This window comes from Agromyces rhizosphaerae, from assembly GCF_027925245.1.
In the GTDB taxonomy this organism is placed as follows: Bacteria; Actinomycetota; Actinomycetes; order Actinomycetales; family Microbacteriaceae; genus Agromyces; species Agromyces rhizosphaerae.
Genome location: NZ_BSDP01000001.1, coordinates 1366883 through 1594939 on the forward strand (window position 1 = coordinate 1366883; position 228057 = coordinate 1594939).

Consider the following 228057-nt stretch of genomic DNA (forward strand, 5'->3'; position numbering starts at 1 on the left):
GATGCCCGTGCCCGAAGTTCACCGCCGAGTACGCGGCGAGGCAGTCGAGGTAGCGTCGCCCCTCGACGTCCGTGACCCAGGCGCCCTCGCCCGAGGCGACGACGACCGGCAGCGGGTGGTAGTTGTGCGCCGCGTGCGCCTCCTCGAGGGCGATCGCGGTCTCGGTGGCATCCGTCGTCGTGGTCATCGGCGCAGCTCCAGGGTGCAGCACTTGACGCCGCCGCCGCCGAGCAGCAGCTCGGAGAGGTCGACGCCGATCGGGGTGTAGCCGTGGGCGCGCAGCTGCTCGGCGAAGCCGGTGGCGCGCGAGGCGATCACGACGTTGCGGTTGTCGCTGAACGAGTTGAGGCCGAGGATCGCGGCGTCCTCCTCCGACACGATGATCGCGTCGGGGTAGCGGGCCTCGAGCACCGCGCGGGACGCCTCGTCGAACGCGCTCGGCAGGTACGCGATGTGCTCGCGGCCGGGCGTCGGGTCGAGCACCGCGAGCGCGGTGTCGAGATGGTAGAAGCTCGGGTTGACCAGGCGCAGGGTCACGACCTCGCGGCCGAACACGCGACCGATCTCGTCGTGCGAACGCGAGTCGCTGCGGAACCCGGTGCCCGCGAGGATCGCGTCCCCGACGAGCAGGAAGTCGCCCTCGCCCTCGTTGACCTCGAGCGGGCGGCGCACGTCGAACCCCGCGGCATCGAACCAGTTCATGTACGCGGGGCCCTCGGCCTGCCGCTCGGGGTGGGTGAAGCTCGCGCCGTAGGCGATGCCGTCGAGCACGAAGCCGCCGTTCGCGGCGTAGACCATGTCGGGCAGGCCCTCGACGGGGTCGATGAGCTGCACGTCGTACCCGAGCCGCAGGTACGTCTCGTAGAGCGCCTCCCACTGCTGCACCGCGAGGCTCGTGTCGGTCGGCAGCGCGGGGTTCATCCACGGGTTGATGCGGTAGACCACGGTGAAGTGGTCGGGGCGGCACATCAGCACCGACTTGCGCACGGCGGTGCGCTCGGGACGGTCGGCGGTCGGGCGGGTCTCGGTCTGCTGCTCGGTCTGATCGGTCACGATGGTCATCGCGCCTCCTTCACTCGTCGGCGGCGGTGCGACGAGCCGACGAGGACCGGCAGCCGCGGCACGCGCCGCATGGGTGTCGGCGGACCAGGTCACTCTCCTCGAGCCCCGCAGGCGGTGCGGGACGCCGTTTCCAGTGTCACACGCCCACGCGCTGCGCGATACCGATTGAGGCGCACGGATGCTGCGTGCTCAGCGTCGGCACGCAGCATCCGTGCGCCTCAGCGCCCCGGTGTCAGGAGTTCTTGGCGTCGCGCCAGGCCAGCCAGCGCGAGACCTGGACCATGTCGTAGTCGGGGCCGTTGAGGCCGAGCGTGAACATGCGCACGCCGGCGTCGTAGTACGCGTCCGCCTTCTCGTCGTCGGCCCGCGCGAGCTCGTTCGACACGACGATGTTCGAGGTGTCGCGCCCGACCTTCTCGCCCCACGCGTCGATGACCGACACCTTGTGCGCGATCTCCTCGGGCTTGACGAAGCTGTGCCAGACGTCGGCGTGCTTGGCGACGAGCTTCAGCGTCTTCTGCTCGCCCTTGCCGCCGATGAGCACGGGGATGTCGCGCGTCGGCGCCGGGTTCAGCTTCGCCCAGCGCGCCTCGATGCGCGGCAGGGCCTCGGCGAGGTCGTCCAGGCGCGAGCCGACGGTGCCGAAGTCGTAGCCGTACTCGTCGTAGTCGCGCTCGAACCAGCCCGACCCGGTGCCGAAGATGAACCGACCCTCGCCGCCCTTGGCGCTGATGTGGTCGATCGTGCGGGCCATGTCGGCCTGCAGGTCGGGGTTGCGGTAGCTGTTGCAGTTCACGAGCGCACCGAGCTCGACGCGCTCGGTCTGCTCGGCCCAGGCCGCGAGCAGCGTCCACGACTCGAAGTGCTCGCCGTCGGGCTCGCCGTAGAGCGGGTAGAAGTGGTCCCAGTTGAAGACGATGTCGACGCCGAGGTCCTCGCAACGCATCACCGCGTCGCGCATGTGCTGGGCCGTCGTGTGCTGGGGGTGGAGTTGCACGCCGAGGCGCACCGGAGTGTCAGTAAGCATGACTCCACGCTAGGCCGACCGCGCGCGATCACCGAATCGATTCGAGAACTGGGGAGAACGGCGAGCGGATGCCTCGCGGCCGGCGCGCGCCCAGCGGCATCCGCTCGCTGCCGTCGCCGCTCAGCGCTGCGTGTCGATGAGCGCCGCGAACCGACGATGCGCTGCCTGCCTACTCGTGCCGAGCACCGCACCGATAGCCGCCCACGAGTCGCCGGCCGCGTGGGCCGCCGCGACAGCGGCGACGAGTTCCCGCTCCGCCGCATCGATCGCGTCGAGCGCGACGCCGATCCGCGCGAGGTGCGCGCCGTCGCGCATGTCCGACTTCTCGAGCCGGAGCTCGTCGAGCCACTCCTCCGTGCTGGCCTTCGTCTTCGTCATGCTGATCACCTCTCAGAGCAGGTCGTACCATCTCGGGCGGAGCACATCGGCGTGGATGACACGCACTGGGTCACGCGCGGGCACGAGCACGATCTCGAGGAAGCGCCCGTCCCGCGCTGGGCCGAGCACGAGTATCTGCAACTCGCCATCTCGTTCCACCTCTCGGTACACACGTGGATGCCTGATCGCATGTCGGATATCCGAATCGACGATGCCGTGCTTCCGCGCGCTCGATCTGATCTCCACGCCGTCAATGTAATGTTGACGAACCTTCCCGCGAATTGTCAATGAACGATTGACACACGGATCGCGAACTCCAGCACCTGTGGAGGAGTCGTTCTGGATCCGACTCCGGCGGCGCATTCCGCATCGATTCGATCACGAGCGCATCGAATGCAGCGCACGGGGGTCCCGCGACGCAACGATCCGCCCTACACTCCGAACGCATGGACAACCTCGACCGCAGCATCCTCGACCTCCTGCGCGAGAACGCCCGCGCGAGCTACGGCGACATCGGCTCGACCGTCGGGTTGTCCGCCTCGGCCGTGAAGCGCCGCGTCGACCGACTCGTCGCCGACGGCGTGATCCGGGCATTCACGATCCAGGTCGACCCGACGGTCGACGGCATGAGCACCGAGGCGTACGTCGAGCTGTTCTGCCGCGGCACGGTCGCGCCCGAGGAGCTCCAGCGCATCCTGCAGAACGTGCCCGAGGTCGTCTACGCCGGCACGGTCACCGGCAGCGCCGACGCGATCGTGCAGATGCGCGCCCGCGACATCACGAGCCTCGAGGACGCGCTCGAGCGCCTGCGCGTCGCCCCCAACGTCGACCACACGCGCAGCGCGATCGTGTTCTCGCGCTTGGTCAACCGGCCCCGCGACTGACCGGTGCAGCACCGGCCGAAGCAGAATCGAGCGGATGCCCCGTGATCGCGATCACCGTCGACCCGGAGTCGTCCACGGCACCGTTCGAGCAGATCCGGATGCGGGTGCGCGACGCCGTCCGCTCCGGTGAACTGGCCGCGGGCACGAAGCTCCCCACGGTGCGCGCGCTGGCCGCCGAGGTCGGCGTCGCCGTGAACACGGTCGCGAAGGCGTACCGCGCGCTCGAGTCCGACGCGGTCATCGAGACGCGCGGGCGAAACGGCACGTTCGTCTCCGCGACGGGCGACCCGACCGAGCAGCAGGCGCAGCTCGCGGCGACCGCCTTCGCCGACCGCATGGCCGCCCTCGGCGTCGACGAGGCCGCCGCCCTCGCCTACGCCCGCGCCGCGCTCCGCGCCGACCGCTGACGCTCAAGCAGCGTTCCCCTGCGCAACGGCCAGTCTGCGTCGCTCCGGCCAGCCGTGCAGGACTGGCCCGCACGACGCAGACTGGCCGACGCGGGAGGAACGCCGCAGGTCGCGCGAACGCGCTAGATCACGCCGTCGGAGATCGTCGTCGGGTTGCCGAAGCGGTGGTTCGTGATCGACACGGCCTGCTCGTGCAGGAACGGCAGCAGCTCGACCCGGCCCGACGGGGTGACCGCGTGCGACCAGACCGCCACGTCGGGCGTGCCGGCGAGGGCACCCATCAGGGCCGACGCGTCGCCGCCCACGAGGCGCACGCGCGAGGTCTCGAGCCCGCCGCGGTGGGCCCGCTGGAGCCACGCGGCATCCGATTCGACCTCGACCGGGTGCTCGGCGGCGTGCAGCACGGTCACGACCCCGGCGGGCAGCTCGGTCGCCGTCGACACCTCGATCGGCGAGCGCGCGAGCATGGCCGCCGCGATCACGCGCAGGCCGTCGCCGAGGCTCGCACCCTCGGAGATGCGCACGGTGACCGGCGTCGGCCGGTACCGGAACACGTTGCGCTCGACCCCGAGCCCGGTCACGTCGCGCGCGACGCCGTACTCGTCGCGGTAGGCGATCGCGTCCGAGAGCGCCGAGCGACGCAGCAGCTCGAACTCCTCGAACGACAGCGCGGGCTGCGCATGCTCGATGAGCGTCGAGACCCGGCCGTCGAGGCCGCGCAGGTGGAGGGTCATGCTCTGGGCGCTCGCTCGCGCGGGCATCCAGTCGCCGAGGCCGAAGAGGTAGTTCGGCCCGCCGGCCTTCGCGCCCGCGCCGACGGCCGAGCGCTTCCAACCGCCGAACGGCTGGCGCTGCACGATCGCGCCGGTGATGCCGCGGTTGACGTAGAGGTTGCCCGCCTCGACCGTGTCGAGCCAGGTGGCGAGCTCGTCGGAGTCGAGCGTGTGGATGCCCGCGGTCAGCCCGTAGTCGACCGCGTTCTGCATCTCGATCGCCTCCTCGAGCGTGCGCGCCCGGAGGATCGCGAGCATCGGCCCGAAGAACTCGGTGAGGTGCACGTACGACCCGGCCTTCACGTGGTCGCGGATGCCCGGCGACCAGAGCCGCCCGGTGCCGTCGAGGCGCTTCGGCTCGACGAGCCACTCCTCGCCGGGGTCGAGCTGGGTGAGCGCGTGCAGCAGCTTGCCGTGCACGGGCTCGACCACCGGACCGATCTGCGTGGCCGGGTCCTCCGGGTAGCCGACGCGCATCGACCGGGTCGCGTCGACGAGCTGGTTGAGGAACCGCTTCGAGTTGCCGACCGACCCGACGAGGATCACGAGCGACGCGGCCGAGCACTTCTGGCCGGCGTGCCCGAACGCGCTCTTCGCCACGTCGGATGCCGCGAGGTCGAGGTCCGCGCTCGGCGTGACGATGATCGCGTTCTTGCCGCTCGTCTCGGCGAGCAGCGGCAGGTCGGGGCGGAACGAGCGGAACAGCTTGGCGGTCTCGTAGGCGCCGGTGAGGATGACCCGGTCGACCGACGGGTGGGCGACGAGCTGCTTGCCGAGGTCGCGGTCGTCGAGCTGCACGAGGGCGAGCAGCTCGCGCGGCACGCCCGCCTCCCAGAGCGCCTCGACCATGACCGCGCCGCTGCGGCGTGAGAGCCCGGCCGGCTTGATGATGACGCCCGAGCCCGCGGCGAGCGCCGCGAGCACCCCGCCGGCCGGAATCGCGACCGGGAAGTTCCACGGCGGCGTGACGACCGTGAGCTTCGACGGCACGAAGATCGCGCCCTGCACGTGGTCGAGCTCCCGGGCGCGCTCGGCGTAGTAGTGCGCGAAGTCGATCGCCTCGCTCACCTCGGGGTCGGCCTCGGCGATGGTCTTGCCGGTCTCGGCGGCCATGACCTCGATGAGGCGGTCGCGGTTCGCGGCGAGTGCGAGGCCCGCGCGGTGGAGCACGGCGGCGCGCTCGGCGCCGGGCAGCTCGCCCCAGGCGCGGCCCGCGGCGGTCACGGTCGCGATCACGCGCTCGAGGGTGTCGGCGTCGCCGATGCGCGACGCCTCGATCGTGTCGATGCCGAGGCGCGATGAGGGGACCCGCTCGAGGATGCGGCGGCCCCACAGCCGGTTCGCCGGCAGCGACGGGTCGGTGTCGGGCTCGTTCGAGAACGCGTCGGATGCCCCGGGGCCGGCCTCGCCCGGCACCTGCAGCGCCGCGGTGAGCGGGGCGCGGTGGCCGCCCGTGGGCGGCGTCTCCTCCTCGACCCCGGCGGCGCCCGCCTCGGCGAAACCGTCGACCCCGTCGGACCCGCGGGTCAGCCCGAGCACCTCGGCGGTGAGCGATACGTCGGCCTCGGGGGCATCCGTCTCGCCCATCGACAGTCGCGGCGTCACCGGCTCGATGGACTTGTGCTCCCACTCGGTGTGCCGGTCCTGGGTGCGGTTGGGCTGCGGCACGGCCTGGTCGAGAGCGGCGAGCGAGCGGAGGAACCGGTCGCGCTCGCGCTCGAACAGGCTGCGGTTCGACGCGAGGTCGAACACGGCCGACATGAAGTTCTCGGAGCTGGCGTTCTCCTCGAGGCGGCGCACGAGGTAGGCGATCGCGACGTCGAACTCGGCGGGGTTCACGACGGGCGTGTAGAGCAGCAGGCGGCCGACGTCGCGGGTGATCGCGGCGGCCTGGCCGGTGGCCATGCCGAGCAGCATCTCGATGTCGATGCGGTCGGCGACGCCACGGTCGTTCGCGAGCAGCCAGGCGAACGCGAGGTCGAACAGGTTGTGGCCCGCGACGCCGATCTTCACCGCGTCGGTGTGCTCGGGCGTGAGCGCGAAGTCGAGCACGCGCTTGTAGTTGGTGTCGGAGTCCTGCTTGCTGCCGTACGTGGCGAGCGGCCAGCCGTGCACGGCGGCGTCGACGCGCTCCATGGCGAGGTTCGCGCCCTTCACGACGCGCACCTTGATCGGTGCGCCGCCCGCGGCCCGGCGCCGCTTCGACCAGGCGGTGAGCTCCTGCAGCGCGCCGAGCGCGTCGGGCAGGTAGGCCTGCAGCACGATGCCCGCCTCGAGGCGGCGCAGGCGGTGCTGGTCGAGCAGCCTGGTGAAGACCGCGATCGTCAGGTCGAGGTCGTGGTACTCCTCCATGTCGAGGTTGATGAACTTCGGCGTGGGGCTCGACGCGGCGAGCTCGTACAGCGGCGTGAGCCGCTCGACCACGCGGTCGACGGCCTCGTCGAACGACCACATCGAGAGCTGGCTGACGACGCTCGACACCTTGATCGAGACGTAGTCGACGTCGGGGCGGGCGAGGAACTCGGTGGTGCCCTGCAGGCGCCGGGCGGCCTCCTGCTCGCCGAGCACGGCCTCGCCGAGGAGGTTCAGGTTCAGCCGGTTGCCCGACTCGCGCAGGTGCGCGATCGCGGGGCCGAGCTTCTCGGGGGTCGCGTCGAGCACGAGGTGACCGACCATGTTCCGCAGCACACGACGGGCGATCGGCACGATCGGCCACGGGAAGACGGGTGCGAACGCGCCGCCCAGCTGCACCGCCCAGCGCAGGTACCACGGCAGGAACCTCGGCGTGTGCTCGCTGACCCGCTGGAGGGCGCGCGCCGCGACCCGCAGGTCCTCCGGCCGCATGACGCCGTCGACGAAGCCGACCGTGAAGTCGAGGCCCTTCGGGTCTTCCAGCACGCCCGCGAGGTTGCGCGCCGCGGGCTCGACCGGGACGTCCGCGCTCTCGGCGAGCCAGCGCTGCACGAGGGAGATCGCGCGGTTCGCGAGGTCGCCGTGGACGGCGCGGGGGGTCTCGATCGAGGTGGCCATGTGGTCAGTGTCCTTCCGAGCGGGCGGTTCGGGGCGCAGGGGCGCCGTGCGTCTCCAGTCTGCGTCGCCTGGTCCATTCGGTACAGCGAATGATTCTGACGGATACTGATCAGCAGAACTGGTGAATGGTCGGATGCCCCGGGAGGTGCCGTGCTCGACGTGAGACGCCTGCGCCTGCTGGTCGAGCTCTCCCAGCGTGGCACGCTCGCCGCGGTCGCGGACGCCCTCGCGTACAGCCCGTCGTCGGTGTCGCAGCAGCTCGACCAGCTCGCGCGCGAGGCGGGCGTGCCGCTGCTCGAGCCCGCGGGTCGCCGCGTGCGCCTCACCCCGCAGGCGCTGCTGCTCGTCGAGCACGCGCGCGTCGTGCTCGACCGTCTCGAACGCGCCGAGTCCGACGTCGCGGCCTCGCTCACCACCATCGCCGGCACCGTGCGCGTGGCGGTGTTCCAGTCGGCCGCGCACGCGCTCATGCCCGACGCCCTCGCGCAGCTCGCCCGCACGCACCCCGACCTGCGCGTCGAGCTGGTCGAACGCCCGCCCGAGCAGGGCCTCTTCGACACCGTCGCGCGCGACGCCGACCTGGTGATCGCCGAGCAGTACCCGGGCCACACCCGCCCGCACCACGAGGGCCTCGACCGGGTGCGCCTCGCGAGCGACCCGATCCGGCTGGCGCTGCCACCGGTGGCGGATGCCTCGGGTGGCGGTGTCTCAGCGGCATCCGCCGCCCAGTCCGACCTGGTCGACGCCGACCCGGGGCCCTCCCCCGCCGCCGAGCGCGACGCGCTCGCCCGCCTCCGCAGCGCCGCCGCGCTGCCCTGGGTGATGGAGCCCGAGGGCAGCGCCGCCCGCCAGTGGGCGCTGCAGCAGTGCCGCGCGGCCGGCTTCGAGCCCGACGTGCGCTACGTGACGACCGACCTGGTCGCGCACATCCGCCTCGTGCGCACCGGCAACGCCGCCGCGCTCCTGCCCGACCTGGTCTGGGCGGGCGACGCGCCTTCCGTGCGCCTGCACGACCTGCCCGGCCGCCCCTCGCGCGAGATCTTCACGGCGACCCGCCTCGCGGCGGCGGACCGCCCGGGCGTGATCGCCGTGCGCGAGGCGCTCCGCGCGACGGCCAGCGAGGTCGCGTCCCCGTCGGAGTGAGGGCCGTTGGGCTGCTACTCGGTCGCGCGCTCCTCGAGCCAGCGGGTGTGGGCGCGCAGCGCGTGCTGCACGGCCAGCCGCACGACGATGTAGAGCGCCCCCGCCGCGACGGCGAACATCACCAGGTAGACGAGGACGAAGACGAACCCGTTGACTCCATAGAACACAGCGCGAGGCTACGACGACCGGGGGAAGCTGCGGCGCCGTCCTCCACAGGCGACTGCGTCGCCCGACGGTGGCGCCGAGGGCGCTGTACGCGTTCAACAATTGTTCAACACTGGGTAGACTCGTACCATGCCGTCATCGATCGGGTTCCGTCCCACCGCGGAGGACGAGCGCATCCTCCGCGAGGCCGCGCAGCCGGGCGAGAGCACGTCCGACACGCTCCGTCGCGCGCTTCGACTCCTCGATCACGAGCGGTGGCTGCAGCAGTTCCGCGCCGATGCCGACGCCCTGACGGGCGAGGACGTCAACGCGGAGCCCGAGGCCTGGTGATCCGCGGCGCGATCTACCGCATCGACCTGGGCCGCACTCGCGGACACGAGCAGGCCGGACGACGACTGGGGCTCGTCATCTCCCCCTCCGATTCACCGCTGTCGGTCGTGACGGTCGTCCCCGCCTCGACCTCGGCAGGACGCTCGATCCATCGTCCGGAGTTCGAGGTCGCCGGCCGCCCCACCCGGCTGCTTGTCGACCAGATCCGATCGATCGACGTCGACTACGTGATCGGCGACCCGGTCGACTTCCTCACCAGCGACCAGCTCGCCGACGTCGACCTGGCGGTCGCCCACTACCTCGGCGTGGTGACGGCACCGCCTCGGACGTCGTAGAGAGATCGCCCGGGAGAGCATCTGCCGCTCGCGTCAGCGCACCTCGCCCGCGGCCGCGCGCGCGGGCCGCCTTCGGCGGGGCGGATACAGCTGCAACACGGACATCCCTGCCGCGATCGGCGCAGCCATCACTCCCACCACGATGAGGAAACCGAGACCCGCGCCCGTCTCGGAGACGAGGGCATAGACGATGCAGATGCCGAGCCACAGTGCGGCCGCTCCGCAGCCCGGTCCGACGGACAGGACGACCGTGGCCCGCGCAGGACTTCCGGTCCGGACCCACCTGCGGTAGGCGACCGCCACCGCGATGATCGTGCCGACACCTGCCGCGAGCCCCGTGAACGCGCCGAGGATCGCGCCGCCGGCGACGACGATGCCGTACCCGCCCCAGCCCCCCTGGTCGCTCAGGTCCGTCTGCCCCGCCAGGAATGTGGTCGTGGCCAGCCCGGCTCCAGCCAGGGCACCCGTCACTACCACGATCAGCAGCTGCAGTCCCAGCCAGGGCCATCCCATGCCCCCCACCGTAGCCAGCCCGATGACCCCCACCGGGTACCCTCGACCCATGCCTGTGGAACACGATGTCGTGATCGTCGGCGGCGGACACAACGGGCTGACCGCCGCCGCGTACCTGGCCCGCGCGGGCCTCGACGTGCTGCTGCTCGAGCGCGACGACCACCTCGGCGGAGCGGCGATCTCGGCGCCCGCCTTCGAGGGCGTCGAGGCGCGGCTCAGCCGGTACTCGTACCTCGTCAGCCTGCTCCCACGCCGCATCATCGACGACCTGGGTCTGGACCTCCGACTCGTGCGCCGCGCGCACTCCTCCTACACGCCCGACCCGCACGACCCGACGCGCGGCCTGCTGATCGAGCGCGACGGCGCCGGCTACGGGGCCTTCGAGCGCATCGGCGCGGCATCCGACGCCCTCGCCTGGGGCAGCTTCGGCGACGACACCGTACGCCTCGCCGAGGCGATCTTCCCGACGCTCACCGAGCCGCTGCCGACGCGCGACGAGGTGCGCCGCATGGTCGGCGACGCCCGCGTCTGGGACGAGTTCGTGCGCCGCCCGCTCGGCGAGGCGGTCGCCGCGAGGTTCTCGAACGACCTCGTGCGCGGCGTCGTCGAGACCGACGGCCTGATCGGCACGTTCACGCGCACGAGCGACCCGGCGCTCGACGCGAACCGCTGCTTCCTGTATCACGTGATCGGCGGCGGCACCGGCGACTGGGACGTCCCCGTCGGCGGCATGGGCGCAGTCAGCGGCGAGCTGGCGAGGGCCGCGCGCACGGCCGGCGCGACGCTGGTGACGGGGGCGGATGCCACGGGCATCACGCCCGACGGCGAGGTCACCTACACCCAGGGCGACGTCGAACACACGGTCACCGCGGGCACCGTGCTCTCCGGCGTCGCCCCGCACGTGCTCGCCCGACTGCTCGGCGAGCCCGACCAGGCGCCGCGCCCCGAGGGCGCCCAGCTCAAGGTCAACCTGCTGCTCACGCGCCTGCCGCGCCTGCGCGACACGTCGGTCTCGCCCGAGGCCGCGTTCGGCGGCACGCTGCACGTCAACGAGACGGCGTCGCAGCTCGAGGCCGCGTACGCCGCCGCATCGGAAGGCCGCCTGCCCGACCCGATGCCGTGCGAGGTCTACTGCCACACGCTGAGCGACCCGAGCATCCTCTCCCCCGAGCTCACCGCGTCAGGCGCGCACACCCTCACGGTCTTCGCCCTGCACGTGCCCGACCGCCTGGTCGACGCGATCGGCGACGACGAGCTGCGCCGCGCCGCCGAGCGCGCGGTGCTCGACTCGCTGGACTCGGTGCTCGCCGAGCCGATCGAGTCGCTGCTGGCGACGGATGCCTCGGGCCGGCCCTGCATCGAGACCAAGACGACGCGCGACCTCGAGCGCGCCCTCGCGATGCCCGGCGGCAACATCTTCCACGGGCCCCTGTCGTGGCCGTGGCGGGAGGACGGCGACCCGGCGTCGACCCCGGCCGAGCGCTGGGGCGTGGCGACGGCGCACCCGCGCATCCTCATGTGCGGGTCGGGCGCCGTCCGCGGCGGCGCGGTGTCGGGCATCGGCGGGCACAACGCCGCCATGGCCGTGGTGGAGTCGCTGGCCGGCTGAGCATCGGCGAGCGCGAGCGGTCAGCCCAGGGGCATCCGCCGGGCGAGCCGCAGGCGACTAGAAGACGAAGAGCTGCCCGAGCACGATCACCGCGATGACGAACAGCACGACGATCGCGCCGACCACCTGCAGTGCGCGGGTCGAGGCCTTCGCGATGAGGAAGCCGATGCCGAACGGCAGGGCGATCAGCACGAGCGCGACGATCCACCAGAAGGCCGAGTAGCCGAACTGCGAGGCCTCGGTGATGCGCTCGCCGCTGAAGAGCGTCTGGGTCGCGGGGTGGGTCGCGAGGCCGATCGCCGCGGAGATCGGCACGGCGACGAAGACCATGGCGATGACGCCGGCGAAGGCACCCCACCATCCGGAGCGGTCGCCCGTGATGTCGAGGGCGTGCTCGTCGGACTCCTTGCGCTGGCTCATGCCCCCGATCCTAGCGGTCACCTGCTTCCCGTTCACGACCCCGCGACGCGGCGTCGATCGTTCGCTCCAGGCGCAGGATCGGGCGCCTCACGCGCCGCCGAATCGCTGGCCCCGGAGGCCCCGCGGGAATAGGCTGGAATCGACGCAGAGGTCTCGACTGGAGGTCATGATGACGAACCCCACCGGCCACTACGCGAACCGGCCAGACGGCCTGTACCTGCTGTTCGATCGGCTGTTCGCGGCGCCCATCGAGAAGGTCTGGTTCACGCTCACCGAGCCCGGCGAGATGAAGAAGTGGATCGGGACCTACACGGGCAATCCGCGCACCGGCGGTGTGCGGTTCATCCTGTCGGGGGGTGCGAACTCCGAGTGGGAGTACGCGAGCGTGCTCGAGTTCGAGGCGCCGCACCGCTTCACCGCCGACGTGGGCGCGGGTGCCGACGAGGTGCGCGTGTACTGCCACCTCACCGAGAAGGCCGGACGCACGGCGCTCACGCTCGGCCAGCGGCTGCGGGCACCCGAGGACGCCCAGCGCATCGGCCCGGTCTGGGACCACTATCTCGACGCCCTCCAGTCCGCGATCGCGGGCGGCGAGCGCCCGAAGTGGAGCCACTACGGCGACGACTACGTCGAGTACTACAAAGGGCTGGTCGTTCCCGCAGAATCCGCCTGAGCGGCCCCTAGACTGGCGCCATGAAGAGGTCGTCGCGCCGCAGCTCCGATGCCAGAGAGGTCACCGAGCCCGAGGTGATGTCCCGCGCGCGCCCCGTCGTGAGCGTGATGAGCAACCATCCCTTCCGGTGGGCGTTCATCGCGACCCTGGGCGTGCTGCTCGCCCTGTTCCTCGCGCAGGCGGCGCTCGGCCTGTCGTCGGTCATCTTCTCGGTGTTCGCGGCGATCTTCATCTCGCTCGGGCTCGACCCGCTGATCCGCTGGTTCCAGCGCCGCGGCATGAAGCGCGGCTGGGCGATCGTCACGGTCATCCTGCTGTTCGTCGGCGTGGTCGCGGGAATGCTGCTCCTGCTGATTCCGATCATCGTCACGCAGTCGGTCGAGTTCGTGCAGGGGCTTCCCGAGGCCATCGCCGACATCCAGACGCAGGACTGGTACCTGGCGGTCGAGGACTTCACCGGCGGCGCGGTCTCCGGCGCCTACGACTGGCTGCTCGGCATCATCACCGACCCGAACACGTGGGCGACCGTCGGCGGCGGCGCACTCGCGGTCGCCGGCACGGTCGTGAACGCGGTCTCGACCGGCTTCTTCGTCTTCATCCTGTCGATCTACTTCATCGCGACGCTCGACACGATGAAGCGGGCCTGCTACTCGCTGATCTCCAAGTCGCACCGCGAGACGGTCGTCGGCTACGCCGAGCGGATCATGGAGTCGATCGGCCGCTACCTCAGCGGCATGGTGATCCTGGCGTTCTTCAACGCGACCTACAGCCTGATCCTGCTGATCATCGTCGGGGTGCCGTACGCGATCGTGATCGCATCGGTCGCGTTCCTGATCACGCTCATCCCGCTCATCGGTACGATCCTCACCACCATCGCGATGACGATCGTGGCGCTGTTCGTCTCGCCGACGGCCGCGATCATCGTGCTGATCTTCATGCTCATCTACATGCAGGTCGAGGCGTACATCCTCACCCCGCGCGTGATGAGCAAGGCCGTGTCCATCCCGGGCTCGCTCGTGCTGATCGCCGCCCTCGCCGGTGGCACGCTCGCCGGCCTGCCGGGCGCGCTGGTCGCCATCCCGATCGCGGCGGGCATCCTGCTCATCATCCGCGAGGTCGTGGTGCCGAAGAAGGAGCTCAGCTAGGGGCGAGCGGATGCCCCGGGGCATCCGCTCGCTTCGCCCGCGTCAGCTCCAGACCGACGGGGCCGCCGCGCGCGTGGCGGGCAGCGACACGCCCTGGCCCCACTCGAGCAGGCGCTCGGGCACGACCATCTCCTCGGGCACCTCGCCGATCGCGTCGATGAGCTCGGCCACCGACACGGTGCCGCCCTCCTTCTTCAGGAACCTGCCGCGGATGTAGCCCTTCGCGTAGACCTCGGGCTCGCCGTCGGCGCCCGGGCGCACGAAGCGCTGCTCGACGTACACCGCCTTGTCGTCGAAGCCCAGGATGCGCGACTCGATCGTGAACCGCTGCCAGAGGCCCAGCGACTTGCGGAACGAGAGCGTCTCGGCGACGACCACGGGGTACCAGCCGCGCGAGCGGAAGATCTTCCAGACGCCGTTGCGCACGAGCATGTCGAAGCGCGCGATGTCCATGATCGAGAAGTACACGCCGTTGTTCATGTGCCAGTTGACGTCGAGGTCGGTCGGCAGCGTGATGAAGTTCGTGCGGGCGACGTCGTAGTGCCCGAGGCCCTGCTTGCGGCGCGAGAACCAGAACAGGTGGAGGAGGGTTCGGAAGAACATGTGCACGGCAGCACTGTAGGGCAGGGCGGATGCCCCGGGGCATCCGTTGGCGCACTCGGACAAGCCCGCCCGCCGCGGCGCCGCGCCCTCCTTGTGGGCAACCGCCAGCGGCGTATCTGCGCATCGGCACGTGCCGATCACACCGGCCCGCGCTGCAGCGCGGGCCCGTGTGATTTCGGCGGGCCGGTGCGTGACGGCTGGGCGCGGGGCGGGTTCAGCGGACGGGGACGTGCCGCTCGTCGGAGCCGTCGTAGACGGAGAGCGGACGGATCAGCGAGTTGCCGTCGAGCTGCTCCATGATGTGCGCCGTCCAGCCGACCACGCGGCTGGCGACGAACAGGGGCGTGAACGTCTCGGTGTCGAAGCCCATCACGTGGTACGCCGGGCCGGCCGGGTAGTCGAGGTTCGGCTTGATGCCCTTGCGTTCGTCCATCGCGCGCTCGAGCGTCACGTAGAGCTCGTACAGGTCGGGGCGGTCGTAGTACTCGAGCATCCGCTCCATCGCGTCGCGCATGGTCGGCACGCGCGAGTCGCCGTGCTTGTAGACGCGGTGCCCGAAGCCCATGACCTTGCGCTTGGCGGCGAGCGCGTCGTCGAGCCAGGCCTCGGCGCGATCGGCCGAGCCGATCTCGTCGAACGCGTGCATGACGGCCTCGTTCGCCCCGCCGTGCAGCGGGCCCTTCAGCGCGCCGATCGCGCCGACGACCGCGGAGTAGATGTCGGAGAGCGTCGACGTGATCACCCGGGCGGTGAACGTCGACGCGTTGAACGAGTGCTCGGCGTACAGGATCATCGACACGTCGAACGCGTTCACGACCGGCAGCTCGGGCAGCTCGCCGAAGGTCATGAACAGGAAGTTCGCCGAGTAGCCCAGGTCGTCGCGCGGCTCGATCATGTCGAGCTCGTGGCGGCGGCGCTGGTCGTAGGCGACGATCGACGGCAGCTGCGCGAACAGGCGCATCGCGATGTCGAGGTTCACGTCGGGCGACGACTCGCGCGCCTTGGGATCGCGCGCGCCGATGACGCTGACCGCGGTGCGCACGACGTCCATGGGGTGCGCGGTGAGCGGCAGCTCGTCGATCACGCGCTTGACCGTGTGGTCGAGCCCGCGCAGCGACCGCTCGCGCTGCTCGAACGCGGCGAGCTGGCGCTCGTCGGGCAGGTCGCCATTCCAGAGTAGGTACGCGACCTCCTCGAACGTCACCGACGCCGCGAGCTCCTGCACCGGGTACCCGCGGTACAGCAACGAGTTCGTCTCGGGGTTCACCTTCGAGATCGCCGTCGTGTCGACGTACACCCCGGCGAGGCCCTTGTGGATCTCGGGCTCGGTCTGCTGCTCGGTCATGGGGCCCCCGTCGCTTCGGCTGGAACTCCAGCCTATTGGTGGGGGCGGCTCTGCGGCATCCGCTCACCCGTGCCCGGCGCGCTGCGATGTCGGCGCTGCATCGCCCTGCCACTGGACGCGCATCCCCTGCCTCAGTCGTCCAGCAGCGCCCCCAGGTTGGTGAGCAGCACCGCACGGAGCGCCTCGTCCGTGATCTCCTCCGCCTTCAGCTGCGCCTCGGCCAACAGGTCGCGCACGGCCTCGCCGTTGCCCTTCGCCAGCTGACGCTCGGCAGCGTCGACCAGCCTGCTCAGCGACGTGAACTGACCGCGCTCCAGCTCGTCCTCGAAGCGTTCCAGCAACGCCGACACGTCGTGGAGCGTGGTCGAGATCGTGAACGTGAACGTCGTCGTGGCGGTGTTGCCCGCCACGTCGACGGCGACGACGGTGACCGTGTGCTCGCCCAGCGTCCACTCCCACGCCGACAGCAGGGCCGAGGTCTCGGCCACTCCGGCGTCGACCTCCTCGCCGTCGATCGACAGCACGAGCGTCGACATGCCCGACGTCGCATCCGAGCCCGTCGCGCGGAGCTCGACCTGCTCCGACGAGCCCACAACGGCTCCGCCGTCGATGCCGTCGATGCCGATCTGCGGTGCACCGGTGTCGAGCTTGAACGAGACCGAGGTCGTCTCCGAGGTGAGCCCGTACCGGGTCGCGCGGGTGTCGACCGTGTGCTCGCCGTCGGAGTCGACCACCAGCACGCCGTCGTCGTCCGCCGCCCAGTCGGCGTCGTCGATGGAGAACTCGATCGTCGCGTCCCCGTCGGTGGTGGCGGTCACCGTGACCGGCGAGACGTGCCATCCTGCGTCGCCGTCGGCCTCGGCCGGGTCGATCGAGAGCGCCATCGGGGGAACCGTCGCGACGGGCTCGATGCTCGACAGCGTCGGCGTCACCGGCTGGAACAGCCCGTCTTCGCCGATCGACAGCCGGTCGATCGTCGTCTCGCGATGCGTGCCGTCGCCGTTCGGGATCGCGAACCGGTGGTAGGCGATGTACCAGTCGTCCGTGCCCGCCACGTTCAGGACCGAGTTGTGACCGGTTCCCAGGATGCCCATCGAGGTGTCCTTCTCGAGGATCACACCCCGAGAGGTCCACGGACCGTCCACGCTCGGCGCGGTCGCGTAGCCGACGCGGTAGTTCGGCGAGCCGGTGTCGTCGATCGAGTAGGTCAGGTGGTACGTACCCTCCCGGTAGTTGACGAAGGTTCCCTCGCGGTAGTCGTCCAGTCCCTGCATCGCCGAGATCGTGCCCGGGACCAGCGACGTCATGTCGTCCGCCAACTCGGCGTAGACCGGTGCACCGTTGCCCCAGAACAGGTAGTACTTCCCCGTCTCGGGATCCATGAACGCCGCCGGGTCGATCGCCTGACCACTGGTGACCGCCTCGTTGTTGAGGATCATCGCCTCGGGCTGTGCCGTGAACGGCCCCTCGGGGCTGTCCGCGACCGCGACACCGATCGTCTTGCGGTCGTACGTCGGGTTGTGACCACTGAAGTAGAAGTAGTACTTCCCCTCCCGCTCGATGATCGTCGGCGCCCAGGCGCTGCCGGTGGCCCACGGCACGTCGCCGTTCGCGCCGTCGAGCGTCAGGAACGGCTCGTCCGAGCGCGTCCAGTCGACCAGGTCGTCCGACTTCCACACGAAGAACTCACTGCCGCTCCAGCCGGGGTAACCGTCCGAGGTGGCGTAGAGGTAGAACGTGTCGCCGAACTGCGCGATGTTCGGGTCTGCGTACAGGCCCGGCAGCACGGGGGACTTCATCTCGATCGCCTCGACCGTCCAGACGCGGCTGGCGCCACCCGGCGCGATCACCGTCACCTGGACCGGGTTCGAGTAGTCCGTCGGTCCCGCAGGCGACACCTCCGCATCCGGGACGACGACGTAGGCCGGTGCCAGCCCGGTCAGGTCGGTGCCCGGCTCGACCGGGAGCACGACGGTGCCCGCCTCCGGGTCGATGATCGCCTCCGTCTTGAGCGTGTCGAGCTCGACGCCCAGGATCCCGGTGCCGTCGGTGGCGATCTCGGCCACCTCGACCCCGCTCAGCGCGCGGTCGTACATGAGGACGTTCCGAACAGACCCGCGGAGCAGGTTGTCACCGGGATACACCGACCGACCGATGAAGTTCTCGGTCGTGAATCCACTCCCGATGTCGCCGGGGTCGACGGTGACATCGACGTTCTCGCCCACCAGGATGCCATCCCGGTAGATTCGCGCGACGTCGTCGGAGCCGAGCGTGTAGGTGATGGTCACCCACTGCTCCCGCGGCAGATCCGACCCGGCGCCGACGGTCTGCTCCCCCACCCAGTTCGTCGTGGTGATCGACGACCGGTATCCGTTTCCGGTGGTGAAGAGGTACCCGTCGCCCAGGTTGTCGGTGGTGTTGCCCATGCCCCAGATGAAGTAGGGCGCGGGCTGGTCGACCGCGATGTTCACGTCCATCGAGAAGGTGATCTCCTCCAGGCCGGCCATCGCATCGTCCGGCAGGTCGATCCAGGCGTCGCTCCCGTCGAGGGCGACGGCGTCGCCGGTGAAGGTCGCATCGCCGGCGAGTGCCGCATCGTTGCCGTTGCCCGATGCATCCGCCACGACGGTGCCGTCGGTCTCGTCCATCGGGTACTCCCAGACCAAGCCGTCCTGGGTGCTGGGCAGCGGCTCGGCCACCTCGGACGCCAGCTCCGCGAGAAGCAGGTCGTGCTCGGCCTGGGTCACCGGCAGCACCGTCCCGTGCCGCGGGTTGGCGGGCAGGTCGTAGTCGCTCGGGATCGCCCAGTTCGGGTCGTCCAGATCGCTCGTGCCCAGGGGCACGTAGCCGCGACCGCCGTACTCGTCGACGAACAGGTAGGTGTCGAACTCCGACGTGTCGTTCGGGTTGGCGTGGAACCCGGTGGCACCCTCCACGGCGCCGGTGCCGGCATCACGGCCGATGCAACTCGCCACGAGCTCCCAGTCCGCAGCGTCGGGCGACGTGAGGTCGGTCGACTTCTCCTGGATGATGTCGGAGCACCCCGTGGTGCCGGCACCCTCGTCCTTGGTGAAGCGGTGGTACCACTCGCCGTCCTGGATGATCGTCGTGTCGATGCGTGACACGCCGTAGTCCTGCCAGGGCTGCGCCTCGCTGAAGTGCACGAAGTCACGCGTCGTGGCGTACAGCATCTGGTTGTAGGTGTCACCGGTCCGGTCGTCGGTCGCATACAGCTTGGATGCCCAGAAGACGATGAACTCCTCGTTCGCCTCGTCCCAGTAGGCCTCCGGCGCCCAGGTGTTGCCGGCGTTGTCGGGCGAGACCTTCACGTGGCGCTGCTCCGACCAGTTGACGAGGTCGGTGGACTCCCAGATCTCCAGGTACTGGCTGCCGTTGCGCTGCGCCTCTCCCCAGTCGCCGTTGCGGCCGATCGAGAGGTCGGTGGCGATCAGGAAGAAGCGGTCGCCCTCGGGCGAACGGATGAGGAACGGGTCGCGGAGGCCACGGGTGCCCTCGGTCGACTCGAGGACCGGAGCCCCGTTGTTCAGACCCTGCCAGTACAGCGCGTTGTTGCCCTCACTCGCGGCGAAGTAGATCTTCTCGCCGGGGATGCTGTTGCCCGTGAAGTAGCTGAACGCGTAACCGGTGAACTCCTCGAGCTCGAAGGCCGCCCGAACCGTCAGGTCGATGGTCCGCTGTGCGGTCGCCTCGCCCACGGCGACGGTCGCGGTCATCGCGACGACGGCGTCGCCGCCTGCCGGACGCTGCACGATGCCGTCCGCCGTGACGATGCCGGTGTCGGAGGACTCCCAGGTGATGACGGCGCCTCGTGCACCGGACTCCGGGAGCCAGATGTTGCCACGCACGTCGTGCGGGTCCACCAGGGAGATCGCGTCGGCCGCGTCCTGTGCGAGCTGCTCGTCGGTGGCGTCGGCGAGCACCGTCACCTCGAAGTTCCGCACCGCTCGGACGTCGCCCGAGGAGATGGTCGCGGTCATCGTCACGGTCGCGTCCGGCGAGCCGCTCGCGGGACGCGTCACGGTGCCGTCTGCCGCGACGACCGAGCCGTCGCTCGAGCTCCAGGAGATGGCGGAGCCCCAGGTGCCGACCGTCGGCAGCTCGAGATCGCCGGTGACCTCGCCGGTGTCACCGAGGTCGACCTCTGCGGCATCCTGACTCACGCGCAGTTCATCCGCGAGCGAGATCTCCACGACCTCGTCGGCCGAGAGCGGACGATCGTAGACAGAGAACGACCGCAGGTTGCCGAACAGGCTCGGGTCACCGTCGTAGTTGGAGTCGCCCAGCAGGTTCTTGACGGTCGTTCCGGCTCCGATGTCACCCGGCACGATCACGAGGTCCGTGCGCTGGGCGATCTGCTCGCCGTCCTGGTAGAGCGTGCCGGTGGCACCGTCCTGGGTGTACACGAGGGAGGTCCAGACACCGCGCTCCAGGCTGCGGCCCGGCTCGGGTGCGATCACCTGCTCGCCGTCCCAGCGAGTGGGCGTGAGCCCGATCCGCAGCCCTTCGCCGCCGAGGAAGAGCATGCCGTTGGCACTCGGGTCCGTCCCGGGCTCGTTACCCAGGCCCCACACGAAGTACGGCGAAGCCTGGCCCGGGTCCACGAAGACGTCGACCGCCACCGTGATGGCGCCGAGGCCTGCGAGGAGGTCGTCCGGCAGCTCGACTGCGTCGCCGTCGCCGTCCAGTGCCAGCCCGGTCGTGCCGGTCCACTCGGGGTCGCCGACGGGGGTGCCGTCGTTGCCGTTGCCGGACCGGTCGAGCACGATCGCCCCGGAGTCCAGGGTCAGGTCGTAGTCGAGCAGCAGGCTGGGGTCGGCGGGCTCGAACACCTGGATCTCGCTCAGCACCATGTGGGTGTTGTCGTAGGCGTTGAGGACGACCCGCAGCGCGTTCGTGGTCACCGGGTCGAACCAGAGCGACGAGGTCGGGCCGGCGGCGTCACGGGGCGGGCCGTCCACCGTTCCCGTGACGTCCGTCCACGTCCCGTCCGAGTTGCGCACCTCGATGCGCAGGGTCTCCGCGTAGGCGCCGAACTCGTTGTAGAAGACCACGTCGGCCGAGGAGATCTCGACCTCGCGACCCAGCTCGAGCGTGATGGTGTCACTGACGTTCTTCGAGTCCGGCTTCCAGTTGCTCCAGGCCTTGTCGGTGAGGATGCCGTTGACGAGTCCGTCGACCCCGTACCCGGGCTCCGTGAAGGTCGCAGACAGGGTCACCCCGGGGTCATCGGCGACGTTGTCGCCGCGCGCGATGACGGGGTCCTGCGCGTCGGGGTCCACGATCTGCCAGAGCTGGTTGGCCCGGCCGTTGGGCTGCCACGTGCCGACCGGGGATCCGTCCGTCGTGGCCTCCCCGCCGACGTCCACGAGGGCGCCGCTGGCCACGTTGACCAGCGTGCGTGCGCCGTTGCCCGTGGTCGACAGGATCCACCGGGCGGCGTCACCGTTCTCGGCGGACAGGGCGAGATCGCCGTCCACGACGGAGAGGCGGTCGCCGGTCGCCGCGTTGGTCACCGTGTACTGCGCGCGAGCTCCGGTGCCGGCCACCTGCGCGATGCTCCACTGCTGCTCGTCATCGCTGCTCCTGGTCGCGATCTGCAGTCCGCCGTCGGCGTCGGGAGCCAGCGACAGGCCGGACTGCGCCCCCTGGAGCCGATAGAGTTCGCCGTCCTGGATGGGTGCGGCCGTGGTGTCGACCTCGTCGACGCCGGCGAACACGAGCGTCGTGACCGACTCGGCCGGAACCTGGACGGTCGCGCTGCCGTCGACCACCGCGGTCGGGGCGCCCTCGACCAGGGCGCCGTCCGCGCTGGTCACGATCGGCGTGACCGTGGCGCCCTCGGCATCCGCGAAGCCGGACAGGTCCATCTTCACGTCGCGCACCGCGGCGCTGTCGTTCACGTGGACGGCGACCAGCCCTTCGGCGGTCAGCGCGGTGGTGGTGTCGGGGTCGTCGTTGCCGATCAGCGTGTCACCGGGCGCGATCCAGTGGGTGAAGTTGCGCACGGTGTCGTACTTGGTGTTGGTGTAGACCGGGCACGACTCGAGCGTGTCCTCGGCGGTGCAGTCGAAGGGCACCTGGATGCTGCCCCAGTTGGCGCCGTCGGCGAATTCCCCGCCGGGTGCCATGTTGTCGTAGTCCTCCACCGGCTGCCAGAACACCCAGGCGCTCGACTCCAGTTCGCGAAGATCGTCCGTGATGCGCTCGGCGATGCCGAGACCGGACTCCATCGACTCGAAGTCCTGCGAGTCACCCCATGAACCTCCGACCTCGCTCATCCACAGCGGCGTGCCGGCCGCCTTGGCGATGTCGCGCACCATCGTGCGGCCATCAGTGCCGTACGTGTGCACGTTCAACTGCTCGATGCGGTCCCTGGTGGCATCCGGGTATGCGTTCCAGTTGGTGACGAAGGTACCGGGATTCGTCTCGTCCATCGCGGAGATCACTGCACCGGTGGTCGTCCCCGGGTCGGCCAGTTCGGCGTCCAATGCCTCCAGCACCTGCGACTGGAGCTGGGGGCCGGCGTGCGCGCCTTCCTGACGGCCGCCGGTCGGCTCACCATCACCACCCAGCTGCGTGCCCCAGTAGGGCGTGTTGGGCTCGTTGAGCGGGTCGATCGTGTCCACGGTGATTCCGTGGGCCGCCTCCAGTCGTTCCACCGCCCCGACGAGATAGGCCGCGAACTCGTCGACCTTCTCCGCCTGGATCTGGTCGGCCGACGAGTCGAATCCGCCCGAGGTGTATCCGCTCACCGTCTGGAAGTACGGCGGTGAGTTGCTGAACGCCTCCCAGTGCGTGACATCACCCTTGATGCGCTCGACCCACCAGCGTTGGGCGGCGTCGGCGTCCTCGTTCCAGTCGGCCGGATCGTCGGCGTCCCACCAGTCGGTGTCCTCCCTGGTGGTGCCCTCCGGGGCGGCCCACCAGCCCTCGACCGCGCCGCCGGGGCGAAGGTAGTCGACGACATCGGGGGCGTTTCCACCGCCCACGTTGTAGCGGGCGATGTTCAGTCGCAGGCCCTCGTCGGAGAACAGCAGGCGGTAGAGCTCCTCACGCACCTCGTCGGAGTACCCGCCGGTGGCGTTCGCGAACCAGATCAAGCTGGTGCCCCACCCTTCGAACTCGGGGCTCGCGTAGGTGGGATCGGGTCGGACGACCACCTCGTTGTCGGCGGCCGCAGCCGATCCGGCGATCACGCCACCGACCACCGAGGCGGTGAGCGCGGTGGCGAGGAAGCCTGCGCAGAGGGCCCGGGCCCTACGGCCCGGCGACGAGGTTGAGGCTGCGTGGGGCATGTGTCTTCCGTTCGCTCGACGGCACTGTCGGTAGTTGTGAGCGATCACAACTAGGGCACGATGTTAGCGTCAACATGAATGCCTCACAACAGTTTTCCGGAGCGATTTCCGGTTGTTGAAGAAATGGGATCGCTCACAAGCGCTTTCCCACCGGCATCTATGGCGAACCGTGCACGGCCGTTCGGTCGCTGCGGCGTCGGTCGAACGGCGGCACGCCCCTTCGGCGGCGCCCTACGGAGCGCCGGCGCGGCCTCAGCCTCAGCGCGCGACGCGGAAGTTGAAGACCGACGAGTCGAACCGGTTGTACCCCTCGTAGTCGATGAGGTCGTACAGCTCGGCACGGTGCTGCATGTCGTCGAGCTTGCCGACGAGGTTGCCGGATGCCTCGAGCTCGTCGAGTCCCGCTTCGGCGGCGCCCATCGCGAGGCGCAGCAGCGAGACCGGCCAGATCACGATGTTCATGCCGACGTCGGCGAGCTGCTGCGCGGTGTGCAGCTCGCCCTTGCCGAACTCGGTCATGTTCGCCAGCAGCGGCACGTCGACCGCGGCGCGCATGGCGGCGAACTCCTCGAGCGAGGCCATCGCCTCGGGAAAGATCGCGTCGGCGCCGGCGTCGACGAGCGCCTTCGCACGGTCGACGGATGCCTCGAAGCCCTCGACCGCGCGGATGTCGGTGCGCGCCATGATGAGGAAGTTCTCGTCGCGCCGGGCGTCGGCGGCGGCGCGGATGCGCTGGAGCGCGGTGTGCTCGTCGACGACCTGCTTGCCGTCGAGGTGGCCGCAGCGCTTCGGGTTGACCTGATCCTCGATGTGGAGGGCCGCGAGACCCGCGTCCTCCATCTCCTGCACCGTGCGGGCGACGTTCATCGGCTCGCCGAACCCGGTGTCGGCGTCGACGATCGCGGGCAGCTCGGTCATTCGCGCGATCTGCTTCGCGCGGCCCGCGACCTCGGTGAGCGTCGTGAGGCCGATGTCGGGCAGGCCGAGGTCTGCGGAGAGCACGGCACCCGAGATGTACACCCCGTCGAAGCCCTTGCGCTCGATGAGCCGGGCGCTCAGCGGGTTGAACGCGCCCGGGAAGCGGAGCAACTCACCCGAGGCGAGTCGTTCCCGGAACAGGCGGCGCTTCTCGGCGGGCGAGGTCTGTGCGTAGAGCATGCGCCCAGCCTACGGCGGCGCCCCGTGGCATCCGCCTCGCTAGAAGAGGCCCCTCGCTAGAAGAGGCCCTCGGGGGTCTCGACCTGGGTGAGGAGTCCGGGCGCGGCGGTGAAGGTGAGCGCGCCGAGCTCGTCGGGCGCGAGCTCGGGCAGGCGCACCGCCAGGTCGAGGAAGCGGTCGACCTCGGATGCCTCGAGCGCACGCTCCGCCAGGGTGCGGAACTTCTGCACGTAGTCGTCGCGCCCGAACGGCCGTGCGCCGAGCGGGTGCGCGTCGGCCACCGCGATCTCGTCGGTGATCTCGCCGCCGTCGGCGAGCGTGATGACCACGCGGCCGCCGAACGCCTTCTCCGAGATGTCGAGCGAGTGGTAGCGGCGGGTCCACTCCGGGTCCTCGACGGTCGTGATCTTGCGCCAGAGCTCGATCGTGTCGGGGCGGCCCGCGCGCTCGGGCGCGTACGAGTCGACGTGGTGCCAGGCGCCGTCCTGCAGGGCGACCGCGAAGATGTAGGGGATCGAGTGGTCGAGCGTCTCGCGCGAGGCGCGCGGGTCGTACTTCTGCGGGTCGTTCGCGCCCGACCCGATCACGTAGTGCGTGTGATGCGACGTCTCGAGCACGATCGACTCGACGCGCATCGGGTCGTCGAGCAGCAGCGGGTACTCGCGGTGCAGCTTGCGGGCGAGGTCGATCCACGCCTGCGCCTGGTACTCGGCCGAGTGCTCCTTCGTGTACGTGTCGAGGATTGCGCGCTTGGGCTCGCCGAGGTCGGGCAGCGGCACCTCGTACGAGGCGTCGGGTCCGTCGAGGAGCCACGCGATGACGCCGTCCTCGCCCTCCCAGATCGGCACCGGGCTGGTCTGGCCGCGCATCGCGCGGTCGACCGCCTCGATCGCCATCTTCCCGGCGAAGGCCGGCGCGTGCGCCTTCCACGTCGAGATCTCGCCCTTGCGCGACTGGCGGGTCGCGGTGGTCGTGTGCAGCGCCTGACCGATCGCCTGGAAGATGGTCTCCTGGTCGAGCCCGAGCAGGGTGCCGATGCCGGCGGCCGCCGACGGCCCGAGGTGGGCGACGTGGTCGATCTTGTGCTTGTGCAGCGAGATCGCCTTCACGAGGTCGACCTGCACCTCGTACGCGGTCGTGATTGCGCGCACGACGTCGCGGCCGGTGATGCCCCGGCGCGCGGCGAGGTGCTGGGCGACCGCGAGGATCGGCGGGATGTTGTCGCCCGGGTGCGAGTAGTCGGCGGCGAGGAACGTGTCGTGGTAGTCGAGCTCGCGCACGGCGACGCCATTGGCCCAGGCGGCCCACTCGGGCGAGGTGCGCCGGGCGGCGTCGGCCCCGAAGACGGTGGCGCCGTCGCCGCCGATGGAGACCGGATGCGACAGGGCCTGGCTGCGCGCGGAGACCACGGGCGCGCGCGTGAGCGACGCCGCCGCGACCGCCGCGTTGTCGATCACGCGGTTCACGACCATGTCGGAGACCTCGGCCTCGACCTCGACCGGGTCGATCGCGAGGCCGGCGAGCTGCCAGGCGAGCTGGCCCTCGCGGGCCAGGTTCTCGTCGCTTCGGTGGGTGCGCAGGTGGTGGGTCTTCACGTGCTCCACCGTAACCCGCGCCGCGCTCACATTCCGGGAACGGCCTGCGCCTCGTGCACCTCGATCTCGCAGCCGCCGGGCATGTTCAGGTGCGGGTGCACCTTCGCCAGCTCGACCGCCGCATCCATGTCGTCGGCCTCGATGATCGTGTAGCCGGTGACCTCGCGCTCGCTCGGCGCGGTGAGCCCGCCGGGCATCACCCGCACGCCGCCCGCGAGCGGCGTGCCGAAGTCGACCATGTCGTCGCCGACCTGGCCGGCCCACTTCATCCACTCGCCCATGACGGCCTGGGTCTCCTCGGCGGAGGGCGGCATCGCGTCGGCGGGCGGCATCGGGGCGTGGTAGACGAACACGTACTTTGCCATGGTGTGCTCCTTGTTCTCCTTGCTGTCCGGGCACCGTTCGGCGGGCCGGAGTCGGTGTCAGTCGGTCGGTGCGCCCACCTGCTCGGCGATCAGCGCCGACATCGAGTCGAGGCAGCCGTGCCAGCCCTCGCCGTGGCGCGCGGCCGACTCGGCCGTGGTGAAGCGCGAATGCGTGAGCTGCACGAGGGTGCCGCCGTCGTCGCCGTCGGTGAAGGCGACCTCGACGAGGGTCTCCTCCTCGCTGCCGTCCCACTGCCAGGTGTAGGCGAGCCGCTCGTGCGGTTCGAATGCGACGAACGTGCCCGACATCGCGAGCGGCCCGTCGGGGCCCTGGAGCTCGAAGCGGTACCGACCTCCGGCTCGCGCGTCGACGTGGGCCCGCGTCTCGCCGTACGTCGCGAGCGACGGACGCATCCACCGTTCGAGGTGCCGGGCCTCGGTCCAGAGCGCCCACATGCGCTCCCGGTCGACGGGGAAGGTGCGGGCGATGTCGGCACGCAGCTCGGTCATGCGGGTTCGTCCTCCAGGTCGGCGATGTACTGGTCCAGGGCGTCGAAGCGCCGCTCCCAGAACGCGCGCGCGTCGCCGATCCACTGCTGCGCTGCGGCCAGGGATGCGGCATCGAGCACGAGCAGCTTCTCGCGCCCGCGCGGCACGCGTCGCACGACACCGGCCCGTTCGAGCGCGGCGGCGTGCTTGTTGAGCAGCTGCGGCGAGAGCCCGTGGGCGGCAGCCGCGCGCCCCATCGTGAGCGGGGCGTCGGCGCGCGCGAGGGTCCGCACGAGTTCGCGGCGCGCGGGGTGCGCGAGCGCGGCGAAGACCGCGTCGAGTCGGTCGTCGACGGATGCCCCGCCGACCGGCGCACCATCGGACGCGCCGGTCGCGGCAGCACCTGGCGTGCCGTCGCCCACCCTCGAACCATAAACCATGTGGTTTAGTATCACCGCTTCGCGCGCTGTGCGCAACCCCTGCCCGATCGACGTGTCGCCATCAATGGAAATGGCGATCGCGCGGAGTTTCTTCGCCAGGCAATTCGCGTGATGTCGCCGGAATGTCTCTCAGCACGACAATTCGAGTCGGATTGCAGGTGTTTTCGGGTCCGCTGCTTGTGAGGGCCTGTGAGACGCCCGTACCGTGGCCTGCAATGGAGGCGTTCAGCCGATCGAGCTTCGTGTTGCGCTCGGGACGACGGCGCCTCCGCAGAACCAGCGTCTCAAATGGAAGCACCCCCATTTCGAAGGGAAGCACCCCATGACCCTGTTTCACCCGTCCTTCGCCACCCTGGCCGCAGCCGCGATCGCGCTCGGAAGTCTGTTCTCTGGCGGCACTGTCAGCGATCTCGATGGCGAGCTCGACGTGTCAAGCCAAGTCTCAACCTTCAAGGACAAGGACAAGGACAAGGGCAAAGACGCAAGCGAGGTCACCGTGATCACGAGCATGGAGACCGGGCTCGACTTCGTCGGCAGCGAAGCCAGCATTCTTCGCTCCGCCGAAGGCATTCACGTCAACGGCTTCACCTCGGAGTACATCCCGGGAGATGCGGTGAACCTCTTTCTCGTCTCCTACGACTTCCCCGACGAGTGCGTCTATGGTGAGCCCATCACCGGCGCCAGCTGCGGACCCGATGACTGGAATGTTTCTGCAGTTTCCAGCAGCGTCTTGCTGCTCGACAGCCAGGTGGTACCCGCCGATGGCGTTGTGAGCTTCGGCAGCTATTTCGCTTTCGCCAACGACGTCACCCTGTGCATTCCCTCGGCACCCTGCAACATTGGCATCAGCAACACCCTCGGATCCGAAGTCCACCTGATGCTTCGCACTCACGGCGAAGCTTCGAGCGATCCCACAGTCCTCGACTCGCAGCTCACCACCTACGGTTCCGGTTGTGACGTATCCACCGGCTGCAAGAACGTGCAGGCGGGGGTATTCGACATAGAGAAGGACAAAGAAAAGGACAAGGACAAAGACAAGGGCAAAGACGCAAGCGAGGTCACCGTGATCACGAGCATGGAGACCGGGCTCGACTTCGTCGGCAGCGAAGCCAGCATTCTTCGCTCCGCCGAAGGCATTCACGTCAACGGCTTCACCTCGGAGTACATCCCGGGAGATGCGGTGAACCTCTTTCTCGTCTCCTACGACTTCCCCGACGAGTGCGTCTATGGTGAGCCCATCACCGGCGCCAGCTGCGGACCCGATGACTGGAATGTTTCTGCAGTTTCCAGCAGCGTCTTGCTGCTCGACAGCCAGGTGGTACCCGCCGATGGCGTTGTGAGCTTCGGCAGCTATTTCGCTTTCGCCAACGACGTCACCCTGTGCATTCCCTCGGCACCCTGCAACATTGGCATCAGCAACACCCTCGGATCCGAAGTCCACCTGATGCTTCGCACTCACGGCGAAGCTTCGAGCGATCCCACAGTCCTCGACTCGCAGCTCACCACCTACGGTTCCGGTTGTGACGTATCCACCGGCTGCAAGAACGTGCAGGCGGGGGTATTCGCCCCCTAGGACCGAGACACCGGCGACCGAGACGTCGCCGGATGAGGCGTCGTGGGCTCACCGCCGCGGCGCCTCTGGTCGTGTCGGAGCATGGTCACTCGTCCCAGAGCGGCGCGGGCAGCGGATGCCGCATGGCGGCGTCGACCACGTCGGGCTCGAGCCCGTCGAGCGAGGCCGGGCTCCACTTCGGCGACCGGTCCTTGTCGACGACCTGGGCGCGGATGCCCTCGGCCAGGTCGGGCTGCTCGAGGAACCACGACACCAGCCGGAAGTCCTGCTCGAGCACCGGGCGTAGCGCGTTCAGGGCGCGGGCGGAGCGCACGGCGTGCAGGGTCACGGCGAGCGCCGTGGGCGAGCGCTCGGCGAGGGCATCCGCCGTCTCGGCCGCCTCGGCGCGCGCGGCCCCGTCGAGCGGCACCTTCGGGAACTCCGGGGCGCCCGCGCGGGTGCGCGCCGGGCGCGTGCCGTCGGCGAGCTCGCGCAGGCGGGTCAGCACGCCGGGCACGTCGTCGGCCGCGAACGCGTCGTCGATCCAGTGGCGCTTCGCCTGGAGCGGCGACGGCTCGGGCGTCTCGTCGAAGAGCATGACGATCTCGCTGGGCGTGCCGGGGTCGGCGCGCTCCCGGAGCGCCTGCGCGAGCGCCGGCAGCGACGTTCTCGGCACGAGGTAGTCGGCGAATCCGGCGTCGATGGCCGCCGCATCCGTCATCGACTCCCCGGTGAGCGCGAGGTACTCCCCCAGCCGGCCCGGCGCCCGCCCGAGCAGCAGCGCACCGCCGACGTCGGGCGTCAGGCCGATCCGCGTCTCGGGCATGGCCAGGCGCGAGCGCTCGGTGACGACGCGGATCGACGCGTGCCCGCCGATGCCGATGCCGCCGCCCATGGCGATGCCGTCGAGCACGGCGACGACGGGCTTCGGGTACTCGGCGATCATCGCGTCGAGCCGGTACTCGTGCCAGAAGAACGCGCGCACGTCGTCGCGGCGGTCGGCGATGATGCCTGCGTACATCTCGCGGATGTCGCCGCCCGCGCAGAATCCCCGCTCGCCCGCGCCGTCGAGCAGCACGATCGAGACCTCGGTGTCGTCCCGCCAGGCGGTGAGGATCTCGGTCAGGCGCAGGAGCATGCGGTGGTTCAGCGCGTTGAGCGCCTCGGGCCGGTCGAGCGTGACATGCCCGACGCCGTCCGCGACGAGGATGCGGACGTGGTCGGCGTGCGCGGCGAGAGTCACGGATGCCACGCTAGCGCGGCCCGCACGGCGCGCGCCCAGCCACGGCCGGTAGCATCGCCCGGTGCCCGTCGCCAAGATCCTCCTCTTCTACCGGTTCGCGCCGGTCGCAGACCCCGAGGCCGTGCGCCTCTGGCAGCGCGACCTGTGCGAGTCGCTCGGCCTGCGCGGGCGCATCCTCGTCTCGGAGCACGGCATCAACGGCACCCTCGGCGGCGAGATGGGCGCGCTGAAGCGCTGGCGCCGGAAGTTCCACGACTACGAGCCGTTCCGCGACGCCGACCTCAAGTGGAGCGACGGCACCGGCCTCGACGCCGACGGGCTGAGCCTCGACTTCCCGAAGCTCAGCGTCAAGGTGCGCGACGAGGTCGTGAGCTTCGGCGCCCCCGGCGAGCTGCGCGTCGACGACGACGGCGTGGTGGGCGGCGGCACGCGCCTCGACCCCGAGCAGCTGCACGCGCTGGTCGCCGAGCGCGGCGACGAGGTCGCGTTCTTCGACGGTCGCAACGCGTTCGAGGCCGAGATCGGGCGCTTCCGCGGCGCGATCGTGCCCGACGCGACGACCACGCGCGACTTCGTCGAGCTGCTCGACTCGGGCGCCTACGACCACCTCAAGGGCCGCCCGGTCGTGACGTACTGCACGGGCGGCATCCGCTGCGAGGTGCTCTCGAGCCTCATGGCGAACCGTGGGTTCGGCGAGGTGTACCAGCTCGACGGCGGCATCGTGCGCTACGGCGAGCGCTACGGCGACGACGGGCTGTGGGACGGCTCGCTCTACGTCTTCGACGGTCGCGGCGCGGTGCGCTTCAGCGACCGCGCCGAGGTGCTGGGCCGCTGCGCCGGATGCGGCACGCCCACCGACCGGGTGGCCAACTGCACGGATGCCGCCTGCCGCACGCGCGTCGTCGCCTGCGCGTCCTGCGACCCGGTCGCCTGCCCGGAGCACGCGACGGCTCGCGCCGCCTCGGCGATTCCCGCCCGTGCGGCGCAGGAGGTCGCGCGATGATCGAGACCATGACGGGCCCCGAGGCGGTCGCGCAGCACGGCGGCCTCGTCGTGCGCGAGGGGACCGACGCCGAGCGGGCCGAGCTCGGCCGCGTGCTCGTCGCCGCGTACTCGAGCCTCGACGGGTTCGCCTCCCCCGAGGAGTCGCCCGACTACTACCGCACCCTCGCGAACGTCGGTGCGTTCGCCGAGCGCCCCGGGGTCGCTGTGCTCGTCGCGGTCGACGCCGACGGCGCCGTGCTGGGCGGCGTCGTCTCGTTCGACGACATGGCGCAGTACGGCGCGCACGCCGAGTGGCCGGGGCTCGAGCGCGCAGGGGGCATCCGCTTCCTGGGCGTCTCGCCCGACGCGCAGGGTCGCGGCATCGGCCGCATGCTGATCGAGGCCTGCGTGGTGCGCGGCCGCGCGGCCGGTCTGGAGCAGATCGTGCTCCACTCGACCGAGCCGATGCGCGTCGCCCGCGCCATGTACGAGCGGCTCGGCTTCGCCGCCTCCCCCGACCTCGACTTCACGCCGGGCACGCTGCACGTCTACGGGTACCGCCTGGCGCTCTGACGCGCCACCGGCGGGGCTCAGCCGGCCGTGACCGTGCCGACCAGCACGCCGCGCGCGATGCCGTGGAAGTACGCCTGGAACGCCAGCGCGCTCGGCGTCTGGTCGGCCTTGGTGTGCAGGCGCTCCTCGTCGAGCGCCGTGACGACGAAGACGTAGCGGTGCACGCCCGTGCCGTCGGGCGGGTTCGGGCCGGCGTAGGCGGGCTCGCGGTCCTCGTTGCACACCATGAAGGCGCCCTCGGGCAGCGCCTCGCCGCCGTACGCGCCGGCGCCGGCCGGGAGCTCGGTCGCCATGCCCAGTCCGTTCACCGCCCAGTGCCACCAGCCCGCCCCCGTCGGCGCGTCGGGGTCGAGGCAGGTCACGATGAACCCGCGGGTCTCGGGCGGGAAGCCCGACCACGCGAGCTGCGGCGACAGTTCGTCTCCGCCGCATCCGCTCGCCCGGTTGCGCAGCGGGATCTCGCCGCCGTCGGCGAAGTCGTCGCTCGTGACCTCGAACGAGGGCAGGGGCGCGAACCCCTGCAGGGCGGCGTACGGGTCGACATCGAGCATCGTGGCCTCCATCGGCGTCGAGGGTTCAGCTGCGTCCAGCCTAGGAAGTCGCCCGCTCCGGGGGAACCCGCGCGTCGCGCGACCGGTCGCGCCGGGCGTAGTCGCGGGCCGACCGGCTCGAGAGCGCGAGCAGTATGAGGATGTCGAGCGCGAGCGTCACCAGCGTGGTGTCGAGGGCGATGTCCTGCTCGCCCGTGAAGAACTCGATGGCGGAGCCGAGCACGCTGAGCGTCGCCACGACCATGACCACGATGCGCGCCCAGTTCGCGCCCCGGTACACGAACCACGCGACCCCGAGCTCGAACACCAGCACGGCGGCGCCGACGACGAGGATCATCACCAGCGCGACGGTGAACGCGGCCGGGTCGTCCACGGTGAGGTCGAGCTCGATGTCGGCGGTCAGCTCGTTCCAGATCAGTGCGATGCCGCCGAGCCAGGCGAAGCCCGCGACCACCCGCAGCACGACCAGCATCGCGCCGAGCGACGTCGTGAGCGGGCGCCGCGAGGGACCGGGACCGGGCACCGGCCGGATCAGCTCCGGCGTCGGCTCGAAGGCGGCGCGCTTCGCGGGCGCCGCCTCGTCGGCGCGCGTGGGCTCGAAGCCGCCGCGCCGCGGCTCGGCCCCGGACGGCTCGGTCGGCGAGGCCGCCATCAGACGCCGCCCGAGAGCTCGGTGACCGGCACCGAGCGGTCGATCTCGTCGGCCGGGAGCGGCTCGCCGTTGCGCAGCAGGCGACGCACGTCGACGATCGGCAGGTCGCCGTCGGTGCGGATCGTGTCGCCGCCGCCGTTGCGCGAGTGATAACCGGTCGCGAAGTCGCGGATCACGGTGACCCGCACGGCGGGGTCGGCGCCGGCCAGCGTCGCCACGATGTGGTCGCGCTCGATGTCGGTGTCGGCGTCGATCTTGTGGGTGACCTGCAGGGTGAACAGCGAGAGCCCGACGGCGCGGTCGAACGTGCCGGCCGCGAGCCAGTCCACCCGGTAGCCGCCGGGCAGCAGCCAGCCGTCGGGGCAGCGCCAGAAGCGCACGTGGTGCCGCTTCGCCGGGTTGCCCTCGACCTCCTGCTGGTACGCGAAGTCCTGCATCCGCCCGAACAGGAACAGCGGGCTCACGGGCGCCTCGTCGTAGGAGCGCCGGGTCAGCGTCGAGGCGATGATGCGCCAGGTCGAGCCGAGGGTGATGTCGTCGGCGCGGGTCCAGCGGGCGGCGGCGAGGGCCGCGTGCAGCTGGTCCTCGCTGCCGAGCACGGCGACGTTGACCGGGTCGCCGAGCAGGCCGTCGCTCGTGCGCGTGCGGCCGATGAAGTAGTCGGGCACGTAGATCGAGGTGAGGATGCGGTGCAGTCGCGGCAGCACGAGGTACGAGAGCACGACCCAGAACGCGATCGCGAGCAGCAGGCCCCACCAGCCCCACCGGAACGACTCGTCGAGCAGCAGCCACGCGAGCCAGACCGCGGCGAGGCCGGCGAAGACGAAGAAGAACCCGTCGAGCAGTGCGTTCACCGAGAAGCGCCTGGCCGACGGCGCGCGGTCGTCCGCGGAGCCGGTCATGGGCTCACCATACCGAGGCGGGCGCGGCGCACCGCGCACCGGCTCAGGTGTCGTGCTCGATCGGCGCCTCGTCCTCGCGGTGGTCGTCCTCGCCGCCCGGCGGGTACTCCGACGACTCGGGCCTGCGCCTCAGGTACAGGATGCTCGCCACCAGTCCGCCCCAGACCACGATGAGGGCGACCAGCAGGAACGCGATCGCGACGCCGCTCATGACCGTTCCCCTTCCCCGGGCGTGCCCTCAGGGGCATCCGCTGCCCGTGGCATCCGCCCGCCCGACCCCGCCGGCGGGTACTGCGGCCAGACCCGGAACCGGTCGGGGTCGAAGCCCCAGCGCACCACCGTCAGCACGATCGCGCCGAGCACGATGACCGCGATCGTGCCCCACCCGACCGCGACCAGGTACCAGCCCGGCAGGTCGCCGTAGCCGTCCACGATGAGCGACACGATGCGCTGGATGAGCATGTAGCCCAGCACGACCGGGGCGAGCACGCCGACCAGCGCGATCCAGAGCCCGCCGAGCTTGAACGTCGACACCGAGTTGAGGTGGTAGCGCAGCTCGGGTCCCTTGCGCAGCACCCAGATGACGAGCACCGTCGTCAGCACCGCGGATGCCACGATGCCGACGTTGTTCGCCCACTGGTCGGCCACGTCGAGCGCGAGCAGCCCCGTGGTCGTCGAGAAGAGCAGCACCGACAGCAGCGCCGAGACCGCGCCCACGCGCACGGCCGCCTGCCGCGGGTTCAGGCCGAACTTCTCCTGGAACCCGGCCGAGACGACCTGGAGCACCGACAGCAGCGAGGTGAACCCCGCCATCGTGAGCGAGCCGAAGAAGAGGATGCCGAAGATCGGCCCGCCCGGCATCTGCGACACGATCGCCGGGAACGTGATGAACGACAGGCCGACGCCCGTGAGGCCCTCCAGCTGGTCGACCGCGACGCCCTGCTGGAACGCGAAGAAGCCGAGCGTCGCGAAGACGCCGACGCCCGCGAGGATCTCGAACGACGAGTTCGAGAACGCGACCACGAGGCCCGGGCCGGTGAGGTTGGAGCGGCGCTTGCGGTACGACGCGTAGGTGATCATGATGCCGAACGCGATCGACAGCGAGAAGAAGATCTGGCTGTAGGCGGCGATCCACACGTTCGGGTCGCCGAGCGCCGCCCAGTTCGGCGTGAACAGCGCGTTCAGCCCGTCGGCCGCGCCGTCGAGGAACAGCGCGCGCACCACGAGGATGAGGAAGGCGACGACGAGCAGCGGCAGGAAGATGACGTTCGCGCGCTGCACGCCCTTCGCGATGCCCGATCCGAGCACCACGAGCGCGAGCAGCCACACGATCACGAGCGGGATGAGCACGGCGGGCACGAACTCCAGGCTGAAGCCGGGATCGCTGACCTGCAGGTACTCGCCGACGAAGAACCCGGCGGGGTCGTCGCCCCAGCGCAGGTCGAACGAGAAGACGAAGTAGCTGAGCGCCCACGCGATGACGGCCGTGTAGTAGAGGCCGATCACGAACGCGATCATGACCTGGAACCAGCCCAGCCCCTCGAGCCACCGCCCGCCGAGCCGGCGGAACGCGGTGGGGGCCGCGCCGCGGAAGCGGTGGCCGATCGCGTAGTCGAGGAACAGGATCGGGATGCCGGCCGTGATCAGCGCGACGAGGTACGGGATGAGGAACGCGCCGCCGCCGTTCTCGTAGGCGACCCCCGGGAACCGCCAGATGTTGCCGAGCCCGACCGCGGACCCGATGGCCGCCAGGATGAACCCGACCTGTCCGGTCCACTGCTCGCGCGGGCCGCCCGCGCCCACTCGCTGTGCCTGCGTCGCCATGCGTCCCCCTCCGGCGCCGACGGATGCCTCGCCGCCGCGGCGTCGCGAGGGCCGTCACCCGGCACGCTAGCACTGCGCGCGGCGCGCGCGCGAGGGTCGCCGCCCGGGCGGATCAGCGGTAGTAGCTGCCGAGCAGCGCGCCGTCGACCTCGCGCACGTCGATGTCGACGTCGTAGACGGCGGCGAGCACGTCGGGGCGCATCACCTCGGCGGGCGTGCCGTTCGCGACCACGCGGCCGTCGCGCAGCGCGACGATGCGGTCGGCGTGCACCGAGGCGAAGTTGATGTCGTGCATCACCACCACGACCCGCTTGCCGAGCTCGTCGGCCGCACGGCGGAGCAGGCGCATGATGTCGACCGCGTGACGGAGGTCGAGGTTGTTCAGCGGCTCGTCGAGCAGCAGGTACCTCGTGTCCTGCGCGAGCACCATCGCGATGAACGCCCGCTGCCGCTGGCCGCCCGAGAGTTCGTCGAGGAAGCGCCCGCGGAACGCCTCGAGGTCGAGGTAGGCGATCGCGCGATCGACCTGCTCGCGGTCGCCGGCGGTGAGACGCCCGCCGGAGTGCGGGAACCGGCCGAACTCGACCAGGTCCTGCACCGTCAGGCGCGCGGCGATGTGGTTGTCCTGGCGGAGCACGGCGAGCGTCTTCGCGAGCTCGCGGCTCGGCGTCCGGTCGACCTCCACGCCGTCGATGCGCACCGTCCCCGCGTCGGGCCGAAGGAGGCGCCCGACGATGCCGAACAGGGTCGACTTGCCGGCGCCGTTCGGGCCGATCAGCGCGGTCACGCCCACGTCGCCCAGCTCGAGCGACACGTCGTCGAGCACGGTCTGTCCGTTGTAGCGCTTGGTGGCGCCGTCGAGCGCGATCATCGCGCCCCCTTTCGCAGCACGAGGAACAGGAAGAAGAGGCCGCCGGCGAACTCGATGACCATCGACAGGCTGCCGCCGAAGCCGAGCAGCTGCTCGAGCACGAGCTGACCGCCGAGGAGGCACACCATGCCGATGAGCGCCGCGGCGGGCAGGGTCCAGGCGTGGCGGAACGAGCCCGCGTACGTGTACGCGAGATTCGCGACGATGAGCCCGAAGAAGAGGATCGGGCCGACCAGCGCGGTCGACGCGGCCACCATGACCGACACCAGGGCGAAGAGCACCATGACCACCCGGCGGTGACGCACGCCGAGCCCGATCGCCGCGGGCTCGCCCAGGGTCAGCACGTCGAGCGTGCCGAGGAGCGGCACCACCGCCGCACACGCGACCGCGACGAGCACCGCGCTCAGCGCGAGCAGGGTCTCGTCGGGCCGCGTGAGCGATGCGAACGCGGTGTCGGTCAGCACCTGGTACTCGAGCGGGTCGAGCATGGCCTGCATCCAGGAGGTCAGGCTGCGGAAGAAGGTGCCGAGCACGATGCCGACGAGCAGCATCAGGTGGATCGAGCGGCGCCTCCCGCCGAACAGCCAGGTGAACAGCAGCATGCTGAACCCGACCATCACGACGAGCTGCCCGGTCCAGAGCACCAGCGGGTCGGCGCGGAGGAACGCGGTCGCCCCGAAGACGAACACGAGCGCGGTGGCGATGAGGAGGTAGAGGGCGTCGAACCCCATGATCGACGGGGTGAGGATGCGGTTCTGCGTGATGGTGTGGAACAGCACGGTCGACACGCCCACCGCGACCGCCACGACGGCCATCGCGGCGACGGTGAGCCCGCGCACCTTCAGGGCGAAGGCGAGCGAGCCGGGCACGTCGGTGAAGAAGTAGAGCGCGACGAGCACGCCGACGACCGCGGCGAGCACCCCGAGGCGCACGCCCGGGTCGGCCCAGGAGAAGCGGGGTCGCCGGGTCGCGGGTCGGCCGGAGGCATCCGCCTGCCCGGCCTCGAGCTCAGTGCGCACGGCTCCCCCTCCGCAGCAGCAGCCAGAGGAACAGCCCGGCGCCCACGATGCCGACGACGACCCCGAGCGGGATCTCGTACGGGAAGCGCAGGGTGCGGGCCAGGATGTCGCAGGCGAGCACGAACACCGCGCCGAGTCCGGCCACCCACGGGATCGACCGGCGCACGTTGTCGCCGATGATGAGGCTCACGATGTTCGGCACGACGAGGCCGAGGAACGGGATCATGCCCGCGGTCACGAGCACCGCCGCGGTGATCACCGCGATGACGACCATGCCGATCGCGACCACCCGCCGGTAGTCGAGCCCGAGGTTCACGGCGAACTCCTCGCCGAGCCCGATGACGCTGAACCGGTCGGCCGCGACCCACGCGACGACGACCATGACCGCGGCGATCCAGACGTACTCGTACCGCCCCTGCATGATCGTCGCGAAGCTGCCGAGCGACCACTGCGAGAGCGACTGCAGCAGGTCGAGGCGGTAGGCGACGAACGCGGTGACCGCGCCCACGATGCCGCCGAGCATGATGCCCACGAGCGGCACCAGCACGAGCTGCCGCACGGGGACCTGCCGGATGACCCGGAGGAACACCCAGGTGCCGACGAGCCCGAAGATCGCGGCGACGCCCATCTTCCCGAACACGGGCATGCCCGGCCAGAGCACCAGCGACACGAGCATGCCGAGCGTGGCGAACTCCGTCACGCCGGTCGTGCCCGGCTCGACGAACCGGTTGCGCACCAGCATCTGCATGATGAGGCCCGCGATCGCGAGCGAGGCGCCCACGAGCACGGCGCTCACGGTGCGCGGCACCCGGCTGAGGAGCAGGAGGGATGCCGCGTCGCCGTCGGGCCCGCCCTCGAGGAGCGCCGCGGGCGACACCTCGGAGACGCCGATGAACAGGCTCGCGACGGCGAGCACGGGAAGGGCGACGCCGATGAGCACCCCCGCCCACGTCCGCCGGGGGCGGATGCGGGCGGGGGTGCTCGTCGCGGGTGCGAGTGCGGTCACGGCGCGGTCGGCGTCAGTTCAGCCCGGTCACTCGGCGATCGCGAGCACGTCGTCGATCATGAGCTGCGTCGTGTCGATGCCGCCGAAGACGATGTACCAGGCCACCGGGTCGAGGTAGACGATCCGGTCGTCCGCGTACGCGGTGGTCTGCTGCACGATCTCGTTGTCCAGCACCTCGGCGGCCGGCTGCGCGTCCTCGGCGCCGGTCGCGGCGTCGCGGTCCACGACCCAGAGGACGTCGGGGTCGTGCTCGAGCAGGAACTCGAACGAGACCGGCTCGCCGTGGGTGGCCGCGGTGATGTCGTCGACCACGGGGGCGACGCCGAACACGTCGTAGATGAGGCCGCCGCGGGCCTCGCGGGCGCCCTCGCCCGCCGCCGGCGCGAGTGCGCGGAGCTCGCCGCCGGTCACCATGACGCCGAGGCCGCTGCCGGCCTCGGCGGTGACGGCCTGCGCCTGGGCGATGCCGGCCTCGAGCTCCACGATGGCCGCGGCCGCCTCGTCCTCGGCGCCGAGCACCTCGCCGAGGAAGGTCGTGTTGCGCTCGAGGGTCTCGAGGAACCCGCCGGTGAGGCTGAGGTCGACGGTCGGGGCGATCTCGTTGAGGTCCTCCCACAGGCCGGCCGAGCGGCCGCCGATCACGATCAGGTCGGGCTGGTGCGACTCGATCTCGATGAGGTCGGCCTCGAACAGGGTGCCCGCGTTGAACGCGTCGTCGGACAGGTAGCCCTCGAGGTAGCCGGGAACGTTCTCGAGCGGTGCGCCGGCGACGTCGCCGCCGAGCGCGCCGATGGTGTCGAGGCTCGCGATGTCGAACACGACGATGGTCTCCGGGTCGACGGGCACCTCGACGGTGGTCGCCTCGTACTCCGGGTCCTCGTCCTCACCGGCGATGTTGCGGTCCCAGGAGAAGGACACGGTCGCGTCGGTGGTCTCCTCCGCCGCATCCGTGCCCGCATCGCCCGCGGTGGCGCAGCCGACGAGTGCGACGGCGGCGGCGAGGGCGATCGGGGCCGCGAGCAGCGGGCGAGTCGGCTTCAAGGTCATGTGTGTGATCTCCTGGTGTGGACAGCACGACGCGAGCGCCGCGGGCATGCCGAAGCGATGCCGACGACGCCGACGATTCGTGGGGTGCAGGCCCGCCGCAGGGGGGCGTGGCCTCGGTCGAATGTAGGTTAGCCTAACCTTATGCAGTCGTCCACGCCGAGCTCCCCGATCGTTCTCGACGGCCCCGTCACGGCCTTCCGCCGCGAGCGCCGACCGCTCGAACTGCGCTTCCGCCGCGCCCGCCTCGCCGAGCGCGTGCAGGTGTCGCCCGGGTACGTGCGCGTGCGCCTCGCCGGCCACGACCTGCGCGGCTTCGAGTCGCTCGGCCCCGACGACCACATCCGCGTGTTCTTCCCGGCCGACGGGGTGGAGCCCGAGTCGATCGAGTCGTACCGCGAGTCGCCGAGCCGGGAGTACACGCCGCTCGCCTGGGACCGCGACGCCGGCACGCTCGACCTGGAGTTCGTGCTGCACGGCGACCACGGCGTCGCGGGACGGTGGGCGGCGGATGCCCCTATCGGCGCCCCCGTCGCCGTCGGCGGCCCGCGCGGGTCGGCCGTGTTCGACGGCGCCCCCGAGTCGTGGTTCCTCGCCGGCGACGAGACGGCAGTGCCCGCGATCCGGCGCTTCCTCGCACTCGCCGGTGCGAACGCCCGTGGCCGCGTGCTGGTCGAGGTGCCCGACGCCGCGCACGAGCTCGACCTCGACGTGCCCGACGGCGTGCGCCTCGACTGGGTGCACCGTGGAGCGGACCCGGCCGCCCGGACCGCCGCCCTCATCGAGGCGCTCGACGTGCTGGGCCCGGACCACCGCCCCGCGGGCGACCTCTTCGCGTTCGTGGCGGCCGAGCAGTCGGTCGTGAAGCCCGCGCGCGCACTCGTGCACGACCGCTGGGGCGTCGGACCCGAGCAGTCCACGGTGAAGGGCTACTGGAAGGGCGGCGACGCCGCCTACCACGCGCCGCACTGAGTCGCTGTGCCGCCTTCCGCCTGGCCCTCGCTAGTCTGAGTGCGACGGAGGGGGTGCCTGATGCCGACAGGCGTGCCGATCGAGATCGACGGGCTGTCCAAGCACTTCGGCGGCGTCACCGCCGTCGAGAACCTGAGCTTCACCGTGCAGCCGGGCCGGGTCACCGGGTTCCTCGGCCCGAACGGGGCCGGCAAGACCACCACGCTGCGCGTGCTGCTCGGGCTGGTGCGGCCCTCGCAGGGCACGGCCACCTTCGGAGGGAAGCGCTACCGCGAGCTCGAGCGGCCGCTCGAGACAGTCGGCGCGGCACTCGAGGCGGCGAGCTTCCACCCGGGACGCACCGCCCGCAACCACCTGGCCATCTCCGCCGCGACCGCCGGGGTCCCACGGGCTCGCGTCGCCGAGGTGCTCGACCTGGTCGGCATGACCCCGTACGCCGACCGACGCGTCGGCGGCTTCTCCATGGGCATGCGCCAGCGCCTGGGCCTCGCCAACACGCTGCTCGGCGACCCGGGCGTGCTCGTGCTCGACGAGCCGATCAACGGGCTCGACCCCGAGGGCATCCGCTGGATCCGCGGGTTCCTGCAACGGCTCGCCGGCGAGGGGCGCACCGTGCTCGTGAGCTCGCACCTGCTGAGCGAGGTGCAGCAGAGCGTCGACCGCGTGGTCATCATCGCCAAGGGCCGGCTCGTGCACGAGGGCACGCTGGCCGAGCTCGAGACCGACTCGCTGCCGCGCGTGGTCGTGGACTCGCCCGACCGCACCGCGCTCGCGGCCGCGCTCGAAGCCGAGGGGCTCGTGTTCACCACGGGCCGCCAGGGCCTGATCGTCGACGCGCCCGACCCCGCGCACATCGGCCACCTCGCCTTCGTCGCCGGCATCGAGCTGCACGCGCTGTCCCGCCAGAAGTCGGCGCTCGAGGACTCGTTCCTGAACCTCGTCGGCGAGCGCGGGGTCTCCGCCGAGGACGACGGCGCGGATGCCGCCGAAGCGACGGATGCCGCTGCGACGACGGACGAACCGGGCACGACCGGGCCCGCCGACGACGACGCTGCGGAGCATCCGTCACCGCCCGACCAACCCGACCCGGCCGACGGGAAGGGGGCCGAGTGATGCGCCTCTTCCCCGCGATCGGCGCAGAGTTCGCCAAGATCTTCACCACCCGCATGTGGTGGGTGCTCGCGCTCATCCTGGTCGTCTACATCGGGCTGCTCGCCGGCGGACTGGCGGCGTTCTTCGGCTGGACAATCGCCAACCCCGAGGTGAGCGGCGCTGGCGGCGCGACGGCGATCCCGCCGGAGTCCGACCTGGCGGGCCTCATGTACAGCTTCGCCACCTCGGTCGGCTACGTGTTCCCCGTGCTGCTCGGCGCGCTCGCGGTCACCAGCGAGTTCCGGCACCAGACGCTCACGCCGACCTTCCTCGCCAACCCGCACCGTGCGGTCGTGCTCTGGGCGAAGTTCTCGGCGCTGTTCGTGGTCGGCGGCGTCGTGTTCGGCGTCCTCGGGTGGGTCTCCTCGGTCGGCCCGGCGGCCGGGGCGCTCGCCCTGTGGGACCTCGACCCCGTGCTCGACGACCCGGACACCTGGGCGATGGTCGGTCGCGGCATCCTCGCGATGGCGCTCTGGGCCGCGGTCGGCGTGGGCCTCGGCGCGCTCGTGCCGAACCAGGTCGCCGCGATCGTGATCGTGATCGCGTTCACCCAGTTCGTCGAGCCGGTGCTCAGGCTCGTCGCCACGCTCAACGACGTGACCGCCGAGATCGGCAAGTACCTGCCCGGGGCGGCGAGCGACGCGCTCGTCGGCGCGTCGTTCTACCAGATCGCCGCGATGGGGTCGGGTGAGATCCTGGAGTGGTGGCAGGGCGGGCTCGTGCTGGCCGCCATCGCCGTCGTGACGACGCTGATCGGCTACTTCACGAGCTGGCGGCGCGACGTCACCTGACGCCGAGCCCAGCCCGGATCAGCTCGGGGCGGCGGCCTCGCGCGCCGCGCGCTTGTCGGCGATCGTCGTGCGGCTATGTGTAGCGTAGAAGCCCTGCTATGTGCAGCGTAGAAGTGCTGCTATACGTAGCGTAGAAGCCCTGCTGGATGTATGTTTCTGTCATGGACTATCGGCGCAGGATCGTCGACCGCGAACTCGACGAGCTCTTCCCCGACCTGCCGGCGATCGCACTCGACGGCGCCAAGGGGGTGGGCAAGACCGAGACCGCCCTCCGGCGAGCGGAAGCCAGTGTCAGGCTCGATGTCGGCGCGGCGCAGCAGACCGTGCTCGCAGATCCGGAGAGCATCCTGACGCGTCCCCGCCCGCTGCTCATCGACGAGTGGGAGCGCGTGCCGGCCGTCTGGGACGTCGTGCGACGGGCGGTGGACGCCGACGGACGCGGCGGACAGTTCCTGCTGACCGGCAGCGCGACGCCGGCGCTCGGCGCGACGGCCCACTCCGGGGCGGGCCGCATCGCTCGCATGCGCATGCGACCGATGACCCTCAGCGAACGGGGGGTCGAGGAGCCCACGGTGGGGCTCGCGCAACTCCTCTCGGGCGGTCGCGCACCGCTCGCCGGCAACACCGGAGTCCGCCTGGTGGACTACGTGCGCGAGCTCACCGCGTCCGGGCTCCCCGGTATCCGCCGGATGGGCGAGCGCGCTCGCGAGTTCCAGCTCGACAGCTACCTGCGGAACGTCGTCGACCGCGACATCCCCGAGCAGGGGGTCGCGGTGCGCAAGCCCGATCTGATGCTCGACTGGTTGCGCGCGTACGCCGCCGCCAGCTCCACGACCGCCGGGTACTCCCAGATCCTCGACGCGTCGACTCCGGGCATCTCGGACAAGCCGGCGCGGACCACTACGACGGCCTATCGGGATGCACTGATGCAGCTCTGGCTGCTGGATCCCGTGCCGGCGTGGGGACCGGCCGGCAACCCGTTCACGCGGCTGCAGCAGACGCCGAAGCACCAACTCGCCGACCCGGCGCTCGCCGTCCGCCTCCTCGGCCTCTCAGCTGACGCGCTCCTCGACGGCGAGGGCGAGCCGCTCGGACCCCAGCAGGGGACGATGTTGGGGCACCTGTTCGAGTCACTCGCGACCTTGTGCGTGCGTGTCGCCGCCGAAGCCGCAGGCGCCAGGGTCGGTCACCTGCGCACACGCAACGGCGACCACGAGATCGATCTCGTCGTCGTCCGACGAGACGGTCGATTCGTCGCCATCGAGGTCAAGCTCTCGGGCACGGTCGACGACCGCGACGTCCGCCACCTTCGGTGGATCAGGGAACGCCTCGGCGACGACGTACTCGATGCCATCGTCGTCACCACCGGGCCGGACGCATTCCGGCGACCGGACGGCATCGGGGTCGTACCGCTCGCCCTGCTCGCCCCGTGACGTTCGGTCGGCATCGTCGACGCCGCCGTAGCCGAGCCCCAGGACGTCGATACGGTCGTGCGCCGCATCGAACGCGTCGTCAAGGTGCACGGCTACGATCGAATCGGACTGCTGCCGCAGCGGGGCATCCAGCAGGCGCTAGCTGTTGGGCGCGCTCACCATCGAGCAGCAGCGCGAGAAGCTCGAGTACCTCGAGACCTTCGCCAGGATGATCTGGGGGGGGGAACGAAGCATGAGCACAGCGGTCACGGTCGTCGCACGACTCCACCCGGCCTCCGAGTCGGTCGAGCAGGCTGCAGCCGTCGTGCGGGCGGCGCTCGCCGGCATCCGAGCCGAGGACGGATGTCTCCAGTACGACCCGCACCTCGCCGACGACGGCTCGTTCCTCATCGTCGAGCGCTGGGCGTCGCGCGACGCGCTCGACGCACACAGCACCGGCGCGCCCGTGCAGGTGCTACGCGAAGGCCTCGAGGGCCTCACGACCGCCCCGGCCGAGGTCACCGTCGCCGAAGCGCTCTGACACAGGCACCCTACGCACCACGAAGCTCGGCGATCGCCGGACGGCGGCGCCGGGCTTCGTCATGCATCTAGTCTGCGGCCGCGTGCTCGCCCAGAAAGTTCTCTACGACGTAGTCGGCGATCGCGATCGAGCTGGTCGCGGCGGGCGACGGGGCGTTCCGCAGCAGGGTGACCGGGCCCACCCGGTCGACCGCGAAGTCGTCGAGCAGCTCACCACCGCGACCCCAGGCCTGCGCGCGCACGCCCGCGCCGGACTTGTGCGTGAGGTCGCCCATCGTGAGCTCGGGCACGAACCGGCGCGCCTTGCGGAACCACAGCGACTTGATCAGCGAGCTCGAGATCTCGTCGACGCCCATGCGCCAGTGCTGCTTGGCCAGCGGCCAGGCGCCGGGCCAGCGCAGCGACTCCCAGGTGTCCTTCGCCGACCACTGCAGCCAGTTGTAGCCCTCCCGACGCAGTGCCGGCACCGCGTTCGGACCGACGTGCACGTTGTCGTAGACGCCGCGCGTGAAGTGCACGCCGAGGAACGGGAAGCGCGGGTCGGGCACGGGGTAGATCATGCCGTTGACGAGGTCGGTGCGCTCGGGGGCGAGCTCCCAGTACTCGCCGCGGAACGGCAGGATCTTCGGCGACGGGTCGGCGCCGATGAGCCGCGCGACGACGTCGGACTGCAGCCCCGCGCACACGATGACCCGGTCGAAGACATCGTCCGAGACCGGGGTCGTGACCCGCACGCGACCCTGCTCGACGGCGAGGCCGGTGACCTCGTGGCCGAGGCGGATGCCACCACCGGCCGCTCGCACGTCCTGCGCCATGGCCTCCGTGATCGACGCGTAGTCGACCACCGCGGTGTGCGGCGAGTGCACCGCGGCGACTCCGGCGACGTGGGGCTCGATCTCGCGGAGCCTGCCCACGTCGTCGATGCGGGCGAGGTCGGGCACGCCGTTCGCGATGGAGCGCCGCTCGATCTCGGCGAGCGCGTCGAGCTCGGTCTCGTCGACCGCGACGACGAGCTTGCCGACCTCGCGGTACGGCAGCCCCTTCTCGAGGCAGAAGTCGCGCATCGACGCGCGACCGGCGGAGCACAACGTCGCCTTCAGCGACCCCGGCTTGTAGTAGAGGCCGGCATGCACGACGCCCGAGTTGTGGCCCGTCTGGTGCTGGGCGAGTCGGGCTTCCTTCTCGAACACCGTCACGTCGTCGCCGCGCTGCGTCAGCGCGCGGGCGAGCGCGATGCCGACGATGCCGCCGCCGACGATGCCGGTCGTGCCCGCCATCAGGGTGTCCGCCCTGCGGTTGGCGTGAGCCGCCTCGTCGTCATCGATGCCCTCCCGGAGCCCTCCGCGCCGTGGTCGCGCACGGGCACCCATTCCAGCACGCCGCATGCCACGCGTGGCGGCGCCGCGCGAGTACGCTGGCGCCCATGGCCGTCCTCGCGAGCATCGTCGTCGCCCTCGCCGCACTGCTGCACGCCTACATCTTCGTGCTCGAGAGCGTGCGCTGGTCGAGACCGTCCACATGGCGCGTGTTCGGCGTGCGCAGCCAGGAGCAGGCCGACACGATGCGGCCGATGGCGTACAACCAGGGGTTCTACAACCTGTTCCTCGGGCTGGGCGCCGCGCTCGGCCTCGTGCTGTTCTGGGTCGGCCTGACCGGGGCGGGCACCGCGCTGGTGCTGTTCACCACCGCCTGCATGGTGCTCGCGGCGACCGTGCTCGTGACGACGGGGCCCGGCTACCTGCGGCCCGCGCTGATCCAGGGCACGCTGCCGCTCATCGGGTTCGTGCTGTTCCTGTTCGCCTGAGCGGATGCCCCGCCGGGGCGACCCGGGCTACTCGTCGGGCGTGGCGGCGTCGGCGAGCTTCAGCGACTCGATGAGCTCGACCGCGCGGTTGGTGCTGACGACCAGCCGGGAGTACTGCTCGCCGGCGACATCGAGCACGACGGCCTGGCGCTTGCCCTTCACGAGCACGAAGTCGGTGCCGCCGTGCGACTTCCACTCCCCGACCGCGACGACGAGCGGCACGACCGAACCGCGGCTGCGGATGCCGCGCACCCAGATCCACGGGTCCTCGGTGATGATCGCCGAGCGGATGTCCTCGCGCTGCACCACCACGTCGGACCGCCGGAAGGCGAGCGACTTCTCCGCGGCGGTGAGCTGCAGCTCGAGCCGATCGGAGTGGACGCGGAGGTTGGCCATGCATCAAGTGTGCCCGACTCGTATGCCGGATCCGGTATCGGACGCGCACAAAGCCCGAAGCCGGTCGCTGCACGATTCCACGAGCGTCCGGCCGCGGGCGGGCGCCGCGCCGGAGGCGGTCAGCCGGCGGGTGTCGCCGCCGCGGCGGCCTTCGCGGCCGCGGGCAACGCCGACACGATGCGCTCGATCACGGCGTCGTCGTGCGCGGCCGTCACGAACCACGCCTCGAAGACCGAGGGCGGCAGCGAGACGCCCGCGTCGAGCATCGCGTGGAAGAACGGCGCGTACCGCCAGGCCTCCTGGCGCTGCACGCCGGCGTAGTCGCGCACCCCGCCCGCGACCTCCTCGCCGAACGCGAAGCTGAACAGGTTGCCGGCCCGCTGCACGGCGTGGGCGACGCCCTCGGCGGCCAGATGGCGCGACACCTCGCTCGAGATGACGGATGCCGCCTCGTCGAGCCGCGCGTACACGTCGTCGTCGGCCGCGCGCAGCGTCGCGAGCCCCGCCGCCACCGCGACCGGGTTCCCCGACAGCGTGCCGGCCTGGTACACGGGGCCGGAGGGCGCGAGCAGGTCCATGACGTCGGCGCGACCGCCGAGGGCGGCGACCGGCATGCCGCCGCCGATGACCTTGCCGAACGTCATGAGGTCGGGCAGGTACTGGTCGCCCGGGTTCGCGAACACCGAGGGGCCCTCGGTCGCGTTCTCGAGCCCCCACCAGCCACCGGCGGAGACGCGGAAGCCCGTGAGCACCTCGTCGGAGATGACGAGCGCGCCGTGCTGGTGCGCGAGCTCGATGAGCGCCGCGTTGAAGCCCGGCTCGGGCGGCACGACGCCCATGTTCGCCGCGGCCGCCTCGGTGATGACGGCGGCGATGCGGTCGCCGTGCGCCGCGAACGCGTCGCGCACGGCGTCGAGGTCGTTGTACGGCAGCACCATGGTGAGCGCGGTGACGTCGGCGGGCACGCCGGCCGACGCGGGCAGCGCGAAGGTGGCGAGCCCGGAGCCGGCCTCGGCCAGGAGCCCGTCGGAGTGGCCGTGGTAGTGACCGGCGAACTTCACGACCACGTCGCGGCCGGTGAAGCCGCGCGCCAGGCGGATCGCGCTCATGGTCGCCTCGGTGCCGGTCGAGACCAGGCGCAAGCGCTCGACCGGCGAGACGCGCTCCTCGATGAGCTCGGCCAGCTCGGTCTCGACCGGGGTCGATGCACCGAAGGAGAGGCCGCGGCTCGCGGCATCCTGCACCGCCTCGATCACCCTCGGGTCGGCGTGCCCCAGGATCGCGGGGCCCCACCCGGCGACGAGGTCGACGTACTCGCGACCCTCGACGTCGGTCACGGTCGCGCCGCGCGCCTCGACCAGGAAGCGCGGGGTGCCGCCGACCGAGCCGAAGGCGCGCACGGGCGAGTTCACGCCGCCCGGGATCGCGCGGCGGGCGCGGTCGAACAGCTCGGCGTTGACGTCGACGGGCGCGACGCCCGGGGCCGTCTGGGTCGTGAGGTCGGTCATTCGGTGTCTCCTGCGGTGATCCAGCGGGCGAGCTCGGTCGCCCAGTAAGTGAGCACGGCGTCGGCGCCGGCGCGTCGGATGCCGAGCACGGACTCCGCGACGGCGCGGCGCCGGTCGATCCATCCGTGCGCGGCGGCCGCCTCGATCATCGCGTACTCGCCCGAGACCTGGTACGCCCAGACCGGCACCTCGCTGGTGGCGGCCACGTCGGCGAGCACGTCGAGGTAGGTGCCGGCGGGCTTGACCATCACGACGTCGGCGCCCTCCTCGATGTCGAGCACCGCCTCGCGCGCGCCCTCGCGACGGTTCGCCGGGTCGAGCTGGTACGTGCGGCGGTCGCCCTCGAGCGTCGACTCGACCGCGTCGCGGAACGGGCCGTAGAACGCGGAGGCGTACTTGCCCGAATAGGCGAGCAGCGCGGTGTCGGTGTGGCCGGCCTCGTCGAGCGCGTCGCGCACGGCGGCGACCTGGCCGTCCATCATGCCCGAGAGGCCGAGCAGCTGGGAGCCGGCGCGCGCCTGCTGCAGCGCCATCTCGGCGTAGCGCTCGAGGGTCGCGTCGTTGTCGACGACGCCGCGGTCGTCGACGAGGCCGCAGTGGCCGTGGTCGGTGAACTCGTCGAGGCACAGGTCGGTCTGCACGATCAGCGCGTCGCCGGCCTCCTCGCGCACCACGCGGGTCGCGACGTTGAGGATGCCGTCGGGATCGGTCGCACCCGAGCCCCGCGCGTCGCGGACCTCGGGCACGCCGAACAGCATGACGCCGCCGACACCGGCCTCCGCGGCATCCGTCACCGCCCGCCGCACCGAGTCGAGGCTGTGCTGCATGACGCCCGGCATGGATGCGATGGGCATCGGCTCGTCGACGCCCTCGCGCACGAAGATCGGCAGCACGAGGTCGGCCGGGTGCACCCGGGTCTCGGCGACGAGCCGGCGGAACGCCGGCGACTGGCGCAGCCGGCGCGGACGGATGCGGGGGCGGGGCGCAGCACTCACCCGACAAGCCTACGCGGGCGGTGCTGCGCGTCCGCCGGGAGCGGGTGCCGCGCGGGATACTGGCTGCATCCGCAGGCGGGTGGCGGCCGCGGGGCTGGGAGGCGGCATGGACGGGTTCGGACGAGTGATGCGCAGCTGGACCGGGTGGATCCGGCCGGAGGACCGGGCCGCGTACGCCGACTACATCGAGCGCACGGGCCTCGCCGAGTACCGGCGCACGCCGGGCAACCTCGGCGCGCTGATCTGCTTCCGCGACCTCGACGACGGCCGGTGCGAGGTGCGCACGGTGTCGTTCTGGCGGTCGCGCGACGACATCCGCGGGTTCGCCGGCGACGACATCTCGCGCGCGGTGTTCTACGACGAGGACGACCGCTACCTCCTCGACCGCGAGACGACGGTCGACCACTTCGACATCGACGCCTGACACCCGCCGCGGGCAGGGGCGCTTTTCAGGAACGCCGGCCCGGCCGGTGGCGGAATGCGGCACGTCGGCCCCGAAAGTGGTTGAAGTCGGCCGGATCTCGCCCATTCCACGCCGGATTCCACCACGCCGGGCCGCTCGCTCCTGAAAAGCGCCCATCGGTAGGCCGGATTCGGGGGCGGGACGGGCGGCGTGTTAGCGTCCTGCGACGACCGGCGGCGAGGAGGCCGTCGGCGGAACCCGAGGATCCCCATGCGCACGACCCCCCAGTCCAGCCCCGCACCCCAGGCCGAACCGGTCGCCAGGCGCCGACGGCGACGGCTCCGTCTCGACGACGCGGTCTGCGTCGTCACCGGCGCGGCGAGCGGCATGGGGCTCGAGTCGGCCCGGCTGCTCGCACGGCGCGGCGCGCGCCTCGCCCTGGTCGACCGCAACGCCGACGTGCTCGCGACGCTCGTCGAGGAGTTCCGGGCGGCCGGCACCGAGGCATCCGCCCATGTCGTCGACCTCACCGACCTCGACGCCGTCGCCGCGCTGCCCGACGCGGTGCTCGCGGAGCACGGCCGCGTCGACGTGCTGCTGCACTGCGCGGGCGTCTCCATGCTCGGCACGTTCGAGCAGCTCACGATCGACGAGTTCCGCTGGGTCGTCGACGTGAACCTCTGGGGCACCGTGGCGCTCGCGAAGGCGTTCCTACCGCTGCTCCGCGAGCGTCCCGCCGCGCACCTCGCGAACGTCTCGAGCCTGTACGGGCTCGCCGCGCCCGCCGGCCGAGTGCCGTACGTCACGTCGAAGTTCGCCGTGCGCGGGTTCACCGACGCGCTGCGCCACGAGCTCGAGCGCACCGACGTGACCGTCTCGGCCGTGTACCCCGGCGGCGTGCGCACGGGCATCATCCACCACGCCCGCGTCGCCGCGACGGTCGACGCCGACGTGGCGTCGCGCGCCGCCGACGCGCAGGCCGCGCTCTACAAGACGACTCCCGAGCAGGCCGCCGAGCTGATCGTGGACGGCATCGAGCGTCGCCGACCGCGCATCTTCGTGGGCCGCGACGCGCGCCTCAGCGACCTCGTGACGCGCCTCGCCCCCGTGGGCTACTGGTCGATCATGCGCGGCATCGTCGCGAAGGCCGGCGACACGGCACCCGCGCGCACCCCCGCGAACTGAGCGGATGCCCCGGGGCATCCGCCCGCCCCCGGAGTACCGCGTCCGCAGCGGCCAGTCTGCGCGGTACCGGCCAGCCCTGCATGGCTGGCCCGGGCGACGCAGACTGGCCGATACGGGAGTGTCGCCCGCGTCGGGACGGCGCGGGACGGCGCGGGACGGCGGGGGCGGGGGGCGCGGCGGGGCGCGGAGGCGCGGGCCGGACGAACGGCTCAGGCCGGCCGACGCCCCGGCGGGCTCAGGCCTGCTGCGTCGCGGCCTTCACGACCGCCTCGATCAGCGACTCGGCGCTGCGGTCGGAGGCGACGACGTCGACGCGGAGGCCGATCTCCTCGGCGTCGTGCTTGGTCTGCGGGCCGATGGCCGCGACGAGCGTGTGCTCGGGGATGGGGCCGAACTGGCCGTGCACCTGCTCGGCCACGCTGCCCGAGGTGACCAGCAGTGCGCGCACGTTGCCCGCGCGCACGTCGTCGATGACGCTCTGCGCGACCGGCACGCCGACCGTGCGGTAGGCGACGACCGCCTCGACGTGGTGGCCGACCCGAGCGAGGCCCACGCTCAGCACCTGCTTCGCGATGGCCGAGCGCAGTGCGAGCACGCGCAGCGGGAAGGCGCCCTCGGTCGCGGCGCTCCACTCGTCGAGCAGGCCCTGGGCCGAGTTGTCCTCGGAGGGAACCAGGTCGGCGCGATAGCCGGCGGCGATGAGCGCCGCCGCGGTCGACTCGCCCACCGCCGCGACCTTCGTGGTCGGCGGGATGACGGCGCGGTGCGAGCTCAGCACGTCGACGGTGGTGGCGCTGGTCACGGTGACCCAGTCGAACGCGCCGGCGGCGAGCCGGCCGAGCGCCGCCTCGAGCGCGGGCGCGTCGTCGGTGGCGGCGAAGTTGATCATGGGAGCGACGATCGGCGACGCCCCGCGCATGCGCAGGCTCGCGGCGACGCTGTCGCCCCAGGGACCGCCGCGGGGCACGAGCACGCGCCAGCCGGCGAGCGGCTTCTCCGCACGCGGATTGGGGAGGTTGATCGCGCCGGTGACCGGCTCGTATTCGCTCACGGTGCCTCCTCCTTCGGTGCGAGTTCGGCGGCACCGTTGCCGAGGAGCTCTTCGACCGCGCGCGCGGCGACCTCTCGGGCGGCATCGGCGAGGTCCGACGCCCGGCGGCTCTCGGGTGTAGCCGCGTGCGAGCTGGTCACCCGCTGCGTTCCATCGCCACTGTACACAGTGGCCGTGAGGAAGATCAGGTCGTCGTCCACAAAGGAGTGGGCCGCGATCGGTGCCGAACATCCAGCCTCGAGCCCGGCCAGCACGAGGCGCTCCGCGAGCACCGTCGCGCGGGTCGTGCCGTGGTCGACGGAGCCGAGCCCGCGCTCGAGCTCGCGCGATCCGCGCTCGGCGCGCACCTCGAGCGCGAGCGCGCCCTGCCCCGGCGCGGTCGGCCAGTCCTCGATCGGCAGCAGGTCGGTGGCCGCATCCGCTCGCCCCAGCCGACCGAGTCCGGCTGCCGCCAGCAGCACCGCGTCGAGCTCGCCGTCGGCGACCTTGCCGAGCCGCGTGTCGATGTTGCCGCGGATGTCGACGGCCGTGACGTCGGGCCGCGCGGCGCCGAGCTGTGCGATGCGGCGGGGCGACCCCGTGCCGACCCTGGCCCCCTCGGGCAGCGTCGCCAGGGTGGCCCCGTCTGCGGCGCAGAGCGCGTCGCGCACGTCGGCGCGCTTGGGCACGGCGCCGAGCCGCAGCCCCTCGTGCTCGGCCGTCGGCAGGTCCTTCAGCGAGTGCACGACCACGTCGCACTCCCCCGCGAGCAGCGACTCGCGCAGCGCGGTCGCGAAGACCCCGGTGCCGCCGAGCGACGCGAGCGAGGCGCGCGAGATGTCGCCCTCGGTCGTGACGGTCACGTACTCGATCTCCGCCCCGGCCGCCTTGGCCAGCCGCTCGGCGACCTGACGCGTCTGCGCCAGCGCGAGCGCGCTGCCCCGGGTGCCGACGCGGATGACCGTCACGGTGCGATCCCCGCCAGCGCGGGCCGGAAGCCCAGCCGCACGTTCTCGCAGCAGCCGGGCCGGCACACGTCGTACCAGGGGCCCAGTTCGGTCATTCGCGGCCGCTCGGCCGGAGGCGTGCCCTGCACGCGCTCGAGCACGAGGTCGACGAGCCCCGACACGTATGCCGGGTGCGTGCCCGGCGTCGGCACGCGCACCGCGGCGAGCGAGTGCTCCTCGGCGGACTCGAGCGCCTCGTTGTCGAGGTCCCAGAGCACCTCCATGTGGTCGCTCACGAACCCGAGCGGCACGATCACGACGGCGCGGCGGCCGGCCGCGGGCAGTTCGGCGATCGCGTCGTTGATGTCGGGCTCGAGCCACGGCATCGACGGCGGCCCCGAGCGCGACTGGTACACGAGCTGCCAGGGCACGTCGGATGCCCCCGCCTCGCGCATCACGACCTCGGCGACCGCGAGGTGCTGGGCCGCGTATGCGCCGCCCTCGCCGAAGCCGCGCTCGGCCGGGCCGGACTTCGCGGCGTCGGTCGACGGGATCGAGTGGGTGGCGAAGAGCACCTCGACCTGGTCGCGGGCCAGCTCGGGGTCGTCTGCGAGGAGCTTCGCGAGCCCGTCGCGCACGCCCTCGACGAACGGCGTCACGAAGCCGGGGTGGTCGAAGAACTGGCCGACCTTGTCGATCTGCACGGTCTCGCCCAGGCCGGTGTCGGCGAGCGCGTCGGCGAAGTCCTCGCGGTACTGGCGGCAGCTGGAGTACGAGCTGTAGGCGCTCGTCGCTATGGCGATGAGGCGCGTCGCACCCGCATCCGCCGCCTCGCGCAGCGCGTCGTTCAGGTACGGGTCCCAGTTGCGGTTGCCCCAGATCACCGGCAGGTCGACCCCGCGACGCGCGAGCTCGGCCTCGAGGGCGGCCTTGAGGTCGCGGTTCTGCTGGTTGATCGGGCTGACGCCGCCGAAGTGGCGGTAGTGGTGCGCCACCTCCTCGAGCCGCTCGTCGGGGATGCCGCGGCCGCTCGTGACGTTGCGCAGGAACGGGATCACGTCGTCCTGCCCCTCGGGGCCGCCGAAGCCGGCGAGCAGGATCGCGTCGTACTCGACCGGCTCGGTCACGTGCTCGGGGCCCTGCTGCGCGGCCGGCGTCGCGCCGGGCACGATCGCCCCGGGTGCGCAGGGGGCGGATGCCGCGGGGGCGGGCTTGCGCCCCCTCGCCACGTCGCGATCTGCGCTCTCGGCGCCGGTGGAGCCGAGGTTCGCGGCGGCCATTACTGCAGCACCTCCACGATCTCGGCGGTCGTGACGCGGCGGCCCGTGTAGAACGGCACCTCCTCGCGCACGTGGCGACGCGCGTCGGTCGCACGCAGGTCGCGCATCATGTCCACGAGGTCGGTGAGCTCGTCGGCCTCCATCGGCAGCAGCCACTCGTAGTCGCCCAGCGCGAACGCGGCCACGGTGTTCGCGACGACGCCGCGGTAGGCCGCGCCCTTGCGCCCGTGCTCGGCGAGCATCTGCCCGCGCTCGCCCGGGTCGAGCAGGTACCAGTCGTAGCTGCGCACGAACGGGTAGACGGTCAGCCACGCGCGCGGCTCCTCGCCGCGGAGGAAGCCGGGCACGTGCGCCCGGTTGAACTCGGCGTCGCGGTGCACGCCCATGGCGTTCCAGGTCGGCAGCAGCGCCTTGAGCAGGCGCGACCTGCGCAGCTCGCGCAGGGCCCACTGCAGACCCTCGGCATCGGGGCCGTGCAGCCAGATCATGACGTCGGCATCGGCACGGAGGCCGGAGACGTCGTAGAAGCCGCGCACCGTGATGCCCTCCGACTCGACGACGGCGACGACGTCGTCGAGCTGCGCCACGACCCGCGGCACGTCGTGGCCGTCGAAGTCGTCGGGGCGGGCGGGGTCGGTGCGGAGTACCGCGAACAGGGCGTAGCCCTGCGGTGCGGCGGAATCGGTCTGGTTCTCGTCGGCTGCCGCCTCGGCAGCGGGGTCTGACATAGCCCTATCCTCCCCCCGGACCGCTCGTTGCGCCAAAAGCCGTGTCGCGTGAGAGCGTGCGTCACGGCCCGACCGTTACCCGAGCGTTATGCCGGGGCGGCCGGGAAAGCGTTACCGCCGCAGGGCGGTGAACCGGAACGCCGCGAAGCCCTCGATCGGCAGCACCTCGGTCGCGCCGAAGCCGGCCTCGCGTGCGTACGCCTCGAGCGTCGCCTGGCGCATGACCGTGCCGGTGCCCACCGAGCCGGGCGTCGACAGCCCGTCGGGCAGGCAGATGAACAGGCTGTAGCCGTACATGATGCGGTCGACCTCGTCGGCGGGCGCGGTGAACTCCTCGCCCACGGCCTCGTCCATGATCACGACCACGCCGTCGGGCGCGAGCGCCTCGCGCACCGACCGCAGCACCTCGACGGGGAACGGCATGTCGTGCAGTGCCTCGAACACGAACGCGGCGTCGTAGGTGCCGGGCGCCGCGAGTTCGTCGCCGCCCGCGCGGAAGAACGCGACCCGGTCGTCGACGCCCGCCTCGCGCGCGTGCGCCTCGGCCGCCTCGAGCGACGGCACGTCGATGTCGTGCCCGTCGATGCGCGCCTCGGGGTAGGCCTTCGCGAGCGCGATCGACGACCAGCCGTGCCCGCACCCCACGTCGGCGAGGCGCGCGCCGGGCCGCGAGAGCAGCTCCTGCAGCCACGGCACGCCGGCGAGGTCGGGCGCGAGGCGCTGCTCGAACCACGGCCGGTTGATGTCGCCCTGCGCGTCGCGCGCGTCCTCCCCGAGCTCGGCCCAGGAGACCCCGCCGCCGCCCCGGTAGGCGTCGAGCAGCGGGTCGATCGCGCGCCCCGCGGCCGCGAACATGCGCGCGAGCGGCGCGGAGTAGGCCAGCGAGTGCCGGTCGGCGAGCACCTCGGCGTGCGCCGGCGGCAGCGTGTAGCGACGGGCGGCGGATGCCTCGGGGCCGGTCTCCGCGCTCGCCTCGAGGATTCCGTAGGCGGCCTGCTGCTCGAGCCACTCGCGCGCGTAGCGCGGGTCGGTCCCGGTCGCGGCCGCGAGCTCGCCCGCCGTGCACGGCTCGCGCGTCAGCACGTCGTACCAGCCGAGGCGATCGCCGACGTGGATGCTCAGCGTCTCGAACGCGCCGAGCACCGACCCGAAGACGCGCTCGGCGAACGCGTCGACGTCGCTCTCAGGGGCATCCGCCCCGCCCTGCTCCCCCGTCGACATCGTCGCCCCCCGGGTGTTCGCCAGCCGGCCCTGCGCCGGCTCGCGTCAGTCGTCGTCGCCCAGTGCGCGCACCACGAGCAGCACGCCCGCCGCGACCACCGCGACGGCGCCGATCCCGATGCCGATGAGCGTGCCCGGCGAGTCGGAGCGCATGCGGCGGAAGCGCGCCATCGCGCGCTCCTTCGCCAGCGCCGCCTGCTTGGGCACGTTCAGCTTGTCCTCGAGCAGGTCGAGGGTCGCAGCGAGGTCGGCCCGGGCCACGGCGGCCTCGGCGCGCGCCTCGACGCGCGACAGGTTGCGCTTCGCCTTCGCGGCGTCACGGGTCTCAGCGCTCATAGTCGCCCACTCCCTTGATCGCGTCGATGTCCTTCTTCACGCTGTCGGAGGCGTCGTCGCCCGGCGGCTCGGCCCCGCGCCGGAACATCGCCAGCGCGATCGCGACCAGGATCACGATGAACAGCAGCAGGATGCCGGAGACGATGAGCGCGGCCGCCCAGCCGGGCAGCACGAGCGAGAGCGCGAGGATGCCCGTGGCGATCAGCGTGCCGAGCAGGAAGATCGCCACGAACGCCGCGGCGATGACGAGCCCCGCGCCCGTGCCGAAGTGCTTCGCCTTGTAGGCGAGCTCGGCCTTGAAGTGCTCGATCTCGGCCTGGACGAGTGCCTGCACCTGCGCCGGCACATCGCCGATGAGGGTGAAGAGCGAGCGGTCCTTGTCCGTGGGTGCAGCCATGCCTGCCCTCCTCAGGTCAGCTGTCGGAGGAGTCCGACGACGTCGACGTGGTCTTCGCACCCGACCTCGTCGTCGAGGACTTGGCGGCCGGCTTCTTCGCCGCGGGCTTCTTCGCCGGGGTCTTGGCGGCGGGGGCCTGCTTGGCCTCGGCGACCCCCTCGGCCGCGGCCTCCTGCACGCTCGAGGCGGCCTTCGTGGCCTGGCGCACGAGCTTCTTGGTGCCGTCGAGCACCTTGTCGCTGACGTCGCCGACGCGGGAGAGCGCGAACTCCTTCGCGGTTCCGACGCCCTGCTGCACCGCCGGCTGGTTCCAGACCCTCTCGGCGGCCGACTTGATCTGCTCGTAGCGTTCGCGCCCCGCGCGAGTACCGAGCACGTATCCGGTGGCGAGACCGACGACGAACAGGAGCTTGCCCTTCATGCGTTCCCCTTCTGCAACGAGCGCGTCAGGTTCCAGCGTAGACCCGGAGTGCACGCGCGCAAGGGGTTGCACGGCGATCCATACCGGATTCGCCATACGTCAGGCGCCCGCCGGGGCCTCCGGAGCGGCATCCACGGCGTCGCGACGGATGCGCGCGGCGGCATCGATCGCGTGCGGCACGACCGAGGCGAGGCCGGTGCCCGCGACCCACGAGCCCGTGACCACGAGGTCGGTCGTTCCGGCGAGCGCGGCGTCGAGCCGTGCGACGCGATCCTCGCGCCCGAGCAGGGCGTGCGAGGGCGCGTCGCGCCAGCTCGTGCGCACGGCGTCGACGAGCTGCGCGCGGGTGAGCGTCGTGCCGAGCAGCGCGGAGGCGTCGGCGAGCGCGAGGTCGGTGAGCGCCTCGTCGTCGAGCGCCGCGGCGCCGGCGGACCCCGCCCTGCCGTACGACAGGCGCACGACGTGGCGGCGCGGCCCCGCGGCATCCGCCAGCCACGACCACTTCGACGTCGAGTGGGTGAGCGCCTTCGCGGCGACCCCGGGCGTGCCGGGCGCGACGAGCACGCCCGTGCCGCGCGGCGCGGCGTCCAGCTCCGGCGCGTCGAGCAGCAGCGTGACGAGGTCGAGCGCGGTGCCCTCGGGCCAGTCGAGGTCGGCGAGGCCGGCCCATTCATCGCGGACGCCGGCGAGCAGGGGCACGGATGCCTCCGCAGGCGCCGCGAGCACGACGTAACGCGCGTGCGCTTCGACGCCCGCCGCCTCCTCCGTCGCATCCGCTCCGGCCACGAGCACCCGGCCGTCCCCCGGTTCCGGGGCGACCGCGTCGGCTGCGACGACCCAACCGCCGTCGGCGCCGTCGCCCGCGGTGAGCCCCGTGACGCGCACTCCCGTGCGCACCTCGCCCGCGTAGTAGGCGAGGTCGGCGACGAGCGCGTCGACGAGCGCGCGCATGCCGCCGCGGATGCCGCGCACGGCACCGCCCGCGCGACGCTCGGCCGCGAGCTGGGCGACGCCGCCCTGGAGCGATCCGGCGCGGGTCATCGCCTGGTTGAGTCCCGGCGCCACGCGGTCGACGTCGAGCGCGTCCGGGTCCGCCGAGTACACGCCCGCCGAGATCGGCGTGACCAGCCGCTCGAGCACGGCGTCGCCCATGCGGCTGCGCACGAGCTGGCCGAGGCTGTGCGCGCGGCCGATGCGCAGGATCGGCTGGAGCCGGTCGCGGTAGGCGCGCCAGGCGCCGCTCCAGCCGATGACGGCGCGCACGTCCTCCGCGAACGGGTTCGCGGGGATGCCGAGCACGCCCGTCTTCGGCATGGGCAGCAGCTTCAGCCCGGCATCGCCGCCGGGCAGGGCGAGCCAGGCCCCCGCAGGATTCGGAGCGACGATCTCGTCGGCGAGGCCGAGCTCGGTCGCGAGCGCCTGGACGGAGTCGTTGCGCGTGGCGAACGACTCCGCGCCCGTGTCGACGCGCAGTCCGCCCGCGGCACCGCCCGGGGCATCCGCCTCCTCGGCGCCGATCACCGCACCGCCGACGACGCCGCCCACCTCGTCGCGGGCCTCGAGCACGAGCACCGAGAGGCCGACGTGCAGGCACTGGCGTGCGGCGACGAGTCCCGCGACGCCGCCGCCCACGACGACCACGTCGACGTCGATGCGCTCGCGTTCGGGCGCGGGCCGCGCGGAATCCGCTGCACTCATCGGGTCAGGCCTCCCAGGCGTGGACGCGCTCGACGATGCGGGTCAGCGTGTCGGGGTCGGTCGACGGCGGCACGCCGTGGCCGAGGTTGAACACGTGGGCGGGGGCCGAGCGGCCGCGCTCGAGCACCTCGTCGACCGCACGCTCGAGCACGGCCGCGGGGGCCGCGAGCAGGGCCGGGTCGAGGTTGCCCTGCAGCGGCACGCCGTCGCCGACGCGGGCCGCGGCGACGTCGAGCGGCACGCGGTAGTCGACGCCCACGGTGTCGGCGCCGACCTCGCGCATGGCGCGCAGCAGCTCGCCCGTGCCGACGCCGAAGTGCACGACCGGCACGCGCAGTTCGGCGCCGTCGAGGGGGTACTCCAGGTCGTGCACGAACTCGAGCGCGCGGGCCGAGGCGGGCGCGACGTGGGTCTCGTAGTCGGCGAGCGAGAGCGCGCCGGCCCACGAGTCGAAGAGCTGGGCGGCGGATGCCCCGGCGAGCACCTGCGTGCGCAGGAACCGGCCGGTGACCTCGGCGGACCAGGCCATGAGCGCCGACCACGCGCCGGGGTCGGCGTGCATGAGCGTGCGGGCCGCGAGGTGGTCCTTCGAGGGGCCGCCCTCGGCGAGGTAGGCGGCGAGCGTGAACGGGGCGCCGGCGAAGCCGATGAGCGGCGTCTCGCCGAGTTCGTCGACCGTGCGGCGCACGGCCTCGGTGATGGGGCCGGCCTCGGCGTCGAGGGTCGCGGGGTCGATCGCGGTGAGCTCGGCGACCGCCGCCGCGTCGCCGTACGCACGGCCGAACACGGGGCCGCGCCCCGGCTCGATCTCCACGTCGACGCCGACCAGGCGCAGGGGCACGACGATGTCGCTGAAGAAGATGCCCGCGTCGACGCCGTGGCGGCGCACCGGCTGCAGCGTGATCTCGCTCGCGAGCGCGGGGTCGAGGCAGGCGTCGAGCATGCGGGTGCCGACGCGGAGCTCACGGTACTCGGGCAGCGAGCGACCGGCCTGGCGCATGAACCACACGGGGGTGGCGTCGGGTCGCTCGCCCCGGTAGGCGCGGACGAGCCGCGACCTGCTGGTGCGTGCGGCGGTGAGCGGATGCCGGTCGGGAAGGATCACGCGGACCATTCTCGCCCACCCCGGCTGGACGCCCGCCGGGCGGCGCCCGCGGACGACGGTGCCCGTTCCGTCGGCACCGGAGATGCGGCCGGGCGTTGTGGACGGATGGTGCGCGAAACCGCTCTCTCGCGTACCATTGCGCGCGGCGGACGGGGGATCGCCGTGGAACACGACGCACCCCGGAGGCGAATCGACGCATGGCACCCCCACCCACCGCGTACCGGATCGTCAAGTGGCTGCTCGTCTTCGCCGCGCTGGTCGCCGTTGCGGCCGCGGTCGTCGGCGACGGCACCATCGCCCGCATCATCCCGCGGCTGCCCGAGGTCTCGTTCGACGAGCGCGTCATCCTCGCGATCCTCAGCCTGGCGGGCCTGCTCATGCTCACCGTGCTCGCGACCCGCCTCGCCTCGATGTCGCGCAGCGCCCGACGCGTCCGGGCGCTGGAGCGCGCGACCGACGGCGTCGTCACGCCCGCCCTGCGCAACCCGATCATGGTGCACGGCCTCCGCACGCTGTTCGGCGGCGGGCTCCCGCGCATCGGCTCGCGCATCGCCGTGCTCGCCGACCTCGAGGGCATCAGCCTGTGGGGCGGTGCCGTCAAGCCGCGGCTCATCGCGAGCGCGCAGTGGAGCGAGGTGCGCACGATCCGCGCCGACTCGATCGTGGTCGGCGACCGCGAGGTCTCGGTCATGGTGCTGCGCATCCGCCGCGGCGGCACGAGTGCCGAGCTGCCGATCGCGCTCGGCACGGGCCGCGCGGCCGCCCTCACGCTCGGCGGCGCCGACTTCTTCGCGCGGCTGCGCCAGATCAAGTCGTGGCACCGCGCCGAGATCGCGGCCACCACCGGGTCGATCCCGATCATCCGGCCCGAGCAGCTCCAGCCCGCGAACTGACCCCTCCCCCGGGCGCGGGACGGGTCAGCAATCGCCCTGACGGGGGCGCCTTTCTCCTCGACTACAATCGTCGGGTGCTCATCTGTCTGTCCGCGAGTCACAAGAACGCCGACTTCGATCTCCTGGAGAAGCTGTCGGTGGCGCCGGGCGACCTCGGAGCACGCATCGTCGGCAGCCACGAGTCGCTGGGCGGCTCGGTGATCGTCGCCACGTGCAACCGGTTCGAGGCCTACCTCGACCTCGACGAGCCGTACGGCACCTCCCCCGTGCCCGCCATCCAGTCGGCGCTCCGCGAGGTCGGCGCGTCGACCGGCGTCGACCCGCGCACGCTGCGCTCGACCGTCGAACTCGTGCACGGCAACGCGGTCGCGGCGCACCTGTTCGCCGTGGCATCCGGCCTCGAGTCGGTCGTCGTCGGCGAGGGCGAGATCGCCGGCCAGGTGAAGCGCTCGCTCGAGGGCGCGCGCACGCAGGGCACGACCACCCCCGAGATCGAACGCGTCTTCCAGCGCGCCGCGCGGGTCTCCCGCTCGGTCAAGAACCGCACCGGGGTCGGCTCGGCGGGCCGCTCGCTCGTGCGCCTCTCGCTCGACCTCGCCGAGAGCCGCATCACCGACTGGGCGGCGACGCGCATCCTGCTCGTCGGCACCGGCCAGTACGCCGGCGCCTCGCTCGCCGCGGTGCGCGACCGCGGGGCATCCGACGTGCGCGTCTTCTCCCCGTCGGGCCGCGCCACGCGCTTCGCCCGCAACCACGACATCACCGCGGTGCACCGCGACGACCTCGCCGACGAGGCCGCCTCCGCCGACGTGATCATCACGTGCACCACCGTCGACCACCACGTCATCGACGCCGCGCTGCTGCGGGCGGGGCGGTCGGATGCCGCGGGGCCCGCGCCGACCGAGCGCCCGCACCTCTCCGCGGTGCCCGCCGACGCAGTGCACGGGCCGGCCGCACGCCAGCTGCTGATCGACCTCGGGCTGCCCCGCAACATCGACCCCGACGTGGCCTCGGTCGACGGCGTCGAGCTGCTGGACCTCGAGACGATCCGCATCCACGCCCCCATCGAGGAGCTGAACGCGACCGACGCGGCGCGCACGCTCGTCAACCGCGCCGCGCGCGAGTTCTCGGCGCACGGCGAGGAGCTCGACCTGGCCCCGGCCGTGGTCGCCCTGCGCTCGCACGTGTTCGACGTGCTCGACGACGAGATCGCCCGCGCCAAGGCCCGCGGCGACGACGACGGCCGCACCGAGCAGGCGCTGCGCCACATGGCCGGCGTGCTGCTGCACACCCCCATGGTGCGCTCCCGCGAGTACGCGCGCGCCGGCGAGCAGCGCGCCTGGATGGACGGGCTCGAGGCGCTGTTCGGCCTCGTGCCCGAGGCATCCGCCGATGCACCCGCCGTCTCCGCCGACGACGCGGACACCGCGACCGCCTGAGGCCCGCCATGACCACCCCGGCATCCGAGCGGTTCGAACGGATCATCGGGTCGCGGGGTCGCACGCTGGAATCGCTCGCGCTGACTGCCGGCATCCTGGCCTTCTGGGTCGTGGGCGCCGTGGCGATCCCGGTCTTCGGGTTCGGCGACGCCCCGATCTCCGGGCCCGGCTCGATCGGCGAGTACGCCGCGATCTCCTGCGGCGTCGTGGCGATGCTCGCCTTCGCCGCCGGACGGCTCATCGTCGCCGCCCGCGAGGACGGGCTGCGCATGCGCGTGCTCGACGCGCTCGACATCGCGGCGGTCGCCCTCGCGCACGGCGCGATCGCGCTGCTGACCTGGACGCTCGCGTCGGTGCTGCTCGCCGACGCGTTCATCGGCGCCGAGGTGTTCGCGGTGCCGCTGCTGGTCATCGCCGGGGCCGCCGGCGCGCTGACCGGCTACGTCGCGTTCTCCTCCGCGGTGATCATGGACCTGTCGCTGCTCGCGGTGGTGCTCGCGGTGTTCCTCGTCGAGGGGATGCTCGCGAGCATGCTCACGGCCACCGACCCGTACTGGTGGCAGGAGCACCTGAGCGCGCTCGGCATGAGCGAGAACGTGTCGGCGCGCGCGTTCAACCTCACCCTCATCGTCGCGGGCTTCCTGGTCACGACGCTCGTGCGCCGGGTCACGGTCGACCTCCCCTCGGCGCATCCGCACGGCCGGCGCAACGTGCGCACCTGCCTCGTGCTCGTCGGCGTGCTGCTCGCGTGCGTCGGCATCATCCCCGTCGACGTGAGCTTCTGGCTGCACACCGCGGTGGCATCGGGCATGGCGGTGAGCTTCTTCGTGCTCGTGATCGCGCTGCGACGCTGGGTGCCCGGGCTCTCGCGCACCTTCCTCGTGCTCGGCTGGACGTTCATGGCGGTCATCGTGCTGCTCGCGGTGTACTACGCGGTGGGCTGGTACACGCTGACCGCGGTCGAGCTCGTCGCCGGCATCCTCGTCTTCACGTGGATCATCCTCTTCATCCGCAGCGTCGAGACGCTCGGGAACGACGATGCCCGGGCGGAGCATCCGCTCACCCGGGCATCGAACGACGGCTGATCAGCTGAAGAACGCGTTCGCCTTGGCCGTGTAGAGCAGGATCAGGCCGATCGCGGGGAACAGGATGCTCCAGATCGCGGTCCAGAACCCGCCGTCGATCGCGAAGACCACGTAGAGCGACGCCGCGATGTTCAGCACGAACACGATCGTCACCACGATGCGCGCGCCGTTGCTGCCGCGGAACAGGCCGAGGCTCACGAAGATCGTGACCAGGCCGACGATGATGGCGACGATCGCGTAGGTGAGGTCGCCGCCGAAGAGCGCGAAGACGCCGGGGATGATCTGGAAGAGCCCTGTCAACCAGGCGAGGATCGCGACGAGGGTCACACCGAACGGACGAGCTGCGGACATGCATGCCTCCTGAGGGCCGTGCGCGTTCGTCCCGCATCCGGTGAGGGGGATCCCGGCGCCACCGCCAGCTTGGCGGAGGCGCCGGGTGCAGTTCAACGGGACATGCCGTGAGCCGGGCTCGGTTCAGGAGCGGTGCACGACCTGCGCCGAGGTCTGGTCGCGGGCCAGCATGAGCATCGTGTCGATGTTCACGTGCGAGGGGCGGGATGCCACCCAGACGATCGCCTCGGCGATGTCCTCGCCGCGCATCGGGGTCATGCCCTCGTAGACCTTCGCGGCCTTCTCCTCGTCGCCGCCGAAGCGCACCGTGGCGAACTCGGTCTGCACGAGTCCGGGGTCGATCTCGGTCACGCGCACGGGCTGGCCGAGCAGTTCGATGCGGAGCACCCGGGTGAGGGCGGCGACCGCGTGCTTCGCGGCGTTGTACCCGCCGCCGCCGCGGTACGGCTCGCGCGCGGCGATCGAGCCGATGTTCACGACGATGCCGTCGCCCGAGGCGATGAGCTTCGGCAGCAGCGCGCGGGTCATGCGCAGCGTGCCGAGCACGTTGCTGTCGAACATGGCCTGCCACTCGGCGTCGTCGGACTCGGCGATCGAGGCCGCGCCGAGCGCGCCGCCGGCGTTGTTCACGAGGAGGTCGCAGCGCTCGAGCTCGGCGCAGAAGGCGTCGACGGATGCCTGGTCGGTGACGTCCAGCGGCAGCGCGCGTGCGCCGATCTCGTCGGCGAGCGCCTGCAGGCGGTCGACGCGCCGGGCGCCGATGACGACGTCCCATCCCTGCTCGGCGAGCTGGCGGGCGGTCGCCGCGCCGATTCCGCTCGACGCTCCGGTGACGACTGCGGTGCGGGTCATGTGGTGCTCCTCCTCCGGGGCGCGCACTGGTACCGCGCCCGACGGAACCAGCTTCGTCGCTCCGGCTGGGAAACGGCAGGTCCAGTGCCCGCCGCACCCGCGGAGCCACAGTGTTTCGGGCGTGTGACGATGTGACGGGCGCGTGTCGTCTGTCCCGTCATCCGGTCGCCGGGTGGTGCTGGGAGCACTCCCGCGAGCGGCGAGAATTGAAGGCGTGTCCGTTCCATCCGCGCCGCGTCCGCGCGCATCCCGCGCCTCGTGAGCGTCGCCGTCGGCCTCGCCGCGGGCCTCGTGATCGTCGTCGCGACGGTGGTGCAGCGGCTCACGGGCATGGGCTTCGGCATCGTCGCCGTGCCGCTGCTCGCGCTCATCGCGCCCGACGTCGGCACGTTCGCCGTGCTCGTGCTGACGGTGCTGGTGATGGTCGCGGTGACCTGGGCCGAGCGCGACGCACTCGACCGCCGGGCGCTCGCGATCGCCTCGCTCGCATCGCTGCCGGGCGTCGCACTGGGCACCTGGCTCGCCGCCGTGCTGCCGCTGCGGGCGACGCACCTCGCGATCGGCGCCGTCGTCGTCGCGGGCTCGGTCGTCTCGATGGCCGGCTGGCGGGCGCCCGCCGGGCGCACGTCGCTGGTCGCGGGATCGGTCGTCGCCGGCATCCTGACCCCGGTCGCCGCGCTGCCGGGGCCGCCCATGGCGATCGTCTACCGCCCCGATGACGTGCGGCGCATGCGCACCACGCTCTCGGCGTTCTTCGCGTTCGGCTCGGCGGTGTCGGCGGTCACCCTGCTGCTGGCGGGCACGACGGATGCGGGTGCGGAGCTGGTCCGCGCCGCGGTGCTCGTGCCCGCAATCGCGGTCGGCACGCTCGTCGCGATGCCGCTGGTACCGCGCCTGCCCGCACCGACGGTCCGCACCGCCACGCTGGTACTCTCCCTCGTGTCCGGGGTGGCGCTCGTCGCCCGCGCCGCCGCGGGGTTCTCCGCGTGAGCGGCGCATCGGATCGGGAGGCGCGCATGACCGGGCATCCGTCGTTCGACCAGCCCGAGTTCGACGCCGAGCGCGCACGCCAGTACCTCGACCCGACGAGCTCGGACCCGCTGTTCCAGCAGGTGCGCCGCTTCCTCGAGCAGTCGCTGCTCGAGGGCCGCTTCCGCGCGAACCGGCCGCTGCCGTCGTCGCGTCACCTCGCGGGCGTGCTCGGGGTGTCGCGCAACACGGTCAACGCCGCGTACCAGGAGCTCGTCGCGCTCGGGCTGGTCGAGTCGCGCCCGCGCAGCGGGCTGTACCCGATCGCCTCGCCGCATCCGTCGACCCCGCCACCCCGCGCGACCCGCGCCCCTGCGCCGCCGCCGGCCACCTCGGGCGCGGTGCCGACCCATCAGGTCGACTGGGCGACCCGCCTGCCCGTGCCCCGTGACGACGACCTGCAGCACGCCGCCACCCACGTCGAGTGGACCCGCTACCCGTTCCCGTTCCTGCCCGGGCAGCCCGAGCTCGGCACGTTCCCGGCCCGTGGCTGGCTGCGCGCGCTGAACACGGCGCTCGACGGTCCGCACGTCGCCGCGAGCATCCGCGACTCGGTCGCCGGGGACGACGAGTTGCTGGTCGAGTCGATCCGCCGCGAGATCCTCCCCCCGCGCGGCATCCAGGCCGCGCCCGAGGAGATCATCGTGACGGCGGGCGCGCAGCAGGGGCTCGCGCTGCTCGCCGAGCTGCTCGTCGAGGCGGGCACCCCGGTCGCGGTCGAGAACCCCGGGTACGTCGACGCGTGGCACATCCTGCGCCGCGCGGGCGCGACCCTGGTGCCGCGGGCCGTCGACGAGCAGGGCGTGCGGCGCGACGACGACTTCGGCGAACCGCCCGAGCTCGTGTACGTCACGCCCAGCCACCAGCATCCGACCAATGTCACCCTCTCGTACACGCGGCGTGCGGCGCTGCTGCGGGACGCGCAGCGGCACGACCAGCTCGTCATCGAGGACGACTACGACTCCGAGGTGCGGTTCCGCGGCAGGCCCACGCCGAGCCTCAAGTCGCTCGACCGCACCGGACGCGTGATCTACGTCGGCACGTTCTCGAAGTTCGTCGCCCCGGGCATCCGGCTCGGGTTCATCGTGGCCGACCGCGCGCTCGTGGCGGCGCTGCGCGAGCGGCGCAGGTACCAGACCAAGCACCCGCCCGGCCACATGCAGCGCGCGCTCGGCCTGTTCATCGACTCGGGCGAGTACCACCGCTCGCTGCGCCAGCACCGCCGGCACCTCGGCCGCAAGTGGGAGGCGGTCGTCGCCGCGCTCGACGAGCACCTGCCGTTCGAGCTGCCGACGCCGACGGCCGGCGGGCTCAGCGTGTGGATCGACGGGCCCGACGCGTTCGACGGCACCCGCGTGACCGAACTCGCGCGCGAGCGGGGCGTGCTGGTCGACGCCGGCGAGCGGTTCTACCTGGGGCCCGGCCCGCGGAACCAGCTCCGCGTCGGCTACAACTCCATCGCGCTCGAGGCGATCCCGCGCGGCATCGAGATCCTCGGCAAGGTCATCCGGTCGCAGCTCGACGAGTAGGCGGCGCCGGGCTCGGTTGCGGGCGACGGATGCTCCGGGTCGACGCGCGCACGAGTACGGCGCCGGCCCCGAGGGGACCGGCGCCGTACTCGAGTGGCGCGACTACCCGGCGGCGGGCGCCGCCTCAGAGGCATCCGTCTGCTCGACCGCATCGGTCGACTCAGCGGCATCCGTCGCCGGCGTCGGGTTCTTCGGCAGGCGCAGGGTCAGCAGCCCGCCGATCACCGCGAGGCCCGCGCCGATCGCCCACACCGCCGCGTAGCCGGTGAACGAGGTGACCGGGGCCGACCCGTCGACGTCCGTGCCGGCCACGATGAACGCGGCCATGACGGTCGTGAAGACCGCGCCGGCGGCGGCGCCCGCGGCCGTGCGCGCCGTGTTGTAGAGGCCGGAGACGACCGCGACCTCGTCATGGCGCGCGAGGCTCACGACCACCGTGGGCAGCACGCTGATGACGAAGCCCATGCCGAGTCCGCCGAGCACGAGCCAGACCATGAACAGGGCGAGGTTGCCCGAGGCCAGGATCATGCCGAGGAACGCGGTCGCGCCGAGGCCGTGGGCGATGAGCAAGGTCGTGCGGGTCGAGAACCAGCCGACCAGGCGGTTGGCGAGCAGCGACCCGGCGAAGCCCGAGAGCGCCATCGCGCTGAGGATGATGCCGGACATCGCCGCCGACAGGCCCAGGCCGAAGCCGTACTCGTCGGGGTCGACGGCCACGAAGATCGCGATGAGGCTGGTGCCGCCGAGTGCGTGCGCGCCGTAGAGCACGCCGATCACGATCGGCAGCCCGATGCCGCCGTGGCGGAGCACGTCGAGGTCGATGAACGGATCGGCGACGCGCTTCTCGACGACCACCCAGGCTGCGAGCAGTGCGGCGCCGGCGACCATCAGCACCCACGCGAGCGGGTCGCCCCAACCGGAGACGCCGGCGAGCGAGATGCCGCCGAGCAGGCCCGCGGCCCCGAAGCCGAGCAGGGCGACGCCCGCCCAGTCGAGCCTGCCGCCGCCGGTCACGTCGGTCTCGGGCACGAAGAACGCGATCAGCACGAGGCAGACGGCGAAGTAGATCGCCGGAACGGTGAGCACGAGCACGAGGCTGTCCGTCGCGCCGTAGAGCACGCCCGAGCCGACCGCACCGAGCAGCGCGCCGATGGCTAGCGACGCGACGAGCTGGCCGATGCTCTTGCCGACCTGCTCGGGTGCACGCTGGCGCACGATGGCGAACTCGAGCGGAAGGAATGCCACGAGCGCGCCCTGCAGCACGCGGCCGACGAGCAGCACGCCGAAGTTCGGCGCGAACGCGACGAGCAGCGACCCGAGGGCGGTGATGCCCACCGCGATCATGAGCAGCTTCTTGTGCCCGTGCATGTCGGCCAGCTTCGTGAGTAGCGGCACGAACAGCACCGACGAGAGCAGGTAGGCGACGGCGACGAGGTTCAGCGTGGCCGCGCCGACGGAGTACATGTCGCCGATGCCGACCAGCAGCGGGCCGTACCAGCCCTGCAGGATTCCGCTGCCGAGTTCGGTCAGGACGAGGAGCCCGACGGCGCCTCGACCTGCGGTGCGCGCCGTGGCGGGCGCGGTTCCGGTGGTGGTCATGGGGGTTCCCTTCGTGTCGATCCGGTGCCGTCAGCCGACGAGCACCGGCTCCTCGGTCCGCACCGCGGCGTCTGCCACGGCGAGTGCCTCGTCGAGGATCGCGATGCCCTCGCGCGCCTCGTCGTCGGTGATCGTGCACGGCGGCACGACGTGGATGCGGTGGTACTGGTTGAACAGCAGCAGGCCGGCCTCGCGGGCGGCGGCGAGCACGCCCGCGACCGCCGGTGATGCCCCGCCGTAGGGTGCGAGCGGCTCCTTGGTCTCGCGGTCGGCGACCAGGTCGAGCGCCCAGAACACGCCGAGTCCGCGCACGTCGCCGATCGACGGGTGGCGCTCGGCGAGCTCGCGCAGGCCGGGTCCGATGACCTCGGCGCCCACGCGCGCGGCGTTCGCGACCACGTCCTCGTCGTGCATCGCGCGGATCGTCTCGACCGCGGCGGCGGCGGCGAGCGGATGCCCCGAGTAGGTCAGCCCGCCCGGGTAGGCGCGGTCGTCGAACGTGGCCGCGATCTCGTCGCGCAGCACGACGCCGCCCATGGGCACGTAGCCCGAGTTGACGCCCTTCGCGAAGGTGATGAGGTCGGGGGTCACGCCGTAGTGGTCGATCGCGAACCAGGCGCCCGTGCGGCCGAAGCCCGACATGACCTCGTCGCAGATCATCACGATGCCGAAGCGGTCGCAGAGCGCACGCACGCCGGCGAGGTAGCCAGGCGGCGGCGGCATGATGCCGCTCGTGCCGGGCACGGTCTCGAGCACGATCGCGGCGATGGTGCCCGGCCCCTCGAACAGGATCGTCTGCTCGAGGTGCGCGAGCGCGCGGTCGCATTCCTCCTGCTCGGTCGTCGCCTGGAAGACCGAGCGGTACAGGAACGGCCCGAAGAAGTGCACGGTGCCGGCGGGCGCGAACTCGTTCGGCCAGCGGCGCGGGTCGCCCGTGACCTGGATCGCCGTGGCGGTCGCCCCGTGGTACGAGCGGTAGGCCGACATGACCTTGGTGCGGCCGGTGTGCAGGCGGGCCATGCGCACCGCGTTCTCGATCGCCTCGGCGCCGCCGTTGGTGAAGAACACCTTGTTCATGCCCTCGGGCGCGACGTCGGCGATGAGCTTCGCGGCGAGCGAGCGCTGGTCGTTCGCGTGGGCCGGAGCGATCGTGCAGAGCACGTCGGCCTGGCGCTTGATGGCGTCGACGACGCGGGGGTGCTGGTGGCCGATGTTCGTGTAGACGAGCTGCGACGAGAAGTCGAGGTAGCGGTTGCCGTCGGCATCCCAGAGGTGGCTGCCCTCGGCACCCGCGATGACGATGGGGTCGAGGCTCTTCTGCGCCGACCACGAGTGGAAGACGTGGGCGCGGTCGAGCTCGTAGGTGGTGAGCCCCGCGGGGTCGCTGGGGATGGGCACGGTGGTTCCTTTCGATGGTGCGGATGCTGCGCCGGCGGCGTCGCCGGGGAACCGGCGCCCGCACGTGGCGGGCGCCGGCCGGGTCGTGGGTGCGTGGCTAGACGCCCACCGCCACGGGGGCCTCGTGGTGCACGCCACCGACGACGGTGCCGAGCACGGTGATCTCGCGCAGCTCCTTCGCCTCGGCGACCTCGACCGGGTCGCGGTCGAGCACCGCGAAGTCGGCGTACTTGCCGGGCACGATCGAGCCGACGAGGTGGTCGAGCTTCAGCAGGTAGGCCGGGCCGATGGTGATCGCCTCGAGCGCCTCGTAGACCGAGATGCGCTCCGCGTCGCCCCAGGAGCGACCCGTCGGCGTGCGGCGCTCGGCGGCGTAGGACGCGGTGGCCAGCGGGTCGAGCGGCGTGACCGGGGTGTCGGAGTGCAGGGCGATCGTGACGCCCTCGTCGAGCGCGGTGCGCGCGGCGTTCATGCGCTTCACGCGGTCCGGGCCGACGGTGAGGTCGATGTGCTGGTCGCCCCAGTACCAGATGTGGTTCGAGAACACGTTGGCGCACATGCCCAGCTCGGCCATGCGCTTGTACTGCGCGCGGGTGGTGAGCTGCGAGTGCGTGACCGTGTGACGGTGGTTCCAGCGAGGCGACTCGGCGAGCACGGCCTCGACCGCGTCGAGGAACACCTCGGTCGCCTCGTCGCCGTTGCAGTGCACGTGGATGTTCAGGCCGGCCGCGTGGAACGCGCGCACCTGGTCGCGGAAGGTCGCGGCATCCGTGTTCCAGATGCCGGCATCGTGGTTGCAGACGTAGCCCGGGTCCTGCAGCTTGGCGGTGTACTGCTGGATCGAGCCGTCGAGCATGAGCTTCACCGAGCCGAGGTGCAGCTTCGGCGTGGCCCGGCCCTGCTGGGCGGCGACCGCGCCCGCGAGCTGCTGGGCCTGCTCGAGGGTCTTGGTCATGCCGCCGAAGGTGGCGGGCACGAGGCGCACCGCGAAGTCGTCGCGTCCGGTGACCTCGGCGAGCAGGTCGTACCCGCCGGGCCGCACGAGGTCGAAGCTCGCGAGGTCGGTCGCGGTGGTGCATCCGTGGTTCCGCGCGTCGGCGGCGAACGCGTAGAGGCCGCCCTCGGTGGTGAGGCCCTTCGACAGGTCGATGCCGGCGAGCGCCATGACCGGGCCCATCGCCTGCATCTCCTGCAGCTCGCCGGTGGGCACGCCGTCGGCGTCGAGCACGACGCCCTCGACCTCGGTGCCGGGCCCGTAGCCCGCACGCTCGAGCAGCACGGAGTTGGCGGTGCCGACGTGGCCGCTCGCGTGGGTCACGTAGATGCCGCGGGTCGTGCTGACCTCGTCGAGCACCCCGCGGGTGAGCTGCTCGCCGGGGAAGAAGAGCATGTCGAGGCCGCGGGCGAAGAGCACCTCGCCCTCGGGCAGCTCGGCGTCCCACACCTTCAGCGCGTCGATCACGCCCTGCCAGGTCTGCGCGCCGGGCAGCGGCGTGCCGTCGGGCGCGGTGCGCGGGAAGTAGCCGAGGAAGTACGGGCTCGCGCCGAACTCGCCACCGAGGTGCGAGTGCGCCTCCACGAAGCCGGGTGCGAGCACGCGGTCGGCGTAGCGCTCGTCGACGGTCGCGCCGGGGTAGGTTGCCGCGAGCTCCTCGGTCTCGCCGACGGCCAGGATGACGTCGCCGCGCACGGCGACGGCGCCGGCGGTCGGGACGACCTTGTCCATGGTGCGGACGGTGCGGGCGGGGTAGATGATCACGTCGCTCACGACGGGTGCTCCTCGGTGGTTCGGGTCGGGGACCGATCTGATCGGGTCCTTCGATCCTCGAAGACCGAGTGCGGTTCGGTAAGGGCCAGCGATCCGGATGCCGCCTGCACCACCGTTCACACGCTCGTCACGCAGTTCTCACGCTGGAAACATGGGCGGATGCGTGCGAAACACGCCGTTCATCTGCAGCGCCCGCGCCACCCCGAAACGGACATGCGCAGCACTCAGCGAAGACGCCGGCTTGTGTGGTCTGACCACAGGGTGTAGTCTGACCACAGCAGCTCGCAAGCGGAACCAGCAGGCGAGACATCGGCGCCCCTCGATCGGGACACCTTCACAAGAGGAGAACGACATGTCGAAGAACTTCGTAGAGATCGAATCTCAGGTCATGGACGGGATGAAGGGCCTCTCGGCCGCCATTCCCGGCACGATCAACGGGTTCGCCACGATGCACCGCAAGGCCCTCGAGGACGGCGCGCTGAGCGCAGCCACCAAGGAGCTCATGGCCCTCGCGATCGCGATCGCGATCCGCTGCGAAGGATGCATCGCCTGCCATGTCAAGGACGCGCTCAAGGCCGGCGCGACGCCGGAGCAGGTCAACGAGACCATCGGCGTGGCCATCCTCATGGGCGGCGGCCCCTCGGTCGTCTACGGCGGCGAAGCGCAGACCGCGCTCGCCCAGTTCCAGGCCGCCCAGGAGCACGCGCTCGTCGCCTGACACCCGGACTCCCGGCACCCGCCGGGCGACGTGCGGCAGGCGTCCGCAGGGCGTCACGCCCGCTCGGACCAGCCCTCCACCCAGCGTCGTGTCAATGCACGGAACGCATCGACGTCGGCGGCCGGCCAGTCGGCGGTCGTCTCGGTGATCGTGCGTTCCTGCGCCGCGACGACGCGAGCGGCCAGCTCGCGACCGGGAGCGGTCAGCGCGAGGATCACCCCGCGCTGGTCGGCCGGGTCGGCCACCCGCTCGACCAGGCCGACGCCCACCAGCCGCGCGACGATCTTCGTGACGTTCGCGCGCCCGGTCTCGAGTCCCTCGGCGAGGTCGGTGGGGCGCATCGCGCCGTGCAGCGAGAGCTGGTTCAGCGCGAGGAAGGTCGGGATGTCGTCGATCGGGAAGCCGACCTCGGTCATCAGGCCCCGACGCAGCCGGCTGCTGTTCGCCTGGCGGATCATCCGCTCGAGGATGCCGAGCAGGTCGTCGGGGTCGGCCGACGCCACGGGCGAGAGGTCGACGGCGTCGACGTGCGCCAGCTGGGTGGCGGGTGGTCGTGGCATCCGTCGTCCTCTCGTCCCAGGGCTCGGTTTGCGGGCGGGTCGGGTTCCCGCAGGCTATCCGACGGCCACGATGCGCACCGGGCCGACCAGGCCGTACGGCCGCACCGACACCTGGTGCGTGCCCTCGCGGCCGTCGATCAGCAGCGCGATGTCGGGCAGCTCGTCGTAGTAGCCGCGGGCGATGAGCCGGTTGTTGAGCGAGCTCGCGGTGCGCACGACGACCTCGTTGGCGCCCCCGATCACGGCGTCGGTCACGTCGACGGTCGGATGCGACGTGTCGAACCCGACCGGTGCGCCGCCGTTCACCGACACCGACCCGAGCCCGCCGTTCGTGGAGCCGAGCTCGAGCACGAACCGCTCGCCGTCGGCGGGCAGGCGGTCGAGCGTGATCGTCGCGCGGTACTCCCCCACGCCCGAGACCTCGGGGCCCACTCCGGGCAGGTCGGTCCACGGCGCCAGCGCGGTCGCGGGCGACGCGAGGCGGGTGACGGCGGTCTCCGGGCGCACTTCGCGGGTGACGTAGCCGAGGCCGCGGTCCTCCTCGATGACGGTCGTCTCGCCCGCGTCCCAGCTCTCAACCGCGATCGACCAGCCCGAGGCACCCGCCAGCACGTGTCGGCCCGCCACCGTCGACTCGGTCGCCGGCTCCGACCGGTCGAGCGTGAGCAGCGCGATCTCGCCGGGCGCCAGGCGCAGGGTCGCGATGGTGCGGTCACCCTCGACACGGATGCCACGGTGCTCGCGCACCTCGCCGGTCCAGACGTCGATGCGGTGCATCCGCCCCGTGCCCGGCAGCGCGATCTCGACGGTGGTGTCCTCACCCGTCTCGTAGAGGAAGTGGTACGCGTAGACGTGCAGCAGGTCGCCCTCCTCGCGGAGGTACCCGAGCACGTTCCGGTTCTCGGCCGTGAACTCGGCGCGGCCAGCGACGCCGAGGCCGCGCAGGGCGTCGACGGTCTCGGCGGGGTCGTCGATCTCGGCGACGGTCGGCTGCGCGCGGAGCTCGGCGAGCGTCGCGGCCAGCTCGGCGTCGCGGCCGTCGCGGCCCGGGGTGCGGGCAGCGGCGCGCTCGTGGTGCGTGTACTCGCCCGTGGCGAGCAGCTTGAGGTCGCTCGCGCCGTTCACGATGAGCACGCGCAGGCCCTGCCGCGCCCAGTCGAGCAGCAGCGCGGCGACGTCGGCGTCGAGCGTCTGCTGGTAGACGATGAGCGCCTGGTAGCCGGGTCCGTCGGGCTGCACGAGTCCGTCGGCGAACGAGACATCCTCGTGCTCGAGCAGCGATCCGTCGAGGAACTCGTAGCTCCAGCCCGCATCCTGCATGCCGAGGTCGCGCCACCAGTGGTTCTGCCGGTCGCGCATCCACATGCGCCCGTAGGCGACCTCGTCGGCGATGCGCCCGCCGTCTGGCGTGGTGAAGATCATGCCCGAGGTGTTGTCGACGAAGTGGTCGGTGCGCAGGATTCCGACGTCGATGCGCGGGTGCCCCTGGCGCAGCAGGTACTGCACGCGGCCGACCGCGTCGTTCCACAGCGGGTAGAACTCGGATGCCGGCTGGCGGAGGTCGAACCGCTCGGAGAACATCGACCACATGCCCTCGTGTCCGGGCCACTCGGTGGCACCCTCGGCGCCGGCGACGCTCGCCCAGCCGTGCAGCACGGTCTTCGTGACCCCGGCGGCGAGCTGGGTCGCGATGATCTGGTCGTAGAAGCGGTGGTCGAGCATGTGGTTGCGCGTGGTCGCGCCGGTCTCGGAGGAGTACTGCTTGCCGAAGAGGTGCGCGGGGCCTGCGAGCAGGCGGTACGCGTCGATCTGCGAGCCGAACTCGAGCGACTCGGTCTCGATGCCGTCGACCTCCGGGCCGGGGCGGGTGAGCTCGAACGGCAGTCCGTAGCTGATCTCGGAGCGCAGCAGGATGCCGTTGTCGTGCAGGAACTCGGCGAACGGGCGCAGCATGTGCTCGATGTAGAGGTCGGTGAGGGTCTCGACGTAGTCGTGCCGCACCTTCTCGACCTCGATGCGGTGGGTGTCGTCGACCTCGTAGGTGTACGTGGTCGACGAGGCCATGAGCTCCGACTGGCGCACGAGCACCGGCAGCCAGGGGGTGATCTCGTAGCCGCGGCGGGCGGCGAACTCGGCGGCGACGTTCGGGCCCCAGAACATGCCGCCCCGGCCCCAGACGTTCAGCTCGAGGGAGTCCATGTACATCTGCGCGCGCGGGTTCCTCGCGATCTGCTCGCGCAGTTCGGGCGTCAGCACGACGTCGCGCCAGTAGTCGATGACCGCGTCGACGCCCGCGCGCTCGAGGTAGTTCACCGTGTAGTTGACGGTGGCCGAGGGGGATGCGGTCTGGCCGGTGCCGTGCGCACGGAACGTGAACAGGCGCCAGTCGTCGTCGGTCGGCGGGGTCCAGTCGAGGGCGTCGTCGACGACCTGCGCGGTGAGGTCGACGAGACGGTCGATGGCGAGGGTGGTGCCGTCGCCGGCGCTCGCGATCGTGGGCACCGCGAGCACCGCGACCAGCGGCTGGAGCGTCGGGGCCACCCGCTCCCCCGGCAGGATGTGCCCGCCGCGCTGCTCGTGCAGGTCGATCAGCGGCAGGGCGCCGCTGCGGCCGCCCGCGCCCACCTCCTCGACCACGTAATTGAGCTCCTGCGCTGCCGCCGGGTGGTCGGGGTCGATCGTCGGCAGGTTCGCGTTCGACCAGTTCGTGCCCGAGGTGAAGCTGAACGACATGCCGCGCGCGGTCGTCTCCTCGACGACGATCGCCGAGTCGTGCACCCACTCCTCCGCGCCCCAGCCGTAGCGGGAGTGGTCGATGGCCTGCTCGTCCATCGCGAGGAACTCCATGCCGCCGAAGCCCAGGCGGTGCGCCGCGTCGATCTCGCGGCGGATCGTCTCGTCGGTGTGCAGGCCCTCGGCGAGCCACCAGCGCTGCTCGGGGCGGTACTCGATGGGCGGATGCGCGAGCGGCTCGCGGTGGGCGTCGAACGCGGCGGACATGGTTCTCCTTCGAACGTGATCGCGGGTGCCGGCGGACCGGCGTCGCGATCAAGTATTGTCCGGAGTGAAATAAAAGACAAGACGCGCGCGCCGTCGGTCGCGGAGCCGCAGCCATACACTCGACACCGGGAGGTGGGCATGGCCGATCATGCGCCCGCGAACGGGAGGCGACCGACGATCAAGGACGTCGCCGAGGCCGCAGGAGTCTCGTCGGGCACGGTGTCCCGCGTGCTCAACGGCCGCAACTGGGTGTCGCCCGAGTCCAAGGCCGCGGTCGAGGAGGCCATCGCCCGCGTCGGGTTCCGGCCCAACGCGCACGCCCGCACGCTCGCGACGGGTCGGACCAACTCCATCGCGTTCCTGCTCACCGAGCCGCAGCAGATGCTCTTCGAGGACCCGAACTTCGCCCGCCTGCTGCGCGGGGCGACCGCCGCGGCGGGCGAGCGCGACGTCGCCGTCGTGCTCATGGTGGCCGACACCCCGGAGGAGCGGCGCCGTGCCCGCGAATTCCTGGGCGACCGGCACGTCGACGGCGTGCTGCTGATCAGCGCCGACCCCGACGATCCGCTCATCGACGAGATCGGGCTCGCCCATCTGCCGACCGTGATCTGCGGGCCGGAGGTGACGCGGCACGAGAACACCGGGTACGTCAGCGCCGACGACCGCTCGGGGGCCCGCGCCGCGACCGAGCGGCTCCGAGCACTCGGTCGCAGCCGGATCGCCTGCATCACGGGGCCGGAGCGCGTGACCGAACCTCGGCTGGCGGGGTTCCGCGACGCGCTCGGCGCCGACTACGACGGCACGCTCGTGCGCCACGGCGACTGGACACCCGAGTCGGGGCGACGTGCGATGGAGGAGCTGCTCGACGCGCGTCCGGACCTCGATGCGGTCTTCGTCCACTCCGACCAGATGGCATCGGGCGCGCTCGACGCGCTGTCGGCGTCGGGGCGACGGGTGCCTGAGGACGTGGCGGTCGCCGGCTTCGACGACTCCCCGGTCGCGGCGCGCCTGGACCCGCCGCTCACGACCATGCGTCAGCCGTTCGAGGAGATCAGCGCCGAGATGGTGCGCCTGCTGCTCGAGATGATCGGCGGCGCGGGGCCGCGCACGGTGCTCCTCCCGACGGAACTCGTCGAGCGCGCGAGCGCCTGACCGGGTCGGCTCAGCCGGGCTGATCGCCCTCGCGCCAGTGCGCGCGCACGATCAGGCGCACGCCGTCGAGCGACGCAAGGTCGCCACCGGCGAGGTCCCTGCGCACCTGTGCGGCTTCCGGCACGTGCACGCGGGAGTCCGCGGCGAGCGGCAGGACGCGCAGCACGACGTCGTCGCCCGGGCCGATGCCGGCGTCGCGGCAGTTGATGCGCCAGACCGACCCGTCCCAGAACCGGTCGGCCACGACGACCCCGCGGACGCGGACGTCGCCGACGTCGCCCGCCCACGCGATCTCGAGGCACGCATCGGCGTCGGCGGCGGCCTCGGGCACCATGATCCGGTACTCGGCGGCGAACTCGTCCATGACCTCGTCGCCGGGGGCCGACGGCCGGCCGTCGCGCGAGCCGTAGTCGGCGGGTCGACCCGGCTTCGGTGCACGCAGCGGCACGACCTCGAGGTCACCCGACCACGGTCGGCCCTCGACGTGGCGCATCGGCAGCGGCGCGAACGCCCGGAGCGCGGGGTCGTACGCGACAGTGTCGGGGTGCTCCCCGGCGACCCGCGCGTCGATGCGCCCGCCGGCCGCCCAGGTCAACTCGTCGTCGCCGAGCAGCAGGCGACGAGCCGTGCCCGCGCCGTCGACCGGCACCCAGGCACGCAGGGCGTCCTCGGCGGGGAGCACCAGCAGGTCGAACTCCCCGGTCGGGCCGGTGACCCGGACCGGGGTGCGCGACGGGGCGATGGGCGAGACGGCGGAAGCGCCGGCGTCGGACCCGCCGACGCCGTCCAGCATCGAACCCGCCTCGACGGCGACCTCGACCGGCACGCCGTGCTCGGCGACGGCCACGAGCGTCGCCACCCCGCCGTCGAGCAGCGTCAGCGCCGACGCGGTGAGCCACTCGATCCGCACGCCGCCGACCGTCAGGCGCACCGGCCAGCGCGCGAGCGTCCCCGCGGGGATGTCCACCGGGGCCGACGGCAGCGACAGCTCGCCATCCGCGAACCCGAGCCGGAACGACGCCGACTCATGGATCGGCAGCGGCACGTGCGGCTGGTGCCACGCGATGAAGACGAACCCGCCCTCGGCGTCGCCCCGGTACGCCCACCGCAGCGACTCGGTGTCGTGGACGCCGGACGGACGCAGGTCGGGCAGGTGCGACGGCTTCCCACCGAGCATCGGGCCGAACGCCGCGAGGAATGCGTTCTGCGCGCGGAGCTCCGCGTGCCCGCCGCCGAGGCGCCCGGACTCGCCGACCGGGGCGTGGAAGTCGTAGCCGAGCTGGGGCATGTCGTTCGGGTATCCGGTCGCGTGCGACTCCTGGAGGCCGCGGCGCGGGTTCGTGCCTCCGGCGTACATGAAGTAGCCCTGCCAGGCAGAGCCGTTGCCGATCTTGCAGTGGCCGACCGCGGTCACGTCGCGTCCGGTCGGCAGCGGGCGCCGGTGGTACGCGGTCGCCATCCCGCCGCCGAGCTCGCATGTGGCGGGCGGGAACCACTCCGACAGCGGCACCCGGTCCGGACCCGCCTCGCCCTCGCGCACGTCCGCGCCGATGCCCGGGTCGTCCCAGACATCCGAGAAGAAGAAGTGATCGCGGAAGGTCTCGTCCCAGGGGGCCTCCGGATCCACCCAGAAGCCGTCCGCGTAGCCGCCGTAGAGCGGGAAGACCTCCTCCGGCGGCAGCTCGGCCCCGCCCCACGCGGTCGCGGTCCACAGCGGAGCCGTCATGCCGAGCTCGCGTGCGAGCCGCTTCAGGGTGACGAGGTGCCCGGGCTGGTCGTAGAGCTCGTTCTCGAGCTGGATGCCGAGCACGGTGCCGGGCTCGCAGCGCCCGCCGAGGGCGGCGGCGAGCTGCTCCCACCAGGCGCGCACCAGCGCGAGGTAGGCGGGGTCGTCGGTGCGGTGGGCGACGGGGGCGTGCTGCACCCAGTCGGGGAAGCCGCCGTTGCGGATCTCGCCGTGCACCCATGGGCCGATGCGCAGCACGACGTCGAGGCCCTGCGCCCGCGCGAGATCGACGAAGGCGCCCAGGTCGAGGTCGCCCTCGAACGACGCCGATTCGCCGTCAGGAGCGTGGTGGATCCACGGCACGTAGGTCGAGACGACGTCGATGCCGCCGGCCACCATCTGGCGGAGTCGTTCCTCCCAGCGCCCGCGAGACACCCGGGAGTAGTGCAGCTCCCCGGAGACCGGGATCCACGGCACGCCGTTCCGCGTGATTCCGCGGCTCGTGAGCTCGAGACCCGGGCGCGCGTCCTCGAGGTTCGCCATCCGCGGACGACGCACCGCACCCTGCGCGGCGGTCGGCCTCAGCGTGAGGGCGGAGAGGGCGGTTCCGGATTCGGTCATGGCGGCTCGGTCACTTCCTTGTCGATGGCTCCATGGGGAAAACGCATTCCAAATCTGTCGCAGAGAGTTGACACGTTCCACCCGTCTGGTTACTGTAACCGATTACAGGCGGAACTAAAACCGGTTACAGCCTGACAGACCCAGCGTCGGGAGGAGGCGAAGATGCACGACGGCAGCGAGATCCGGGAGACCGGGTCCACTCCCCCCGCGCCGGTCGCCGCCCCCGCCGACCGGGCCCCGACGATCCACGACGTCGCCCACGCCGCGGGCGTGTCCTCGGGCACGGTGTCCCGCTACCTCAACGGCCACAAGTGGGTGGGCGGCGCGAGCGCCGACGCGATCCGCGCGGCGATCGAGCAGACCGGCTACCGCCGCAACCGCTTCGCCCGCTCGCTCGCGACGGGCCGCAGCTCCACCGTCGTCTTCCTGCTCACCGAGCCCCAGGACCGCCTGTTCGGCGACCCGAACTACCCGATCCTGCTGCGCGAGATCACGACGGCCCTCGCCGACCGCGGCATGACCCTCGTGCTGATGACCGCGAGCGAGGACGACGAGCGGCGTCGCGTGATGGACTTCGTCCGCGGCGGTCACATCAACGGCGTGCTCCTCGTCTCGTCGCACCTCGACGACCCGATGACGGAACAGCTCGCGGCCGCGGGCGTGCCCACGGTCAGCTGCGGGCGACCGATCGGCTGGGAGTCCACGATCGCGAGCGTCTCGGCCGACGACCGGTCCGGCGCACGGGTGGCCACCGAGCACCTCATCGGCCTCGGCCGTCGTCGCATCGGCGTCATCACCGGCCCCCTCGACATCGGCGGCGCGATCGACCGGCTCGACGGCTACCGCGACGCGCTCGAGGCCGCAGGCCTCCCGTTCGACCCGGCCCTGGTGGCCACCGGCGACTGGCTCAACGTGAGCGGGCGCGAGGCGATGACCCGCCTGCTCGCCACAGCGCCCGAGGTCGACGCCGTCTTCGCGTCGAACGACCTCATGGCCTCGGGCGCGATGACCGCGCTCCGCATCGCCGGGCGCGTCGTGCCCGACGAGGTCGCCGTGGTCGGCTTCGACGACTCCGGCCTCGCGGCCACCACAGACCCGCCGCTCACCACCATGCGGCAGCCGTTCGCCGAGATCAGCCGCGAGATGGTGCGGCTGCTCGCCGAGCGGGTCCCGGGCGAGGCACCAGCGGTGTCGCTGCCCGCCCACCTGATCGTCCGCGACTCCACAGCGGCGCACCGGTAACACCCACACCACATAACCTGCACACAAGGAAGGGGACAGGGATGTCCAACACCAGCAAGCGGAGCCGCCGGCTCCTGATCGGCACGGGCGTCGCGCTCACCGGCGCGATGTTCGCGCTCGCGGGCTGCAGCGCCTCCGGCGGCGGCTCGAGCGACGGGCCCACCGAGGTGACCGTCATGTACAAGAGCAGCGAGTTCACCGAGGACATGATCGCGGAGTTCGAGGCGGAGAACCCCGACATCACGATCGAGTTCATCGAGTACGACCAGACCCGCCTCAACGCGATGGTGACCGCGGGAGACGCGCCGGACCTCGTCCGCGCCGGCCCCTCGGCCAACCTCTTCGCGAAGGGGCTCGCCACCAACCTCGACGACTACCTCGCCTCGAGCGAGGTCCTGTCGGCCGACTCGCTGCTCCCCGCGAACGATGCGTGGCGCTGGGACGGCAGCACCCGAGGCGAGGGCAGCTACTACGGCATCATCAAGGACTGGAGCCCCGACGCCACCATCTGGCAGAACGAGGCACTCCTCGAGGAAGCCGGCGTCGAGCCGCTCAGCACCACGGAGGCGACGAGCTGGGACGACCTGCTCGACAAGGCGATCGAGCTGAAGGACGCCGGCGTCGAGTACCCCCTCGGTCTCGAGTGGCAGTGGGGCATCACCAACCTGTTCCACACGATGATCCAGCAGCAGGGCGGCACCTACTACAACGACGACCTCAGCGAGGCCGACCTCACCACGGCCGAGGCCGTGCGCGCGCTCGAGTGGCTCGTCGACTACGGCACCGCGGAGGTCGGCCCGACCTCGCTCAACCCGCTGCCCGACGGCCAGGACGCACCGACCTTCATCGCCGGCAACATGGCGATGACGATGGACGGCTACTGGTTCGGCGGCAACCTGCAGGACGAGGCCGCCGCGACCGTCGCGGAGACCGCGACCATGGCGCCCGCGCCCACCTTCGGCGAGCGCATCAGCCCGGTGTTCGGCGGGGTCGGGGCGTACATCCCCGAGTCTGCCGACGACAAGGACGCGGCCTGGAAGGTCATGGAGTACTTCATGGCCGGACCGCCCGCCGAGGCCCGCGCCTCGACCGGCTGGGGCCTGCCGATCCAGGAGTCGCTCTTCGAGTTCCTCCCGAGCGAGGCCGCATACCAGCAGCAGGCGATCGAGGCCGCGACCATCGAGTCCGAGTTCGTCAAGCCGCTGCCGGACTCGCCCTACGTGACCCTGGCCCAGTGGGACCAGATCGTCGACGTCGAGGTCACCTCGGCGATCAAGGGCGAGCAGTCGGCCGCCGAGGCCGGCCAGGCGATCACCGACCAGATCAACGTCCTGCTCGCGCAGGGCAAGGACCAGCTCGGCTGATGTCCAGCACCACGCTGGCTCCGGTCGCGGCCGCGGGCGACACCCGCGGCCGCGGCTGGCGCCGTTATCGCTCCAGGACGTTCTACCTGTTCGCGTCGCCGTGGATCATCGGCTTCGTGCTGCTGACGCTCGCGCCGATCACGTACGCGTTCGTCGTCAGCCTCACGAACTTCGACGGCGTCTCGCCGATCTGGCGCTTCATCGGGTTCCGCAACTACGTCGAGATCATCACCTCCGACCCCGGCGCGTGGGCGAGCCTCATCCGCACCATCGTCTTCACCATCATCGTGGTGCCCCTGAGCGTCGCCGGCGGTCTCGCCCTCGCGCTCCTGGTGAACCGCCGCATCCGTGCACGCGGCGTCGTGCGCGCCATCTTCTTCGTCCCGTCGGTGGTGCCGGTGGTCGCGGTCGCGATCATGTGGCGCCTCATCTTCAACCGCGACGCGGGACTGCTGAACCTCATCATCGGCTGGTTCGGCGCCGACAAGGTGACCTGGCTCGCCGACCCCTACGCCTTCTACGCGCTGATCATCATGACCCTCTGGGGCCTGGGCGGCGGCATGATCATCTCGCTCGCGGCCCTCCAGGACGTGCCGGTCGAGCTCGAGGAGGCCGCCCGCATCGACGGCGCCGGCAACTGGCGCGTGATCCGGCACATCACCATCCCGATGATCTCGCCGGTGCTCTACTTCCAGGTCATCACGGGCATCATCTCCACCCTGCAGATGCTCGTGCAGCCGCTGCTGCTCGCGGAGACGAGCAGCATCGCCGCCTCGGCGAACGTGCCGCAGAGCTCGACCCTGTTCATGGTCGAGGTCTACAACGAGTTCTTCTACAACCAGCGGTTCGGCTACGGCTCGGCGATGCTCTGGATCTTCTTCGTCTTCATCCTGCTGCTCACCCTGGGGCTCCAGCGCCTGAGCAAGCGGTTCGTGTTCTACCAGGTCGCCGCCGGCGGCGACGACTGAATCGAGGCTGACAATGGCTACCCTCATCGAAGACGTGCGCACCCGCGCCGTGGTCCGTCCGCCGGACGAGGCGCCGCGCAAGCGACGCCGTCGACTGCAGACCGAGTCGAGCAGGCCCGCCGGTGTCGGCACCTACATCGCCGTCATCATCGCGGTCGGGCTGTTCGGCGTCCCGTTCGTCTGGATCCTGCTCGCATCGATCGCGAGCCCCACGCAGTTCTCGCAGGGCGCCGAGGGCCTCCTCGACGTCTCGTGGGACTTCTCGAACTACATCGAGGCCGTGACGCGCATCAACTTCGGCGCGTACACGATGAACTCCATCATCCTGTCGACGATCTCGGCCGTGCTGTCGACCGCGACGAGCGCGCTGGTCGGCTTCGCGTTCGCCCGCCTGCGCGGCAAGGGGCAGAACTTCCTGTTCCTCATCGTGGTCGCGACCATGATGATCCCGAGCATCGTGCTGCTGATCCCGACCTACATCCTGTTCTCGCGCATGGGCCTCGTCGGCACCTACTGGCCGTGGGTGCTCTGGGGCCTCGCCGGGCTGCCGTACCTGATCTTCCTGTTCCGGCAGTTCTTCACGGCGATCCCGCTCGAGCTCGAGGACGCGGCGATCATCGACGGATGCGGCTGGTGGCGCATCTTCTTCACGATCTTCCTGCCCCTGGCGAAGCCCGTGATCCTCACCTCGCTGCTGCTGTCGTTCACCTGGACCTGGGGCGACTACCTCGCACCGGCACTGCTGCTGAACTACGACAACACGACGCTCGCCGTCGCGACCGCGAGCGGGTACCTCGACCCGCGCGGCAACGGCCTGCCGACGATCCAGGCGGCCGGCGCCGTGCTGTACCTGCTGCCCGTCGTGATCATCTTCCTGTTCGCCCAGAAGCAGTTCATGGGCTCGTCGGTCAGCTCGGGCGTGAAGGGCTGACACACCGAACGGATGCCCCGCCGGCGGCGCCTCGCGCGACGCCGGCGGGGCTTCGTCGTTCCCGCCCGGTCAGCGCAGGCGATCCCCGATCAGGGCGAGGTTCTGGATCGTCGCGAGGGAGCTCTGCGCCGCGTCGTTCGTGCTGATGGGCAGCTCGTCGACGGGTGCGAGCACCTCGGGCGGGAGCACCCGGCGACCCGGGCCGAGGTCGACCGGGGTCACCTCGCCGCCTGCTGAGAACGCCTCCCACGCGCGGCGGGCGGCGTCGGCGTCGCCGTCGTGGGCGGCCGCGTAGGCGAGCAGCCGCGAGTGCCATTGCGGGAACAGGTTGCCGGTGATCTCCTGCCCGAGCGCGGCGCGCTGCTGCTCGGGAGTGGAGATGTAGAGGCGGCAGTACTCGAGCCATGCCTCGCGGAACCCGGGCACGTCGACGAGCTCCACGAGCTCGGCGCAGAGCTCGACGAGCCCGAAGATCGCGTTGAGGTGCGACACGTCGACGCCGTCGAACGGCTCCACGAGACGGCCGCGCTCGAGGTCGTAGCGTGCGTGGCCGTGCAGGAACCCGCGGGGCCACGAGCCGATGTCGGCCATCGTGCCGAGCAGCCGGTCGCGCGAGCGCGCGTCGCCGGTGATCTCCCAGTCGGCGAGCCAGCCGCCGGCCAGGGTCCCCCACTCGGTGCCGAGCCCGACCATGATCCGCTCGAGGCGGGGCGCGGGCGGCGGGAACTCGTCGGGCCTGGCCTTCCGCCACGGGTCGATCCCGCGGTAGGCCCGGTCGACGTCGCGCTGCGCGACCAGCAGGTCGCGCGAGTGCTCGTCGGCGGTGAGGTAGTAGTGCGGGCGGCGGAACATCGCCGAGCCGATGCGGGGCTGCTTGCAGCCGCATCCCCAGTGCTGCACGTTGTGGCGCGAGCCGAAGCCCGCGATCGGGCCCGAGTGGTACGCGTCCACGTCGCCGGTGTGGCGGGCCATCGCCTCGGCCATGCGGAACACGTCGGCGCGGCCGGTGCGCAGGAACATGGTCCACAGCCACAGGTCGGTCGCGAGCTCGGAGTTGTCCCACGCGTACCCGCCGATGTCGTAGCGCCAGGCGTGCCGGTCGGCGTCGTAGGTGTGCATGACGTCGCCGAAGTCCCAGAAGCCGTACCAGCCGCGCTGCTCGACCTGGTCGAGGTAGAAGTCGACGATGCGGTCGAGGCGGTCCTCGAGCCCGGCGCGGGCCGGATGCTCCCGCGACACGAGGTCCCAGTCGCCGAAGACCCGGGCGGCGTGCAGTGCCTCCGGGGTCGCGGACAGGCGCGGGCCGCGGGCGACGTGACCGGCGTCCGACGCGAACTCCGCGAGGGCGGGCGTGGCCGCATACGCGGTGACCTCGAGCTCATGGGTCCGGGCGATGCCGGTGGCGCTGCCCAGGCCGTCCTCGTAGTCCTCGTAGGTGATCTCGAGCGCCTCGAGCTGCTCGGCGTAGGTCTCCTCGCCGAGGCCGTCGTGGTAGAACCGCAGGTCCATCGGCGCGGCGTCGGGCGACCAGAGCCATGCCGTCAGCTCCGCCTCGTCGGAGTCCGCACCGCGGATGTCGAGTCCGGTGGGCGCCGACTGCCAGAACCCGGTGATGCCGATGCCGAGTCCGCCGCCGGTGTCGCCGACGTAGGCCGCGCCGTCGGAGCGGGTGCCGTGCGCCACGTGGAGCCAGGGGCGATCGGCGGCGGTGCGCTTCGCGATCGAGAAGGCGTTCGGCGTGAGCTGTCGGAGCGAGTAGTCGGGCCACTCGGGCACCCACTTCATGAGGTCGGCGACGCCATGCTCCCACTCGTCGGGCGGCGGCGTGGCGCGGCCGCCGAGCTGCGCCGCGCGCACGGCGGCGCCCGGGTCGCGGCGGAGTCCCGTGACACCCTGCACCGCCTCGCGCAGCACGCCCCCGTCGGCGCCCGCGAGGCGCACGTGCCGGTCGACGGATGCGGCGCGCAGCGGGACCCTGAACGTCAGGCCGAGCGCGCTCAGGAAGTCGTGGTCGGGGTCGCCGTCCCAGACGAAGGTGTGCACCGCGCGGAACGTGCGGGCGCCCGCGATGAAGACGAGCCGCAGCGTGAACGGCAGCCACGCGCGCCCGGCCGCGTCGTGGTGCCGGCCCTCGACGCGCACGACCGCACGCACGGGCCCGGACTGCTCCACCACGGCCCGCTCCACGACGCCGACCGCGGGCACGCGGCCGGGGTGGTCGGGCTCTGGTCGGTCCTGCCGGCTCGACACCAGTCGCCCGGCCGTCGCCACGACACCGCCCTCGACGGCCACCGACTCGATCACGGACTCCCCCGTGCGCGCGATCGCCACCTCGAGCGGCCCGGTGCCGACGGTGATCCGATCCGCATCCTCGCGAACCGTGACGCCGGGTTCGGGGCGGACCGCCGCGGGCCGCGCCGTCACGCGATACGCAGCCGAGGGTGCGTCGGTCGCCGCGAGCGCGATGCCCGCCCACTTCACGCTGCCGTCGGGCCAGGTCGCCAGCGGCCAGGCCTGGCCGGCGACCGGCGCGTCGCCGTCGGCGCGGACGCCGAGCTCGGCGGCATCCGCCACCGCCCCTCGCGGCAGGGGCACGCCGAGGGTCGCGCCGAGCGGCAGCCGGGCGGGCGTCTCGTCGTCGATCCAGCGGAGCGGGATGTCGATCGGCTCGGTCACGGACATGGGCGCTGCTTCCTCCCGGACGCGTCGACGGCGTCGTTCACGAGGTCGGAAAACGTTTCCCGACCCGGATCCACCGTAGGCGACCCACGGTGTCCCCGCAATCGCCGCGCGCACCGGTGCATGCCGCGACTCACCCCTTGCGCGTGCCGCGGTAGGCGCGCGGGCTCATGCCGTGCACGCGGCGGAACTGGCGCGAGAAGTAGAACGGATCGGCCATGCCCACCCGGCGCCCCACCTCGCCGACCGGCAGGTCGGTGGTGTCGAGCAGCGTGCGGGCCCGGGCCATCCGGAGCGCCGCGTGGTGGGCGGCGACGCCCCCGCCGGTCGCCTCGCGGAAGAGCGCCTGGAGGTGCGACGCCGACAACCCGACCCTCGCGGCGAGCTCCGGCACCGGCACGCGGGCGTCGAGGCGCTCCTCGAGCTCGCGCATGGCCCGCTGGAGCGGGCTGCCGGCCTCGGGGCGGAGGCGGTCCGCGGCGAGCTGCGTCAGCAGGCGCCACGCGAGCCCGGCGACCGAGACGAGGGTCGCGGGCGTCGTGTCGCGGGCGAGGGAGAGCGCCATCTCGTCGAGCAGGTCGGACACCCGCTCCGGCGAACGCAGCGCGAACGTCGCCCTGCCCGGCGCGACGCCGGTCGCCTCGACGAGTTCGGCCACGTCGGTACCGCGCACGTGGCACCAGCGGATGGACCACGGGTCGCCCGGCGTCGCGCCGTAGGCGTGGGCGACGCCCGCGGGGATCACGACCGCCGTGCCCGGCGCGACCCGCGCGCGCACGCCCCCGGTGTCGACCCACCCGGAACCCGCGGCGCAGGCGATGACGATCGCCTCGCTCGCCCCGCCCGGTCGGCGCCGCGCGTGGCCCGCGGCGCGCGGGAAGAGCCCGACGTCGGTGACGAGCATCCGCCGGGTCACCGGGGCGGCGAGCGCGGCGCCGACCAGCGGGCGCGGCAGCACGCTCAGGCGCTGGCCGTCGAACCCCGTCGTGCGCTCCATGGCGGCATGGTCGCACGGAACCGTCGAATCGTCCATGTCCTGCATCCGAATCCCCATGTCCACGCGGCATCCGGCTGCATAGCCTCGTACCGTGAACCACCGCGATGACGCCCCGAGCCGGATCGAACTGCCCGACGCGCCCGCCGACCAGTCCGCGATCCTCGCCGCCGGCGGCGTGGCCTGCTGGAGCGAGCCCGTCGTCATCGACACGTACGAGGCCGGCGAACCCGACCCGTATCCGCTCTTCCTCGACCGCCGGGTCTACCAGGGCTCGAGCGGCAAGGTGTACCCGCTGCCGATGATCGACCACGTCGCGCAGGCGAAGGCGCCGCGCGAGTGGCAGGCGATCCACCTCGAGAACGCGTACGTGCGGCTCATGCTCCTCCCTGAGATCGGCGGACGGATCCACATCGGCTACGACAAGGTCGCCGGGTACGACTTCTTCTACCGCAACAACGTGATCAAGCCCGCGCTCGTCGGCCTCGCCGGTCCGTGGATCTCGGGCGGCGTCGAGTTCAACTGGCCCCAGCACCACCGCCCGGCCACCTACCTGCCCGTCGACACGCGCATCGAGCGCGAGGACGACGGCGCGGTGGTCGTCTGGCACAGCGACCTCGACCCGCTGCAGCGCATGCGCGGCGTGCACGGCATCCGGCTGCGTCCGGGCTCCTCGCTCGTGGAGGCCGAGGCGGTGCTGCACAACCGCACCGACGTGCCGCAGACGTTCCTCTGGTGGGCCAACGTGGCGGCGCGCGTGCACGAGGAGTACCAGTCCTTCTTCCCCGACGACGTCGGCTTCGTCGCCGACCACGCGCGCCGGGCGATCACCGCGTTCCCGCGCGCCGACCGCCCGTACTACGGCGTCGACTATCCGGCGCTGGCCGCCGAGCGCGCCGACGCCGATCGCATCGACGTCTACAGCAACATCCCGGTGCCGACCTCGTACATGATCACCGACACCGACGACGAGTTCTTCGGCGGCTACGACCACGCCGTCGGGGCGGGCTTCGTGCACTGGGCCGACCGGTCGATCTCGCCCGGCAAGAAGCAGTGGACCTGGGGCAACGGGCCGATCGGCCACGCCTGGGACGACCAGCTCACCGACGCCGACGGTCCGTACGTCGAGCTCATGGCGGGCGTCTACACCGACAACCAGCCCGACTTCAGCTGGCTGCTGCCGGGCGAGACGAAGACCTTCAGCCAGTTCTGGTTCCCGATCCACCGCATCGGCCCGGCACGGCAGGCGACGACGGATGCCGCGGTCTCGGTGTCGCCCGACGGCGACGGCACCCGCATCGGCGTGCTCGCCACGAGCGCGCAGCCCGACGTCACCGTGACCGTTCGGGGCGACGCCGGGGTGCTCGCGGAGTGGGTGGTCTCGCTCGGGCCCGACGAGCCGGTGGTGCGCGTGCTCGACGCGTCGCCCGACGACGTGGTCTCGGTCCGGGTGGCCACGACGCGGGGGGCGCTCGTCGAGTGGACCGCGACGGATGCCTCGGGCGAGGAGCCGTGGGTGGCGACGGCGCCGGATGCCCCCGAGGACATCGCCTCGAGCGACGAGCTCCACGTGACCGCGGTGCACCTCGCCCAGTACCGCCACCCCACCCGTTCGGCACTCCCCTACCTGCGTGAGGCGCTGCGCCGCGACCCGTCCGACTCGCGCGCGGCGACGGCGCTCGGCGCGTGGCACCTCGGGCGCGGCGAGTACGCGGAGGCGCGGCAGTCGCTCGAGACGGCGCTCGCGCGCCTCACCCGCCGCAATCTGAACCCGCGCGACGGCGAGGCCGTGTACCTGCTGGGCCTGGCCTGCGAGCGCCTCGGCGACGCCGGTGCCGCCGACCGCTGGTTCGGCAAGGCCGCCTGGAACGCCGCGTGGTCGGCGCCGGCGAACCTCGCCCGGGCTCGGCTCGCGCTGCGGGCCGGCGACGCGCGCGCCGCGCGCTCGCTCGCCGGGGCCGCGGGCGGCATCCCCGAGGCCGGGCGTATCTCGGCGCTGGCGACCGCGGCCCTCGGCCAGGCGGACGCCTCAGCCGCGACGCTGCAGGCGTTGCACGCGTTCGACCCGCTCGACCCCGCGACGGCGGCGCTCGTCGGTGCGGCCACCGCGCGCGACGCGCGCACGACGCTCGACGTGGGCGCGGAGCTCGCACGCGCCGGCGCCGTCGACGCCGCCCTGCGTGCGACCGCCGACCCCGACCCCGTGGCGCCCGCCGCCGGCCTCGCCGGCCCGATCCGGCATTACCTGCGCGCGCACTGGCTCGACCGGGCCGCCCGCGGAACCGAGGCCGCCACCGAGCGGGCGGTCGCTCGCGAGGCATCCGCCGCACTCGCCTTCCCGGCCGGCCTCGACCAGTACGACGCACTGGTCGCCGCCGTCGCCGCCGAGCCCGCCGACGTGGTCGCCCGGGGCCTGCTCGGCATGTGGCTGCTCGATGCCGCTCGCCACCCGGAGGCGCTCGCGCACCTGCGCGCGGCCGCCGACGGCGGGTCGACCGACCCGGTCGTGTGGCGCAACCTCGCGATCGCCGCGGTCGCCGCCGACGACGACGGGGATGCCGCGGCCGACGCGCTCGAGCACGCACTGTCGCTCCGGGCCGACGCCCGACTCGTCTTCGAGCGCGACGTGCTCGCCGAGCGCGACGGGCTGCCCGGGGGCATCCGCCTGGCCATGCTGGAGCGGTTCGCCGGGCTGCTCGGCACCCGCGACGACCTCGCACTACGGCACGTGAACCTGCTGCTCGACGCCGGCCGCGTCGACGAGGCGTGGGCGATACTGACCGCGCGGCCGTTCCGCCCGTTCGAAGGCGGCGAGGGTCGCGTGATCGCGGCCTACGACCGGGCCGCGTGCGCCCTGACGCGCGGGCGCATCGACGCCGAGCCGGCAGCCGCGGGGCGGCTGCTCGAGGAGGGACTGGTCCCGCCCGCGCACCTGGGTGAGGGTCGCCACCCCGCCGAGCGACCCGTCGAGCGGTGGGTGCTGCTGGGCGACGCCCGCGCCGCGGCCGGTGACGACGACGGCGCCCGCTCGGCCTGGGAGGCGGCCCGCGCTGCCACCCCGCTCGCGGTCGCCCCACGTCCGGCCGACGAGTCGAGCTTCTGGGTCGGCGTCGCGCACACGCGCCTCGGCGAGCAGGGCGAGGCCGACCGGGTCTGGTCGGCGCTCGACGAGCGCGCCGCGCAGCTCCGACGGGAGCGCGACGCCGTCGACTACTTCGCGACCTCGCTGCCCGAGCTCGCCCTGTTCGACACCGACACCGGCGCCCTCCGTGAGCGTGCGGCCGGCGAACTGGAGGCGCTCGCGGCCCGCGGACGCGGGCTGCGCGTGCCCATCGAGGCGTGACCCGACCGGGCTGCGGCGCCGTCGTTCATGGCTCGGTACGCCGATCCCCGACTGGAACCGTCGGGGTGTGCAGGATCACGGCTGCGTTCCGCTGCGCATGCCGTCGTGGCGACGCACCACGCCGCTGCGCGGCAACGACCGAGATTCGCTCGACGGCGAATGTCGATCCCCGTGTGATGAGTTCGCACTCGCCGGCGGCCCGGATGTTCTGCAGCCAGTGCACATCGGCGCCGTACGGGAGCGACACGACGAATCCGCCGTCGATCGGCACCGCCTGGACCGGGGTCTCATACGGGCGACCGCTCCTGCGGCCGCGATGCACGACGAGGGCGAAGTTGCCGCGGCCCGCCCTCGCCCAGCGCGTGGCGGGGCGGCGGAACATGCGCGCGACTCGCAGCGCGAACCGTCTGCTCGCCGTCCGCATGTCAGTACTCGACGCCCTTGAGCATCGAAGCGCTGCCACCGGAGTTGCCTTCTTCGTTGAGCACACCGGGAAGGAGTTCGCAGAAGGTGAAGCCGACGTTCTCCCCGGCCGCATTGGTGACGGTGCAGAGCTGCTCGAAGTAGCTGAGGTTGATGTTGCCCTCGAAGACGGGCTTGATCGTGTAGTGCTCGTCCTTGCGTCCGGGAACATGCAGGTCCCATGCGGCGGACCAGGTCTTTCCGGAGTGCTCGATGGTACGTGTCGTGGTGAGGGTGTAGTCATTGAGGCGCTCGCTGGTGCCGTCGGCGCGAATGTAGGTGCCGTCGACGTAGTCCATGTGCGGGAAGGCGAACAGCATCATCTCCTCGCCGTCGTCGAAGCGGAGTGAGAACCACTCCCACTGGGTCTCACGGGCAGTGAGCGAGTAGTTGCCGCCCTGCTTGTCGAACCAGGTGGTGCCGGTGACCTCCTCCCGCTCGCCGTGCAGCGTGAGCGTGCCCCGGGTGGGCATGTGGGGGTAGGAGTAGTAGTAGGTGGTGTTCTCCTCGTCGCCCGGCGTGCCCATGAAGAGCTTGCCGTTGTCGCAGTGCCAGAACGCTCCCTTGCCCCACTCGAGTTCGACATCCACGTCGAAGTCCTTGTGGTGCAGGGTGATGCGCATGCCCTCCTCGGATCGCTCGAGCCGGAACCGGTCGGCGTAGGCGAGCCGGTCGGTCTCGAGGGTCGCCTTGCGGCCGGTGATGCTCGCATCCTGCAGGTAGTGGTGCTCGCCGGTCTGCATGTCGGTCAGTGCGACCTGGAGGATCCGAGGCGTGATGATCGGGACACCGCCGAGAGCGACCAGCGTGAACTGGTACGTGAAGATGCGGTCGTCCGCGGTGCGGACGATCCCGGTGCAGTACCACCACTCGCTGCATCCGCGGTGGAGATTCCACTCGCGTTCGAAGCTCGAGAGGTTCGAGGGGTCGTAGCTCACGGTCGCCATCTTCGTCATGGGGTGTCCTTTCACAGGGCTGTCGCTTCACGGGGGTTGGTATGGTCCAATTTTTTGAACCATACCTCTCGAGAGTACCGTGTCGCCATGGCATCTCCCCCAGAGAACACTCAGGTGCTGCGCGAGGCGTTCGAGTCGACACGCGACCTCTTCGTCGCATTCGGCGACCGCCATCGCCAGGACATCGTGCTCGTGCTCGCGGACGGCGCCGACCTCACCGTGCGCGAGGTGGCGGAGCGCATCGGGCTGTCACGGCCGGCAACGTCACATCATCTGCGGATCCTCCGCGAGGCCGGCCTGCTCGGCGAGCGGCGCGAGGGGCGCCGCACCTACTACCACCCCACCTTCGGCGCCGCCTTCGACCTCCTGACGGGACTGCTGCGCGCGGTCGAGGAGACGCAGGGGCGCCCTGAGTGAGCGCCTCGACGCGGAGCGCATCCGAAGCGGCGTGGGTGCGAGACGCCATGTGGTGGCACGTCTACCCGCTCGGCTTCGTGGGGGCGGAACGACGAGCGGACGCCGTCGGCGGCGCCACCCGCCACCGGCTCGCCCACATCGAGGGCTGGCTCGATCACCTGCTGCGACTCGGCGCCTCGGGCCTGGCCCTCGGGCCGATCTTCCGCTCGGAGACCCATGGCTACGACACCGTCGACCACTTCACGATCGACCCGCGGCTCGGCGACGATGCGGACGTCGACCGGCTGTTCGCGACGGCACGTGCTCGTGGCATCCGCGTCATGCTCGATGGCGTGTTCCACCACGTCGGCCGGTCGCATCCGGCGTTCACTGCGGTGCTCGAACACGGTCCCAGCGCACCGACCGCTTCGTGGTTCCGGCTGCGGTGGCCGCAGGGGGCGGGCGAATGGAGGCCGGGGGTCGAGCCCGACTACGACGACTTCGAAGGGCACCGGCACCTGGTCGCTCTCGACCACAGCGAACCGGCGGTCGTCGACCACGTCGTCGACGTGATGTGCCACTGGCTCGAACGGGGTGCCTCGGGGTGGCGCCTCGATGCGGCATACGCAGTCCCGACGGAGTTCTGGGCGCAGGTCGCGGACCGGGTGCGGGCGCGTCACGTCGACGTGTACCTCATGGGCGAGGTGATCCATGGCGACTACGCCGGCTTCGTGCAGGAGGGGCGCCTGGATGCCGTGACGCAGTACGAACTGTGGAAGGCGGTGTGGTCGAGCCTCAACGACGCGAACATGCACGAACTCGCGCACGCGCTGGGCCGCCACCGGGAGATGCTCGAGACGTTCGTGCCGTACACGTTCGTCGGCAACCACGACGTCACCCGAATCGCCTCCCGGCTGGACGACCCGCGGCATCTCGTGCACTCCGTCGTCCTGCTCGCGACGCTCCCCGGCACTCCGTCCGTCTACGCCGGCGATGAGCACGGATTCGTCGGCATCAAGGAGGACCGCGCCGGCGGCGACGATGCGGTCCGTCCGGTGTTCCCCGACCGGCCGGCCGACCTCGCCGCGGCCGGGCTGCCGCTGTTCCACCGACATCAGGAACTGCTGAGCGTCCGACGACGTCACGCCTGGCTGCACGCGGCCGACGTCCGCGTCGAGTCGGTGACGAACGACACCCTCGTCTATTCGTGCACCCGAGAGGCGGAGCGCATCGTGGTCGCGCTCTCGGTCTCACCCGACGGCGTCGAACTCCGAGCCCCGGGAGCCCATGCCGTCATCGCCGGAACCGGCCACCTTCGACCCGCGGGGGCCGGCGGTGCGCTGGTCGCATTGCCGCCGCACGGGTGGAGCGTGCTGTCGGCCCGACCCGCTTGAGGGCGGGCCGGCCCGACAGGGCCGCGGTCAGCGTCGCCGTGGGGCGAACAGGTTGAGCACGCGGATGACGGCTCGTGCGACCCTGAACGAGAGCTTGCCGCCCGAGCTGGCGACAAGACCGCGCAGCGGCATCTGCCCCATGACCGCGTCGATCATCGCCTTGGTGGCCGGGTCCGGATCCATGTCCAGCGTGCCCGCCGCCATGTCGAGCAGCCGCTTGCGCAGGATGCGGCCGATCGGGAACTGGGCGAGGTCGTCGATCGCCGAGTCCAGGTGCAGCGGCAGCAGCGGCCGAGGCGCCGGAATGGCACGGCCGAGCAGGGCAGCGAACTCGGCGTCGGTGGCCGCGGGACCCGCAGGCTTCGTCACCGGGGTCACGACGTCGGGCGATGCGATCACCACGGTCTCGGATGCGCGGATGTCGCGGGACGACGCACCGACGCGGATCTCGAACGCCCCCGCCTCGACGAGCCAGTCCTGCGCGGCCACGTCGTAGGTCGCGAAGGCACGACGACCGAGACGGATCACCACTCGCTCGGACGCGCCGGCAGCGAGGTGGACCTTGGTGAATCCGCGCAGCTCCTGCTCAGGGCGGTGCACCGACGATTCGACGTCGTGGACGTACACCTGGACGACGTCCGATCCGGTGCGGTCCCCGGTGTTGGTCACGGTGAGCTCGACGGTCAGGTCGGTGCCCGATCCCGAGATCGTCACGTCGGAGTACGTGAACGCGGTGTAGCTGAGCCCATGGCCGAAGCAGTGGCGCGGCGCCACCTCGAAGGTGTCGTGGAATCGGTAGCCGACGTAGAGCGTCTCGCGGTACTCCACCTGCGTGGCATGGTTCGCAAAGTTCTCGCTCGCAGGAAGCTCCGATGCCGTCACGGGGATGCTCTCCGCGAGGCGCCCACCCGGCTCGGCGTCGCCGAACAGGACATCGATGAGCGCAGACCCGCTCGCCTGCCCGCCGAGGTAGGCCTCGAGGAGCGCAGCAGGGCGGTCGGCCCAGTCGATCTCGACGGCGGCCCCGTTGCTCAGCACGACGGCGGTGCGGGGGTTGGCGTCGGTGACAGCACGGACGAGTTCGTCGTGATCGGCGGGAAGCCGCAGGTCGGTCCGATCGAAGCCCTCGGACTCGTAGGTCGCTGGCAGTCCGACCATGACGACGACGACGTCGGCCTCGCGTGCGACGGCCCGAGCCTGCTCGAGCATCTCGGGACTACTGTCGCCGGAGACCGGGTCGTAGCCCGGGGCGAACAGGATCTCCGCTTCCTCCCCGAGGCGGTGGCGCATCGCTTCGAGTGCGGTGTCGAGGCGGGTCGGATTCACCATCGAGCTTCCGGCGCCCTGATACCTGGGCGTCTCGGCGAAGGCGCCGATCAGCGCGATGCTCCCCTCGGCGCGCAGGGGAAGCATCCCGTCGTTGGTGAGCAGCACGGTGCCCGCCGCTGCGGCCCGGCGGGCGAGTCCGTGGTGCGCGTCGAAGTCGAGCGGCGCGGCATCCGAACGGATGCTGCGCTCCGCAGCCACCCGGAGGGCGAGGGCGATGACCCGACCGCACGCGGCATCGAGGGCCGCCTCGTCGAGACTGCCGTCCTCGAGCGCCTCGACGATCGCGCGGTCCCAGACGCCCTCGCTCGAGGGCATCTCGAGGTCGAGTCCGGCGTCGACGCCCACCGGGCGGTCCGCGACGGCGAGCCAGTCGGAGACGACCATGCCCTGGAATCCCCACTCGTCGCGGAGGATCTGGGTCAGGAGTCGGCGCGACTCGCCGGCGTGCTCGCCGTTGACGAGGTTGTACGCCGACATGACGGTCCACGGGTCCGACTCGGCGACTGCGATCTCGAAGCCGGTCAGGTACAGCTCGCGCAGGGTGCGCTCGTCGACGACCGTGTCGAGCCGCATGCGGTTCGACTCCTGGTTGTTCACGGCGAAGTGCTTGAGGCACGCGCCGACGCCCTCGGACTGGATTCCGCGAACGAGCGCCGCGGCTGACTTCCCAGAGAGCAGCGGGTCCTCGGAGAAGTACTCGAACGACCGGCCGCCGGCCGGGTGGCGCTTCAGGTTCAGTCCGGGCCCGAGGATGACGCCGACGTCGGCGGCGCGCGTCTCACGCCCGAGCGCGGCTCCGACCTCCTCGATGAGCGACGGATCCCACGTCGAGCCGAGCGTGACCGCGGGCGGGAAGCACGTCGCCGGCACCGATTCGCCGAAGCCGACGTGATCGGTCGAGCCGGTCTGCTTGCGCAGCCCGTGCGGCCCGTCGGTCAGCATGATGGAGGGCACGTCGTGCTCGGCCACCGGCTCGGTGGTCCAGAAGTCGGCACCTGACAGCAGCGACACCTTCTGGCGGCGGGTGAGCCGGCGCACGATGTCGGCGGGGTCCGCCTGCGGAGCATCGACGTGCGCCGGGGCGGGAATGAGGGTGTCCGTCATCGGAGTCTCCTTGGTTCGAGGTCGAGCGTGCTGGTCGCGCTCAGCGGACCGACTTGATGGGGGCCACCGCGAGCGCGCCGAGCACCGCCAGGGCGAGCCCGATCGGGAACAGCGCGGCGTAGCCGCCGACGAGGATGATGAGGCCGGCGACCGCCGGGGCCACCGTCTGGGGCAGGGTGCCGGCGATGTTCACGACGCCGAGGTCCTTCGCGAACGACTCGTCCGAGGGCAGCACCTCGCTGATCAGCGCGGTGTCGACCGCCTGGAACATGCCGAACCCGAGCGCGGAGATCACGCTGAACAGGATCCAGCCGCCCACGGTGGGCATGAACAGCGGCACCAGCATGGCGATGCCGACCAGGGCCGACGACGCGAACACGAAGACCTTGCGACGACCGATGCGGTCGGACAGCGGGCCGGAGACCACGGTGGCGATCAGCAGCCCGGCCATCGAGATGAGGCCGAACATCGGGATCATCGCCGCTGCGGAGTCCCCGAGGCCGATGTAGTCCTGCAGGATGTAGAGCTGGTAGCCCACGGCGACGAAGTAGCCCGTGTAGAGCAGGAGGCGGCCCGCGAACGCCCACGCGAAGTCGGGGTGCGCGACCGGGTTGACCCAGAACGTCCGGAGGAATCCGCGCAGGCTGAATCGCGCGGGCACGAGGTCGGTGCTGGAGCGGTCTGGGTTGAGCACGACGAACAGCGTCAGCACGACGAGCGCGATCCCGGCGAGGAGCAGGTACGCGGTCGGGATGGCCTCCGCGAGGCTGGCGCCGAGGACCTGCCCGCCGAACGCGCCGAGCATGACGCCGAGTCCGGCCATGGCGGAGAACGTGCCGCGCACGGCCCGCGGGATGCGGTCCGGCAGGATCGCCGACAGCGGACCCTGGGCGAAGTTGTAGGCGACCTGCACGATGATCCACGCGATCGCGATGTGCACGAGCGTGTTCCCGACGGCCATGCCGACGAGCGCGAGCCCGCCGATGAGTGCGCCCCCGACGATGAACGGGGCTCGGCGGCCGAAGCGGCTTCGCGTGCGGTCGGAGAGCATGCCCGCGACCGGCTGGGCGATCATGGCGGCGAGGGCACCGATGGAGGTCACGATCGCGAGGTTGGCGACCTTGTTCGCCGGGTCGATGCCCTCGATCTGCAGCGGGAGCAGGATGCCGGTCACAGCACCCCAGACGGCGAAGATCGCCATGTTCGCGGGGACGATGCCCCCGATGAGTCGCTTGACGCTGCGGTCGATCCGGGGTCGGGCCTCGGTCTTGTCGTCATGCTCGGATGGCTGGGTCATCGTCGACACGTTGGTTCTCCTTCTGGCTTGCCGCTCACCTGCGGCGGGTGCCGCGTCGCTGCGGCGAAACAAAACCTACCGTCGGTTGGCATTGAATGTCAACCCTCGGTAGGTTTTCGCCTCCGCTCCCGCTACGATTGCCGCGTGGCCAGTCGAGGTGCGTACGCCAAGGGCGTGGCGAAGCGGGAGGAGATCCTCGCCGCCGCGCTCGACGTGATCGCCCGCGAGGGCTATTCGCGCACCTCGCTCAAGGAGATCGCCGACGCCGTCGGACTCAGCAAGGCGGGCGTGCTGCACTACTTCGGCTCGATGGAGGAGCTCTTCGTCGAGGTGCTCCGCCGCCGAGACCTCATCGATGAGCGATACGCCACGGGTGGGGCGAACCTGTCCGCCGAGCAGCTCGACATCGAGACGCTGGATGCCGCGGGCGTCAGCCTCCGCTCATTCGTCGAGCCGATCCGCCACAATGCATCCGTCCCCGGCCTGATGCACCTCTACACCCGCCTCTCCGCGGAGGCGATCGAACCCGACCATGCAGCGCACGCCTACTTCCTCGGAAGGTACCGGGCATCCTCCGAGCTCGTCGCACGTCTCATCGAGGTGCTGCAGCGGGCCGGACGCGTGCGACCCGACGCGGATCCGGCGGAGACGGCGACGATGCTCATCGCACTGTCGGACGGCCTCCAGCTGCAGTGGCTGATGGAATCCGACATCGACATGCCGGCACACCTCGAGTCATTCATCCGGATGCTCGAGACGCCGTAGGGCCGCGCCGGTACTTCGGGTTGCGCGCGGCTCGGCTAGTCTCGCGCCATGGACGACGCGCCCGCGATGCGACTGCCCTACGCCGCCGAGCAGCTCGAGGCGCAGCCGATCCTGACCGAGCGGCTGCGCCTGCGCCCGATCACGCTCGACGACAGCGACGACGTGTGGGACTACCAGCGCCGCGATGAGGTGCGCACGTACATCCCCTGGCCCCGGCGTACACGCGAGGAGGGTCACGAGCACACCGTGTGGCGGGCCGGCATGCGCCTGCTGGCGACCGACGACGATGCGATGCTGCTGGTCGCCGAACTCGTCGGCGAGCCGTCGCTCGGCCGCGAGGGCGACCGGGTCGTCGCGGAGTTCATGACGCGCGTCACCTCGGTCGCGCACGCGCAGGTCGAGATCGGCTGGCTGGTGCATCCGGAGTTCCAGCGCCGGGGACTGGCCGCCGAGGGAACCGCCGCCGTGCTGCGCCACGCGTTCGAGACGCTCGGCGCGCACCGGGTGCACGCGGTGCTCGATCCGCGGAACCTCGCGTCGGCGGCCATCTGCCGGCGAATGGGCATGCGCCACGAGGGCACCGAGCGCGAGCGCGAGTTCCACGACGGCGCGTGGGACGACCTGGCGACGTTCGGGATCCTGCGGCGCGAGTGGGACGGCTGAGCGCAGAGAACGTCCTCGACCGAGGTGTCCGACGGCGGCACTAGCGTCTGAGCCACACCGCCCCGGAAGGCAGAGGTCGAGCAGATGCCGTTCAGCGCCGGAGATCGCGTGTTCGTCGACGAGTCGAAGTCCGGCGGATACTACATCGCCGCAGCCGCGACTGCGTCCACCGATGTCGCCTCGATCGAGCGACGCCTCCGCGGATTGCGTGCGGGCGGGCGAAGCGCGATCCACTTCAACGACGAGAGCAAGCGGCGCGACCAACTCATCCGCGCATTGTGTGAGCTCGAGGTCCGGGTACACGTCTACGTGATGCGGCGTGCTCGCGACACCGTGGCTCGGCCAGCGCTTCTTCGGGCACTGGTCGCCGACCTGATCGATGGCGGAGCAGCCGACCTGACCCTCGAGCGCGACGCCTCATTGGAGGCGGCGGACCGTCGGGTCATCCGAGGCGAGTTGGATCGACTCGGGGCGCTGACCCGTCTCAAGTACGGTCACCGCGGGCGCACGGAGCAGCCGATGCTCTGGATCGCGGACGCAGTTGCCTGGTGCGAGCAGAAGGGAGGGGTCTGGCCGCAGAAGGTCGCACCGATCGTCGCCCGTCGCGTGGTGATCGATCCACCCTAGACAGGCGCAAGCCCGGCTCGTCGTACCAGAACGGGCAGACTGCCGGGCTCACATTCTCGGGGCTAATGCCCCTCGCACAGGCCATGGTATCTGCAACCCACGTCTATCGGGAGCCTCGATGGCACTCACGCCCGGCTCACCAGCCCGTGCGGGACGGTCGGGCCGGCGTGCAGATCGGCGGTGATCAGCGCACGGGCATCGGGCTCGGCGAGCCGCAGGCACACCTCGCCGGCGGTGCCGGAGAACCGCGGGTCGCCCGTGGCATCCGACAGCTCTGCGAACACCTCGCACTGGGTGCCGAACGCGATGGGGTCCGCCGTGCCGGTCGCGCCGATCAGGCCGTGCCGGGACGCGTAGACCGCGATCGAATGCGGTCGCTCCTCCGAGTCGAGCACGAGCGGATGCTCCGTGGTGTCGAGCGCGACCCGGTCGTAGTTGGGCTCCGTGGCGTCGACCGCCGCGAGCTGCGCGTCGTCGAACCAGGCGGCGACGACCCTGGTCGCCGCGCCCCGCCGCGCGTACGGCGCGGCCGGGATGTACCCGCGCCGGGACACATGGGCCGAGTGGCCGACGGCGACGCCGTGCAGCGTGCCGGTCAGGAACGGGGTCGCCCAGGGGCATCCGCTCGCCGCCCTCGCGTACTTGCCCGCGATCACTGCGGGCGAGGCGTTCGAGCCGATCGCGACGACCAGCGTGCGCTCGGCCAGGGGTGCCACGCCCTCGCGCGCCAGCAGCTCGTCGACGGTCGCGGTCGACGACCCGGCGGTGACGCACGCGGAACCGATACCGCGACCCGGCTCGGTGCGCACCGGGAACTCGCCCGACTCGGTGAGCAGGCAGCCCCGAACAGCTGGAGCCCAAGGGTATTCCTCGGGCCGCGGCTCGTCCGCGACGTACATGGGTCGATCATCTCCGGGGGCGTGTCGTACCACCTCGAACCTACGCCCCACCGCTCCTGCCCGGGCACGGCGCCGGCCCATCCAGCTCGAGCCGCGTTGGCGGATCCGCTCCGGCTCGCCCGACAGTGATCGCTGCCGCGCGTGCCGCGCGCTCGAGTGCGGCACAGACCATCGACGCGTCCAGCCGTTCGAGGACTCCGCGTGCGTCCGAGCCGACGGCGCCCGCCTCGACGAGCGCGTCCAGCAGTGCCCCCATGAACGTGTCGCCGGCGCCGACGGTGTCGACCACGTCCACGGGCACGCCCTCGATACGCAGCTCCGTGTCGTCGAAGACCGCGATCGCCCCGTCGCGGCCCAGCGTCACGACCACGAGCGCGGGTCCGGCGGCGGCCCAGCCCCGCGCCACCTCGGCCGGCGTTTCTCCCGGATGGAGCCAACGCATGTCGTCGTCGCTCGCCTTCACGACATCCGCACGTGCGATGAGGGACTCCACCCGCGCCCGCACCCCGACCGGTTCGTCGACGAGGGCGGGCCTGATGTTGGGGTCGACGCTGACCAGCGCGCGCCCACGGCATCGGTCCACGAGACGGGCGACGTCGGGTGCGCTGGGAGGAAGCACGGCCGCGATCGACCCGACGTGCACCAGGTCGGGCTCACCGGCTGCGCGGAAGTCCGCTTCCCAGCACAGGTCGAAGCCGTACCGGGCAGCGCCCGCGCGATCGAGCGTCGCAGTCGCCGTCGATGTTCGCGTCGCGACCCCTCCGATCTGGCGCACCTGCGACGATCCGAGCCATTCGCGCACGGTCGTCCCGCTCGCGTCGTCACCGAGCGAGCACAGCAGGCGAGGTGCGCGCCCCAGCCGACCGAGCGTCACCGCCACGTTCGCGGGGCTTCCGCCCGGCGACTCGTCGACCGAGCCGTCTGCCCGGGTCACGACATCGACCAGCGCCTCGCCCACGACCAGGATGTCGGCGCCGTCGGGGTGAATGGAAGCACTCCCCGATCCCGGCGCGACCTCGTACTGTGTGTCCACTTCGCTCCGCTCAGATCGGGGTGCCGAATTCACGGATGGTGACCCCGGTGAAGTCGGCGGGTCCCCCATCGGTGTAGAACGAGATGCCCGTGTCCGTCTCGAGGAAGTGGACCTGTTGCGAGAGCACGGTGTGCCCCGCGTTCACGAACACTTCCACGCTCTGCGTGTCGACGAAGATGCGGAGGTGTACTGCGCGCGCCGTCGGGTCGATCGGCGCCGCTGCCCTCGAGTACGGCGCAAGCGGATACTCGGCGCGATCGGAGGGCCCGCGGTCCACGTACAGCTCGCCCCCGAACTTTCCGATGTTCGTGTGCCGTGCGCCATCCGCCGAGCGGCCGACGGAGATGCCGACATTCCCGGCGTCCCCCCAAGCGAGGTCGACTTCGAGCTCGTAGGCGCGCCCCGTCCATGGAAGGACGAAGCTCCCGTCCACGGTTCGGTCGGGAATGCTCGTGATCGAAGTGACGTGATCGCCGAGAGACGCGATCGGGCTGCTCAGGAGGCTGCACCATCCACCCGGCTGCCGTTCGAGCCTGAGTTCACGCACGATCGAGTTCTGCCCGTTGTACCCGTCCGTTGCGTCCGTGGGCACGTCCCGTGCAGCGTACTTCCAGTTGTTCATCCATCCGATCGCCAGGCGACGGGTGTCCGGCTGGGCCGTGGACGGCCAGGTCACCGCGCCGTACCAGTCCCACCCCCAGTCCAGCCATTGGGGGTCCAGATCATCGGCGATGAACGATGTGCCGTCCCACGAACCCATCCAGTAGGCGTAGGTCATGGGCAAGCCCACCCCGTATGCGTCCATACTTGCTCCGAGGATCCAGTGCCGGGTCCCATCGTCGGCTTCCATCTCGAAGAGGTCGGGGCACTCGATGCCGCCGAGCGCGTGATTCGGGTAGTCGAAGTTCTGGCGCATCGTCCACTGGTGAAGATTCGGCGAAGTGTAGAAGGTCGCATACCTAGCCCGACCGACGACGCAGACCCATTCGCCACGCATGGAGTCCCAGTGGATCTTCGGGTCGCGGAACCACTCGGCATTGTCGATCTCCTCGGGGGTGCTCGCCGTCCTCCCGTCGGGGTTGACGATCACCGGGTCGTCGAGCCGGGTGAAGGTAACGCCACCGTCGGTCGACCAGTAGAGATACTGCTCCTGATACCTGCGGATCCCATCGGTCGGTCGCGTGGCGAGAGCGACGACTGCACCTGTGCCGAACCCGGCAGTGTTCTGAGTGTCCACCACCAGCGATCCGGTCCAGACGGGCACACCGTCCTCGAGCGGCGCCACGGTGCCATGGTGGGTGAACGCCACGCCGTCCACGGTTGATGCGTGATCCCATCCGCCCGGTCCGTTGTTCTGGTCGGAGTGGAGATAGTAGAGGTGCGTTGCACCTCCGGCGACGACGGGCCGCTGTGGGTCGCACAGCCAGTCCGAAGGCGGTGTCATGTGGTAGACGGCACGCTGAGAACTCAGCGCGTGCGCGGGCTGAGTATGCCCCAGCCCGCGCATGAGCATCGCGAGGGCGCCTGCACCGGTTCCGTGCAACAGCGCGCGGCGGGTGATGTCCTGCTTCATGGTGCTTCCTTTCTCTGGCGGCGGGCGCGACGAATCGCCCGCCGAGATGGTGACGGCGGTGGTTGACGATGGGTCGTTCAGGCGCGAGCGGCCGCGGGAGCGGCAGTCACCGCCCCGCTCTCATCGGCCTCGATGTCGACGGACCGCACCGCAAGTGGACCCGGATGCTCCGAGCACACGTCCACCTGGATCCTTCCCGACCCGAGCACGACGAGGCTCGACATGGTCGTCGCACCGTCGCCGGCGAACACCTCGAGCAACGGACCGTCGAGGCTCAGCAGGAGGCGACCGACCCAGGGCTGGCGAAGCGGTGCCGCGCTGGCCCCCGCGAAGTCGGGATGTACTGCCTCCGACGCCGGTCCGAGCCGGTTCAGCACGAGCGTCCCGGCGCGCGGGTCGTGCGTCAGCTCCACGGTCGCGTCGGCATCGCCCTGCATCCGGATCCGGAGCACACCGGTGAGGCGCGGCTCCCATCGCAGGTCGACGAGTGAGTGTCCGCTGAGAGCCAATCGGTTCGACGCCTCGGTGATCTCGATCGGCTCGATGCCGGCGAGGCCCGCTCGCATGAAGTACGCCGGCTCCTGGACGAGCAGCACCTCCGGCCCGATGGAGCGGAGGCTGAGCGTTCGTGGAAGCGACATCGCCCCGCGCCACGGCGCGGACGGCACGACGTGGGCGTAGCGCCAGTTGGACATCCAGCCGAGCATGATCACGCGGTCGTCCGGAGCGTTGTCGAATGTCACCCCCGCGTAGAGGTCGCGCCCGTGGTCGAGCCGCGTCAGCTCGGAGGCATCCGTCGTGAAGGCCCGACCGTCGAAGTCGCCGACCAGATAGTGCATCGACGAACCGTCGGGATCTGCGTGGTCGCCGACGGCATTCGTGCTCAGGAGCAGGACCCAGCGAGCGTCATCGGGCGCGCCGTCGACGTGCAGCCGGAGGAGATCGGGGCACTCCCAGACGACGCCCTCGGGGCCGATCGGCCCGAACGATCCGACCTCCGCCCACGTTCGCAGGTCGCGCGACTCGAAGAAGAGCACACGGCGCTCGACCGCCTCCACGGCGAGGAGGATCCATCGCGAGTCACCGTCGTCACCGTGGTAGCGGATGACCTTGGGATCGCGGAAGTCGGTCGATCCGCGGTCGATCACCGGGTTGTCCGGGTCGGCGACCCAGGAGAACCCCCCGTCGTGACTGACCGCTCGTGAGAGCGCCTGCATGCCCGTGGAGTACGCGCTCGTGTAGAACGCGACCAGCGGCTCCTCGGTCGACGGCGCGACGACCGAGCCGGAGTAGATCTGCTCACCGTCAGAGTGGGAGAGCGCGACGGGATGCTCCTCCCAGTGCTGCAGGTCCGTGCTCGTCGCGTGGCCCCAGCTCATGTTCCCCCAGTCGGGCCCGTGCGGGTTGTACTGGAAAAACGCGTGCCAGAGCGCGCCGTCGTGGACGAGCCCGTTCGGATCGTTCATCCAGTTGCGGCGCGGGGTGAGATGGAACAGTGGCCGCGAGATCTCCGTGCTCACGCGCGCGGCCCCCTCACACCGATGCCCGGCGCACCGCAGGGCAGGCGATGCGCAGCCGGTGCGACTCATCCGACTCGAGGCCCAGCAGCACCCGGACGCCGGCGGCGCCGAGCTCGTAGTGCGGCAGCGCGACGGTCGACAGTGGCGGGCGAACGTGCGCGGCGATGACCTCCTGGTTGTCGAAGCCCATCACCGCGATGTCCTCGGGAACGCGGACCCCCGCCTCACGGAGGCCGTCGTAGAGGCCCATCGCGACCCGATCGTTGTGGCAGAAGACCGCCGTCGCCCCGGACTCCAGGATGCGCGGGGTCGTGCGATACCCGCCCTCCTGCTGCGGCTCGGCCGAGAACACCAGCGACTCGTCCATCTCGATTCCGGACGCCTCGAGCGCAGCTCGGTAGCCGGCGAGCCGGCCCGTGCGCGCGGGCGACGGAGTCGTGGTGTTGATGAACGCGATCCGCCGGTGCCCCGCGGCGAGCAGTTCCTCGGTCGCGGTGCGGCCGCCCTGCTCCTCGTCGGGGACGACGGCCGGGAACTCGCCGTCGGCCGCGAAGCAGTCGACCAGCACGGTGTCGACCTGCTGGAGCACGTCGGGCACGACGATCTCACGGTGATACCAGGTCGAGTAGAGGATGCCGTGCACCTGGTGCTCGAGCATCATGGCGATCGCGTCGTTCTCCACCGCGGCGTTGCCCTCGGTGTTCGCGACCAGCAGCACGTAGCCGTGCTTCCACGCCTCGTCCTGTGCACCGTGGATGATCTGGCCGGCGAACGGCGTGGTCGCGATGGCGTCGGCGACGAGCCCGATGAACCGCGAGCCGCCCTGCGAGAGCGTCTTCGCGAGCGCGTTCGGCCGGTACCCGAGCTCGACGACCGCCTCCTGCACCCTGCGTCTCGCATCGTCGCCGATGCGAGCGCCGGGCTTGTCGTTCACGACGTGGGAGACGGTCGCGACCGAGACGCCCGCCGCCTTCGCGACGTCGCGCATCGTGACCGCGGGCCCGTTCCTGCCGTGCTCCGTCGCACTCATCCCTTGGTCGCCCCGCTCTCGAGTCCGTTGATCATCGCCTTGTTCAGTACCAGGAACACCAGCAGCAGGGGTGTCACCGTGACGCACACGGCGGCGAAGGTCGCCGTCCAGTCGGTGTTGCCCATCGCCCCGATGTAGTTTTGCAGGCCCAGCGGGATCGTCTTCAGTCCATCGGACAGCACGAACGTGTTCGCGAAGATGAAGTCGTTCCAGATGAAGATGCTGTTGACGAGCACGACGGTGATGATCGTGTTGAGGGAGAGCGGGAACGTGATCTGGGCGAAGATCCGGTACGGCCCGGCTCCGTCGAGCGACGCCGCCTCGTACATCTCGCGCGGGATGTACTCGTAGAACGACGAGAACAGGTACACCGACATCGGCAGCGAGAACGCCGCCAGCGGGATGATCATCGAGAGGTGCGTGTCGAGCAGCCCGACCTGCGCATAGTCGACGAACAGCGGCACGAGGGCGATCTGCACCGGCACGATGATGCCGAGGAGGAACACTGCGCGCACGACTCCGCTCAGCCGGAAGCCGAGCACCTGGAGCGCGAACGCGGCCATCATTCCCGCCACCACGATCAGCGCGCTCGCGCCGAGCGTCACGATCAGGCTGTTGAGGATGTTCAGCCAGAGGTTGCCGGTCGCGAATGCGCGCTCGTAGTTCTCGAGGGTGAACTCGGTCGGCAGCGCGAACGGATTGCCACCCGCGAAGTCCGACGCGGTGCGGAAGCTCGTGATGAACAGCCAGGCGAGCGGGTACACCTGTACGACCACGATCAGGATGATCGTGACGGTCAGCAGCGCGCGCTGGATGCGGAGCCGCTGCGAGCGCCGAGGTCGGCGCACCTCCACGGGGGGCGGCGGCGACGCGGGCGAGGTCGCCGGCCTGGTGAGGACGGAGGCGCTCACGAGTCATCCCTTCGACGGAGCAGCAGGAGGATCAGGCCGACGGCGACGAGGCACTCGATGACGATGAACACCGAGATCGCACTCGCATACCCGTAATCGGTGTGCACGAAGGCCGTCTTGTACATGTAGGTCGTGAGGAGCTCGGACGCCTGTCCCGGGCCGCCGTTCGTCAGGAGGTAGGGGATGTCGAACCCTCGCAGCGCGAACGTCGTCGCCATGATCGTGGTGGTGATCCAGACGGGACGGATGTAGGGGAACCGGATGCGCCAGAACGTCTGCCACCAGGAGGCGCCGTCGAGTCGCGCGGCCTCCTCCAGTTCCTGCGGAACGGCGATCAGCGCGGCGTAGATGATGAGCATGTAGAGCCCGGTGAAGCGCCACCCCTCCGGGATCGATACGGCCGCGAGCACCGTCTGCACGTCGGAGAGCCACGCCGTCTGGAGGCCCTCGAGCCCCACCCAGGCGAGCACCTGGTTGAGGAGACCGAGCGGCTCCAGGGAGTAGATCCGCACGAACAGGAACGCGATCGCCACCGTCGAGATGACCGCCGGCAGCAGGTAGAGCGTCTTCACGACCTCGCGCGCCCGGGGAAGCGCCGTGAGCAGCCCGGCGACGGCGAGCGCCCCACCGAGCTGGAGCACGAGGCAGATCGCGAGGTAGCCGAGCGCGTTGCCGAACGCGATCCAGAAGACATCGTCGCGGGTCAGCATCTTGACGTAGTTGTCGATGCCGACGAACGCCATGTCGGTGATGCCGTCCCAGGAGAAGAGGCTGAGGAACAGCGACTGCAGGATGGGCAGCAGGACCGCCACCCCGTAGAGCAGGAGAGGCGGAACGAGGAAGACGAGGACGGACAGCGTCGACCGGCGCGGCAGCATCGACCGCCGCATCGGCGCGGAACGCCGGGGCGCACGCGGTCGTACCGCGCGAGCCCCGGCCTGGGCGGTGTCAGCCACCGACGTTCTCCGCGAGCGTGTCGTCCATGGTCTCGATGAACTCGTCGGGGGTGATGTCACCCTGCACGAGGAGGGTCAGTTCCTGCTGCAACCGCGTGTTGGTGGCGGGGTCGAGCTGGGTGTCCCATGGCATCGCGATCGCAGGCCCCACGTCGCCGGCCTGCTCGACCGCGCGGCCGTAGAGCTCGGTGGCATCGCCGGGAACGACGGTCTCAGCGCCGTTCGTGGGCGACAGCGCGCCCGACGACGTGTAGAGGTCCGGGTACCGGTCGAGCGCGAAGGCGAGGAAGTCACGCACGAGAGGATCGTACGTCTGCGCGTTGACCGCCATGCCGATGCCCGACGGCGTGACGTACTCGTTGTCCGCGGTCGCGGCGCCGTCGATCGTGGGCAGGGTGAAGTAGTCGACGTCGTCCCGGACGGCCGGATCGAGCGCCTCGGTGGCGAGGTTGCCGAGCTCCCAGGTGCCGATGTTGTAGACCGCGGCCTTCCCCGACGTGAACAGTGCCTGCGCGTCGGCGTAGCCCGTCGAGGAGAAGCCCTCCTGGAAGCATCCCGCCTCGCCGAGTCCGTACAGCCACTCCGCTGCCGCGCGTCCCGGCTCGTCGGCGAAGGACGCGTCGCCGTTCTTCAGGTCCTGCACGTACCCGGGTCCGGCGAGGCGGAACGGGTAGTACGCCATGTACCGTTCGAGCGGCCACTGGTCCTGCCCGTCGAGCGCGATCGGCGTGATACCGGCGTCTCGGAGCGCCTCGCACATCGGCGCGAAGTCGTCGAGCGTGGCCGGCACGTCGACGCCCGCCTCCTCCAGCAGCGCCGAGTTGTACCAGAAGAACTCGAGCTGGAACTCGAACGGCACCATGTAGAGCGCACCGTCGTCGAAGCGCTGGTAGTTCAGTGCAGCCTCGCGGTACTCGTCCGCCAAGCCGAGGTCGTCGAGGAGCAGGTCGACGTCGACCATCTTCCCCTGGTCGGCGAGCTTCTGGGCGAACGGCGTCGCGTCGGTGTCGAACAGCTCCGGGAGCTTGTTCGCGGCCGCGAGGGTCTCGTACTTCTGGATGTACGACGGGCGGTCGGGCGTGGTGATGAGGTTGAGCGCGAAGCCGGGGTGGTCGGCCGCGTACTCGTCGGCGATCTGCTGCATGGTCGTGATGACGCCACCGTCGGCGGGCCGCGAGAGCAGCCATGAGATCTCGCGCGGCTCGATCGTCCCCTCGGGGTCGACATCGGTCGGGTCACCTCCCCCGGTCGCGCCCGAGCAGGCGGTGAGGACGAGCGTGGCCGCGAGGGTCGCCCCGGCGAGCATCGCCGTGCGCTGTGTGAATCGCATTGTCGGAATCTCCATTGATCGGTTATCGGGTGTGGGTGGTGCGTGGGATCACCCGGTGGCGGCGACCAGGCGGTCCGCTCCGGGAGTGTGTGAACGCGGTTCGGACCGCGCGAGCAGGGTGAACTCGGTCACGACCGCGCTGCCCTCGCCGACGAAGACGCCGACGCGGCCGGACGGGCGGTCGTAGAGCCGGGTGCTGAGCACCACTTCATCGTCGAGCGTGGCGACGCAGAGGTCTCCATCGACGATGATGTCGAGGGCGTGCTCGCCCGGCCCGAGTGCGGCCGGCCGTTCGAGCTCGATCGCGTGCGGGACATCGCCCGAGATCTGCCACTGCTCGCCACCCGTGAGGCGACGCGGCCAGCGGTCGAACACGAGTCGGCCGCGGCGGGGCTCGAGGCGGAGTCGGTACCCCTCGTCGCCGTCGTCGCTCGCGCGCAGCAGGACGCCGCACTCGCTGGTTCCCGGCGCGGTGTGCAGTCGCGCGACGAGCCGGAAGGAGCTCGGTGCGGTCCCGTGTGCCAGCGTCTCCGCATAGCCGTCGGGGGCGGTCAAGGTGGTGCCCGGGGGCAGCGCGCCGACGGGGTCGGCGAACGTCTCGCGGAGTTCGCGCGGGGGGTGGAACCCGAGCGAGCCGTCCCCGCGCTGCTCGGCCTCCAGCACCGACATCGTGCCTGCCCACTGCCAGGCGCCGTCATCGCTCTCGCCCTCACGACTGGCGATCCAACCGAAGAAGAAGTGCCGGCCGTCACGCTCCGCGGACTTCGCGGCGTAGTAGGCGCGCCCATCGAGGGTGTCGTGCTCCGGCACGATCCACGGGCCGTGGAGACTGCGCGCCATCCGATACCGGGTCGTGAAGGCATCGCTGAACTCGGAGTAGACGAGATACCACCAGTCACCCCACTGGAAGACTTCGGGGCACTCGTGAGCGACGTAGCGGCGCGGGTCCCAGAACGGCTCCGCGAGCGACCAGCGAACGAGGTCGGTCGACGTGTACTGCGCGATGACGCCCCGCCGACGCTCCGGGCCGTCAACATGCCGAGCGGTGATGAGCATCCGCCAGAGGCCAGCGTCGGCGTCGCGGAATACGAACGGATCGCGCCAGTCGGCGGACTCGTAGCCGTCCGGGGCCCCGAACGTGTCAGCCGGGTGCGACTGCCAGGTCTGCATGCCGTCACCACTCGATGCGTGCAGCACCAGCTGGAGCGGCTTGCCGTCCGCGCCGAGGTGCTTCGGGTTCTGACCGGTGTAGAAGGCGTGGTGGGTACCGAGGTCGTCGACCACGATGCTGCCCGTGTAGACGTTGAAGTCGTCGGCGGCCGGTCCCCCGGACGGGATCGCGGGGCCGGTCTCGCGGAACTCGACGAGGTCGTCCGTGGTGACCCGATGCCAGGGCATCCCATCCTTCGGGGTACGCCGGGACTCGTGCAGGTAGAAGAGGTGGAAGACACCGTCCTCCTGCCAGGGGATGACATCCCCGACCCATCCGCCGTCCGGCCGATAGAACCCACGCTGGTCCATGTACACCTCGTTGTTGCTGTTCGCTGGGGCCGATGGTTAACCGGTTAGGCATGACCCTAGCAAGGCATCCATGGATGGTCAATCGGTTAATCAACGGATCTTCGCGTCGCTAATCATGCAAACGCATGAACTTGTACGATGGAGGCATGCCGACCGCGATCACGCCCGCCGAGCTGCGCAGCTTCATCACGCACACCGAGGGCACCGTCACGCCGAAGGGGGTCGCGGGCCTCTACGGCCGCGCCGAGATGCTTGCGCGCATGCCGCAGTCGTTGCAGCGCTGGATCGTCGACCGCGCGAGCAGCAGCGCCGACGAGTACATGGGCTTCATCGTCGAGCCGTACGCCTTCTTCCTCGCCTATGAGATCACCGATGCGGATGCCGCGGAGCGCCTGCTGCCCGAGGGCTACCGCCTGGTGCCGACGGCGATGTTCGCCGACGAGACCCCGCGGCACTGCGCGATCCTGGGGGCGTTCAACGTGCGCGCCTCGGTGTTCCAGGGCGCGCGCGTGGAGCTGTACGTGATCGCCGAGAGCATCCGCACGGGCCTGCTCACGTGGGTCATCTGCGACTACGAGTCGAACACCATCAACTACGACCCGGGCGAGGGGTTCTCCGCCGCGACGACCGAGCGCGCGATCGTGACCACGGCGCACACCGGGGACGTGATCGTCGACGTGCGCAGCGCGGAACGGCCCAACGCGGTCGCGGCCACGGCCTCGGTGCCGGCCGGCACGATGCATCCGCTCGACCAGCGGCTCTGGGTGGAGGGCAACCTCTCGGTCGACTACGGCGGGCGCCTCGCGCACGAGGGCTCCGAACCCTTCGGGCTCGTGTTCGACCCGGCCGAGATGGCGCAGGCGCTGCGGATTCCACTGGGCGCCGCTGCCGTCGAGCGGAACACGTTCGGCGAGGGCTGGCGTGCCGACGAGCCGTTCGAGGTCGCCTGCTTCCCCTACGCGCAGCACTTCCTCACGACGAACTACCCGCGGTCGACGCCGATCCACGACGAGCACGCGGTCGCCGAGGCGGTGCGGGCCCAGGTCGCTGAGGCGGCTCACGCAACCCAGAGCGCGTAGCCGCTACCGGTCCTCGGAGAACCGCACCGCCGCGCGGAACTGCGCGGCGACGTTCGACCCCACGCCGATGGGCCAGCGGTGCATGATGTAGTTCGCCGCCTCGTCGACGGCGAGCTTGCGCGTGGAGTTACCCGCGCGCACCCACAGCTCGGGGTCGGCCGACTTGCCCGGGCGCAGGTACACCGGGCGCGGCGACGCAGTCATCTCGAGGCGGCACACGGTGGCCTGCCCATCGGTCGCCGCCTGGTCGTCGGACGGCACCTCGGCGAAGTCGACCCGCACAAGGGATGCCGCCGCCGTGCCGAGCGAGGTGGTCATGAGGTCGCGCAGCCAGAGCTCGTAGCGGTCGAGGTCGGGCGTGCGCAGGGTCGCGAGGTCCGCGTCGAGGCCGAGCGCGGTGCCGGCGTCGTCGACGCCGACCAGCAGGGCCCCGCCGTCGCCGTTCAGGAACGCGGCCACGGTCTTCGCGATGACCTGCTCCATGCGCGCGTCCTTCTCGCCCGTGCGCAGGTTGATGCGCGCGGTCGACTTGAACTCGACCTGGTCGGACTCGCCGGCGCGCATGAGCTGCTCGATGCTCGCGCGGGTCGGGCGCTGCAGGTGCGCGGCGATCGCGCCGTACACGCCGATGAACAGCACGGCCATGCCGAGCGTGGTGATCAGCACGAGCGGGCTGCCCAGGTTCGGGTCGGTCCCGATCAGCTCCGTCAGCAGCAGGCCCACGACGATGCCGAAGAGGGAGAGCATGAGCGCCGTCGATGCACGCAGACGGGCCCTGCGCCGCAGGATCAGGCGCGCGATGCCCGAGAAGGCGAGCGCGACGAGCACCGCCGCGAGGATGACCACGGCCACCGCCCACGGCGGGGCGTCGAAGATCACGTTGTCGGACACCCGTCGACCCTAACCCGAAGGAGCACGCCCCTACGGCCGACCGCCTCCGCCTCCGCCTCCGCCCATCATCTGGTTGGTCAGGGCGGTGATCTGCTCGCCGTTGACGACGACGGTGCCTCCGGTGAGGGTGCCGGTGCCGTCGAAGTCGAACGCGGACTGCGCGGTGACGTCGATCGATCCGCCGGTGATCGTGAGGTCGCCATTGCTGTCGAACGCGTCGGTGTCGCCCGAGCCCATCACCACGGTGATCTCGCCGCCATTGACCGTGATGCTCAGGCCGCTCGTCACGATGGCCGAGGCGGCGGCGTTCACGCCGTCGTCGGATGCGTTCACGGTGATGTCACCGCCGTCGATCACGATCACGGGCGCTTCGATGCCCTCGACCGAGGAGACGATGTCGAGCGTGCCCCCGGTGATCGTCACCTGCTGCTCGGCCTTCACCGCGTCGTCGCCCGTGGTGATCGTGATGTCGCCATCGGAGATGACGAGCTGGCCCTCGCCGGCGTCGGTGTCGTTGCTGGACTTGATGCCGTCGCCCGCCGCGTCGATCGTGATCGTGCCGCCGCTGATGGTCAGGCTGTCCTTGCCGCGGATGCCGTCGTCGGCGCTCGTCACCGTGATCGTGCCCGATTCGATCGACAGGTCGTCCTTGCCGACGATCCCGTCGGCGAACTCGGCGGTCACGTCCAGCGTCCCGGTGCCGGTGATGATCAGGTCGTCGGCGGAGTAGATGGCGCCCTCGATCTCCTCGTCGCCGCGGGTGGACGAGTCGGAGACGGTGTTGGTCGTGCCCTCGGCCAGCTCGATCACGGTCGTCTCGGCGCTGTCGACCTGGATGGCAGCCCCGTCGGCGCTGTCGATGGTCACCCCGTTGAGGATGAGACGCACGTTCCCGTCGGTGTCGACGACGACCTGCCCGGTCGTCGAGCCGCTGAGCACGTAGGTGCCCGCCTCGGTGATGGTGAGCCCGTCGTCGGAGAGCTCGACCTCCGTCGTCGGCAGCCCGCTCCAGTCGATGTCGCCGCTGACCGTGCTCGTCTCGACGGCGGTCGTCTCGGCCGACGAGGAGCTGGATTGCGTTGCGGTGGTGTCCGCACTCGAGTCGGCGAGCGTCGTCGTGCAGCCGGTGAAGAGCAGCGCAGAGGTAAGCAGGGCTGCGGCGGTGATGGTGAGTCGTCTCATGATGGGTCCTCGGGGCGGAGTCTCGTGGGTTGACTCCGACGACACCATCCGCGTCTATGCGCCTCCTATGTGCGTCCTATGCCGAGACATTGGCGCCGCCGCGAAGACTCGGTGGCCTCGATGGAGCGGCTGGCTCGACGCTGAGCATCGCGCTCGGCAACCAGCTCTCCTCCGGGTGGTCAGCGCCGAGTCTGAGACCTGTCGCTTGAGCAGTTGCACAGGGAAGATGTCGACGTCGTCGCGCCCGTAGAGCTGCCGAAACTCTTCAATTTCGACAGTGATTGGACCCCGCCACACGCGTGGTGCGCCGAAGGGCTGTGTTCATGCGCGAGACTCTCGGGCATGTCGATATGGAGCACGTACTTCAAGGTTGCGCAGCCATCCACGCCGGAAGAAGTCTCTGCGAGTCTCTGGAATGACGACGACACGGATTACGACTACTACGTGAAACACCCGGGTTATCAAGCGGCGCTGATGGACCAGTACAAGCTCTACGTCGAGATGGCCGATCGGATATCGAGTCGGCGCGGACTCGCGAACACATTCTTCCTCTCGCTCAATAGTGCGGTGCTTACGTTGGTGGCCGTCTTCTGGAGGGGCGGCCCCGATGGTCTGTCGCCATGGTTCCTCGTGCCTGCATTGGCACTTGCGCTCGGACTCTGCCTCGCCTGGTTCTGGGTCGTGCGCTCGTACAGACAGCTCAATGCGGCGAAGTTCGCCGTAATCGGGGCCTTGGAACAGCGACTTCCAGCCTCCCCTTGGTGGACCGGTGAATGGAAGGCCCTGCGAGGAGAGGAGAAGGACAAGTCGACGTACTGGGCACTCACACACGTCGAAATATGGGTTCCGTTGCTCTTCGGGCTCGCCTATGTCATAGGTGCCGTGGCGGCCGCCGCTGGGAGCATCTGACGGCAAGTCCACCTTCGCCTTCGAAGATTGCCTGGGATTGGGCTTGCGAATCGATCCCAGCGAACTGGCCATCGTGGCCACGCCAGGTCATCACTCCTGAACCAATGGCAATCTGCTGGGTCGGATCACTATTCTGGTAGCGTCGCGGCGCGATTTCAGTGACGACGGTAGTGCTTGATATTCGACCCGGGAGCAACGTGTCGGTCCAGGTGTGAGGCGGTCTCGATGCAAGAAGCGCAGCGGAGTATCCGGATCTTCATCTCGTACGTCCGGGAACCGCGAGTATCCGAGTATGTATTCAATCTGTCGGAGTACTTTCGAGAGAACGGCTTGGATTGCCGCATCGATCAGTACGTGGCACATCCTCCCAATGGCTGGCGCCGATGGTGCAACGAGGAGTTGGCCGAAGCGGACTTCGTCCTTGCACTGTGCACCGCTGAGTACGCAAAACGCTCCAGCTCAGAAGGCACAGGCGGATCTTGGGAGTGGGCCATTATTGCGAACGAGGTAGCCGACCGCCTCAACAGTCAGACTCGGATCATCCCAGTCATCCAGACCACCGACGACAGTCAGTACATTCCTATCGAAGTCCGGCAGTACCAGCACTACGTTCTCAACGACCAGAACAGCTTCAAGCAGCTCTACCGTCGCCTGACAGATCAACCCGCCGTCGTCCGCGGGCCGGTCAAGGAAATCGTTGAGATGCCCCCCGAACCTCCGAGTACGGAAGAACTCTGGCCCGACCTGTCGGAGTCGACCGGGAACCCTCGCCAGCTTCGAGCGGCTGACCCTGTTGGACCCCGCCCGACCCACGTGTCCAACCCAATTGACCTGTCTGCAATCATGCTGGGACATTGGGCAGTCGATGTGCAGACTGCTGGCGGGCTCTCAAGCGGAGAATTCTGGATCCATCGCAGCTGGAGCGGTGAGTCGATGTTCCAGCTCGCGGTGAAGTTCCCGTTGGCGCAAGCGGAGGGTCACTGGGAAGTTCGGCCCGGCCACCATCTTGTTATGGAGGGCATGATCCAGACAACGATGCCCGTTCCGCAGGTCGCCCCGTACTCGTTCTACAACATCTTCGACACCGTGAGCGAGGACGAACTGCGTGGAGTGACCGGCCTCGGTGAGTTCGTCATCTGGCGACGCATCGCACACTAGACGACACGGCATATGCGGACGCCGGCACTCAGCGCGTCACGCCGGATCTCCTGCACTTCGACGTGCCGACCGCGCACCTACGCCCCCTTGAGCCGCTCCGCCAGGTACCCGAACAGGCGGTCGAGCGAGACGCGCTCCTGGCCCATGGTGTCGCGGTCGCGCACGGTGACGGCGTTGTCGTCGAGGGAGTCGAAGTCGACCGTGATGCAGAACGGCGTGCCGATCTCGTCCTGGCGGCGGTAGCGGCGGCCGATGGCGCCGGCGTCGTCGAAGTCGACGTTCCACTGCTCGCGCAGCGACGAGGCGACCTCGCGGGCGATCGGCGAGAGCTTCTCGTTGCGCGACAGCGGCAGCACGGCGGCCTTGACCGGCGCGAGGCGCGGGTCGAGCTTCAGCACGGTGCGGGTGTCGGTGCCGCCCTTGGCGTTCGGCACCTCCTCCTGGTGGTACGCGTCCACCAGGAACGCCATGAGCGAGCGGGTCAGGCCCGCCGCGGGCTCGATGACGTACGGGGTCCAGCGCTCGTTCTTCGACTGGTCGAAGTACGACAGGTCCTTGCCCGAGTGCTTGGTGTGGGTGCCGAGGTCGAAGTCGGTGCGGTTCGCGACGCCCTCGAGCTCGCCCCAGTCGCCGCCGGCGAAGCCGAAGCGGTACTCGATGTCGACGGTGCGCTTGGAGTAGTGCGACAGCTTCTCCTTCGCGTGCTCGTAGCGGCGCAGGTTCTCGGGGTCGATGCCGAGGTCGGTGTACCAGTTCCAGCGGGTGTCGAGCCAGTACTCGAACCACTCGTCGTCGGTGCCGGGCTCGACGAAGAACTCCATCTCCATCTGCTCGAACTCGCGGGTCCGGAAGATGAAGTTGCCGGGCGTGATCTCGTTGCGGAACGACTTGCCGATCTGGCCGATGCCGAACGGCGGCTTCATGCGCGCCGCCTGCAGCACGTTGGCGAAGTTCACGAAGATGCCCTGCGCGGTCTCGGGGCGCAGGTAGTGCAGGCCGGCCTCGTCGTCGACCGGGCCGAGGAAGGTCTTCAGCAGGCCCGAGAACGCGCGCGGCTCGGTCCAGCGGCCGCGGGTGCCGCAGTTGGTGCAGACGACCTCGTCGAGGCCGCCGACGGGCGCGCGGCCCTTCTTGGCCTCGAACTCCTCGATCAGGTGGTCCTCGCGGTAGCGCTTGTGGCACTGCTGGCACTCGACGAGCGGGTCGGAGAAGACCTCGACATGGCCGGATGCCTCCCACACCTGCTTCGGCAGGATCACCGACGAGTCCAGGCCGACGACGTCGTCGCGGCCCTGCACCATGGTCTTCCACCACTGGCGCTTGATGTTCTCCTTGAGCTCCACGCCGAGGGGGCCGTAGTCCCACGCCGACCGGGATCCGCCGTAGATCTCCCCCGCCTGGAAGACGAACCCGCGGTGCTGGGCGAGGGTGATGACGGAATCGAGTCGGCTGGGTGCGGCCACGGTGGCTCCAATGGTCCTTCGGGAGGGGGTCGGGCGGATGCGCCCGGAAACGTACGACTCCCTATCCTACGGGCGGCGCGAGGCCCCGAATGCCCCTAGGTTGGGAGCACGACGACCGGGAGGGGGGCGGCGATGGCGGATCGGGTCGGCAGGGCGACGAGATACCGGATGCCCCCGCCCGAGACGGCCACCGACGCCGAGCTCTCCCGGCGCACCGAGTCCCGCTTCGGGTCGGCGTTCGGCCGCCTGCTGCGCTTCCTTGTGCGGGCGCCGCTCAGCGTCGCCCTCGCTGTGCTGCTCGCGGTGAACTGGCTGTTCCAGGGGCATCCGCTCGCCCCGCTCGACGAGGAGCTGCTCGAGCAGTTCGGCGCGGGCGTCGGGCCGACGCTCGAGGACGGCCGCTGGTGGACCGTCTTCACCGCCGCGGGCTTCGTCTCGGGTCCGGTCGAGGCGATCGTCTCGATCGTCGCCGCACTCCTGCTGCTCGGCACCGCCGAGCGCGTGATGGGCACCTGGCGCGCGCTCGTCGCCGGGCTCGTCACCGGCGCCGCGGGCTACGGCGTGGGCATCGGCATCGTGGCCATGGGCGCGTGGGCCGGCGAGTGGTGGGCCCTGCTGTCGGCGACGGTGGTCACGGTCGATCCGCTCCCAGGCATCATCGGCGCGCTCATGGCGGCCAGCGCCTTCATGCCCCGGCTCTGGGCGACCCGCACGCGCGTCGCGGTGCTCACGGTGGTGCTCGTCTTCGTGCTCTACGACGGCGACCCGCAGCACCTGTACCGGCTCTTCGCCGCCCTCGCCGGCCTGCTGCTCGGCGCCGTGTTCCAGGGCAACCCGTCGACCCTCAGGCCCCGCCGTTCGTCGTTCCGCGAGGTGCGCGCGCTGCTCGCGACCGTCGTCGCCGCCGGCGCGCTCGGGCCGATCGTCGCGGTGCTCAACCCCGACGCGTTCACGCCGTTCTCGCTGCTCTCGGCGAACCTCGACCCGGCGATCGACGCCGACCGCATCGGCGCGCGGTGCGATCGCTTCTCGTCGGCCGCCTGCGACGAGGCGATCATCGTCGCGAGCACGCAGGGCGTCGGGCCGTTCCTGCTCACCATGGTGCCGGTCGCGCTGCTGCTGATCGCCGCGTGGGGCATCCGCAAGGGGCGGCGCTTCGCGCTCTGGCTCGCGATCCTCATCAACATCTCGATCGCGCTCTCGGCGCTCATCGCCTTCGACGTCGCCGAGGCGGTGGCCGAGTTCCAGGCCGCCGACGTGGGCATCGGCGAGCTCATCGTCTGGGTGGTCGCGGCCCTGGCGCTGCCGGTCGCGATCGCGGTGCTGCTGTTCGCCCTGCGCCGCCGCGTCGCGCTGCCGAGCCCGCGCGGCGGCGTCGTGCAGTTCCTGACGGTCGTGCTGGTCACGGGCGCCGTGCTCTCGGCGCTCTACTTCATGCTCGGGCTGACCGCGCTGAGCGGCTTCGTGCCCGACGCGACCATCGGCGACCTCACGGTCGACACGATCAAGCGCTTCCTGCCGCCGCACATCGTGGCGACGATCGACCCGCTGATGCTGCCGTCGGGCACGCTCGCGTTCATCGCCCACCAGTGGGTCGGCGTGCTGTTCTGGGCGGTGTTCGCGGTGGCATCCGTCGCCCTGCTCCGCCGCACCGACTCGCGCGGTTCGCTCACCGACCAGCGCCTCATGCGCACGCTGCTCGAGCGGCACGGCGGCGGCACGCTCGGCTACCTCGGCACCTGGCGGGGCACGTCGTACTGGTTCGCCGACGACCTCGACGCGGGCGTCTCGTTCCGCCTCGAGAACGGGGTCGCCCTCGCGATCTCCGACCCGGTGTGCGCGCCCGAGCGGCTCGACGAGGTCGTCGCGGGCTTCGTCGCCTACTGCGACGAGGCCGGGTGGACACCCGTGTTCTACAGCGCGCACGAGGCCACGCGCGCCGCGGCCGAGCGGCTCGGCTGGCACTCGATCTCGGTCGGCGAGGAGACGCGCATCGACCCGACCGTCGTGGCGTTCCGCGGCAAGGCGTGGGCGAAGGTGCGGCAGCCGCTGAACCGCGGCATCCGCGAGGGCCTCACCACGGTGTGGAGCTCGTGGCGCGACCTGCCGCTGCCGGTGCAGGGACGCGTCGCCGCGATCTCCGAGCAGTGGGTCGCCGAGAAGGCGCTTCCCGAGATGGGCTTCACGCTCAGCGGCGTCGACGAGCTGCGCGACCCGAGCGTGCGGCTCATGCTCGCGGTCGACGCGCAGGAGCACGTGCACGGCGTGACGAGCTGGCTGCCCGTGCACGGCGACGGCCGCCTCGTCGGCTGGACGATCGACTTCATGCGCCGCGCCGACGACGCCATGCCCGGCGTCATGGAGTACCTCATCGCGTCGGCGACGCTGCACATGAAGGAGGAGTCCCTCACGGTGCTGAGCCTCTCGGGCGCCCCGCTCGCGACCAAGCCGGTCGCCGACGGCGAGACCCCGCCCGAACCGACCGCGATCGACCAGGTGCTCGCGTTCCTCGCCCGCACGCTCGAGCCGGCCTACGGGTTCGCCTCGCTGTTCCGCTTCAAGGCGAAGTTCAACCCGCAGTACGAGACGCTCTGGCTGTCGTACGCGGACCCGGCGTCCCTGCCGGCGATCGCGGTCGCGCTGTCGCGGGCCTACCTGCCGCGCGTGACCCGGAAGCAGGCGGTCGCGCTCACGCGCGCGGTGGCGCGATGAGCAGGCCAGCCCCAGGCGCCGCAGCCCACCCCGACATCCCCGTCGCCGCGATCGCCCTGATGCGCGACCGGCGGGTGCTCATGGTGACCGCGCGCGGCCGCGACGTGTGGTTCATGCCGGGCGGCAAGGTCGACCCGGGCGAGAGCGGGGCGGATGCAGCCGCGCGCGAGGCGCGCGAGGAGGTCTCGCTCGACCTCGACCCCGCACGCCTCGACGAGCTCTTCGAGGTCGCGACCCAGGCGCACGGCGAGCCCGACGGGCGGCTCGTGCGCATGCGGGTCTTCCAGGCGGTGACGGATGCCGCGCCGCATCCGTCCGCCGAGATCGACGCCGTGCACTGGGCGTCGACCGCCGACGCGGGGCGCTGCCCGCCCGCGGGCGCGGAGGTGCTGCGGCTGCTCGGGGCGGCGGGGCTGATCGACTGACATCACGCCCGTGGCATCCGCTCGGGTAGCCTGTGCGGAACGTGGCGGGACCGGCGGGAGGGGTGGCGTGGCTGCATCCGATGCCGACGACCTCACGCGCCCGTGGGGCGCGCTGCATCCCGAGCGCTTCCTGCGGCCGGGCCGCGCCGACGCGATCACGCTGCTCGTGCTGCGCTGCCTCAAGGTGAGCTTCATCACGCTGCTGTTCGCCGGCGCGTCGCTCGCGTTCGTCACGGGCACACTCACCGAGGAGGCGATCCTCCAGCTCACGAGCCCGGGCCAGTTCATCCGCGCCGCGCTCTCGCCGCTGATCGGCATCGTCGCGGCGATCGTGATCCGCTTCGCAGTCGGGTGGGTGGCGCTGATCGTCGCGCTGCCGCTCAGCGGGCGGGCGTGGACGCGCGGCACGTCGGCCGAGTCGCGCTGGCGCCGGTTCCGCGACGTGATCGACGTGACGAGCGCGTACCGGGCGATCCGCTGGACCTGGGCGGTGCGCGGTGCGGCCGTGGCGCGGGCCGGGCGCACGGGTCGGGTGATCGCCGTGTGCGAGACGGTCATCCGCGTCGCGAACTGGCTGTCGCCGTTCGCGTTCATCTTCGTCGTCTACCTCGCGGGGACGAGCCGATGATCGGGCCGGAGGCCGGGAGGCGGCTGTCGCCACTCGCGAAGTGGTGGTGGTGGTCGCTCGACTACGTCTACGCGGGCTGGCGGCAGGCCGCGCTGCTCTGGGACGGACGGCGTGCGCCGCGCCGGTGGCTGCGCGGCGACCCGGCACTTCCGGAGGTGGTGCTGCTGCCCGGCATCTACGAGCACTGGTCGTTCGTGCGCCCCATGGGCGACGCGCTCAACCGGGCCGGGCACCGCGTGCTGGCGGTGCACGGCATGGGCGCGAACCGCGCCGACATCGCCGAGACGTCGGCCAGACTCGCCCGGGCGCTCGGGCGTCGGCGCACGCCCGACGCCGGTCGCGTGATCGTCGGCCACAGCAAGGGCGGGCTGATCGGCAAGCACCTGCTGGTGCACGACCTCGCGGCGGCGGGGCGCTCGGGTGCGGGGCGCTCGGGTGCGGGGCGCTCTGGTGCGGGGCGAGCGGATGCCCCGGGCGACCGCGGCCCCCTCGGCATCATCGGCGTCGTCGGCATCGCCACCCCGTTCGGCGGGTCGACGCGCGCCTGGCTGCTCCAGCAGGACCCGAGCATCAGGGCGCTGCGGCCCGACGACCCGGTGATCGCCGCGCTGCGCAGCGCCGCATCCGTCAACGCCCACATCGCGTCGATCCACCCGGTGTGGGATCCGCACGTGCCCAACGGCAGCGTGCTCGCCGGCGCGCACAACGTCGAGGTGCCGGTCGCGGGCCACTTCCTCGTCATGCGGGCGCCGGCCACGGTCGACGCCGTGCGCGATGCGATCGGCCGCCTCGCGGCATCCGCCGCCCCGTCTCGGAGTGGCTAGAAGACGTACTCGAGCAGGTCGAGGCCCGTCGCGCGCATGCCGTCGAGCACCGAGAGGCGCGCGGGCAGGCCGGTGTCGGCGAAGTACATCGAGACCGAGTACGCGACGCCCGCGCGCGGGCCGCGCAGCACGCCGACCTCCGAGCGCACGCCGCGGTCGGTGCCGGTCTTGTTCATGAGCAGCAGGCCGTGGTCGGGCTCGCGGTGCGCGAGCGGGTCGAGGCCGAAGGCGGATGCCACGAGCGAGAGGTCCGAGTTCAGCGACAGCCAGCCGACGACCCGCCGCGACACCTCGGGCGTGACGATCTCGCCGCGGGCGAGCGCCGCGAACAGCCAGGTGAGCTCGCGGGTCGAGCCGATCGACAGCTGCGGCGCGTCGTCGGGGCCGCGGTGGTCGCGCACGAGGTCGAGCAGCGCGGTGCGGGTGAGGCCGAGCGACTCGGTGCGCGCGCGCACGGCCTCGAGGCCGATCTCGCGCAGCAGCACGTTCGTCGCGAGGTTGTCGCTGGTGGCACCGACCAGCGCGGCGAGGTCGGCGATGGGCAGCGACGGCGCCTGCAGGTGCTGCCAGATGCCCGAGTCGGCGACGGCGTCGAGCGGCTCGCGGTCGAGGATGCGGAAGCCGTCCATGCCCGGGCCCGCGAGCTGCGAGGCGACCTCGACCAGCAGCAGCACCTTGCCGATCGACGCCGTCGGCATGATGACGTCGTCGTCGACCGAGAACAGCACGCGCCCCGACGCGAGGTCGGTCGCCCGCGCCGACACCTGCACGCCCGCGAGCGACAGCTCCCCCAGGGCCGTGAAGCCCCGGGTGAAGTTGTCGTTCGGCTCGTCGGCGCGACGGCGACCCTGGCGGCGCTCGGCGCGCCGCGAACGGCGCTCCGACTCCTGCGAGGTCACCACGGGTGTTCGCTGCTCTCTGTTCGGTCGGCGCTCCCCCGCCGCGTCACGCGGCGCGCACGAGATGTTCGGTCAGGTGTGCGGGGTGCGGGTCACCAGATGGAGACCCGCTCCGATGGGTCGAGCCAGGCCGCGTCGTCGGGCGTGACCCCGAACGTCTCGTAGTACTCGTCGATGTTGCGCACGATCTGGTTGCAGCGGAACTCGTTCGGCGAGTGCGGGTCGATCGCGAGCAGCCGGATGACCTCCTCGTCGCGTCCCTTCTGCTGCCACGCTTGCGCCCAGGAGAGGAAGAACCGCTCCGCGCCCGTGAGGCCGTCGATCACCGGTGCCTCCTCGCCGCCGAGCGAGAGCAGGTACGCCTTCCACGCGATCGCGAGTCCGCCGAGGTCGCCGATGTTCTCGCCGATCGTGAGCGCGCCGTTCACGTGGTGCTCGTCGCCGTCGAGCTGTGCGGGCACGAGCGCCTCGTACTGGGCGATGAGCGCGCCGGTGCGCTCCTCGAACGCGGCGCGGTCGGCCTCGGTCCACCAGTCGGTGAGGCGGCCGTCGCCGTCGTAGCGCGAGCCCTGGTCGTCGAAGCCGTGGCCGATCTCGTGGCCGATGACGGCGCCGATGGCCCCGTAGTTCGCGGCAGGGTCGCGGGTCTCGTCGAAGAACGGGAACTGCAGGATGGCCGCCGGGAAGACGATCTCGTTGAAGCCCGGGTTGTAGTAGGCGTTGATCGTCTGCGGGGTCATGAACCACTCGTCGCGGTCGATCGGCGAGCCGATCTTGCCGAGCTCCCGGAGGAACTCGAACTCGGTGCCGGCGGCCACGTTGCCCGCCAGGTCGTCGGCCGAGATCTCGAGCGTCGAGTAGTCGCGCCACTTCACCGGGTAGCCGATCTTCGGCGTGAACTTCTCGAGCTTGTCGATGGCCCGGGCGCGGGTCTCCTCGCCCATCCAGTCGAGCGCGCCGATCGACTGGCGGTACGCCTCGACGAGGTTGGCGACGAGCTCGTCCATCGCGACCTTCGCCGCCGGCGGGAAGTGCCGCTCGACGTAGATGCGGCCGACCGCCTCGCCCATGATCCGCTCGACGAGGGAGACGCCGCGCTTCCAGCGCTCGCGCATCTGCGGGGTGCCGGTGAGGGTGCGACCGTAGAAGTCGAAGTTCGCCTCGACGAACGCCTCCGACAGGTAGGCCGCGTTCCCGCGGATGACCTGCCAGGCCAGCCAGTCGCGCCAGGCCGGGAGCCGGTCGTCGGTGAGCAGCGGCACGAGCCCCTCGGTGAACGACGGCTCGCGCAGCACGAGCTCGTCGAACGCGCCGTCGGGCACGTCCATGCCGTCGCGCCACAGCTCCAGCGGGGCATCCGGATTCGCCGCGGCGAAGGGAGCGGCCACGTCGGCCCAGGTGCGCAGGTTGTAGGTCTTCTGGCTGTCGCGGGTCGCGACGTTGTCCCAGTGCGCTGCGGCGAGCGCCGTCTCGAGCTCGAACACGCGGGCGGCGCGGGCGGCCGGCTCGTCGAGCCCGGCGAGCGCGAACATGCGCTCGAGGTGCGCCACGTACGCGTCGCGCACTCCGGCGAACCGCTCCTCGCGGTAGTAGCTCTCGTCGGGCAGGCCGATGCCGCCCTGCTCCACGAGCACGAGGTAGCGCTCGGGATTGCCCGGGTCGTTGTCGATGTAGAGCTGGTAGAACCCGCCCGTGCCGCGGCGCTCGAGGCTGCCGATCGTCGTGAGCAGCTCGGCGACGGATGCGACCGAGGCAGCCTCCTCCAGCAGTCCGGCGATCGGCGCGGCGCCGAGCTCCTCGATGCGCGCCTCGTCCATGAAGCTCGCGTAGAGGTCGCCGACCTTGCGCTCCTCGGTGCCGGGCTCGGCGCCCTGCGCCTCCTCGATGATGGCGCGCACCGCCTGCTCGGCCTCGTCGTTCAGCACGTGGAACGAGCCGTAGCGCGCCTTGTCCTCGGGGATCTCGGTGCGAGCGATCCACTTGCCGTTGACGTGGGCGAACAGGTCGTCCTGCGGGCGCACGGCATCGTCGAGTTCGTCGAGGGTGATGCCGGAGCCGAGGGTCGCGTCGGGGGTGTCTTCTGCGAGGGGGGCCTGGGTCATGGGGTCCAGCCTAAGCGCTCGCGGGCGGGATTCGGCGGGTCGTTCCACGGGATGACCGGCAGGCTCCGTAGGCTGCCCGATCGCTGCTCCCAGCCGCGGTCACGCATACTGGAATCCTCATGAACACACTGCTCAACATCATCTGGCTCGTGCTCTCGGGCTTCTGGCTGTTCCTCGGCTACGCCGTCGCGGCGCTCGTGATGTTCGTGCTGATCCTCACGATCCCGTGGGGCATCGCCGCATGGCGCGTCGGCGTCTACGCGCTCTGGCCGTTCGGCAAGACGATCGTCGACAAGCCGACCGCGGGCGTCGGCTCGTTCCTCGGCAACGTGGTGTGGGTGGTCCTCGCCGGCTGGTGGCTCGCGATCGGGCACATCCTGTCGGGCCTGGCGCTGTGCCTCACGATCATCGGCATCCCGCTCGGCATCGCGAACTTCAAGCTCGTGCCGGTCTCGCTGATGCCCCTCGGCAAGGACATCGTCGACATCCGGTGAGCGCACCCACGCGCACGGTCGACCGGGAGATCCTCCGGCTGGCCGTGCCCGCGCTCGGCGCCCTCATCGCCGAGCCCCTGTTCCTCCTCGCCGACACCGCCATGGTCGGCCACCTCGGCGCGACGCCGCTCGCTGGCCTCGGGCTGGCCAGCGCCGTCCTGCAGACGATCATCGGCCTGATGGTGTTCCTCGCCTACGCCACGACCCCGGCCGTCGCCCGCCGGCTCGGCGCGGGCGACCTTCGCGGCGCCGTATCGTCGGGCGTCGACGGGCTCTGGCTCGCGACCGGCCTCGGCGTCGTCATCGCGGTCGCCGGGTGGCTCGCGACCCCGCTGCTCGTGGGCGCGTTCGGGGCGTCGGAGGCGGTCGCCTCGGAGGCATCCGTGTACCTCTCGATCTCGATGGCCGGCCTGCCCGCCATGCTGCTCGTGTTCGCCGCGACCGGGCTGCTGCGCGGCCTGCAGGACACGCGCACGCCGCTGTGGGTCGCCGGCCTCGGGTTCGGCGCGAACATCGTGCTGAACTACCTCTTCATCTACGTGGCCGGCTGGGGCATCGCGGGGTCGGCGATCGGCACGGTCGTGGCGCAGTGGGGCATGGTCGTCGTCTACCTCGTGGTGATCGCGGGGCACGCGCGGCGCGTGGGCGCGAGCTGGCTGCCGCGCCACGTGGGCGTGCTGCAGGGAGCGGCGTCGGGCGGATGGCTGTTCCTGCGCACGCTCAGTCTGCGCGCGGCGATGCTGCTGGCGACGTGGTCGGCGACGGTGCTCGGCACCGACGAGCTGGCCGCGTTCCAGGTCGCGATGACGCTGTACGCGACGCTCGCGTTCGCCCTCGACGCGCTCGCGATCGCGGCGCAGGCGCTCGTGGGCAAGGGGCTCGGCGCGGGCGACGCGTCCGGAGTGCGCGCAGTGCTGCGGCGATGCCTCGAGTGGGGCATCGGCGCGGGCGTCGTGCTCGGAGCGGTCGTGGTCGCGACCGCGTGGGTGCTGCCGGCCCTGTTCACCTCGTCGGAGGCGGTCATCGCGCTGCTGCCGTGGACGCTCGTGGTGCTCGGCGTCTCGACCCCGCTCGCGGGGCTCGTGTTCGTGCTCGACGGCGTGCTGATCGGCGCCGGCGACGCGCGCTACCTCGCCTGGACGGGCCTCGTGAACCTCGCGGCCTTCGTGCCGCTCGCCCTCGCGGTCGTCTGGTGGGCGGATGCCGCGGCCGGCCTCCCCGGCGCCACGACGCTCGCCCTGCTCATGGCAGCGTTCGCGATCGGCTACCTCGCCGCCCGCTCCGTCACCCTGTCGCTGCGCGCCCGCGGCACCCGCTGGATGGTGCTCGGCGCCCGCTGACGCGTCCGCTCGCCCCGCCCTCCGCTCCCGCGCCACCGCCACCGCTTTCCCGCGCCACCGAGTACGCAAAGTGCCGCAATCCTCGCCGCGTTTCCGCACTCTGCGTACTCCGTCGCGGCACCTCCCGCCCACCGAGTACGCAAGTGGCGGAAACTCCGCAGGGGTTTCCGCAGTTTGCGTACTCCGTCGGGCGGGTGGGGGGGGGCGGCGGACTAGCGTGGGCGAATGGGGTACTTCGTGGTGGTGCTGCCGGTCGAGCGGATGCGAGTGGGCGACGAGTTCCCGGTCGGCACGTGGCCGCTGCACCTGACCGTGATCCCGCCGTTCCGCACGCCGGCGGACGCCGACGAGGTCGCGGCGGTGCTCGCCGATGCGTCTGGTGAGGCATCCGCCCTGCCCCTGCGCCTCGGCGCCGACGCGATGTTCGGCCGGAAGCACGACGTGCCGGTGCGCCTCGTGGAGGATCCCGACGGCGTCGAGATGGCGCTGCACGTGCACCTGCTCGACGCGCTCGTGCGGGTCGCCGTGCGGCCCGATGCGCTCGATCACGTGGGCGCGGGCCATCGCCCGCACATCACGCACCAGCCCGACGCGCGCACCGAGGAGGGCGACGAGCTCGTGCTGCGCCAGCTCGCGCTCATCGATATGCGCCCGCCCGGCGGCGGCCGCCGCGTCGCCTGGGTGCGCGACCTCCCCGACGCCTGACCCGCACACTCCTCCGCCGCCCACCCACGGCCGGCCGCACCCGCACGTCCACCCACCAGCCCCCACGCCGGCACGTGCCGATCGCACCGGCCCGTCCGAGTCGCACGGGCACGCGCTCCAGCACGGGCCCGTGCGATTTCGACGGGCCGGCGCCGGGGGCGCTGCCTGCGCCGGCACGTGCCAGTCGCACGGGCACGCCGAAGTCGCACGGGCACGCCGAAGTCGCACGGGCACGCCGAAGTCGGCGTGCCCGAACTATCACGACGTGCCGGCGCGAGGCGGCCGCGGCGTCAGGCGCCGCCGGGCGCGCCGAGCCACTCGCGCGCGGCCGCGGTGAGCGCGGTCACGCCGGTGTCGATCGTCGGTTGCGGCAGCGGGGCGAACAGGGGCGAGTGGTTGGCCGGCAGCGTGGGCTCGATCGTGCCGAGCGGGCCGGTGAACAGCTCGGGCGCGAATCCGCCGAGGAACCAGTAGACGAGGGGGGCACCGACGGCGGATGCCAGGATGCCAACGTCCTCGCTGCCGGTGATCTGGCCGGGGTCGCCGACGTGCGCATCGCCGAGCGCCGAACGCAGCGCGGCGGCGGTGCGCTCGGTCGCGTCGGGGTCGTTGAACGTGACGGGGTAGTCCTCGCCGTAGGTGAACTCGGGCGGTCGCGGCGCGGCCGAGGCCTCAGACTCGGCCCGGATGATGCGCTCGACCGAGGCGAGCAGCTTCGCCCGCACGTCGGGGTCGAAGGCCCGCAGCGAGATCTCGAGCGTCGCCTCGGCCGGGATGATGTTGCTCTTCGTGCCGGCGTGGATCGCCCCGACCGACACCACGGCCGTCTGCTTGGGCGACACCTCGCGCGACACGACCGTCTGCAGCCGCATGACCGCGGCCGCGGCCATCACGACCGGGTCGATCGCGGTCTCGGGGCGCGAGCCGTGCCCGCCCTGGCCGAACAGCTTCGCCGTGATCGCGTTCACCGCGGCCATCGCCGGGCCCGAGTGCACCACGACGGTGCCCGCCGGGAATCCCGAGACGTGCTGGCCGAGCACCACGTCGGGCGTCGGCACCTTGTCGTAGAGGCCGTCCTCGACCATCGCCTGCGCGCCGCCGTCGCGCTCCTCCGACGGCTGGAACACCGCGATGAGCGTGCCACGCCACTGCGACCGCTCGTCGACGAGCCGCTCGACTGCGCCGACGAGGCAGGTCATGTGCACGTCGTGCCCGCACGCGTGCATCACCGGCACGTCGCGCCCCATCGGGTCGACGCCGCGCGCCTCGCTCGCGTACGGCAGGCCGGTCTCCTCCCCCACGGGCAGGCCGTCCATGTCGGCCCGCAGCAGCACCGTCGGCCCGTCGCCGTTGCGCAGCACCGCCGCGACGCCGGTGCCCGCGATGCCCGCGAACACCTCCAGGCCCAGGTCGGTCATGCGCTCCGCCACGATCGCCGCGGTGCGATGCTCCGCGAACGAGAGCTCCGGATGCTCGTGCAGGTCGAAGTACAACGCCTCGAGGTCGATCGCCATGCTGGTCAGCCTAGGGGCGCGCGCCGCGCGGGAACAGGGCGCCCACCGGCGGCAGGGCGGTCGAGCGGATGCCACGGGCCGGCCCGGCCCGAAGCGAGAACATGCAACTCCGTGCGACACGCCGCCTCGTTGCATGTATTCGCCGCCATGAGTCAGATCTGCATGTTTTCGCTATACGAACCCACGGCAGGGCGGTCGAGCGGATACCTCGGGGCCGCGTCTCGCCCGGGTCGGCGCGGCAGCCGCCCGGGTAGGCGCAGCGTGTCAGACGCGGCGGCGCGCCAGACAGCGCGTCAGGCGCGCGGCGGTGCGGTGGTGTCGCCGACGTGCAGCTCGCTCGTGAAACGCACCGAGGCGGGGCGCTCGCCCGCGAGCATCCGCACCACGGCCTCTCCGGCGGCGCGGCCCTTCGCGACCGACGGCTGCACGAGCGTCGTGAGGTCGGCCTGGAGCCCGTCGGGGCGGATGCCGTCGAAGCCGATCACGCTGAGCTCCTCGGGCACGCGGATGCCGAGTTCCTCGGCGGCCCGGATCACGCCGGCCGCCAGCAGGTCGCTCTGCGCGATGATCGCGGTCGGCCGGCCGGCCGGATCGCGGAGCAGCGCACGCGCGGCCTCGAGCCCCTCCTCGATCGACGACCCACCGGCGACGCGTCCGCCGATCCCGGGGAACACGTCGCGCGCCCCGCGCAACCGCTCGCTGGCGGTGTCGGCGGTGCTGACGTGCTCGAGGTCGGGGGTGAGTGGCCCGCGCGTGCGCGCGGCGTCGAAGGGCAGGGTCACCAGCGCGACATCCGTGTGCCCGAGCGACCGCAGGTACTCCGCCCCGGCGCGCGTCGCCTCGCGGTTGTCGATACCGATCTCGACGATGTCGTCGCCCGGGTCGCCCTCGATCGCGACCGCGGGGATGCCCCTGCGCCGCAGCACCTCGAGCGACTCGCCGAGCCGCGGGCTGCAGCCGACGAGCACGACGGCGTCGAGCGGGGCGTCCTCGATCGACACCGCGTTCGCGCCGCGGCCGGTCTCGGTGAGCAGCAGCACGCCGGCGCCGAGCGGCGCGATCGCGTCGGAGAGGCCGTCGAGCATCTGGAGCTTCACGGGGTCGAGGAAGGCCGACCGCACGCGCTCCTCGACCACGACGCCGACGATGCCCGAGCGGCCGCGCCGCAGCGAGCGGGCGCGGGGGTCGGGACCGGCGTAGCCGAGTTCGGATGCGGCGGCGAGCACGCGCTCCTTGGTGGCATCCGACACGGGGCCCGAGCCCGAGAACGCGAGCGACGCGGTCGACGACGACACCCCGGCGCGCGCGGCGACGTCGGCGAGCGTGCAGCGCTGCGCCTGCTCGGCGGCGGGTGCTCCGGTCGGCATGTGGTCCTCGGGTGGTGGGATCGGGGATGCGGCGGGCCGGGTTCTCGGGCGGGTCCCGCGAGCGGTCGGCCCGGGGCGGACGTGCGGTGCCGCAGGCCCCATGCTGGGGCATCCGTCGCCGTTGTCCTGCCCGGCGTCCACAGGGTATTCTAGTCGAATCGATTCGACCCCGCTCGGGGCGAGCACCACCACGACCAGCGAGCCGACGATGACCAGCCCCACCCCGGACACCCAGCCCACCTACGTGCCGCACCGGGGCACCCGCGACCGCCGCGAGCTCGCCGCCTGGCGCAACGCGCTGTTCGCCGTCTTCTTCCTCTCGGGGTTCGGCCTGTCGGCCTGGGTCGCCCGCCTGCCCGCGATCCGCGACGACGTCGGGCTCTCCACGGCGGCGGTCGGGCTCGTGCTGCTCGCCGGCTCCGGGGCATCCATCATCGGCCTCGTCGGCGCACCGCCGCTGCTCGCGCGCATCGGCGCCCGGGCCGGGATGGTCGGCGCGCTCGCGACGGCCTCCCTCGGCCTGGTCGCGATCGGCGCCGGCGCGACCGTGTTCGGCGCCCTGCCGCTCGTCGTGGTCGGGCTCGCCCTGTTCGGTCTCGGCAACGGCGCGGTCGACGTGATCATGAACGTCGACGCCGCCGAGGCGGAGCGCGAGATCGGCCGCACGATCATGCCGCTCATGCACGCGTTCTTCAGCATCGGCACGGTCGTCGGCGCCGGGATCGCCGCCGGCGCAGCGGCGCTCGGCATGGCGGTCGCGGTGCACCTGAGCATCGTCGCGGTCGTGGTCGTCGGCGGCGTCCTCGTCGCGGTGCGATTCGTCCCCCGACGCGAAGCCGTCGGCGACCCGGCACCGGGCTCCGCGGCACGCGAGCCCTGGTCGGCACGCTTCCGGGCCGGCCTGTCGGTGTGGGGCGACCCGCGCCTGCTGCTGATCGGCGTGGTGATCCTCGGCATGGCGTTCGCCGAGGGCTCCGCCAACGACTGGATCGCCATCGCGACCGTAGACGGCCACGGCTTCGACGAGACCGCGGGCGCGCTCATGCTCACCGCGTTCATGGTGGCGATGACGACCGGCCGCATGCTCGGCGGCCCGGTCATCGATCGCTTCGGCCGCGTGCCCGTGCTGCGTGCGCTCGCGGTCATCGCGATCGCGGGCCTCGCCCTGTTCATCTTCGGCACCGCGACCTGGATGCTCGTCGCCGGCGCGGTGCTCTGGGGCGTCGGCGCGTCGCTGGGCTTCCCGGTCGGCATGTCCGCGGCCGCCGACCACCCGACGCAGTCGGCCGCGCGCGTGAGCGCGGTGGCGATCATCGGCTACATGGCGTTCCTCGTCGGCCCGCCGCTGATCGGGTTCCTCGGCGAGCAGTTCGGCATCCTGAACGGCCTGCTGGTCGTGCTCGGCCTCATGGTGCTGTCGGGTCTGGCCGCACCGGCCGCGCGCGCGCGCTCGCGCGCCGCCGGCATGTAGCGAGAACATGCAGATTCGGTGCCGTGGCGCCGAAAGCATGCAACGAAACGGCGTGTCGCACGGAGTTGCATGTATTCGCTGCGTGCGCCCGCCGGCAGCAGGGGCATCCGCTCGCCCGACGTAGAATCGCACGGTGCGCCTCGTCATCGCCCGCTGCTCCGTCGACTACGCCGGCCGCCTCTCGGCGCACCTGCCGCTCGCCACGCGGCTGCTCGTGCTGAAGGCCGACGGCAGCGTGCTCGTGCACTCCGACGGCGGCAGCTACAAGCCCCTGAACTGGATGAGCCCGCCGTGCGCCCTCGCGGTCGAGGCGCCCGACGACGAGCAGGCCGCCGCGGGCATCACCGAGCGCTGGCGCGTGACGCACGCGAAGACCGAGGACCAGCTGATCGTGTCGGTGCACGAGGTGCTGCACGACTCCGCGCACGAGCTCGGCATCGACCCCGGCCTGCAGAAGGACGGCGTCGAGTCGCACCTCCAGGCGCTGCTGGCCGAGCAGATCGAGCTGCTCGGCGACGGCTACCGCCTCGTGCGCCGCGAGTACATGACCGCGATCGGGCCGGTCGACATCCTGGCGACGGATGCCTCGGGCGCATCGGTCGCCGTCGAGCTGAAGCGCCGCGGCGACATCGACGGCGTCGAGCAGCTCACCCGCTACCTCGAGCTGATGAACCGCGACCCGCTGCTCGCCCCGGTACAGGGCGTGTTCGCCGCCCAGGAGATCAAGCCGCAGGCGCGCACGCTCGCCGAGGACCGCGGCATCCGCTGCGTCGTGCTCGACTACGACGCCATGAAGGGCGTCGACAGCGGGCGCCCGACGCTCTTCTGAACCTTTCTCTCAGCGTCTGAGCCCTTCTCTCAGCGCACCACCGTGCGAATCGAAGGACGATTCGTCCGACACGCCGCCCACGCGCCCGCACGGCGCGCACATCTCCTTCGTTCCGCACGGCCGCTCACCGCCATAGCCACGGGGTACCCCCCGAACGCGGTGAGAGCGTTTGCAGCGGGGAGGCGTACCATGGCGCGCGTGTCTGAATCCGTTCCCCCCACGCCGACAGCGACCCGAAGCTGGTCGGCCGTGCTTCTCGACCTCGACGGCACCGTCACCGACTCGGCGCCGGGCATCATCGCGTCGCTGAAGCACACGTTCACCACGCTCGGCCTCCCCGTGCCGAACGACGACGAACTCACCCTGTTCGTCGGCCCCCCGCTCGCCGACACCATGCGCATGCACGGCGGCTTCAACGACCACGAGACGATGCACGCCGTCGACGTCTACCGCGACCACTACGCGGGGCACGCGCTGCACGCGCCCGTATTCCCGGGCATGGCCGGGCTCATCGAGACCCTCGGCATGAGCAGCGTGCCGCTGTCGCTCGCGACGAGCAAGCCCGAGTCGCTCGCCACGAAGATCCTCGAGCACCACGGCCTCGCGCAGCACTTCGACGTGATCTGCGGCGCGAGCGAGGACGAGTCGCGCGCGGCCAAGAGCGACATCGTCGCCGAGGCGCTGCGCCGGCTGCGCCAGCAGGGTGCCGACGTCTCCAGCCCGGTGATGGTCGGCGACCGCGGTTACGACGCGATCGGCGCCGCCGTGAACGATGTGCCCACGATCATGGTCGAGTGGGGCTACGGCTCGCCGCTCGAGGCGGGCGAGGCCATGGCCGTCGTGCACTCGATCGACCAGCTGCGGGCGCTCCTGCTCACCTGACGCGAGCCGCGCGCCCCGCGGCTCAGTCGTCGAGCTCCTGGAACACCGTGAGGTGCAGCCCGGCCGGGCCGTCGAAGCGCGCGTTCAGCGAGCGCCACGGCGTCTCGGTCGGCGGGGCCACGACGGTCGCGCCGGCGTGTTCGAGGTCGGATGCCACCTCGGCGGCATCCGCCACCTCGAAGGCGACGCGCAGGTGGCCGGCCACCTTCCGGCCCACCTCGACGTCGTCGATCATGCGCGTCTGCGCCGGGTTCGCGAGCTCGAGCGTGGCGCGCCCCGCATCGAGGATCACGACCCTCGCGCCGCCGTCGGCCTCGTACGCCTCCTGCTCGGGCATGCCCAACACGTCGCGGTAGAACGCGAGCGCCTCCTCGAAGTCCTCGGCCTCGACGACCAGCCGCAGCTGCCGCACCCGCCCCGTGCCATTCCCGCCGTTCCCCATGCCCCGACGCTACCGCCGGGGGCGCGTCAGGCGAAGAGCCGCTGACCCACGAACTCGCCCTCGGCCACGCCGCCGGGCACCGCGAAGATCGCCGAGCCGACGTGCTTGAGGTACTCGTTCAGGCCGTCGGCCGCGAGGCTGCGCTGCACGTCGATGAACTGCTGGGGCGAGCGCTGGAACGACAGGAAGAACAGCCCGGCGTCGAGCCGGCCGAGCGCGTCGTTGCCGTCGACGAAGTTGTAGCCGCGGCGGAGCATCCGTGCCCCGCCGTTCTGGGTGGGATGCGCGAGCTTCACGTGCGCCGCGGTGTCGATGAGCGGCTGTCCGGCCGCGCCGGTCGCCTCGAAGTCGGGCTCGGTGAACTCGGTGCCGCCCGAGAGCGGCGCGCCCTCGCCCTTCGACCGGCCGACGAGCATCTCCTGCTCGCCGAGCTGCACGCGGTCCCAGTTCTCGATGATCATGCGGATGCGGCGGGCGACCAGGTACGAGCCGCCGGCCATCCACGCGGGGCCGTCGTCGGGTGCCGCCCACACGTGCTCGCCGAGCGCGTCGCGCTCCTCGGCCTTGATGTTGGCCGTGCCGTCCTTGAAGCCGAAGAGGTTGCGCGGGGTCGCCTGGGCGGTCGACGTCGACGACGTGCGGCCGAACCCGAGCTGCGACCAGCGCAGGCTCGCACGCCCGAACGCGATGCGGCTGAGGTTGCGGATCGCGTGCACCGCCACCTGCGGGTCGTCGGCGCAGGCCTGGATGCAGAGGTCGCCGCCCGTGTACTGCGGCACGAGCGCGTCGCCCTGGAACCGCGGCAGGTCGACGAGCTCGGCCGGCCGACGGGCGGCGATCCCGAAGCGGTCGACCCCGTCGGCGTCCTCGAACAGGCCGGGGCCGAAGCCGAACGTGATCGTGAGGCCCGCGGCGGGCAGGCCGAGCGCCTCCCCCGTGTCGACCGGCGGCGCCACGTCGGACCCGCCGACCGCGCCGCCCTCGGCGACCTCGAGGCCCTGCGTGAGGCGGGCCGCAGCGTCGGTCCACTCCGTGAGCAGCTCGATCAGCCCGTCGCGGTCGAGGGAGTCGGCCACGTCGAACGCCGCGAAGTGCAGGCGGTCCTGCGCCGGGGTCGTGATGCCGGCCTGGTGCGTACCGAAGAACGGGTACTGCTCCGCGCCGGAGCCCGAGACGGCCTGGGCGCCCCCGGCGGTCGCGGCGACGACGGCGGCACCGCCCACGGCACCGGCCGCGACGCCCGCCGCGCCCGCGCCGAACAGCCCCAGCAGGTGTCGCCTGCTGACGCCGCCGTGCGCGGACTCGGGTGCCTCGTCGGGGGTGCCGTGGGCGGTGCGCTCGGTCATGCGACGTCCAGCACCGTGGCGGTCAGCTGCGACAGCGGCTCGGCGAGCGCGTTGACCGCGTCGGAGAGGGCGCGCTTGTCGGCGTCGGTCAGCGTCGCGTAGTCGACGAAGCCGTCCTCGAGCGAGCCGTACTCGGCGAGCGCGGCCTCGAGCGCGTCGAACTGCACGTCGATCTCCTCGGCGAGCGCCACGCCCGCGTCGCCGCGCGACTCGGCGATGTCGCGCACGGCGCCGAACGCGACGCCCGCGCCCTGCACGTTGGCCGCGAAGTCGCTCAGGTCGGTGCCCGACCACCAGTCCTCCTCGCCGGTGATCTTGCCGGCGGCGACCTCGTCGAGCAGCGCGATCGCGCCGTTCGAGATGTCGGCGAGGGTGAGCGAGAACTCGTCGGCGGTCACGAGCGCGTGCAGCTCGGTGATGTCGGCGACGAGCCCGTCGGCGAACGCCTGCCGCTCCTCGGGGGTCGACGGCGCCCAGTCCAGCAGCGCGTCCTGGCCGTCGGAGTTGAGGTCGCCCGCCTCAGGGGCCCACAGGTCCTTCTCCATGCGGTGGAACCCGGTCCAGTCGAGGCCGTCGGCGACGGCGTCGACCTCGCGGAAGTCGATCTTCGGGTCGAGGTCGCCGAACGCCTCGGCCGTCGGCTCGATGCGCTCGTAGAACACGCGGGTCGCCGCGAAGAGCGATCGCGCGGTGTCGTCGTCGCCGGCGGCGTAGGCCTCGGCGAACGCCTCGACGGCCGGGATCAGCTCGGCGGCCTGCGAGCGCACGTACGCGGTGTACTCGGTGACGGCGGTGTCGACGAGCTCCTGCTCGCTCGCCGAGATCTCGGTCGCCTCGCCCGTCACGGTGAACTCCGCGAGGCCGACCGGGGCACCGACCTGCTGGAACTTGCAGGCGGTGTAGTAGGTGCCGGGCTCGAGCTGCGCGACATAGGAGATCTGCTGGCCGGGCGTGATGTTCTCCTTCTCGCCCACGATGCGCAGCTTGTCGTCGGCGAGGATCTCGAACTCGTTGACGTCGGTGCCGTTGTTGGCGAGGGCGAAGGTGATCGCGCCGGCCTCGGCGGTGGCGACCGCGACGTCGCACGACTCGTCGCGGATGTCGACGGCCACACCGGAGCCGGCGGGCGCGTTGGCGACGCAGCCGGTCAGTGCGAGCGCGAGGGTGGTCGCTCCTGCGAGGGGGACGAGGGCGCGACGGGGCATAGGGGTACTCCTGGGTCGATCTTGCGGGGGGAACGTGGCCGGAGCGGCCGGGGTCAGGCGAGTTGGTGGTCCCGGCGGACGGGAGCGGGGTCGGCGGCAGGGGCCACGGATGCGGCCGGCTCGGCGGTATCCGCCCTGCTGTCGGATTCCCCTGACGGCGACGCGACCGGCGCGACCCGCGCGACGGGGGCACGACGCGCGCGCAGCAGCCGCACGTACAGGGCGGACGTGATCACGAGGTACGCGGCCCAGCCGATGAGCTGCGCCCACGTGGGCTCGGGCGTGAAGTTGAAGACGCCCGCGAGCACTGCGCCGTACCAGCTCGACGGCGAGATCACGGTGGCGACGCTGAAGGCGGCGACGCCGGCGCCGGGGATGAGGCCGGCCTCCTGCAGGTCGCCGATCGCGTACGCGAACACGCCGGCGACCACCAGGATCAGGAAGAACCCGGTCCAGGTGAAGAAGCGCGACAGGTTGATGCGCACGAGGCCCTTCGAGAGCGCCCACGAGAGCGCGACGGCGGTGAGGATGCCGAGCACCGCGCCGACGACGCCGAGCGCGGCGTTCGCCCCGCTCGACACGCTCGCCCAGACGAACAGGGCGGTCTCGATGCCCTCGCGCCCGACGCTCACGACGCCGAGCCCGATGATCGCGAGCGCCGATCCGCCGGCGAGCACCTCGTCGACCTGGCCGCGCAGCTGCGAGGCGAGGGCGGCGCCGTGCCGCCCCATCCAGAAGATCATCCAGGTGACCATGCCGACGGCGACCAGCGAGAGGATGCCGCCGAGCAGCTCCTGCGCCTGGAAGCTCAGCCCGTACGGGCCCCAGGTGAGGATCGCTCCGACGCCGAGCGAGATGGCGATGGCACCGGCGATGCCGACCCAGAGCTTCCCGAGCAGGTCGCGCCGGCCGATCTTGCCGAGGTAGGCGACGAGGATGCCGACGATGAGGCCGGCCTCGAGGCCCTCGCGGAGGCCGATCATGTAGTTCGCGAGCACGGTGCTCCTCGACGTGGTGCGGATGGGAGGTGCCGGGACGAGCCGGGCACGCTTAGGTTAGCCTAACCTCTCTCCGACGTACACCCCGCCGCGAGCAGCCCCTCGCCCGCCCGCGCCCCACGACGTACGCTGAATCCGTGCTCACTCCGCCCGACACTCCGAAGCGCCCCGTCGAACGCACGCACCACGGCGACACGTTCCACGATCCGTACGAGTGGCTCCGCGACAAGGACTCCCCCGAGGTCATCGCGCACCTGCACGAGGAGAACGCCTACACGAAGGCGCGCAACGAGCACCTCACGCTGCTGCAGGAGCAGCTGTTCGAGGAGATCCGGCACCGCACCAAGGAGACCGACCTCTCGGTGCCCGCGCGCGAGGGCGCCTGGTGGTACTACTCGCGCACCGTCGAGGGCCAGCAGTACGGCATCCACTGCCGCGTGCCCGCCGCCGGCCCCGACGACTGGGACCCGCCGCAGCTCCCCGAGGACGGCGGCAGCCTGCCGGGCGAGCAGGTGCTGCTCGACGCCAACGTCGAGGCGGAGGGCCACGAGTTCTTCTCGCTCGGCAGCTTCGACGTCACGGAAGACGGCGAGACGCTGCTCTACGCGACGGACACGGAGGGCGACGAGCGCTACACGATCCGCCTGCGGTCACTGCGGGCGGATGCCACGGGCGACGAGTTCGCCGACGAGATCCCGAACACCGCGCACGGCGCCCTCTTCGACACGAGCGGGCGGTACGTCTTCTACGCGACCGTCGACGAGAGCTGGCGCCCCGACACGATCTGGCGGCATGAGGTCGGCACACCGGCGGCCGACGACGTGCAGGTGTTCCACGAGCCCGACGAGCAGTTCTGGATCGGCGTCGGGCTGACCCGCAGCCGGAAGTACCTGGTCATCGAGGCCGGCTCGAACATCACGAGCGAGGCGCACCTGCTGGACGCGAGCGACCCGACCGGCGAGTTCCGCGTCGTCTGGCCGCGCGTGCGCGGCGTCGAGTACGAGATCGAGCACGCCGTCGCACGCGGGCACGACCGTCTCCTGATCCTGCACAACGACGGCGCAGTGAACTTCGAGCTCGTGAGCGTCGCGGCCGACGACCCGCAGGGCGAACGGCGCATGCTCGTGCCGCACAGCGATCGCATCCGGCTCGAGGGCGTCGACGCGTTCCGCGACTTCGTCGCCGTCGAGTACCGGCGCGACGGCCTGCCGCGGGTCGCGGTGGCGCGCGTGCCGAAGGGCGCCAACGGCGACGACACCCCGCACGAGCTGACCTTCGACGAGGAGCTGTTCTCGGTGGGCGTGCGCGGCAACCCCGAGTGGACGCAGCCCACGCTGCGCATCGGCTACACGAGCTTCGTGACGCCCACCACGATCTCCGACTACGTGGTCGAGACCGGCGAGCTGAAGCTGCGCAAGCAGCAGCCCGTGCTCGGCGGCTACGACCCGGCCGACTACGCACAGCGCCGCGTCTGGGCCACCGCCGACGACGGCACGCGCATCCCGATCTCGCTGGTCTACCGCCGCGACCTCGTCACCCCCGGCGAGCCGGCGCCGACCCTGCTCTACGGCTACGGGTCCTACGAGCACTCGATCGACCCCGGCTTCGGCATCCCGCGGCTCAGCCTGCTCGATCGCGGCATGATCTTCGCGGTCGCGCACGTGCGCGGCGGCGGCGAGATGGGCCGGCTCTGGTACGAGCACGGCAAGAAGCAGCACAAGCGCAACACGTTCACCGACTTCGTCGCGTGCGCCGAGCAGCTCATCGACGACGACTGGACCGCCCCCGACCGCCTCGTCGCGCAGGGCGGCAGCGCCGGCGGGCTGCTCATGGGCGCGGTCGCGAACCTCGCGCCCAGGCTGTTCTCGGGCATCCTCGCCGAGGTGCCGTTCGTCGACGCGCTCACGTCGATCCTCGACCCCGACCTGCCGCTCACCGTCATCGAGTGGGACGAGTGGGGCGACCCGCTGCACGACCCCGAGGTGTACGCGTACATGAAGTCGTACACCCCGTACGAGAACGTGCACGAGACGCACTACCCGCCGATCCTCGCCGTCACGAGCCTCAACGACACGCGCGTGCTCTACGTGGAGCCGGCGAAGTGGGTCGCGCGGCTGCGCGACGTCGGGGCCGACGCCCAGCTCAAGATCGAGATGGCGGCCGGGCACGGCGGCGTCTCGGGCCGGTACAAGGCCTGGCGCGAGCGCGCGTTCTCGTACGCCTGGGTGATCGACGCCGCCGGTGCGCACCCGTCCGGCGAGTAGGACGAGCCGGGCGGATGCAACGGGGCCGCCGCAGCCCCGCCGCGCCGGATCGGAGCATCCGACTCGCGCCACCCCTTCCCTCGCGCCCCGCGAACGGGTGTGATGGGGTGAAGGCGAGCGCGCCGGACGAGGGAGGCCCGATGAGCGACGACGACACGACCACCACCGCGGCGCCGGCGGGGCGAGCGGATGCCTCCGACGCATCCGACCGCCCCACCCTGAGCGACCTCTGGACCGACCACCTCGGCCGCTGGTCGATCCGCGCGGTGCAGCTGCTCGCGATCGTCGTGATCGTGTCGCTCGTGGTGATCGGGCTCGTGCAGCTGAAGCTCGTCGTGATCCCGGTGCTGCTCGCGGTCATCCTCGCGGCAGCGGCCGCGCCGCTCGTCGGCTGGTTCCGGCGGGTGGGCATGGCGCCGATCCTCGCGGCCTGGGTCACGCTGCTCGGCGGCATCCTCGTCTTCGGCGGACTCATCACGGCGATCGTCTTCGCCGTGCGCGACCAGTGGGACGAGCTCTACGACTCGGCGCTCGACGGCTTCGACGAGCTGCGCATCTGGGTGCTCGACGGGCCGCTGCCGATCGACCAGTCCGCCATCGACGAGGCCTTCGACTGGGTGGTCGACTTCCTGACGAGCGCGCAGTTCGGGTCGGGCGCCATCGCCGGCGTCTCGGCCGCGGCGCAGGTCGTGACCGGCCTCGTGCTCGGCATCGTGATCCTGTTCTTCTTCCTGAAGGACGGCGACGTCATCTGGGAGTTCTTCCTGACGCCGTTCCGGGGCGAGGCGCTCGCGCGCGGGCGCCGCGTCGGGCGCACGGGCGTGACCGTGCTCGGCGGCTACATCCGCGGCACGGCGATCATCGCCGCGGTCGACGCGATCGGCATCGGCATCGGCCTGGCGATCCTGCAGGTGCCGCTCTGGCTGCCGCTCAGCGTCATCGTGTTCATCGGCGCGTTCGTGCCACTCGTCGGCGCCACGGTCGCGGGCGCCCTCGCGGCACTCATCGCGCTGGTCGCGAACGGCCCGATCGCCGCGCTCATCGTGATCGCGATCGTGATCGGCGTGAACCAGCTCGAGGGCAACTTCCTGCAGCCGGTCGTGATGGCGCAGTCGCTGAAGCTGCATCCGCTCGTGATCCTGGTCGCGCTGGCGGCCGGCACGATCGTCGGCGGCATCGTGGGCGCGATCCTGTCGGTGCCGATCGCCGCCGTGTCGTGGGCGATCATCAAGACCTGGAACGCCACGGATGCCCCGGAGCCGGCCGGCACCGCGCCGCCACCCGACCCCGGCGCATCCGCCGCCGCACCCGGCGAAGCGGGCACCGAGGCGGAGTGACATGCCCGCCGCGCCGCACCGGGAGCCGGTCCTCAGCCTCGAGCGCTGGTCGACCGACGACCTCCCCGTGCTCGTGCACAGCAACACGCGGCGCATGACGCAGTACCTCGGCGGCCCCGAGTCGCACGCGACCCTGCTGAAGCGGCACGCCAGGTACCTGCGGGCGTGGGAGACGGGCGACGCCCGCATGTTCCGCATCGAGGTCGAGGGCGTGCCCGACCCGGTCGGCTCGGTCGGCTACTGGGAGGACGAGTGGCACGGCCGGCCGGTGTTCGAGTCGGGCTGGAGCGTGCACACGCCCTACCAGGACAACGGGTACGCGACCCGCGCGATGCGGCTGCTGGTGGCGGATGCGGCGGCGCACCGCACTCCGGAGCGCGCGCTGCTCGTGGCGTTCCCGATGGTCGAGAACCTGCCGTCGAACGCGCTCTGTCGCAGGCTCGGGTTCCGTGACGAGGGCGAGCAGGAGTACCCGGGCCGCCGCGGCGGCACCGTGCGCGTGCGCGCCTGGTCGGTCGACCTGCGCGACGTGCCCGCTCAGCCCGTCGACGCCTGAGGAGAAGGTGCCGAGGCGGATGCCGCGAGTCGGGCGACCCGCTGCCTGGCCGCCTCCTCGCTCGGCGACTTCCCGGCGGTCATGCGCAGGCCCCAGAGCAGGAAGCGCGTCGCGGTGATCGCGGGCCAGCGCGGGCGCCGCAGGCGGAGCATCCGCCGCTGCTCGTCGGTCAGCGACGCCACGGCCCCGCCGAAGAAGATCGGGTAGAGCGCGCCGGTGAGGCCGGGCAGCTTCGGGTGCCGCAGCCAGCCGACCGCGTGGGCGACGCGCTCGTCGTACTTCGACTCGGCGGCGAACGCATCGAGCTCGGCCCGCAACGCGGCGAGCGACTCGGGCGGGTCGGTCACGCCCATGAGCCGGCCCGCGGTCGCCCACTCGCGCACGTACGCGTCGGGCCCGCCCGGGATCGGCCCGCCCCAGGTGAGGTGCGCGCCGATGAACGCCTCGGTGAACGCGTCGTGCACCCAGCGCAGCAGGTGCTCGTCGCCGGCGGAGTACTCGCGTTCGACACCGGACGCGTCGACGTACGTGCCGCGCACGCGGTCGTGCAGGCGCGAGACGAAGGCCGAGGCATCCGTCGCCGCCGTTCGATCGCCGAACGTCGTGACCGCGATCCAGCGCACCGTTCCGTCGAGGCGGCCGAGCGGGTCCTCGTGGTAGCGCGACCAGTCGGCCACGCCGGCCATCGCGCCGGGGTGCAGCGTCTGGAGCAGCAGGGCGCGGATGCCCGCGACCAGCGTCGGCAGCGCGCCGTTGACCGCCCACACGGCACTGCCCGGCCCGAAGAACCCGGCGTCGTCGCCCTCGGCGAGCGCGCGGCTCCAGGCCGGCGGGTTCCGCCGCCCCGTGCGCCCCGGGCGCCAGCGCGTCGACCCGCCGTACGCGTCGGGTCCGCCGCGACCGGCCATACTCGACCGTACCCCGGCGGCGGGTCCCCGAGGCCTCAGGCGCGGGACGTCATCCGGGTGTCGAGCGACGCGCCTCAGAACAGCGCGACGTAGACGATCTGCAGGATCCAGAGGGTGAACTGCACGGCGACCACGACGTTCAGCACCATGAGCCCGAGCAGCACCCAGATCGGCGCGAGGCCACCCCTTCCGGCCGCCTGGTGCACGACCACGCTGCGACCGATCACGTAGACCAGCACGGAGACCAGCGTCCAGGCCCAGTGGAACGGCTGCTGGAGCCCCAGGCGGCGCAGCCTGGCGCGATCTGCCGCCGCGAACGCGATCACCAGCACGGGGACCACGAAGCCGGAGATGAGCAGAAACAGGTACGCCGGGTCGGTGAACAGCTGCACCGGCGCGAGCTCAACCATGTCGGGGTTCGGCGACGTGGCCAGCGCGAAGTACTGCGTCCAGTCGACGAGGAACAGCCCGAGCATCGGCACGTACGGCAGCGCCACCACGAGCCAGATCCACTCGCCGTAGAGCGACTGCTTCGACGACGAGATGCTGCGCGAGAGCCCGCCCAGCTGCCCCGCCTCGGCGTACTTGTCGCTCCAGCCCAGGCCGGTCCACCAGCGCCGGCGGCCGCTGCCGTTCGGGTCGGGGTACCAGCCGGGCTTCGGGAGGACGTGCGTGGTGGGTTCGCTCACGGGGTCAGAACCTCCAGATCAGTGGGACGTACAGCACGGCCATCGCGACGAAGAATACCGAGAGCGGGAGTCCGAGTTTCCAGTAATCCCCGAACTTGTAGCCGCCCGGTTCGAGCACCATGGCGTTCGCCGGCGTCGCGACCGGAGTGAGGAACGCGGCGGCGCCCGCGACCGTCAGCGCCATCATGAACGGCATCACCGAGACGTCGTACGTCGTGGCGATCGAGGTGGCGATCGGGATGACCACGAGCACGGTCGCCGCGTTCGAGATGAGCTGGCTCATCACGAAGGTCAGCACGCAGAGCACGAGCAGCGCGAGCTGCGGGCCGGAGTCGCCGACGAGGGCGAGCACGCCGTTCGCGACCATGTCGGCCGCGCCGGTCTCGGTGAAGGCGGTGGCGAGCGGGATCATGCCCGCGACCAGCACCACGGTGGTCCACGAGATGCTGCGGAACGCCTGCGGCACGCTCACCACCTTGAGCAGGATCGCGGCCCCGGCCGCGAGCAGTCCGGCGGCCGCCGCGGGGATCAGCCCGGTCGCGAGCACGAGCACCATGCCGGCGAGGATGCCGATCGCGCGCTTCGCACCCGTGCCGAGCGCGACCGTGCGGCGGATCAGGTCGGGCGAGTCGACCGCCACGAGATCGCCCCCGCGGCTGAGGTCGCGCAACTCCCGCCAGCCGCCGCGCAGCAGCAGCGTGTCGCCGGCGCGCAGCTCTTCGTCGGTCGCGCCCAGGTCGTCGGCCCCGCGCCGCACGGCCACCACGACCACATCGCCGTCGGGCATCGTCATGCCGGGGAACACCCGCGCGCCGATCAGCGACGACCGTGGCGAGACGATCACCTCGACCGCGCCGTGCGCGGCCCCGAGCAGCGGCATCTCGATCGCCTCGGTGCGGAGCTGATAGTGCTCCTTCATGGTCGCCGCATAGTCGCCGAGGTCCTTCGCCATCGACTGCGGGTGCCGCTCGGGCAGCACCTTCCGCAGCAGCACCATGATCAGGATGGTGCCCGCCACGAGCGGAACGCCGACGAGCGCGAACTCGAAGTAACCGAACTGCCGCTCTCCGGCGGCCTCGGCGGCGTCGGACACGATGATGTTCACGGGCGTGCCGGTGAGGGCGAGCATCGACCCGGCGCTGGCCGCGAACGCGAGCGGGATGAGCATGCGCGACGACACCAGCCCGGCGCGCGCGGCGACGACCACGACGAGCGGGAGCAGCGCGGCGGTCGCACCGTTCACGCTGATGAGCGCCGACATGACCGCGGCGAGCGCCGAGACCACGACGAGCAGTCGCACCTGGCTGGTGCCGGCCCGGCCGATCACCTGCTGGCCCGCCCACGCCGTGACGCCGGTGGTGTCGAGCGCCTCGCCCACCACGAACAGCGACGCGATGAACAGCACGGTCGGATCGCCGAATCCGGCGAGCGACTGGTTCAGCGTCAGCACGCCGGTCGCCCAGAGCGACAGCGCGACGCCGAACGCGACGACGACGATGGGCACCCGGTTCGTGACGAAGGCGACCACCGCGGCGGCCAGGATGATCATGGTCCATGCGACCGGGTCCATGGTCAGAGCGTAGCGAGCCGGACCGCGCTCGCACGAGGGGGTCGGGCGATCGGATGCCGCGTCGGCACGTTCCCCGTCGCACGATCGCACGGCACCGCGATGCGCCATCGCCCAGCCGCCCGGACTAGGGTGTCATGGTCGCCCGCGTGGAACCGCCGCGACGGGCGTGATGGAGGACCCCGCATGACCCGTGACCCGATTCGGCTCATCCCCGCCGACTTCACCCCCGTCCCCTCGCTCGCGCAGTACGACGCCGTCGACGTCCAGGTCGTCGACGAGCTCGACTCGTCGCTCGACGCGATCGGCATCCTCGTGCACACCGAGGGCGACGTGCCCGAGGTCGCCCTCGACCGCGAGGCGCTCGCCCGCGTGGGCTTCGAGGCCAAGGCCGGCCAGACCCTCGTGCTCCCCCAGCCGACCGGCCCGACCCTCGTGGCCGTCGGCGCGGGCGCTGCGGACGAGCAGACGGATGCCTCGCTCCGCGACGCCGCCGCCGCCTTCGTGCGCGCCGTGCCCAAGCAGGCCGCGCTCGGCATCCGCGTGGCCTCGCTCGCCGGCGTCGACGCCGAGACCTCGGCCCGCGCGCTCACCGAGGGCGCACTGCTGGCCCGCTACCGCTTCGCCGCGCTGAAGGCGACCCCGAAGGAGGTCGCGATCGAGCGCCTCCAGCTCGCCGCCGAGGGCCTGGAGGCCGGCCCCGCGGGCGTGGGCGCCGGCATCGCTGCGGCCCGCGCCGCGGCCGTCGCCCGCGACCTCACCAACGCGCCCCCCGCGCACCTCACCGCGGCCGACCTCGCCGACGTCGCCGTCGAGCTGGCCGGTCGCTTCGACTTCGAGGCCGAGGTCTTCGACAAGGAGGCGCTCATCGAGCTCGGCTGCGGCGGCCTCCTCGGCGTGAACGCCGGGTCGGCGTTCGAGCCGCGCATGGTGAAGCTCACCTACACGCCCGAGGGCGAGTCGACCGGCCACCTCGGCCTCGTCGGCAAGGGCATCACCTACGACTCGGGCGGCATCAGCCTGAAGCCGTCCGACGGCATGCACGCCCTCATGAAGATGGACATGGGCGGCGCCGCGAACGTGCTCGCGACCTTCACCGCGCTGCGCGAGCTCGGGGCATCCGCCACCGTCACGGGCTGGATGATGTGCACCGACAACATGCCGTCGGGCTCGGCCACGAAGCTCGGCGACGTGCTCACGGCGCGCGGCGGCAAGACCGTCGAGGTCAAGAACACCGACGCCGAGGGGCGCCTGGTCATGATGGACGCGATCGCGCTCGCGGCCGAGGAGGGCGTCGACGCGATCATCGACATCGCGACGCTCACCGGCGCCGCGCTCATGGCGCTCGGCCAGTCCCGCGCCGCGGTGCTCGGCACCTCGCAGCCCGTGGTCGACGCGCTGCTCGAGGCGTCCGGCGCCACCGACGAGCCGCTCTGGCAGCTGCCGCTCGAGAAGAAGTACCGCAAGCTCCTCGAGTCCGACATCGCCGACCTGTCGAACATCGGCGCGAACCGCTACGCGGGCGCGACGACGGCGGCGCTGTTCCTCGCCGAGTTCGCGGGCGATACGCCGTGGGCGCACCTCGACATCGCCGGCACCATGTCGGTCGACTCCGACGAGTCGTGGCGCTCGAAGGGCGCGACGGGCTTCGGCACGCGCACCCTCGTCGAGGTCGCACGCACCTTCACGCCCCCCGCGGAGTAGGCGAGCGGATGCCCCGGGTCGGCGCGTCCGCCCCGGGGCATCCCGTCGACGTCGCGCCGCCGCGCGCGCGTCAGGGGTGCACGGGCGACGCCATGTACGCGACCACCGTCGCGGGGTCGCCCAGCACCCGGAACCGGTCGGGCAGCGAGCTCGGGCGGGCGCGCTCCCAGACGAACAGCAGCAGGTCGCCGAGCGCCGCGCGGAGGACCGTCGAGGCATCCGGCCCGTCTCCTGCGGCATCGCCGACCGAGGTCGCCTCGGCGGTCGGGTGCCGCGTGACCGCCCAGTCCGGCGTGATGGTCCACGCGGCGGGCACGTCGATCGAGCGCAGCACCAGCGTGCCGGGCAGCGGGTCGAGCCCGGTCGAGGCGAGCGTGCGGGTGAGGAAGACCGCGTAGAGCTCGTCGATCGCGTCGGCGAGCATCGCCGGCCCGCCGGTCTCGGGCACGTGCGGCGCGGGCGCGAGCGCGGTGCGCAGGTCCCACAGGTGCTTTCGCGCCTCGTGCGCCATGCGCCGGTTCCAGAACGCGGTGCGGCCGGTGCCGAGGAACGTCCAGCACTCGCGCGCCGGGTCGGTCCGGTCCAGCGCGTCGGCGAGGCCCGCCGCGCCCTCGGCGTACCAGGCGATGCGATCGGATGCCTCGGGCCGCGCGTGCGCCGCACGATCGGCCGCCCGCCCGGTGCGCACGACCTCGGTCGCCCAGCGCTGGATCTGCCCGAGGTGGTCGATCATCTCCCCCGCCGTGGGCCAGATCGCCGACTGCACCGGCGCCGCCGGGTCGATCCCCTCCGCCTCGGCCCCGAACGCCTCCGACATGGTGCGCGTGGCGCGCGCGAACGCCGGCGCGGCGGCGGCCTCGATCTCGCGGCGCAGGATGCCGGTCATGCCGTGCGTGCCCCGGCGGAGTCGGCCGGGCCGGTCACGGTCGCGGGGTCGATCACCCGCGCACCCGCCTGGCGTGCGTCGCCGGGCACGTCGGCGGCGGGCCGGGCGTACTCCGAGCCCGACCGCGTGCGCTCGAGCAGCGCCGCGTCGACGAGCGATCGGCGCAGCAGCGCCACGTCGTCGGTGAACTCGGCGAGCCGCTCGTTCACCCCCCGCTCGTCGAGCACCTCGTTGGTGCCGATCGCGCGATCGACGATGAGCTCGAGCAGCGCCCGCCGGTCGGAGGAGTTCGCCGGGTACTGCGCGATGCGCCCGCCGCGGAGGAACCGCTCGGGGCCCTTCGTCGCCCGGGCGGTCGCCGAACCGTGCAGCAGGTCGTGGAACACGGCGCCGTCGGCGCTCAGCACGCCGTCGGCGTCCTCGGCGACGAGCGCCACCTCGGCGAGCGCGCGCAGCGCCCGGGTCGCCCGGCGTTCGCCGAGCCTCGCCTCGACCTCCGCGCGCGTGCTGCCGAGCACGGCCATCGCGAAGGCGGCGCGGCGGTCGTCCTCCACGAGCATCGCCACCACGCGGCGCCAGTCCGGGCTTCCGACGATCATGTGCCCAGTGTGCCGCGCCGATACCGGAGCATCCGTCACCTCCCCCGGCGCTTCGCATCTGCGCCGACGGCTACGGAATCGTCTCCGCGGTGCGCTCGAGGGCCGATTTCGGTCGTTCGCGCTGCGTCGCGATCGCGGTGCCGGCCGCCCCGCACACGACGACGATCGCGACGACCTCGAGCAGGGTGAACGACTCGTCGAGCACCAGCCAGCCGAACCCGGCCGCGATCACCGGGCCGAGGCTCGTGATGATCGCGTACAGCCGCGGGGTGATCCGCCGCAGGATGTACGTGTCGAGGCTGTACGGGAGGGCCGACGACAGCACGCCGACGCCGAGCAGCAGGCCGAGCACGCGCCAGTCGATCGCGCCCGCGTCGAAGGTGACGACGGCGAACGGCAGCAGCAGCGCAAGGCTCACGATGCTCGCGACCGTGAGCCCCTCGAGCCCCGGCAGGCCCACCGCGACCCGTCGGGTGAGCACGATGTAGAGCGCCCAGCTCACCGCGGCGGTGAGCGCGAGCGCGACGCCCCACGGGTCGATCTCCCCGGCGGCGGATGCCCCGGGGCCGAGCAGCAGCACGACACCCGCGCCCGCGGCGAGCGCGCAGGCGACGTCGAGCCATCGGCGCGAGGTCACGAGCGCGAGTCCGAGCGGCCCGAGGAACTCGATGGTCGCGGCGACGCCGAGGCCGAGCAGGTGCACCGACTCGTAGAACGCGAGGTTCATCACGGCGAGCACCACGCCGAGCGCGATCGCGGGCCACAGCCGGCGCCACGTCAGCGACGCCCGGCGCGGACGGTAGAACGGGAGCACCACCGCGACCATCACCACCTGGCGCACGGCGACGACCACGAACGAGCCCACGACGGGGATCACGAGGCCGGCGAGCGAGGACCCGAAATTGATCGAGAACTCGGTGCCGAGCTGCGTGCCCGCACCGGCGAGGCGCCTGCGCCGCTGCGCGGCATCCGCCTGCTCCCCCGTGCCCACGGCTCGACGATACGCGTCCGCGGCCCCGCTACGATGCACGGGTGCCGACCACCCGACCCAGCCCGCGCTCGCGCCGCCGCAACGGCGTGCAGCCCGCCGCGTTCCTGCCCCTCGCGCTGTTCGCCGTGCTCTGGGTCGTGCTCGCCCTGACGGTCGGCGCGCCCGCTTGGCTCGGGGTCGTCTACGCGGTCGCATCCGTCGTCGCGTTCGTGCTCTACGCGGTCGACAAGTCCGCCGCGCGCGCCGACCGCCGCCGCATCCCCGAGTCCACGCTGCTCACCGCCGGCCTCGTCGGCGGCTGGCCGGGCGCGATCGTCGCCCAGCAGGTGCTGCGGCACAAGACCGTGAAGCGCGAGTTCCGGGTTCCGTTCTGGATCACCGTGGTGCTGAACGTCCTCGCGTTCGTCGCGGTCTGCCTGCTGCTCGGCTAGCGTCGAGCCATGTCACCCGACGAGCTCGCCGAGCTCGCGCACCTGCGCCGGGCACGCGACCTGATCGACCGCGAGTACGACCGACCGCTCGACGTGCCGTCGATGGCCGCGGCGGCGCTCATGTCGCCCGCGCACTTCTCGCGCCGCTTCCACGCGGCCTACGGGGAGACGCCGTACGCGTACCTCATGACCCGGCGCATCGAGCGCGCGATGGCGCTGCTGCGCGACGGGGCGAGCGTGACGGATGCCTGCATGGCGGTCGGCGCGACCTCGCTGGGCTCGTTCAGCACCCGCTTCACCGAGATCGTGGGCGAGACGCCGAGCGCCTACCGCCGGCGCGACCACCCTGCCGAGCAGTCGATGCCGACGTGCGTGGCGATGTTCACGACCCGGCCGCAGCGGGCGCCGCGTGTGCCCGAGGCATCCGCTCGCCCGTCCCCGTCGAGCACGATCGGAGAAGGCACCGCGACGCCCGCGGGCGTACCGTGACCACATGGGCATCGCAGTCAAGTACGTGGACATCACCGTGAACGACCCCGTCGAGTCGCTGCCGTTCTACCGGGACGCGCTGGGCTTCGAGGTGCGCAACGACGTGGAGTCGGGCGGCCACCATTGGATCACGCTCGGTTCCCCCAAGCAGCCCGGCCTCGAGATCGTGCTCTCCGACCCGCACGCGGGCCGCTCGCAGGCCGACGGCGACGCGTTGCAGATGCTGCTCACCAAGGGCGTGCTGCACGGGGTCGTGCTGGCCGACGACGACGTGGACGCCGCGTTCGAGCGCGTGCGCGCGTCGGGCGCCGAGGTGCTGCAGGAGCCGATGGACCAGGGCTGGGGCCCGCGCGACTGCGCGTTCCGCGACCCGTCGGGCAACACGATCCGCATCGCGCAGGCCGTCTGACGCCGCGACCCGGTCGGTTCCGAACCGGTCAGGTGGGCACCGAGATGCGGTAGCCCCGCTTGATCACGGTCGCGACGACGCCGGGGCGCGGCAGCGCCTGCCGCAGCCGGCTGAGCGCCACGTCGACCGCGTGGTCGTCGAGCGGCTCGGGCGTCGATCGCGCCAGGTCGGCGCGCGACACGGTGCGCCCCTCGGCACGCATCAGGGTGCGGAAGAGCGCCAGGCCCACCGGGCTCAGTTCGATGCGCTCGCCGTCGAGCACGACGAGGCGACCGCGCAGTTCGACGACGCCTGCCTCGGTCGGCAGGCGCAGCACGTTCTTCTGCTCGAGGTGCTCGCAGACGAGGCGGATGAGCGCGCCCATGCGGAACCGGTCGGGCGCGATCGGCAGCACGCCGGCCTCGACGAGCGGCTGCGCGGTCACCGGGCCCACCGCGGCGGCGACGACCGACTCCCGGAACGCGGCGAGCATCGGCTCCAGCCGCCCGAGCCCGTCGGCGGCCTCGAACAGCGCCTCGACCGCGGGCGCGCTCGTGAACGTCACGGCGTCGAGCGCCCCCGAACAGACGGCGTCCACGAGCTTCGCGACGCGCGCCTGGTCGTCGTGCGCCTGCCAGCGGTACGGCGCCACCGGGTAGACGGTCGCACCCGCGGCGGTGAGCCGCTCGAGCTGCGCCCTGTCGGTGTAGCCGTGCAGCTGCACCGCGATCGCCTGCCCGTCGACGTCGTCGCGCAGCACGAGGTCGACGAGCGAGGCCGTGGTCTCGCGCTCGCTCATGCCGTGGTCGTCGAGGTCGGCCGCGCGGATCGCGCCGCGCGCCTTCGGGCCGCGCACGAGGATGCGCGCCTCGCCCAGCACGTCGAGCACCTCGTCGCCCAGCCCCGCGGCATCCGCAGCCTCGAACCAGCGGCGCATGCCGTACGAGGTGGTCGCGAGCAGCACCGCGGGCCGGGCGTCGATGATCGCCCGGGTCTCGTCGACCACCACGGCGTCGTCACGCGCGCCCGTCATGCGGATGGTGGGCGCGTGCAGCACGGATGCCCCGCGGCGCTCGAGTGCCGCGACGAGCTCGGCCGAGCGGCGGTCGCTCGTCACGCCGATGCGGAAGCCCTCGAGCTGGTCGGCGCGGAACGCGGCGACCGGGCCCGTGTCGGCGCTGCCGCGACCGGTGAGGTCTGCGCCGGGGGCGTCCGCGCGGGCGCGGCCGTGCGAGTCCTCCCAGGTCGGCGCGGGAGGCGCGGTCGGCGCGGGAGGCGCGGCGGCCACGCCGGCCGACGCGTCGCGTGCGGCGGAGGGCGGGACAGGTGCGTCGGTCATGGGCGCGCCCTCCGGTGTCAGGTGCCGAGCCGGGCGATCACGCTCGCGACGGCATCGGATGTCTCAGGGCGCCCATCCTCGCACCCGAATGTTTCGGGAACTCGCACGACCTCGCCGACCACGATGACGGCGGGCGAGGCGGGCCGCACCTCGGCGACCCGGTGCAGGATGCCGCCCAGGTCGGAGACGGTCGTGCGCTGCCCGGCGCTGAAGCCGCGCTCGACGATCGCGATCGGCATCTCGGCGGCCATGCCGTGGCGGCGGAGACCTGCGACCAGGTGCGGCAGCGTGCCGACGCCCATGAGCACCACGAGCGTTCCGCCGAGCCCGACGAGGTGCGCGAGCTCCTCCTCGGAGAACGGCACGTGTCCGGACGCCACGGTGAACGCACGGCTCACCTCGCGGTGGGTGACGGGGATGCCCGCGGCGCCCGGCACCGACACCGCGCTCGTGACCCCGGGGACGACCGTGACGGGCACACCGGCCACGCGGCACGCGTGCACCTCCTCGCCGCCGCGGCCGAACACGAACGGATCGCCGCCCTTCAAGCGCACGACCCGCAGGCCCTCGAGGGCGCGCGCGACGAGCAGCCGCTCGATCTCGCGCTGCGGCACGGCGTGGTGGCCCGGCGTCTTGCCGACGTCGATGAGCTCCGCTCCCGGCGCCCACTCGTCGATGCGGTCGGTCGGGCCGAGGCGGTCGTGCAGCACGACGTCGGCCTCGGCGAGCGCGCGGCGGCCGGCGAGCGTGATCAGCTCGGCGTCGCCGGGGCCCCCGCCCACCAGGGTCACGTGCCCGCGTGGCGTCGGCTCGACCGGGGCATCCGTCAGCACCGGCAGCCGCATCGAGCGGGCCAGGGCGACGGTCGTTTCGCGCTCGGCCGGCGTGCCGTCGACCCAGGCGAGCACGTCGACGTGCGCGGCGTCGAGCGGCTGCTCGAGCCGGGCCGCGGCGTGTTCGCCGAGCACCTCGAGCACGCGAGCGCCCGCGGCGGTGTAGCGCGCCCGCGCGCGGCGGGTGCGGTCGGCGCGGCCGACGACGAGCACGGTCAGTCCGGCCAGGTCGAGTTCGACGTGCATCTCAGCGCCCTCCCGGGATCGCGCCGTCGGCCGGCGCGGGAACGGTGTCGATGGTAGGGCTGGCGGATGCCTCGACGGCATCCGCCCCCGTCATCCGAGGACGCATCGGGATCGACGCCCCCGCGATCAGCGTGCGGCGCTCCTCGGGCGTGGCCGGCCGCGACTGCCCGCGCTCGGGCACGCGCAGCACCGACGGGTCGCCGGTCTCGGGCGCGTTCACGAACGGCCGGAAGCGCTTGAGCTTCTCGGGGTCGGCGAGGGTCGCCGCCCACTCGTCGCGGTAGGTGCCGACGTGCGTGGCCATGGCCGCCTCGAGCTCGGCGGCGATGCCCAGCGAGTCGTCGCAGACCACCTCGCGCACGTGGTCGAGCCCGCCCGGCAGGTCCTCCTGCCAGCGCGCGGTGCGCTGCAGACGGTCGGCCGTGCGCACGTAGTACATGACGTAGCGGTCGATGTAGCGCACGAGGGTCTCGTCGTCGAGGTCGCCCGCGAGCAGCTGCGCGTGCGCGGGCTGGTAGCCGCCGTTGCCGCCGACGTAGAGGTTCCAGCCGAGCTCGGTGGCGATCACGCCGATGTCCTTCGACCGCGCCTCGGCGCACTCCCGCGCGCAGCCCGAGACGCCGAGCTTGAACTTGTGCGGCGAGCGCAGGCCCCGGTAGCGCTCCTCGAGGAACACGGCCATGCCGACCGAGTCCTGTACGCCGTAGCGGCACCAGGTCGAGCCGACGCAGCTCTTCACGGTGCGCAGGCTCTTGCCGTAGGCCTGGCCCGACTCCATGCCGGCGTCGACGAGCCGGCGCCAGATCTCGGGCAGCTGGTCGAGCCGCGCTCCGAACATGTCGATGCGCTGGCCGCCGGTGATCTTCGTGTAGAGGCCGAACTCCTCGGCGACCTCGGCGATGACCTTGAGCTTCGCCGGCGTGATCTCGCCGCCCGGGATGCGCGGGACGACCGAGTAGGTGCCGTCCTTCTGCATGTTCGCGAGCGCGCGGTCGTTGGTGTCCTGCATCACCGCGGTGTCGGCGTCGAGGATGTACCGGTTGGTCTGCGTCGCGAGCACCGATGCGATGACTGGCTTGCAGATGTCGCAGCCGAGGCCGGTGCCGAACCGCTCCATGACCTGGTCGGCGGTGCGCAGGCCGAGGATGCGCACCGACTCGAACAGCTCGGCGCGGCTCAGCTCGATGTGCTCGCAGAGCGCCTTCGACACCTCGATGCCCGACTTCTCGAGCTCGGTCTCGAGGAGCTTCTTGACGAGCGGCACGCAGGACCCGCACTGGGTGCCGGCGCGCGAGCAGGCCTTCAGGGAGCCGAGGTCGGTGCAGGCCTCGCCCTCGGAGCCCGCGATGACGCCGCGGATGTGCCCGGCGCTGACGTTGTTGCACGAGCAGACCTGTGCGTCGTCGGGCAGCTCGGCGGATGCCGGTGCCTCGGCGCCCGCTGCGGAGAGGTAGGCGCCCGGCTCGGCACCCAGTTCGCGACCGAGCATGGGGCGCAGCGCCGTGTACGGCTCGGCGTCGCCGACGAACATGCCGCCGAGCAGGGTCTTGGCGTCCTCGCTCACGACCAGCTTCTGGTAGAGCCCGCGCGCCGGGTCGGCGTAGACCACCTCGAGCGCGCCCTCGGTGCGGGCCATCGCGTCGCCGAAGCTCGCGACGTCGACGCCGGCGAGCTTCAGCTTGGTGGCGTCGTCGACGCCCGGGAACACGGCCTCGCCGCCCCAGATGCGGTCGGCGACGACCTCGGCCATGGTGTTCGCGGGGGCGACGAGGCCGACGCAGCGGCCGTCGATCGCGGCGACCTCGCCGATCGCCCAGACGTGCGGGGCGCTGGTCGCGCAGTGGTCGTCGACCACGATGCCGCCGCGGGGCGCGATGTCGATGCCCGCGGCGCGGGCGAGCTCGTCGCGCGCGGTGATGCCGATGGAGAAGACGACGATGTCGGCGTTCACCGCGCCGCCGTCGGGCAGCGCGAGGCCGAGCACGGTGCCGGTCGGCGAGGTGAGCACGGCCGACGGGCGCTGCCCCAGGTGCAGCTCGATGCCCGATCCGTGGATGATGCGACCGAGCGCCTGCCCGGCGCCCTCGTCGAGCTGCGCCGACATGAGCCACTTCCCCGAGTGCACGACCGAGGCGCGCGCCCCGAGCCGGGCGGCGCCGCCCGCGGCCTCGAGCCCGAGCAGCCCGCCGCCGACCACGGCGACGTTCGCCGGCCGCCCGCGGCGCTCGGCGAACTCGCCGATCTCGGCGACCAGGTCGGCGACGTCCTCGAGGGTGCGGTACACCCGCCCGGCCTCGGCGTGCTGGATCGGCGGCACGGCCGCGTTCGACCCGGTGGCGAGCACCAGTTCGTCGTAGGCGAGGCGCTGCCCGTCGGCGAGCGCCACCTCACCTGCATCCGTGTCGATCTCGGCCACCAGCGATCCGGTGCGGAGCGTCACTCCCGGCCGCTCCCAGAAGCCGGCGTCGCCGAGCGTGAGGTCGACCTCGCCGTCGTCGAGGCGCTTCGAGAGCGCGACGCGGTCGTAGGGACGGTGCACCTCCTCGGCGAGCACGGTGATGCGCAGCTCGGGTGCGGCGGGGTCGAGCCTGGAGCCGAGCGCCTCGGTGAAGCGGTGGGCGGCAGGGCCGCCGCCCACGACGATGACGTGACGGGGCGCGTCGCCGGCGGGGTCTGCCTGGGCCATGGGGGCTCCTCACGTGCGGGGAAGAGGTCGGTCGGGGTGGCGCGTCGTGTCAGCGACGCTACGGTTCGCCCGTTCCGCCCGGATTGCCCTCGCGTAACGAGACGTGACGGTTTCCTCACGCGGGCCTGCCCCCGCTGTGAGCCGCGCGACACACGGTGACGGCGACCTCACACGGCCCCGAGCGCCGGGTGAGCACTTCGTCACAGGCGTTCACGCCGGGGCGCGAATGCCCGAAACACGAGGTTCCTACGGTTGTCGGCATCGCACCGAACGCTCCGGCACCTCGCCGGGCCGACACGAAGGAGGGAGACGACCGTGACGATCACCGACCCGCGCATCGCCGCCGCACCGTCGCGCCCCGCGGCCCCGACCAGCTGGACGACCGTGTGCCGCCGCGTCGACCTCACCCCGCTCTGGGGCGAGGCCGCCCTCGTGCACGGCCGCCAGGTCGCGCTCTTCCTCCTGCCCGACGGCCGGCTGTTCGCCGTCTCGAACCAGGACCCGGCGACGGGCGCGCACGTCATCTCGCGCGGCATCGTCGGCTCGCGCGGCGGCCGTCCGACCATCGCCTCGCCGCTGCACAAGGACGTCTTCGACCTCGCCACCGGCGAGTGCCTCACCAACCCCGACCTGCGCCTGCCGACCTGGCAGGTGCACGAGGACGCCGACCACGTCATCGCCGTCGCTCCGACCCGCGCGCTCGTCGCCGCGTCGCACGGCACGTCGGATGCCGCAGGGCAGCGCGCGGTCGCCGCCCTGGTCGACGCGGTGCGCACCGCCCGCCCCGAGCTCGTGGTGGCCGACGCCTTCGTCGACGTGCAGGAGCCCGACGTGCCGACGGTGATCGACGGCGTGCACGACGACCAGGACGTGACGATCGTGCCCCTGCTCCTCTCGGCGGGGTACCACGTCTACCACGACCTCGCCGAGACGGCGGATGCCGCGGTGGCAGAGCCCGCCCGGGCGGCATCCGCTCCCCGTGACGTCGCCGTCTCCGGCGCCCTCGGCCCCGACCCGCGCCTCGCCGACGTGCTCGCGCGCCGCCTCGAGGAGGCGGGCCTGGGCGACGACGACACTGTCGTGCTCGCCGCCGCCGGCTCGAGCGACCCCCGCGCGGTCGACGACTGCCACGCCACCGGCGCGCTGCTCGCCGACCGCATCGGCCGCGAGGTGACCGTCTCGTTCATCTCGGCCGCCGAGCCCCGCGTGCCCGACGCCGTCGCCGCCGCCCGCGAGTCCGCGCCCGGCCGCGTCGTGGTCGCGAGCTACCTGCTCGCGCCCGGATACTTCGCCACCCTCGCCGCCGAGGCGGGGGCGGATGCCACGAGTTCGCCGCTCCTCACCGACGGCGACGCCCCACCCGCCGAGCTCGTCGCGATCGTCGCAGAACGCTTCGCCGCCACGAGCACGGCCTGACCGGGCGACGGGCCCCTACCTCCCGTCGTCCACGCCCCACGGAAACACCGCACACCACCACTCATCCACCGGCACCACCTCACCGCTCAGGAGACCCATCATGAACGCACCCGCACCGGGCACGCTCGCACCGGAGAGCGACGTCGCCCCCGTCACCGAGGCGCCCGCGGGCGCCGAACTCACCCACCGCCCCGGCCGCTGGATCGACGGCTGGGACCCGGAGGACGCCGGCCAGTGGAACAACGGCGGCAAGGCGATCGCCTCGCGCAACCTGCGCTGGTCGATCTTCGCCGAGTTCCTCGGGTTCTGCGTCTGGCAACTCTGGTCGATCGTCGTCGTCTCGCTGCCCGCTGCCGGCTTCGAGTTCGAGACCGGCCAGATCTTCTGGCTCATCTCGATGCCGGCGCTCGTCGGCGCCACCCTGCGCATCCCGTACACGTTCATGGTGCCGAAGATCGGCGGCCGCAACTGGACGATCATCTCGGCCGCGCTGCTGCTCATCCCGTCGATCGGCCTCGCCCTGGCGGTCGGCAACCCCGAGACGCCGTTCGGCGTGATGCTCGCCATCGCGGCCCTCGCCGGCTTCGGCGGCGGCAACTTCGCCAGCTCGATGGCGAACATCACCTACTTCTACCCGCAGCGGGAGAAGGGGTACGCACTCGGACTGAACGCGGCCGGCGGCAACCTCGGCGCGGCAGTCGCCCAGTTCATCGTGCCGATCGTCATCACCATCGGTGCCGGCGTCGCGCTCAACCTCCCGCTCGCGGGCTGGATCTGGGTGCCGCTCATCCTCATCGCGGTCGCCGGCGCGTACTACCGCATGGACAACGTCTCGAGCGCGAAGGCCGACCTCAAGGCGACCCTGGCCGTGCTGCGCGAGCCGCACCTGTGGATCCTGTCGGTGCTCTACATCGGCACCTTCGGCTCGTTCATCGGCTTCGCCGGCGTCTTCCCGAAGCTCATCGCCGACCTGTTCCCCGACTACTCGACCTTCGCGGTCGGCGGGGCGACGCTCACGCTGGCGTTCATGGGCGCCCTCGTCGGCTCGCTCGCCCGCCCGTACGGCGGCAAGCTCGCCGACCGGTTCGGCGGCGCGTCGATCACGATCGTGTCGTTCGCGGTCATGGGCCTCGGCGCCCTCGCGGTGATCTGGACCCTCCCGCTGAACAACTTCTGGCTGTTCCTCGGGCTGTTCCTGCTGCTGTTCACCGCCTCGGGCGTCGGCAACGGCTCGACCTACCGCATGATCCCGACGGTGTTCGCCCTCAAGGCGGGCTCGACCGACGCGCACAACTCCGCCGGCGACATCAGCTCGCAGCGGAAGGCGGCGGCCGCACTCGGCATCATCTCGTCGGTCGGCGCCTACGGCGGCTTCGCGATCCCGCAGCTGCTCGGCGCGTCGAAGACCAACTTCGGCGACTACACCACGGGCCTCAGCTGGTTCGTGTGGTTCTACGCCGCGATGCTCGTGCTCACCGCCGTGGTCTACGTCTACGGCGCCCGCAAGCAGGGCACCCGCATCTGAGACCCGGTGGGTCGGGCGGTCCGCCCCCGCCCGACCCACCGAAACCCCGCCGACATCATCGCCACGTAGCATCCGCAGCACCCGACGGGAAGGGGAACGGCCGTGACCGAGTCGCACGACAGCCACTGCCCCTACTGCGCGCTGCAGTGCGCGATGACCCTCACGCCGACGGATGCCTCGAGCGGCACCCCGCCCATCGACATCGCCGCCCCGGCCGGCGCCCGCCGCCTGCCGCTCACCGTCGCCGGTCGCGACTTCCCGACCAACCGCGGCGGCCTCTGCAAGAAGGGCTGGACCTCCGCGGAGCTGCTGGACGTGGACGACCGGGTCACCTCGCCGCTCGTCCGGCAGCCGGACGGATCCTTCGCCCCCGCCTCCTGGGAGACCGTGCTCGACCGCATCGCCGACACCGTGCGCGACAGCCGCGACCGGTTCGGCGCCGACTCGGTCGGCGTGTTCGGCGGCGGCGGCCTCACCAACGAGAAGGCGTACCAGCTCGGCAAGTTCGCGCGCATCGCGCTCGGCACGAGCCGCATCGACTACAACGGCCGCTTCTGCATGTCGTCGGCCGCCGCCGCGGGCAACCGGGCCTTCGGCCTCGACCGCGGACTGCCGTTCCCGGTCGAGGACCTCGACGGCGCCTCGACCATCCTCATGCTCGGCTCGAACGTGGCGGCGACGATGCCGCCGTTCATCGGCCACCTTCAGGGCGCGCGCGGCGACCGCGGGCTCATCGTCGTCGACCCCCGCCGCTCGGAGACCGCGAAGCTGACCGACGAGGGCCAGGGCGTCCACCTCGCGCCCGCGCCGGGCACCGACCTGATCGTGCTGCTCGGGCTCACCCACATCGTCATCACCGAGGGCCTCGCCGACCTCGACTACCTCGCGGCCCGCACGACCGGGTTCGACGCGGTGCGCCGCAGCGCCAACGCCTGGTGGCCCGAGCGCGTGCAGCAGGTCACCGGAGTGCCGGTCGCACAGCTGCGCGAGGTGTCCCGGCGCCTCGCCGACGGGCGCGGAACCTACATCCTCACCGGCCGCGGCGTCGAGCAGCACGTCGACGGCACCGACACCGCGACCGCCGCCATCAACCTCGCGCTCGTGCTCGGGCTCGTCGGGAAGCCGGGCTCGGGCTACGGCACCCTCACCGGCCAGGGCAACGGCCAGGGCGGCCGCGAGCACGGGCAGAAGTCCGACCAGCTCCCCGGCTACCGCATGATCACCGATCCCGCCGCGCGCGCCCACGTCGCCGGCGTGTGGGGCGTCGACCCCTCGATCATCCCCGGCCCGGGCGTGCCCGCGGTCGCGCTGCTCGACGAGCTCGGTCGCCCCGGGGGCATCCGCTGCCTGTTCGTGCACGGGTCGAACGTCGTGGTCTCGGCGCCCGACGTCGACGCCGTGCGCGCGGGGCTGCGCGCGCTCGACCTGCTCGTCGTGAGCGACTTCGTGCTGTCGGAGACCGCGCGGCTCGCCGACATCGTGCTGCCGGTCACGCAGTGGGCCGAGGAGGAGGGCACGATGACCTCGCTCGAGGGGCGCGTGATCCGCCGCCGCCGGGCGATCGAGGCGCCGGGCGAGGCGCGGAGCGAACTGTGGATCATGCGCGAGCTGGCCGAGCGCCTCGGCGCGCCGGGCACCTGGTCGACGGAGCCCGCGGAGGTGTTCGACGAGCTCGCCCGCGCATCGGCCGGCGGCAAGGCCGACTATTCCGGGCTCTCGCACGCACTTCTCGACACCGGCATCGCCGCGCACTGGCCGTTCCCGCCCGGGTCCGAGGGCACCCCGCGCATGTTCGGCGAGCGCTTCGCGCACCCCGACGGGCTCGCCCGCATGGTCGCCGTGTCGCCGCGCGTGCGCGAGCCGCTCGGCCAGCACGGCGGTGAGCTCACGCTGGTCACCGGCCGCCTGCTCGAGCACTACCAGTCGGGCGCGCAGACGCGCCGGGTGCCCGAACTGCTGGGCGCCCGGCCCCACGTGACCGCGCAGCTGCATCCGTCGACCGCGGCCCGGCTCGGCATCGCCGAGGGCGATGCGATCGAGGTCGCGAACGTCCGCGGCCTCGTGCGGGCGCGGGCGGAGGTCACCACCGGCATCCGCCTCGACACCGTCTTCCTCCCGTTCCACTTCGCCGGCGAGCAGTGCGCCAACCTGCTCACCGAGCGCGCGGTGGACCCGATCTCGTCGATGCCCGAGTTCAAGCGCACGCTCGTCACCGTGACGCGAGCGGATGCCACGCAGGAGGTCCCCGCATGAGCACCCACGTCGCCCCGACGCTTCCGCACCACACGCCGACGCGCGTCGTGCTGATCGGCTACGGCCCGGTCGGCGCCCGCTTCGTCGAGGAGCTGCTGCCGTCCGTGGCATCCGGTGCCGTGGCCCTCACCGTGCTCGGCGCCGAGACGCACGACGCGTACAACCGCGTCCTGGTCGGCGAGTACGCCGTCGGGCGCGCCTCGCGCGAGCGGCTCGACGTGATCGACACGGCGGCCGCGCGGTCCGCCGGCGTCGACGTGCGGCTCGGCGAGGCCGTCGTGGCGATCGACCGGTCGCGCCAGGTCGTGCGCACCCACCACGAGACCCGCGTGCCCTACGACCGGCTCGTGTTCGCGACCGGTGCGCGCGCGAACGTGCCCACGCTCGTCGGACTCGAGCGCACGACGCGCCACCGCCTCGCGCGCGCCGCGACCGCCGCCGAACTCGACCGCGGCGAGCGCGCGCTGCCCACCGGCATCGTCGCCCTGCGCGACCTCGACGACGCCGAGACGGTGCGCGCGGCGGTCGCCGGTCGCAAGCGGATCGTGGTGCTCGGCGCGGGCGTGCTCGGTATGGAGGCCGCGCTGGCGGCGACCGAGCAGGGGGCCGAGGTCGTGGTCGTGCACCACGGCGACGTGCCGATGGAGCGCAACCTCGACCACGGCGCCGGCCGGCTGCTCGCGCGCGCGGCGCGCGCCGGCGGCACGCTCACGCTGCCGCACTCGCGCGCCGAGGAGGTGCTGTTCCGCCACGGGCACCACGGCGAGCGCATCTTCGAGGCGCTGCAGTGCGCCGACGGCAAGCAGGTGCCGGGCGACCTGCTCGTGCTCTCGTGCGGGGTCGCGCCCCGTGTCGAGCTCGCCGCCTCATGCGACCTCGCGATCGAGCGCGGCGTGCTGGTCGACGAGGAGCTGCGCAGCTGGACCGACCCCGCCGTCTTCGCGATCGGCGACTGCGCCCAGGTCGCCGCTCGCGGCTCGGCCGGACCCGACGGGCGCGTCGGCGGTGGGCCTGCCGGACTCATCGGGCCCGGGTGGCGCCAGGCCGACGCCCTGGCCGCACGGCTCGCCGCCGAGGCGACGGGCGGCGACCCGGCCGGCATGCCGCTGGCCGAGGAACGCCCCGCGGTCGTCATGCTCAAGGCCGAGGGCGTCGACGTGGTGTCGGGCGGCGACGTGTCGGCCGACCCGTTCGACGACGAATTCGAGCCGACTGCCGGCACCGCGTCGCAGCCCATCGGCACCGCCGCCTCGCCCACCACCCCTCCGGACGGGTCGGCGCAGTCAGCCGATACGGACGGGTCCACCGACCGCGTGCACTCCCCCGGCTGCGCAATTCACGCCCCCGCCCCGCGCGAGGTCACGGTCTGGGCCGACCCCGCGCACGGCGCGTACGCGAAGATGGTCACCCGGGGCGGCGTGCTCGAGGGCTTCGTCGCGGTCGGGATGCCCCGCACCGGCGCCGAGCTCACCCTGCTGTTCGAGCGCGGCAGCGAGCTGCCGGCCGATCGCAGCGTGCTGCTGCGCCTCGACTCCGACGACGCGGGCGTGGTCGCGACCACCGACCCGTTCGCCCCCGACGCGACCGTCTGCTGGTGCAACGGCGTCACGGTCGAGCGCATCACCGAGGCCGCCGCCGCGGGCGACCGCACGGTCGAGTGCGTCGGCCGCTCCACCCGCGCCGGCACCGGCTGCGGCAGCTGCAAGGGCCGCATCACCGAGCTCATCGCCCGCACCCCCGAGGCCGCGCCGGCCGTCCCGGTCCCCTGACCCGCCGCTCGCACCGGGCAGCCCTCTCGCCCCCCTCGCCCTCCTCGCCCCCGCCCGACCCCGTGCGAACCGTAGGAGATTCGCGGTCCGCCCCAGCCCCACCCCCGCGTGTCGCCCATCGGGTCCTACGTTTCGTCACCACGGCGCGACCGCCGCGTGCGAACCGTAGGAGATTCGCGGTGCGCCGCAGCCCCACCCCCGCGTGTCGCCCATCGAGTCCTACGTTTCGCACGGCAGCCCCGCCTCGTAGGGTTGCGGCATGAGCGGGGCTGACGCGTACGACGCGATCGTGCTCGCGGGCGGGCGCGGCTCGCGGCTCGGCGGGGTCGCGAAGCCGCTGCTCGTACGGAACGACCGCACGCTGCTCGCCGGCGTGCTCGATGCGGTGGCGGATGCCGCGCACATCGTCGTGGTCGGCCCGCCCTCGCTCGCGGCCCACGTGGGCGCGCATGCCCTCGTGCGGGAGGACCCGCCCCTCGGCGGCCCCGTCCCCGCCATCGCCGCCGGCCTCGACGCCCTCCCGGCCGGCGCCGCGCGCATCGTGCTGCTCGCGGGCGACCTCGTGGACCCGGCCGCCGCCGTCGCCGCGCTCGTGGCGGTGGCGGACCGCCCTGGAGCACCCGCCGCACCCGGGAGTACCTCGCCCGGGTCAACCGCCTCGCTCGGCTCGACGCCGCCCGGGCTTCCGCCGCGCGGCGCTCCCGCCGACGGCGTGATCACCATCGACCCCGACGGCCGCCGGCAACCGCTCCTCGCGATCTACGACGGCGCGGCCCTGCGCAGCGCGATCGGCGCACTCTCGGCCGACGGACCGCTCGACGGCCTCCCGCTCCGCCGCCTCATCGAGCCGCTCGACCTGCGCGAGCTTCCGCTGCCGGCCGCGCAGCTGCGCGATCTCGACACCGCCGCGGATGCCGCCGAGTTCGACGTGGACCTCCCTCCGGGGCATCCGCCGCCCTGAGCCGACCGCCGCCACGCGCCCCTCGCACCCGGCCGTCCCTCCACCCGTGGACGACGCCCGCCGACCCGAGGAGAATGACGGACATGGCTGACGACGCACCCGAGATCCTCGACCGCTGGTGGACCGAGCTGTCCGCCGCCCTCGGCGTGGAGGATGCACCGGGCGACATCGCCGACCTCCTCTCGCTCGCCGGCGACGCCGCCCACCGCGTGGTGCGCCCGGCCGCGCCGCTGACCACGTTCCTCGTCGGCTACGCCGCGGCCCGAGCGGGCGGAGACGACGCGGCCCTCCGCCGCGCGATCGACACCGCGCGCGAACTCGCCGCCCGTCACGACGACGCCGACCATTGACCCCCGCTCGCGGCGACGGCAGGATGGCGGCATGGTCGAACTGATCCTCTGGAGTGTCATCGGGCTGATCGCGCTGGTCGGCGGCGTCGGGCTCGCCGCATCGCTCTGGGCGTTCATCAAGGCGTAGCCGCCAGGCGACGCAGGGCGTCCGACGCCCCGGAGCCACCCGTCGGCGCAGCGCCACGCGCCGCCGGCGCAACGCCGCCGAGACGCGTCAGCGCACCATCCGCGCCTCGATGAACGTCTCGACGTGCTCGTAGGGGTGCTCGACCCCGTCGAGCGCGAACCCGTTGCGCGCGTAGAACGCCTGCGCCCGCGGGTTCTCCTTCGCCACCCACAGGTACGCGGGATCGTCGCCGAGCACCGCGTCGAGCAGCCCCTGCCCCGCGCCGGTGCCGTGGTGCGTGCGCGAGACGTAGATCATGTAGAGCTGGCGCGGGCGAGGCGGATGCTGCGGGTTCTGCGGCCGTCCGCTGCAGGCCAAGCCGACCAGCTCTCCGTCGGCCTCGGCGACCGAGACCCGCAGGTCGTCACGGTCGTGCTCGCCGAGCATCGCGTTCCAGAGGCTGCGCCGCTGCTCCAGCATCCGCTCGCCGAAGTACTCGTCGGGCAGCTGGCCCGTGTAGGTCTCGCGCCACGTCTCGACGTGCAGGCGGGCGAGCGTCTCGGCCTCGTGCGGCTCGGGTGCGCGGATGACGAGGGTCGTCGGCATGCGCCGATGGTAACGGGCCGGCGAGGCGAGCCCGGTCGGGTGTGGACGCTCAGCGCGAGTGCGCGAGCGCGGCGGCGCGCGTGCCGCCCGCGGCATCCGCCTCATGCGACCGGATCACGGGCGTGGGTGCCGTGCGCAGCGGGTACCAACTCGCGGCGATCCGGCGCATGCGCTCGGTCAGCACCGTGTAGGGCACCGGCGTGCCGCCGCGTGCGACGACGAGCTTCTCGAGGTAGTCGCGCACGAGCCAGACGTCGGTCGGGCGGGAGTCGTCGGAGACGGCGAGGGTCTCGTTCAGCTGGTGCGCGCTCATGCCGAGGTCGGCGCGGATCTCGCCGGGGCCGAGCCCGCAGCGGTCGAGGTTGGCGTGCAGTTCGGCGCTCGTGCGGCGCTGTTCCTCCGGGCTGAGTGACATCGGAGATGTTCCTTCCCGCCGCGACTGGGCGGCGGTGTCCGCGTGCGGACTCTCGGCGGGCCGTCGGGCGCAGCCCACCGCATCCGGCGGCTCGGTGCCACCGGTTCGCGCCCCGGAGACGGCGACGACCCGCGCGGCATCCGCTGCGCCGTCATCACTCGCGACTCGCCCGGCATCCCTGCCGGCCCCGGCGCGGCGCGAGCCGCGGGGGTGAGCGCGTCAGTGGCGACGACGATACGTCACACGCGTGAAACGTTCGAATCCGCCGGCTCGTCCCAGGGCACCGATCGTGCGCGAGCACCCCGCCACACGCGGGATTCCGCAACGCAATCCGGAGGATGCGCTTGGTTTCCGGCCTGATCCGGCGCGACACGCCGTGTCTCGGTCGACTTCGGGCGGATGCTCCTGGAATGCGCCCCGCGCCCGAACGGGCCACCGAGTACGCAACGTGCGGGAACCCGCGAGGGGTTCCCGCACTTCGCGTACTCGGTCGCGGGGCGACGCGGCGTCAGCTTCGGCGTCCGCGGCCGGAGGCGCGTCGCTCCGCTCGCGCCTCGTGCGCAGCGGCGTCCTCGGCCTTCATGATCGACTTCGTCTCGGTGAGTTCGCCGAGCGCCGTGCGCCACCAACGCGTGCCCGGGTCGGAGTCGACCAGCAGCATCCGCACGAGCAGGGTCAGCGGCACCGCGAGGATCGCACCGATCGGGCCGAGGATGATCGCCCAGAACAGCACCGAGAAGAAGGTGAGCGTCTGGCTGAGCGCGACGGCGTTGCCGACCACCTTCGGTTGCACGATCGACTGCACCACGGCGTTCACCAGTCCGTAGACGACGATGATCGCGATCACGATCGGCCAGCCGCCCTCGAAGTAGCCGAACACCAGCGGCGGCACGATCGCGATGAAGTACCCGACGTTCGGGATGAAGCTGCAGAGGAACGACAGCAGCGCCCACAGGAACGCCGCGGGCACGCCCATGATCACCAGGGCGACGCCGTTGATCACGCCCTGCACGAGGCCGAGCACGGTCGTGACCACCATGTAGCGCCGCACGTCGTGTGCGTACTCGCGCACCGCGGAGACCAGGTGCGGCCGCCTCGGCTCGAGCTGCCGCAGCACGGTGGGCGCGTAGGACGCATCGGCCGGCATGAGGATGAGCATGGTGAGCAGCACCACGAGCATGCCGATCAGCCCGAACACGCTGCCGAGGAGGCCGCTGAAGAACGCGACCAGGTTGTTCGGGTCGAGTCCCTGCTCGATCGCCGCCACTTGGTCGGGGCCGAAGCCGATGCTGCTGAGCCACGACGAGATGTTCGCGCCGATCGCCGCGATCTGGTCGGCGTAGTCGGGCAGGAGCGAGCTGAACTGCGCGAACGCGATGACGAGCGCGTAGACGAACGCCGCGAGCAGCGCGAACGTCGTCAGCGCCACGGCGAGCGTCGCGACGCCGCGATTCACGCCGTTGCGCTCGAGCCACGTGCGCACCGGGTTCGCGCAGATCGTGAGGATCAGTGCGAGCAGCACCGGCGCGAGGATGCCCGAGATGCCGCTCATCCCGATGGCTGCGACCGTCGCGGCCGCGAGGCCGAGCACGATCGCGAGCGACCGCGGGATGACGACGGATGCCACCGAGCGGCCGCCCCCGACGTCGGGCGGAGCACCTGCCTCCGGTGCATCCGCCCGTCGGGGCCGGTCGGCCGGCTTCCCCCTGCGCATCACCCCTCCGACCCTCGTTGCGGACGCTCAGGCCCCGCCCTGCAGCGCCTTCGCCTTCAGCTGGTCGAACTCGGCCTGCGTGATCGTGCCGCTGTCGAGCAGCGACTTCGCCTGGTGGATCTCGGCGGCGGCCGACTGGCCCCCCGACCCGGCGACGCTGCGGATGTAGGCGTCGGCCTGCGCCTGCGCCTCGCGGTACTCGGCGGCCCTGCGCCTGGACATGCCGCTGCCGCGCGCGATCAGGTAGATCAGCGCGGCGAGGAACGGCAGCACGATCAGGAAGACGATCCAGAGGGCCTTGGCCCACCCGTTCAGGCCGTGGTCACGGAAGATGTCCATCACGATGATGATGAAGACCCAGATGCAGGCGATCGCGATGTAGATCCAGAACAGCCAGACCAGGAACTCCCAGAGGTTCATGACGCGCTCCCTTCGCCCTGGGCGCGCCATCGGCGCCCGGTCGTCCCGACGGTATCGGCGGATGCCTCTATGGCACGTCACCCGGATGGGATGACCGGTGGTCGTCCCGGCGTTCGGGACGATCGACCCACTCGTGGATCCGCGCCCTGCGCTAGCCTGCGAGCGGGCCCGCGGGGGTCGGGTCCACGGCGGCACCAACGACCGCCCGGAGCGACATGATCGAGGCATCGGAGCCGGACACGCTCGTCGACCGCCCGCGGCTGCGCGAGCGACTCGATCGGGCGCTGCACACGCCCGTCACGCTCGTCGTCGCCCAGGCGGGCGCCGGCAAGACCGTCCTGCTGCGCCAGTGGACGGCGCAGTGCGGCGCCCCGACCGTCGCGTGGGTCGACCTCGAGACCGCCGACGACGACCCGGTGCGGCTCGCTCGCCGCATCCTGACCGCGCTCGACGCGGTACGGCCGGGGGTCGCTCCACTCTCCTCGCTGTCCGGCCTGCACGGCGGTGGACTGGGAACCACCCTCATCGACAGCCTCGCGCTCGAGTTGCGCGATTTCCCCGAGACGCTCATCGTGCTCGACGACCTGCACCGGATCACGAACCCCACCCTCGTGGCGGACCTGGGACGGCTCGGCGCGGAGCTCCCCGGCAACGTCCACCTGATCCTCTCCAGTCGCGTCGACCCCGCAGTCGCCTGGAGCCGGCTCCGGCTTCGCGGCGGACTGCTCGAGATCCGGCAGTCCGACCTGGCGCTCTCCGACGAGGAGGCGGCCGAACTGCTGCACCGCGTCACCGGACGGGACGTTCCCGCGGACATCCGGACGCTGCTGCTGCGGCGCACGGAAGGATGGGCGGCCGGCATCCAGCTCGCCGGCCTCGGACTCCGCTACCGCGAGGCGGATGCGCTCGCGTTTGCCGAGACGTTCGCAGGTACCGACCGCATGGTCGCCGACTACCTCACCGAGGAGGTGCTGGCAGCGCTGCCGGCCGACGACCGCACCCTGCTGCTGGAACTCGCGGTGCTGGAGGTCATGACGACGGACCTGGTCGGCCACGTGCTCGACAGGGACGACGCGGGCGTGCTGCTCGAGCGCCTCGCGCACGAATCGCTCTTCGTCGTCCCGCTCGAACCCGGCCGCACGCGGTTCCGCTTCCACCATCTCTTCCGCGACCTGCTGCGCCACCACCTCAGGGTGACGGACCCCGGTGCGGAGGCGCGACTGCTGGGTCGTGCCGCGGACTTCCACCTCGCGCGGGGCGAGATGCCGGATGCGATCGAGGCCCTGCTCCGCGCGGAGGACTGGCCGCGGGCGATCGAGGCCATCATGACGACGCGCAGCGAGGTCTTCGAGCGCGGCGAGATGCGCACCGTCATCCGGTGGATCTCGAGCGTGCCGGAGTCGGCGCGCGCGGACCGCCTCGACGTCTCCCTCGAGCTCGCCATGCTCATCGGCATGGAGGGCGACGCGATCACCGCGGTCGACCTGCTCTCGCGCATCGCCGCCGACCCGAGGGCGACGGTCGGCAAGCGCGCGAGCGCGCACGCCTGGATCTCCGCGACGGCGCAGTGGGCGTCACGACCCGAGGAGTCCATCCACGCGGCGGACACGGCACTCGAACTGCTCGACGCGCACCCCGACGCGCGCCCGAAGGACGTCCTGGGCCTGACGTCGCCCGCGCACCTGCGCACCCTCGCGATCGGCTCGTCGGGGCGGGCGCGGTTCCTCGCTGGGGACCTCGACGACGCGCAGGACTGGCTGGAGCGCGCGCTCGACGCCGACGCCGCGCACTACGTGCCGTTCCGCGTCGCACTGCTGGGCTCGCTCGCCCTGCTGCACGCCTGGCGGGGTCGTCGCGCCTCGGCGGGGCTGCTCGCGTCGGAGGCCCTCGACGCGGCGGACCACGCCGGGCTGCTGGCGCACCCGTCCGCCGCCGATGCGTATCTCGCGCGTGCACGCTCGGCCGTACTCGCCGGGCGTCCGAGTGCGGCGGAGGTGCCGCTGGTCTCCGCATCCCTTCGCTCCGAGGCGAACCGCCGGACGCAGCTGACGTGGATCGGCAGGGCGATCGACGCGGCGCGTGCCGTGGCGGAGGGCCGCACGGGCGATGCCCTCGCCGCCGCCGATGTCGACGGCCGCCTCGGCCTCGGCCCGCCGGCGCCGGCGGTGCACGACGAGCTCGTGGCGGTGCACATGCTCGCCCTCCGGCACGACGGCAGGACCGCGGAGGCACTGCACGTCTGCGGGCCCGACGCGGCCTCGCGCGGCCCAGCTGCCCGGTACGAACTGCTCGCCGCGCTCATCGGAACTGGTCGCCTGGACGAGGCGGGAGACCTGCTCGCGACGTGGGCGCCTCCGGACGCCTCGACCGATCCCCTGCGGGCCGTGCAGCACCTGCTCGCGCACGCCGCGATCGCCGAGCTCGAGGGCCGCCACGGGCCTGCACTCGCCTCGGCCACCCGGGCGCTCGACGCCGCGGAGCCGGAGGGGATCGCGGAACCGTTCGCGCAGGCGGAGGGGCCGATCTCGAGCCTGCTCGCCGAACTGGCGGTGACCCGCTCGGGCCTCGTCGATCGCGCGCTCGAGCGACGCCTCGCGGAGCATCCGCTGCATGCCAACGGGGACCTCGCCGAGCCGCTCACCCAACGCGAGCTCGAGGTCCTCGCGCTGCTCCCCGAGCACGCCACGAGCGTGGAGCTGGCCGGGCGCTGCTACGTCTCGGTGAACACGTTGAAGACCCACCTGGCGCACATCTACCGGAAGCTCGGAGTCTCCGGCCGCAGTGCGGCGATCGCCCGCGCGCGCGAGCTCGGGCTCCTCCCGGCAGTCAGTCCACGGCCGGCCCTCGAGAGGTGACCGACACGATCGCGGCATCGAACCCGCGGATGAGCCCGAGGACCCCGAGCAGCTTCGCCTGGTCCGCGACGGGGCCGCGGACCACGGTCGTCTCCGCGTCCGGCCGGATCTCGAATCCGACCAGCTCCGCTGCGAGTGCCTCGGGCACCCGGCCGCGCACGACGATCTCGAAGACCTCCGCGACCATCCGCGCCCCCTGCCCCCGACATCGACCCCGTCGCACCTACTGACGGGCCATCGCCACCCGCAATCGGTCCTCCGGCGCGATGTAGTGGTCGTGGTCGTCGAGCCCGGCGTCGAGCTGCACCCAGTGCACCGTGCCCGTGAAGCGGCTCTCCGCGGGTGAGTAGTCGCTGCTCACGGGCGTCGCGTCGTCGCTTCCGACATCCGTGGTCTCGTCCCCCGAGAAGAGCATCGGCACCGTGCCGTCGACACGGCCCTCGCCGACCTTCGCGCCGTCGACGAACACGCCGACGGTTCCGCCCTTGCCGAGCCCGCCGCCGTCGTAGGCGAACTCCGCGCGCACCTGGTGCTCGCCCGCCGGCACCGCCGCGTCCCCTCGGGTGATGAACTGCTGCAGGCCGAACAGGTTGTAGCAGAACGCGGGTCGGCCCTCGTGCAGGTAGAGGCTGAGGCCGCCGAACGCCCCGCCCTGCGCGAGCAGCACGCCGTTCGCGCCGCCGTCGGGCACCGTGATCGACGCGGTCACCGAGAACGACTTGTTCTTCAGCACGATCACGGAGTTCTCGGTCAGCCGCCCCATGCCCCCGAACAGGAGCTGCGAGTTCCCCGACACGAGCAGCGGGCGCCCGGCGATCTCCGCGTTGAACCGCTCGAACCGGCGATCGTCGAGCGGGAGCACGCCGTACTTCGTCGCTTCGATGAGGAACAGCCGCTGCAACTCGTGCAGCCTGCCCGGCTGCTCGGCCGAGAGGTCGTGGGCCTGGGTCCAGTCGTCGGGGGCGTAGAGCTCCCAGACGTCGTCGTCATATGCGGGCATATCGGATGCCGCCCAGGGGATGCTGTGCCGAGTGACCGCCGTCCACCCCTTGTGGTAGATCCCGCGGTTGACGAACATCTCGAAGTACTGGGTCTCGTGGCGCTCGGGCGCGGCGGCGTCATCGAATGCGTAGCGCATGCTCGTGCCGTGCAGCGGCATCTGCTGCACCCCGTGCACGCTGATCGGGTGCGGCAGCTGCGCGACCTCGAGCACGGTGGCGGCGACGTCGATGATGTGCGTGAACTGCGAGCGGATCTCGCCGCGCGACGCGATCCCGGCGGGCCAGTGCACGATCGTGCCGTTGCGGGTGCCGCCCCAGTGCGAGGCGACCTGCTTGGTCCACTGGTAGGGCGTGTCCATCGCGTGCGCCCACCCGACCGCGTAGTGGTTGTACGCGGCGGGCGTGCCGAAGTCGTCGATGCGCGAGGCCATGAACTCGGTGGTCTCGAGGCCGCCGGCGCCGTTCAGGGTGATCAGCTCGTTGAAGCAGCCCTGCGGGGTGCCCTCGGCGGAGGCACCGTTGTCGCCCACGATGTAGTAGACGAGCGTGTCCTCGAGCGTCCCGAGCGCGTCGATCGCGTCGATCAGTCGGCCCACCTGGTGGTCGGTGTGCTCGAGGAACCCCGCGTACACCTCCATCTGGCGGGCGAGCACCGGCTTGAGGTCGTCGGGCATGTCGTCCCACGCGGGGATCTCGGGCGGGCGGGCGGTCAACTCGGCGTCCTGCGGCACGACCCCGAGCTCCTGCTGTCGCGCGAACGTGCGCTCGCGAAGGGCATCCCACCCGTCGTCGAACCGCCCGCGGTACTTCTCGCTCCACTCGGCGGGCACGTGGTGCGGCGCGTGGGTCGCGCCAGGGGCGTAGTAGAGGAAGAACGGCTTGTCCGCTTGGAGCGCCTTCTGCTCGCGCACCCAGGCGATGGCCCGGTCGGTCATGTCCTCGGTGAAGTGGTACCCCTCCTCGGGCGTGCGGTCGGGCTCGACCGCGACCGTGCCCTCGTGGATCGACGGTGCGTACTGGTTCGTCTCCCCGGCGATGAACCCGTAGAAGTGCTCGAACCCGGAGCCGGTGGGCCAGTGGTCGAACGGCCCCTGCGGGCTCGCCTCCCACACGGGCACCTCGTGGCACTTGCCGAACTGCGCCGTCGAGTACCCGTTGAGGCGCAGTGTCTCCGCCAGCGGCGCTGCCGTGTTCGGGCGGATCGAGTTGTAGCCCGGCGCCGAGGTCGCGATCTCGGTGATGCCGCCCATGCCGACGGAGTGGTGGTTGCGGCCGGTCAGCAGCGCCTGGCGCGAGGGCGAGCAGAGTGCGGTCGTGTGGAACCTGTTGAACTTCAGGCCGGAGGCGGCGAGCCGCTCGGCGGTCGGGCAGTCGGCGGGTCCGCCGAAGGCGCTCGATGCCCCGAAGCCGACGTCGTCGAGCATCACGATGAGCACGTTGGGCGCACCCGCCGGAGGTCGCAGGCGCTCGATCGGCGGGTAGCTCGTGTCCGGGTCCTTCGCGTCGTACGTGGTGAGGCCCACGTGGCCCCGGTCCGGGATCGGCAGGACCGACCGGTACGCGTCCGTCGTCATGGTGTGCCCCCTCGCTCGCGCCTGCGTGCACGCGCAGGTGTCCGTGCTCGGCAGCCTCCCCCGGGTGCGGGGGCGGAGGCATCACCCCGACCGGATGATTCGGCGCCGCTGGTGCGATCGTGATGCGCGTGCGGTACGCCGGACCCCGCTCCCGTACGGTGGGTGGGTGACGACGCGAACCTTCGAGCCGACTTCGCCGGCCCAGCACGCGGCCGCGATGCGCGGCGCGCTGCCCGACGTGGAGGAGTTCGCGGGCGGCTGGTGGTCCATCCCGGTGCCGATGCCCGGCGGGCACATCCCGTACAACCTCTGCTACGCGGTGCGTGACGACGCCGGCGGGGTGCACCTCATCGACCCGGGCTGGCCGACGACGGGCCACCTCGACGTGCTCGCGGCCGGGCTCGCGCACATGGGCGCGGGCCTCTCCGACGTCCGCACGGTCACCGCGACCCACCTGCACACCGATCACCTCGGCGGTGCGGGCGATCTCCGCGCCGCGACCAGCGCACGCATCGTGCTGCACCGCGAGGAGGATCGCGCGGTGCGCGAGATGGCCGGACGGCGGCCGGCCCACGCGGCATCCGACGCCATCGACCGCTGGGGGGTGCCCGCCGACCGCCGGGCGGAGCTCGAAGCCCACGCCGAGGAGCGCGTCGAGCGCCCGACGGCCGACGTCCTGGTCGACGACGGCGACCTGCTGCCGATCCCGGGCAGGAGCGTGCGGGTCGTCCACACCCCGGGTCACACCACGGGCCACATCTGCCTGCGCGACGAGGACGCGGGCGTGCTCTTCACGGGCGACCTGCTGCTGCCGACGATCCACCCGGGCGTGGGACTCGGCGCGCACGGCGATGCGAACCCCCTCGCGGACTACCTCTCGTCGCTTCAGCGCATCGCCCGCTTCGACAACGAGGCAGCGCCGGGCCACGAGTACCGCTTCCGCGGCGTGTTCGCACGCACCATCACCACCGCCGAACACCATCTCCGCCGCACGCGCGAGGTGCAGCGCGTGCTGCAGCGCGACCGCGCGCACACCGTGTGGGAGGTGGCGTCCGAGCTCACCTGGTCGGCCGGCTGGGCGAACCTGCAGGGCTTCTTCCTCATGTCCGCGCTCGCCCAGACGGCGATGCACATCGAATTCGTGCAGACGGATGCGGGTCGGACCGCGGGCGGCTGAGGCGAATCCGGCTGCCGACGCCACCGCCCGGCGACACGCGGGAGCGCGCTCATCCGCGCCCTTCCAACGAATATGCAAAACCATGGGGTAGTGTGAAATTCCCCTCTGCGTACGCACCCCTCATTCGGGGGGTGGATTTTTCCGTGACGTGGCGCGCCCGCCTGCGATATGCTCGCGACACAGCGCAACCCGAACCGCACATAGCGCAATCACAGACCACACTCAGCGAGGGGCACACACACATGACCGAGATCGACAACTCTGGTGTCGACCAGCCGAAGGGCATCAGTCGCCGCACCGTGACCAAGGCCATGGCCTGGTCGGTACCCGCCGTTGCCGTCGCGGCATCGGTTCCCGCCTACGCGGCATCGCCCGGCATCATCACGCTCGACGGCCGCGCCTGCAAGCTTCCCGGCCGCTCGAACGACACCTACAAGGGCTACGCGTTCGGCATCATCGTCACCAACCCGTACAACGTGCCGATCACGGTGACGATCACCAACATCGAGCTGGGTGGCTCAACCTTGGCGCCGTTCACCATCGTCAACCTCGACGGCTGCACCCTCGTCGGCACGTCGGGTGTGGTCCCCGCCATGACCACGCTCGACAACCTGGTCGTGCTCACGTCGGACGCGGCGGACAGCGCCAACGACATCCTGTCGGCCAACTACACGATCACCGGCGGCCCCGGCGGCAGCGAGGAGATCAGCGCCGCGGTTCCCGTCACGCCGCCGGTCAACGGTGCGTCCTGCGACGACTTCACCACCGCGGAGAAGGACTGCCTCGAGACGTTCGTCGTCCCCGCGACCTAGTCGCACGTCATCGAGAACCGCCCGTGTCGCCTCGCGACACGGGCGGTTCTTGCGTTCGCTGCGAGGATCGGCTCGGGCGCACCGCCGGGTCGCATCGTAGGCTGAACCCGTGGCCTCCCCCGCGAGGAAGCAGGAACTGCTCGAGGTCGCGGGCCACGAGGTGCGCGTCTCGAGTCCCGACCGCGTCGTCTTCCCCGATGCCGGGCTGACCAAGCTCGACCTCGTGCGCTACTACGTCGCGGTCGCCGACGGCGCCCTCCGCGGCGTGCGCGACCGCCCGATGGTGCTGAAGCGCTTCGTCAAGGGCATCGACCGCGAGGCGTTCTTCCAGAAGCGCGTGCCCGAGAATCATCCCGACTTCGTCACGACGGCGACCCTGCACTACGCCTCGGGCACGTCGGCCGAGGAGGCGGTGCTGACGGATGCCGCGGGGCTCGCGTGGGTCGTGAACCTGGGGTGCGTCGACCTGAACCCGCATCCGGTGCGCGCCGGCGACCTCGACCACCCCGACGAGCTGCGCGTCGACCTCGACCCGATGCCCGGCGTCGACTGGCGGCAGATCGTCGACGTCGCGATGCTCGCGAACGAGGTGCTCGCCGAGCACGGCCTGACCGGCTGGCCCAAGACCTCCGGCTCGCGCGGCATGCACGTCTACGCCCGCATCGAGCCGCGGCACGACTTCCACGAGGTCCGGCTCGCAGCCGAGGCGCTCGCCCGCGAGATCGCAGACCGCGCACCCGGGCTCGCGACCGCACGGTGGTGGAAGGAGGAGCGCGGCGAGAGCGTGTTCGTCGACTTCAACCAGAACGCGAAGGACCGCACAGTGGCCTCGGCCTACTCGGTGCGGCCGCTGGCGGATGCCCGTGTGTCGACGCCGCTCGACTGGAGCGAGGTGCCGGGCTCGCGCCCCGAGGCGTTCACCGTGCCGACGGTGCTCGAGCGGTTCGCCGAGCGCGGCGACCCCTGGGCCGGCATCGACGATGACGCGGGCAGCCTCGACCCGCTGCTCGAACTCGCCGAGCGACTGGGCCCCGCCGAGAAGCCGCCCCGCCGCGGCGACGGCTCGGGCCGGCGCGCGTCGGCCATGCCGCTCGTCGAGATCGCCCGGGCGAAGTCTAGGGACGAGGCGCTCGACGGGCTCGAGCGGTGGAAGGCGCGCCACGCGGGCGTGGTCGCCCTGCTGCATCCGGCCGACGTGCTCGTCGACGGCATGCGCGGGTCGAGTTCGCTCTGGTACCGCATCCGCGTCAACCTGCAGCACGTGCCCGAGGCGGAGCGCCCGGAGCAGGAGCCGCTCGAGGTCGACTACGACCCGTGGGAGGCGCGACGGGCGACCGGCGGTCCCTAGTCGCGAGGGGCGAACGCGGCGTGGAAGAGGTTCCACGCCCGGTCGGCGACGGCGCGTCGCTCCGTGTCATCCGTCCAGGGCAGCACCTGCGTGAGCATGCTGATCGCGAGCTCGATGTCGTCGGCGGTGACGTGCTCGCCGATGCGCCCGGCGGCGTGCTCGCGGTCGAGCGCGGTCGCGGCCACGGCGTGCAGCCGGTCGCCGAGCTCGGCGACGCGCTCGTCGTGGCGGTGCAGGCGCACCAGCTCGATGATCGCCGTCGAGCCCATCGCCTGCGCGATGATCAGCTCGAGCAGGTCATCGAGCGTCGAGTCGGGCGGGGCGACGACGGCCTCGAGCGCGTCCATGTTCTCGTCGAAGACCGCAGCCGCGAGCGAGATGCGGTCGGGGAAGTGCCGGTAGAGGCTGCCCTGCCCGACGCCGGCGCGCTTCGCGACCGAGCTGAGCGGAGCCGCGAGGCCGGACTCGGCGAAGACCTGGCGCGCGGCCTCGACCAGCGCGCGTCGATTCTCGGGGCCCGCGACCGGGCCGCGGTTCGCCTTGGGAACCGCCTCCGTGCCCTTAACCTTCGTCGGCATGAGGGATACACTACTACCGGACAACGATGTCCGGTCGAAGGAGGAGACCCATGACCACAGGCAATTGGGACCGCGAAGTCGACATCCTCGTGGCGGGCAGCGGGGCCGCCGGGATGACGGCGGCGATCACCGCGGCCGACGCAGGGCTCGAGACGCTCATCGCGGAGAGCACCGATCGCTGGGGCGGCACGACGATGCGCAGCGGAGGCGGCCTCTGGATGCCGGACAATCCGAAGATGCGGGACCGCGGGATCGAGGACTCGCGCGAGGAGGCGCTGACGTACATGGAGGCCGCGATCGGCCCGGTCGACGCGATCGGCCCGGCGAGCTCGCAGGCGCGACGGGAGGCGTTCGTCGACTCGGTGACTCCCGTGTACCGCATGCTCGAGCGCCTCGGCGTGAAGTGGGCGTGCGCGAAGGACTACCCCGACTACTACCCCGACCGGGCGGGCGGAAAGGTCGGCCGTGCGATCGAGGTCGTACCGTTCAACGCCCGGAAGCTCGGCCCCTGGCTCGAGACCTCGCGCATCGGCGACGCGGTCCCGATCCCGATGATGACCGACGACGTCTGGCTGCTCACGCGTGCGTGGTCGACCGTGTCCGGGTTCGTGCGGGGCACGCGATTCGTGTTCCGCACGCTCGGCGGGCTCATCACCGGCCGCAAGCTCGTCGGCATGGGCGGAGGTCTCATGCTGAGCCTCGGTGACATCGCGCGCCGGCAGGGCACCGAGATCCTGATGGACTCCCCGCTCACCGAACTCCTGCAGGACGACGACGGCGCGGTCGTCGGTGCCGTCGTCGAGACGCCCGACGGCCCGCTCCGGGTACGGGCGCGGCGCGGAGTGGTGCTCGGTGCGGGCGGCTTCGCCGTGAACCGCGAGTGGCGCGAGGAGCACCACGGCATCCCCGGCTACAGTTCGGCGGCCGACGGCGACCTCGGCACGGCCATCTCGGCCGGCGAGCGCGCCGGCGGTGCGCTCGCGCTGATGGACGACGCCTGGTGGGGCTCGTCGGTGCCGATCCCGGGCAAGCAGCCGCTCTTCGTGCTCAACGAGCGCTCCGACCCGTTCAGCATCGTGGTCGACCAGCACGGCGAGCGGTACCTCAACGAGTCCGAGAGCTACATCGACTTCGGGCACCACATGCTCGAGCACGCATCGACGGCACCCACGAACCCGTCATGGCTGGTCGTCGATCGCCGCCACCGCCGGCGCTACATGTTCGCGGCGATGCTCATGGGCGGCAAGTCGGTGTGGCAGCAGGGCATCGCGGTCAAGGCGAAGACGCTCGACGAGCTGGCCGGGAAGATGGGCGTCGACGCCGATCGGCTCCGCGCGACCGTCGACCGGTTCAACGAGATGGCGAGACGCGGCGTCGACGAGGACTTCGGGCGCGGCCGCACCGTCTACGACAACTACTACGGCGACCCACGCGTGAAGCCGAACCCCAACCTCGGCCCCATCGAGAAGGGGCCGTTCACCGCGGTGCAGCTCGTGCCGGGCGACCTCGGCACGAAGGGAGGCCTCGTCACCGACGAGCACGCACGCGTGCTCGACGAGTCGGGTGCACCCATCGCGGGCCTGTACGCCGCGGGGAACACCACCGCGTCGGTCATGGGCCGCACCTATCCCGGGCCGGGCTCGACGATCGGGCCGGCCGCAGTCTTCGGATATCTCGCTGCAACCCACGCAGCGGAGCGATCCGTCATCGATGCCGACACCCCTGCGGCATCAACACCAAAAGAGAAGGAACAACTCGCATGACGACTCCCAAGGAGCTCACGGCCAACGACTCCATCAAGACGTGGCTGACCCACCCGGTCGGCGGGCCGATCATCCGCGACCTGCTCGCTCAGGCCGGGCAGGACCCGGACGTGCTGAAGCCCGTCCACCGACTCGCGCTCAAGCGCCTCGTCAAGCTCAGCAAGGGATCGTTCAGCCAGGAGATGGTGGACGACCTCGTCGCGCGCGCCGCCGCGGGCGACGTGCCCGAGGGCGCACCCGAGGCGGCCCCGGTCGAGGAGGCCGACGAGGCCGAGGCCGAGCCGACGGGCCTGCCCGACGTCGAGGTGCCGATGTGGGAGGAGCGCATCGACTCCGGTCGCTTCAGCGGCCAGACGATCATCGTCACCGGCGCCGGCTCGGGCATCGGCCGAGCGACCGCATCGCGCATCGCGCGCGAGGGCGGCCGCGTGATCGCCGTAGACGTCTCGCAGGAGCGCCTCGACGAGTTCGCCGCGGAGTTCCCCGCCGCCGACATCGTGACCCTCGTCGCCGACATCACCGATGACGCCAAGGTCGCCGAGATCGTCGCCGCCGCGGGCGACCGCATCGACGGCCTCGCCAACATCGCCGGGATCATGGACGACATGACCCCGCTCGGCGACCTCACCGACGCCGTCTGGGAGCGCGTCATGCGCGTGAACGTCGACGGCACCATGAAGCTCTCGCGCGCGGTCATCCCGGCGATGCTGTCGCAGGGCAAGGGCTCGATCGTGAACACCGCGTCGGAGGCCGCCCTGCGCGGGTCCGCCGCCGGCGTCGCCTACACGACGTCGAAGCACGCGGTCGTGGGTCTCACGAAGTCGACCGCGTTCATGTACGCGCCGTACGGCCTGCGCGTGAACGCCGTCGCCCCCGGCCCGACCATCACGAACATCGAGGCGTCGTTCGCGTCCCCGCTCGGTGCGCAGCGCGTGCGCCAGGCGATGGCGATCCTGCCCGACGCCGCCGAGGCCGAGGCCCTCGCCGCGTCGATCACCTTCCTGCTGAGCGACGACGGCGTGAACGTCAACGGCGTCGTGCTCGCGTCGGACGGCGGCTGGTCGGCGACCTGATCCCCGCGCACCGCTCGGGGTGCACGACACGACGGGCCGGTCGGATGCCACGCAGCATCCGCCCGGCCCGTCGGCGTCAGCGGGCCGGTGGGCCGGCGTCGACGTCGGGCTGCATGCCCGCGACCCGGATCGACTCAGGCGAGGTACGGCCCGAGCACCGCGTCGACCATCCGCTCGGCCGCGTCGGACTCGCCCCGCTCGCGGCTCAGCACGCGCAGCGCGAGGAACCCGGCGAAGGCCTCCGAGACGTCGAACAGCGGAGCATCCGCCCGCACCTCCCCCGCATCGACCGCGTGCTGGAGGCGGCGCACCATCACCGACTCGTCGCCGAGCTTCGCCCGGAGCATCCGCCCGATCTCGGCATTGTCCATCGCGGCCGCCACCAGCGACCGGAACAGGCCGGCGTGCTCCTCGCCGGTCACGAACTCCATCAGCGACCCGAGCCAGGCGATCATGTCGTCGCGGATGTGCCCGGCGGCCGGCGGCATGAACTGGTCGGGCAGCAGCACGCCCTCGAGCACGCACTCCGCCACGACCTCGGCCTTCGACGGCCACCACCGGTAGATCGTCTGCTTGCCCACGTGGGCGCGCGCGGCGATGCCCTCGATGGTCAGGTGGTCGTAGCCCTTCTCCGCGAAGAGGGCGGCCGTCGCCTCGAGGATCGAGCGGTGCGCGGCCTCGCTGCGAACGGCTCCGCGGCGTCGCTCGTTCATGTTCTCACCCTATACTCAGTCAACGAGACGCACCGTTGCGTATTCTTTCCTCGCACCTACGACAACGGGAGGTCTCGGCGTGGCCGAACTGCTCTATCGACTCGGCAAGCTCAGCGCGCGGCGCGCGTGGGTGGTGATCCTCACCTGGGTCCTCGTGCTCGGCGCCGCGGGCGTCGGCTTCGCGGTCGGCTTCAAGGGCCTGGCCACCAGCTTCGACGTGCCCGGCACCGCCTCCGGAGAGGTGACCGACACCCTCGCCGAGGAGCTCCCCGACTACGCCGGCGCCTCGGGCACCGTCGTCTACAGCAGCACCGACGGCGAGCCCTTCACCGACGCCCAGCGCGAGGCGATCTCCGAGCTCGCCGCGGACGCCACCGACCTTCCCCAGGTCGCCGACGTGATCGACCCGTTCGACGCCCAGCAGGAGCTCGACGACGCCCGGCAGGAGATCGTCGACGGGCGCGAGCAGATCGCCGACGCACGCACCGAGCTCGACGACGGGCAGGAACAGCTCGACGCCGCCCTCGAGCAGCTCGAGGCCGGCCAGACCCAGCTCGACGACGGTCAGGCCCAGCTCGACGACGGCCGGGCCCAGCTCGACGCCGCCCGCGCGCAGGCCGAGGCCGCCGGCGCACCCCCGCAGCAGCTCGCCGCGATCGACGCGCAGCTGGCCCAGCTCGACGCCCAGCAGGCCGAGCTCGACGCGCAGCAGGCGCAGCTCGACGCGGGTCGCGACGAGATCGCGGACCAGCAGCAGCAGATCGACGACGGCCGCGTCGAGCTCGAGGAGCAGGCCGAGCTGCTCGAGCAGGGCGCCGAGCTGCTCGCACTCTCCGAAGGCATCGGCGTCGTCTCGGAGGACGGCGCGACCGCGCTCGTGAACATCTCCTACGAGGTGTCGCTGCTCGAGCTCGAGACCGAATCGAAGGTCGCCACGGCGGAGTTCTTCGAGGCGAGCCCCATCGAGGGCACCGAGATGGGCCTCTCGACCACCATCGCGCAGACCGTGCCGTCGCTGGTCGGTATCGGCGAGATCGTCGGCCTCATCATCGCCGCGATCGTGCTGCTCGTCATGCTCGGCACGGCCATCGCCGCCTCCCTGCCCATCATCACGGCGCTCGTCGGCGTGGCGATCGCGGTGCTCGGGTCGATGGCGTTCTCGGGCGTCGTCGACATGTCGTCGGTCACCCCGGTGCTCGGCATCATGCTGGGCCTCGCGGTCGGCATCGACTACGCGCTGTTCATCGTCAACCGCCACCGCAAGCAGCTGCTCGAGGGCGCCGACCTGCACGAGTCGATCGGGCTGGCCAACGGCACCGCGGGCAACGCGGTCGTGTTCGCGGGCTCGACCGTGATCGTCGCGCTCCTCGCACTCAACGTCACGGGCATCCCGTTCCTCGGCCTCATGGGCACCGTGGGCGCGTTCGCCGTGCTGGTCGCGGTGCTCATCGCGACCTCGCTCATCCCGGCGCTGCTCGGCCTGATCGGCATGCGCGTGCTGAGCAGGAAGGCCCGCGCGGCGGTCGGCACCGTGCACCACGAGGACACCGCGGCGAAGCCGATGGGCAACTGGCGCGCCGTGCTCACCATGCTCGGCACCATCGTGGCGCTGCTCGTCGTCGCGATCCCGTCCCTGTCGATGCGCGTGGGCCTGCCCGACGGCTCCAGCGAGCCCGAGGGTTCGCCCGGCTACGTCGCACACGAGCTGACCGCGGCGGCGTTCGGCGAGGGCGCGAACGGCCCGCTGCTGGTCACCGCCGAACTGCCCGGCGGCCAGGACGACGCCGAGCAGCTGCAGGCGCAGCTCGACGTCGCCACCGTCATCTCCGAGCAGGACTCGGTCGTCGCCGTCGCGCCGATCGCGATCTCCGACGACGGCACGCTCGCCGCGTTCCAGGTCGTGCCGGCGGAGGGCCCGAACTCGGTCTCGACCGACCAGCTCGTGCGCGACCTGCGCGAGCTGCCCCCGGTCAACGGCGAGTACGCCCTCGGCGTCGCCGGCCAGGCGGCGATCAACATCGACATCTCCGAGAACCTCAACGACGCGCTGCCGCTCTACCTCACGGTGGTGGTCGGGCTCTCGCTGCTGATCATGATCGTCGTGTTCCGGTCGCTGCTCGTGCCGCTCATCGCCACGGGCGGGTTCATCCTGTCGCTGTTCGCCACCTACGGCGCGACCGTCGCGGTGTTCCAGTGGGGCTGGGGCGCCGAGCTCATCGGCCTGCACGCGACCGGCCCGATCCTGAGCTTCCTGCCGGTGATCCTCGTCGGCATCCTGTTCGGGCTCGCGATGGACTACCAGCTGTTCCTCGCCTCGGGCATGCGCGAGGCGTACGTGCACGGGGCACCCGCGCGCCTGGCCGTGATGCAGGGCTTCCGCGCCGGCCGCTCGGTCGTGACGGCCGCGGGCCTCATCATGATCTCGGTGTTCGGCGGGTTCATCTTCGCCGAGTCGGTCATGATCCGCTCGATCGGATTCGGCCTCGCGATCGGCATCCTGCTCGACGCCTTCGTGGTGCGGATGCTGCTGATGCCGGCGATCATGCACCTGCTCGGCCGCTCGGCCTGGTGGCTGCCCAAGTGGCTCGACCGCATCATCCCGAACGTCGACGTCGAGGGCGCCGCGCTCGAGCGCCGTCACCACGCCGACGGCTCGCCGTCGAACGAGGACGAGGGCGAGGGCGAGGCGGATGCCCCCGAGGCCGACGCCGCGGACTCCTCGGAGGCCCGCGCCTAGCCTGCAGCAGCACCCCGATCGGCCCCGGTGGACCACGTCCGCCGGGGCCGATCCGCGTCCGAGCGGGGTCGCCTGCGAGACTGGAGTGGTGACACGCACCATCTCCGCTCGCGCGATCCTCTTCGACATGGACGGCACGCTCGTCGACTCGCATCCGGTGGTCGAGCGCATCTGGGCCGAGTTCGCCCGGCGGTTCGACCTCGACGTCGCCGAGATCCTCGCGACCTCGCACGGCGTGCGCATGGTCGAGACCGCGCGGAAGTACGCCCCGCACGGCACCGACATCGATGCGGTGGTCGCCGACCTCAGCCGCATCGAGTACGACGACACCGAGGGCGTGACGGCGATCGCCGGCGCCCGCGACCTGCTGGACTCGCTGCCGCACGGCAGCTGGGCGCTCGTCACGAGCGCCGCCCGACCGCTCACCGAGAAGCGCATGGCGGGCGTCGGCCTGCCGATCCCGGCCGTGATCGTCACCTCCGAGGTGGTGACCAAGGGCAAGCCCGACCCCGAGCCCTACCTCCGCGCCGCCGAGCAGCTCGGCGTCGCCGCATCCGACTGCCTCGTCTTCGAGGATGCGGAGGCCGGCATCCGCGCCGGCGTCGCCTCGGGCGCGCAGGTCGTGGTGGTCGGCGACGCACCGAGCGAGACCGCCGACCGGCTCGGGCTCCCGCGCATCCCCGACCACACCGCGCTGCGCGTCGAGCACGCGGATGGCGGGCTTCACGTGCAGCTCCCCTAGCGACGCGACCGCACGCGGTTCAGGAAGGTCGGCGCAGCCACTTCCCGAACACCGACGAGCGACGTTCGCGCGCGCGGCGCGCCTGCCGTTCGCGCTCGAGCTCCGCGGCGACGGCCGCCGCTGCACGCCGTTCCTCGCGCCGCGTGCGCCATGCGGCCACCTCGGCCTCGACGTCTCGGGTCGGCGTCACGACCGGCGGCCCGCCGAGCAGCTGCCGCCGGGCGTCGATCACACGCCGGTTGAAGTCCTCGAGCGCATCGCGCACGGCCTGCTCGCGCTGCATCCCGTCGAGCCGCTCCTCGAGCTGCGCGTGCTCGACCCGCAGCGTCAGCGCCGGCGGCCCGAGGCCACCGAGCTGCTCCCGCTCGATCTTCCGCCGGATCCACCAGTCGGGGTCGTGCCGCCCGTCGAGCCCCTCGAGCGGCTTGCCCGCTCCGGGCAGGTCGTCGAACTCGCCGCGGCGCATCGCCTGCTGGATCGCGGTCTCGACGTAGGCCGCGCGCTCGGTCGCGGTCGGCACGCGCGCGGACTCGTCGGGCGCGCCCGCGCCGCCGGAGTCGCCGGTCGCGCCCGAGGCATCCGTCTCGCCCTGCTCCTCGGCCGGGTCGCCGTCCCGCTCGCGCAGGAACTCCTCGGCGGCCCGGTCGACCCGGTAGCGCCAGGCGTCGCGCCTCGCGTCCCCGACCATGCCGCCCCCGATCCACTCCGCCGACCGTGTCCGCGACGATACCCCACCGAATTCCGGGCCGGATGGGAGCGCGCACCCATGCGCCCGGGAACGCCCCCGCCATACGTTCGCACCACATCGACGAGAGGACGTGCGACATGCACACGCAACGCCCCGCAACACCGTCCGCCTGGCAGCAGTCGAGGACGCGGCGCATCGTGTTCACGGTGCTCGTGATCCTGGTGCCGCTCTGGATCCTGCTCCGCAACCTGTTCGGCCTGACCGAGGTCGCGCTCATGTGGCTCCCCCCGGAGGTGCTCGGCGAGATGCTCGGCGAGTCGGACCCCGACGCCGGCGCCGACGACATCGCCGCGTTCGAGGCGGAGCGGGCGCACTACATGGCCATCGGGGTCATGTCGTGGGCCGCCGTGCTCTCCGCCTTCGCGCAGTGGCGACGGCCCGCGCGGCGCGTCGGGTCGATGCAGCTGCTGCTCGCGATCGGGCTCGGCGCGACCGTCGTCTACGGGCTCTCGGGCACCCTCAGCGAGTGGCTCATCGAGGAGGGCCTGCTGCTCGCGCCGATCGTGCTGCTCGCCGTGTTCCACCCGCGCGCCCGCGACCTGCTCCGCCCGGCCGGCTTCGACGTGCCGATGGCGATCGCGGCACTCGTCGCCGCGGTGCCCTGGGCGGCCTACGCGGTCGTCAACGCGGTGCTGCAGCTCGGCGACGCCACCGGCGACCCGCACGTCGAGCCCGAGCACTGGGCGACCAACGCGCTCATGGGCATCACGCTCGCCGCGGCTGCGGCGATCGGCTCGAGCCGCGCCGACGGCACGAGGCTTCCTGCCTGGATCGCGGTCGGCGGCACCCTGCTCTTCGCCGTGCACTCGCTCGCCTTCCCGGGCGCGGAGTCGGGCCTCGGCACCGTCTGGGCCGTGCTCGCGATCGCGTGGGCGGCGGGCTTCGCGGTGCTCCTGGTCCGGCGAATCGTGCTCGAGCGCGGCGTCCCGGTGCTCCCGGCAGACACGCCCACGACGGCGGAACCCGCAGCGGCGTCCACCGCCGACCGCTGACCCCGGCCGGGCGACGAACCGGAACGGCATAATGGCACCAGCACTCCAATCGCCGGAGGCGACGGTGGCCGAGACGACCTCGATGACGCAGCCACGATCCGTGCTGCGCCGGGGTGCCTCGCCAGCCACCGTCGCCGCCGTCGCGGTGTGGCTCCTGGTCGTCGCCGCCTGGCTGGCCACGTGGGTGGTGTTCGCGCTGGCGGGCGCCGACAGCCTGCTGGTCGGCCAGTTCGCGCTGGCGGATGCCGCGGGCTCGCTGTTCGCCCTCACCATGGCGTCGGTCGGGGCGCTCGTGGTCGTGCGCGGCGGACCGACCGGGTACGGCGCGCTCATGCTGGCGTTCGGCGCGACCTCGATCGTGGTCAATGCGGCCGGGTACTACGCCCTCCTCGCCGTGCCCGACGGGCTTCCGCTCGCCGCGGCGGCGGTGTGGCTGCAGGACCTCTTCCCGATCGGCTTCCTGCTCGGCGTGCTGCTGCTGCCGTCGCTCTTCCCCGACGGCACCGCGGCCTCGCCGGGCTGGCGGCGCGCCGTGGCCACCGTCGCGGCCGGCTGGATCGCCTACATCGCGTTCTTCGCGTTCGTCGCACGCCCGGCCGAGAACCTCATGTTCGCGCTCGACGAGCCTCCGTCCAACCCGCTGGGCGTCATCGTGCTGCCCGCGGAGGTCCTGGAGTTCACCGTCGGCCTCCCCTGGCTGGTGCTCGTGGCCGCCACCGTCGTGGTGTCGTTCGGCAGCCTGGTGACCCGGTGGCGGCGCGCCCGGTCACGCGAGACCCGGCAGCAACTGGCCTGGGTCGTCTTCGCGTTCGCGCTCGTGCTGCTCGCACTCCTCGCGAGCGAGGTGCTGAACTCGCTGGCGTTCAACGTCTTCGGCGTCGACCTCGGCCTCGCCCCGGCGCTCGACGTCGTCGGCTCGATCGCGCTGGTCGGGCTCGCCGTCGCCTGGGGCATCGCCGTGCTGCGCTTCCGGCTGCACTCGATCGACCTCGTCATCAACCGCACCGTGGTCTACGGCACGCTCACGCTGACGATCACCGCGGTCTACGTCGTGCTCGTCGTCGGCGTCGGAAGCCTCCTCCCGGTCGAGCAGCCGACCCTCGCGCTGGGTGCGACCGTGCTCGTGGCCGTCGGCGTGGCCCCGCTGCGCGACGCGCTCCAGCGCGTCGTCAACCGCGTGATGTTCGGACGCCGCGACGATCCCTACGCGGTCATGTCCGAACTCGGCCGCCTGCTGTCGGAGGCGGGCACGCCCGAGGAGACGCTGCAGACCCTCGTCGACACGGTCGGCGAGTCGCTCAAGCTGCCGGGCGTCGCGGTCGAGCTCGAGCAGGACGGCGCCTGGGTGGTGCAGGCCGCGCACGGCACTCCGCCGCCTCCGGGCACCGGCGCCTCGGTGCCGCTGCGCGACCGCGGGGAACTCGTCGGCCGGCTGATCGCGGCGCCCCGATCACCGCGCGAACCCCTCTCCGAGGGCGACCTCGCGCTGCTCGCGGACATCGCCGGCCCCGCGGCATCCGTCGCCCGCACCGTGCGACTCACCGCCGACCTGCGCGCGTCCCGCGAGCGCCTCGTGCTGGCCCGCGAGGAGGAGCGCCGGCGCATCCGCCGCGACCTGCACGACGGGCTCGGCCCGTCGCTGGCGGCGCAGACGTTCCAGCTCGACGAGATCCTCGACCGGGTCGGCAGCGATCCCGAGGGCGCGGCCGAGGTCGCCGCCGCGCTCAAGGAACGCAACCGTGAGCTCGTCGCCGACGTGCGCCGGCTCGTGCACGCACTGCGCCCGCCGACCCTCGACGAGCTCGGCCTGGCCGGTGCGCTCCGCGCGCACGCGTCACAGCTCGACGGCTCCGGGCGCATGGCCGTGCGCATCGCGTCGGTGCCCGATCCGCTGCCGCCGGTGCCCGCGGCCGTGGAGGTCGCCGGGTACCACATCGCCCGCGAGGCGGTCACCAACGCGATCCGGCACGCGCGCGCGACGCGGTGCACGGTCACGCTCGCGATCGACGGGCCGGCGCTGGTCGTCGCGGTGCGCGACGACGGCCGCGGCATGGCCGAGGGCGATGGAACGGGGCTCGGGATGCGCACCATGCGCGAGCGGGCCGAGGAGCTCGGCGGACGATTCGCAGTGCACGCCGGCAATGGCCCGGCCGGCGTCGAGGTGGTCGCCACCATCCCGCTGCGCGAGGCGGCCGTCGCCGAGCAGGCCTCGTCCGAGGCGGCGTCGTGACCGAGACGCGAGCGGATGCCCCGCCGAGCGCCGCGCCCGCCGTGCGCGTGCTCGTCGTCGACGACCACCGCCTCTTCCGCGACGGCCTCGCCGCGCTCATCGGCCGCGCCGACGATGCCGAGGTCGTCGGCAGCGCCGAGACGGGTGCCGAGGCGATCGCGCAGGTCGAGGCGCTGCGCCCCGACGTCGTGCTGATGGACGTGATGATGCCCGACATGAACGGCATCGAGGCGACCCGTCGCATCACCGCCGACCACGCCGGCACCGCGGTCGTCATGCTCACCATGCTCGAGGACGACGACTCGCTGTTCGCCGCCATGTGCGCCGGCGCGCGCGGCTACGTGCTGAAGGGCGCCGACACCGCCGACGTGCTCCGCACGGTCCGGGCGGCAGCCCGCGGCGAGGCGCTCTTCGGTCCGGCGGTCGCGCAGCAGCTCACCGCGTTCTTCCGGCACGCGGATGCCACGGGCCCGACCGTCACGGCCTTCCCCGAGCTCACCGACCGCGAGCGCGAGGTGCTCGACCTCATCGCCCAGGGCCGCGACAACGCCGGCATCGCCCACCGTCTGCAGGTCTCGACGAAGACCGTGAGCAACCACATCTCCAGCATCTTCGCCAAGCTCCGCGTCTCCGACCGGGCGCAGGCGATCGTCGCCGCCCGCGAGGCGGGTCTCGGCCGGGGCGCCTGACGCGGCCGGCGCGGCGAGGATGTGACGAAACCCGAACGGGCCTCCCGCGCCGCGCGGCCCCGGCCGTAGGGTCGAGCCATGACGAGTCCGGGGCCCGAGCAGGCGAGCCGAGCGGATGCCCCGGTGGACGACCTGGTCGGCCCGACCCGACGCGCGCACCGCATCACGTGGGTCGGCATCACGGCGGCTGCGCTGCTCGTCGCGGCATCCGTGCTCATCCCGCTCTGGACCGGGTGGGACGTCGCCGTCAAGGGCGGTCCGCCGCTGCACGGGTTCTGGGATCCGCGCTTCGGGCCGGGCAGCGCGCCGGCGATCGCGATCGCGGTGCTCGCACTCGTCGGCGCCGCTCCCCTCGCGATGCGGCTGCGCTGGGGTTGGCTGCTCCTCGCGGCCTACCTGACCGGTGCCGCGTGGCTCGCGATGCTCGCGCTCGTCGACGGGTTCGACGGCATCGCCGCGGTGCTCGACGCCGACATCGAGTACCTGCCCACGGCCCGTGAGGTGACCGACCTGGGCGCGACGCTCGAGGAGTTCATCGAGCGCATCCCGCGCGACCATCCCGACAACTGGCGGGTGCACATCGCCGGGCATCCGGCCGGCGCGCTCGTCCTCTTCGTCGGCCTCGTGCGCATCGGGCTCGGATCGGGCGCCGCCGCCGGGTGGCTCGTGCTCGGGCTCGCCGCGACCATCCCGCTCGCCGTCATGCTGACGATGCGCCGGTTCGGCGCCGAGCTCGCCGCGCGCCGCGCCGCGCCGTTCCTCGTGCTCGGGCCCTCCGCCATCTGGATGGCGGTCTCGGGCGACGCGCTCTTCGCCGCGTTCACCGCGTGGGGGCTCTGCCTGCTCGCGTACGCGACCCGCGCCGCCTCGCACGCGGCCACCGCCGCGTGGGCGATCGGCGCGGGCCTGCTGCTCGGCTACGGCGTGCTGCTGTCGTACGGCCTGGTACTGATGGGCCTGCTCGCGGTCGCGGTGCTCGTGCTCGGGCGCGACTGGCGGCCGCTGCCGTGGGCGGTGGGCGCCGCCCTCGTGCCCGTGCTGGTCTTCGCCGCCGCCGGGTTCGCGTGGTGGGAGGCCTACCCCGTGCTGGTCGACCGATACTGGGACGGCATCGCCAGCCGCCGCCCGGCGTCGTACTGGATCTGGGGCGACCTCGCCGCGCTCGCGTGCAGTGCGGGCCTCGTGGCAGGGGCATCCGTCGGTCTCACCGCAGCGCGCGTGCGCGAGTGGCGCAGTTGGAGCCGCCCGGTCGAGGTCGTCGTGGTGCTCACCCTCGCCGCCGCCGCGACGCTGCTCGTCGCCGACCTCTCGCAGATGAGCAAGGCCGAGGTCGAGCGCATCTGGCTGCCCTTCGTGCCCTGGCTGCTGGTCGGCACCGCCCTGCTGCCGCGCGCCTGGGTGCGACCCGCGCTGGCGATCCAGCTGGCGCTGGCGATCACCCTGCAGCACCTCTACTTCTTCCAGTGGTGACGGATGCGACCGGGCGGCGGATGCCCCGGGCTCAGCCCCCGGCCGCGACACCGTCCTTCGCGGGCGGCGTCGGCGACGAGTCCTCCTCCGCTGCGTCGTCCCCCTCGGCGGCCTTGCGCTTCTCCCGCTTCTCCCACTGGGAGAGCGCGACGGCGAGGATGAGCGACATGCCGTAGAAGAGGTCGTTCACCCAGCGCGGGAGCCCCGCGAGCTGGAGGCCCTTGATGCCCACGGCGAGCACGTACAGCGCGACGATCGTGCCGAGCACGTTGAAGCGCCCGGCGCGGAACTGCGTGGCGCCGAGGAACACGGCGGTGAGCGCGGGCAGCAGGAACGACGGCCCGACCGTCGGGTCGCCCGCGTTGAGGCGGCTCGTGAGCAGCGCCCCGGCGAGCGCCGCGAGCGCGCCGCCCGCGACGAGCGAGCCGATGCGCAGGCGGTCGACGCCGATCCCCGCCAGGTGGGACGCCTCGGGCGCGAACCCGACCGCGTACATGCGGCGCCCGACCGGCGTGCGCTCCAGCACGTACCAGGTCACGATCGCGACGGCGAGCAGCACCCAGACCGGCACCGTGATGCCGAGGAAGCGCGAGGTCGCGATCTCGCGGTAAGCCGGGTCGAGCCCGAGGATCTGCTGGCTGTTCGAGACCCACGCCATGCCGGCGAGCAGGATCGAGCTCATGCCGAGCGTGGCGATGATCGGCTCGACGCGGAGCTTGGTGATGACGAGGCCGGTGACCAGGCCGATCAGCGCGCCGGCGAGCAGCACGGCCGGCAGCTCCACGGCGATGGGCAGCTGCGCCACGCCGAGGAGCCATGCGGCCAGGATCGCGCTGAATCCGACCTGCGCGCCCACCGCGAGGTTCAGCGACCCCGCGACGAGCGGGATGAGCGCGGCGATCGCGGCGATGCCGGTGAGCGCCTCGGCGTCGAGCAGCGAGCGCCACACGCCCACCTGCAGGAACTTCTCCGGGATCCAGATGGTGAAGACGACGAAGAGCACGATGAAGATGTAGATCGCGCTGATGTTGCGGAAGGAGAGTGCGCGGCGGATCTCGGCGCGTCTGCTGGTCACGGATGCTCCTCTGTTGCGGGTGTTCGGGGAGGTGGAGGTCACGGCAGGCCGTACCCCTCGGCGATGAGTCGGTGTTCGGTGAGGTCGTCGCCCTGGAGCACCGCGGCCGCGCGGCCGTCGCGCATGACGACGACGCGGTCGCAGATCGCGAGCAGTTCCTTCGCGTCGGAGGAGCTCACGAGCACCGCCGTGCCGTCGGCGGCGGCCCGGCCGATCGCGGCATAGATCGTCGCCTTCGCGCCGACGTCGACGCCCTGCGTGGGCTCGTCGAGCAGCAGCACCCTCGGCCGGTCGCGCAGCGCACGGGCCAGCACGATCTTCTGCTGGTTGCCGCCGGAGAACAGCGAGATCCGCTGCTCGGCCCGGTGCGGCCTGACGTCGTACTCGGTCAGGAGCCGGTCGCTCTCCGCGCGCTCGCGACGCGACAGGATGCGACCGAGGCCGCCGGTCACCGTGCCGAGCTGCGGCAGCGTCAGGTTCTCGCGCGCGGTGAACTCGCGCACGATGCCCAGGTGCGCGCGGTCGCCCGGGGCGAACGCGATGCCCCGGCCGAGGCTCGCGGCGGGCGAGCGATCGGCGTACGGCTGGCCCGAGACGTCGAAGATGTCGGCGGATGCCTCGCCGGCACCGTACAGCAGCGACGGCACCGCCTCACGACCCGACCCGAGCACGCCCGCCACGCCGACGATCTCGCCCGGCCGCAGGTCGAGGTCGAGTCCCTCGACGCTCGCGCCGTGGAGCCCGCGCACGCTGAGGGCGGTCGGGCTCGCCGGAGCGCCGTCCCCGGCGCGCTCCTCGCGCGGTTCCGGAGGGCTCACGACCGGCGCGGTCCGCACGGTGGCGCCGTCCTCGGCGCCCGTGATGAATCCGATGAGCCGCGTCTCGTCGACCTCGTGCGCGGGCTCGTCGGCGACCTTGTGCCCGTCGCGCAGCACGACGATGCGGTCGGAGAGCCCGAGCACCTCGTCGAGGCGGTGCGAGACGAAGACGATCCCGGTGCCGTCGGCCGCGAGGCGACGCACCGCCTCGAAGAGCACGTCGACCTCGCTGCGGTGCAGCGACTCGGTCGGCTCGTCGAGCAGCAGCACGTTCGCGGAGTGGGTCCATCCGTCGAGCGCGCGGCTGATCGCGACGACCGCGCGCTGCGCCGGGGTGAGCGTGCGCACCGGCACGTCGACGTCGAACACCGGGCCGAAGCGCGCCACCAGCTCGCGCGCCCGGGCACTGCGCCGCCGGTCGTGGAACGGCGCGAGCCCGCCGGCGCCGGTTCCCCGCATGAGCGCGAGGTTCTCCGCGGCCGAGAGCTCCGGCACGAGCGCGAGGTCCTGGTGGATGAAGTGCAGCCCCGTGCCCTCGGCGAGCTCCACCCTGCCGCCGTCGGCGGCGTAGACGCCCGCGAGGATCTTCACGAGCGTCGACTTGCCCGAGCCGTTCTGTCCCACGACCGAGACGATCTCGCCCGGGTGGACGTCGAGGCTCACCCGGTCGAGCGCGACGAGGCCCGGGAACATCTTCAGCATTCCGCGCACGCGGAGCAGGGGCTCTCCGATCTCGTGGGTCACGGGGCATCCTCTCTCTGGTCTTCGGGGTGGTGGGAAGGGCACTGCCGGGGAGGCACAGGGGCCGCCTCCCCGGCAGTGGGTGGGGAGATCAGTCGACGAGCCAGTTGGCCGCGAACTGGTCCTGGTAGTCGGGGATCGCGACGTAGCCGACCACCGGGTCCTCGGGGACGTTGCTCGCGTCGGTGACCCGCGTGAGCGACGACGCCGACGTCCCGGCGTCCGGCCACTCGTAGTCCTGCCCGCCCATCTCGCGGAGCAGCTGGTCGAGCACGGTCCACATCATGAGGTTCAGGTCGACCGACAGGGTCGCGTCCTGGTCGCCCGCCGAGATCTGCTCGTAGTTCGGCGGCGGGGTCCACATGCCGATGCCCTGGATCTCGATGCCCGCGAGGTCGAGCTTCGCCGGGAGGCCGAGCTGCACCTCGTCGACCGCCGAGATGAAGTACTCGGTCTGCGGGTTCGCCTGCAGGTCGCTCACGACCCGGTCGGCGGCCGTCGATCCGAGTTCCGCGATCGGGATGTCCACCGTGCGGAGGGTGCACTCGCTGCAGAGCTCGGCGATCTTCGACTCGGCGCCCTCGAGCTCGTACGGCGAGAACGGGAACTCCGGGATGTTGTAGAACACGAACTCGGTGGCACCGCCCGAGCGTGCGATCGCGGCGGCGCCGAGGGCCTCGCCGTTCGCGCGCATCCAGTCGGGCCCGTTGAACGCCTCGGGCAGGCCGTACTCGACCGTGTTCATGACCGAGCCGCTGACCAGCGGGATGCCCAGCTCGTCGAGCTGCTCGATCTGCGACTCGAAGAAGACCGGGTCGAGGGTGATGTTGATGACGCCGTCGGGCGCGATCTCGACGACCGAGTTCATCGCCGAGTTGACCGACTGCGCGTCGCGACCGACCTCGACGCGCTCGAGCTCGAGGCCGAGCAGCTCGGCCGGCGCCTGCAGGTTGCCCCACATCACGGCGCTGACCGGGGTGCCCACGTCGAGGTAGACCACGTGGGTGCCCTCCGCCACGGGGGCCTCGAGGGGCTCGTCGATGAGCAGGGTCTTGTCGCCCTCGCCGTTCCACGGCACGAGGAACTCCTCGGCCGCGGCGACAGCGCTCTCGTCGGTGGTCTCGTCGCCGTCGGTGGTGGTGCCGCCGTCGCTCGAGCACGACGTGAGCAGGAGCGCGCCTGCGGCCAGGAGCGCGGCCGGTGCCGCCCTCTTCGTTCGTGCGTGCATCGTTGCACTTCCTTTCTGGTTGGGTTCTCGGTGCGGTGCTGTCGGGATGGTGCGTCGGTCAGGTGGTGCGGGAGCGGTGCGGAGTTCAGAAGGGGTACGTCGCGACCTGCGACTGGACGGTCACCCACTGGGTCTCGGTGAACGCGTCGATGTTGGCCTCGTGCCCGCCGAAGCGGCTGCCGGTGCCCGACAGGCCTGTGCCGCCGAACGGCGCCTGCGACTCGTCGTCGACGGTCTGGTCGTTGACGTGCACGATGCCGGTGCGCATGCGGTCGGCGAGCTCGTACGCGCGGAACGCGTCGCCGGCGAGGATGCCGAGCGAGAGGCCGTACTCGGTGGCGTTGGCGAGCTCGACGGCCTCGTCGACGGATGCCACCTTGGTGACCGGTGCGACCGGGCCGAAGATCTCCTTGGCGAACGCGCGGTGCTCCGGGCGCACCTCGCCCAGCACGGTCGGCCGGTAGCAGAGCCCGTCGTACTCGCCGCCCGCGACGAGGCTCGCGCCGCCGGCGACGGACTCGGTGACGATCGCGTGCACCTTGTCGCGCTGCCCCGCGTCGATGAGCGGTCCGAGCGGGGCGCCCGCCGAGGGGTCCCCGACGGGGATCGCGCGCGCCTTCTCGGCGAGGCGCTCGACGTACTCGTCGTAGATCGCCTCGTGCACGAGGTGGCGGCCGGTGGTCATGCAGATCTGGCCCTGGTGCAGGAACGAGCCCCAGGCACCGGCGGATGCGGCCGCGGCCACGTCGACGTCGTCGAGCACGATCAGCGCGCTGTTGCCGCCGAGCTCGAGGTGGGCCCGCTTCAGCAGCTGCCCCGCGCGCGCGCCGATCACGCGACCCGCCTCCGACGAGCCCGTGAACGAGATGACCGGGATGCGCGGCTCGTCGACGACCGCGGCCCCGACCTCGGCGCGGCCGGGCAGCACCGAGAACACGTTCGGCGGCAGTCCCGCGGCCTCGAGCAGCGCGGCGAAGAAGAGGCCGCCGGCCACCGTGGTGCGGGGGTCGGGCTTGTGCACGACCGCGTTGCCGAGCGCGAGCGCGGGGGCGATCGACCGCGCGGAGAGGATCGCGGGGAAGTTGAACGGCGAGATCACGCCGACCACGCCGACCGGCCGGCGACGCGCGAGACTGAGTCGGGGGCGGCTGCTCTGCAGCAGCTGCCCGTAGGGCATCATCGCCGTCGCCGCCGCAAGGTGGAACTCGCCGGCGACGAGGCCGGCCTCGAACGCGGCCTTGCCCTCGCCGGAGCCCGCCTCGCGCACGAGCCAGTGCCCGAGCACGTCGGAGTGCTCCTCGATCAGGGCGGCCGCCCGGCGCATGACGGCCGCGCGTTCCTCGGCCGGCCGCGCGGCCCACTCGACCTGCGCGTCGACGGCGAGCGTGGTCGCCTGGTCGACGTCGTCGGGCGTCGCCGTCGCGTAGGTGGCGATCCGCTCGCCCGTCGCCGGGTTCACGACATCGGCCGTCGCGGCGGTCGTCGCCCACCCGCCGATCCAGGTGCGGCCATCCCACGTCGACTGCTCGAAGAACGTCATCGGTACTTCCTCCCGGACGCCCCAGTGCGTCCCTCGACCGTCCGGCGTCTCGCATGACCGCCGGTGTTGTCGAGGGACGCTACCGGCGGTTCCGCCAGCTCCGACTGACGATTCGTGCACGGCCGCGCATCCCGTCTCCGGAGGTGACGATTCGTGCACGATCCGCGTGCTCATGCCGTTTTCGGGGCATCGCGCCTTGACGTCGAGGCGGCCGCGGGCGTACGTTTCCGGCGACGCGAGGTGGCGTCGGCATCCACAGCAGGAGCGGCCGCACCGCCTCGGCACGACAGGCGAGGAGGCGCGCGGGTTGGACGTGCAGGAGGTGCAGACCGCCGACGAGTGGGAGGACATCGTCTCCCGCTGCTTCGTCCCGCTGTCGTGCCTGTCGTTCGAGGAGTGCTTCTACGGACGCATGGAGCACCTCCGCATCGACGACCGGCTGACGGTCTCCTCGGTGGAGAGCGCGGGGCACAGCGCGGAGCGCACCGCGCGCACCGCGCGGCACGCCGACGGCGACGACCTCCACCTCTCGCTGCAGCTGGGCTCGACCGGACTGGTCGCCCAGAACGAGCGCAGCGTGCGCGTCGGCCCCGGCTCGGTCACGAGCTACGCGACCGACCAGGCGTACTACCTCGACTACTCGCCGCCGAGCCAGCGGCAGCTCATCATCCAGGTGTCGCGCAGCTCGCTCGGCATCCCCAACCGGCTCATCGACGAATCCTGCCGCCGGCTGCTGGTGCCCTCCAACGCCTCCACCCGCACGCTCTTCGCCCACGCGTCGGCGCTGCGATCCGCCGTGCCGCTCGCCACCCCGTCGGGCGTCGACGAGCTGGCCGAGGCGACCCGCGACCTCGCGGCGACCATGATCCGCTCGTCGTTCACGGCGAGCGAGGTGCTGCCGCAGACGCCGGCGGCGCTGCTCGCGACGATCGAGGAGCACCTGCGTCACCACGCCGCAGACCCCGAGCTGTCGCTGGACTCGGTCGCGCACCGGCACTACATCTCGCGCCGCAAGCTCTACCTGCTGTTCGAGCGCAACGACACGACCCCTGCGGACTTCCTGCGCCGCACGCGACTGCGCATCGGCGAGCGGATGCTGCGCGACGAGGACGACCCGGTGGCCGACGTCGCCGTGCGCGCCGGCTTCAGCGACCCGACCACGTTCGCCCGCGCGTTCCGCCGCGAGTACGGCGCGACGCCGCGCGAGTACCGCGACCTGCACGCGCCACGGATCCCCGCGCACTCCGCCGCCTGACCCGGCCCGGGAACGACGAAGGCCCGGAGCATCCGCCCCGGGCCTTCGACTGTCTGGTGCGCAAGGGGGGAGTTGAACCCCCACGCCCTCTCGGGCACACGGACCTGAACCGTGCGCGTCTGCCTATTCCGCCACTTGCGCTCACCACCGGCACGCGCACATGGCGCGCCAGCCAACAGAGACTAACACTTCGGCGGCGCACATGCCATTCGGGGCCCGAGCGGATGCGACGGGCGACCGCTCGCGCCGAGGCGATCCCGACGGACTGAAACGATGCGCATGCGGCATCCGCCCTCTAGCATCAAGAGACGGGAACGACGCCGTTCGCACCCCACCTTCCACCGAGAGGACCCGTAGTGGCGACGACGGACGACTCCACCGCGCAGCCCGACCTGACCGGCATCCGCGGCTGGCTCTTCGACCTGGACGGCGTGCTCACGCCGACCGCCGAGGTCCACATGCACGCGTGGGCGCGGCTGTTCGACCCGTTCCTGCGCGCCCACGGCGTGAAGCCGTACGAGACCGGCGACTACTTCGCGTACATCGACGGCAAGCCTCGGTACGACGGGGTGCGGAGCCTGCTCGCCAGCCGCGGCATCACCCTGCCCGAGGGGACGCCCGACGACCCGCCGACCGCCGAGACGGTGTGCGGGCTCGGCAACCGCAAGAACGACGCGTTCAACGAGTCCCTCGCGGAGGACGGCGTGACCGCGTACCCGGCGAGCGTCGCGTTCCTCGACGCGCTCGCGGCGACCGACGCCGAGGTCGCGGTCGTGTCCAGCTCGAAGAACGCGCCCGCGGTCCTCGCGACCGCGGGGCTCGCCGACCGCTTCGAGGTCGTGGTGCACGGCGGCGTCGCCGCCGAGCACGGCATCCCCGGCAAGCCCGCCCCCGACACGTACGAGTACGGTGCGGAGCTGCTCGGCCTCCCCACGACGGCGTGCGTCGTCGTGGAGGACGCGGAGTCCGGCGTGCAGGCGGGCGCGGCCGGCGACTTCGGGCTCGTGGTGGGCGTCGACCGCGGCGCCGGCCACGAGAACCTGCTCCGGCTCGGCGCCGACCTGGTCGTGTTCGAGCTCGACGAGCTCATCCCCCTGCTCCCCCAGCACCACCGAAAGGCCGGATCATGAGGTTCGCCGACCACGACCCGCTGAACCGCAACCGGTTCCCCATCGACGACTGGGCGCTCGTCGAGACCGAGTTCTCCGCAGACGACATCGGCAAGACCGAGACCATGTTCGCGGTCGGCAACGGCTACCTCGGGCTCCGCGGCAACGTCGACGAGGGCCGCGACGGGCACGTGCACGGCACGTTCATCAACGGGTTCCACGAGACCTGGCCGATCCGGCACGCCGAGGAGGCGTTCGGCTTCGCCCGCGTGGGCCAGACCATCGTCAATGCGCCCGACGCCAAGACCATCCGGCTCTACGTCGACGACGAGCCGCTCGTGCTCACGAACGCCGAGCTGATGAGCTACGAGCGCCGACTCGACTTCCGCACCGGCATCCTCTCCCGCTCGCTCGAGTGGCGCACCCCCTCGGGCAAGCGCGTCCAGATCAGCTCGCGCCGCATGGTGTCCTTCACCGACCGCCACCTCGGTGCGATCGAGTACGAGGTCGAGCTGCTCGACGCCGACGCCGCGGTGACCATCTCAAGCCAGATGCTGAACCGCCAGGACGGCCGCGACGAGTACCGCTCGGGCGTGCAGGGCGCGATCGAGCCGTTCGACCCGCGCAAGGCGGAGCAGTTCACCGAGCGGGTGCTGCAGCCGCGGCTGAAGCGCGAGCGCGACGGCCGGTACCTGCTCGGCTACCGCTGCACCAACTCGGGGATGACCGTGGTCGCGGGCACGGAGCACCGCATCGAGACCGAGAACCCGTTCGACGAGACGACCACGATCGAGGACGACCTCGCCAAGCACGTGTACCGGATGCGCGCCGAGCAGGGGAAGCCCATCCGCATCACGAAGCTCTTCAGCTATCACACGGCGGCCTCGGTGCCGGTGCGCGAGCTCGCCGACCGCTGCGACCGCACGCTCGACCGCGCCGGCGAGGTCGGCGTCGAGGAGCTCATGGTCGACCAGCGCGAGTGGCTCGACGACTACTGGGCCAGCACGGACGTCGAGATCCCTGGGCATCCGACCCTGCAGCAGGCGACCCGCTGGAACCTGTTCCAGCTCGCCCAGGCGACCGCGCGCACCGACGGCGGCGGCGTCGCGGCGAAGGGCGTCTCGGGCTCGGGCTACGGCGGTCACTACTTCTGGGACTCCGAGGTCTACGTGATGCCGTTCCTCTCCTATACGGCGCCGAACACCGCGCGCAACGTGCTGCGATTCCGACAGCGGATGCTGGAGCCGGCGCGCGCCCGGGCGAGCGAGCTCAACCAGCGCGGCGCCCTGTTCCCGTGGCGGACCATCAACGGCCTCGAGTCGAGCGCCTACTACGCGGCGGGCACCGCGCAGTACCACATCGACGCCGACATCTCCCACGCGCTCGTGCAGTACGTGGCCGCGACCGGCGACGAGGACTTCGTGGCGCGCGGCGCGATCGACGTCCTGGTCGAGACCGCCCGCATGTGGGAGGACCTCGGCTTCTGGCGCTCGAACTCGATCGAGGTGTTCCACATCCACGGCGTGACGGGTCCCGACGAGTACACGACCGTCGTGAACGACAACCTGTACACGAACGTCATGGCGAAGGGGAACCTGAAGGCCGCGGCGTTCGCGGTCGACGAGCTGCGCCGACGCGCGCCCGCGGCCTACGCGCGCGCCGTCGACCGCCTCGACCTGCACCCCGACGAGGCCGACGAGTGGCGCCGCGCGGCCGAGCACATGTTCATCCCGTTCGACGAGCAGCTGGGCGTGCACCCGCAGGACTCGGCGTTCCTCGAGAAGGAGCTCTGGGACCTCGAGTCGACGCCGGCCAGCCGCCGGCCGCTGCTGCTGCACTACCACCCGCTCGTGATCTACCGCTTCCAGGTGCTGAAGCAGGCCGACGTCGTGCTCGCGCTGCTGCTGCAGGGCGACCAGTTCACGACCGAGGAGAAGCAGGCGAACTTCGAGTACTACGACCCGCTGACCACGGGCGACTCGACGCTCTCGGCGGTCGTGCAGTCGATCATCGCGGCCGAGGTCGGCTACCACGAGCTGGCCATGCGGTACTTCCGCGCGGCCCTGTTCGTCGACCTCGCCGACCTCCACCACAACGCGGCCGACGGCGTGCACGTGGCATCGACGGGCGGGGTCTGGAGCGCGCTGGTCTACGGGTTCGGCGGGTTCCGCGACCACAACGGCGTCTTCACGTTCGACCCCCGCCTGCCCGACGACTGGGACCGGCTGGTCTTCCGCCTGACGATCCGCGAGACGCGCGTGCGCGTCGAGCTCGAGGCGTCCTCGATGACGTTCACGGTCGAGTCCGGCGCGGAGGCCCAGTTCACCGTGCGCGGTGAGGAGGTCATCGTGCGCGACGGCGAGCCGGTGACGGTCGTGCTGCACGGCCAGGGGCCCCGTCACTACGGCACTCCGAACATGCGCGACGTCGAGGGCACGCGCCGCGCGGACGGCACGCTGCTCACCGCCTCGATGCCCACGCTCGCCGTCGACGTCGACGAGTCCGAGTCCACAGCGGGCTTCGACTGACGAACGGCGCCCGGAGGCGCTGCAGCTAACATGCACTGAGGAACCAAGCGGATCGGGAGACCTGTGGGCCTACTGGACAACTTCGAGAAGGGTCTCGAACGCGCCGTCAACGGCGCGTTCGCGAAGACCTTCCGCTCGGGGCTGCAGCCGGTCGAGATCACCGCCGCGCTGAAGCGCGAGCTCGACACCAAGGCGGCGGTCGTCTCCCGCGACCGCGTGCTCGTGCCGAACACCTTCCGGGTGCGGATGTCGGGCGCCGACCTGCAGCGCATGCAGAGCCTGGGCCCCGCCCTCGTGGACGAGCTGACCGATGTCGTGCAGCAGCACGCGGCGAGCCAGGGATTCCAGTTCGCGGGCGGCATCCAGATCTCGCTCGAGGCCGACCAGGGCCTGTCCGAGGGCATGGTGCAGGTCGACTCCAGCAACGTGAAGGGCGAGATCGCCTGGACCCCGGTGCTCGACATCGGCGGCCGGCGTCACCCGATCATGAAGGGACGCACCGTGATCGGCCGCGGCAGCGAGGCGGACATCACGATCGACGACTCGGGCGCCAGTCGCAAGCACGTCGAGGTGCAGTGGGACGGACGCCGGGCGCGGGTGCGCGACCTCGGGTCGACCAACGGCACCCAGCTGAACGGCGACGCCGTGCGCGAGGCGATCCTCGAGCCCGACTCGGTGATCACCGTCGGCCGTTCCCGCATCGTGTTCCGGGTGCTCGCCCAGGCCGCGCCCTCGGCCGGCGGCGGTGCCCCTCAGACCAAGCGCCACGACATGAACGGGTTCTGGGGGCCCGCTGAATGAGCGAACTCACCCTCCTGGTCCTGCAGCTGTCGTTCCTCGCGCTGATGTGGATCTTCGTCTTCTCGATCGTGTGGGCGCTGCGCAGCGATCTCTTCGGCCAGCGCGTGCGCAAGCTCCAGACGGCGGATGCCTCCGGGTCCAACGCTCCCCCGACGCCGCCGCGCGGCACCGACGCGCCCCGCGCCGCGGCCGCATCCGCCGCCGCGGCCGCATCCGGCGACATCGCGACCACCGACAATGCGTCGAAGCTCGTCATCACGTCGGGCGCGAAGGCCGGCAGCGAGTTCCCGCTCGGTCGCGACGAGATCACGATCGGCCGTTCGAGCGACTCGTCGATCATCATCCGCGACGACTACACCTCCAACCACCACGCCCGGCTCATGCTCTGGAGCAACCAGTGGATGATCCAGGACCTCGACTCCACGAATGGGACGTTCCTGAACGGCTCCCGCGTGACCGTGCCCGCTGCGGTGCCGCTCGGAACGACCGTCAAGGTCGGCGCGACCACGTTCGAGCTGCGACGGTAACCGCATGGCGACGGTCAAGGGAAGCGCCGCGGTCTCGCATGTCGGCAGGATCCGTTCGAACAACCAGGACTCCGGCTACGCCGGGCGGCACCTGTTCGTCGTGGCCGACGGCATGGGCGGGCACGCGGGCGGCGACGTCGCGAGCGCCATCGCCACCCGGTACATCCGCGACGCAGACCAGCTCTACCCGTCGGTGCAGGACGCGTCCGCGGCACTGCACGACAGCCTGATCGGCGCCAACCAGCGTCTCGCCGAGACCGTCGCCGAGCACAGCGAGCTCACCGGCATGGGCACGACGGTGAGCGCGATCCTGCTCCACGGCGACCAGGTCGCCATCTCGCACATCGGGGACTCGCGCATCTACCTGCTGCGCGGCGGCGAGCTCAGCCAGATCTCCACGGACCACACCTTCGTGCAGCGCCTCGTCGACGCCGGCCGCATCACGGAGGAGGAGGCGATGGTCCATCCCCGCCGCTCCGTGCTGATGCGCGTGCTCGGCGACGTCGAGTCGTCTCCGGAGATCGATACGCTCACCCTCGACACGCAGTCCGGCGACCGCTGGCTGATCTGCTCCGACGGCCTGTCGGGTGTGGTGTCGTTCGAGGAGATCCGGAAGGCGCTGCTCTCCGAGGCCGGCGCGAAGCCGGTTGCGGACCGCCTGGTGAAGGCCTCGCTCGACGGCGGCGCGCCCGACAACGTCACCGTCGTGGTGCTCGACATCGGCGAGCCGGCCGCTCCGTCGACCCCGCCGCAGATCGTCGGCTCGGCCGCGGCGCCCCCGGCGTTCGGCACGCCGGAGCCGGTGCGCCAGCGCTCCCTCCTGCTCACGCCGTTCCGCGTCCACCCGGTGCAGGAGACCCACTTCGAGCCAGACTCCGCGGAGTACTACGACGAGATCATCGAGGAGGACGCGCGTCGCCGCCGCCGCCGCATCGTCACCTGGACGGTCGGGGTGCTGCTCATCGTCGCGGCGGTCGCCGGGCTCGCCGCGCTCGCCTACCAGTGGACCCAGACCCGGTACTTCGTCGGGGAGTCGAACGGCCGGGTCGCGATCTACCAGGGCATCCAGCAGAACCTCGGACCGATCGAGATGAGCGAGCTGTACCGGGAGTCCGACATCGACGTCGCCGAGCTGCGCACCTACGACCAGCAGCGCGTCGAGCAGACCATCAGCACCGGGTCCCTGCAGGACGCCGAGGCCGTCGTCGACCGGCTGGAGGAGTCCCTTGACTAACCGGGCAGGCACCACTGCGGCGGTCCCGCCGGGAGGCGGCCCGCCGACGTCGAGCGTGCGCCGCATCCACCTCCCGCAGAAGCTGCGCAACATCGAGCTCGCGCTGCTGCTGATCGCGTGCGGCATCAACGCGGGCGCGATCGTGCTCGTGCAGCTCGGCGCGCTGGGCAGCATCGACACCCAGCTGGTGCTCCTCGGCATCGGCCTGTCGGTGCTCGTGTTCGGCCTGCACGTGGCGATGCGGTTCGTCGCCCGGGACGCCGATCCGTTCCTGCTGCCGATCGCGACCGTCCTCAACGGCATCGGCATCGCCGAGATCTACCGCATCGACATCGCCTTCGGCGACGCGGGCTGGGAGAGCGCAGCGGTGCGCCAGATCGTCTGGTCGGCCATCGCCATCGTCGCGGCCATCGCCGTCATCCTGATCGTGCGCAACCACCGGGTGCTCTTCAAGTACACCTACCTGTCGGGCCTCGTCGCGGTGCTGCTCCTGCTGCTGCCCCTCGTGCCCGGTCTGGGCCGCGAGATCAACGGCGCCCGGGTCTGGATCGGCATCGGCGACATCGCCACCTTCCAGCCCGGTGAGATCGCGAAGATCGCGCTCGCGGTGTTCTTCGCCGGGTACCTCGTGCGCAATCGCGACAGCCTGTCGATGGTGGGCCGGAAGTTCCTCGGCATGCGGTTCCCCCGCGCGCGCGACCTCGGCCCGCTGCTCGTGGTCTGGGCGCTGTCGATGTCGGTCATCGTGTTCCAGCGCGACCTCGGTACCGCGCTCCTCTACTTCGGGCTGTTCCTCGTCATGCTCTACGTGGCGACCAGCCGGCTGTCGTGGGTGCTGCTCGGCCTCGGGCTGTTCTTCGCCGGTGCCATCGTGGCCAGCCAGACGCTCGAGTACGTCAACTCGCGCTTCGACAACTGGCTCAACGCCTTCGACCAGGAGATCTACGACTCGGTCGGCGGCAGCTTCCAGCTCGTGCAGGGGCTGTTCGGCCTCGCCAACGGCGGTCTCATCGGCACCGGGCTCGGCCAGGGTCGTCCCGACATCACGCCCGTCCCGCAGAGCGACTACATCATCGCGAGCCTCGGCGAGGAGCTCGGCCTCGCCGGCCTGTTCGCCATCTTCATGCTCTACGCGCTGCTCGTGGCCCGCGGGTTCCGCATCGGGTTCGCCGGCCAGGACGACTTCGGCAAGCTGCTCGGCGTGGGCCTGTCGTTCGTGGTCGCGCTCCAGGTCTTCATCGTGGTCGGCGGCGTCACCCGCGTCATCCCGCTCACCGGCCTCACCACGCCGTTCCTCGCCGCGGGTGGTTCGTCCCTCGTGGCGAACTGGATCATCATCGCGCTGCTGCTGCGGCTCTCCGACACCGTCCGCAACCACCCGAGGCTGGTGATCGACGGATGAACCGCGAGCTCAAGCGCGTCTCGATCCTGACCCTGCTCATGATCGCCACCCTGCTGGTCTCGACGACCGTGATCCAGTACATCGCGGCCGATTCGCTGAACGCAGACCCGCGCAACTCGCGCACCCTCTACGAGTCGTACTCGGTCGAGCGCGGTCCGATACTCGTCGACGGGGCGCCGATCGCGTACTCCGAGCCGTCGGGCGACAACTACAAGTTCCAGCGCGTCTACACGGACGGCGCGCTCTACGCCCCGGTGACCGGGTTCATCCCCGTCAACGGCGAGGCCACCGGCATCGAGCGGGCGATGAACGAGTTCCTGAGCGGGCAGTCGAGCTCGCAGTTCTTCGACTCGGTGAACCGCCTCATCACGGGCCAGGATCCGCAGGGGGCATCCGTCGACGTCACGATCGACCCGGTCGCCCAGCAGGCGGCCTGGGATGCGCTCGGGGACCTGCAGGGTGCGGTCATCGTGACCGAGCCGTCGACGGGCAAGATCATCGCGATGGTCTCGAAGCCGTCCTTCGATCCGAACGCGATGGTCGTGCACAACGGCGCCGAGGTGCAGCAGACCTACGAGGCGCTGCTCGCCGACCCGCAGGATCCGCTGTTCAACCGCGCGATCGGCGGCGACATGAACCCGCCCGGATCGGTCTTCAAGCTCGTCGTGGCCTCGGCCGCGTTCGAGTCCGGCGAGTACACCCCCGAGAGCACGCTGCCGAACCCGTCGTCGTTCACGCTGCCGGGCTCGACCGCCGTCGTGACCAACGCCGGCGGCGGGCGCTGCGGCGGCGGCGAGGAGGTCACGATCGCCGACGCGATCCGCCTGTCGTGCAACATCCCGTTCGCGGAGCTGGGCATCGAGCTGGGCGACACCGCCATCCGCGAGCAGGCGGAGAAGTACGGGTTCAACGTCACGCACGCGATCCCGATGGAGTCGGAGGCGAGCGTCTACCCCCGCGGACTGGACGACGCGCAGACCGCGCTCAGCGCGTTCGGCCAGTACGAGGTGCGGGCGACGCCGCTGCAGATGGCCATGGTCTCGGCGGGCATCGCGAACGGGGGCATCGTGATGAGCCCCCAGGTCGTCGACGCCGTGACCGCCCCGGACCTCAGCACCCTCGAGGGATTCGAGCGTCAGGAGTTCGGTCGCGCCATCAGCCAGCAGACCGCGCGGGAACTTACTGACATCATGATCTCCGGCGTCGAGGGCGGTGCCGCGAGTAATGCAAGAATAGACGGCGTCAGCGTGGCGGGGAAGACGGGCACAGCCCAGAACGGCACGGACGACCCGTACACCCTCTGGTTCACCGGATTCGCCCCTGCTGACAACCCTCAGTATGCGATCACGGTGCTGGTAGAAGACGGAGGGGGATTGGGACAGAGCGGGTACGGCAACCTGGTTGCCGCACCCATCGCGAAGCAGGTACTAGAGGCGGTGCTGAACGAATGAGACCGAGCGCTGGGCTCACCTTTGGTGGGCGCTACGAACTTCAGTCCAGGATCGCCATCGGCGGCATGGGCGAGGTCTGGCAGGCGACGGACCTCGTGATCGGCCGCCAGGTCGCGATCAAGATCCTCAAGGACGAGTACCTCGGCGACCCCGGCTTCCTCGAGCGCTTCCGTGCGGAGGCCCGCCACGCCGCACTCGTGAACCACGAGGGCATCGCGAACGTCTTCGACTACGGCGAGGAGGAGGGCAGCGCGTTCCTGGTCATGGAGCTCGTGCCCGGCGAGGCGCTCTCCACCATCCTCGAGCGCGAGCACGTCCTCTCCACCGACAAGACGCTCGACATCGTCGCCCAGACCGCGTCGGCACTGCACGCCGCGCACGCCGCGGGCCTCGTGCACCGCGACATCAAGCCCGGCAACCTGCTGATCACGCCCGACGGACGGGTCAAGATCACCGACTTCGGCATCGCCCGCATCGCCGACCAGGTGCCGCTCACCGCGACCGGCCAGGTGATGGGCACGGTGCAGTACCTGTCGCCCGAGCAGGCGTCGGGCCACCCCGCGTCGCCCACGACCGACATCTACTCGCTCGGCATCGTCGCGTACGAGGCACTCGCCGGCCGCCGCCCCTTCACGGGCGAGTCGCAGGTCGCGATCGCGATGGCCCAGATCAACGAGACCCCGCCGGACCTCCCCTCGACGGTCTCCGAGCCGGTGCGCAACCTGGTCTACGCGTGCATCGCCAAGAACCCCGCCGACCGACCGCAGTCGGCAGCCCACCTCTCCCGGGCCGCCTCGGCGCTCCGGCGCGGCGACGTGCAGGGGGCCGCCGCATCGGTGCCCGCCATCCTCGGCGCCGCCGGCGCCGCTGCCGCCGCGACCATGATGATGCCGCGCAGCGGCGACACCGCGGCGACGACCGTGCTCATGGCCTCCGGTGCCACCGCCGCCGACGGCGAGGAGGCTCCCGAGGAGGAGAAGAAGCGCAGCCCCTGGACCTGGCCGCTGATCGTGCTGATCGCGATCCTCGCGATCGTGCTCATCGGCACCATCATCGCCCTCGCACTGAACAACGGCACCGCGCAGGCACCGCCGACGACGTCGTCCAGCGCCCCGTCGAGCTCGCCTCCACCCACTTCGGAGACGCCGACGCCGACGCCGACCGACACCACGGTGCAGATCGACCAGAACGACTACCTCGGTCTCTCGGTGAACGACGCCCGCGCCGGGCTCGAGGCGCTCGGCATGTCGGTCAACGCCGTCGAGGGCAATGCCGCGACCGACCCCGCCGACGCGGGCACCGTGTACGCGGTCAACCCGACCGGTCCGGTCGAGCAGGGCACGCAGATCACGATCACCTACTACGCGGACCCGGTCGCGCCGTCGGCGCCGTCGTCCGCGCCGACCGTGACGCCCTCGTCGACGCTGCCGAACACCGACGTCGTCGTGAGCTGGCCCGGCCAGAACTGCCCGGCCGGCCAGACCCTCACGGGGTACGAGGTCGCGGTCACGGGTGACGCGACGATCCCGAACAACGCCGTCGTGGGCGCGAGCACGACCTCCGCCACCGTCGTCGCGGGCACCGGCAACTTCGAGGTCACGTACCGCTACTTCTGCGGTCCGCTGGACTCGCCGTACTCGCCCCCGGCGCAGGTGACCGTGACGACCCTGACGTCCCCTGCCGCCCCCTGACACCGGTTCGCTGAGGAGAGAGACGCGTGCACGTGACCGATAACGACCGCCTGCTGGCAGGTCGCTACCGTGTCGGCGAACTCATCGGGCGCGGGGGCATGTCCGACGTGCATGCCGGTACCGACACCCGCCTGGGCCGCAGCGTCGCCATCAAGCTGCTGAAGTCGTCGCTCGCGACCGACCCGGCGTTCCGGACGCGGTTCCGGCAGGAGGCGCAGTCGGCCGCCCGCATGGCGCACCCGACCATCGTCCGCGTCTTCGACGCCGGCGAGGAGACCGTCCTCGACGGCTCGGGGCACGAGGTCCAGCTGCCGTTCATCGTCATGGAGCGGGTCGAGGGCCGGCTCCTCCGCGACATCATCCGCGAGGGCCCGCTCGACCCGACGGAAGCCGCGCGCATCACCGACGGCGTGCTCACCGCGCTGGAGTACTCGCACCGCGCGGGCGTCGTGCACCGCGACATCAAGCCCGGCAACATCATGATCACCTCCGCCGGCCAGGTGAAGGTGATGGACTTCGGCATCGCGCGCGCCATCTCCGACTCGTCGACGACGGTCGCGCAGACCACGGCCATCCTCGGCACGGCCTCCTACTTCTCCCCGGAGCAGGCGAAGGGCGAGACCGTCGACGCCCGCACCGACCTGTACTCGACCGGCGTCGTGCTGTTCGAGATGCTGACCGGGCGTCCGCCGTTCCGCGGCGAGACGCCGGTCGCGGTCGCGTACCAGCACGTGAGCGAGCGACCGGTCAAGCCGAGCGTGATCAACCCGCGCGTCTCCCCCGCGTTCGACACGGTCGTGCTGCACGCGCTCGGAAAGGACCGCACCCAGCGCTACCAGACCGCGGCCGACTTCCGCTCGGACGTCGAGGTGGCGGCATCCGGCCGCGTGCCCGTGCATCGCCAGCCCGACGAGACCGAGCTCCTCTTCGGTGCGCCGTCGACGTCGCTGTCGAGCTCCGAGCTCGCGCTGCGCCAGCTCACCGAGGACGAGACGATGGACCGCACCCAGCGGCGCCCACCGGCGCTCTGGATCTGGGCCGGCGTCGTCGCCGTCGTGGTCACGGTGCTCGCGGTCATGTACTGGGCGTTCAACCTGACGCCCACCGACGACCTGCCGTCGAGCGCCCGTGAGATCCCCGTCCTGCAGGGCATGTCGTACGACGAGGCGACGGGCGTGCTGCAGGATCTCGACCTGCAGGCGACCCAGCTCAGCGAGACGAGCGAGACCATCCCCGAGGGGCAGGTCGTGCGCTCCGATCCCGAGGCCGGCACCATCGTCGAGCCGGGCCAGGTCGTGGTGCGCGTGTACGTCTCGTCCGGCCGCGAGGTCGTCGACGTCCCCGATCTGCGCAACCAGACCCTCGACCAGGCGAAGGAGTCGCTCGAGAGCCGCGGCCTCGTCGCAGGCAGCGAGACCAGGGAGAACTCTCCGACCGTCGCCGCCGACATCGTGCTGGCGACCGACCCCGCGGGCGGCACCTCGGTGACGGTGGGGGCCACCGTGAACTTCCGGGTGTCGAGCGGGCTCGTCACGCTGCCCGACCTCACCGGCCAGCCGCTGGCCACGGCGAGCTCGCTGCTGCGCGGCACCACCCTCCAGCTGAACCCCATCCCGCAGCCCGACAGCTCGTGCCCGGCAGAGCCGAACGATCCCGTCGTGCAGCAGTCCCTGGCGCCCGGCGACGTGCCCCAGAAGTCGGACGTCACGCTGCGCTACTGCGCGGGCGCCTCGAACGAGGGCGCCGGAACCGGCGGCGGCAACGGCGGAGGCGGGAACGGCAGCGACGGCTGACCCGCGCGGCGACCGCCGATCGGGTACGGGAACAGAGGCCGTCGCCACGACCTCCCGGCGCCGCGCGGGCCTGAGCCCGCGCGCGGTGAGCCTCAGACCGACTTCATGTGCGGGCTCATGCCCACCGCACGGTCGGCCGCGCCCGCGAGGCCGGCCGACTCGAGCCAGTTGCCGAGCATGCGGTAGCCGCCCTGCGTGAGCACCGACTCCGGATGGAACTGCACGCCGAAGATCGGTGCGACCTCGTGACGCAGTCCCATGATCACTCCGCCCTGGGTGCGCGAGGTCACGATGAGCTCCGGCGGGGTGGTGCCGTCGACGACCGCGAGCGAGTGGTACCGCGTCGCGGTGAACGGCTGCGGCACCCCGTCGTAGAACGGGCTGTCGTCATGCACGATCGACGACGTCTTGCCGTGCATGAGCTCCTCGGCATTCGTGACCACGCCGCCGAACGCCTCGGCGATCGCCTGGTGGCCGAGGCAGACCCCGAGCAGCGGCTGCCCGGACTCCAGCGCGGCCTCGACCGCCGGGATCGAGACGCCGGCGTCACCGGGCTTGCCGGGACCGGGCGAGACCAGCACGGCGTCGAACTCGGCCATGCGCGACGCGAGCTCCGACTCGGGGATGTCGTCGTTGCGCACCACGACCGTCTCCGCCCCGAGCTCCTGGAGGTACCCGTTGAGCGTGTAGACGAAGCTGTCGTAGTTGTCGATCACCAGCACGCGCGTCACCGGACGATCCTACCCCCACACGATTCCGGGTGGGCGCGCGCGCACGGTAGAATTGCCCGCATGGCACGTGCGAACTCCTCGAAGCCCGAGCGCGTCGAGCAGACCAATTCCGATGAGACCCCGAACCCGGTGTGGTTCAAGCCGGTCATGTTCGGCTTCATGCTCATCGGGCTCGCCTGGATCATCGTCTTCTACGTCAGCCAGGGGCAGTTCCCGGTGGCCGATCTCGGCTCGTGGAACATCCTGGTCGGCTTCGGCATCGCCTTCATCGGCTTCCTGATGACCACGCGCTGGCGCTGACGGCGTCACACCCACCACTTCACGAGCGGGGCGGATGCGACGAGCATCCGCCCCGCTCGATTCGTGCCGATCACGGACTCCCAGTCCCGCGACACGCGGAGCGAACCCGGTCCCCCTTAAAGGTGACAATTACACAGCTGTAACTCTCCCCAGTTGTGGAGAACCCTGTGGATAACCGTGCGGTCGGTGGACAGCGCGGCGCGACCGCGCATCGGGGACAGCACCGAATGCGAGCGGATGCCGCGGGCGGGGCAGTCCCCCAGCCGTCGGGCCGGATCAGATCAGCGGGAACACGAAGTACCGCGCGCTGAGCACCACGAGCACGGCCGACAGCGCGACGAGCAACCCGATCTGCAGGCCGCGCTGCGAGCGCGAGCGGGTCTCCACGAAGATCAGCCCGACGAGCGCGCCCGCGACCAGGCCGCCGAGGTGCGCCTGCCACGCGATGTTGAACCCGGGCACGAACCCGATCACGAGGTTGATGCCGACGAGGATCAGCAGCTGCGTCGCCTGGCCGCCCAGCCTGCGCTGGATCACGAGGAACGCGCCCATCAACCCGAAGATGGCACCGGATGCCCCGACGACGGCCGTGTTCGGGTTCGACAGCCAGATCACGCCCACCGATCCCGCGAAGCCCGAGATGAAGTAGAGCGCGAGGAAGCGCCCTCGGCCCAGCAGCCCCTCGAGCAGCTGCCCGAAGATCCACAGCGTGTACATGTTCAGCAGCACGTGGAAGATCAGGCTCGTCGAGTGCACGAACATGGTCGTGAGCATGCGCCAGGGCTCGAACGCGATCTCGCTCATCGCGAGCGGGGTGAAGTACAGGCGGTTGGTGATGCCGAGGCCGGGGATGAGCTGCAGCACGAACACCGCCACCGTGATGCCGATGAGGGTATACGTCACCACCGGGGCGCCCGAGCTCGGGCGCGTCAGGACGCGCGAACGCACCTTCGGCGCCTGCTGGCGCTGCTCACGCATGCACTCCGGGCAGACGACGCCGACGGCGGCGGGAGTCTGGCACTCACCGCAGATCGTGCGACCGCAGCGCTGGCAGAGCACATAGCTCACGCGATCGGGGTGCCGGTAGCACCGGCTCCCCGTGTCGGCATCCGTCACCGTCGATCAGACCGCTTCGACGGAGATCGTCTCGATCACGACGTCCTCGAGCGGGCGGTCGCGACCATCGGTGGGCACGGCGGCCAGCTTGTCGACGACGGCCTGGCTCGCGGCATCCGTCACCTTGCCGAAGATCGTGTGCTTGCCCTGCAGCCAGGTGGTCGGGCCGACCGTGATGAAGAACTGCGACCCGTTGGTGCCGCGCCCCATCTGCTTGCCGGCGTTGGCCATCGCGAGCACGTACGGCTCGGTGAAGTCGAGCTCCGGGTGGATCTCGTCGTCGAACTGGTAGCCGGGTCCGCCGATGCCCTGGCCGAGCGGATCGCCGCCCTGGATCATGAAGCCCGGGATGATGCGGTGGAACACGACGCCGTCGTACAGCGGGTCGGTGGTCTTCTGGCCCGTCGCGGGGTGCGTCCACTCCTGCTCGCCCGTCGCGAGGCCGATGAAGTTGGCGACGGTCTTGGGCGCGTGGTTGCCGTAGAGCTCGACCGTGATGGGGCCGTGATTGGTCGTGATCGTCGCGACTGCGGTGTGTTGTGGCATGTCCACGATTCTCGCACAGGCCAATCTGTCAACCTGTATGCCCGATTCGACACTCATTCCCTGATATGCGCCATTCTGGTGGCAAGATGGAGGAGTTCGCTGCAGCAGACGATGGAGGGTCGAGATGAGCCTGTCACGCAAGCGCCGTAAGGAACTCAAGCGGCTCCGCGGAAGCGCGGAGGAGCTGTGGGGAGAGCAGCAGGCGGTGCTCGATCGCGCGAACTCAGTCGCGCGCGAGGCCAGCCGGCAGCTCGGCCACCTCACCCGTGAGGAGGTCACGCCGCGTGTGCGCCAGGGGTACGAGACCTACCTTGAGCCGCGGGTGAGCGCGGTCGGCAAGTTCGCCAGCGACACGGGCAAGTCGATCGAGCGCACCATGGTGCCGGTGATCGGCAGCGCGCTCGGCACGGTGATGTCGATCGGCGACATCGCCAAGGACAAGCGCGTGCGTGCCGCCCTGGCACGGGTGAACCCGAAGTACGAGGAGCCGAAGCCGAGCGGCCCGGGCGTCGGGGGCTACATCGCCATCGGCGCCGCGGTGGTCGCCGCCGGTGCGATCGCCTACGCCGTGTGGCAGACGTTCCGCGCCGACGACGAGCTGTGGGTCGCCGAGGACGAGCCGACGCCGGGCCCCGACAAGGAAGCCTGAGACGCCACGCGCCGGCCACGGCCGGTGCATCGGGCCCGATACGCGCGCATGCGCGGGTCGGGCCCGTCCTCGTGCGCGCACGCCTCGACTCTCGGTGTCCCCACCGAGTTCACCCGATTCCCCCTTGCGCATCCGTCGCGCGCAGCGCTACCGTGTGAATCCGTCAGTGGTTCTCGAGCAGAGGAAGGAGTGACCGAACATGATCATCGAACGAACGTATTGCACTGGGGCACGTGAGCTCGTCCTCGGGATGCGTCCCGGGCACATGACGGCCTCCTTCGTCGTCCGCTCCCACTAGGCACCACCGCCCCGCGTCGCCGGCCCGCATCGGGCCTCCCCCTTCGTCGACGCATCGCTCCGGCTCCGCCGCAGCCCGCCACCCACACGTCGTCTCGACGCCGGTGACGCGCCCGCCGGTCCGGATGCTCCGCCTTCGGCGTCCCTCGACGCCCGGCGACCCGGCCGTCCGCATGCTGCGGACCGCCGGGCGACGCGGTGGCGACCATCGACGGAGTGCACTCGCACCACACTCACGCACCACCTGATCAAGGGAACGATCATGAACACCCAGATCCTCACCGCCCATCCGCCCCGACGGAGCCTGCACAGCCCGCAGGATGCCGCGGAGCGCATCGCGCGCAGCATCGGCATCGCGCTGCTGGCCTGGAGCCGGCGTCGCGAGCACCGTCGCAGCATCGACCGCGACGCGCACCGCCTGGCGTTCCGGAACGCACGCGAACGCGAGCAGCGCGAGCTGCGGGCGCAGTCCGCGGCCATCAGTTCGAGGCCGCTCCTGTGACGCCCGGGCGCATCGCAGACCGCGAACGCCGGCGCCACGTCCCATCCGGACACGACGGCCCTCCCCGACGGGAGGGCCGTCGTGGCGTCTCAGGAACGTCGTGACGTCTCAGGACCCCGGAGGGAGCATCCCCTCGGGCGGTTCGGCCGCATCGAGTCGCAGGCCGACGTCGACCAGGCTGACCCGGTGCAGCTCGGGCACCTCGTCGAGCGGGAACCAGCGCGCCTCGTCGCTCGAGCCGTCGACCTCGTTCGTGAGCGTGCCGCCCGTCACCGTTGCGCGGTAGACGACGCGGAGGGCGTAGAGGTCCGCCGCGGTGTCGCTGTGCCGGCGGGCGGCGTCTATCATCATGCGATCGATGCCCAGCAGGCGATCGATACGAGCGTGATAGCCGGTCTCCTCGAGGATCTCGCGGCGCGCAGCGTCGTGCGGATGCTCCTCGCCCTCGATGCCCCCGCCCGGCAGCGTCCAGCCGGAGCGACCGTGCTCGTTCCAGTGCGCGAGCAGGATCTGGCCCTCGCGGATGATGACCCCGTAGGCCGCGATGCGGATGTCCACGATCAACAGGCTAGCCCGGACCGCGGGAAGTGACTGTGGAGCCTAGGAGAATCGAACTCCTGACATCCTGCTTGCAAAGCAGGCGCTCTACCAACTGAGCTAAGGCCCCCTGCGGTGCCGCGTGGACGCGGCACCCGGTGTGCAATTGTGGAGTGGGGCTACGAGGACTTGAACCTCGGACCTCTTCGTTATCAGCGAAGCGCTCTAACCGCCTGAGCTATAGCCCCGAAAATGGCCGAGTGACAGACTACCCGACCGGAGTCGGAATCACGAATCGAGTCAGTTGTTCGTGAACCCGACCAGGATGCCGCCCGTCACCTTCACGCTGAGGTTGTACAGCACCGCGACGATCGCGCCCAGCGCGGTCGTCACGACGAGGTTCAGCAGCGACACGATGATGGCGAATCCCATGATGTTCCCGAGCGACAGGAACGCCGTCAGGTCGCCCGCCGTGCCGGCGATGTCCTGCACGAGGTCGTTCACCATGGTGAAGATGTCGGTCGAGTTCAGCACCGTCCACACGAGGAACGTGGCGACGATGTTGATCACCGCGATGCACACCGCGACCAGGAACGACAGCTTCAGTGCCGACCAGAAGTCGATGTACACCAGCCGCAGGCGCACCTGCTTGGCCGGCGTCCGGCGCGACGACTTCTTCGCGAGCTTGTCCGCGACGCTACTCATCTGCTGCTTCTCCCTTTCCCGGCGAACCCTCGACGCCCTCCCCCTCGTGCTCGGTGAGGTTCCGCTCGGTGTTCCGTGCGATGGCGATGATGCGGTCGTCGTCCGCGAACTTCGCGAACACGACGCCCATCGTGTCCCGACCCTTGGCCGGGACCTCCGCGACGTCAGAGCGTACCACCTTGCCGCTAGCAAGAACCACCAGCACCTCGTCGCCCTGGGAGACGATGAGCGAGCCGACGAGGTCGCCGCGGTCGCCGTTCAGCTTGGCGACCTTGATCCCGAGGCCGCTCCTGCCCTGGATCCGGTACTCCTCGACCGCGGTGCGCTTGGCCCAGCCGCCTTCGGTGACGACGAACACGTAGGTGTCGGTGGGTGAGCGACGCCCCTGCGAGGCATCCGTGCCCTCGCCCTCGACCGTCTCGACGACGAGCCCCTCCGAGTGGGGCACGACGGATGCCTCGAGCAGCTCGTCCCCCTCGCGGAACGCGATGCCCTTGACGCCGGAGGTCGAGCGGCCCATCGGACGGAGGGCCTGGTCGGTCGCCGCGAAGCGCAGCGACATGCCCTTGCGGGAGACCAGGAGGAGCTCGTCGCCCTCGTCCACGAGCATGGCGGAGACGAGCTCGTCGTCCTCGCGGAGGTTGATCGCGATGATGCCGCGCGAGCGGTTGGTGTCGTACTGGGTGAGCTCGGTCTTCTTCACGAGGCCATCGCGCGTCGCGAGCACGAGGTGCTTCGCCACCTCGTAGTCGCGGATGTCGAGGATCTCGGCGATCTGCTCGTCGGGCTGCATCTCGAGCAGGTTCGCCACGTGCTGGCCCTTGGCGTCACGACCGGCCTCGAGGATCTCGTACGCCTTCGCGCGGTAGACCCGGCCCTTGTTCGTGAAGAACAGCAGCCAGTGGTGCGTGGTGGTGACGAAGAAGTGCTCGACCACGTCGTCGGCGCGCAACTGCGCGCCCTTCACGCCCTTGCCGCCGCGATGCTGCGAACGGTAGTTGTCGCTGCGCGTGCGCTTGACGTACCCGCCGCGGGTGACGGTGACCACCATCTCCTCCTCGGGGATGAGGTCCTCGACGCTCATGTCGCCGTCGAAGCCGGGCATGATGTGCGTGCGCCGCTCGTCGCCGAACTTGTCGACGATCGTGGCGAGCTCGTCGCTGATGATCGCGCGCTGGCGGGACTCGTCGGCGAGGATCGCCCGGTACTCGGCGATCTCGCGCTCGAGCTCCTCGAGCCGGTCGATGATCTTCTGGCGCTCGAGGGCCGCGAGGCGGCGCAGCTGCATCGTGAGGATCGCGTCGGCCTGGAGCTGGTCGACGTCGAGCAGCTCCATGAGGCCCGTGCGGGCGGTGTCGACGTCGGGCGACCGGCGGATGAGCGCGATCACCTCGTCGAGCATGTCGAGCGCCTTCACGTAGCCGCGCTGGATGTGCGCGTCGGCCTCGGCCTTGGCGAGACGGAACTTCGTGCGACGCACGATCACGTCGACCTGGTGGTCGACCCAGTGCGCGATGAACCCGTCGATCGAGAGCGTGCGGGGCACGCCGTCGACGATCGCGAGCATGTTCGCGCCGAAGTTCTCCTGCAGCTGGGTGTGCTTGTACAGGTTGTTCAGCACGACCTTCGCGACCGCGTCGCGCTTCAGCACGATCACGAGGCGCTGGCCGGTGCGGCCCGAGGTCTCGTCGCGGATGTCGGCGATGCCGCCGATCTTCCCCTCCTTGACGAGGTCGGCGATCTTGATCGCCAGGTTGTCGGGGTTCACCTGGTACGGCAGCTCGGTGACGACGAGGCAGGTGCGTCCCTGCAGCTCCTCGACCGAGACGACGGCACGCATGGTGATCGACCCGCGACCCGTGCGGTACGCGTCGTGGATGCCCTTCACGCCGAGGATCTGGGCGCCGGTCGGGAAGTCCGGGCCCTTGATGCGCTGGATCAGCGCCTCCTGGAGCTCCTCGCGCGAGGCCTCCGGGTGCTCGAGGTACCACTGGGCACCCGACGCGACCTCGCGGAGGTTGTGCGGCGGGATGTTCGTGGCCATGCCGACCGCGATGCCGACAGAGCCGTTGACCAGCAGGTTCGGGAACCGGCTCGGCAGGATCGACGGCTCCTGGGTGTGGCCGTCGTAGTTGTCCTGGAACTCGACGGTGTCCTCGTCGATGTCGCGCACCATCTCGAGCGCGATCGGGTGCATCTTGGTCTCGGTGTACCGCGGAGCGGCCGCGCCGTCGTTGCCCGGGGAGCCGAAGTTGCCCTGGCCGAGCGCGAGCGGGTACCGCAGCGACCACGGCTGGACGAGGCGGACCAGCGCGTCGTAGATGGCGGTGTCGCCGTGCGGGTGGAACTGGCCCATGACGTCGCCGACCACGCGCGAGCACTTCGAGAACGCCTTGTCGGGACGGTACCCGCCGTCGTACATCGCGTAGATCACGCGGCGGTGCACGGGCTTCAGCCCGTCGCGCACGTCGGGCAGCGCGCGCCCGACGATCACGCTCATCGCGTAGTCGAGGTACGACCGCTGCATCTCGAGCTGCAGGTCGACCTGGTCGATGCGGCCGTGCGGGTCGTGCCCCGCGTTCTCCTCGGGAGTGGTGACGTCTGCCATGTGTGCCGTTCAGTCCTCGTCGTCGCGCTCGATCAGATGTCGAGGAAGCGCACGTCCTTCGCGTTCTTCTGGATGAAGCTGCGGCGCGACTCGACGTCCTCGCCCATGAGGGTCGAGAAGATCTCGTCGGCCGCGGCCGCGTCGTCCATCGAGACCTGCAGCAGGGTGCGGGTCTCGGGGTTCATCGTGGTGTCCCAGAGCTCCTGGTGGTTCATCTCGCCGAGGCCCTTGTAGCGCTGGATGCCGTTCTCCTTCGGGATCCGCTTGCCGGCGGCGGTGCCGTCGGCGAGCAGGGCGTCGCGCTCGCGGTCGGTGTAGACGTACTCGTGGTCGGCGTTGGTCCACTTGAGCCGGTAGAGCGGCGGCTGTGCCAGGTACACGTAGCCGAGGTCGATCAGCGGGCGCATGTAGCGGAACAGCAGCGTGAGCAGCAACGTCGTGATGTGCTGGCCGTCGACATCGGCATCGGCCATCAGCACGATCTTGTGGTACCGGACCTTCGCGGGGTCGAAGTCCTCGCCGATGCCAGCGCCGAACGCCGTGATCATGGCCTGCACCTCGTTGTTGGCGAGCGCCCGGTCGAGGCGCGCCTTCTCGACGTTCAGGATCTTGCCGCGCAACGGCAGGATCGCCTGGGTCTCGGGGTTGCGGCCCTGCACTGCCGAGCCGCCGGCCGAGTCGCCCTCGACGATGAAGATCTCGGAGACGGTCGCGTCCTTCGACGAGCAGTCCTTGAGCTTGCCGGGCATGCCGCCCGACTCGAGCAGGCCCTTGCGACGGGTCGCCTCACGGGCCTTGCGGGCGGCCATGCGCGCGGTCGCCGCCTGGATCGCCTTGCGGATGATGTCGCGGGCCTGGTTCGGGTTGCGGTCGAACCAGTCGCCGAGCTGCTCGGCGGTCACCCGCTGCACGAACGACTTCGCCTCGGTGTTGCCGAGCTTGGTCTTGGTCTGGCCCTCGAACTGCGGCTCCGAGAGCTTGACCGAGATGACCGCGGTCAGGCCCTCGCGCACGTCCTCCCCGGAGAGGTTGTCGTCCTTGTCCTTGAGGATGCCCTTCTCGCGCGCGTACCGGTTGACGAGCGTCGTCAGCGCCGCGCGGAAGCCCTCCTCGTGGGTACCGCCCTCGTGGGTGTTGATCGTGTTCGCGTAGGTGTGGACGGACTCGTTGTACGCGGTCGTCCACTGCATCGCCACCTCGAGCGCGATGTGGCGGTCGGTGTCCTCCGACTCGAACGAGATGATCTCGTCGTTCACCAGGTCGGACTTCTTCGCGTGGTTCAGGTACTCGACGTAGTCGACCAGGCCGCGCTCGTAGAGGAAGGAGTCCGTGCGCGCGGGCTCCGCGACGTCGTCGGCCTCCTCCTCGGTGACCTGCTGGTCGGCGCGGAGGTCCGTCAGCGTGATCCGCAGTCCCTTGTTGAGGAACGCCATCTGCTGGAAGCGCGTCCGCAGCGTCTCGTAGTCGAACTCGACCGTCTCGAAGATCTCGGTGCTCGGCCAGAAGGTGATCGCGGTGCCGGTCTCGTCGCTGGCCGCGCCCTGCGCGAGCGGGGCATCCGGAACACCGGTCGTGTACGACTGGGTCCAGACCGAGCCCTGCCGGCGGACCTCGACGTCGAGCCGGCTCGAGAGCGCGTTGACCACCGAGGAGCCGACGCCGTGCAGGCCGCCCGAGACCGCGTAGCCGCCACCGCCGAACTTGCCGCCCGCGTGCAGCACGGTGAGCACGACCTCGACGGTCGAGCGTCCCTCCGTCTTGTGGAGGTCGACCGGGATGCCGCGGCCGTTGTCGACGACGCGCACGCCGCCGTCCTCCAGGATCGTGACGTCGATGTGGTCGCAGAAGCCCGCGAGCGCCTCGTCGACGGAGTTGTCGACGATCTCGTAGACGAGGTGGTGGAGCCCGCGCGGACCGGTCGACCCGATGTACATGCCGGGACGCTTCCGAACCGCTTCGAGGCCCTCGAGAACCTGGATCGCGTCTGCGCCGTACTCCGGCAACTGCTGGGCCTGCTTCGGTTCGGCTGTCATGTGTGAATGGGGCTCCTGACCGTCGTCCTGGCGACGCTCCAGCCTATCAATCTTCGGGACGTGCCGAGGCGCGACGTGCCCTTCTGCGGGCCTTTCCACAGGAGGGTGACCGAATTTGCCGTGTCAACCGTAGGTATCGCGTGGACCCCGCCCTGGAACCGATCTGGGCCCCTTTTTCCAGGATGGGGCGTCTGGCCCCTGAAAGCGGATCGTCTCGACGCCCGCCTCCGGGTACCGGTCGACGATGCGCGCGGCGATCGTCGTGCGCATCATCCGGAGCTGCGTGGCCCACGCTGTGGAGTCGCACCGCACGGTGAGCACGCCGTGCTCGAGGCCGACCGGCTCGGAGTGCCTCGCGGTCTCGTCGCCGGCGACCTCCGACCACGATGAGAGCAGTTCCTGCTGGGCGAGCGGGGAGCTCCATCCGAGCTCGACCGTGAGGGTGTTGAGCGTGTCACCGAGGGCCCGCGGTTCACGCCCGGCGCCGAACGGCGCGCTCGCACCGCGCGCCGGCTCCTCGCGGCGCTTCCGTCGCGAAGTCGGCGCACCGCCGAACACCTCGCGGAAGTGCTGGTACACCCGCACGGCCTCGTCGGTCGCCTCGGCGGGCGCACGCGTCTCCGCGGCCTCAGGCATCGGCGACCTCCTCGCGCTCGTCTCCGGTACGACCATCCTCCCCCGCGCCACCGACGACCGCACCCCGCTCGATGCGCACGATGCGCCCGGCGAGCACCTCGGGCACGTCCTCGATGACCGCGGCCGTCACGAGCACCTGCTCGAAGTCGCTGATCGACGCCGCGAGCCGATCGCGCCGGCCCCGGTCGAGCTCGGCGAACACGTCGTCGAGGATCAGCACCGGGTCGCCGGTCGTCGAGTCGGTGCGCAGGAGCGAGGCGGATGCGAGCTTGAGTGCGAGCGCGAACGACCACGACTCCCCGTGCGAGGCGTAGCCCTTCGCCGGCAGCCCGTTGAGTTCGAGGAGCACGTCGTCGCGGTGCGGGCCGGCCAGCGTGACGCCGCGCTCGAGCTCCTTCGACCGCAGCGCGGCGAGCGCGGCGCGGAATCGGGCGGCGGTGTCGGATGCCGCGGAGTCGAGCGTGGCATCCGGGGCCGCGCGATCGGGCTGCGGGTCCTCGTCCTCGCCCGCACCGTCGATCGAGAGCCGTGGATCGAGCCGGGGTCCGTGGTCGTCGTCGACGATGCCGCGATACGCCTCCCGCAGCGGTTCGCCCAGGTCGGCGACGAGGTCCAGGCGGCGGTCGACGACCTCGGTGCCGAGCTCGACCAGTCGCTCGTCCCAGATCTCGAGGGTCGGCAGCTGCGCATTGCGCAGCCCGCTCGCGCGCGCGGACTTCAGCAGGGAGTTCCGCTGCCGGAGCACGCGGTCGTAGTCGGCGAGCACGCCGGCCATCCGGGGCATCCGCTGCACCAGCAGGTCGTCGAGGAACCGCCGGCGCACGCCCGGGTCGCCGCGCACGATCGCGAGGTCCTCCGGCGCGAACAGCACCGAGTGCGTGTAGCGCGGGAGCTCGCGGGTGCGCACGCCGTTCCGATTCACCTGCGCCCGGTTCGCGGCACCGCGGTTGAGCTGCACCTCGACGAGGATCTCGCGGCCCGCGTGCGCGAGGAGTGCCCGGATGATCGCGGCATCCGCCCCCGCGCGGATCAGCGCGTGCTCCGACGACACCCGGTGCGAACCGAGCGTGGAGAGGTAGCCGACCGCCTCGACCAGGTTGGTCTTGCCGTGCCCGTTCCGGCCGGCGAACACGGTGGCTCCGGGTCCGAGCTCGAGCTCGGCATGCGCGTAGTTGCGGTAGTCGGTGAGTGAGAGACGCGAGATGTGCATGCGGCGGCGGGCTACTCCTCGGCCGGCTTCACGGCGTGGCCGCCGAACTGGTTGCGCAGCGACGCCACCGCGCGCATGGCGGGCGAGTCGTCCTGCCGCGACACGAATCGCGCGAAGATCGCGGCGGCGATGGTGGGAACGGGCACGGCCTGGTCGATCGCCTCGTCGACCGTCCACCGCCCCTCGCCGGAGTCCTCGACGTAGCCCTTGATCTCGTCCAGCTCGGGATCCTGCTGGAGCGCGCGCACGAGGAGCTCGAGCAGCCAGGAACGCACCACCGTGCCGCGCTGCCATCCTGCGAAGGTCGCCTCGACGTCGGTGACCAGATCCGTGCGCTTCGCGAGCAGCTCGTAGCCCTCGGCGTAGGCCTGCATGAGTGCGTACTCGACCCCGTTGTGCACCATCTTTGCGTAGTGGCCGGCCGCGACCGGACCCACGTGCGAGAAGCCCTCCTCGCGCGGGCCCTCCGGGCGGAGCGCGTCGAAGACCGGCATGGCGCGCTCGACGTCCTCGTCGGCGCCGCCGACCATGAGGCCGTAGCCGTAGCGATCGCCCCAGACCCCGCCGGAGACGCCCGCGTCGACGAATCGCACGCCGCCCGCACCGAGCGTCTCGCCGTAGGCGAGGTCGTCCGTGTACCGGGAGTTGCCGCCGTTGATCACGAGGTCGCCGGCGTCGAGGAGGTCGGCGAGGTCCGCGACCACGCCGTCGGTGACCGGCCCCGACGGCACCATGACCCAGACGACGCGCGGTGCGGGAAGGACCTCGACCAGTTCGGCGAGGCTTCCGACGTCGCTCACCGCCGGATTCGTGTCGTAGCCCGTGACGTCGATGTCGTGCTGCCGGAGCCGCGAGCGCATGTTCGCGCCCATACGCCCCAGGCCGATGATTCCGATGTGCATGATCGCTCCCCTGGTCACTGTGCACGCCGCCGCGACCCCCGTGCGGCGACGTGCCGAACTCAGCGCAGCAGCAGGTTGGGCTGCAGGAGGTAGCGGTAGCTGTCGGACCCCGCCTGCTCGCGGGACGTCTGGCTCGTGATGAGCACGGGCCCGGGCTTGTTGGGGTTGTCGGTCTTGGTGAAGGCGATGCGGACGAACTCGGAGTGCACCGCGCCGAGTCCGTCGAGGAGGAACTGCGGCTTGAGGGACACCACGGTCGGGTCGCCGGTCAGCACCGCGTCGATGGTCTCCGAGGCCTGCGCCTGCTCGCTGCCGATCGCCTCGAGCGTGAGCCCGTCCTCACCGAAGGTGTAGCGCAGGGCCGCCTCGCGCTCGAGCACCAGCGCAACGCGCCGGGTGGCCTCGATGAGGTCGGCGGTGTTCATCACCGCGTAGTTCTGCACGTCGTCCGGGAAAAGCCTTCTGACCGGGGGGAAATTGCCCTTGATCAGGAGTGAGGTGACGGTCTTCCGGTCCGCGGTGAAGGCGATCAGCTCACGGTCGTCGCGGCTCGTGATGGACACGGAGATGTTGCCCGAGTGTCCGAAGGTCTTGCCGACCTCCTGCAGGGTGCGCGCCGGAACCAGTGCCGTGAGCGACTCCCCGGCCGATGCGACGGAACCGCCGTCCCACTCGACCTGGCGCACCGCCACGCGATAGCGGTCGGTCGCGACGAGGCCGAGGCTCGTCTCGGCGACTTCGAGCTGGACTCCGGTGATGACGGGCGTGACGTCGTCGCGCGAGGCGGCCACGGCGACCTGGGCGACCGCGGCCGCGAACTCCTCGGCGGGGACGAGCCCGGACTGCTCGCCGACCTCGGGGATGCTCGGGTACTCCTCGACGGGCATCGAGAGCAGCGTGAAGCTGGCGGAGCCGCAGCTGACGGTGATGCGCCCGTCCTCGGTGACGAAGCGCACGGGGGCGTTCGGGAGCCGGCTGGCGATCTCGGCGAGGAGCCGACCGGAGACGAGGACCGTGCCCGGCTCCTCGACGTCCGCGGAGATCTCGGTCTTGGAGGAGACCTCGTAGTCGAAGGAGGACAGCACGAGGCCGTCATCGCCGGCCTCGATGAGCACGCCGCTGAGGATCGGGAGGGTCGTGCGCTGCGGCAGCAGCTTCACGGCGAACGAGACGGCTTCGCTGAAGACGTCTCTGTTGACCTGGAACTTCACGCGCTCTCCCGTCGGTGGTCGGTTCGCTGGTGGCTCCAATGCTAGTGGGAGAGCCACTGGTGGCGGTGGAACAGGGCGTCGCTTCGCTCGTCCTCAGTCCTGTGCACTGATCGTTGTCGGAGGTGGACGAGGAGAAGAGGAGTTCTTAACAGCGTTAACCGATGTGGAAACTGTGGATAACCCTGTGAGAGCCCCGGAACTCCGCGGAACTACATTCGTGTGATTTGTGAGTGGCCTGTGCGATGCGCGTGATTCCGGGGATCTGTCGGCTCAGGGCATCCGGTCGCATTCCACAGGCGTCATGCATCCGTCCACAGTGGCGGGGTGTGCTGTCCGCACGTTTCCACAGGTTATCCACATGTGAAAAGCGTGCGACGAAGCGACCTGCACGTCCGCAGGAGGAGCGGAAGCGGGTGTTCGCGGGTGCCTGCCGGGTCGTACGCCGGCGGAGGATCAGCGGTAGCGGCTGTTCTGCTTGATGCGCGCGGTCAGCTCGGTGACCTGGTTGTAGATCGAACGACGCTCCTTCATGAGCTCGCTGATCTTCTTGTTGGCGTACATGACGGTCGTGTGGTCGCGGTTGCCGAAGAGCTGGCCGATCTTGGGCAGCGAGAGGTTGGTCAGCTCGCGGCAGAGGTACATCGCGATCTGGCGCGCCGTGGCGACCGCCTGCGAGCGGCTCGATCCGTACAGGTCGTCCACGGTGAGCTTGAAGTAGTCGGCGGTGTTCGTGATGATGTCGACCGGCGCGATGACGTTGTCCTCGTCGTCGGTGATGAGGTCCTTCAGCACCGTCTGCACGAGCGGCAGGTCCACCGGGGTGCGGTTGAGGCTCGCGAACGCCGTGACGCGGATGAGCGTGCCCTCGAGCTCGCGGATGTTGCTCGACACCTTCGACGCCATGTACTCGAGGATCTCGTCGGGCACCTGCAGGCGCTCGGACTGCGCCTTCTTGCGGAGGATCGCGATGCGGGTCTCGAGGTCGGGCGCCTGCACGTCGGTGATGAGGCCCCACTCGAACCGGCTGCGCATGCGGTCCTCGAAGCCGGTCAGGTGCTTCGGCGGGACATCGCTCGTGATGACGACCTGCTTGTTGTGGTCGTGCAGCGTGTTGAAGGTGTGGAAGAACGCCTCCTGCGTCTCCGCCTTGCCCTGGAGGAACTGGATGTCGTCGATCAGCAGGATGTCGATGTTGCGGTACCGCTGCTGGAAGAGCGAGCCGCGGTTGTTCGCGATCGAGTTGATGAAGTCGTTCGTGAACTCCTCGCTCGAGACGTACCGCACGCGGATTCCCGGGTAGAGGCTGAGCGCGTAGTGGCCGATCGCGTGGAGGAGGTGGGTCTTGCCCAGCCCGGACTCGCCGTAGACGAAGAGCGGGTTGTAGGCCTTCGCGGGCGCCTCGGCGACGGCCACCGCTGCGGCATGGGCGAAGCGGTTCGACTGGCCGATGACGAAGTTGTCGAAGCTGTACTTCGGGTTGAGGCGCGCGTCGCGCGGGCGCTCGGCCGTGGTGTCGAAGACCGACTGCGGCGATGCCGGCAGCTCGACGACGTTGCCGTCCCCCGTCGGCGGGAGCGGTGCGGCACTCGGGTCGCGACCGTCTGCGCCCGCCTGGCGCGCGCCCGCCAGCACCGGCTGGGGGGTGATGGGGGTGTCCTGCTCGAGTTCGGGGTTGACCACGACGTAGAAGGACGTGACCGCCGACGGCGTCTCGATGGCGCCCATCGCGGTGAGCAGTGAGACCCGCATGCGCTGGTTGAGCATGCTCGCGGTGAAGTCGTTGGGCACCTCGAGGTAGAAGGTGCCGGCGGCGATCCCCTTCGGCTCGACGAGATTCAGGAACCCCTGGAGCATCGGGGTGATCGCCTCGTCCGCATCGAGTCGGTCCATGACCGTGGCCCATGTGTCGGATATGGGCTGCTCGGTCATAATTCCCCGCAATCGGTCGGTGGCCTCGGGCGTCGTTCGTCGATCCCCGGTCGACATGCTGAACGAAGCGAGGTGGACAACTCACAGTCTCATCCACAGCCTGTGGGCAGATCCGGCCTGATTCCCATGGTCATGCGCCCGGGGCTGGGGATAACTTGGTTGTTTACGGTACCCAATCGGACCCGGTGCGACAAATGCGATTTCGCGCACCGATGGTGCTCTCGGCGTGTCGTTCCATGCCGTAACCTGAGTGATCGGCGATAATTGACGGTTCGCGGTGCGTTCTGGTTTGACCAGCGGCCTGCGAGGCCGTAGTTTTAATCAGTTGACCGCGAGGCCCGATGGGCCGCCCCAGCTTTCCCGGTCGCACCCCTGGGTCGCGACTGCGGACTCGAATCACCAATCGGAGCACAGAATGAGCAAGCGTACGTTCCAGCCCAACAACCGTCGCCGCGCCAAGGTGCACGGCTTCCGCCTGCGCATGCGCACCCGCGCCGGCCGTTCGATCATCTCGGCGCGCCGCCGCAAGGGTCGTACCGAACTCTCCGCGTAAGCACCCGGTGCTCGCTCCCGCGCATCGCATCACGAGCGCCGACGACTATCGGTCCGTGGTGCGGCGTGGTGCGAAGCGCGTGGGAGCGCACACGGTGAGCTACGTCCGGCGCACGCCGGGCGATGCTCAGCCACGGTTCGGATTCATCGTGTCGAAGAAGGTCGGCTCCGCCGTTCGGCGGAACCTCGTGCGGCGACGCCTCAAGGCGGCCAGTCGTGAACTCGTCGACGGAGGCGTGCGTGGAGTGGATGTCGTGATCCGCGCGCTGCCCTCGGCAGCCGACGCCGGCTGGCCCGCCCTTCGCGGCGACGTCGCCGCCGCGGTCCAGGGACCCGGGAGCCGTTGATGCGTGCGACCCTCATGTGGATCCTGCTCCTCCCCCGCAACATCCTCGTCCTGCTCCTCCGCGCGTATCGAGCGGTGATCTCGCCGCTCTACGGTGACGTCTGCAGGTACTATCCCTCGTGTTCCGCGTACTCGCTCGGTGCGATGCAGGAGCACGGAGTGGTCGTGGGCACGGCCCTGACCGCCCGCCGTCTCGCACGCTGTCATCCGTGGGCGGAGGGCGGCATCGACGACGTCCCCACCTCCCGCCGCCAGCGGTACCGCACCACCCGATTCGGTTTCGTCGTCGCAGCCCCCGGAAAGGACTGATCCACCCCCATGGACATCATCGGCACCATACTCTGGCCCATCAAGTGGGCCATCGAGCTCATCCTGGTCGGGTTCCACAGCCTGTTCACGTTCTTCGGCATGGATGCCGATGCGGGCCTCACCTGGGTGCTCTCGATCGTCGGCCTCGTGGTCGTCGTGCGTGCCGCGCTGATTCCGGTGTTCGTCCGGCAGATCAAGAACCAGCGGCGCATGCTCGAGGTGGCGCCGCACCTGAAGAAGATCCAGGACAAGTACAAGGGCAAGAAGGACCAGTTCTCGCGCGAGGCGATGTCGCGCGAGACGATGGAGCTCTACAAGCGCACCGGCACGAACCCGCTGTCGTCGTGCCTCCCGCTCCTGCTGCAGATGCCGATCTTCTTCGGCCTCTTCTCCGTGCTGAACGACGCGGCCCGGAACGACGCGGCGGGCGTCGGCCTGCTCAACCAGGACCTCGCCGACTCGCTGAACCAGGCCGAGCTGTTCGGCGCCCCGCTGAGCTCGACCTTCATCGAAGCGCTGAACGCCGGCGGACCGTGGCAGACGATGGTGATCGCCGTCGTCATGATCGTGCTGATGACCGCCTCGCAGTTCATCACGCAGCTCCAGATCGTCTCGAAGAACATGTCGCCCGAGACCAAGGCGAGCCCGATGTTCCGCCAGCAGCGCATCCTGCTCTACCTGCTCCCCCTCGTCTTCGCGGTGTCCGGCGTCGCGTTCCCCATCGGCGTGATGTTCTACTGGCTCACCTCGAACTTCTGGACCATGGGCCAGCAGTTCCTCGTGATCCGCAACATGCCGACGCCCGGCAGTGAAGCCGCCAAGGCGCGCGAGGCGCGTCTCGCGCGGCGTGGGAAGCTCCCCGCTTCGGATGACGCGAGCCCGACCCCCGAGGTCGAGGCCCCGAAGCCGACGCAGCGGCAGCAGCCGATCAGCAAGGCGCGGTCGAAGAAGAAGCCTGGAAACCGGAAGTAGGACCATGACCGACGTGCAGCACGAACAGCCCCAGGCGGAGCCGTTCGCCGACGAGGGTGAGATCGCGGCGGACTACATCGAGGAGCTCCTCGACATCTGCGACATCGACGGTGACATCGACATCGACGTGACCGACCAGCGGGCGATGGTCTCGGTGACGGCGAGCGAGGGCTCCAACCTCTCACTGCTGTCCAAGCCTGATGTCGTCGCATCGCTCCAGGAGCTCGCACGGCTCGCGGTGCAGTCGAAGACCGGCGGCTTCTCCCGCATGATCCTCGACATCGGCGGTTCCCGCGATCAGCGCAAGGCCGAGCTGTCGCAGCTGGTGTCCCGCGCCATCGAGCGGATCGAGGCGGGTTCGGCCGACGCCGCGCTGCCGGCGATGTCGTCGTACGAGCGCAAGATCGTGCACGACCTCGTGGCCGAGCGTGGCTTCCACTCCGAGTCCAGCGGTGAGGGCAAGGATCGCCACACCGTGATCACCCGGGCCTGAGCGTTTCACGCGAAACGATGACCCTCGAGATCGAGCCGGCAGATGCCGCGGTCGTCTTCGGCGATCGCCTCGATGCCGTGCGTGCGTTCACCCGCAACCTCGCCGATCGCGGCGAGGAACTCGGGCTCATCGGACCGCTGGAACTCCCCCGGCTCTGGTCTCGACACATCGTGAACAGCGGGCTCGTCGCGCCGCTGCTGCGGCCTGGTCGTGTGGGCGACGTGGGAAGCGGGGCGGGCCTCCCGGGGTTGGTGCTCGCACTCGCCAGGCCGGATGTCGACTTCGTGCTGATCGAGCCGATGGAGCGCCGGGTCGCCTGGCTGCGTGATCAGGTGTCTGCGCTCGGCCTGCGCAACGTCGAAGTCGTTCGAGCTCGCGCCGAGGAGTCGAAGCTCGAGGGGACGCTCGACCAGGTCACCGCCCGTGCCGTGAGCGCGCTCCGCACCCTCATTCCGGTCACCGCTCCCCTGCTGCGCGACGGCGGGGAGCTGGTGCTGATGAAGGGTGCGAACGCGCCGAAGGAGATCGAGGCGGCCGCCAAGCAGATCCGTCGTTTCGGACTGAGCGATGTCGAGGTCCTGCTGCTCGGTGAGGGCGTGGTGGCGGAGCCCACTCGCGTCGTCCGCGCTCGTCGCGGCTGAGGATGCGCCCACGGCGTGATTCGTCGCCGGGTGCCGACCGATGGACCGCTGGTGCATGCGGCGACCACCG

Annotated in this window: 202 protein-coding genes and 3 tRNA genes (1 of these 205 running past the window's edge); 94 read left to right on the top strand and 111 right to left on the bottom strand. The window is 71.5% G+C overall.

Annotated features, from left to right (window positions below; translation table 11 throughout):
• From rocD to QMG39_RS06470, 4 genes are all read right to left on the bottom strand, one after another.
• Positions 1-187: the 5' end (the start) of an ornithine--oxo-acid transaminase gene (gene rocD / locus QMG39_RS06455; protein WP_281883227.1), read on the bottom strand. It extends 1040 nt beyond the left edge of the window; only the first 187 of its 1227 coding nucleotides appear in the window; its start codon is at positions 185-187; its stop codon lies off the left edge, out of view.
• Positions 184-1062 carry a dimethylargininase gene (gene ddaH, locus QMG39_RS06460; RefSeq protein ID WP_373878308.1) on the bottom strand — a complete coding sequence of 293 codons (879 nt, stop codon included), beginning with the start codon at positions 1060-1062 and terminating at the stop codon, positions 184-186. The genes rocD and ddaH overlap by 4 nt, the downstream gene beginning before the upstream one ends.
• A 232-nt stretch (positions 1063-1294) precedes the next feature.
• Entirely contained in the window at positions 1295-2089 is a 795-nt protein-coding gene (locus QMG39_RS06465; RefSeq protein ID WP_281883229.1) for an LLM class F420-dependent oxidoreductase, read from the bottom strand.
• A 120-nt stretch (positions 2090-2209) separates the two neighbouring features.
• Positions 2210-2467, bottom strand: a complete 258-nt coding sequence (locus tag QMG39_RS06470) for a hypothetical protein (protein ID WP_281883231.1) — start codon at positions 2465-2467, stop codon at positions 2210-2212.
• A 51-nt stretch (positions 2468-2518) separates the two neighbouring features.
• On the opposite strand from QMG39_RS06470, the gene QMG39_RS17140 reads away from it, so the two are divergent.
• The 3 genes from QMG39_RS17140 (at position 2519) to QMG39_RS06485 (ending at position 3758) form a co-directional block, all read left to right on the top strand.
• Positions 2519-2758 (top strand): hypothetical protein, encoded by a 240-nt coding sequence (locus tag QMG39_RS17140; protein ID WP_373878309.1) that lies wholly within the window; start codon positions 2519-2521, stop codon positions 2756-2758.
• Positions 2759-2913: 155 nt separating this feature from the next.
• Complete coding sequence (locus QMG39_RS06480) at positions 2914-3351, top strand: Lrp/AsnC family transcriptional regulator (RefSeq protein WP_281883235.1); 438 nt, start codon at positions 2914-2916, stop codon at positions 3349-3351.
• A gap of 41 nt (positions 3352-3392) precedes the next feature.
• On the top strand, positions 3393-3758 hold the full coding sequence (locus QMG39_RS06485) for a GntR family transcriptional regulator (protein ID WP_281883237.1): 366 nt from the start codon (positions 3393-3395) through the stop codon (positions 3756-3758).
• Between the two features lie 122 nt (positions 3759-3880).
• On the opposite strand, the gene QMG39_RS06490 is transcribed toward QMG39_RS06485, so the two are convergent.
• Positions 3881-7561, bottom strand: a complete 3681-nt coding sequence (locus tag QMG39_RS06490) for a bifunctional proline dehydrogenase/L-glutamate gamma-semialdehyde dehydrogenase (RefSeq protein WP_281883239.1) — start codon at positions 7559-7561, stop codon at positions 3881-3883.
• 150 nt (positions 7562-7711) lie between these two features.
• Here QMG39_RS06490 and QMG39_RS06495 point away from each other — a divergent pair, with 150 nt between their 5' ends.
• Complete coding sequence (locus QMG39_RS06495; protein WP_281883241.1) at positions 7712-8704, top strand: LysR family transcriptional regulator; 993 nt, start codon at positions 7712-7714, stop codon at positions 8702-8704.
• A gap of 14 nt (positions 8705-8718) precedes the next feature.
• Here the strand turns inward: QMG39_RS06495 and QMG39_RS06500 are convergent, their stop codons facing one another.
• Positions 8719-8871, bottom strand: a complete 153-nt coding sequence (locus tag QMG39_RS06500; RefSeq protein WP_281883243.1) for a hypothetical protein — start codon at positions 8869-8871, stop codon at positions 8719-8721.
• Between the two features lie 127 nt (positions 8872-8998).
• Between QMG39_RS06500 and QMG39_RS06505 the strand changes: the two genes are divergently transcribed.
• Both QMG39_RS06505 and QMG39_RS06510 read left to right on the top strand, forming a co-directional pair.
• Positions 8999-9199, top strand: coding sequence for a hypothetical protein (locus QMG39_RS06505; RefSeq protein WP_281883245.1), 201 nt, complete (start codon positions 8999-9001; stop codon positions 9197-9199).
• On the top strand, positions 9196-9534 hold the full coding sequence (locus tag QMG39_RS06510; RefSeq protein ID WP_281883247.1) for a type II toxin-antitoxin system PemK/MazF family toxin: 339 nt from the start codon (positions 9196-9198) through the stop codon (positions 9532-9534). The genes QMG39_RS06505 and QMG39_RS06510 overlap by 4 nt, the downstream gene beginning before the upstream one ends.
• Before the next feature lie 33 nt (positions 9535-9567).
• Here the strand turns inward: QMG39_RS06510 and QMG39_RS06515 are convergent, their stop codons facing one another.
• Positions 9568-10047, bottom strand: a complete 480-nt coding sequence (locus QMG39_RS06515) for a hypothetical protein (RefSeq protein WP_281883249.1) — start codon at positions 10045-10047, stop codon at positions 9568-9570.
• A gap of 49 nt (positions 10048-10096) precedes the next feature.
• On the opposite strand from QMG39_RS06515, the gene QMG39_RS06520 reads away from it, so the two are divergent.
• Positions 10097-11656, top strand: a complete 1560-nt coding sequence (locus QMG39_RS06520) for a phytoene desaturase family protein (RefSeq protein ID WP_281883251.1) — start codon at positions 10097-10099, stop codon at positions 11654-11656.
• 57 nt (positions 11657-11713) lie between these two features.
• Here the strand turns inward: QMG39_RS06520 and QMG39_RS06525 are convergent, their stop codons facing one another.
• Positions 11714-12076 carry a hypothetical protein gene (locus QMG39_RS06525; RefSeq protein ID WP_281883253.1) on the bottom strand — a complete coding sequence of 121 codons (363 nt, stop codon included), beginning with the start codon at positions 12074-12076 and terminating at the stop codon, positions 11714-11716.
• Positions 12077-12242: 166 nt separating this feature from the next.
• On the opposite strand from QMG39_RS06525, the gene QMG39_RS06530 reads away from it, so the two are divergent.
• Positions 12243-12749 carry an SRPBCC domain-containing protein gene (locus tag QMG39_RS06530; protein WP_281883255.1) on the top strand — a complete coding sequence of 169 codons (507 nt, stop codon included), beginning with the start codon at positions 12243-12245 and terminating at the stop codon, positions 12747-12749.
• Between the two features lie 20 nt (positions 12750-12769).
• A complete protein-coding gene (locus tag QMG39_RS06535) occupies positions 12770-13894 on the top strand; it encodes an AI-2E family transporter (protein ID WP_281883257.1) in 1125 nt (374 codons plus the stop codon).
• Positions 13895-13936: 42 nt separating this feature from the next.
• On the opposite strand, the gene QMG39_RS06540 is transcribed toward QMG39_RS06535, so the two are convergent.
• The 8 genes from QMG39_RS06540 to QMG39_RS06575 all read right to left on the bottom strand — a co-directional run bounded on the left by QMG39_RS06540 (position 13937) and on the right by QMG39_RS06575 (position 27205).
• Positions 13937-14497, bottom strand: a complete 561-nt coding sequence (locus tag QMG39_RS06540; protein ID WP_309298775.1) for an acyl-CoA thioesterase — start codon at positions 14495-14497, stop codon at positions 13937-13939.
• Between the two features lie 214 nt (positions 14498-14711).
• Entirely contained in the window at positions 14712-15842 is a 1131-nt protein-coding gene (locus tag QMG39_RS06545; protein WP_281883262.1) for a bifunctional 2-methylcitrate synthase/citrate synthase, read from the bottom strand.
• A gap of 131 nt (positions 15843-15973) precedes the next feature.
• Entirely contained in the window at positions 15974-23059 is a 7086-nt protein-coding gene (locus tag QMG39_RS06550; RefSeq protein WP_281883264.1) for a family 43 glycosylhydrolase, read from the bottom strand.
• 357 nt (positions 23060-23416) lie between these two features.
• Positions 23417-24316, bottom strand: coding sequence for a methylisocitrate lyase (prpB, locus tag QMG39_RS06555; RefSeq protein ID WP_281883266.1), 900 nt, complete (start codon positions 24314-24316; stop codon positions 23417-23419).
• Between the two features lie 56 nt (positions 24317-24372).
• Complete coding sequence (locus tag QMG39_RS06560; protein ID WP_281883268.1) at positions 24373-25911, bottom strand: MmgE/PrpD family protein; 1539 nt, start codon at positions 25909-25911, stop codon at positions 24373-24375.
• Between the two features lie 26 nt (positions 25912-25937).
• Positions 25938-26276, bottom strand: coding sequence for a YciI family protein (locus QMG39_RS06565; protein ID WP_281883270.1), 339 nt, complete (start codon positions 26274-26276; stop codon positions 25938-25940).
• A gap of 57 nt (positions 26277-26333) precedes the next feature.
• Entirely contained in the window at positions 26334-26786 is a 453-nt protein-coding gene (locus tag QMG39_RS06570; protein ID WP_281883272.1) for an SRPBCC family protein, read from the bottom strand.
• A complete protein-coding gene (locus tag QMG39_RS06575) occupies positions 26783-27205 on the bottom strand; it encodes an ArsR/SmtB family transcription factor (RefSeq protein ID WP_281883274.1) in 423 nt (140 codons plus the stop codon). The genes QMG39_RS06570 and QMG39_RS06575 overlap by 4 nt, the downstream gene beginning before the upstream one ends.
• Before the next feature lie 322 nt (positions 27206-27527).
• On the opposite strand from QMG39_RS06575, the gene QMG39_RS06580 reads away from it, so the two are divergent.
• Positions 27528-28778: a hypothetical protein gene (locus QMG39_RS06580; protein ID WP_281883276.1), complete on the top strand. Its 1251-nt coding sequence runs from the start codon at positions 27528-27530 to the stop codon at positions 28776-28778.
• An 85-nt stretch (positions 28779-28863) separates the two neighbouring features.
• Here QMG39_RS06580 and QMG39_RS06585 read toward each other — a convergent pair whose 3' ends face one another.
• Complete coding sequence (locus tag QMG39_RS06585) at positions 28864-30000, bottom strand: enoyl-CoA hydratase/isomerase family protein (protein ID WP_281883280.1); 1137 nt, start codon at positions 29998-30000, stop codon at positions 28864-28866.
• 61 nt (positions 30001-30061) lie between these two features.
• Between QMG39_RS06585 and trhO the strand changes: the two genes are divergently transcribed.
• Together trhO and QMG39_RS06595 are read left to right on the top strand one after the other, a co-directional pair.
• A complete protein-coding gene (gene trhO / locus QMG39_RS06590) occupies positions 30062-31003 on the top strand; it encodes an oxygen-dependent tRNA uridine(34) hydroxylase TrhO (protein ID WP_281883282.1) in 942 nt (313 codons plus the stop codon).
• A complete protein-coding gene (locus tag QMG39_RS06595; RefSeq protein ID WP_281883284.1) occupies positions 31000-31557 on the top strand; it encodes a GNAT family N-acetyltransferase in 558 nt (185 codons plus the stop codon). The genes trhO and QMG39_RS06595 overlap by 4 nt, the downstream gene beginning before the upstream one ends.
• 17 nt (positions 31558-31574) lie before the next feature.
• Here QMG39_RS06595 and QMG39_RS06600 read toward each other — a convergent pair whose 3' ends face one another.
• From QMG39_RS06600 to QMG39_RS06640, 9 genes are all read right to left on the bottom strand, one after another.
• Positions 31575-32120, bottom strand: coding sequence for a YbhB/YbcL family Raf kinase inhibitor-like protein (locus QMG39_RS06600; protein ID WP_281883286.1), 546 nt, complete (start codon positions 32118-32120; stop codon positions 31575-31577).
• Positions 32121-32148: 28 nt separating this feature from the next.
• Positions 32149-32760, bottom strand: coding sequence for a hypothetical protein (locus QMG39_RS06605; protein WP_281883288.1), 612 nt, complete (start codon positions 32758-32760; stop codon positions 32149-32151).
• Positions 32760-33662 (bottom strand): LssY C-terminal domain-containing protein, encoded by a 903-nt coding sequence (locus QMG39_RS06610; protein ID WP_309298776.1) that lies wholly within the window; start codon positions 33660-33662, stop codon positions 32760-32762. Before QMG39_RS06610 ends, QMG39_RS06605 begins: the two co-directional genes overlap by 1 nt.
• Before the next feature lie 43 nt (positions 33663-33705).
• Positions 33706-33873 carry a methionine/alanine import family NSS transporter small subunit gene (locus QMG39_RS06615; protein WP_281883290.1) on the bottom strand — a complete coding sequence of 56 codons (168 nt, stop codon included), beginning with the start codon at positions 33871-33873 and terminating at the stop codon, positions 33706-33708.
• Entirely contained in the window at positions 33870-35486 is a 1617-nt protein-coding gene (locus QMG39_RS06620) for a sodium-dependent transporter (RefSeq protein ID WP_281883292.1), read from the bottom strand. Before QMG39_RS06620 ends, QMG39_RS06615 begins: the two co-directional genes overlap by 4 nt.
• Positions 35487-35598: 112 nt before the next feature.
• The gene (locus QMG39_RS06625) at positions 35599-36357 is read right to left on the bottom strand and encodes an iron ABC transporter ATP-binding protein (RefSeq protein WP_281883294.1); all 759 of its coding nucleotides are present in this window, start codon (positions 36355-36357) and stop codon (positions 35599-35601) included.
• Positions 36354-37376, bottom strand: a complete 1023-nt coding sequence (locus QMG39_RS06630; protein WP_281883297.1) for an iron chelate uptake ABC transporter family permease subunit — start codon at positions 37374-37376, stop codon at positions 36354-36356. Before QMG39_RS06630 ends, QMG39_RS06625 begins: the two co-directional genes overlap by 4 nt.
• Positions 37366-38382, bottom strand: a complete 1017-nt coding sequence (locus QMG39_RS06635) for an ABC transporter permease (RefSeq protein ID WP_281883299.1) — start codon at positions 38380-38382, stop codon at positions 37366-37368. Before QMG39_RS06635 ends, QMG39_RS06630 begins: the two co-directional genes overlap by 11 nt.
• A 27-nt stretch (positions 38383-38409) precedes the next feature.
• Positions 38410-39429 (bottom strand): siderophore ABC transporter substrate-binding protein, encoded by a 1020-nt coding sequence (locus tag QMG39_RS06640; protein ID WP_281883301.1) that lies wholly within the window; start codon positions 39427-39429, stop codon positions 38410-38412.
• Positions 39430-39570: 141 nt separating this feature from the next.
• Between QMG39_RS06640 and QMG39_RS06645 the strand changes: the two genes are divergently transcribed.
• The 5 genes from QMG39_RS06645 (at position 39571) to QMG39_RS06665 (ending at position 44294) form a co-directional block, all read left to right on the top strand.
• Entirely contained in the window at positions 39571-40398 is an 828-nt protein-coding gene (locus tag QMG39_RS06645; protein ID WP_281883303.1) for a siderophore-interacting protein, read from the top strand.
• A gap of 60 nt (positions 40399-40458) precedes the next feature.
• Positions 40459-41511, top strand: coding sequence for an ABC transporter ATP-binding protein (locus QMG39_RS06650; protein WP_281883305.1), 1053 nt, complete (start codon positions 40459-40461; stop codon positions 41509-41511).
• Positions 41511-42341 carry an ABC transporter permease gene (locus QMG39_RS06655; RefSeq protein WP_281883307.1) on the top strand — a complete coding sequence of 277 codons (831 nt, stop codon included), beginning with the start codon at positions 41511-41513 and terminating at the stop codon, positions 42339-42341. The genes QMG39_RS06650 and QMG39_RS06655 overlap by 1 nt, the downstream gene beginning before the upstream one ends.
• 161 nt (positions 42342-42502) lie before the next feature.
• Positions 42503-43774 carry an ATP-binding protein gene (locus QMG39_RS06660; protein ID WP_281883309.1) on the top strand — a complete coding sequence of 424 codons (1272 nt, stop codon included), beginning with the start codon at positions 42503-42505 and terminating at the stop codon, positions 43772-43774.
• A 232-nt stretch (positions 43775-44006) separates the two neighbouring features.
• A complete protein-coding gene (locus QMG39_RS06665; protein WP_281883311.1) occupies positions 44007-44294 on the top strand; it encodes a putative quinol monooxygenase in 288 nt (95 codons plus the stop codon).
• A gap of 67 nt (positions 44295-44361) precedes the next feature.
• On the opposite strand, the gene lhgD is transcribed toward QMG39_RS06665, so the two are convergent.
• Positions 44362-45570 (bottom strand): L-2-hydroxyglutarate dehydrogenase, encoded by a 1209-nt coding sequence (gene lhgD / locus QMG39_RS06670; protein WP_281883313.1) that lies wholly within the window; start codon positions 45568-45570, stop codon positions 44362-44364.
• A gap of 146 nt (positions 45571-45716) precedes the next feature.
• On the opposite strand from lhgD, the gene QMG39_RS06675 reads away from it, so the two are divergent.
• Positions 45717-46097: a DUF1304 domain-containing protein gene (locus QMG39_RS06675; protein ID WP_281883316.1), complete on the top strand. Its 381-nt coding sequence runs from the start codon at positions 45717-45719 to the stop codon at positions 46095-46097.
• 27 nt (positions 46098-46124) lie between these two features.
• Here the strand turns inward: QMG39_RS06675 and QMG39_RS06680 are convergent, their stop codons facing one another.
• The 3 genes from QMG39_RS06680 to hemB all read right to left on the bottom strand — a co-directional run bounded on the left by QMG39_RS06680 (position 46125) and on the right by hemB (position 48996).
• Entirely contained in the window at positions 46125-46493 is a 369-nt protein-coding gene (locus QMG39_RS06680) for a hypothetical protein (RefSeq protein WP_281883317.1), read from the bottom strand.
• A 119-nt stretch (positions 46494-46612) separates the two neighbouring features.
• Positions 46613-48001, bottom strand: coding sequence for a glutamate-1-semialdehyde 2,1-aminomutase (hemL, locus tag QMG39_RS06685; protein ID WP_281883319.1), 1389 nt, complete (start codon positions 47999-48001; stop codon positions 46613-46615).
• A complete protein-coding gene (gene hemB / locus QMG39_RS06690) occupies positions 47998-48996 on the bottom strand; it encodes a porphobilinogen synthase (protein ID WP_281883322.1) in 999 nt (332 codons plus the stop codon). Before hemB ends, hemL begins: the two co-directional genes overlap by 4 nt.
• A gap of 106 nt (positions 48997-49102) precedes the next feature.
• Between hemB and QMG39_RS06695 the strand changes: the two genes are divergently transcribed.
• Both QMG39_RS06695 and QMG39_RS06700 read left to right on the top strand, forming a co-directional pair.
• A complete protein-coding gene (locus tag QMG39_RS06695) occupies positions 49103-49420 on the top strand; it encodes a hypothetical protein (protein ID WP_281883324.1) in 318 nt (105 codons plus the stop codon).
• A gap of 249 nt (positions 49421-49669) precedes the next feature.
• Complete coding sequence (locus tag QMG39_RS06700) at positions 49670-50584, top strand: SDR family NAD(P)-dependent oxidoreductase (RefSeq protein ID WP_281883325.1); 915 nt, start codon at positions 49670-49672, stop codon at positions 50582-50584.
• A gap of 235 nt (positions 50585-50819) precedes the next feature.
• Here the strand turns inward: QMG39_RS06700 and QMG39_RS06705 are convergent, their stop codons facing one another.
• The 10 genes from QMG39_RS06705 to hemE form a co-directional block, all read right to left on the bottom strand.
• Positions 50820-51635 (bottom strand): uroporphyrinogen-III synthase, encoded by an 816-nt coding sequence (locus QMG39_RS06705; RefSeq protein WP_373878310.1) that lies wholly within the window; start codon positions 51633-51635, stop codon positions 50820-50822.
• Positions 51632-52582, bottom strand: coding sequence for a hydroxymethylbilane synthase (gene hemC, locus QMG39_RS06710; protein ID WP_281883327.1), 951 nt, complete (start codon positions 52580-52582; stop codon positions 51632-51634). The genes QMG39_RS06705 and hemC overlap by 4 nt, the downstream gene beginning before the upstream one ends.
• Positions 52579-53841, bottom strand: a complete 1263-nt coding sequence (locus QMG39_RS06715) for a ferrochelatase (RefSeq protein WP_281883329.1) — start codon at positions 53839-53841, stop codon at positions 52579-52581. The genes hemC and QMG39_RS06715 overlap by 4 nt, the downstream gene beginning before the upstream one ends.
• A complete protein-coding gene (gene hemQ, locus QMG39_RS06720; RefSeq protein WP_281883332.1) occupies positions 53841-54569 on the bottom strand; it encodes a hydrogen peroxide-dependent heme synthase in 729 nt (242 codons plus the stop codon). Before hemQ ends, QMG39_RS06715 begins: the two co-directional genes overlap by 1 nt.
• 111 nt (positions 54570-54680) lie before the next feature.
• Positions 54681-55790 carry an SAM-dependent methyltransferase gene (locus tag QMG39_RS06725; RefSeq protein WP_281883334.1) on the bottom strand — a complete coding sequence of 370 codons (1110 nt, stop codon included), beginning with the start codon at positions 55788-55790 and terminating at the stop codon, positions 54681-54683.
• Between the two features lie 45 nt (positions 55791-55835).
• Positions 55836-56126 carry a DUF3618 domain-containing protein gene (locus QMG39_RS06730; protein WP_281883336.1) on the bottom strand — a complete coding sequence of 97 codons (291 nt, stop codon included), beginning with the start codon at positions 56124-56126 and terminating at the stop codon, positions 55836-55838.
• Complete coding sequence (locus tag QMG39_RS06735; RefSeq protein ID WP_281883338.1) at positions 56116-56523, bottom strand: phage holin family protein; 408 nt, start codon at positions 56521-56523, stop codon at positions 56116-56118. Before QMG39_RS06735 ends, QMG39_RS06730 begins: the two co-directional genes overlap by 11 nt.
• Before the next feature lie 16 nt (positions 56524-56539).
• Entirely contained in the window at positions 56540-56944 is a 405-nt protein-coding gene (locus QMG39_RS06740; RefSeq protein WP_281883340.1) for a YtxH domain-containing protein, read from the bottom strand.
• A gap of 99 nt (positions 56945-57043) precedes the next feature.
• The gene (locus tag QMG39_RS06745) at positions 57044-58642 is read right to left on the bottom strand and encodes a protoporphyrinogen/coproporphyrinogen oxidase (RefSeq protein WP_281883343.1); all 1599 of its coding nucleotides are present in this window, start codon (positions 58640-58642) and stop codon (positions 57044-57046) included.
• A 4-nt stretch (positions 58643-58646) separates the two neighbouring features.
• Entirely contained in the window at positions 58647-59756 is a 1110-nt protein-coding gene (gene hemE, locus QMG39_RS06750) for a uroporphyrinogen decarboxylase (protein ID WP_373878311.1), read from the bottom strand.
• Between the two features lie 188 nt (positions 59757-59944).
• Between hemE and QMG39_RS06755 the strand changes: the two genes are divergently transcribed.
• The 3 genes from QMG39_RS06755 to QMG39_RS06765 all read left to right on the top strand — a co-directional run bounded on the left by QMG39_RS06755 (position 59945) and on the right by QMG39_RS06765 (position 63164).
• On the top strand, positions 59945-60640 hold the full coding sequence (locus tag QMG39_RS06755) for a hypothetical protein (RefSeq protein ID WP_281883348.1): 696 nt from the start codon (positions 59945-59947) through the stop codon (positions 60638-60640).
• Between the two features lie 74 nt (positions 60641-60714).
• Positions 60715-62079: a glutamyl-tRNA reductase gene (locus QMG39_RS06760; RefSeq protein ID WP_281883350.1), complete on the top strand. Its 1365-nt coding sequence runs from the start codon at positions 60715-60717 to the stop codon at positions 62077-62079.
• Between the two features lie 8 nt (positions 62080-62087).
• Positions 62088-63164, top strand: coding sequence for a type II toxin-antitoxin system VapC family toxin (locus tag QMG39_RS06765; RefSeq protein ID WP_281883353.1), 1077 nt, complete (start codon positions 62088-62090; stop codon positions 63162-63164).
• Here QMG39_RS06765 and QMG39_RS06770 read toward each other — a convergent pair whose 3' ends face one another.
• Together QMG39_RS06770 and QMG39_RS06775 are read right to left on the bottom strand one after the other, a co-directional pair.
• On the bottom strand, positions 63165-63515 hold the full coding sequence (locus QMG39_RS06770) for a hypothetical protein (protein WP_281883355.1): 351 nt from the start codon (positions 63513-63515) through the stop codon (positions 63165-63167).
• Between the two features lie 123 nt (positions 63516-63638).
• Positions 63639-64367 carry an SDR family NAD(P)-dependent oxidoreductase gene (locus tag QMG39_RS06775; protein WP_281883357.1) on the bottom strand — a complete coding sequence of 243 codons (729 nt, stop codon included), beginning with the start codon at positions 64365-64367 and terminating at the stop codon, positions 63639-63641.
• Between the two features lie 258 nt (positions 64368-64625).
• Here QMG39_RS06775 and QMG39_RS06780 point away from each other — a divergent pair, with 258 nt between their 5' ends.
• Complete coding sequence (locus QMG39_RS06780; protein WP_281883359.1) at positions 64626-65357, top strand: sulfite exporter TauE/SafE family protein; 732 nt, start codon at positions 64626-64628, stop codon at positions 65355-65357.
• Positions 65354-66925, top strand: coding sequence for a MocR-like pyridoxine biosynthesis transcription factor PdxR (pdxR, locus tag QMG39_RS06785; RefSeq protein WP_281883361.1), 1572 nt, complete (start codon positions 65354-65356; stop codon positions 66923-66925). The genes QMG39_RS06780 and pdxR overlap by 4 nt, the downstream gene beginning before the upstream one ends.
• Before the next feature lie 102 nt (positions 66926-67027).
• Here the strand turns inward: pdxR and QMG39_RS06790 are convergent, their stop codons facing one another.
• The 3 genes from QMG39_RS06790 to QMG39_RS06800 form a co-directional block, all read right to left on the bottom strand.
• Positions 67028-68524 carry an MFS transporter gene (locus QMG39_RS06790; protein ID WP_281883363.1) on the bottom strand — a complete coding sequence of 499 codons (1497 nt, stop codon included), beginning with the start codon at positions 68522-68524 and terminating at the stop codon, positions 67028-67030.
• Between the two features lie 30 nt (positions 68525-68554).
• Entirely contained in the window at positions 68555-69922 is a 1368-nt protein-coding gene (locus QMG39_RS06795; protein WP_281883365.1) for an aspartate aminotransferase family protein, read from the bottom strand.
• 97 nt (positions 69923-70019) lie between these two features.
• Entirely contained in the window at positions 70020-71690 is a 1671-nt protein-coding gene (locus QMG39_RS06800) for an amidohydrolase (protein WP_281883367.1), read from the bottom strand.
• 352 nt (positions 71691-72042) lie between these two features.
• Between QMG39_RS06800 and QMG39_RS06805 the strand changes: the two genes are divergently transcribed.
• Positions 72043-72408: a carboxymuconolactone decarboxylase family protein gene (locus QMG39_RS06805; RefSeq protein WP_281883369.1), complete on the top strand. Its 366-nt coding sequence runs from the start codon at positions 72043-72045 to the stop codon at positions 72406-72408.
• 53 nt (positions 72409-72461) lie between these two features.
• Here the strand turns inward: QMG39_RS06805 and QMG39_RS06810 are convergent, their stop codons facing one another.
• Both QMG39_RS06810 and QMG39_RS06815 read right to left on the bottom strand, forming a co-directional pair.
• The gene (locus QMG39_RS06810; RefSeq protein WP_281883371.1) at positions 72462-72968 is read right to left on the bottom strand and encodes a MarR family winged helix-turn-helix transcriptional regulator; all 507 of its coding nucleotides are present in this window, start codon (positions 72966-72968) and stop codon (positions 72462-72464) included.
• Between the two features lie 54 nt (positions 72969-73022).
• Positions 73023-75968 carry a glycosyl hydrolase gene (locus QMG39_RS06815; RefSeq protein ID WP_281883373.1) on the bottom strand — a complete coding sequence of 982 codons (2946 nt, stop codon included), beginning with the start codon at positions 75966-75968 and terminating at the stop codon, positions 73023-73025.
• Positions 75969-76106: 138 nt separating this feature from the next.
• Here QMG39_RS06815 and QMG39_RS06820 point away from each other — a divergent pair, with 138 nt between their 5' ends.
• Complete coding sequence (locus tag QMG39_RS06820; RefSeq protein WP_281883375.1) at positions 76107-77120, top strand: LacI family DNA-binding transcriptional regulator; 1014 nt, start codon at positions 76107-76109, stop codon at positions 77118-77120.
• Positions 77121-77130: 10 nt separating this feature from the next.
• On the opposite strand, the gene QMG39_RS06825 is transcribed toward QMG39_RS06820, so the two are convergent.
• Positions 77131-79467 (bottom strand): beta-galactosidase, encoded by a 2337-nt coding sequence (locus QMG39_RS06825; RefSeq protein WP_281883377.1) that lies wholly within the window; start codon positions 79465-79467, stop codon positions 77131-77133.
• A gap of 162 nt (positions 79468-79629) precedes the next feature.
• On the opposite strand from QMG39_RS06825, the gene QMG39_RS06830 reads away from it, so the two are divergent.
• Genes QMG39_RS06830 through QMG39_RS06845 form a run of 4 tightly spaced genes read left to right on the top strand, consistent with a single transcriptional unit; the run spans position 79630 to position 83972 of the window.
• Complete coding sequence (locus tag QMG39_RS06830) at positions 79630-80709, top strand: LacI family DNA-binding transcriptional regulator (RefSeq protein WP_281883379.1); 1080 nt, start codon at positions 79630-79632, stop codon at positions 80707-80709.
• Positions 80710-80750: 41 nt separating this feature from the next.
• The gene (locus QMG39_RS06835) at positions 80751-82073 is read left to right on the top strand and encodes an extracellular solute-binding protein (RefSeq protein ID WP_281883381.1); all 1323 of its coding nucleotides are present in this window, start codon (positions 80751-80753) and stop codon (positions 82071-82073) included.
• Entirely contained in the window at positions 82073-83041 is a 969-nt protein-coding gene (locus tag QMG39_RS06840) for a carbohydrate ABC transporter permease (protein ID WP_281883383.1), read from the top strand. The genes QMG39_RS06835 and QMG39_RS06840 overlap by 1 nt, the downstream gene beginning before the upstream one ends.
• Positions 83042-83054: 13 nt before the next feature.
• Positions 83055-83972: a carbohydrate ABC transporter permease gene (locus QMG39_RS06845; protein WP_281883386.1), complete on the top strand. Its 918-nt coding sequence runs from the start codon at positions 83055-83057 to the stop codon at positions 83970-83972.
• 69 nt (positions 83973-84041) lie between these two features.
• Here QMG39_RS06845 and QMG39_RS06850 read toward each other — a convergent pair whose 3' ends face one another.
• Positions 84042-86654, bottom strand: coding sequence for an exo-rhamnogalacturonan lyase family protein (locus QMG39_RS06850; protein WP_281883388.1), 2613 nt, complete (start codon positions 86652-86654; stop codon positions 84042-84044).
• A 130-nt stretch (positions 86655-86784) separates the two neighbouring features.
• Complete coding sequence (locus QMG39_RS06855; protein ID WP_281883390.1) at positions 86785-87648, bottom strand: AraC family transcriptional regulator; 864 nt, start codon at positions 87646-87648, stop codon at positions 86785-86787.
• Positions 87649-87739: 91 nt separating this feature from the next.
• Here QMG39_RS06855 and QMG39_RS06860 point away from each other — a divergent pair, with 91 nt between their 5' ends.
• Positions 87740-90988 carry a DUF5107 domain-containing protein gene (locus QMG39_RS06860; RefSeq protein ID WP_281883392.1) on the top strand — a complete coding sequence of 1083 codons (3249 nt, stop codon included), beginning with the start codon at positions 87740-87742 and terminating at the stop codon, positions 90986-90988.
• A gap of 25 nt (positions 90989-91013) precedes the next feature.
• On the opposite strand, the gene QMG39_RS06865 is transcribed toward QMG39_RS06860, so the two are convergent.
• Complete coding sequence (locus tag QMG39_RS06865) at positions 91014-91412, bottom strand: nitroreductase family deazaflavin-dependent oxidoreductase (RefSeq protein ID WP_281883394.1); 399 nt, start codon at positions 91410-91412, stop codon at positions 91014-91016.
• 1 nt (position 91413) lies between these two features.
• Positions 91414-92406, bottom strand: a complete 993-nt coding sequence (locus QMG39_RS06870; protein ID WP_281883396.1) for a lipocalin-like domain-containing protein — start codon at positions 92404-92406, stop codon at positions 91414-91416.
• 87 nt (positions 92407-92493) lie between these two features.
• On the opposite strand from QMG39_RS06870, the gene QMG39_RS06875 reads away from it, so the two are divergent.
• Together QMG39_RS06875 and QMG39_RS06880 are read left to right on the top strand one after the other, a co-directional pair.
• Positions 92494-92823 (top strand): ArsR/SmtB family transcription factor, encoded by a 330-nt coding sequence (locus tag QMG39_RS06875; RefSeq protein WP_281883398.1) that lies wholly within the window; start codon positions 92494-92496, stop codon positions 92821-92823.
• A gap of 35 nt (positions 92824-92858) precedes the next feature.
• The gene (locus QMG39_RS06880; RefSeq protein WP_281883400.1) at positions 92859-94196 is read left to right on the top strand and encodes an alpha-amylase family protein; all 1338 of its coding nucleotides are present in this window, start codon (positions 92859-92861) and stop codon (positions 94194-94196) included.
• Between the two features lie 27 nt (positions 94197-94223).
• Here QMG39_RS06880 and QMG39_RS06885 read toward each other — a convergent pair whose 3' ends face one another.
• Entirely contained in the window at positions 94224-96629 is a 2406-nt protein-coding gene (locus QMG39_RS06885) for a glycoside hydrolase family 3 C-terminal domain-containing protein (RefSeq protein ID WP_281883402.1), read from the bottom strand.
• A gap of 40 nt (positions 96630-96669) precedes the next feature.
• Positions 96670-97926 carry an MFS transporter gene (locus QMG39_RS06890; RefSeq protein WP_281883404.1) on the bottom strand — a complete coding sequence of 419 codons (1257 nt, stop codon included), beginning with the start codon at positions 97924-97926 and terminating at the stop codon, positions 96670-96672.
• Positions 97927-98070: 144 nt separating this feature from the next.
• Here QMG39_RS06890 and QMG39_RS06895 point away from each other — a divergent pair, with 144 nt between their 5' ends.
• From QMG39_RS06895 to QMG39_RS06905, 3 genes are all read left to right on the top strand, one after another.
• Entirely contained in the window at positions 98071-98691 is a 621-nt protein-coding gene (locus QMG39_RS06895) for a TetR/AcrR family transcriptional regulator (protein WP_281883406.1), read from the top strand.
• 48 nt (positions 98692-98739) lie between these two features.
• Entirely contained in the window at positions 98740-99354 is a 615-nt protein-coding gene (locus QMG39_RS06900) for a GNAT family N-acetyltransferase (RefSeq protein WP_281883408.1), read from the top strand.
• Positions 99355-99438: 84 nt separating this feature from the next.
• On the top strand, positions 99439-99981 hold the full coding sequence (locus QMG39_RS06905; RefSeq protein WP_281883409.1) for a hypothetical protein: 543 nt from the start codon (positions 99439-99441) through the stop codon (positions 99979-99981).
• 125 nt (positions 99982-100106) lie between these two features.
• On the opposite strand, the gene QMG39_RS06910 is transcribed toward QMG39_RS06905, so the two are convergent.
• From QMG39_RS06910 to QMG39_RS06950, 9 genes are all read right to left on the bottom strand, one after another.
• Positions 100107-100880 (bottom strand): hypothetical protein, encoded by a 774-nt coding sequence (locus QMG39_RS06910; protein WP_281883411.1) that lies wholly within the window; start codon positions 100878-100880, stop codon positions 100107-100109.
• Between the two features lie 40 nt (positions 100881-100920).
• Entirely contained in the window at positions 100921-101982 is a 1062-nt protein-coding gene (locus tag QMG39_RS06915) for a PfkB family carbohydrate kinase (RefSeq protein WP_281883413.1), read from the bottom strand.
• Complete coding sequence (locus QMG39_RS06920; protein WP_281883415.1) at positions 101924-103486, bottom strand: glycoside hydrolase family 32 protein; 1563 nt, start codon at positions 103484-103486, stop codon at positions 101924-101926. The genes QMG39_RS06915 and QMG39_RS06920 overlap by 59 nt, the downstream gene beginning before the upstream one ends.
• Before the next feature lie 77 nt (positions 103487-103563).
• Positions 103564-105006, bottom strand: coding sequence for a glycoside hydrolase family 32 protein (locus QMG39_RS06925; protein WP_281883418.1), 1443 nt, complete (start codon positions 105004-105006; stop codon positions 103564-103566).
• A 13-nt stretch (positions 105007-105019) separates the two neighbouring features.
• Positions 105020-106036 carry a LacI family DNA-binding transcriptional regulator gene (locus QMG39_RS06930; protein ID WP_281883420.1) on the bottom strand — a complete coding sequence of 339 codons (1017 nt, stop codon included), beginning with the start codon at positions 106034-106036 and terminating at the stop codon, positions 105020-105022.
• A complete protein-coding gene (locus QMG39_RS06935) occupies positions 106033-106947 on the bottom strand; it encodes a carbohydrate ABC transporter permease (protein WP_281883422.1) in 915 nt (304 codons plus the stop codon). The genes QMG39_RS06930 and QMG39_RS06935 overlap by 4 nt, the downstream gene beginning before the upstream one ends.
• On the bottom strand, positions 106944-107825 hold the full coding sequence (locus tag QMG39_RS06940) for a carbohydrate ABC transporter permease (protein WP_281887191.1): 882 nt from the start codon (positions 107823-107825) through the stop codon (positions 106944-106946). Before QMG39_RS06940 ends, QMG39_RS06935 begins: the two co-directional genes overlap by 4 nt.
• A 70-nt stretch (positions 107826-107895) precedes the next feature.
• A complete protein-coding gene (locus QMG39_RS06945) occupies positions 107896-109233 on the bottom strand; it encodes an ABC transporter substrate-binding protein (RefSeq protein WP_281883424.1) in 1338 nt (445 codons plus the stop codon).
• 48 nt (positions 109234-109281) lie between these two features.
• The gene (locus QMG39_RS06950; RefSeq protein ID WP_281883426.1) at positions 109282-110754 is read right to left on the bottom strand and encodes a glycoside hydrolase family protein; all 1473 of its coding nucleotides are present in this window, start codon (positions 110752-110754) and stop codon (positions 109282-109284) included.
• Between the two features lie 146 nt (positions 110755-110900).
• On the opposite strand from QMG39_RS06950, the gene QMG39_RS06955 reads away from it, so the two are divergent.
• Positions 110901-111833, top strand: coding sequence for a hypothetical protein (locus tag QMG39_RS06955; RefSeq protein ID WP_281883428.1), 933 nt, complete (start codon positions 110901-110903; stop codon positions 111831-111833).
• 3 nt (positions 111834-111836) lie between these two features.
• Here QMG39_RS06955 and QMG39_RS06960 read toward each other — a convergent pair whose 3' ends face one another.
• The gene (locus QMG39_RS06960; protein ID WP_281883430.1) at positions 111837-112724 is read right to left on the bottom strand and encodes an AlbA family DNA-binding domain-containing protein; all 888 of its coding nucleotides are present in this window, start codon (positions 112722-112724) and stop codon (positions 111837-111839) included.
• A 30-nt stretch (positions 112725-112754) separates the two neighbouring features.
• On the bottom strand, positions 112755-113906 hold the full coding sequence (locus QMG39_RS06965; RefSeq protein WP_281883432.1) for a carbohydrate-binding domain-containing protein: 1152 nt from the start codon (positions 113904-113906) through the stop codon (positions 112755-112757).
• A 342-nt stretch (positions 113907-114248) separates the two neighbouring features.
• Here QMG39_RS06965 and QMG39_RS06970 point away from each other — a divergent pair, with 342 nt between their 5' ends.
• Positions 114249-114815 carry a RipA family octameric membrane protein gene (locus QMG39_RS06970; protein WP_281883434.1) on the top strand — a complete coding sequence of 189 codons (567 nt, stop codon included), beginning with the start codon at positions 114249-114251 and terminating at the stop codon, positions 114813-114815.
• A gap of 225 nt (positions 114816-115040) precedes the next feature.
• Positions 115041-115973: a toll/interleukin-1 receptor domain-containing protein gene (locus tag QMG39_RS06975; RefSeq protein WP_281883436.1), complete on the top strand. Its 933-nt coding sequence runs from the start codon at positions 115041-115043 to the stop codon at positions 115971-115973.
• Positions 115974-116050: 77 nt separating this feature from the next.
• Here the strand turns inward: QMG39_RS06975 and QMG39_RS06980 are convergent, their stop codons facing one another.
• Entirely contained in the window at positions 116051-117436 is a 1386-nt protein-coding gene (locus QMG39_RS06980) for a glycine--tRNA ligase (RefSeq protein WP_281883438.1), read from the bottom strand.
• A gap of 168 nt (positions 117437-117604) precedes the next feature.
• Here QMG39_RS06980 and QMG39_RS06985 point away from each other — a divergent pair, with 168 nt between their 5' ends.
• From QMG39_RS06985 to QMG39_RS07000, 4 genes are all read left to right on the top strand, one after another.
• Positions 117605-120148, top strand: a complete 2544-nt coding sequence (locus QMG39_RS06985; RefSeq protein ID WP_281883440.1) for a bifunctional lysylphosphatidylglycerol flippase/synthetase MprF — start codon at positions 117605-117607, stop codon at positions 120146-120148.
• On the top strand, positions 120145-120573 hold the full coding sequence (locus QMG39_RS06990) for an NUDIX hydrolase (RefSeq protein ID WP_281883442.1): 429 nt from the start codon (positions 120145-120147) through the stop codon (positions 120571-120573). The genes QMG39_RS06985 and QMG39_RS06990 overlap by 4 nt, the downstream gene beginning before the upstream one ends.
• Before the next feature lie 67 nt (positions 120574-120640).
• A complete protein-coding gene (locus tag QMG39_RS06995; RefSeq protein ID WP_281883444.1) occupies positions 120641-121201 on the top strand; it encodes a hypothetical protein in 561 nt (186 codons plus the stop codon).
• Entirely contained in the window at positions 121198-122025 is an 828-nt protein-coding gene (locus QMG39_RS07000; RefSeq protein ID WP_281883445.1) for a lipase family protein, read from the top strand. Before QMG39_RS06995 ends, QMG39_RS07000 begins: the two co-directional genes overlap by 4 nt.
• On the opposite strand, the gene QMG39_RS07005 is transcribed toward QMG39_RS07000, so the two are convergent.
• The gene (locus QMG39_RS07005) at positions 122022-122927 is read right to left on the bottom strand and encodes a serine hydrolase (protein ID WP_281883448.1); all 906 of its coding nucleotides are present in this window, start codon (positions 122925-122927) and stop codon (positions 122022-122024) included. The two genes, QMG39_RS07000 and QMG39_RS07005, sit on opposite strands and share 4 nt — an antisense overlap.
• A gap of 89 nt (positions 122928-123016) precedes the next feature.
• On the bottom strand, positions 123017-125026 hold the full coding sequence (locus tag QMG39_RS07010; protein ID WP_281883450.1) for a M13 family metallopeptidase: 2010 nt from the start codon (positions 125024-125026) through the stop codon (positions 123017-123019).
• 119 nt (positions 125027-125145) lie between these two features.
• Between QMG39_RS07010 and QMG39_RS07015 the strand changes: the two genes are divergently transcribed.
• From QMG39_RS07015 to QMG39_RS07025, 3 genes are all read left to right on the top strand, one after another.
• Positions 125146-125520 (top strand): YccF domain-containing protein, encoded by a 375-nt coding sequence (locus tag QMG39_RS07015; RefSeq protein WP_281883452.1) that lies wholly within the window; start codon positions 125146-125148, stop codon positions 125518-125520.
• The gene (locus tag QMG39_RS07020) at positions 125517-126860 is read left to right on the top strand and encodes an MATE family efflux transporter (protein ID WP_281883454.1); all 1344 of its coding nucleotides are present in this window, start codon (positions 125517-125519) and stop codon (positions 126858-126860) included. Before QMG39_RS07015 ends, QMG39_RS07020 begins: the two co-directional genes overlap by 4 nt.
• A gap of 225 nt (positions 126861-127085) precedes the next feature.
• A complete protein-coding gene (locus QMG39_RS07025) occupies positions 127086-127565 on the top strand; it encodes a 2'-5' RNA ligase family protein (protein ID WP_281883456.1) in 480 nt (159 codons plus the stop codon).
• Between the two features lie 290 nt (positions 127566-127855).
• On the opposite strand, the gene QMG39_RS07030 is transcribed toward QMG39_RS07025, so the two are convergent.
• Together QMG39_RS07030 and QMG39_RS07035 are read right to left on the bottom strand one after the other, a co-directional pair.
• Positions 127856-129079, bottom strand: coding sequence for an amidohydrolase (locus tag QMG39_RS07030; protein ID WP_281883458.1), 1224 nt, complete (start codon positions 129077-129079; stop codon positions 127856-127858).
• A 293-nt stretch (positions 129080-129372) separates the two neighbouring features.
• Positions 129373-130446, bottom strand: coding sequence for a LacI family DNA-binding transcriptional regulator (locus tag QMG39_RS07035; RefSeq protein WP_281883460.1), 1074 nt, complete (start codon positions 130444-130446; stop codon positions 129373-129375).
• Positions 130447-130654: 208 nt separating this feature from the next.
• On the opposite strand from QMG39_RS07035, the gene QMG39_RS07040 reads away from it, so the two are divergent.
• From QMG39_RS07040 to QMG39_RS07050, 3 genes are all read left to right on the top strand, one after another.
• Complete coding sequence (locus QMG39_RS07040; protein WP_281883462.1) at positions 130655-131917, top strand: MFS transporter; 1263 nt, start codon at positions 130655-130657, stop codon at positions 131915-131917.
• A 133-nt stretch (positions 131918-132050) separates the two neighbouring features.
• Positions 132051-132746: an endonuclease NucS gene (nucS, locus tag QMG39_RS07045; protein WP_281883465.1), complete on the top strand. Its 696-nt coding sequence runs from the start codon at positions 132051-132053 to the stop codon at positions 132744-132746.
• A 249-nt stretch (positions 132747-132995) separates the two neighbouring features.
• Complete coding sequence (locus tag QMG39_RS07050) at positions 132996-133628, top strand: HAD hydrolase-like protein (protein WP_281883467.1); 633 nt, start codon at positions 132996-132998, stop codon at positions 133626-133628.
• A gap of 22 nt (positions 133629-133650) precedes the next feature.
• Here the strand turns inward: QMG39_RS07050 and QMG39_RS07055 are convergent, their stop codons facing one another.
• Genes QMG39_RS07055 through efeU form a run of 4 tightly spaced genes read right to left on the bottom strand, consistent with a single transcriptional unit; the run spans position 133651 to position 137619 of the window.
• Positions 133651-134070 carry a VOC family protein gene (locus QMG39_RS07055; RefSeq protein ID WP_281883469.1) on the bottom strand — a complete coding sequence of 140 codons (420 nt, stop codon included), beginning with the start codon at positions 134068-134070 and terminating at the stop codon, positions 133651-133653.
• 26 nt (positions 134071-134096) lie between these two features.
• Positions 134097-135416 carry an iron uptake transporter deferrochelatase/peroxidase subunit gene (efeB, locus tag QMG39_RS07060; RefSeq protein WP_281883471.1) on the bottom strand — a complete coding sequence of 440 codons (1320 nt, stop codon included), beginning with the start codon at positions 135414-135416 and terminating at the stop codon, positions 134097-134099.
• Positions 135413-136621 carry an iron uptake system protein EfeO gene (efeO, locus tag QMG39_RS07065; protein WP_281883473.1) on the bottom strand — a complete coding sequence of 403 codons (1209 nt, stop codon included), beginning with the start codon at positions 136619-136621 and terminating at the stop codon, positions 135413-135415. The genes efeB and efeO overlap by 4 nt, the downstream gene beginning before the upstream one ends.
• Positions 136622-136674: 53 nt before the next feature.
• Positions 136675-137619 carry an iron uptake transporter permease EfeU gene (efeU, locus tag QMG39_RS07070; protein ID WP_281883476.1) on the bottom strand — a complete coding sequence of 315 codons (945 nt, stop codon included), beginning with the start codon at positions 137617-137619 and terminating at the stop codon, positions 136675-136677.
• 137 nt (positions 137620-137756) lie between these two features.
• On the opposite strand from efeU, the gene QMG39_RS07075 reads away from it, so the two are divergent.
• From QMG39_RS07075 to QMG39_RS07085, 3 genes are all read left to right on the top strand, one after another.
• Positions 137757-139883: a S9 family peptidase gene (locus QMG39_RS07075; RefSeq protein WP_281883478.1), complete on the top strand. Its 2127-nt coding sequence runs from the start codon at positions 137757-137759 to the stop codon at positions 139881-139883.
• A 140-nt stretch (positions 139884-140023) separates the two neighbouring features.
• Positions 140024-141220 (top strand): AI-2E family transporter, encoded by a 1197-nt coding sequence (locus QMG39_RS07080; RefSeq protein WP_281883479.1) that lies wholly within the window; start codon positions 140024-140026, stop codon positions 141218-141220.
• 1 nt (position 141221) lies between these two features.
• Positions 141222-141776: a GNAT family N-acetyltransferase gene (locus QMG39_RS07085; RefSeq protein ID WP_281883482.1), complete on the top strand. Its 555-nt coding sequence runs from the start codon at positions 141222-141224 to the stop codon at positions 141774-141776.
• Here QMG39_RS07085 and QMG39_RS07090 read toward each other — a convergent pair.
• The 3 genes from QMG39_RS07090 to QMG39_RS07100 all read right to left on the bottom strand — a co-directional run bounded on the left by QMG39_RS07090 (position 141758) and on the right by QMG39_RS07100 (position 144943).
• Complete coding sequence (locus QMG39_RS07090) at positions 141758-142684, bottom strand: oxygenase MpaB family protein (protein WP_281883484.1); 927 nt, start codon at positions 142682-142684, stop codon at positions 141758-141760. The two genes, QMG39_RS07085 and QMG39_RS07090, sit on opposite strands and share 19 nt — an antisense overlap.
• A gap of 74 nt (positions 142685-142758) precedes the next feature.
• Positions 142759-143373 (bottom strand): DUF2510 domain-containing protein, encoded by a 615-nt coding sequence (locus QMG39_RS07095; RefSeq protein WP_281883485.1) that lies wholly within the window; start codon positions 143371-143373, stop codon positions 142759-142761.
• 4 nt (positions 143374-143377) lie between these two features.
• The gene (locus tag QMG39_RS07100; protein WP_281883487.1) at positions 143378-144943 is read right to left on the bottom strand and encodes an SLC13 family permease; all 1566 of its coding nucleotides are present in this window, start codon (positions 144941-144943) and stop codon (positions 143378-143380) included.
• 183 nt (positions 144944-145126) lie between these two features.
• Between QMG39_RS07100 and QMG39_RS07105 the strand changes: the two genes are divergently transcribed.
• Entirely contained in the window at positions 145127-146644 is a 1518-nt protein-coding gene (locus tag QMG39_RS07105) for a leucyl aminopeptidase (protein WP_281883489.1), read from the top strand.
• A gap of 70 nt (positions 146645-146714) precedes the next feature.
• Here the strand turns inward: QMG39_RS07105 and QMG39_RS07110 are convergent, their stop codons facing one another.
• The 3 genes from QMG39_RS07110 to QMG39_RS07120 all read right to left on the bottom strand — a co-directional run bounded on the left by QMG39_RS07110 (position 146715) and on the right by QMG39_RS07120 (position 149120).
• Entirely contained in the window at positions 146715-147530 is an 816-nt protein-coding gene (locus tag QMG39_RS07110; RefSeq protein ID WP_281883491.1) for a maleylpyruvate isomerase N-terminal domain-containing protein, read from the bottom strand.
• Positions 147527-148129 (bottom strand): DUF2087 domain-containing protein, encoded by a 603-nt coding sequence (locus QMG39_RS07115; RefSeq protein WP_281883493.1) that lies wholly within the window; start codon positions 148127-148129, stop codon positions 147527-147529. The genes QMG39_RS07110 and QMG39_RS07115 overlap by 4 nt, the downstream gene beginning before the upstream one ends.
• Positions 148130-148199: 70 nt before the next feature.
• On the bottom strand, positions 148200-149120 hold the full coding sequence (locus QMG39_RS07120) for an EamA family transporter (protein WP_281883495.1): 921 nt from the start codon (positions 149118-149120) through the stop codon (positions 148200-148202).
• A gap of 41 nt (positions 149121-149161) precedes the next feature.
• Here QMG39_RS07120 and QMG39_RS07125 point away from each other — a divergent pair, with 41 nt between their 5' ends.
• From QMG39_RS07125 to QMG39_RS07135, 3 genes are read left to right on the top strand one after another with little or no spacing between them, the layout of a single operon-like run.
• Positions 149162-149551, top strand: a complete 390-nt coding sequence (locus QMG39_RS07125) for a DUF1294 domain-containing protein (protein WP_281883497.1) — start codon at positions 149162-149164, stop codon at positions 149549-149551.
• A 9-nt stretch (positions 149552-149560) separates the two neighbouring features.
• Positions 149561-150040: a helix-turn-helix transcriptional regulator gene (locus QMG39_RS07130; protein ID WP_281883499.1), complete on the top strand. Its 480-nt coding sequence runs from the start codon at positions 149561-149563 to the stop codon at positions 150038-150040.
• Positions 150041-150044: 4 nt separating this feature from the next.
• A complete protein-coding gene (locus QMG39_RS07135; protein WP_281883501.1) occupies positions 150045-150449 on the top strand; it encodes a VOC family protein in 405 nt (134 codons plus the stop codon).
• Positions 150450-150477: 28 nt separating this feature from the next.
• Here QMG39_RS07135 and QMG39_RS07140 read toward each other — a convergent pair whose 3' ends face one another.
• From QMG39_RS07140 to nirB, 3 genes are read right to left on the bottom strand one after another with little or no spacing between them, the layout of a single operon-like run.
• Complete coding sequence (locus QMG39_RS07140; RefSeq protein ID WP_281883503.1) at positions 150478-151767, bottom strand: uroporphyrinogen-III synthase; 1290 nt, start codon at positions 151765-151767, stop codon at positions 150478-150480.
• A 17-nt stretch (positions 151768-151784) separates the two neighbouring features.
• Positions 151785-152846 (bottom strand): uroporphyrinogen-III C-methyltransferase, encoded by a 1062-nt coding sequence (gene cobA, locus QMG39_RS07145; protein ID WP_281883505.1) that lies wholly within the window; start codon positions 152844-152846, stop codon positions 151785-151787.
• A 1-nt stretch (position 152847) separates the two neighbouring features.
• Positions 152848-155532: a nitrite reductase large subunit NirB gene (nirB, locus tag QMG39_RS07150; protein WP_281883507.1), complete on the bottom strand. Its 2685-nt coding sequence runs from the start codon at positions 155530-155532 to the stop codon at positions 152848-152850.
• A 315-nt stretch (positions 155533-155847) separates the two neighbouring features.
• Between nirB and nirD the strand changes: the two genes are divergently transcribed.
• The 6 genes from nirD (at position 155848) to QMG39_RS07185 (ending at position 163806) form a co-directional block, all read left to right on the top strand.
• A complete protein-coding gene (gene nirD, locus QMG39_RS07160) occupies positions 155848-156948 on the top strand; it encodes a nitrite reductase small subunit NirD (protein ID WP_373878312.1) in 1101 nt (366 codons plus the stop codon).
• A 100-nt stretch (positions 156949-157048) separates the two neighbouring features.
• On the top strand, positions 157049-158473 hold the full coding sequence (locus tag QMG39_RS07165) for an MFS transporter (protein ID WP_281883510.1): 1425 nt from the start codon (positions 157049-157051) through the stop codon (positions 158471-158473).
• Positions 158474-158575: 102 nt separating this feature from the next.
• Positions 158576-160726: a molybdopterin oxidoreductase family protein gene (locus tag QMG39_RS07170; RefSeq protein ID WP_281883512.1), complete on the top strand. Its 2151-nt coding sequence runs from the start codon at positions 158576-158578 to the stop codon at positions 160724-160726.
• On the top strand, positions 160723-162495 hold the full coding sequence (locus QMG39_RS07175; RefSeq protein WP_281883514.1) for an FAD-dependent oxidoreductase: 1773 nt from the start codon (positions 160723-160725) through the stop codon (positions 162493-162495). The genes QMG39_RS07170 and QMG39_RS07175 overlap by 4 nt, the downstream gene beginning before the upstream one ends.
• A gap of 259 nt (positions 162496-162754) precedes the next feature.
• Positions 162755-163456, top strand: a complete 702-nt coding sequence (mobA, locus tag QMG39_RS07180; protein WP_281883516.1) for a molybdenum cofactor guanylyltransferase — start codon at positions 162755-162757, stop codon at positions 163454-163456.
• A gap of 83 nt (positions 163457-163539) precedes the next feature.
• Entirely contained in the window at positions 163540-163806 is a 267-nt protein-coding gene (locus tag QMG39_RS07185) for a DUF6457 domain-containing protein (RefSeq protein ID WP_281883519.1), read from the top strand.
• 214 nt (positions 163807-164020) lie between these two features.
• On the opposite strand, the gene QMG39_RS07190 is transcribed toward QMG39_RS07185, so the two are convergent.
• The 4 genes from QMG39_RS07190 to QMG39_RS07205 form a co-directional block, all read right to left on the bottom strand.
• Complete coding sequence (locus QMG39_RS07190) at positions 164021-164518, bottom strand: GNAT family N-acetyltransferase (RefSeq protein WP_281883521.1); 498 nt, start codon at positions 164516-164518, stop codon at positions 164021-164023.
• A 49-nt stretch (positions 164519-164567) separates the two neighbouring features.
• The gene (locus tag QMG39_RS07195) at positions 164568-164933 is read right to left on the bottom strand and encodes a DUF2316 family protein (protein ID WP_281883523.1); all 366 of its coding nucleotides are present in this window, start codon (positions 164931-164933) and stop codon (positions 164568-164570) included.
• Positions 164934-165441: 508 nt separating this feature from the next.
• Positions 165442-166647: an AI-2E family transporter gene (locus tag QMG39_RS07200; protein WP_281887195.1), complete on the bottom strand. Its 1206-nt coding sequence runs from the start codon at positions 166645-166647 to the stop codon at positions 165442-165444.
• Between the two features lie 27 nt (positions 166648-166674).
• Positions 166675-167067, bottom strand: coding sequence for an SHOCT domain-containing protein (locus tag QMG39_RS07205; protein ID WP_281883526.1), 393 nt, complete (start codon positions 167065-167067; stop codon positions 166675-166677).
• Positions 167068-167282: 215 nt separating this feature from the next.
• On the opposite strand from QMG39_RS07205, the gene QMG39_RS07210 reads away from it, so the two are divergent.
• The gene (locus QMG39_RS07210) at positions 167283-169922 is read left to right on the top strand and encodes a winged helix-turn-helix domain-containing protein (protein ID WP_281883528.1); all 2640 of its coding nucleotides are present in this window, start codon (positions 167283-167285) and stop codon (positions 169920-169922) included.
• On the opposite strand, the gene QMG39_RS07215 is transcribed toward QMG39_RS07210, so the two are convergent.
• Together QMG39_RS07215 and QMG39_RS07220 are read right to left on the bottom strand one after the other, a co-directional pair.
• On the bottom strand, positions 169894-170109 hold the full coding sequence (locus QMG39_RS07215; protein ID WP_281883530.1) for a DUF8691 family protein: 216 nt from the start codon (positions 170107-170109) through the stop codon (positions 169894-169896). The two genes, QMG39_RS07210 and QMG39_RS07215, sit on opposite strands and share 29 nt — an antisense overlap.
• Positions 170110-170145: 36 nt before the next feature.
• The gene (locus QMG39_RS07220) at positions 170146-172497 is read right to left on the bottom strand and encodes an arylsulfatase (RefSeq protein WP_281883532.1); all 2352 of its coding nucleotides are present in this window, start codon (positions 172495-172497) and stop codon (positions 170146-170148) included.
• 166 nt (positions 172498-172663) lie between these two features.
• Between QMG39_RS07220 and QMG39_RS07225 the strand changes: the two genes are divergently transcribed.
• From QMG39_RS07225 to ligD, 3 genes are all read left to right on the top strand, one after another.
• Positions 172664-173674, top strand: coding sequence for an MBL fold metallo-hydrolase (locus QMG39_RS07225; protein ID WP_281883534.1), 1011 nt, complete (start codon positions 172664-172666; stop codon positions 173672-173674).
• A 242-nt stretch (positions 173675-173916) separates the two neighbouring features.
• Positions 173917-174486 (top strand): hypothetical protein, encoded by a 570-nt coding sequence (locus tag QMG39_RS07230; RefSeq protein ID WP_281883536.1) that lies wholly within the window; start codon positions 173917-173919, stop codon positions 174484-174486.
• 109 nt (positions 174487-174595) lie between these two features.
• Entirely contained in the window at positions 174596-175834 is a 1239-nt protein-coding gene (ligD, locus tag QMG39_RS07235) for a non-homologous end-joining DNA ligase (RefSeq protein WP_281883537.1), read from the top strand.
• On the opposite strand, the gene QMG39_RS07240 is transcribed toward ligD, so the two are convergent.
• Positions 175831-176412, bottom strand: a complete 582-nt coding sequence (locus tag QMG39_RS07240; protein WP_281883539.1) for a TetR family transcriptional regulator — start codon at positions 176410-176412, stop codon at positions 175831-175833. The two genes, ligD and QMG39_RS07240, sit on opposite strands and share 4 nt — an antisense overlap.
• A 50-nt stretch (positions 176413-176462) precedes the next feature.
• Between QMG39_RS07240 and QMG39_RS07245 the strand changes: the two genes are divergently transcribed.
• Complete coding sequence (locus tag QMG39_RS07245; protein ID WP_281883541.1) at positions 176463-178175, top strand: FAD-binding protein; 1713 nt, start codon at positions 176463-176465, stop codon at positions 178173-178175.
• On the top strand, positions 178172-179248 hold the full coding sequence (locus tag QMG39_RS07250; protein ID WP_281883543.1) for an SDR family NAD(P)-dependent oxidoreductase: 1077 nt from the start codon (positions 178172-178174) through the stop codon (positions 179246-179248). Before QMG39_RS07245 ends, QMG39_RS07250 begins: the two co-directional genes overlap by 4 nt.
• A gap of 134 nt (positions 179249-179382) precedes the next feature.
• On the opposite strand, the gene QMG39_RS07255 is transcribed toward QMG39_RS07250, so the two are convergent.
• Complete coding sequence (locus QMG39_RS07255) at positions 179383-179961, bottom strand: TetR/AcrR family transcriptional regulator (RefSeq protein ID WP_281883545.1); 579 nt, start codon at positions 179959-179961, stop codon at positions 179383-179385.
• 79 nt (positions 179962-180040) lie between these two features.
• On the opposite strand from QMG39_RS07255, the gene QMG39_RS07260 reads away from it, so the two are divergent.
• Together QMG39_RS07260 and QMG39_RS07265 are read left to right on the top strand one after the other, a co-directional pair.
• Positions 180041-182698 carry an MMPL family transporter gene (locus QMG39_RS07260; protein ID WP_281883547.1) on the top strand — a complete coding sequence of 886 codons (2658 nt, stop codon included), beginning with the start codon at positions 180041-180043 and terminating at the stop codon, positions 182696-182698.
• 88 nt (positions 182699-182786) lie between these two features.
• Positions 182787-183440, top strand: coding sequence for an HAD-IA family hydrolase (locus tag QMG39_RS07265; RefSeq protein WP_281883549.1), 654 nt, complete (start codon positions 182787-182789; stop codon positions 183438-183440).
• Between the two features lie 19 nt (positions 183441-183459).
• On the opposite strand, the gene QMG39_RS07270 is transcribed toward QMG39_RS07265, so the two are convergent.
• On the bottom strand, positions 183460-184128 hold the full coding sequence (locus QMG39_RS07270) for a DnaJ family domain-containing protein (protein ID WP_281883551.1): 669 nt from the start codon (positions 184126-184128) through the stop codon (positions 183460-183462).
• 137 nt (positions 184129-184265) lie between these two features.
• Here QMG39_RS07270 and QMG39_RS07275 point away from each other — a divergent pair, with 137 nt between their 5' ends.
• The 4 genes from QMG39_RS07275 to QMG39_RS07290 all read left to right on the top strand — a co-directional run bounded on the left by QMG39_RS07275 (position 184266) and on the right by QMG39_RS07290 (position 189569).
• Entirely contained in the window at positions 184266-185180 is a 915-nt protein-coding gene (locus QMG39_RS07275) for a hypothetical protein (protein WP_281883553.1), read from the top strand.
• An 82-nt stretch (positions 185181-185262) separates the two neighbouring features.
• The gene (locus QMG39_RS07280) at positions 185263-187410 is read left to right on the top strand and encodes a sensor histidine kinase (RefSeq protein ID WP_281883555.1); all 2148 of its coding nucleotides are present in this window, start codon (positions 185263-185265) and stop codon (positions 187408-187410) included.
• Positions 187407-188099 (top strand): response regulator, encoded by a 693-nt coding sequence (locus QMG39_RS07285; protein WP_281883557.1) that lies wholly within the window; start codon positions 187407-187409, stop codon positions 188097-188099. Before QMG39_RS07280 ends, QMG39_RS07285 begins: the two co-directional genes overlap by 4 nt.
• 78 nt (positions 188100-188177) lie before the next feature.
• The gene (locus tag QMG39_RS07290; protein WP_281883559.1) at positions 188178-189569 is read left to right on the top strand and encodes a hypothetical protein; all 1392 of its coding nucleotides are present in this window, start codon (positions 188178-188180) and stop codon (positions 189567-189569) included.
• A 31-nt stretch (positions 189570-189600) separates the two neighbouring features.
• Here QMG39_RS07290 and QMG39_RS07295 read toward each other — a convergent pair whose 3' ends face one another.
• The 4 genes from QMG39_RS07295 to QMG39_RS07310 form a co-directional block, all read right to left on the bottom strand.
• Complete coding sequence (locus QMG39_RS07295) at positions 189601-190644, bottom strand: ABC transporter permease (RefSeq protein ID WP_281883561.1); 1044 nt, start codon at positions 190642-190644, stop codon at positions 189601-189603.
• Between the two features lie 38 nt (positions 190645-190682).
• The gene (locus tag QMG39_RS07300; RefSeq protein ID WP_281883563.1) at positions 190683-192206 is read right to left on the bottom strand and encodes a sugar ABC transporter ATP-binding protein; all 1524 of its coding nucleotides are present in this window, start codon (positions 192204-192206) and stop codon (positions 190683-190685) included.
• A gap of 88 nt (positions 192207-192294) precedes the next feature.
• On the bottom strand, positions 192295-193431 hold the full coding sequence (locus QMG39_RS07305; RefSeq protein ID WP_281883565.1) for a sugar ABC transporter substrate-binding protein: 1137 nt from the start codon (positions 193429-193431) through the stop codon (positions 192295-192297).
• Positions 193432-193516: 85 nt separating this feature from the next.
• Positions 193517-194971, bottom strand: a complete 1455-nt coding sequence (locus QMG39_RS07310; RefSeq protein WP_281883567.1) for an aldehyde dehydrogenase family protein — start codon at positions 194969-194971, stop codon at positions 193517-193519.
• 313 nt (positions 194972-195284) lie between these two features.
• Here QMG39_RS07310 and QMG39_RS07315 point away from each other — a divergent pair, with 313 nt between their 5' ends.
• A complete protein-coding gene (locus QMG39_RS07315; RefSeq protein WP_281887197.1) occupies positions 195285-196226 on the top strand; it encodes an AraC family transcriptional regulator in 942 nt (313 codons plus the stop codon).
• 54 nt (positions 196227-196280) lie between these two features.
• On the opposite strand, the gene QMG39_RS07320 is transcribed toward QMG39_RS07315, so the two are convergent.
• A tRNA-Leu gene (locus tag QMG39_RS07320) sits at positions 196281-196367 on the bottom strand.
• A 215-nt stretch (positions 196368-196582) separates the two neighbouring features.
• Here QMG39_RS07320 and QMG39_RS07325 point away from each other — a divergent pair.
• From QMG39_RS07325 to pknB, 9 genes are all read left to right on the top strand, one after another.
• Entirely contained in the window at positions 196583-197356 is a 774-nt protein-coding gene (locus QMG39_RS07325; RefSeq protein WP_281883569.1) for an HAD family hydrolase, read from the top strand.
• Positions 197353-199863: a glycoside hydrolase family 65 protein gene (locus QMG39_RS07330; RefSeq protein WP_281883571.1), complete on the top strand. Its 2511-nt coding sequence runs from the start codon at positions 197353-197355 to the stop codon at positions 199861-199863. Before QMG39_RS07325 ends, QMG39_RS07330 begins: the two co-directional genes overlap by 4 nt.
• Positions 199864-199926: 63 nt before the next feature.
• Positions 199927-200664 carry an FHA domain-containing protein gene (locus QMG39_RS07335; protein WP_281883573.1) on the top strand — a complete coding sequence of 246 codons (738 nt, stop codon included), beginning with the start codon at positions 199927-199929 and terminating at the stop codon, positions 200662-200664.
• Positions 200661-201191: an FHA domain-containing protein FhaB/FipA gene (locus tag QMG39_RS07340; RefSeq protein ID WP_281883575.1), complete on the top strand. Its 531-nt coding sequence runs from the start codon at positions 200661-200663 to the stop codon at positions 201189-201191. Before QMG39_RS07335 ends, QMG39_RS07340 begins: the two co-directional genes overlap by 4 nt.
• 4 nt (positions 201192-201195) lie before the next feature.
• On the top strand, positions 201196-202425 hold the full coding sequence (locus tag QMG39_RS07345) for a PP2C family protein-serine/threonine phosphatase (protein ID WP_281883577.1): 1230 nt from the start codon (positions 201196-201198) through the stop codon (positions 202423-202425).
• A complete protein-coding gene (locus QMG39_RS07350; RefSeq protein WP_373878313.1) occupies positions 202418-203827 on the top strand; it encodes an FtsW/RodA/SpoVE family cell cycle protein in 1410 nt (469 codons plus the stop codon). Before QMG39_RS07345 ends, QMG39_RS07350 begins: the two co-directional genes overlap by 8 nt.
• The gene (locus tag QMG39_RS07355) at positions 203824-205278 is read left to right on the top strand and encodes a peptidoglycan D,D-transpeptidase FtsI family protein (RefSeq protein ID WP_281883580.1); all 1455 of its coding nucleotides are present in this window, start codon (positions 203824-203826) and stop codon (positions 205276-205278) included. The genes QMG39_RS07350 and QMG39_RS07355 overlap by 4 nt, the downstream gene beginning before the upstream one ends.
• Entirely contained in the window at positions 205275-206969 is a 1695-nt protein-coding gene (locus QMG39_RS07360) for a protein kinase domain-containing protein (protein WP_281883582.1), read from the top strand. The genes QMG39_RS07355 and QMG39_RS07360 overlap by 4 nt, the downstream gene beginning before the upstream one ends.
• 32 nt (positions 206970-207001) lie before the next feature.
• Positions 207002-208762 carry a Stk1 family PASTA domain-containing Ser/Thr kinase gene (pknB, locus tag QMG39_RS07365; protein ID WP_281887201.1) on the top strand — a complete coding sequence of 587 codons (1761 nt, stop codon included), beginning with the start codon at positions 207002-207004 and terminating at the stop codon, positions 208760-208762.
• A gap of 92 nt (positions 208763-208854) precedes the next feature.
• On the opposite strand, the gene QMG39_RS07370 is transcribed toward pknB, so the two are convergent.
• Complete coding sequence (locus QMG39_RS07370) at positions 208855-209493, bottom strand: anthranilate synthase component II (protein ID WP_281883584.1); 639 nt, start codon at positions 209491-209493, stop codon at positions 208855-208857.
• Positions 209494-209553: 60 nt separating this feature from the next.
• On the opposite strand from QMG39_RS07370, the gene QMG39_RS07375 reads away from it, so the two are divergent.
• Positions 209554-209793 (top strand): cell division protein CrgA, encoded by a 240-nt coding sequence (locus QMG39_RS07375; RefSeq protein WP_281883586.1) that lies wholly within the window; start codon positions 209554-209556, stop codon positions 209791-209793.
• Between the two features lie 276 nt (positions 209794-210069).
• Here the strand turns inward: QMG39_RS07375 and QMG39_RS07380 are convergent, their stop codons facing one another.
• Positions 210070-210771, bottom strand: coding sequence for a rhomboid family intramembrane serine protease (locus QMG39_RS07380; protein ID WP_281883588.1), 702 nt, complete (start codon positions 210769-210771; stop codon positions 210070-210072).
• 144 nt (positions 210772-210915) lie between these two features.
• On the bottom strand, positions 210916-211455 hold the full coding sequence (locus QMG39_RS07385) for a peptidylprolyl isomerase (RefSeq protein ID WP_281883590.1): 540 nt from the start codon (positions 211453-211455) through the stop codon (positions 210916-210918).
• Positions 211456-211579: 124 nt separating this feature from the next.
• Between QMG39_RS07385 and QMG39_RS07390 the strand changes: the two genes are divergently transcribed.
• Positions 211580-212104: a hypothetical protein gene (locus QMG39_RS07390; RefSeq protein WP_281883592.1), complete on the top strand. Its 525-nt coding sequence runs from the start codon at positions 211580-211582 to the stop codon at positions 212102-212104.
• A 559-nt stretch (positions 212105-212663) separates the two neighbouring features.
• Positions 212664-212903, top strand: coding sequence for a hypothetical protein (locus QMG39_RS07395; protein ID WP_281883594.1), 240 nt, complete (start codon positions 212664-212666; stop codon positions 212901-212903).
• A gap of 108 nt (positions 212904-213011) precedes the next feature.
• On the opposite strand, the gene QMG39_RS07400 is transcribed toward QMG39_RS07395, so the two are convergent.
• The 11 genes from QMG39_RS07400 to dnaA all read right to left on the bottom strand — a co-directional run bounded on the left by QMG39_RS07400 (position 213012) and on the right by dnaA (position 224674).
• Complete coding sequence (locus tag QMG39_RS07400; RefSeq protein ID WP_281883596.1) at positions 213012-213461, bottom strand: NUDIX hydrolase; 450 nt, start codon at positions 213459-213461, stop codon at positions 213012-213014.
• A gap of 36 nt (positions 213462-213497) precedes the next feature.
• A tRNA-Ala gene (locus QMG39_RS07405) sits at positions 213498-213570 on the bottom strand.
• A gap of 44 nt (positions 213571-213614) precedes the next feature.
• A tRNA-Ile gene (locus QMG39_RS07410) sits at positions 213615-213688 on the bottom strand.
• A 52-nt stretch (positions 213689-213740) separates the two neighbouring features.
• Positions 213741-214145 (bottom strand): DUF3566 domain-containing protein, encoded by a 405-nt coding sequence (locus QMG39_RS07415; RefSeq protein ID WP_281883598.1) that lies wholly within the window; start codon positions 214143-214145, stop codon positions 213741-213743.
• On the bottom strand, positions 214138-216753 hold the full coding sequence (gene gyrA / locus QMG39_RS07420; protein ID WP_281883600.1) for a DNA gyrase subunit A: 2616 nt from the start codon (positions 216751-216753) through the stop codon (positions 214138-214140). Before gyrA ends, QMG39_RS07415 begins: the two co-directional genes overlap by 8 nt.
• Before the next feature lie 32 nt (positions 216754-216785).
• Entirely contained in the window at positions 216786-218786 is a 2001-nt protein-coding gene (gene gyrB, locus QMG39_RS07425; protein ID WP_281883604.1) for a DNA topoisomerase (ATP-hydrolyzing) subunit B, read from the bottom strand.
• 123 nt (positions 218787-218909) lie between these two features.
• Positions 218910-219422 carry a DciA family protein gene (locus tag QMG39_RS07430; RefSeq protein WP_281883606.1) on the bottom strand — a complete coding sequence of 171 codons (513 nt, stop codon included), beginning with the start codon at positions 219420-219422 and terminating at the stop codon, positions 218910-218912.
• The gene (recF, locus tag QMG39_RS07435) at positions 219415-220632 is read right to left on the bottom strand and encodes a DNA replication/repair protein RecF (protein ID WP_281883608.1); all 1218 of its coding nucleotides are present in this window, start codon (positions 220630-220632) and stop codon (positions 219415-219417) included. Before recF ends, QMG39_RS07430 begins: the two co-directional genes overlap by 8 nt.
• 11 nt (positions 220633-220643) lie before the next feature.
• Positions 220644-221534, bottom strand: a complete 891-nt coding sequence (gnd, locus tag QMG39_RS07440; RefSeq protein ID WP_281883609.1) for a phosphogluconate dehydrogenase (NAD(+)-dependent, decarboxylating) — start codon at positions 221532-221534, stop codon at positions 220644-220646.
• 59 nt (positions 221535-221593) lie between these two features.
• Positions 221594-222745, bottom strand: a complete 1152-nt coding sequence (gene dnaN, locus QMG39_RS07445) for a DNA polymerase III subunit beta (RefSeq protein WP_281883611.1) — start codon at positions 222743-222745, stop codon at positions 221594-221596.
• A 453-nt stretch (positions 222746-223198) separates the two neighbouring features.
• A complete protein-coding gene (gene dnaA / locus QMG39_RS07450; protein ID WP_281883613.1) occupies positions 223199-224674 on the bottom strand; it encodes a chromosomal replication initiator protein DnaA in 1476 nt (491 codons plus the stop codon).
• 415 nt (positions 224675-225089) lie between these two features.
• Between dnaA and rpmH the strand changes: the two genes are divergently transcribed.
• From rpmH to rsmG, 6 genes are read left to right on the top strand one after another with little or no spacing between them, the layout of a single operon-like run.
• Positions 225090-225227 carry a 50S ribosomal protein L34 gene (gene rpmH / locus QMG39_RS07455; RefSeq protein WP_281883616.1) on the top strand — a complete coding sequence of 46 codons (138 nt, stop codon included), beginning with the start codon at positions 225090-225092 and terminating at the stop codon, positions 225225-225227.
• Positions 225228-225234: 7 nt separating this feature from the next.
• Positions 225235-225573, top strand: a complete 339-nt coding sequence (gene rnpA, locus QMG39_RS07460; protein ID WP_281883618.1) for a ribonuclease P protein component — start codon at positions 225235-225237, stop codon at positions 225571-225573.
• Positions 225573-225881, top strand: coding sequence for a membrane protein insertion efficiency factor YidD (gene yidD / locus QMG39_RS07465; protein ID WP_281883620.1), 309 nt, complete (start codon positions 225573-225575; stop codon positions 225879-225881). Before rnpA ends, yidD begins: the two co-directional genes overlap by 1 nt.
• A gap of 9 nt (positions 225882-225890) precedes the next feature.
• Positions 225891-226853, top strand: coding sequence for a membrane protein insertase YidC (gene yidC, locus QMG39_RS07470; RefSeq protein ID WP_281883622.1), 963 nt, complete (start codon positions 225891-225893; stop codon positions 226851-226853).
• A gap of 4 nt (positions 226854-226857) precedes the next feature.
• Positions 226858-227346, top strand: a complete 489-nt coding sequence (locus tag QMG39_RS07475; protein WP_281883624.1) for a Jag family protein — start codon at positions 226858-226860, stop codon at positions 227344-227346.
• Between the two features lie 17 nt (positions 227347-227363).
• On the top strand, positions 227364-227987 hold the full coding sequence (gene rsmG, locus QMG39_RS07480) for a 16S rRNA (guanine(527)-N(7))-methyltransferase RsmG (protein WP_281883626.1): 624 nt from the start codon (positions 227364-227366) through the stop codon (positions 227985-227987).
• The last annotated feature ends 70 nt before the right edge of the window (positions 227988-228057 follow it).

Coding starts and splice junctions, on each gene's coding strand:
- QMG39_RS07130 (WP_281883499.1), top strand. CDS start 149,561: ATGTCACCCGACGAGCTCGCCGAGCTCGCGCACCTGCGCCGGGCACGC.
- QMG39_RS06525 (WP_281883253.1), bottom strand. CDS start 12,076: ATGAGCCAGCGCAAGGAGTCCGACGAGCACGCCCTCGACATCACGGGC.
- QMG39_RS06490 (WP_281883239.1), bottom strand. CDS start 7,561: ATGGCCACCTCGATCGAGACCCCCCGCGCCGTCCACGGCGACCTCGCG.
- QMG39_RS06680 (WP_281883317.1), bottom strand. CDS start 46,493: ATGGCCAACCTCCGCGTCCACTCCGATCGGCTCGAGCTGCAGCTCACC.
- QMG39_RS07135 (WP_281883501.1), top strand. CDS start 150,045: ATGGGCATCGCAGTCAAGTACGTGGACATCACCGTGAACGACCCCGTC.
- QMG39_RS06610 (WP_309298776.1), bottom strand. CDS start 33,662: ATGACCGGCTCCGCGGACGACCGCGCGCCGTCGGCCAGGCGCTTCTCG.
- QMG39_RS06765 (WP_281883353.1), top strand. CDS start 62,088: ATGACCACCCCGGCATCCGAGCGGTTCGAACGGATCATCGGGTCGCGG.
- QMG39_RS06990 (WP_281883442.1), top strand. CDS start 120,145: ATGAGCAGGCCAGCCCCAGGCGCCGCAGCCCACCCCGACATCCCCGTC.
- QMG39_RS07080 (WP_281883479.1), top strand. CDS start 140,024: ATGAGCGACGACGACACGACCACCACCGCGGCGCCGGCGGGGCGAGCG.
- QMG39_RS07280 (WP_281883555.1), top strand. CDS start 185,263: ATGACGCAGCCACGATCCGTGCTGCGCCGGGGTGCCTCGCCAGCCACC.
- QMG39_RS06625 (WP_281883294.1), bottom strand. CDS start 36,357: ATGATCGCGCTCGACGGCGCCACCAAGCGCTACAACGGACAGACCGTG.
- QMG39_RS06615 (WP_281883290.1), bottom strand. CDS start 33,873: ATGAGCGGCGTCGCGATCGCGTTCCTGCTGGTCGCCCTCATCGTGGTC.
- QMG39_RS07000 (WP_281883445.1), top strand. CDS start 121,198: ATGATCGGGCCGGAGGCCGGGAGGCGGCTGTCGCCACTCGCGAAGTGG.
- QMG39_RS06835 (WP_281883381.1), top strand. CDS start 80,751: ATGTCCAACACCAGCAAGCGGAGCCGCCGGCTCCTGATCGGCACGGGC.
- QMG39_RS06830 (WP_281883379.1), top strand. CDS start 79,630: ATGCACGACGGCAGCGAGATCCGGGAGACCGGGTCCACTCCCCCCGCG.
- QMG39_RS06865 (WP_281883394.1), bottom strand. CDS start 91,412: ATGCGGACGGCGAGCAGACGGTTCGCGCTGCGAGTCGCGCGCATGTTC.
- QMG39_RS06735 (WP_281883338.1), bottom strand. CDS start 56,523: ATGGCTGCACCCACGGACAAGGACCGCTCGCTCTTCACCCTCATCGGC.
- QMG39_RS07220 (WP_281883532.1), bottom strand. CDS start 172,497: ATGACGACGGACGCGTACCGGTCGGTCCTGCCGATCCCGGACCGGGGC.
- QMG39_RS07245 (WP_281883541.1), top strand. CDS start 176,463: ATGACCACAGGCAATTGGGACCGCGAAGTCGACATCCTCGTGGCGGGC.
- QMG39_RS06530 (WP_281883255.1), top strand. CDS start 12,243: ATGATGACGAACCCCACCGGCCACTACGCGAACCGGCCAGACGGCCTG.
- ddaH (WP_373878308.1), bottom strand. CDS start 1,062: ATGACCATCGTGACCGATCAGACCGAGCAGCAGACCGAGACCCGCCCG.
- QMG39_RS06695 (WP_281883324.1), top strand. CDS start 49,103: ATGGACGGGTTCGGACGAGTGATGCGCAGCTGGACCGGGTGGATCCGG.
- recF (WP_281883608.1), bottom strand. CDS start 220,632: ATGCACATCTCGCGTCTCTCACTCACCGACTACCGCAACTACGCGCAT.
- prpB (WP_281883266.1), bottom strand. CDS start 24,316: ATGCTCTACGCACAGACCTCGCCCGCCGAGAAGCGCCGCCTGTTCCGG.
- QMG39_RS07175 (WP_281883514.1), top strand. CDS start 160,723: ATGAGCACCCACGTCGCCCCGACGCTTCCGCACCACACGCCGACGCGC.
- QMG39_RS07205 (WP_281883526.1), bottom strand. CDS start 167,067: ATGAACCTCTGGGAGTTCCTGGTCTGGCTGTTCTGGATCTACATCGCG.
- QMG39_RS07105 (WP_281883489.1), top strand. CDS start 145,127: ATGACCCGTGACCCGATTCGGCTCATCCCCGCCGACTTCACCCCCGTC.
- QMG39_RS06535 (WP_281883257.1), top strand. CDS start 12,770: ATGAAGAGGTCGTCGCGCCGCAGCTCCGATGCCAGAGAGGTCACCGAG.
- rsmG (WP_281883626.1), top strand. CDS start 227,364: ATGACCCTCGAGATCGAGCCGGCAGATGCCGCGGTCGTCTTCGGCGAT.
- QMG39_RS06600 (WP_281883286.1), bottom strand. CDS start 32,120: ATGGAGGCCACGATGCTCGATGTCGACCCGTACGCCGCCCTGCAGGGG.
- QMG39_RS07380 (WP_281883588.1), bottom strand. CDS start 210,771: ATGCGTGAGCAGCGCCAGCAGGCGCCGAAGGTGCGTTCGCGCGTCCTG.
- QMG39_RS07090 (WP_281883484.1), bottom strand. CDS start 142,684: ATGGCCGGTCGCGGCGGACCCGACGCGTACGGCGGGTCGACGCGCTGG.
- QMG39_RS06815 (WP_281883373.1), bottom strand. CDS start 75,968: ATGTCCGCCGCGTTCGACGCCCACCGCGAGCCGCTCGCGCATCCGCCC.
- QMG39_RS06480 (WP_281883235.1), top strand. CDS start 2,914: ATGGACAACCTCGACCGCAGCATCCTCGACCTCCTGCGCGAGAACGCC.
- QMG39_RS06640 (WP_281883301.1), bottom strand. CDS start 39,429: ATGACCTTGAAGCCGACTCGCCCGCTGCTCGCGGCCCCGATCGCCCTC.
- QMG39_RS07415 (WP_281883598.1), bottom strand. CDS start 214,145: ATGAGTAGCGTCGCGGACAAGCTCGCGAAGAAGTCGTCGCGCCGGACG.
- QMG39_RS06915 (WP_281883413.1), bottom strand. CDS start 101,982: ATGGGGGACCCGCCGACTTCACCGGGGTCACCATCCGTGAATTCGGCA.
- QMG39_RS06820 (WP_281883375.1), top strand. CDS start 76,107: ATGGCCGATCATGCGCCCGCGAACGGGAGGCGACCGACGATCAAGGAC.
- nirB (WP_281883507.1), bottom strand. CDS start 155,532: ATGGCCCAGGCAGACCCCGCCGGCGACGCGCCCCGTCACGTCATCGTC.
- QMG39_RS07200 (WP_281887195.1), bottom strand. CDS start 166,647: ATGCGCAGGGGGAAGCCGGCCGACCGGCCCCGACGGGCGGATGCACCG.
- QMG39_RS06595 (WP_281883284.1), top strand. CDS start 31,000: ATGATCGAGACCATGACGGGCCCCGAGGCGGTCGCGCAGCACGGCGGC.
- QMG39_RS06745 (WP_281883343.1), bottom strand. CDS start 58,642: ATGAGTGCAGCGGATTCCGCGCGGCCCGCGCCCGAACGCGAGCGCATC.
- QMG39_RS07270 (WP_281883551.1), bottom strand. CDS start 184,128: ATGGTCGGGGACGCGAGGCGCGACGCCTGGCGCTACCGGGTCGACCGG.
- QMG39_RS07030 (WP_281883458.1), bottom strand. CDS start 129,079: ATGGCGATCGACCTCGAGGCGTTGTACTTCGACCTGCACGAGCATCCG.
- QMG39_RS07430 (WP_281883606.1), bottom strand. CDS start 219,422: ATGCCTGAGGCCGCGGAGACGCGTGCGCCCGCCGAGGCGACCGACGAG.
- QMG39_RS07165 (WP_281883510.1), top strand. CDS start 157,049: ATGAACGCACCCGCACCGGGCACGCTCGCACCGGAGAGCGACGTCGCC.
- QMG39_RS06655 (WP_281883307.1), top strand. CDS start 41,511: ATGCGCCTCTTCCCCGCGATCGGCGCAGAGTTCGCCAAGATCTTCACC.
- QMG39_RS07230 (WP_281883536.1), top strand. CDS start 173,917: ATGACCGAGATCGACAACTCTGGTGTCGACCAGCCGAAGGGCATCAGT.
- QMG39_RS06930 (WP_281883420.1), bottom strand. CDS start 106,036: ATGAGTGCGACGGAGCACGGCAGGAACGGGCCCGCGGTCACGATGCGC.
- QMG39_RS06825 (WP_281883377.1), bottom strand. CDS start 79,467: ATGACCGAATCCGGAACCGCCCTCTCCGCCCTCACGCTGAGGCCGACC.
- hemQ (WP_281883332.1), bottom strand. CDS start 54,569: ATGTCAGACCCCGCTGCCGAGGCGGCAGCCGACGAGAACCAGACCGAT.
- QMG39_RS06910 (WP_281883411.1), bottom strand. CDS start 100,880: ATGTACGTCGCGGACGAGCCGCGGCCCGAGGAATACCCTTGGGCTCCA.
- QMG39_RS07040 (WP_281883462.1), top strand. CDS start 130,655: ATGACCAGCCCCACCCCGGACACCCAGCCCACCTACGTGCCGCACCGG.
- QMG39_RS06645 (WP_281883303.1), top strand. CDS start 39,571: ATGCAGTCGTCCACGCCGAGCTCCCCGATCGTTCTCGACGGCCCCGTC.
- QMG39_RS07035 (WP_281883460.1), bottom strand. CDS start 130,446: ATGCCGACCGGAGCACCCGCCGCCGAGCAGGCGCAGCGCTGCACGCTC.
- QMG39_RS07190 (WP_281883521.1), bottom strand. CDS start 164,518: ATGCCGACGACCCTCGTCATCCGCGCACCCGAGCCGCACGAGGCCGAG.
- QMG39_RS06725 (WP_281883334.1), bottom strand. CDS start 55,790: ATGTCGACGGGGGAGCAGGGCGGGGCGGATGCCCCTGAGAGCGACGTC.
- QMG39_RS07210 (WP_281883528.1), top strand. CDS start 167,283: ATGATCGAGGCATCGGAGCCGGACACGCTCGTCGACCGCCCGCGGCTG.
- QMG39_RS06940 (WP_281887191.1), bottom strand. CDS start 107,825: ATGCTGCCGCGCCGGTCGACGCTGTCCGTCCTCGTCTTCCTCGTTCCG.
- QMG39_RS06565 (WP_281883270.1), bottom strand. CDS start 26,276: ATGGCAAAGTACGTGTTCGTCTACCACGCCCCGATGCCGCCCGCCGAC.
- QMG39_RS06775 (WP_281883357.1), bottom strand. CDS start 64,367: ATGACCCGCACCGCAGTCGTCACCGGAGCGTCGAGCGGAATCGGCGCG.
- QMG39_RS06845 (WP_281883386.1), top strand. CDS start 83,055: ATGGCTACCCTCATCGAAGACGTGCGCACCCGCGCCGTGGTCCGTCCG.
- QMG39_RS07100 (WP_281883487.1), bottom strand. CDS start 144,943: ATGGACCCGGTCGCATGGACCATGATCATCCTGGCCGCCGCGGTGGTC.
- QMG39_RS07385 (WP_281883590.1), bottom strand. CDS start 211,455: ATGCCACAACACACCGCAGTCGCGACGATCACGACCAATCACGGCCCC.
- QMG39_RS06870 (WP_281883396.1), bottom strand. CDS start 92,406: ATGACGAAGATGGCGACCGTGAGCTACGACCCCTCGAACCTCTCGAGC.
- QMG39_RS07115 (WP_281883493.1), bottom strand. CDS start 148,129: ATGATCGTCGGAAGCCCGGACTGGCGCCGCGTGGTGGCGATGCTCGTG.
- QMG39_RS06700 (WP_281883325.1), top strand. CDS start 49,670: ATGCGCACGACCCCCCAGTCCAGCCCCGCACCCCAGGCCGAACCGGTC.
- QMG39_RS06545 (WP_281883262.1), bottom strand. CDS start 15,842: ATGACCGAGCAGCAGACCGAGCCCGAGATCCACAAGGGCCTCGCCGGG.
- QMG39_RS06945 (WP_281883424.1), bottom strand. CDS start 109,233: ATGCGATTCACACAGCGCACGGCGATGCTCGCCGGGGCGACCCTCGCG.
- QMG39_RS06875 (WP_281883398.1), top strand. CDS start 92,494: ATGGCATCTCCCCCAGAGAACACTCAGGTGCTGCGCGAGGCGTTCGAG.
- QMG39_RS07345 (WP_281883577.1), top strand. CDS start 201,196: ATGGCGACGGTCAAGGGAAGCGCCGCGGTCTCGCATGTCGGCAGGATC.
- yidC (WP_281883622.1), top strand. CDS start 225,891: ATGGACATCATCGGCACCATACTCTGGCCCATCAAGTGGGCCATCGAG.
- QMG39_RS06985 (WP_281883440.1), top strand. CDS start 117,605: ATGCCCCCGCCCGAGACGGCCACCGACGCCGAGCTCTCCCGGCGCACC.
- hemL (WP_281883319.1), bottom strand. CDS start 48,001: ATGACCGACCTCACGACCCAGACGGCCCCGGGCGTCGCGCCCGTCGAC.
- QMG39_RS06740 (WP_281883340.1), bottom strand. CDS start 56,944: ATGAAGGGCAAGCTCCTGTTCGTCGTCGGTCTCGCCACCGGATACGTG.
- efeO (WP_281883473.1), bottom strand. CDS start 136,621: ATGCCCCGTCGCGCCCTCGTCCCCCTCGCAGGAGCGACCACCCTCGCG.
- QMG39_RS06850 (WP_281883388.1), bottom strand. CDS start 86,654: ATGTCCGTGACCGAGCCGATCGACATCCCGCTCCGCTGGATCGACGAC.
- QMG39_RS07290 (WP_281883559.1), top strand. CDS start 188,178: ATGACGAGTCCGGGGCCCGAGCAGGCGAGCCGAGCGGATGCCCCGGTG.
- gyrA (WP_281883600.1), bottom strand. CDS start 216,753: ATGGCAGACGTCACCACTCCCGAGGAGAACGCGGGGCACGACCCGCAC.
- QMG39_RS06470 (WP_281883231.1), bottom strand. CDS start 2,467: ATGACGAAGACGAAGGCCAGCACGGAGGAGTGGCTCGACGAGCTCCGG.
- QMG39_RS07015 (WP_281883452.1), top strand. CDS start 125,146: ATGAACACACTGCTCAACATCATCTGGCTCGTGCTCTCGGGCTTCTGG.
- QMG39_RS07390 (WP_281883592.1), top strand. CDS start 211,580: ATGAGCCTGTCACGCAAGCGCCGTAAGGAACTCAAGCGGCTCCGCGGA.
- QMG39_RS06755 (WP_281883348.1), top strand. CDS start 59,945: ATGGCACCCCCACCCACCGCGTACCGGATCGTCAAGTGGCTGCTCGTC.
- QMG39_RS07340 (WP_281883575.1), top strand. CDS start 200,661: ATGAGCGAACTCACCCTCCTGGTCCTGCAGCTGTCGTTCCTCGCGCTG.
- QMG39_RS07375 (WP_281883586.1), top strand. CDS start 209,554: ATGGCACGTGCGAACTCCTCGAAGCCCGAGCGCGTCGAGCAGACCAAT.
- QMG39_RS06540 (WP_309298775.1), bottom strand. CDS start 14,497: ATGTTCTTCCGAACCCTCCTCCACCTGTTCTGGTTCTCGCGCCGCAAG.
- QMG39_RS07255 (WP_281883545.1), bottom strand. CDS start 179,961: ATGAACGAGCGACGCCGCGGAGCCGTTCGCAGCGAGGCCGCGCACCGC.
- QMG39_RS06955 (WP_281883428.1), top strand. CDS start 110,901: ATGCCGACCGCGATCACGCCCGCCGAGCTGCGCAGCTTCATCACGCAC.
- mobA (WP_281883516.1), top strand. CDS start 162,755: ATGAGCGGGGCTGACGCGTACGACGCGATCGTGCTCGCGGGCGGGCGC.
- QMG39_RS07195 (WP_281883523.1), bottom strand. CDS start 164,933: ATGTCACTCAGCCCGGAGGAACAGCGCCGCACGAGCGCCGAACTGCAC.
- QMG39_RS06580 (WP_281883276.1), top strand. CDS start 27,528: ATGACCCTGTTTCACCCGTCCTTCGCCACCCTGGCCGCAGCCGCGATC.
- gnd (WP_281883609.1), bottom strand. CDS start 221,534: ATGCACATCGGAATCATCGGCCTGGGGCGTATGGGCGCGAACATGCGC.
- QMG39_RS06970 (WP_281883434.1), top strand. CDS start 114,249: ATGTCGATATGGAGCACGTACTTCAAGGTTGCGCAGCCATCCACGCCG.
- QMG39_RS07240 (WP_281883539.1), bottom strand. CDS start 176,412: ATGCCGACGAAGGTTAAGGGCACGGAGGCGGTTCCCAAGGCGAACCGC.
- yidD (WP_281883620.1), top strand. CDS start 225,573: ATGCGTGCGACCCTCATGTGGATCCTGCTCCTCCCCCGCAACATCCTC.
- QMG39_RS06520 (WP_281883251.1), top strand. CDS start 10,097: ATGCCTGTGGAACACGATGTCGTGATCGTCGGCGGCGGACACAACGGG.
- QMG39_RS07275 (WP_281883553.1), top strand. CDS start 184,266: ATGCACACGCAACGCCCCGCAACACCGTCCGCCTGGCAGCAGTCGAGG.
- QMG39_RS06515 (WP_281883249.1), bottom strand. CDS start 10,047: ATGGGATGGCCCTGGCTGGGACTGCAGCTGCTGATCGTGGTAGTGACG.
- QMG39_RS07330 (WP_281883571.1), top strand. CDS start 197,353: ATGAGGTTCGCCGACCACGACCCGCTGAACCGCAACCGGTTCCCCATC.
- dnaA (WP_281883613.1), bottom strand. CDS start 224,674: ATGACCGAGCAGCCCATATCCGACACATGGGCCACGGTCATGGACCGA.
- QMG39_RS06665 (WP_281883311.1), top strand. CDS start 44,007: ATGAGCACAGCGGTCACGGTCGTCGCACGACTCCACCCGGCCTCCGAG.
- cobA (WP_281883505.1), bottom strand. CDS start 152,846: ATGCACGTCGAACTCGACCTGGCCGGACTGACCGTGCTCGTCGTCGGC.
- QMG39_RS06855 (WP_281883390.1), bottom strand. CDS start 87,648: ATGGAGCGCACGACGGGGTTCGACGGCCAGCGCCTGAGCGTGCTGCCG.
- QMG39_RS07395 (WP_281883594.1), top strand. CDS start 212,664: ATGAACACCCAGATCCTCACCGCCCATCCGCCCCGACGGAGCCTGCAC.
- QMG39_RS06675 (WP_281883316.1), top strand. CDS start 45,717: ATGGCCGTCCTCGCGAGCATCGTCGTCGCCCTCGCCGCACTGCTGCAC.
- efeB (WP_281883471.1), bottom strand. CDS start 135,416: ATGACCGAGCGCACCGCCCACGGCACCCCCGACGAGGCACCCGAGTCC.
- QMG39_RS06650 (WP_281883305.1), top strand. CDS start 40,459: ATGCCGACAGGCGTGCCGATCGAGATCGACGGGCTGTCCAAGCACTTC.
- QMG39_RS06975 (WP_281883436.1), top strand. CDS start 115,041: ATGCAAGAAGCGCAGCGGAGTATCCGGATCTTCATCTCGTACGTCCGG.
- QMG39_RS07475 (WP_281883624.1), top strand. CDS start 226,858: ATGACCGACGTGCAGCACGAACAGCCCCAGGCGGAGCCGTTCGCCGAC.
- QMG39_RS07110 (WP_281883491.1), bottom strand. CDS start 147,530: ATGACCGGCATCCTGCGCCGCGAGATCGAGGCCGCCGCCGCGCCGGCG.
- QMG39_RS07355 (WP_281883580.1), top strand. CDS start 203,824: ATGAACCGCGAGCTCAAGCGCGTCTCGATCCTGACCCTGCTCATGATC.
- gyrB (WP_281883604.1), bottom strand. CDS start 218,786: ATGACAGCCGAACCGAAGCAGGCCCAGCAGTTGCCGGAGTACGGCGCA.
- QMG39_RS06905 (WP_281883409.1), top strand. CDS start 99,439: ATGCCGTTCAGCGCCGGAGATCGCGTGTTCGTCGACGAGTCGAAGTCC.
- QMG39_RS06810 (WP_281883371.1), bottom strand. CDS start 72,968: ATGCCACGACCACCCGCCACCCAGCTGGCGCACGTCGACGCCGTCGAC.
- QMG39_RS06660 (WP_281883309.1), top strand. CDS start 42,503: ATGGACTATCGGCGCAGGATCGTCGACCGCGAACTCGACGAGCTCTTC.
- QMG39_RS06805 (WP_281883369.1), top strand. CDS start 72,043: ATGTCGAAGAACTTCGTAGAGATCGAATCTCAGGTCATGGACGGGATG.
- QMG39_RS07025 (WP_281883456.1), top strand. CDS start 127,086: ATGGGGTACTTCGTGGTGGTGCTGCCGGTCGAGCGGATGCGAGTGGGC.
- QMG39_RS07085 (WP_281883482.1), top strand. CDS start 141,222: ATGCCCGCCGCGCCGCACCGGGAGCCGGTCCTCAGCCTCGAGCGCTGG.
- QMG39_RS07055 (WP_281883469.1), bottom strand. CDS start 134,070: ATGGGGAACGGCGGGAATGGCACGGGGCGGGTGCGGCAGCTGCGGCTG.
- hemE (WP_373878311.1), bottom strand. CDS start 59,756: ATGGTCCGCGTGATCCTTCCCGACCGGCATCCGCTCACCGCCGCACGC.
- QMG39_RS06575 (WP_281883274.1), bottom strand. CDS start 27,205: ATGGTTTATGGTTCGAGGGTGGGCGACGGCACGCCAGGTGCTGCCGCG.
- QMG39_RS07215 (WP_281883530.1), bottom strand. CDS start 170,109: ATGGTCGCGGAGGTCTTCGAGATCGTCGTGCGCGGCCGGGTGCCCGAG.
- QMG39_RS06730 (WP_281883336.1), bottom strand. CDS start 56,126: ATGAGCGCTGAGACCCGTGACGCCGCGAAGGCGAAGCGCAACCTGTCG.
- QMG39_RS06570 (WP_281883272.1), bottom strand. CDS start 26,786: ATGACCGAGCTGCGTGCCGACATCGCCCGCACCTTCCCCGTCGACCGG.
- QMG39_RS06890 (WP_281883404.1), bottom strand. CDS start 97,926: ATGACCCAGCCATCCGAGCATGACGACAAGACCGAGGCCCGACCCCGG.
- QMG39_RS06950 (WP_281883426.1), bottom strand. CDS start 110,754: ATGGACCAGCGTGGGTTCTATCGGCCGGACGGCGGATGGGTCGGGGAT.
- QMG39_RS06965 (WP_281883432.1), bottom strand. CDS start 113,906: ATGAGACGACTCACCATCACCGCCGCAGCCCTGCTTACCTCTGCGCTG.
- QMG39_RS06505 (WP_281883245.1), top strand. CDS start 8,999: ATGCCGTCATCGATCGGGTTCCGTCCCACCGCGGAGGACGAGCGCATC.
- QMG39_RS06770 (WP_281883355.1), bottom strand. CDS start 63,515: ATGTCCGCAGCTCGTCCGTTCGGTGTGACCCTCGTCGCGATCCTCGCC.
- QMG39_RS07010 (WP_281883450.1), bottom strand. CDS start 125,026: ATGACCCAGGCCCCCCTCGCAGAAGACACCCCCGACGCGACCCTCGGC.
- QMG39_RS07310 (WP_281883567.1), bottom strand. CDS start 194,971: ATGACGTTCTTCGAGCAGTCGACGTGGGATGGCCGCACCTGGATCGGC.
- rpmH (WP_281883616.1), top strand. CDS start 225,090: ATGAGCAAGCGTACGTTCCAGCCCAACAACCGTCGCCGCGCCAAGGTG.
- QMG39_RS07185 (WP_281883519.1), top strand. CDS start 163,540: ATGGCTGACGACGCACCCGAGATCCTCGACCGCTGGTGGACCGAGCTG.
- QMG39_RS06885 (WP_281883402.1), bottom strand. CDS start 96,629: ATGACGGACACCCTCATTCCCGCCCCGGCGCACGTCGATGCTCCGCAG.
- QMG39_RS06900 (WP_281883408.1), top strand. CDS start 98,740: ATGGACGACGCGCCCGCGATGCGACTGCCCTACGCCGCCGAGCAGCTC.
- QMG39_RS07250 (WP_281883543.1), top strand. CDS start 178,172: ATGACGACTCCCAAGGAGCTCACGGCCAACGACTCCATCAAGACGTGG.
- lhgD (WP_281883313.1), bottom strand. CDS start 45,570: ATGGCGGGCACGACCGGCATCGTCGGCGGCGGCATCGTCGGCATCGCG.
- QMG39_RS06715 (WP_281883329.1), bottom strand. CDS start 53,841: ATGGCCGCCGCGAACCTCGGCTCCACCGGCGCCGAGAGCGCAGATCGC.
- QMG39_RS06465 (WP_281883229.1), bottom strand. CDS start 2,089: ATGCTTACTGACACTCCGGTGCGCCTCGGCGTGCAACTCCACCCCCAG.
- QMG39_RS06620 (WP_281883292.1), bottom strand. CDS start 35,486: ATGGCGACGCAGGCACAGCGAGTGGGCGCGGGCGGCCCGCGCGAGCAG.
- QMG39_RS06790 (WP_281883363.1), bottom strand. CDS start 68,524: ATGACCACCACCGGAACCGCGCCCGCCACGGCGCGCACCGCAGGTCGA.
- QMG39_RS06605 (WP_281883288.1), bottom strand. CDS start 32,760: ATGGCGGCCTCGCCGACCGAGCCGTCCGGGGCCGAGCCGCGGCGCGGC.
- QMG39_RS07305 (WP_281883565.1), bottom strand. CDS start 193,431: ATGCACGCACGAACGAAGAGGGCGGCACCGGCCGCGCTCCTGGCCGCA.
- QMG39_RS06840 (WP_281883383.1), top strand. CDS start 82,073: ATGTCCAGCACCACGCTGGCTCCGGTCGCGGCCGCGGGCGACACCCGC.
- QMG39_RS06920 (WP_281883415.1), bottom strand. CDS start 103,486: ATGAAGCAGGACATCACCCGCCGCGCGCTGTTGCACGGAACCGGTGCA.
- QMG39_RS07140 (WP_281883503.1), bottom strand. CDS start 151,767: ATGACCGACGCACCTGTCCCGCCCTCCGCCGCACGCGACGCGTCGGCC.
- QMG39_RS07360 (WP_281883582.1), top strand. CDS start 205,275: ATGAGACCGAGCGCTGGGCTCACCTTTGGTGGGCGCTACGAACTTCAG.